Consider the following 223232-nt stretch of genomic DNA (forward strand, 5'->3'; position numbering starts at 1 on the left):
TGGACGTTGAGGCCGAGGCGAGTGCCGAGCTCGATCGTCACGACCATCATGGTGCCCTTCACGCGGCGGCCACCTGTGACGGCTCAGTGATGGAGGCGTGAACGACCCGTGAATGCCGGTCTGGCAGAAGACAAGGTCTATGCCTCGATCTTCTCGAGGTGCTCTTCGAGCGCGGCGTACGCGTCTTCGACGGCGCGCTTGGCAGCGGTGTGGCGAGCGGTGTTCTTAGCGGACTCGTACTGGGAGGCCCAGGCTTCGGGGGCGGCGAGTTCCTCTTCGAGCGTTGAGAGGGCGGCTTCGGCGTCCTCGATCGCCTTCTCGAGCTTGGTCGTCTGCTTGAGGGCGTTCTTGGAGGGCTTGGGGGTGCCGTTGGTCGGCGCGGGCGCCGGCGCGGCGGCCACGGGCTTGGGCTTCGGGGGCGCCTTCTTCTTCGGCGCGTCCGGGAGCGGGCCGGCCGGGTCCTCGCCGTTGGCGCGGCGCTCGTCGCGGATGCGGGCGTACTCGACCCAGCCGCCGAGGTAGGAGCGCAGCCGCTGGTGCTCCAGCGCGACCGTCCGGCTCCCGACCGCCTCCAGCAGCGCGCGGTCGTGCGTCACCAACAGCAACGCGCCTTCGAAGCTGCTCAAGGCATCCTCCAACGCCTCGCGCGACTCCAAGTCCAGGTGGTTGGTCGGCTCGTCGAGGATCAGGACGTTGGCGCTCTGCGACAGCAGGATCGCCAAGGCCAAGCGCTTGCGCTCGCCGCCGCTCAACCCATCCAAAGGCTTCTCGGCCTGCTCGCCGGAGAACAGAAACTTGCCCAGCAGCGACCGCGCCTGGTTGGGCGTCAGGCCGGTGAGTTTGACCGCCGCCTCGGCGACCGTGCGCGCCGTGCCGACGCCCTCCAGCACCGAGTCGTGCTGGCTCAAGTACCCCACCTTGAGGTTGTGGCCGGTGCGCAGCTTGCCGCCGTTCAGCGGCCGCTTGGACGCGAGCGCCTCGATCAGCGTGGTCTTGCCGGTGCCGTTCGGGCCGACCAAAGACACGTGCTCGCCGCGCTCGAGCCAGATCTCGGCGTCCTCCAGCAGCAGCTTGTGGCGCTCGCCCTCCCCCACTTCGAGCCGCCCCTCCTCCAGCTCGAAGATCACGCGGCCGGTCCGCTCCGGCTTGGCGAACGCAAAGCCCAGCTCGCGCGTGTCGCGGGGATCGCGCGAGATCCGCTCGATCTTGTCCAATGCCTTGACCCGCGACTGGGCCTGCTTGGCTTTCGTCGCCTTGGCCCGGAAGCGCTCGACGAACTTCTCCATCCGCGCGATCTCGGCCTCTTGCTTCTCGATCGCCCGGCCGAGCGCCAGCTCGCGCGCCGCCTGCTCCCGGCGCCACGCGTGCCAGGTGCCCTTGAAGTACCGACTCCGCCCCGCCTCCAGCTCCAGCACGGCGGTGCCGACGGCCTCCAGGAACCAGCGATCGTGCGCGACCAGGACGATCGCGCAGTCCAGCGACGTCAGCGTCTGCTCCAGCCACTCGAGCGACTCGATGTCGAGGTGGTTGGTCGGCTCGTCCAACAACAACAGGTCGGCCTCGACGGCCAGCGCCCGCGCCAGCGACGCGCGCGTCAGCTGCCCGCCGGAGAAGGTGTTCAACTTGCGATCGAGCGCGTCGTCGGTGAAGCCCAGACCGTGCAGGTAGTTGTCAGCGCGGTCGCGCCAGCCGTATCCACCGGCGGCCTCAAAGCGCGCGTAGACGTCGGCGTAGCGGTTCATCGCCGCGTCGTCGCCCTCGGCCATCGCGACCTCGAGCTGGGACAGCTCGGCCTCCAACGCGAGCTGCTCCTTGCACGCGCTCAGCACGTAGTCGCGCAGCGTGACGTCCTGGTCGCGCGGCGGGCGCTGGTCGTGCAGCGCGACGCGCATGCCCTTCTGGAAGACCAGCTCGCCGCCGTCGATCGAGGTCTCGCCGGAGAGCATCCGCAGCAGCGTCGTCTTGCCCGCGCCGTTGCGACCGGCGATCGTCAGCCGGTCTCGGCGCTCGAGCTTGAACGACACGCCCCGCAGCAGCGGGACGCCGGACATGTCCTTGGAGAGGTCGGAGGCAATAGCGACGGCCACGCCTCCATGGTAGGTATGCGCGATGTCCCACCGCCTACTGCTCGCCGCAGCCCTTGCCGCCGCGTCCCTGAGCGCCGCGTCCCTGAGCGCCGCGTCCAGCGCCCCTGCCGCCGAGGTCCAGACCACGATCACCGGCTGGACCAAGGCGCCTGGCCCGCGCACCTACGACAGGCTCGAGGTGACCAAGTTCGGGTCGACGAGCGCCAAGACCGTCCTCGTGCTCGTCCCCGGCACCAACGGCGGGCGCGGCGACTTCACGCTCACCGCGCGCGAGCTCGTCAAGGACGTGCCCGGGCTTCAGGTCTGGGCGGTCGACCGCCGTTCGCAGAAGCTGGAGGACACGTCGGTCTTCAAGCAGGCGTTGGCGGGCACGGTCACGCCAAAGGCGATGTTCGACTACTACGCGGGCTGGATCGCCGACCCGAGCATCACCCCGCACTACCAGCCGCCGGACGCGTCGAAGCTGAAGTTCGCCGCCGACTGGGGCCTGCGCGTCCAACTGGAGGACGTCAAGCGCGTCGTCGACAAGGCCCGCAAGAGCGGCGCCAAGCGCGTGATCCTCGGCGGCCACTCGCTCGGCGCGTCGGTCGCGGTCGCCTACGCCTCGTGGGACTTCAACGGCCACCGCGGCTATGAAGACCTCGACGGCGTCGTGCTGATCGACGGCGGCCTGCGCGGATCGTTCGACTCCGCAGACCTGGCCCAGGCCAAGAAGCGCCTGGCCGAGATCAAGAAGCAGCCGTTCCTCGACCTGCTCGGCCTCGGCCTGCCGTGGGTCACGGGCATCCTCAGCGAGTCCGCCGCGATCCTGGCGATCAAGGACCCGACCGGGCCGTCCGTGGGCCAGGCGTTCAGCCTCCTGCCGGCCGCGTTCAAGCCGCCGATCCCGGTGACCAACCGCGGCCAGTTCGGCTTCGCCTTCGACGCCACCACGTCGCCCAAGGAGCTGGGCCTGATCCAGGTGCGCTCCGGCACGCTGGGCGCCAACGGCGACTGGGTCGACGGTGAGGTCTCCCCCATCGCGCGTGTCGCCGAGACGTTCGGTCAGGAGCCCGCCAACGCGGTCGAGTGGTTCTACCCGGCGCGGCTGAACCTCGACGTCGACGCCGCCTCGCCGCTGGCTGAGAACGCCGCGGCCAAGTACCTGGGGTTGCGGATCAAGTGGGCGCGCCAGGCCGACGTCCCGGTCTACGCCGTCCAGACCTCGCTGACAAAGGGCAACGTCTTGAAGGGCGCGCGGTCGTTCGTCACCCGCTCGAAGTCGCCGCGCGCGCTGGCGGCTTACGTCGACGCGTCGAGCGAGCAGTCGCACCTCGACCCGCTCACCGCGGCGCCGAAGACCAACAAGTACCTGAAGACCGTCGTGCCGTGGCTGAAGAAGGTGATCGCCCGCGGCTGAGCGCCGGCGCTAGCGCGAGCGCGTCGCCGCGATCCGCTGCACCATCGCGTCCTCGGACGCCTTGGCGGCGCCCTCCGACCTCACGCCCTCGCGCAGGATCACGAAGACGCGGGTCTTGCCGTGGGTGCGGCACCAGCCGGCCAGGGCGCTGACGCGCGACTGCGGCAGCGTCCCGGTCTTCGCGTAGCAGTGAGCGGCCGCTGCGCCGCCGATCATGCGATCGCGCAGCGTCCCGTCGACGGCGGCGATCGGCAGCGACGCGGCGATCGCCGGGCGCGTCCGGATCGCCCGCACGAAGCGGGCGAGCTGGCGCGGTGAGGCCTTGGTGCGGCGATCGACGCCGGAGCCGTCGACCACGTTGACGACCGCGCCGAGCTGCCGCGCGTGCTGCGCGATGCGCGCGGCGCCCGCGGCCGTCGTGCCGCCGCCCAGCACCTTGGTCAGCATCTCGGCCGCGAAGTCGTCGGAGGTCTTGTTGATGACCTTGACAACGTCGGGCAGGCGGGTGGCGACGCCGCCCAGCTCGGCGGCGCCCGGCGGCGTCGTCCCGGTGCGCGGCGTGCCGCGGACCTTCAGCCCGCGGTTCTCCAACACGTCGTCAAAGCGCGTGGCGGCGGCCGCGGCGGGATCGGCCAGCAGCTGGCCGTTGGGCGTGTTGCGCCCGCGCGCGTAGGTCAGCGCGCCGAGGACCCCGGTCAGCTCGGGGTCGAACGCCCCGTTGGTCGCCGGCCCGCCGCGCAGCGTGTCGAACGCGCTCTCGTCGCCGACGATCGAGCCCGTGATCGTCCTGATCCCGCGTGCCTGGACCACGTCGGCGAGCTTGCCGAGCTGGGCCTCGTCGAGCAGCGGGTCACCGCCGCCGTGCAGGATGAGGTCGCCGCCGAGCGTGCCGTCGGGGGTGACCCCCGCGACGGTCGAGAGCGTGGTGTTCAGGGTCCCGCCGACGCCGAGCAGGTCGACCGCGGTGCCGGTCGTCAGCAGCTTGGCCGTGGAGCCGAGCGAGCGGACGGTGTTCGCGTCACTCGACGCGAGCGTCCGGCCGGTGGTGCCGTCGAGCACGACGTAGCCGCCCGAACCGCCCGCGGTGCGTGCCAGGCGCGACAGCTGGGCGCGCAGCTGGGCATACGAGCTGGGCTTGTGGGCCGCCTGCGCGGCGGGAGCGGCCGCGAGCGCGGTGATGGTCAGGACGGTGACGCTGGTGAAGATGGCGAAGCGCTGGAGCACGCCTTTCAGCGTTGCACACCGCCGTACGGGAGCCCACCACCTGTCCGTTGGAACTCCACGATCTCGGCGTTCTCCCGGGCGACGCGGTACTTGGTGCCCTCGTACTCGCGGAAGAGGTCCTTGAGGTGACGCAGGCCGGCGGCGGGGTGCTGCGCGATCTCGCCGGCTAGTGCGATCGCCGCCGCCTCGGCCTCCGCGGCGGGCGCGCGGCGGGCGAGCAGCCCGAGCGCCTCGGCTTCGTCGATCTGCACGACGCGCCCGGTCAGGATCAGCTCGCGGGCCTTGCTCAGCCCGACCAACGGGACCAGGCGCGCCGGCCCGACCGGCACGCCGAGCCTGGCGCCCGGGAACAGCAGCTTGAGGTTGTCGCCGCCGACGCGCAGGTCGCAACCCGCGGCGACCTCCGCCCCCGCGCCCACGACGTTGCCGACGCAGACGCAGATCGTCGGCGCCGGGAACGCCTCGACCGCCGTGTAGAGCCGCGCGAACGCCTCCATCCGCGCCACGCCCGCCTCATGGTCGAGCTGCTCGGAGACGTCGGCCCCAGCGCAGAACGCGCGCTCGTTGGTCGTGCTGAAGACCAGCGCCTTCAGTGTCTCGTCGAGCGCCAGCTCGGTCAGCGCCGTGTCGAGCTCCGCGAGCATCGCCGTGCCCATCGCATTGCGGACCTCCGGCCGGTCCAGCCGCAGGATCTCGATGCCGTCGTCCGTCCGCTCACGCGTGAGTGCCACCATGCCGCCGCATTCAATACGATGCCCTGGCGATGCGCCGCCTGATCACGTCTCTGCTGCTTACCCTGTCGCTGCTGGCCCTGTCCGCGCCCATGGCGTTCGCCCAGGCGTCCGGCGAGGGCACCTACGGCGAGACCGACGACAAGGTCGTCACGAACGCGGCGTTCATCGTCCTCGCCTTCTTCCCGATCGTCGTCATCGTCGTCTCGCTCATCCAGGGTCGCCTGGACCGGCGCAAGGATGCGAAGAAGGCGGCCGTCAAGGCCGCCGGCGGCGATCAGCGCTGGCACGGCGGCTGGTAGCCGCCCGCCGCTAGCTCGCGACCGCGGGCTGGCGCAGCGAATCGCCCGCGGAGGCCGCGGCCGCCGCGGTGGCGATCGCTTGCGAGCGTGAGCGCACGCCGAGCTTGCGGTGGATGCGCTCGGAGTGCTTGGCGACCGTCCGCTCGGAGATCCCCAGCGCGGTCGCGGCCTCGGCGGTCGTGCCGCCGCGAGCCAGCTCCTGCAGGACGTCGGCCTCGCGCTCGCTGAGGCCCAGCTCGACCAGCGCGCTGCGCGACAGGATCTGGCGGGCCTCGTCGAAGAAGAGGACGTCGCCGGCGCCGCGGCCGCCGCCCCGCACCACGCGCGCCACGAGGCCGTCGCCGAGCGCCAGCGCATGGCCGGCCTCAGGCCGCTCGACCCAGTCCTGCAGCGCACGTGGAAGCGTCGCCTCCTCGCCGGCGCGGCGGAACGTGCGGCGGTCAAGGCGTGCGAGCGTCGCGTGGCCGGCCTCGGTGGCGAACGCGACGCGGCGGTCGGCATCCAGCACGACGACCGCAGTCTGGCGGTCGTCCAGCCCCGTGCGCAGCGACTCGATCAGCGACGCGCTGCGCTGGCGCAGCTCCGCGTTGCGATAGGCCTGCACAAGATGCGGCCGGGCGAGGTCGAGCATCCCGCGCTCGCGCTCGCCGAACTCCTTGCCGCCGCGCGAGATCGCCAGCCCGATCGTCAGGAACCGCGGCGCGGGCAGCGTGAACGCGATCTGGTCGCGCAGGCCGAGCGGGACGAAGATCTCCTGGTAGACGTCCAGGCGCTCCAGGTCGCGGCGCGAGATGACGTCGGCAAAGCAGTAGGCGCGGCCGTCGCGCGTGCGCATGAAGCGCTGGTAGAGCGGGTTCTGCGCGGCGTAGCGCGCCCACGCCTCCAGCTGCGAGGGCGGCGCGACGGGGTCGGTGATCGTCGCTACGGGCACGCCGCCGTCGACCAGCTCGTTGTAGGCCGCGAAGTCGGCAGGCAGCAGCCGGTTCAGCGCGGGCAGCAGCACCGCGCGAAACTCGTCGAGGTCTTCCACGTCGTGCGCTTCGCCCACGAGGTCCAGGACAGCTCGCAGGTCGCGTTCGGACAGTCGTCCCATCGTGATCTGGCCAACCCTACGCATCTCCGATGCACCGGCTCCTCGACCATCGACCGGGCTTTAGGGTCTTGGCCCATGAGCGACCCCGTCCGTACAGAGCGCGTGGGCGCCGCCCTCGTGGTCACGATCGACCGCCCGGAGCGGCGCAACGCGGTGGACGGTCCGACCGCCGTAGCGCTGCACGCGGCCTACGAGGCGTTCGAGGCCGACGACGACGCGCGGGTGATGGTGTTGACCGGCGCGGGCGGGATCGCGTTCTGCGCGGGCGCCGACCTGAAGGCGATCGAGACCTACGCCGACCGGCTCGGCCTGGCCGAGGGCCCGATGGGCTTCACGCGGCTGACGCCATCCAAGCCGACGATCGCCGCGATCGACGGCTACGCGCTCGCAGGCGGCCTGGAGCTGGCGCTGTGGTGCGACCTGCGGATCGCGTCCCCGCAGTCGCAGTTCGGCTGCCCCGAGCGCCGCTGGGGCGTCCCGCTGATCGACGGCGGCACGCAGCGCCTGCCGCGCGTCGTCGGCCTCGGGCGCGCGCTGGACCTGATCCTGTCGGGCCGGATCGTCGACGTCGACGAGGCCGACCGCTTCGGGCTGCTCACCGAGATCGCCGGTGACCCGCTGCGTCGCGCGCTCGAGTGGGCGGAGGCGCTGGCGGCGTTCCCGCAGGAGACGATGCTCGCCGACCGGCGCGCGGCGATCGAGGGCTTCGGCCTGCCGCTCGCCGACGGGCTGGCGCTGGAGGCGGCCAACGCGGCGTCGACGTTCGGCGTGGCGGTCAGCGGCGCGGCGCGGTTTGCGGGCGGCGAAGGCCGCGGCGGGGCGGGCGCGGGCGTATAGGGTGGACAAAGTCCCGCTTTGGAGGAGTCGAGGAGAGGTGTCTGCATGGCGTATTTCGTGACCGGAGCGACCGGCTTCATCGGTCGGCATCTTGTCGAGGAGCTGCTGCGCAACCGCAGCGGCGACATCTACGTCTTGGTCCGCGAGACCTCGCGCGGACGCCTCGCCGAGCTGATCGCGAGCTGGCCCGACGGCGCGGAGGACCGTGTCAAGCCGGTGACGGGCGACCTGAGCGAGCCGCGCCTGGGCGTCGGTGACGACTTCGTCGCCGAGCACAAGGGCAAGATCGAGCACTTCTTCCACCTCGCGGCGATCTACGACATGACCGCCGACGAGGAGCGCAACGAGCGCCTCAACGTCGAGGGCACCCGCCACGCGGTCGACCTCGCCAACGCGTTGGAGGTCGGCACGCTGCACCACGTGTCGTCGATCGCCGCCGCCGGCGCGCACCGCGGGCTGTTCCGCGAGGACATGTTCGACGAGGGCCAGAAGCTGCCCTCGCCCTACCACCGCACCAAGTTCGAGTCGGAGAAGATCGCCCGCGAGGACGCGACCACGCCGTGGCGCGTGTACCGGCCCGCGGTCGTCGTCGGCCACTCCCAGACCGGGGTGATGGACAAGGTCGACGGCCCCTACTACTTCTTCAAGGCCTTGCAGAAGATCCGCGGCTGGCTGCCCGAGTGGGCGCCGCTGATCGGCCCGGAGCTCGGCTGGACCAACGTGGTCCCGGTCGACTACGTCGCCCAGGCGATGGACCACATCGCCCACGAGCCGGACCTCGACGGCCAGGCCTTCCACCTCGCCCACCCCAAGGGCCAGCGCTCCGGCGACATCCTCAACACGTTCGCCCGCGCCGGCCACGCGCCGCACATGGCGATGCGCATCGACAAGAAGCTGCTCGACATGCTGCCCAAGGGCACGTTGTCGATGGTGATGAAGCTGCCCGCGCTGAAGGGCGTGCGCGACAGCATCCTGTTGGACTTCGGTATCCCGCCGCAGGTCATCGAGCACGTCGGCTTCACCTGCCAGTTCGACACGCGCGACACCGAGCGCGCGCTGAAGGGCACCGACATCGCGGTGCCCGAGCTGGACACCTACGCGCCGCTGCTGTGGGACTACTGGGAGCGCACGCTGGACCCGGACCTCTACAAGGACCGGTCCTTCGAGCACTCCGTCAACGGCAAGACGGTGGTCATCACCGGGGCGTCGTCGGGGATCGGCCTGTCGGCGGCGATGAAGATCGCCAAGGCCGGCGGGATCCCGATCCTCATCGCGCGCTCGATGGACAAGCTGGAGGAGGCCAAGAAGGCGATCGAGGCCGAGGGCGGCACCGCCTATGCCTACTCCGCCGACCTGTCCGCCATCGACTCGATCGACGAGCTCGTCGCGCGGCTGCTGGCCGATCACGCCTCGATCGACATGTTGGTCAACAACGCCGGCCGCTCGATCCGCCGGTCGATCGCGCTGTCGCAGGACCGCTTCCACGACTTTGAGCGCACGATCCAGCTGAACTACCTCGGCACGATCAAGTTGACGATGGGGTTGCTCCCGCACATGCGCGAGCGCGGCTTCGGCCACATCGTCAACGTGTCGTCGATCGGCGTGCAGACCTCGCCCCCGCGCTTCAGCGCCTACGTGGCGTCGAAGGCCGCGCTGGACGCCTGGACGCGCGTCGTGTCCTCGGAGGTCATCGGCGACGGCATCACGTTCACGACCATCCACATGCCCTTGGTCCGGACGCCGATGATCGCGCCGACCAAGATCTATGACTCGTTCCCGACGATCTCGCCCGACGAGGCCGGGGACATCATCTGCGAGGCGATCCGCGCCAAGCCCAAGCAGATCAACACGCGCCTGGGCACCTTCGGCGAGGTGCTCTACGCGGTTGCGCCGAAGGCCGTCGACCAGATCCTGCACATGGCCTACAAGGTCTTCCCGGACTCCGCCGCCGCCAAGGGCGAGTCGAACCCGGACGAGAAGGCCTCGGTCGAGCAGATCGCGATGGCCAACATCATGCGCGGGGTCCACTGGTAGGCAGGCAGCGCGCCGTCCAGATGTCGATCATCGCCTGCTCGTGGGCGATGCCGACGTCGAGGGCGAGAAGCTGGCCGGGCGGCACGTGCCCGGCGATGTTGTCGCGAAGCTCGCGGTACTCCGCGAGCTTCGCCTCGTGGGTGGCGATCTGGTGGGTGGCGACGGTGGCCGGGTCGGCGCCGAAGAAGAGCTTCAGGACGCCCGCATCGCGCAGCTCGGGCAGGTCGTCGGGCGCGGTCTCGCGCCAGGCAGTCAGGGCGGCGCGGCCGGCGTCGGCGATCGCGTAGAAGCGACGGCGCCGGCCGGTCTCCTCGCGACGCTCGGTCACCAGGCCGCCGGCCGCGAGCCGCTCGGGCTCGCGGTAGACCTGCGCGTGCGGGGTCGACCAGAAGTTGTCGACGCTCACGGCCATCAGCTGCTTGAGGTCGTAGGGCGTCGCCTCGCCGTCGGCCGCTTCCAGGAGGCCGAGGACGATGTAGCTGGTCGGGGTGAGTTGCAATGGTCTCTTTCGGACGGTACGGTTCGGAGCATGTCGATCGTAGCCGCTGGATCCGCTGTCTCGCACACGCTCGGCTTCGCCGATCAGACCGAGGAGGTCCACGTCGACGCCCTGGCGGTGTCCGGCGAGGTGCCGACGTGGCTGCACGGCGGCCTCGTGCGGGTCACGCCCGCGCAGATGGACTTCGAGAAGCGCTCGGTCTCGCACTGGTTCGACGGCATGGCGATGCTCAACCGCTTCGGCTTCTCCGGCGACGGCAGCGTCTCCTACGGGTCGCGGTTCCTGGACACCAACGCGCGGCGCGAGGCGCTCGCGTCCGGCGGCACGTCGATCAACGGCTTTGCGACCGACCCGTGCCGCTCGCTGTTCCAGCGCGTGCAGTCGGTCTTCAACCAGGACATCACCGACAACGCCAACGTCAACCTGTCGCGCGTCGGCGACGAGTACATCGCGATGACCGAGACGCCGATCCCGGTCCGCTTCGACCCCGAGACGCTGGAGACGCTCGGCCACGACGAGGGCGCCAAGAAGTACGGGCAGATCTCCACGGCCCACCCCCACCACGATCCCGAGCATGGCGAGCTGATCAACTTCGCCGCGCACCTCGGGCGCAAGTCGGTGTACAAGATCTACGCGCGGGCCACGGCGACCGAGTCCCGCACGCTGGCGACGATGGCGGTCCGCGAGCCGTCCTACATGCACTCCTTCGCGCTGACCGAGCGCTACGTCGTGCTGCTGGAGAACCCGCTGGTCGTCAACCCGCTGAAGCTCGCGCTCGGCGCGAAGTCGTTCATCAACAACTACGTGTGGAAGCCCGAGCTGGGCATGCGGATCCACGCCTTCGACCGCAAGACCGGCGCCCTGGCGCGCTCGTGGAAGACCGACGCGTTCTTCGTCTTCCACACCATCAACGCCTACGAGGACGGCGACGCGCTGGTCGTCGACCTGTGCGCCTACGACGACGCGTCGATCATCGGGCTGCTGGAGCTGGACCGCCTGCGCACCAACGCGGACGCCTACGGCCCGCAGGCGCGGCCGCTGCGGCTGACGCTGGGCGTCGACGGCGGCGTGGACACGCGCGCGCTGGCCGACGTCGACCTCGAGCTGCCGCGGATCAACTACCGCGCCAACAACGGCAAGCCCTACCGCTACGTCTACGGCGGCTCGACGGGCGACGCGGCGTTCCTGAAGCGCTTGGTGAAGGTCGATGTGAGCGACGGTTCGCACCAGGTCTGGGACGAGCCGGGCGCCTGGGCGGGCGAGCCGGTCTTCGTGCCGCGGCCGGGCGCCACGGAAGAGGACGACGGCGTCGTGCTGTCGGTCGTCCTGGACACGGACGCGGGGACGTCGTTCCTGCTGGTGCTCGACGCGCAGTCGTTCACCGAGGTCGCCCGCGCGCGGGCGCCGCACCACATCCCGTTCGGGTTCCACGGGCAGTTCTTCAGCGCGTAGAGGCCGCGCGGATCAGCAGGTCGCCCGCGCGGGTGCGCCCGTAGAGCACGTGGCGCCCTGCGCGGCGGCCGCCGACCAGGCCGGCGCGCTCCAGCACCTTGAGGTGCGCCGAGACGCCGGCCGGGCTGGCGGCCAGGCGCACCGCCAGCTCGGTGGTGGCGACCGGGCGGTCCAGCGCGAGCAGGACCGCGGCGCGGCGGGCGCCGAGCAAGTCGGCGAGCGCGACGTCGGTGCCATCTGGACGCGGCGCCCACAGCTCGGCGACCCCGCGCGGCGCGTAGACGATCGACGGCTGCCACGGCGGGTCGTTCATCGGCCAGACGTCGGGCCACGCGAAGGCGGCGGGGACGAGCAGGAGCCCTTGCCCGGCCAGGTCGACCTCCTTGCGACCGGGCGCCCGGTCGACCTCGACGCACCCGTCGCGCCACGCCACCCGGTCGTTGAGATCCGCAAACGCGGCCGCCGGGCCGACGTCGGCCAGCCGCCGGCCGCGGTGGGCGATCTCCGCGTCGAGCATCGCGAGGATCCCCTCCCACTTCGGCGCCAGCAGCGCGTCCCACCACGCCCGCATCTGGCCGACGAGCCGCTCCAGACCGCGCGCAGGATCGTCGACCAGCACGCGACCACGCTCCGGGACACCGCCGGGGTAGACGTCCCGCAGCTCTTTGGCCAGCTGCGCGTGGGGGGTTTCCAGAACTCTGCGAAGCTCAGCCTCTAGTTGAGCCTGAGGCTCACGCGGCGGCGGGTTCACAAAATCCGGGTACACAGCCGAATCCGGCGGGATCACGACGTCGAGCAGGTCCCACTCCAGCCTGGTTATCCGTTCGCGCGCCCAGGCGACCCATGGCGCATGGATGACGAACTTCTCCGGCTGCCGGAACGCCTCCACGGACCCCGAGATCTCCATCAACGGCGAGATCGCGAAGCGCGTGCGCAGCAGGTCCTCGTGGCCGAAGCGGTAGGCGATCACGGCGCGCCTCAGAGTAGATGAGGATTCGCGCTGAGGCGAATCGGTTGCGGACAATGGAGGCCGACCGCCATCGTGCGCCGCGATGTCCTCGGTCCTCCGCCGCCCCGGCGTCGTCTCCCTCCTCGTCCTCAACGTCCTCGCCCGGATCCCGACCGCGGGCGCCGGCGTGCTGGTTGTCGTGCACGCCCACGCGCTGACCGGCTCGTATGCCGCCGCGGGCGCGGTCGCCGCGGCGGCGTCGTTGACGATGGCGCTGGCCGCGCCGCTGCTGGGCGGCGTCATCGACCGCCGCGGCCAGACCGGCGTGCTCGTCGGCTCCGCGCTGGTCGCGGGCGGCGGCTACATCGCGCTCGCTCTCCTCCCCCACGCCGCGCCGGTCGTGGCGATCGCCGCGCTGGCCGCGATCGCCGGCGGCGCGCAGCCACCGCTCGGCGCGTGCCTGCGCACGCTCTGGCCAGAGCTCCTCGACCACGACGAGGAGGCGATCGGCGCCGCGTTCTCGCTGGAGGCCGCGGTGCTGGAGCTGACCTACATCGCCGGCCCGCTCGGCTTCCTGACGCTGGCGGCGCTCACGTCCACGCGCGTCTCGATGGCCGTGCTCGGCGTCGTGCTGGCCGCCGGGACCGTCGCGTTCGCACTGCGGCGCGAGTCGCGTGCGTGGCGCCCGCACGTCCACGACCCCGCGACCGACGCGCCGCGCGCTCGCAGCGCGCTGTCCGCCCCCGGCGTCCGGACCGTCGTGGCGATCATGGGCATCGTTGGCGTGCTGATCGCGGGCGTCGAGGTGTCGGTCGCCGCCGCCACGCACGACGCGCACGCGCCCGGCGCGACCGGCCCGCTGTTGGCGCTCTGGGGCGTTGGGTCACTGATCGGCGGCGTGATCGCGGCGCGTGCGGGCGGCGTGCAGGCCCTGTCGCTGGTGCTCGTCGGGCTGGCGGTCAGCCACGGCGCGCTCGCGCTGGGCGCATCGGCGATCGTCGTCCTCGCGGCGCTGCTGGTCGTCGCAGGCGCGTTCATCGCGCCCGTCTTCGGCGCCACCAGCGCGCTGACCAGCAGCGTCGCTCTACCCGGCACCGTGACCGAGGCCTACGCCTGGACCACGACCGCGCTGGCCGGCGGCTTCGGGCTCGGCGCCGCTGCGGCAGGCGTGCTCATCGACGCCAGCGGCCCGGGACCGACCTTCGCCGCCGCGGGCGCGATCGGGCTCCTGGCGGCCGCGGTCGCCGTGGTCTTCGCGCCCGCCCCGGCACGTACCGTGGAGGCGTGAGGGCCTGGTCGCACAGCCGCCTGCTGTTCCCGTTGGGCACCAAGCAGCGCTATCCGCTGCCGAAGTACGCGCTGCTGCGCGAGCGCGTGGAGGCGAGCGGGATCGCGATCGCCGAGCCCGAGCCGATCGCGTGGCGGGCGATCGAGGCCACGCACGACCCGCACTTCGCGCACCGCATGCGCCGCGGGCAGCTCACGCTGCGCGAGGAGCGCGTGCTCGGCCTGCCGTGGTCGCCGGAGCTGATCGCGCGGTCGCGGGCGGGGATCGGCGGCACGCTCCAGGCCGCACGGGACGCGCTCGCAGGCCAAGGCCTCGCAGGCCAAGGCGTGGGCATCATGTTGGGCGGCGGCACCCACCACGCGGGCCGCACCTCGGCGCGCGGGTTCTGCGTGTTCAACGACCTCGCGATCGTCACCCGCGAGCTGCGCCGCGAAGGCCTCGCGCGCCGGATCCTCGTGATCGACCTCGACGTCCACCAGGGCGACGGCACCGCCGAGCTGCTGGCGCCCGACCCCGACGCGTTCACGTTGAGCATCCAGTGCGAGCGCAACCTGCGCTTCACCCGGATCGCGTCCGACCTCGACGTCGAGCTGCCGGCCAAGACCGCCGACGACGCCTACATGAACGCCCTGGACGCCGCGCTCGCGCAAACCGCACAGCGCTTCCCCGACCCCGACCTGATCCTCTACGTCGCCGGCGCCGACCCGTGGGAGGGCGACCGCCTCGGCCGCCTCGCGCTCACCAAGCCCGGCCTGCGCGCCCGCGACGAGCGCGTCTTCGCCTACGCGAAGACCAACACCATCCCGATCGCGATGACGCTCGCCGGCGGCTACGCGCCCGACGTCACCGACACGGTGGACATCCACGCCGGGACCGTCGCCGCCGCCGTTGCGGCGGCGACGACGGGCGACGCGGTCCTCTAGACGACGAAGCGCTCGACCATCTGCTCGAGCTCGCGCGCGCTGCGCGCCAGCTCCTGCGTCGAGGCAGCGACCTGCTGCGTCGACGCGGAGGACTCCTCGGCCGCGGCCGACACCTGGCCGGTCGCGTCGCCGGCCTGCATCGCCACCTCGGTGACCTCCTCGGTCGCCGCGGCGATGCGGTTGACGCAGTCCGACACCTCGGAGATCGACGTCGCCAGGCCCTCGAACGCCGTGCGCGTCTCGGCGACCGTCTTGGCCGACGACTCCGCCAGCTTGCGGACCTCTTCAGCCACGACCGCGAAGCCGCGGCCCTGCTCGCCGGCGCGGGCGGCCTCGATCGCCGCGTTCAACGCCAACAGGTTGGTCTGCTCGGCGATCGCCGCGATCTCGGTGGTCAGCGCCACGCCCTCGCGGGCGACCCCGTCGGCCTTCGCCGACAGCCCGACCGCCTCGCCGGTGATGTCGCGGGCCTCGGCGACCATGCGGATCTGCCGGTCGGCGCCCTCCGCGACGCCGGTCGACGCCTCCGCGATCTCCTGGATCGCGCGGCCGGTCTGCTCGGCCGTGGACGACATCTCCAGCGAGTGCTGCGCGACCGTGCCGGCCGTCTGGCCGATCTCGCCGATCATCGCCGCCAGCCCGCTGCGCATCTCGTTGTAACTGGCCAAGCCGCCCTGCGCCCGGCCCAACATGGTGTTGAACGTCTCGCCCAGCGAGCCGAGTGCAGTGCCCGGCTCGGTGGCCAGGGCCGAGGTGACCGGCAGCGCCTCGCGCGTCAGGTCGCCACGGGTCGTCGCGGCCAGGCCTTCGCCCAGCGCGACCAAGCAGTTGTCGCTCAGCGACGTCAGCCGTTCCTGCAGCGGGCCGAGCGACGAGTGGTCGCCCAGCGCCTCGCGCAGCTGGCCGCGGAGGAGCTCGTAGCCCTCCAGCGCGCGCTGGGCCGTGCCCAGCATCGTGTTGAAGAGGTCGACCAGCTCGGCCGCCTCCGGGTTGTCGGGCCGGCGCGCGATCGGCGCCGTGACCGGGATGACCGAGACGGTGAGGTCACCGGACGCCATGGCGTCCAGACCACCCGCAAGGTTCGTCAGGCAGTGAGCCTGAAGGCTACGCAGCCCCGCCTTGACCTCGTCGAGATCAGGGCCAGTGCCAGCGCTCGCGATTTCGGTCTCCTTGGAGATCCGAGAGTTCAGGTATCGCATTGCCCCACTTCTCGGCCCCCCGATCGGGTGATGGGAGCGGCAACGCGCCCGGACGATTGCTCAGGCTATGTGAAGTTTTGGAGAGAACTTCAGAACCTGTGCAGAGGTGCTCTTCAGGCCTCTTCCGCGACGATCTGGGCCTGCGCGAGGAAGTCCTCCGCCTTGGCCGTCATGCGCACCAACCCATAGGCATCGAGAACCGCGCGCGGCAGCTCGGTCGCCCCCGCCGCCCGTAGCCGTCGCATCAACTCGGCGACCTCGCGCAGCGGAACCTCGTCCAACGCGCGCGGGCCCAGCTCGCGTACGCGGACCTCCGGCGTGCCCGCCGGCCGCAGCACCTCGGAGCCCTCTTCCATCTCGATCGCGCCCGCGTTGGTCAGGCGGAACGTCGCGCCCGACAGCGGCGCCCGCGCGATCGAGGTCAGCGCCTTGCCGCCGCTGGCCTTCACGTAGAGCCGGTAGGCGCGCTCGGCCAGGATCGGGCCCTCGGCGTCGACGATCTCCAGCAGCACCGGGCCGATCGCCTCGCGGCCGGCGTTGCGCGGATCGGGCACCGCGCGCGACGTCCACGCCGTGTAGGGCTCCAGGTCGACCGTGATCGTCCCGCCCTTGCGCCCGCCGCCCGACAGCACCGGGAAGGCGCCCGTGACGTGTCGGTCGATCTGCTCGCCGCGCAGCACGAGCACGCCGTACTGGCGCGCCGGCTCCTCCTCGCCGACCGTGACCGTCGCCTGGTAGCTCAGGAGGTCCTGGGCCTCAACGGCGGATGTCACCTCGATCGCCGGCGCGCTCGCCAGCAGCGCCGCGAAGTGCTCGCGCAGCGCGTCGCGGCCGTAGATGGGTCGGTCGCCGCGCAGCAGCAGCGCGTCGTCGTGGTACTGCGACACGAGGGCTTCGAGCTCGTTGGCGGCGATCAGCCGCAGCTGGCGGTCGAAGACGGAGCGGGGCGTGTTGCTCATGGGTCCTAGAGTCGGAAGACGGGGACGAGCCGCTGCTCGTGCTCGGCGTCGATGCGCGCGACGACCTCCAGGTGCTCGGCCAGCGGCGTGCCGCGCAGCTTGGTGCCCAGGCCTTCGTCGACCTGGTAGATCCCGGCGCTGTTGGACATCTCGATCTCGACCCGCACCGCCTTCTCGCGGCCCGGCAGGATCTTCACCGACTCGATCGAGGCGGACGAGACCGAGTGGATGGTGGGCAGCAGCTTGTCGGCGCGCGAACGGCCCTTGGCCATGTCGAGCGCGTCGGCGACGCGCACGATCGAACCCTCGATCGTGAACGGCGCGCCCTTGGAGCGGTGCGAGATGATCGCGTGTGAGGCCTCGGCGACGAGGATCGTCCGCTCCGGGTCGTCGTAGATCGGCGCCAGCAGCTTGGGCAGCTTGTCGGCGGTCAGGAACAGCGAGAACTGCTCGTGGTCCTGGCGGTGGATCGACATGCCGACGCAATGGAAGAGCGCGGCGGCGGCGATCACGACCTCGGCGTCGCGCTCGGTCAGGCCGTGGTCGGTGACGATCGACGGGACGATCCCCTTGCGGAACAGCAACCTCGCAAGGCGCAAGCCGATGTTGGTGACGATCTGGATGTGGACCCACGAGTGGTCCGACATGCCGAGGCGCTCGGCGTTGATCGCCGCCGCGTGCCACCACGCCTTCAGCTCGACGTCCGCGTTGACCGCGGCGATCAAGCGCTCGAGCTTGCGGTTGCCGCGCGCGGGCACGCGGATGTGCGCCGCGTGGACCCGCTCGTCCAGGCTTTGCGCCTCGTCGCCGCCGTCGCCGCTCATCGTGGTCCCGACCCTATCGGGCGTTGACCTTGGCGAGGACCGACGCCGCGGTGTCGGACGCGTCGACCCGGATGCGCGACAGCGCGAAGCGATCCTGGTCGGGTGATGCGCGGCCCGGCAGCTCGGTCGTCGCCGACGTGTAGCCAGCCTCGCGAACGGCGTCCTCGACGGCCGGGTCAAAGCGGCCCGCGGGGTAGCAGAAGGCGTTGGCGAGGACGCCGAACGCCTCCTGGATCTTCTGGCGCGATCCGCCGACCTCGCGCCGCAGCCCAGCCGCGTCGAGCGTCGTCAGGTCGGTGTGGTTGATCGTGTGGGCGCCGATCTCCCAGCCGTCGGCGATCATCTGCTTGATCCGCGACCGCGTGATCCCGCCCGGTGTGCCGAGGTTGTGCCACGCCAGGTAGAGCACGCCCGGCCAGCCGCGCGCCGCGAGGATCGCGCCCGCGTCCTTGCCCTGGCTGAGGTAGCCGTCGTCGAACGTGAGCACGACCGGCTTGGGCGGCAGCGTCGGCTTGCCGTCCCACGCGTCGAGGACGGCGTCGAGCGTGACCGCCGTGTAGCCGGCCTTGGCCAGCGCGTCGACCTGGGCGCGCAGGGCGTCCGGCGAGACCCACAGGCCGGCGTACTTCGCCCCCGCCGGCGCGGGCGCGATCACGTGGTACATGAGCACCGGGACCGCGGCGCGCGAGGCGTGCAGCGGCACCGGCGCGGAGTTGCCGGACGAGGGGCCGTTGGCGACCTGGGCGATCGCCTGCGCCGCGGCCGGCGTCGTGCGCCCGTCGCGGTTGGCGTGCGAGTCGGTCGTCCCGCAGCCGGACACGCCCGCCGCAAGGGCGGCGCTCACCACCGCAGCAAGGGCGAAGCGGACCACGCCTTGACCGTATTGCGCCGTCAGGACGACGCGTCAGGACGTGCTGGCCGGATCCCGCTCGGCGGCCCGCGCGGTGTGGCCGAGCATCAGCTCGCGCTGCAGGTCGCGTGGTTCCGGTCCATCCACCCCGTCGTCGTGGACGCGGCGCGTCCACGTGCCGTCGGCGCCGAGGTCCCAGGAGTGCGTGTCGTCGGCGAACCCGCGCTCCAACGTGTCGAGCAGGTCGTCGCGCAGGACCTCGTCCTCGACCGGCACGAGCAGCTCGACGCGCGTGTCGAGGTTGCGCGGCATCAGGTCGGCCGACCCGATGTACACGCGCTGCTCCTCGCCGCGCTGGAACGCGTAGACGCGCGAGTGCTCAAGGAAGCGCCCGACGATCGACACCACGCGGATGTTGTCGCTGATGCCCTCGACGCCCGGCACCAAGCAGCAGATCCCGCGGATGTTCAGCTCGATCGGGACGCCGGCCTGCGACGCGCGGTAGAGCGCCTTGATGCACGTGCGGTCCACCAAGGAGTTCATCTTCATCTGGATCCGCGCGGGCTTGCCCTCGCGGTGGGCGGCGACGGTCTGCTCGATCTCGTCGACGATCCCGTCGCGCAGGTGGTCCGGCGCGACGAGGGCCTTACGGTAGCGGCGCGGCCGCGCGTAGCCCGTGAGGAAGTTGAACATGTCGGCGACGTCGGAGCCGAGGCGCTCGTCGGTCGTGAACAGGCCGAAGTCGGTGTACAACCGCGCCGTCTTGGGGTGGTAGTTGCCGGTGCCGACGTGCAGGTAGTGGCGCACGCCGTCGCCCTCGCGGCGGACGACGAGGATGCACTTGGTGTGGGTCTTCAGCGCCGGGTGGCCGTAGACGACGTGGACGCCGGTCTCCTCCAGCTTGCGCGCCCACTCGATGTTCGCGCGCTCGTCAAAGCGCGCCTTCAACTCCACCAGGCAGACCGCCTGCTTGCCGCGCTCCGTCGCGCGGATCAGCGCCGGGATCAGCGGCGTGTCGTCGGAGGTCCGGTAGATCGTGAGCTTGATCGCCAGGACGTCGGGGTCGTTGGCCGCCTGCTCCACGAAGCGCCCGACCGATGACGAGAACGAGTCATAGGGGTGGTGGACGAGGATGTCGCCCTGGCGCATCGCGGCGAAGATGTCCACCTTGGCGTGGTGCTCTTCAGGGCGCAGGCGCGGCTGGGTGACCGACGACCACGGCTCGTCGCGCAGGTCGTGGAAGCCCTTGAGCTTGACGATCTGCCACAGGTCGGTGAGGTCGAGCAGGCCGCTGACCTCGTAGACCTGGCGGTCCTCGACCTCAAGCGCCTCGGTCAGCGCCTCGCGCAGCGCGGGCGCCATCCCGTCCTCGATCTCCACGCGCACGACCTCGCCAAAGCGGCGTCGGCGCAGCTCGTCCTCGACCGCGGTCAGCAGGTCGTCGGCCTCGTCGGAGATCTCGAAGTCCGCGTCGCGCGTGACGCGGAAGACGCCGTGCTCGGTGACCTCCATGCCCGGGAACAGGGACTCCAGGTTGGCGGCGATCAGCTCCTCCAGCGGGACGAACGTCGTCGGCTCGTCCTCCAGCGCCGTGAAGCGATCGAGCATCTCCTTCGGAACCTTGACGCGCGCGAACGTGGTCTGGCCCGAGACCGGGTCGCGGACCAGCACGGCGAGGCTGAGCGACAGGTTCGAGATGTAGGGGAACGGACGACCGAGGCCGACGGCCAGCGGCGTGAGCACCGGGAAGATCTGGCGGCGGAAGCGATGGTCCAGCGCGCGGCGGGCGTCAGAGGAGACGTCGTCGACCGACACGATCCGGATGCCGTGCTCGGCCAGCGCGGGCAAGAGGTCGTGGGAGACCGTCCGGCACTGGCGGGTGTTGAGCGCGTCGACCTTCGCGCGGATCGCGTCGATCGTCTCCGCCGGCGTGCGGCCGTCGAGCTTGGGCGCGATGATCCCGGCGTCGACCTGGTCGTGCAGGCCGGCGACGCGGATCATGAAGAACTCGTCGAGGTTCGAGCTGAAGATCGCGGCGAACTTGCAACGCTCCAGGAGCGGCTGACTGGCGTCCTCGGCGAGCTGCATGACGCGGTCGTCGAAGTCGACCCAGGACAGCTCGCGGTTGATGTACAACTCGGGAGCGTTGAGGTCCTCCTGCACCGGAGGTGATGGTGGGACCGCCTCGACGGCGCGGATCGACTCTTGCGTGAGCGGCGTGGGATCGGGCGTCATGGCGAAGGTGCCTCCGACGGTAGAGGCTCGGCGGTGGGCGGGCCGTTATCTACATGTGAACGAGATGTGATCGCTTCGAGCAGCCGCTCGCGGAAGTCCTCGCGCTCGAGCTTGTCCCAGCGCTTCAGGAAGCGATCGAAGAGCAGGTCGCGCCGGGCGGCGAGCGCGACGTCCATCGTCGTCAGGCCGCGGTAGGCGGCGCGGTGCGGCGCCTGGGCGGCCAGCGCCGGGTCGAGGTCCTTGGCGTCGTCGGGCGCCAGCCCGCGCACGTGCCGGGCGTCCTCGTCGCGCAGCTCCTGCGCAAGCTGCTGGATGCGCGGGCGCGTGACGTCGCAGTCGTGGATCTCGCCGACGACGTCCTGGAGCTTCTTGGTCAGCTTGGCCGCGCGCACCGCGTAGGGGCCGAACTCGTCGGCGAACAGCTCCAGGACGTAGCGCAGGCGCTTGGCCGCGATGCGCAGGTCGTGGAGGGTGTTGACGCAGGCGGGATCGCGCGCCGCCGGCATGAACGACAACAACTCGTCGAGCCGGACCGCGACGATCTTGGCGACCTCGTCGGTGGCGGCGCCTTCGGGGTCGATGCCCTTGACCTTGCGGGCCTTCACGACGCCTCCGCGGCCGCGAGCTTCGTCAGGCGGCCCTCCAGGTCCTGGTCGGCCATGACCTTCAGCGCCGCGGCGAGCGTGGCGTTGCCGTCCCGCTGCTCGGCGCGAATGCGGTCGGCGAAGGCCTCGATTCCGGCGCGGTCGGCGTCGGGCAGCGCCGCTTCGAGCTCGGTCAGCGCGGCCAGCTGGACATCCGGATCGCGGCGCGCGCCGAGCGCGTCGGCCAGCGCCTTGACGTCCTTCAAGACGGCCTTGTGCTCGCGCTTGTCGAACGCGGGCGCGAAGACCTCCAGGACCGCGCGCAGGCGACGCGTGGCGACGCGCATGTCGTGGACGCGCTCTATGTCGTCGGTGTCCAGGACGCCCGCGGCGTGCTCGAAGACCTCGGCGGAGCGGACGGAGATCGCCTCGCGCGCGACCGCGCGAAAGCTGTGCGCGCCGTCGAGTCCGGGGATGTCACGGGCCTTGGCCATGGGAGACGTCTAGGTCTACCCGACTTGCGCCAGCAAATCGAGGATGACGCCCTCGCGCAGTCCACCGCAGCCGACGTGCAACGGACAGCGGGCCGCGCGGGCGACGGCGGCGAGCAGCAGTAGGCCAGCCGGCAGGAGGCGGACGCGCTCGACGTGGAGGTCGAGGTCGATCGCGGTCCGGTTGGCGGGCGCGACGGTCACCCGCGCTAGGGCGGCGTCCAGCGCGTCGGCGGTCAGCTGCTCGCCGCAGAGGCGCCGCAGCGACGTCGCGCTGCCGCCGACCGCCCACGCGACGTCGGCCTGCGGACAACCCGCGGCGGCGATCGCGGCGTCGGCGTCGGCGCGGGCGCGCTGGAGCTCGTCGGCGGTCGGCGGGTCGGCCGTGAAGTGATCCTCGGCGAAGACGCCGGAGCCGACCGGCAGCGACGCCCACCACGACGGCGCTTCGCCGGGCGCGCCGCACGCCAGCTCGGTCGAGCCGCCGCCGACGTCGGCGACGACGACGCGGCCGACGCCGTCACCCGCGAGCGGCGCGGTGGCGCCGCTGAACGCCAGGCGCGCCTCCTCCTCCCCGCTGATGATCTCGACCTTGACGCCCGCGGCCTGGCTCAGCTGCGTGAGCAGCAGCTCCCGGCCGGGTGCCTGGCGCAGTGCGGCGGTCGCGACGACGCGCAGCGCCACGATGTCGTGGGCGCGCGCGAGCAGCGACTGCTCGGCGACCGCCTCGCACATCGCCTGGACCTTGTGGGCGGGGATGCCGTGGGCGCGCTCGACAGCCGTCAGCCGGACGAACGCGCGGTGCGCCGCGACCTCGACGACGCCGCCCGGGCGCGCACGATCAGGCTCGGCCACGAGCAGCCGCGTGGTGTTGCTGCCGATGTCGATCACGGCCGCCCTGGGCAAGGTCACGGGGAGCTTCTCATGCCGGCACTGCTTGAATGAAGGGGTGGCTGCAACTGTCCCCGCCATCTTGGTGCGCGATCTGCGCAAGTCCTACGGCGGATTCCAGGCCGTTCGCGGCATCGACTTCGAGGTCGCACAGGGCGAGGTCTTCGGGCTTCTGGGGCCAAATGGCGCCGGCAAGACGACGACCGTCGAGATCCTCGAGGGCTACCGAAACCGCGACGGCGGGATCGTCTCGGTCCTCGGCCACGACCCCGAGCGCCGGCTGCGCGACCTGCGCAAGCGCATCGGGATCGTCTTGCAGACGTCGGGCATGTACCGCCATGTGACGGTCCGCGAGGCGCTGGCGCACTGGGCCCGCTTCTACCCACATCCGCGCGATGTGGACGAGGTCCTGTCGCTCGCCGGGCTGGACGAAAAGCGCGACGCGCTCGCCCGCACGCTGAGCGGCGGCCAGATGCGGCGCCTGGACTTCGGGCTGGCGCTGGTCGGCGACCCCGAGCTGATCTTCCTGGACGAGCCGACGACGGGCTTTGACCCGGCCGCGCGGCGCGCCGCGTGGGACGTGGTGCGCTCGTTGCAGGAGCTCGGCAAGACCGTCCTGATCACCACGCACTACCTCGATGAGGCCCAAGCGCTGTGCGACCGCGTCGCGATCATCAAGGAGGGCCGGATCGTCGCGTCGGGCCCGCCCGCCGAGCTGGGCGCGTCGTCCTCGATCTACACGGTCGCGTGGCGCTCGCCGGAGAGCGGGACGATCGAGTCGCGCCAGGTGGACGACCCGACCGCGCTGCTGCACCAGCTCACGAGCGCGGCGCTGGCGCGCGGGGAGTCGATCGTGGACCTCTCGGTGACGCGGCCGTCGTTGGAGGACGTGTACCTGGAGCTGACGACCGAGCCGGTCGCCGACGAGTCCGAGGCCGAGCCGTCCGAGTCCGAGTCGCAGGAGGTCGCTGATGTCTGACGCGGTCGTGATGGCGTACCACCAGTTCCGCCTCGAGCGCAAGATGTTCTGGCGCAACCCGACGTCGGCGTTCTTCAACTTCCTGCTGCCGCTGCTGTTCCTCGCGTTGTTCGGCGCGATCTTCAGCGGCAACCAACATGACTTGAACGTGTTGATCCCGGGCATCGCCGGGATGTCGATCATGGCGACGACGTTCTCGTCGCTGACGATGAACTTGGTGTTCTTGCGCGAGCAGGGCGTGCTGAAGCGGATGCGCGGCACGCCGCTGCCCGAGGGCTCGTACCTGGTGGGGATCTTCGCCTCGGCCGTCGCCAACGCCGTGATCCAGCTGACGCTGGTGATCGTCGCGGGCAAGCTCCTGTTCGGGACGGGGTGGCCGAAGGACTGGATCGAGTTGGTGGTCTACACCGGCTTCGGCGTCGTCTGCCTGGCGTCGCTGGGCGTGGCGTGGTCGCACGTCATCCCCAACTACGACGCGGCGGCGGCGTACAGCAACATCGTGTTCTTGCCGGTGATCTTCATCTCCGGCGTCTTCTACGACGTCAACGACGCGCCGCAGTTCCTATTGCACTTGGCGCAGGTGCTGCCGCTGGTGCACCTGATCGACGGCCTGAGCGGGGCGCTGGTGACCGGGCGGTCGCTGGGCGACAACGCGTCGGGGCTGTGCGTCGTCTGCATCTGGACGCTCGTCGGGCTGTTCTTCGCGGTGCGTGGCTTCCGCTGGGAAGCCCGGCGCGACTAGCCCGCCGCGGCGCCGCTGAAGTCCCACGGCTCGGGCGGGCGCCCGATCGCGGTGACGCGCGTCTCGCGCAGTGGGCCGTCCTCCCAATCGGCGCGCAGCATCCCGTAGATGTGCACGTCGAGCTGGGCGTCGCCGTGGCGGTGCCAGCCGCGCAGCGTGCCCTCGCGCGTGAAGCCGACGCGCTCCAGGGCGCGGGCGGAGCGGACGTTCTCGGGGTTGGAGTACGCGCCGATGCGCTCGAAGCCGCAGATCGCGAACGCGAGGTGGGCGATCAACGCCTTCGACTCCGCGTTGGCGCCGGTGCCCCAGTGCTCGCGGCCGAACCAGGTGCCGACCATCGCGCGTCGATCGCGGGTGCTGAGCTCGGCGAGCCCGGTGACCCCGATCGGGCCGTGCTCGCGGTCGTGGACGACGAAGTCGAGCTGGAGGCCTTGTTCGCGCTTGGCCTGCTGCTCGGCGATCCAGGCTTCCGGCTGGCTGGGGTCGGTGTACGGCCCCCACGAGAACCACTGGGTGACCTCGGGGTCGGAGGCCAGCGCGTAGAGCGCCGGGGCGTCGTCCGGGTCGGGGAGCTTGAGGGTCAGATGCGATCCGCGCAGTTCCATCGGCACGGCATCATGGCGACATGCTCGCGATCCTGTACGACATCCACGGCAACCGCCCCGCTTTGGAGGCCGTGATCGAGGACGCGCGCTCGCTCGGCGCGGACCGCTGGCTGCTCGGCGGGGACTACAGCGTGTTCGGGGCGTGGCCGGTGGAGTGCGTGGAGCTGCTGCGAGCCGAGCTGGGCGACGAGGCCGTGTGGCTGCGGGGCAACTGGGAGCGCTGGAACGTCGAAGCGGACGCGGTCCCGGACTGGGACGCACCGCAGAGCGCCGCGGCGTTCGTCCGCTCTGCGCTGGGCCCGGATTTGATCGCCGACCTCTTCGCCCTCCCCGCGTCGGCGGTGATCGACGACACGTTGTTCGTCCACGCCTCGCCGATCTCCGACGTCGAGCCGTTCGGGCCCGAGGCGTCCGAGGACGACGACCAGCTCCTGGCCGGCGTCGCGCAGGAGCGCGTGGTCTTCGGGCACTCGCACTTGCAGTTTGCTCGCCGCTCGGCGGGCGGCGTCGAGCTGGTCAACCCGGGGTCGGTCGGGCTACCGTGGGACGGGGACGTGAGGGCGGCCTATGCGACGCTCGAGGACGACGCGTTGGATCTCCACCGTGTTGAGTACGACGTTGGCGCCGCAGCTGCTGCCGTCGAGGCGATCGGCGGGGTGTGGGCGGAGGCGACGGCGGCGTGGCTGCGGTCGGCGCGCTTCTGAGGTTGGTGGCGCTTCAGGCGTAGGGCACCGAAGGGCGTGAGGCCGTTGAGGCGTGGCCACCGCCTGCGGTGTGGATCGTCGCTGGGGGCGCTGCCAGCGGGCGGGGATTTACAGCGCATCAAGACATCAGACTCGGCCTCCACGGCGGTCCCTCGACCGGTGGGGTTCGAGGGACCGGGGTTTCGGAGATCCGGGTCGCTGAGAGCTGCATATGCCAGCTCGGAGCGACCCGCACCCCGAAATCGGGGTCCGGGTCGTTTTAGCGTCGATATACGACGCTAAAACGACCCGGACCCTCAACCAGGCCTCCTTCGGGCCCGAACCCTCAAACCCCGAGGCCGACGGACGCCCCTTGAGGCCCGCATTGATGTCTTGATGCGCTGTAAATCCCCGCCGCCGGAAGCGCCAGCCCCGACGATCCACACCGAAGACGGTCGCCACGCCACTCCGCTCTCACACCCTTTGATGAGCGAAACACCAACAACGCCCCGCACCCAAACCCAACAGCTCTACAACAACACCGTCGGCGCATCCGGCAACAGCGTGTGGAACGCCGCGCCCTCCCCAGGCTCGGACTCCACGTAGATCCGCCCGCCGTGCCGCTCCGCGATCCGGCGGCAGATCGCCAAGCCGATCCCCGTCCCCGCGTACTCGTCGCGCCCGTGCAGCCGCGTGAACATCGCGAAGATCCGCTCCTGGTCGGCCTCGGGGATCCCGATGCCGTCGTCAGCGACCGTCACGACGCACCCACCGATCGTCCGGCGCGCGGTCACGCGCACGGTCGGCGCGACCCCCGGCGCGTGGAACTTCACGGCGTTGCCGATCAGGTTCTGAAGCAGCTGGGCGAGCTGCGAGGGCTCGGCTTCCAGCGTCGGCAGCTCCCCGACCGCGACCTTCGCGCCGTTCTCGTCGATCGCCGGGCCGAGGAACTGCAAGACACGCTCGACCAGCGCCTTGAGGTCGACCTGCTCGCGGCGCGGCTCCTCGTTGGCGACCCGCGAGTAGAGCAATAGGTCGTCGATCAGCTGGCGCATCCGCGTTGCGCCGGAGGTCGCCTGCGCGAGGTACTCGCGGCCGCGCTCGTCGAGCTGGTCGCCGTTGCGGCGGTCCAACAGCCCCAAGAACGACGCGACCATCCGCAGCGGCTCGGAGAGGTCGTGCGATGCGGTGTAGGCGAAGTCCTGCAGCTCGGCGTTGGTGCCCTGCAACCGCTCGGCGCGCTGGGCGAGCTCGTGCTCCATCGCCAGCCGATCGCTGACGTCGCGCCCGACGATGTAGAACGCCTCGTCGCCCGGGCCGCCGCTCCAGGCGACCCAGCGCACCGAGCCGTCCTTGCAGAGCATCCGGCAGACGTACTCGGCGATCGTCTCGCCCTGCGACAGCCGCGTGATCTGGTTCAGCGTCTCGGAGCGGTCGTCCGGATGGACGATCTCCATGTAGGGCTTGGTCTCCAGGTCGGCGCGCGTCCAGCCGAGCTGTGCCTCCCAAGCGTCGTTGAAGCGCTTCAAGAGCCCGTCGAAGCCCGCGGCCGCCAGCAGGTCCGGCGACATCGCGAACAGGCGGGTCAGGTGCTCCGTCTCGGTGGCGGCGTCCACGGCTCCAGCTCCTCCGCGGAGCATCCTCTCACAGGGCCGTGACATCCTGAGTCCGATGACCGAAGAACCCAACGACCTCGACGAGGAGATCGACCTCGTCGCCTCCGTCGGACCGCTCGACGCGGTCGTCGAGACCCTCCGGGACATCCTCCATCGCTCCGGCGCGCTGCGAGTGGCCGTCGTCGTCGACCTCCCCGACGGCGCGCCCGCTGCGCTGGTCGACGTCGGCCGCCTCGCGCCCGTCGAGGTCCGCATGGGCGACCGGATCATGCACCTCCCCCACGCGATCGAGCTCGAGGCCGAGGCGCTCTCCGGCGCCATCGAGCTGCGCCAGCTCCCGCCCTTCGACGTCGAACCCGAGACCGGCCAGGTCACCGGCACCCTCGGCGGCATGGACATGCTCGCCGACGCCATGCGCGACCTCGCCGCCCTCCTCGGCGGCCGCTCCGTCGCCATCGCCGTCTACCAGACGACCACGCCCAAGATCGACCTCACCGTCACCGCCCGCACCGGCGAGCCCGTCCTCGTGACGCTCGGCGACCACGAGTGGGAGCTGCCGGACCGCTAGGCGGTGTCAGTCCTGAGGGATCTCGATGATCTCGTCGTCGGAGACGACGACGGTCGGCGACGAGCGCTCTTCGTCGATCGTGATGACCTTGGGGAAGGGCCTCTCACTAAAGTCGAAGCCCGCACCAAGGCGGCCCAGGTCCAACGGGAGCTGCCCCGAGATCACCATCTCCTTCGGCGTGCGGGCGATGTTGTGGATCAGGCCCCCGCTCGCCGCCGGGTACATCTCAGCGACCTCTGCCACCGCGCCGAAGATGGGCTCATGCGCCGGATGCTCCAGGATCGAGAGTCGGCGCTCGACCTCATCCAGCCGCGCTGCCAAGCCGGCATCGGCGGCGGCTACCCGAGTCGTTCCGACAACATCAACAAGGTCCGCCCTCACGTCGAGAGCTTGGTGAGCCTCCAGACCTCTCAGGACCGCGACGGTCATCTCGGGCGCGAGGTCGCTGCCAGGCACGAGCAGGTACGTCTCGCCTTCACCGTAGTCGAGAACCCCGAAGTCGATGCCATCAACTTGTCCGACCGCCAACCCAGGCGTCTCATCATCGCCATCGTCGACTTCGACGAACGTCGCCCCCAGCGCTTCCCAACGCGCGCGGTCCAAGGCGACCGTGGCGGCCGGGTTGGCGTCGAGGTGGGAGACGCCGGAAAGCCAGGTGATCGTGTCGCTCATGGGTGGAGATCCTGTGTGATCTTCACAAAGGCTAGCTTCAGCTTGACGACTTCCTCGTTGGTGTCAATCTCCACAAACGGATTGGCAGTGCGCCAGAAGACACGCCGACCCCAGTTATCAGGCTCTGCGAAGGCCCAGAACTCGAAGCCGCTTTCGCCTTCCGGCAGCGCGTTGCGGTAGGCCTTGACGCGAGGGTCGCCTCCGCTAAGAGGCGGATAGCCCCACAGCTCGCCGCTCAAAACCTGCTTGACCAGGGTCTTGGTGTCCTGACCGGTCGGAGCCTCAAGACGGTGGAACGGCCCGTATACGGTGCGCTGGTCGTACATGAACGCTGAGGATCATCGCGCAGCGCGCGGCGGATCAGGCCGCGGCAGCCAGCGCGACCGGTGCGACGTGCGACGCGCAGCGGACCGCGTCGCGGCCGTCCTGCTTGGCGCGGTAGAGCGCGGCGTCGGCGCGGAGGTAGGCGTCGTCCCAGTCGAAGGCGCCCGGAGGTGAGGCGGAGACGCCGAAGGACATGGTGATCGGGAGGCCGGAGATCGGTTCGGAGGCGATCGCGGCGCGTAGACGCTCGGCCAGCGCGGCGGCGGTCGGCTCGTCGGCGCCGGGCATGATGATGGCGAACTCCTCGCCGCCGACGCGGTAGGCGAGGTCGAAGGCGCGCAGCTCCTTGCGCATCACGTAGGCCAAGTCGCGCAGGACGTGATCGCCAGTGGCGTGCCCGTGGGTGTCGTTGACGTCCTTGAAGTGGTCGACGTCGGCGACGACGACCGCGACCGGATGGCCCGTCACGGTCGACTGATGCTCGATCTCGTGCGTCCGCGCGGCCAGCGCGGTGCGGTTCAGCATCCCGGTCAGCCCGTCGAGGATCGCGGCGCTGCGGTGCTGCGCGTCGCTCTCGCGGATCACCGCCGACATCAGCACGACCGCCAGGACCGTGGCGATCGGCAGCGTCAGCAGGATGGGGTCGTGGAGCACGACAGCGCCCTCGAACGCCAGCGACGCGAAGCACATCAGCGCGATCGTGAACGCCGTGAACGCCCAGACCACGCGCGACGGGAAGCGGCCGCCCGCGGCGACCAGCGGCCAGACGAGGATCGCCAGCCCGACCGTGTGCTGCCGGCTGTCGACGACGACCGCCGTCACCAGCATCAGCTGCCCGAACAGCAGCCCGCCGGCGATCAGCAGCTCGGGCCGCTCGAAGCGTGTCGCGTTGTGCTGCGCCCAGGCGTAGCCGAGCACCGCGAAGACCAGCGGGATCGGCGCGTACATGCTGTCGAACGGGATCGTCGGCGCCAGCAGCAGCGCGATCAGCGCCAGCACCCGCTGATGGGCGGGCAGGATGCGCGCGTGCATGTCGAGGAACCGCTCGCGCTCAGGCTGATCGCGGCAGATCCAGGACGGACGACTCGAGGTGGGTGCGGGCGGGCGCACGACAATGTGATCGGCGCCCGCCCTGCCGTTCTGAACGAACGGAGACTTAAATAGCGCTCAACGAAGCTGCGCGGACGACAGCCCCAGGAGCTGCCGGGCGATGATCAGCAGCTGGATCTGCTGGGTGCCCTCGAAGATGTCCAGGATCTTCGCGTCGCGCGCCCACTTCTCCAGCAGCATCGACTCGCCGTAGCCGAGCGTGCCCGCCAGCGCCACGCAGCGCAGCGCGACGTCCACGCACGTCCGCCCCGCCTTGGCCTTCGCCAGCGACGCCTGAAGTGAGTTCGGCTTGCCGTTGTCGGCCATCCACGCGGCCTGCAACGTCAGCAGGTACGCGGCCTCGTAGTCGGCGTCCATCTGCAGGAACTCGGCAGCGGCCGCGACCTGCGTGGCCTCCGGCGCATCCCAGTCCGGCTCGACGCCCGCGTCCTTGAGCAGCGTCCGCGTCTCCTCCAGGCACGCGCGCGTCAGGCCGACCGCCATCGCCGCCACCAGCGGGCGCGTGTTGTCGAACGTCTGCATCGCGCCCGCGAAGCCGCCCGTGGACTCCGCGATCTCCGGCGGGCCGAGCAGGTTCTCCTTCGGCACGCGGCAGTCCTGCAGCGTGAACGCCGCGGTGTCCGACGCACGAATACCGAGCTTGTGCTCCAGCCGGTCGAGCTTCAGCCCCGGGTTCGAACGCTCCACCACGAACGACTTGATCGCGCCGCGGCCTTTGGCGCGGTCCAACGTGGCCCAGACGACGACCAGGTCGGCGCGCTCTCCGGCCGTGACGTAGATCTTCTCGCCGTTCAAGATGTACTCGTCGCCATCGCGCACCGCGGTGGTGCGGATCGCGGCGGAGTCAGACCCCGCCTCGGGCTCCGTGATCGCCATCGCCGCCCACTGGCCGGCGAAGCGCTCCAGCTGCTCGTCGTCGGCGACCGACGCGATCGCGCTGTTGCCCAGGCCCTGGCGGGGCATGGACAACAACAAGCCGACGTCGCCGCGGCAGAGCTCGATGATCGACAACGCGGTCGACAGGTTCGACCCATTGCGATTGCCTTGCGGCCCGTCGCCGTTCTTGGAGCGCCGGACGCCGGCGGCGCCCGCGCCGCCCATGTCGGAGCCGTCGTTCATGCCGTCGACGAGCGCCGCGAGCATGTCGAGTTCCTTGGGCCGCGCGTGCTCCTCGCGGTCGTACCGACGCGAGATCGGCCGGAAGACCTCGTCGGCGACCTGTCGCGCCTGGGCGATCAGCGGGCCGAACTTCTTGGGGGTCTCGAGGTTGATCATCAGACGACCAGGACGCCTTCCATCAGGCCGGCCGCGCGTAGGTCGCGGTACCAGCGTTCAACCGGGTGCTCGGTGATGTAGCCCGCGCCGCCCAGGATCTGGACGCCGTCGGAGCCGATCTGCATGCCGTGGCGCAGCGCCAGCGAGCGGGCCAGCGCGGCCTCGCGCCCGAAGTCCTTGTCCTGGTCGGCGCGCGACGCCGCCTTCAGCGTCACCAGCCGCAGGCCCTCCTGCTCGACCGCGATGTTCGAGATCGTGAACGCGACCGCCTGGCGGTGGCTGATCGGCTCGCCGAACGCGATCCGCTCGTTCGAGTACGGGATCACGTAGTCCAGGACGGCCTTGCTGACGCCCGCGGCGACCGCCGCCCACGCCAGCCGGGACCGTGCGATCAGCTCGGCGAAGACCTTCGGGTCGCCCTCAGCCAACAGCGCGCCGCGACCGACCGGCGCGTCCTGGAGCACGAGGCGCCCAAGCTGAGCGCCGCGCAGGCCCATCGCCGGCTCGTCCTTGACCAGGACGCCGCCGTTGGACGGCTCGATCAGAAACAGCCCGGCGGTGCCGCGGCCTTCGATGCGCGCGGCGACCAGCAACAGCTCGGCCTCGCTCGCGCGCGGGACCAATGCCTTCTCGCCGGAGATCACGAAGCCGCCCGCCTGCGGGCGCGCCACCGTCTCCAGGCGCTTGACCGGGTCAAACAGCGCGCGCGGCTCGGCGACCGCGACCGCCGCGGCGGGCACGTCCTCGCCGACGAGCGCAGGCAGGTAGGTCGCCTGCTGGTCGGCGTCGCCCCACAGCGCCAGCGCCGTGGCGACGCCCGCGGGCGCCAGCGCGCCGACCGTGAGGCCCGCGTCGCCGTGCGACAGCGCTTCGGCGGCGAGCACCGCGGTGACCGCGGAGCGCTCGCTGATCGCGCCGCCCAGCTCCTCGGGCACGCCGAGCATCGTCAAGCCCAGCTCGCTGGCCTCGGCGAAGATCTCCTTGTTGCCCTCGCCCTTCTCGGCGGGGCCCGCGGCGGGGCGCAGGCGCTCCTTGGCGAAGTCACGCCACGCTTCCATGAGCATCTGCTGCTCGTCGTCGGGCGTCAGGTCGAAGAGCCCGGAACCGGACCCCACCGGCCGCGGCCGCGCGGGGCGCCCGAGGCGCTGCGCCGCGGCGAACGTGCGGCCGGTGCGGCCCACGACCTTGAAGCCGTCCCGCGTCGCGCGGTACAGCGCGCGCTCGGCCGGCTTGCGGACGCCGAGCTTGTCGACGACCTCCGATCCGGCGAGGCGGTTCAGCGCGCGCAGCCCCAATCCCATGCTGCGCTCGGCGACGGTCATCGGACGTGTTCCTCCTGGTTGGTGGTGCGGACGAGCCCAGGCTCGACCGTGGCGATAAGCAGTTCGGCGGCGTCGCGCGCGGGCATCGCGCCCGTGCGCAGCCACCAGCGGGCGAGGCCTTCCGCGGCGGACATCAACATCACCGACGAGGCCTCGATCGTGGCGCGCGACCCGGTGCGCTTGTGTGGCGGCATCAGCGCCACCATCGCCTGGGCGAGCATCTCCAGCAGGCGATCGCGGTAGCGGTTGACGACGACGGCGATCTCGCCGGACTGCGGGACGGTCTCGTCGAACAGGACGCGCCATGCGTCCCGGTCCTGGTCGACGAAGTCGTAGAAGGCGATGACGCCGCGGCGCAGCGCCTCGGCGGGCGTGCGGGCACGGGCCACTGCCGCGGCGATGGCCTCGATCAGCGCGTCGCCCGCAGGCGACATGCACGCTTCGTAGAGCCGGTCCTTGTTGCCGAAGTAGGCGTACAGCAACGGCTTCTTGACGCCGACCTCGAGCGCGATGTCCTCCATCGTCACCGCCGCGAAGCCGCGGCGGGCAAACTGCTCGCGCGCCACGCGCAGCACCTGCTGCTCGCGGTCAGCGCGAGACAAGCGCTTGCGCGCAGGGTCGGGCTCGGGGTCGGTGCGGACCATCGGGCCGCGCACCGTAGCGTCAATTTATACGTCGGTCAACTGGCCGCCCGCGTTCGGACGACCGCACGTGTTTCTCTAGCCGTGCAGCTTCACCGGCAGCGTCTTGAGCTGGTTGATGAACGGCGACTCGGCGTAGACCGGGCGGCCGTCGAGCGCGATCTGCGGGAAGCGCGCCAGCGTCTCCTCGAAGAGCACTCGCAGCTCCAGCCGCGCGAGCGCCGTGCCGAGGCAGAAGTGCCGCCCGCCGGCGCCGAAGGCCTGGTGCTCGGGGTTGCGGGTGACGTCGAAGAAGTCGGGGTTCTCGTAGCGCGTCGCGTCGCGGTTGGACGACACGTACCACATGGCGATCTTGTCCCCCGCCTTGATCTCCGCGCCGTTGAGCTCCGTGTCGCGCGTCGCCGTGCGGCGGAAGTGCGCGAAGGCGGGGAACATGCGCAGCGCCTCCTCGACCGTGCTCGGGATGAGCGACGGGTCGGCGAGCACCTGCTCCATCTGCGACGAGTCCTCCATCAGCGCGCGCATGCCGGAGCAGAACGTGGCCTTGGTGGAGTCGTTGCCCGCGGCGACGAGCAGGAAGAACCCCATGACGATCTCGTGCTCTTCGAGCTTCTCGCCGTCGATCTCCGCGTGCACGAGGATCGACATGAGGTCGTCGGTCGGATTCTCGCGCCGCGCCTCGATCAGCGCCTGGCAGCGGGCGAAGATCTCGGGGACGTCGCGCTCCATGACGGTCTGAATCCCCTCGGGGTTCATGTCCGGGTCGCCCGCGCCGAGCGTCTGGTTCATCAGCCGCGCCCAGATCGCGTCGTCCTCGGGCGCGGTGCCCATGAACGAGCCGATGACGCGCGCCACGACCGGCTGCGCGACGTCGGCGACCAGGTCACACGTGTCGCGGCCTTCGAGGCGGTCGAGCACCCCACGCGTGATCTCCCGGATCGACGGCTCGTGCTCGGCGATGCGCCGCGGCGTGAACCCGCGCTGGAAGAGCGCCTTGAGGCGGTCGTGCTTCGGCGGGTCCATGCCGATGAACATGGCCTGCATCAGCTCCAGCGGCATGATCGCGTCGGTCAGCAGCGTGAAGCCGGTGGCCGAGGAGTACGTCTCCCAGTCGCGCGAGACCGCGTGGACGTCGTCGGCGGTCGTGACCGACCAGAAGCCCGCCTCCCCCGGGTACTCGGAGATCTTCGACGTCCAGTGGACCGGGCACTGACCGCGGAGCTCCTTGAACAGCTCGTGCGGCGGCCCGTCCAGCCAGTGCTCGCGATCGGTGACCAGCGCGTCCTCGAGGGGTGGCACGACGGGTTCTGCGGACATGATTTGACACTGTGTCAGACTTCTCGCTCGAAGACCAGTTCCAGGCCGTCGATCTCGTCGATCTGCTCACCGATGTGGACAAATCCGAGCCCATCGATCAGGGCCAGCGACGGGTCGTTGCCCGGCGCCACCGACGCGCGCACCACCGTCGCGCCGCCCGCACCCGCCAGCTCGATCAGGCCGAGCACGGCGGCCCGCGCGTAGCCCTGGCGCCGGTGCTCGGGCGAGGTCTCGTAGCCGACCTCGACCATCCCGCGCTCGTCCGGCGGACCGTGGAAGCCGGCCAACCCGACCGCGGCCCTGGTCGCCTCGTCGACCACCACGCGTGTCAGCCACGGGCCGTGCTCCGGCTCGCCGACGACCTGGCCGAGGCGCAAGGTCCACAAGAACTCGTTCTCCGGAAACCACGCCGGGAGCGCGACGCCGGCAGCCTCCGACGCCGCCGCGAGATCCCCGCGCACGAGCGCCTCCAGCGCGGTGGCGTCGAGCAGCGGCAGGCGAACGGATGGTGCGGGCATCCGCCCATCCTGAAGGACGCGGTGTGCGTCTGGGCGGGGATAGCTACGCTCCCGCGGGATGCCCTCCGCTCGCACCGAGACGTTCCTGCTGGTCGACGGCGAGAACATCGACGCGACGCTCGGTGGCTCGCTGCTCGGGCGGCGCCCGGCGCCGGAGGAGCGACCGCGGTGGGATCGCGTGCGCGACTACGCGCGAGCGGTCTTCGACCAGCCGGTCCGGCCGCTGTTCTTCCTCAACGGCTCGGGCCAGGTGCCGATGCCGTTCGTGCAGGCCTTGGACGCGCTGGACTTCAAGCCGGTGCTGATCAGCGGCCCGCCGGAGGTCAAGGTCGTCGACGTGGCGATCCAGCGGACGCTGGAGGCGCTGGCCGAGCGGGAGAACGGCGGCGACGTGCTGCTCGCCTCCCACGACGGCGACTTCGCGCCGCAGGTCGAGGCGCTGCTCCTGGGCGAGCGACGCGTCGGCGTGCTCGGCTTCCGCGAGCTGATCTCCTCGTCGCTGCGCGATCTCGACGGGCTCGAGCTCTACGACCTCGAGGACGACGTCGGAGCCTTCACGGTGCCGCTGCCGCGGATCAAGGTGATCCCGATCGAGCGGTTCGACCCGTGGACGTTGCTGGGCTGAGCGGCGGCGCCGCTCGCTGCTAGGCCGCGGCGGCGCTGTCGAAGACGTGCAGCGCGAGCTGCACGCGCGCGCCAGGCTGCTCGGGGCCGTTGACGACCTCAGCCAGGCGCGCGATCAGCGCCGGGCTGTCGGACGCCGTCGGGCCGGCGGCCAGGTGCTCGGCGGCCAGGCGCAGCCGGGTCGGGGCGGGCGTGCCGGGGCTCGTGAGCAGGTCGATGACCTGGGCGGCGGTGCTCATGCCCTTGATGTCGTCAGGTCACCTTGATGCGGCAAGCCTTCGGGCCGTCTTCGGACCCCGTTTGGACGCACGTCGCCGCAGGGTCCCCAGCTTTGGGTAACCACCAGCGGGCCGGCTAGTCCTAGTCCTCCAACAGCTCGGCGATGCGGGCACGGCCGGCCTCGGCGGCCGCGCGCAACGTCGCGGGGTTCTTCTCCAGCTGGGAGACCGGCTCGATGCCGGCGGGCAGCCGGACGCCGAGCGTGTTGTTGTCGCGGTCGGTCGCGATCCGGTCGACGACCTGCTCGTAGACGGCGAAGCGGTCGCGTGCGAGCGGGACGAGGTCCGGGTTGAGCGCGCGCAAGCGGCGCTCGATGATGCGCTCGATCAAGCCGCCAGCGGGCGTGCGCGGGACGCCTTCGGGGCGGGTCATGAGGACGAGCGCGTGGGTGGCGCCGAGCGCGAAGGCGGCGGCGACCGGGATCGGGTCGGCAAGGCCGCCGTCCAGCCAGCGGCGGCCGCGGAAGTCGACGGGCGGGCCACCGAGCCAGGGCAGGCGCGACGTCGCCAGCAACCCGTTCTTGAGGTCCTCGACCGTCGTCAGGTCGCTCAGCACCTCGGGCTGCGCGGTCTCGACGTCGATCGCGACCACGTGCAGCGGAGCGGCCGACTCCGCGGTCCGGCGATGGCGGTCGCCGTCCAGCCCCTCGTTCTCGCGATCCAGCGTGAAGGCGACGTCGACCGCGGCGCGCCCGATCAGCAGCCGCCGCGGCGCGATGTAGCGCCGGATCAGATCGGCGTCGTAGTAGTTGTCGGTGCAGCCGCGCGCGACGCCGGCCAGGAACGCAGCGCCGTTGAGCGCGCCGGCGCTGGTTCCGACGACGAGGTCGAAGGCGTCGGTCAGCCCGCGCGCTTGGAGCGCGTCGGCCATCGCCGACGACACGACGCCGCGCATCCCGCCGCCCTCGAGGACGAGCGCGATGCGCGCGCCGTCGTCGTCGCGGCAGCCGCGCTCGCGGTCCGCGCCTCCGCGCGCCGCGAGCAGCTCCAGGACCGGGTGGCTCAGCCCCGGACCTCGCCGAGACCGAGGTCGCGCCCGATGATCTCCTTCATGATCTCGTTCGACCCCGCCCAGATCTTGGTCACGCGCGCGTCCATCCACGCGTGAGCGACCTCGTACTCCTCCATGTAGCCGTAGCCGCCGTGGAGCTGGACGCAGGCGTCGATGACGGTGTTCTGCACCTCCGCGCTCCACCACTTGGCCTTGGCGGCGTCGACCGCGCTCAGCTCGTGCTTGGCGTGCGCGACGACGCATTGGTCGACGAACGACTGCGTCACGTCCAAGCGCGTCTGGAGATCAGCCGCCAGGAAGCGCGAGTTCTGGAACGTGCCGACCGGACGGCCGAACGCCTTGCGCGTCTTGATGTACTCCAACGTGACCGCGAAGGCCTGCTGCGCATGGGCGGTATTGGAGATCGCCGAGCCCAGGCGCTCCTGCGCGAGGTGCTCCATCATGTGGTGGAACCCGCGGTCGACCTCGCCGATGAGCTGGTCGTCGGTCACGCGGACGTTCTCGAAGAACAGCTCGGCGGTGTCGGCCTCGTGCTGGCCGATCTTGTGGAGCTTGCGCCCGCGGCTGAAGCCCTCCATGCCCTCCTCGATGGCGAAGAGGCTGATGCCGCGGCCCTTCGGGTCGGTCGCCGTGCGGGCGGCGACGATCACCATCTCGGCGTGCGCGCCGTTGGTGATGAAGGTCTTGGAGCCGTTGATGACCCACTCGTCGCCGTCGCGCTTGGCGTTGGTCTTCAGGCCCTGGAGGTCGGAACCGGCTTCGGGCTCGGTCATGCCGATCGCGGTGACCATCTCGCCGGTGCAGAACTTCGGCAGCCAGCGCTGCTTCTGCTCCTCGGTGGTCAGGCGCGTGAGGTACGGGGCGCAGACGTCGGCGTGGATCGTGAACGACGAGGAGTACGCCATGCCCGCGCGCGACAGCTCCTCGTTGAAGATCGCGTTGTAGCGGAAGTCGACGTCGCTGCCGCCGTACTGCTCGGGAATCGCGACGCCAAGGAAGCCCGCCTCGCCCGCGGTTCGCCACAGCTCCTTGGGAATCCGGCGCTGTTCGCGGATCTCCTCGCGGCGCGGCAGGATCTCCCGATCCACGAAGGCGGCGGCCGACTCGCGGAACAGCTTGTGGTCGTCGTCGAAGAGCGTGCGGGGCAGCGACATGCGGCGGAAGGATACGGTCGGCATGATTCCGCCGCGTGGACGGCCTTCAGATCGTGATCGCGGCGCTGTTCGTCTCCGCCGCCGGACTCAACGCCCTCGCCAACTGGCTCCGGGTGCCCTACCCGATCCCGCTCGTGCTGGGCGGGCTGCTGCTCGGGCTGCTGCCCGGGCTGCCGGACGTGCAGCTCGATCCGGACCTCGTGCTGCTCGTCTTCCTGCCGCCGCTGCTCTACTCGGCGGCGTTCTTCGCCGACCTGCACGCGCTGCGCGCCGACGCGCGGGTGATCTCGCTGCAGGCCATCGGCCTGGTGCTGGTGACGATCGTCGCGGTCGCGTGGATCGGCCACGCGCTGCTGGACCTCACGTGGCCGATGGCGTTCGCGCTGGGCGCGATCGTCTCCCCCACCGACCCGGCCGCGGCGACCGCGATCATGCGGCGCGTCGGCGCGCCCCGGCGGTTGGTGAACATCCTGGAAGGCGAGTCGCTGTTCAACGACGCGACCGCGCTGGTGGCGCTGAAGGTCGCCGTGGCGGCGGCGATCGGCGAGGGTGTGTCGGCCGGCGAGACCGTGCTGGACTTCTTCTGGGAGGCCGGCGGCGGGATCGCGATCGGGTTGGTGGTGGCGTTCGCCATCGGCGAGGTCCGGCGGCGCGCGCGGGACATCAACACCGAGCTGACGATCTCCCTGGCCAGCTCCTACGGGGCGTTCGTCCCGGCCGACCAGCTCGGCGTGTCCGGCGTGCTGGCGGCGGTCACGTGCGGGATCTACGTCGGCTACCGCGCCCGGGAGATCGCGTCGCCGGAGGTGCGGCTGCAGGCCGACGGGCTGTGGAACGTGTTGTCGTTCTTGCTCAACGCGGCGCTGTTCATCCTGATCGGATTGCAGCTGCCGGTGATCGTCGACGGGCTGGAGGGCCGCGCCGCCGGGCAGCTGGCGGTGGACGCCGTCGCGGTCTGCGCGGCGGTCATCGGCGTGCGCTTCTTGTACAACTTCGTGATCACGGCGCTGATCCGGATGCTCGACCGGCGCGAGTCGCAGCGGGCGCGTCGCGCCTCCTGGCAGACGCGGATCGTCGGCGGCTGGTCGGGGATGCGCGGCGCGGTCTCGCTGGCGGCGGCGTTGTCGCTGCCCTTGGCCGACGACGCGGGCGAGCCTCTGCCTGGCCGGTCGTTGATCTTGTTCATCACCTTCGTGTTGATCCTGGTGACGGTGGTCGGCCAGGGCCTGACGCTGCCGTGGCTGATCCGGAAGTTGGGCGTCATCGAGGCGTCGGACGAGGAGGAGCGCGAGGAGCTCCGTGCCCGGATGGCGATCGCCCACGCGGCTTTGGGCCGCGTCGACGAGCTCGAAGCCGAGGACTGGACGATCTCCGAGTCCTTGGATCGCGTCCGCCAGCTCTACAACTTCCGCCTGCGCCGCTTCAAGGCCCGCGCGGGGAAGATCGAGTTGGACGAGGACATCGAAGACCGCTCGATGCGCTACCAACGGCTGATGCACGAGATCTACGCGACGCAGCGCTCGACGTTGGTCGACCTCCGCAACCGCGGCGAGATCTCGACCGACGTCATGCGCCGCGTGGAGCGCGAGGTGGACCTGGAGGAGTCGCGGCTGGAGGTCTAGGCTGCGGCGGGCGCGCCCGTGATCGCGTCGGTCGTCGTCACGCGGCCGATACGCGGGAAGATGATGGACAAGGCGTGGTCGTGGGCCGAGGCCACCATGTCGGTCATCGCGTCGCGCGCGAAGACCTGGCCGTAGCCGAGCTCGCGGCCGTGGCGCGCGGTCGATTCGACGCCGATCGATGTGGAGATGCCCGCGTAGACGATGGTGTCGACGCCGCGGCGGCGCAGCTGGAGGTCGAGCTCGGTGCCGTGGAAGGCGTCCCATCCGCGCTTGGTGATGTGGAGGTCGGTGGGACCGTCGCCGATCTCGTCGCAGAGCGTGGCGAAGTCGGGACCGGGCTTCACGGCGGGCGGCGCAGCGTCGATCGGGGCGGCGAGCGCGTCGCCGCCGTCGGGCGAGAACGCGACGCGGACGCGGACGACGGGCAAGTTGTTGTCGCGGAACGCGTCGGCGAGGCGAGCCGAGGCGGCGAGCACGTCGGCGGCGGAGTGGGCGAGCGGCAAGGCGACGATGCCCTGCTGGAGGTCGATCAGGACGAGGGCCGGGTGGGTGCCGATGGAGGAGAGGTCGTGGGCCATGGGATCAAATATACACCTTAGGTGTACAGTCTTGCTGATGACCTTGGATGCCGCGCGCACGGCCGCCGACCTCCGCCCCGCGATCGGGCGATTAGTCCGCCACACGCGCCGCGAGGCGTCCGTCCTGCCACCGCGCCAGATGGCCGTCCTCGGTCACCTCGACCGCAACGGCGCGCAGACGGTCGCCGACCTCGCCGCCGCCGAGCGCGTCAGCCACCAGGCGATGACGCGGCTGGTCGGGGCGCTGCGCGCCGCCGGTCTGGCGGCCTCCGCGTCGTCGCTGCCCGGGGGCGACCGTCGCCGCAAGCCTCTCGCCGCCACGCCCGCCGGCATCGCCGCGCTCCGGGAGCAGCGCTCGCTCCGCCCAACCCACCTCGCGCGCGCGATCGAGACCCGCCTCACCGCCAATGAGCACCGCGCGCTCGCCGCCGCGATCCCGCTGCTTGAACGGCTCGCGGAGCACGATTGAGCCCACTTCGCCGCACGCTTCACATCCAGCCCGCGTATATCGCGGGTTAGATGCGAAGCGTGGCTCCCGACTTCATTAAGATGCTTTCTGCACATTCTTTGTCGAAATTAGCTAGATTGCGCGGCGTCCGATGTCAGACGCCGTTCACAAGCGCATCCTGCTCCGCGCGCTCTCGCTTGCCGTGTTCCTCGCGATCTGGTGGGCGATCGCCGAAGCCAACGTGTGGTCCGACCTGTTCGTGCCGGATCCGACGGCGGTGCTGGGGCGACTCGTGGACGGCGAGACCGTGCACGACGGCGCGCGCGGGTTGAGCGGGTACTACCTGCACGAGCACCTGTGGCATTCGCTGTGGCGGATCCTGCGCGGGCTGTTCTGGGCGATCGCGTTCGGCGTGCCGCTCGGACTGCTGCTGGCGACCGTCGCGCCGTTTCGGATCATCGTCGAGCCGTACGTGACGTTCGTCCGCGCGCTGCCGCCGCTGGCGTACTTCTCGTTGTTGATCATCTGGTTCGGCATCGAGGACGCAAGCAAGGTGTGGTTGTTGTTCCTGGCGGCGTTCCCGCCGATCACGCTCGCCGTGCTGCACGGGGTCCGGTCCATCCCCCGGCGGCAGCTCGACGGCGCGCTGTCGCTCGGCGCGAACCGCTGGCAGGTGACGCGGTTCGTGGTCCTGCCGAGCGTCCTGCCGGAGCTGTTCACCGGCATCCGGCTGGCGATCGGCTTCGCGTGGACGACGATCGTCGCCGCCGAGACCGTCGACGGCATCCCGGGCATCGGTGGTCTCGCCTGGGAGACCAAGAAGTTCCAGCAGACCGACGTCGCGGTGTTGTGCATCGTGTTGATCGGGCTGTCGGCCATCGTCCTCGACCAGATCGTGCGCGCGGTCGAGAACCGCGTCGTGCCCTGGCGGGGCAAGTCATAGATCAAGGAGGAAGGGCACCATGTTGAACCGCCGAGCTGGGGTCGTCGCGCTGCTCGCGTCGGCCGTCCTGGGCCTCGCCGCGTGCGGCGGGGACGACGACAACGCATCGGGCGCGAGCGCGTCCACCACCGCGAGCGGGAAGCCCGCCGCGCCGAAGTCCATCACCATTGCCTACCAGGCCATTCCCAACGGGGACCTGGTCGTCAAGCATGAAGGGTGGCTGGAGAAGGCCCTACCGGACACCAAGATCGAGTGGAAGCTGTTCGACAGCGGAGGCGCGGTCAACGAGGCGGTCGCGGCCGGGTCCGTCGACATCGGGTTGGCGGGCTCGTCGCCGGTGAGTCGTGGGCTGTCGCAGCCGCTGCCCTATGAGGTGCCGTGGATCCACGACGTGATCGGCAAGGCGGAGGCCTTGGTCGTCAAGAAGGACATCACGTCGATCGAGCAGTTGAAGGGCAAGAAGGTCGCGACGCCGCTGGCGTCGACCTCGCACTACTCGCTGCTGGCGGCGCTGGCGGACGCGGGACTGTCGAGCAAGGACGTCAAGGTGATCGACGCCGAGCCGGACGACATCTACGCAGCGTGGTCGCGCGGCGACATCGACGGCGCATACGTGTGGAACCCCAACTTGGCCAAGCTCGTCAAGGACGGCGGGCACGTGTTGGTGTCGAGCGAGGACCTCGCCAAGGAGGGCAAGACGACCTATGACTTGGCCGTTGTCACGAAGGACTTCGCGGGCAAGTACCCCGACGCGGTCAAGACCTGGGTCGCCCAGCAGGACAAGGCCGTGAAGTTTTACCGGTCGGATCCGAACGCGGCGGCTGCTTCCGTGGGCGCGGAGCTGAACATCTCGGCCGACGAGGTCCTGCCGCAGATGAAGGACCTCATCTTCCTCGATGCGGCCGAGCAGGCCGGCGCCGACTACCTCGGCGGCGGGCTAGCGAAGAACCTCTTCGCGGCGGCGCAGTTCAACAAGGAGTTGGGCCAGATCCCGAAGGTCGCCGACGAGGCGTCCTACACGTCGTCCGTGAACGCGACGTTCGCCAGTGGCGTCGGCGGCTGAACCCGTCCTGCTCCGCGGCGTAGCGCACAGCTACGCCGCGGTGCACGCCCTCGGCCCGCTGGACCTGGAGATCGCGGCCGGCGAGTTCGTGGCGCTCGTCGGCCCGTCGGGCTGCGGGAAGACCACGTTGTTGGGGTTGCTCGCCGGCTTCCTGACGCCATCGTCTGGCGAGGTCCTGGTGGGCGGGGTTCCCGTGCGCGGGCCGGGTCCGGACCGCGGCGTCGTCTTCCAGCAGCCGAACCTGTACCCGTGGTTCACGGTGCGCGACAACGTCGCCCTGGGCCCGCGCCTGCGCGGCGCGTCCAAGACCGAGCGCTTGGCGATCGCCGACCGCGAGCTGGAACGCGTGGGGTTGAGCGACTTCGCCTCCGCCCGCCCCTACGAGCTCAGCGGCGGCATGCAGCAACGCACCCAGATCGCGCGGGTGCTGGCCAACGACCCGGGGATCATGCTGCTCGACGAGCCCTTCGGGGCGCTGGACGCGCTGACGCGCGAGCGACTGCAACACCAACTCCACGACGTTTGGCGCTCCGCCTCCAAGACGGCGTTGTTCATCACCCACTCCGTCGAGGAAGCGGCTTTCCTCGGCACGCGGGTCCTGGTCATGTCGCCGCGACCGGGCCAGATCGTCTTCGACGAGCGGCCACCCTTCGGCGCGGAAGAACGGACGCCCGAGCTGCGGGCGGCGCCGGAGTTCGTCGCCTTCCGCGAGCGCATTCGCGCGGCGATCACGGAGTAGACGCCCGCCAGGTGCGGGACCTGAGAATTCAGCACACGCAGCCGTTTGCCGATGGCAGGATTACGCGTGTGCCTCGTTCTCGCCGTCGACGCCGCCTCTTGCTTGCCGGGACCGGTGTCGTGCTCGCAGTGCTCCTAGACATCTACGTGAGCGCCGCGTCGGCGCTCCTCCCGGGCGGCTGGCTCCGGGACCACCCGGTCCTCACCGTGCTAGTCCTCTTGCTCCTCGTCGCCCTCTACGTGTCCTACAAGATGTGGACCGACGAATCTGCGAGCGTCGGACAGGTCGCCCCGTCCGATACACCAAGCGTCCGCCTCGTTGGCCGTCCATCACCGCCGCTCACGCTGTCTGACCAGATGGTGATCGGCGAGTTCCCAGGCCAACCCCCGGGTTTCTTCGATCGACCGGAGGTCGAGCAGCTCGCGCGATCGCTGTCCGAAAGCACCGTCGCCACACTCAGCGGCGGCCGCGGATCCGGCAAGACCCAAGTTGCGGCCGAACACGCGCACCGTGCGATCGCCGCTGGCGTCGGCCTCGTGGCTTGGATCAACGCTGGCGACGAAGCGTCGCTCCTCGCCGGGCTGGCGACGGTCGCGCAACGTCTCGCCGTCGCCGATCCGTCTGATGACCTCGCGCTCTCAGCCATGCGACTTCGCGAGACGCTGGCGACCGGCGACGTCGAAGCGGTATTCGTGCTGGACGACGCTACTAGTCCGAGCCTGATCCGACGGTACCTGCCGTCCTCCGGAGCCACGCGCTGGATCATCACGAGTACGGACCGCGCGTTCGGATCTATGGGCACGGAGCTCGTGGTCGCTGAGCTGGAGCGTGAGCAGTCCGTCGCCTACCTTGCGGCACGGACCGGCTTCGACGACCTCGTCGGGGCGAACGCGGTCGCGGACGCCCTCGGCGACTTGCCGCTCGCGCTCGCTCAAGCTGCGGCAGTGATCCGGCTTCGTGGCTTCGAGTACACGGACTACCTGAAGCTGCTCGACGAGGTGCCGCTCCGAGAGGCGCTGCCCGCTCACCGCGGAGATCCCTATCCGCGCGCACTGGCCGCGGCGATCGTCCTGACCATCGAGGCCATCGAACGGTCCGCCCCCTCGATCATCACCACGCGCGCCCTCCAGGCCATTGCCCTGCTCTCTGAGGATGGCGTTCGGAGACGCACCATCGAGAGGGTCGTCGGTGGTGGCACGCACCACCTCAACGCTGTGCTGGGCCAGCTGGTGGAAGCATCGCTCATTGTCTGGAGCCGGGATCGCGAAGCGGTCATCATGCACCGCCTCGTCTCGCGCTCTGTCCGTGAGCGGCTACAGGACGCCAACCATCTGGATCCCGCGCTCGCGAATGTCGCAGAGCGGCTTACCCCGCTCATGCCGGATCATGGCCGTGCGTGGCAGGTTCGGGACGACGCCGCCGAAATCGTGCGGCACTCGCTGACGCTCTGGCGTAGAACCCTCCACTCCGTGGAACGCGGCGAGGTGTCTGCTGCGGCCGTCAGGGAGCGGTGGTCGCTATTCAACTGGGCGCTGTCGCACCTGTTGTCGATCTCGGACGGATCGGGTTCGCGCCCCTCCGAGACGGCGGCGACGACGTGCGACGCGCTGACCCGGATCCTCGGACCAGCCGACCCAATCACACTCAAGGCACGCAACATGTTGGCCTATGCCCACCGGACCCGGGGTGATCTGACGGCAGCCGTTCCGATGTTCGAGGCCAACCTCGACGACGCGAGTCATAAGCTGGGTCAGCGTCATCCGGACGCACTCATCGCCGCGGACAACCTCGCGACCACCTACATCGCCGCGGGGCGGTTACACGACGCCATAGCGCTTCTTCAGCAGATCCTCCCCGAACGCGAGGCGCTCCACGGCCGTTGGAGCGCACAAGCGCTCATGACGCTCGGCCATCTGGCGGACGCCCATGTCGAGGCAGGCGATCTCGCCCGCGGCCATGAGCTGCTGTGCCAAACGGTCGCCGGCCGGGAAAAGGTCCTCGGTAAGGACCACCCGGACACGCTCACCGCACGTCAGCGGCTAGCCCGTCTGCTACCCGACCTCGATCGCGCCGACGAGGCCATCGAGATGCTGACAACCCTGCTGCCGATCAGTGAGCGAGTGCGTGGCAAGAGCCACCCGGACACGGTTATGACGCAGGTCGACCTCGGGCGCGTACTGAGCCGCTGCGGACTTCACGGCCGAGCGCTCCCTCTGCTGAGGGCGGGCGCGAGCACGAGCGAAAAGACCCTCGGTGGCGAAAACCCGCAGACGCTGAAGATCCATCACACGCTCGCCGTAGCCCTCCTCGATGCGGGAAGGACTCTCGAGGGACGGCCGCTCATCGATCGTGTCGTCGCCGACTGCCGCCGTCTACTCGGCGCCAACGATCCCGAGACCATCCGAGCCGTGACCCACCTTGCGACGGCGCTGCGCGACGCGGGCAAGCCCAGTCGGGCCGTGGCGTTGTTGGAGAAGAACGCTGTCCGATGCAAGCGGGTCCTCGGCCCGGGACATCCCCACACCTTCTCAGCGCGCTTGCATCTGGCCGGTAGCCAGCACTCGATGGGATGGCTCAAGCAGGCTCGGGAGGGATTCCGCACACTCCTCACCGATGTCGAACGCGACCTAGGCCCGGACCACCCGATCGCACGCAACGCCCGAGCCAACCTGGCGGCGCTGGGCGGACAGGCACGCTGAACCTGGCGCTGTTGTCAGCGCCCGCTCGGTTGAGACCTCTAGTTCGCAGAGAGCGCAGCGCGACGGGAAGAGCTCGGAGGACTCGCGCGGTAGAGACCCTGATCAACACCAAGATGGTCTCGGAGGCCGGCCCGAGACCGGGACGACGTCGGTGTTCATGCGGTCGCCGAAGTAGCCCGATGACTTCGCGCCGGTAAACCCGTCTTCGGCTTATGAGCGACGATCTCCCCACCCTCTTCGTCTGCCATGGCGACGACGAAGGCCCGAAGTTCCACCCGTGCAAGAAGGTGCAGGAGGCCCTGCTCGCCGCGAACATCCCCTACAACAAGGTGATAGCTGGCCACGGACACCCGATCCCGTTCCTGCGCAAGGGATCGCGGCAAGTGGTCGTCGATGCGACCGGGAGCGACAAGCTGCCGGCGCTGCGGCTGAGTGACGGGACGGTGGTCACGCACTCCAAAGCGATCTTGGGGTGGGTTGAAGCGCAGGCTTGAGGTTCGGGCTGGCAGAGGACGCGGCGCGAGAGAGCCGCCGAGATGCTTTACGTCGGTGGCAAAGCGACGGCATCGCGATAGGCGACGGCCGCGGACGAAGGCGACAGCGCCCACGATGAACGCGTGGGCTAAGTGCGGAGAACACGGCACGTTGGAGCTGGCGCAAGGTCTCAAGTCGGTGGCAGGGCGATGGCGCAGCGACCAGCGAAGGCCGCGGCAACGAGCGACGGCGCCCGGCGGGGGGGTGAAGAACGCGTGTGCTGAGGACGACGGCGGCGCTAGGGCGTGGTCGCTTCCAGCTCGTCCGCCAAATCGGCGACCGAGTCGAGGATCCGCGACGGCCGGAAGGGGAAGAGCTCGGCCGACTCGCGGGTGGAGACGCCGGTCAACACTAGGATGGTCTCGAGGCCGGCTTCGAGGCCCGAGACGACGTCGGTGTCCATGCGGTCGCCGATCATGGTGGTGGTCTCGGAGTGGGCGTCGATGGCGTTCAACGCTGACCGCATCATCAAGGGGTTCGGCTTGCCGACGTAGTAGGGCTCGCGTTGGGTCGCGCGGGTGATCAGCGCGGCGACGGCGCCGGTGGCGGGAAGGGAGCCGTCGGGAGATGGGCCGGTGGCGTCGGGGTTGGTGGCGATGAAGCGGGCGCCGTTCTCGATCAGCCGGATGGCCTGGGTGATGCGCTCGAAGGAGTAGGTCCTCGTCTCGCCGAGGACGACGTAGTCGGGGTCGCGCTCGGTCAGCGTGTAGCCGCTCTGATGCAGCGCGGTGGTCAACCCCGCCTCGCCGATGACGAACGCGCTTCCGCCGGGGCGCTGGTCCTCGAGGAACTTCGCGGTGGCCAAGGCAGAGGTCCAGATCGACTCCTCCGGGATGTCCAGCCCCGAAGCGCGCAGCCGGGCGGCCAGATCCCGACGGGTGTAGATGGAGTTGTTGGTCAACACCAGGAACGGGATCGAACGCTCCCGCAAGGCCTGGATGAAGCGGTCCGCGCCGGGGATCGCCTCCTCCTCGTGGACCAGCACCCCGTCCATGTCCATCAACCAGGACTTGATCTCGCGACGGCCCGGCACGACAGCTACACCTTCTCCAGGAACGACACGACGGCCGCGCTGCAGCGCTCCGGCTCGTCGTCGAAGACGAAGTGCTTGGCGCCTTCCACAATCACTAGCTCGCTGTCCGGCAGCTCACGGGCGAAGCGATGGGCGCCCGCAACCGGCGCGAACGGATCGTCCTCGCCCCACAGCACCAACGCCGGCGCGCCGACCGCGCTCAGGTCGTAGTCCTCCAACTCGGAGAACTCGCCGGACCGATACATTTCGAGCTGGCCGCGGCGGCGCTCCTCCGAGGAGTAGGCCTTGAAGTACTCGTCGACGCTTCGATCGTCCAATCCCGGGCTCACGACCCGCAGCATGCCCGCGAAGCCGTCGCGGTCCAAGCCGTCGACGAGCTGTTCCCCCTGACCGGGCGTGCGCAGCCCTTGCGCCATGCCGTGCCACTTGCCATCTGAGAAGAACCCCGTGTTGCTGATCACCATCGCCCGGATCAGCTCGGGGTGCTCGCAGGCCCAGCGCAGGCCGATCAACCCACCCCAGTCGTGCACGACCAGGACGACCTCGCCGAGCTCCTGCTCGCGGTGGAACCGATCGACGGCCTCCACGTGCGCGGTCCAGGACCCGTCCCCGGAATACGGCGAGTCCCCGTAGCCCGGCAGATCCGGCGCGACCGCCTGCCAGCCGGCGTTCGCCACGCTCTCCAGCAGATTCCGCCACATGTAGGAGGACTCCGGATACCCGTGCAGGCAAAGCACGGTCCCCTTCGGCTCTTCGATCGGCAGCGCTTCCCGGTACACGAGCGGCACGTCACGCAGCCTACCCGCGATAGCTTGCCGGGCGTGAGCAAGCGACTGCCCCGTGCCGCCGGCCCGACCTTCGTGATCGCCGGGATCCTGCACTTCATCACCCCGAAGACCTACGAGTCGATCATGCCGGACTACCTCCCGGCGCATCGTGAGCTGGTCTACGCGTCAGGCGTCGCGGAGGCCGCAGGCGGCCTCGGGCTCCTCGCGTCCAGCGCGACGATCCGCAAGTGGTCGGCCTACTGGCTCGTCGCGACGCTCGTCGCGGTCTTCCCCGCCAACCTCCAGATGGCGCTGAACCCGGAGAAGTACAAGGACATCCCGCCGGCCGCCCTCTGGGCGCGCCTGCCGCTGCAGCTGGCCTTCATCCGCTGGGTGCTGGCCGCCGCCAAGCGCGCCGACTAGCCACCCAGCGCGCCACCGCCCAGCAGCGCGGAGGCCACGCCGAGCAGCAGCATGCCGATCACCAGCGCGAGCAGGTGACGGCCGGAGATGGTGGTTGGTTGGGTGCGCATGGGCGTTCGTAGGCAGGTCGTCAACGTCGGTCTTGAGCAAACGGAAAGGCCGAAATTCGGCGAACAGTTGCCGGACTGCTGTTTACGACGAAGCGAAGACGGACTGATCAAACATTGTGTGGTAATCGCCACGCTGGTCTAGAACTCGATTTCAAGGCAGCTTGGAGCGGACCATCATTCTCCGAAAAGCGCCGAAGGCACCGCACCCGTGGCCCATCCGACGTTCAGTGTCTCGCGTGCTCATGCAGGCTGCACCGATTCGATGCGGGGTCGGAACCCGATGTCAGCTGCGGATCTACGATCGCGTGCGTCCAATGGCCTCGATGTCTCGCCCTGCCTGGAGCCTCAATTTTGTCCTAACGCCGTTCTTCAGGGTAAAAGTTGAAAAGACCGCGTAATGGCAGGGACCCGAGCAATATCGGTACAGAACACAGGGTTGACTCTAGAAAACTCCGCTGTATATGGTCGCACTGTGGCCCCACGTCGGGCCGCCTTGCAGGTGCTGTGGTTCCACGAAGGAAGGGTCGAACAGTGCGCAGTGATTGGCCGCAGCAATGTGAGCCGCTCTTGATCGTGCAGACGAGCGGTATCTCGTCGCCAATGCGCCGGCACGTTCTCGAAGCGCGAGACGCGACCCCGATGGGCGTCTCAGACGATCCGGCAGCGATCGGCATGCCTTCGACGATGGAGCGGTCATGATCAAGCGGCTCGTCCTGGTTTCGGCCCTCGCTGGGCTGATGTGCTTGCAGGTCGGCTCGGCGCAGGCCGACTTCCACTTCGAGTCCGTCGGGGTTCAACTCACCGGGGCCGACCAGAACTTCTCCCGTCAGGCGGGTGGTCATCCCGATCTCACCTTCTCGTTCGCCGCGGCCTATGACGCCAACGCGGTCATCGGCGGCGAGCCTTCGCCGGGGCCTGCAGAAGCCGCACACGCCATCGATCTGGACCTGCCTCCTGGACTGGTGGGCAATCCCGTTGGCCTTGCCACCTGCGACCCCGTCGATCTCGGCATCCCCGCCAGAGGCGGAGCGAAGTGTCCGCCTGCTTCACAGATAGGTATCGCTCGTGTGGTCACGCAGGGAGCCGGCACCGAATCGCACAAGGTCGGCATCTACAACATCGCCCACGGGCCTGACGTGCCGGCTCGTTTTGGCTTCAACGTCCTGAATGTGGTCAACCTGGTCGATGCTCGCGTCAGGCCGGGTGACTACGGAATCTCGTCAGGGAGCCTTGCCCTTTCGCAGGCCGAGGCCGTCGTCTCCGCCAAGATCACCTTCTGGGGCGTACCAGCCGACCCTAGCCATGATGGAGACCGGCAGAAGCTCACCGAGACGGAGATCCCTGGACCCTTCGACGGCCCTCGACCTGATCCCTTCTCCACCGAGGTCACGCGCGCCCCGTTCCTCAGCTCGCCGACCTCTTGCTCCACGGCCCCGGTCGCCTTCACGGCCCGCGGTGACTCATGGGAGCACATCGGCGCCTTCGACACCCGCAGCTTGACCACCGAGCCCGACGGGACGCCTTTTGCCTTCGACGGCTGCGAACGGCTGCCGTTCAGGCCGTCGATTGACGTCCTGCCGTTGTCCCAGGCTGCAGATGCCCCGACCGGTCTCAACGTCGACCTCAAGGTTCCGCAGGCCTCTGACCCAGACGGCTTTGCCACGGCGCATGTACGCCGCGTGGTGATGCGCTTCCCGCAGGGCATGTCGGTCTCGCCGTCGTCGGCTGCCGGCCTCGGAGCGTGCGCGCCGGCCGAGATCGGGCTGGGCACGAACGCTGCCCCGGCGTGCCCGAACGCGTCGAAGTTGGGGAAGGTCACGATCGACACGCCGTTGCTGCCCGACCCGCTCACCGGCGACGTCATCCTCGCCAAGCAGAACGACAACCCGTTCCGCTCGCTGCTCGCGCTGTACATCGCGGTCAAGGGGCCCGGGTTCTACGTCAAGCTGCCCGGCAAGATCGACCTGGACCAAATCACCGGCCAGCTCACGGCGACGTTCGACAACACGCCGCAGCTGCCGTTCTCGCGCATGCTCGTCGAGTTCCCGGGCGGCTCGCAGGCCGCGCTGGCGACGCCGACGACGTGTGGCACGTACAACACGCACGTCGACATCACGTCGTGGGCGTCCAACACGCCCGTCGCGCTGGACTCGCCGATGACGATCAATCAGGACTGCGCGGCGAAGGCGTTCGCGCCGTCGTTCACGGCCGGGACCACCAACCCGATCGCGGGCCAGTACTCGCCGTTCGTGTTCACGCTCACGCGCTCGGACGGGATGCCGTTCCTGCAGCGGGTTGAGACGTCGCTGCCCAAGGGCATGCTGGCCGACATCAGCAAGGTGCCGCAGTGCGACCCGGGCCCGGCCAATGCCGGCTTCTGCCCGGCGGCGAGCCGGATCGGCACGGTGGCAGCGCAATCCGGTCCCGGCGGGCAGCCGCTGTCCCTGACCGGTGGCGTGTACCTGACCGGCCCGTACAAGGACGCGCCGTTCGGTCTCTCTATTGCCGTGCCGACAGCGGGCCAAGCCGGACCGTTCGACCTCGGGGTCGTCACCGTCCGTGCCGGCCTCTACGTCGACCGCAAGGACGCGCACGTCACGGTGAAGTCCGATCCGCTGCCAACGATCATCCAGGGCATCCCGCTGCGGTTGCGGCAGGTCCGCATCACGATCGATCGTGAGAAGTTCCTGTTCAATCCCACCAGTTGCGAGAAGCAATCGATCTTCGGCAGCTTCGGCGCTCTGGGCGGAGCGACAAGCGACCAGAAGTTCGCGTTCCAGCCTGGCGGGTGCAAGGCACTTGACCTGCGCGAGACGTTCAAGTTCAAGCTGCGTGGCAGCCGCTCGACCAAGGACGGCACGTCGCCCAGCTTGGAAGCCGCGGTGACCCAGGCCCCGGGCGGCACCAACCTCGCCAAGGTCGAGGCCAAGCTGCCGCTCGCGCTGGTGCTGGAGCCCAAGAACGCCCAGGCGCTCTGCAAGCCGGAGCAGGCCGCGAAGTTCAGCTGTCCCAAGACCTCGATCGTGGGATCGGTGACGGCCCGCTCCGTGCTGCCGCACGACCTCAAGGGTCCGGTGTACTTCGTGGAAGGCCGGCGGGTGACCAAGACCGGCCGCGTCGTCTCGACGCTCCCGAACCTGTGGATTCCGTTGTCTGGCGACGGCGTGACGATCGACCTCAACGCCAAGTCCCAGGTCGACTCGATCGACCGCCTGGTGACCACGTTCAGTGAGATCCCCGACGCCCCGATCAAGTCGGTCAACCTGAAGATCAACGGCGGCAAGCACGGGATCCTCGTCGTCGCCGGCAAGTCGACCTGCAAGCGCGACATGACGTTCGACCTACGCATCACCGGCCAAAATGGCGACGTCGAGACCAAGACGGCCAAGCCAACGATCGACGGCTGCAAGAAGGCCAAGAAGGCTGCCGCGAAGAAGCGGTAGCCCGCGCCGCGAAAGCGTGACGCACGCCGCACGGAGGAAGAGCCGAGTGGTGCGGTAATACCGCCACTCGGTCTCTCCTCGGCGGTTGCGTGTGCTCGGCCGGTGTGGCGGCACTGAGGGTCTTAGAAGAGGCCCTGATCGCGCTCGGGTGGCGCGGCAAGGCCGAGGTGCGCGTAGGCGCGCGAGGTCGCGACGCGGCCGCGGGGCGTGCGCTTGATGAAGCCGCACTGGAGCAGGTAGGGCTCGTAGACGTCCTCAATCGTGTCGGACTCCTCCGAGACCGTGATCGCGAGCGTGGAGAGGCCGACGGGGCCGCCGTCGAACTTGGTGCAGATCGCGGAGAGGAGCTCGCGGTCGAGCGGGTCGAGGCCGAGGTCGTCGATGCCGAGCATCTCCAACGCGGCGTCGGCGGAGGCAGAGTCGACGACGCCGGCGGCGCGAACGTCGGCGTAGTCGCGGACGCGCTTGAGCAGGCGGTTGGCGACGCGCGGCGTGCCGCGGGAGCGGCGGGCGATGGCCGACGCGCCGCCCTCATCGATCGCGCAGCCGAGGATGTGCGCGGACCGGTGGATGATCGCCGCCAGCTCGGGGCCGGCGTAAGGCTCCAGGCGGTGCTGGATCCCGAAGCGGTCGCGCAGCGGCGTCGTAAGCAGCCCAGCGCGCGTGGTGGCGCCGACGAGCGTGAACGGCGGCAGCGGCACGTCCATCACGCGCGCCCCCGCGCCCTGGCCGACGGTGATCGGCAGCTTCCGATCCTCCATCGCGGGATAGAAGGTCTCCTCCAGCGCGCGGCTGAGGCGGTGGATCTCGTCCACGAAGAAGATCGAGCGCTCGGTGACGATCCAAGACGCGCCGTCGGCGAGATCGTCACAGCGGTGGCGCCGGGGTAGGTATGGGAGCTTGACGAGGACGCTTGCGCCCGCCCTGTTCAGCGCGACCAGCGTCTCGGCGGCCGGTCGACGCCGCGCAGCCAGTGACCTTCGCCTGTACCGCGTCGATCTCGTAGATCGTGCCGGCGACGCCAACGCCGAGCAGCGCGCGCCGGGCATCGGCGTCAAGGGCGACTAGCCGTTCCCCGCCGGGAAGGCCAGCGATGTCCCGCGGGTCGCTCAGCGCGGGATTCTGTCGGAGTGAAAGGTGACCAGGCGATAGCCGCCGGGATGCCGACGAAGCCGTCGGCGGCGCTGGCGTGACACCGAGGACGCTGGCCGCCAGGGCAGACTTCTAAGGAGAGCGGTCATGCCTCTAACGAGCATCACCCCGCGAAGGCGACCCGAAAGCACACCACGCCCGCCGCGTCAGGGTGGGACGCGGCGGGCGAGGACAAGCACGTGACCTACTTCTTGCCGAGGGTCCGCGAGACCTTCGCGGACGACGCCCCCCAGCCTCCCGTCAACGTGATCTTCACGGAGACCGCGAACCGGCGGTGACTCGCGCGCAACGAACGCGCCTTCCTGCTGAGAGGGACGGTGATCGAGTAGGTCCCCGCCTTCGCCACGTTGCGGACGGTCTCCACGACCCGCGTGCCGCGGACCTGGACCCGCCCGCGCTCGGAGGCGCGGAATCGAATGGTCATTGACCGGGAGCCGATCGTCACACGATCGACCGAGAGTCGTGTGCGTGCTGGCGCTGGGGACTTGCTCGACGGCCCTGTGGGGTCCTGAGGGGCCGTCGGGACTGGGCTCTCGACCGGACCAGGCTGCGCCTCACCGCATTCGTTCCTCGCACACGCGGCGGTGCCGGATGGCGACTGGCCGGGTGGCGGGAAGCCGTCTCCGAGCCTTGCGTCGTACAGGTCGACGCTCTGGTCGGTGTCCTGCCCGACCAGCCCCTGATCGGTCGTGAAGTACACATCATCGCCCTCTGGCGTGGCATCGGCGAAGCGTGCGGTATAGCTGCCCTCGCCGGGGCTGATCAACCTGAGGGTGCCGTGTTGGTAGGAGTAGACGTCTCGCGTGCCATTGCGATCGGCGGAGAGCAGACGAGCGGCGGTGTCGAAGAACATGATGCCGCTGTCGGTGACGACCTGGGGCGTCCTGTTGCTGACCGTGCGCGTTCCGCCGGGCGTGCCCGCGTCTCGTCCACCTCCACCGGCCATGCACGAGACGCAGACGTCGATCTCCGACACCGCGTCGTACAGATGCGCCGTGATGTCCGTGGGGTCGATGTAGCCGAGGTACCGGCCGTTGGGACTCCCAAAGACCAGATAGCCGTTGCCGCCGAAGCTTCCGCGAGCCGGCTGCGACGTGGTGAATTGCCTTGCTGAACCGTCGCGCCACACGCTGGTGCCGGCGCCGTCATCGAAGTACACCGTCCGGCCGTCGTCGCCCACCGCGAGCACGGTGCCGTTTCCGGCGTCGGCAGCCATCCCGAGGTACTCGACGTCATCGGACTGGGCGTCGTAACGGTACAAGTAGGCATTGCCCCCTGGTGAGGACGGGCCCGCGGCGGACAGTCGCGTCTGGGTGCGGAAGAACGCGAACCGCCCATCTCGACTGATGCCGTCGAGCTTGCCACCCGCCGGCGTGCCTGGTGCGTTCAAGCCACCAGCGTGGGCGACCGAGATCGTGGTCGTTGCCCCGCCGAGCACGTGCCGGCGAACATCGCCCTGACCGGTGGCCAAGTTGTAGTACATGATGTCGCCATTGTCGGAGACCCACCTCGAGGTGAGCTCGACGGAGGCACCTGGCCTCTGGACGCTGTCCGTGCCCACACTCTGCAGCGTCAAGCCTTCAGCAGCACTCCAGCGGTACAGCGCCTGGGCCGGCGCGCCGGGCAGCAGGCTCCTCGGCGAGAGAAACGTGATCCAGCTGAAGTCGGCCGCTCCCGCGAGGTACATGTTCTCTGTCTGCGGAGAGGACATGTCGAAGTAGGCACTGATCCCGGGCGCCGAGCCGACCAAGGTGTAGCTTCGGCTGCGCAGGTCCTCGATGTAGACGTTGCCGCCGCCGTCCATGGCTCCCGGAGCCAACGCACGGTTGCTAATCACCATCGCGTGGCTGAAGTCGCGTGAGATCGCCTGGGTGACCGACTCGGTGACCAGCCGCGACACGTTGAGCGGAGGGTCGACCGGCTCCCAACGCAGCCAGTCCGTGTTCGTCCGCCGGCTCAGGTAGCGGGCGAGCAGCACGGCGCTGGGAGCATCGCTAGGGGCGGCGGTGAGGACGTAGCTCACCGCTGATCCATCTTCCGCAGCGTGGACGCCGAGGAGACTGTTAATGGACCCGCCCTTCTTATCGGTCGGGGTGACCTGCTCGTAATGACGAGCGGACGGGATTTCGGTGGGCGTGGTGAACGTTCGATCGGCGCCGGAGCTCTCACCGGCGGCGTTTCGAGCCACCAGCCGATAGTGGTAGGTCGCCCCCGGCACGAGACCGCTGATGACGCGACTGACCGGCCGCGAGCCGCGAACCGCCCCAGCGGTGCCCTCGCCATCCACCGGCACGCGTTGACCGTAGTCGCTGGTGGTGCCGTACTCGAAGTGGTAGGTCGTCTGGCCTCCGATCGTGTCGATCGTCCCGGTGAGCTCGGCGGCCGTGGCGGTGATCGACCCGGCGTCGCCCGTCACGACGACGGGAGCCGCAAGGGGGTTGAAGAACGACACGCTGGCCGAGGTGCTCTCGGTGACGGCGCCGTTGGCCATCGTGCTGTTGGCCGAGACCCTGATCCGCCATGTCGCGTTCGAGTCGAGCGGAAGGTCGTCTTCGATCGTCACGGGGACGCCAGCCGAGAGGGCCTGGTCAGGTGCGCGAACCCACGGGTTCGCCGGGTTCCCATCGTTCGACACGGGGAAGTCGTCACAAGCAGCCGTCGCGCGGCAGTACTCCAGACGCGCTGACGTCGTCTGTCCTGCGGGTGCGACCTCGGCGGCCGCGTGGACGAGGTCGTGCCTGGGATTCGAGATCGTGGGCGCGTCCGTACCCGGCTGGATCGCAGGAACAAACGGGCTGACCGTGCCTTCCGCGGTTCCGAGGTACAGACGGCTTGCGCTGCCGTCCCACGCGAGACCGGAGAGCGTGCTTCCACCCGTGTCGAATGAGATCCGGGCCTCCCATAGACGGGCACCGGCGGCCGTGAACCCTCCGAGGTAGCGACGACTCCCGCGGGTCAGGACTATGGCAACGTCGCCCGTGCTGGGGTTCGTCGCTACCGGTCCGGGGCTGTCTCCGGCGGCGAGCGCGACCGAGCCCAGCCAGGTGCCCGTTCCGTCGAAGCGATCGACAGCCTTCCGCCCTGTGTCCGAGACGTACACCGTGCCCGACGGACCGACGGCGATGCTGGCTACCCCGGTGAACGGTCCGGCGGCCGTCCCGCCAAGGATGTCCGAGCCATCGAAGCTGTCCAAGAGCGAACCGGTGGTCGACGAGAACCTGAGCACCTGGTTGGCGCCGCGGTCGGCGACCAGCAGGTCGTGCGTCACAGGGTCCACAGCCATGCTGCCGATCGCGCCGGACGGCACGACCGGGGACACGAAAGCGCCGTCCTGCGTGTAGGTCGGGATGGGTTGGCCGTCCGTGACCCAGCGGTAGATCGTCCCCGGATCGAAGAGGGAGTCGTGGACGTAGGTGGCGCCGTCGCTCGGATCGACCGCGATGTTGGCGGGGAAGACCCCGGGGGCGAAGCCGGCCAGCGCCGTGCCACCGACCAATGGGTCCGGGGCGTAGACCTCCACCCTGGTCTGATCCTGGCGGGTCGCCAGGATGTTGCCGGTGGTCGCGTCAACGGCGAGGCTGCTGAACATCTCGCCCGTGAAGACATTGCTGCTTCCTACGCTGAACTGCTGTTGGCTGTACCCATACGTGTTGGTGACGCTGGCCCCGCTGGCCATAGGAACAACTGAACACCAACTCGTCAGCGCCACGCCCGCCAGAACCGCGAAGCGGGCGCGCACCGCTGCCCCAACAGCACCGCGCATGTTGTCGACCCTTTCGTCGTGGGCTTGCCCACGGGCCAGGCGAATCCCGGCGTTACGGTGACTATAATCAGGCCCAATTCCCAGAGTCAATAGCGTGTCTGGAATGGTCGTTGACTCGGCGTGGCCGTCACGAACCTGACCTTCTGCTCGGTCACCTAACAGCGGTACTCGTCACCCCTGCCGGGCCCGCCCTCCCGAAGGAAGACGAGCCCTGAGACAGGAGTGAGCTACGAGCTACTCGGTATGAGCCACGACCTTACGCAGTGCGCGTGATGATCGGACCCTGGGTCCCGCCTCCGCTGCCGGCAGAGACCGTGTACGACTGCTCGCTCAGATGGGCAAAGTCGTTCGGACCAGCCAAGCAGCTCGAACCGCCGATGACCAACGTCGACGTAGTAGTAACAGTAAGCTGGCCCGTGGTGGCCCGGTGACCCGGATTAGCGTAAATCGCGTGCGCCTGACCCGAGATGTGGCAGTTCTTTGCACCCGAGACACCACCGATAGTGACCCCACAAGTCACATCCGCGTTCCCAGTCGTAGTGTTCGTGGCGGGCTGAGAGGCGCCAGTCAGGGTGTACCCGCAAGTGACGGTCACGGCCTGCGCTGCCAACAGACAACCCGTGTATTGGATCTGACCGGACACGTTGTAGAGCGCGTTGACCGTCGAGCCACCTGCAGCGGTGCCCGTCGCGGTGCCGCCCGTGCACGCCAAGTTGACACCAGTCGAAGCCGACAGCGTGCCGGGCCCCGTCGTGGCGGTGAACGCCGTGGAACCGGTGTTGTGCCACGTGACCGCACCGGCGGTCGCCGACATCACGCCCACGAGCGACGCCACTGCCGTCACGAGGACGACCAATCGCGAAATCCTACTCATGATCTATCTACTCCTTGATTGAAGAAACGATGCAAAGCACCGCTAGAACGACGAGCGCGCCGTCGCGCTAGGACCCCGCTTCGAGATCAAGCCGTTCAGCCTCCACCACAGAGCTGAGCAACCAACCGCTCGCGCGCCCCTTCCGGAGATCTCCGGCGGCTTACGAGCCGGCGACGATGACACCGGACAGGCTGAGTAGCAGCCAGAGCCAAAATCGCAAGACCTGCCCGATAGCCAAGCACGAGAATTGCCCTAACGATGTTCCACCACTAGCCAGCGTCTAATTATCTGACGCCGAAAATCTTGTTAAATCCAGTCGCACATCTAGGACGGACAAAATACGAGCGCTCGCCGGTACTCATCGGCCAACTGGGCAAATCGCCTCCTCCCGCCCCTCCCCGATCTTGCCGTCGCGGCAGACTCGCTAGCCCAGCACCGCGAGGCCCTATCAAGGCGACAGCAGGTCGCGGGGACGGCAGGAGGCCGACCACCCCTTGCTGGCACGGTGGTGCCTGAACATCGCTCACCGATTGGGTACCCACATAGCTCGGTGGGATAGCCATCCCGACATCCCGCACACAGATGCAACCGAGCGCCCGGATGTGTTCGACTGAGCTGGCGTCGATGGGTCCGTAGACCCAGCCTTCGAGCATCGTACGGATGAAGCGCTTGGCCTCGCCGTTGGTTGTGGACGGCCGGCCAGGTGTGCAGGGCTGGGGCGGCCCTAGCTGGTGGCAGAGCAATCACGTGAGCGCGGGAAGCGTTGGGCGAGCGGTTGTTGGTGATCGTTAGCGCGACGTCTCTCGCACTTGTTGCCCGCGCCGCCAACGATCTGGCCGAGCTTTCGATGCGGTGTGGAGGCCCTAACGCTCATAGCAATCGGCGGTCGCGGGAACTCGCGTCGTCCTAGGCAGCTCATCCCGATCCGGGACTAGCCGCCCGAAGCGCCCGGACTGAGCCTGGCGCGCGGACTCAGACCGGCGCGCCGCCGCCGATCAGGGCGGAGACCGCGCCGAGCAGGAGCATGCCGATCACCAGCGCAAGCAGATGACGGCCGGAGATGGTGGTGGGCTGGGTGCGCATGGGCGTTCGTAAGGCAGAACGCACGGCGCAGCCGAAGGTGACGGGGTTCCCCGTCAGCCGCGGATCAGCAGCACGACCGCGACCGTCACGCCGAGCGTGATCACCAGTCCGCGCAGCACGTGGTCCGGCAGCCGCCGCGCCACGCCGACGCCGACGCGCCCGCCGACCATCGTCCCCGACCCGACGAGCGCGACGCCCAGCCACGACACGGGCCCGAAGATCGCAACCGCCACCGCGCTGACGACCGCCACCGTCAGCGAGAGCACCTGCTTGATGGCGTTGAGCCGCTGCATCGGCTCCTCCAGCGTCAACCCCAACGCCGCCAGCAGCACGATCCCCAGCCCCGCGCCGAAGTAGCCGCCGTAGATCGAGGCGATCCCGACCGACACGACCAGCCGCGTCGGCGCGGTGTGGTGGTGCACGCGCGCGACCCACTTCGAGACGAACGGCTGCGCCGCCAACAGCGCGCACGCCAGCAGCACCAACCACGGCGCCAGCGCCTCGAACGTGTCCTCCGGGCCGACCAACAGCAGCGTCGTCCCGACGATCGCGCCTAGCCCGGCCGACAGCGCCAGCACCCGCACCCGCGCGCGCTGGCCCGCCAGCTCATCACGCGACGTGGCGGCGGCCGAGAGGTACCCCGGCAGCGTCGCGATCAAGTTGGTGACGTTGGCGCTCAGCGGCGAGAGCCCGGTGGCCAACAACGCGGGGAACGAGACCAGCGAGCCGCCGCCCGCGACCGCGTTGATCGCCCCGGTGGTGACCCCGGCGGCGGCGAGCAGTGCGGCGTCGGCGACGTCCATCGAGCGGCGGATCGTGCCAGACGGCCCGACGGACGCGCGTCCGGGCGCGGCCACGCGCCGTTAAACCCTGCATCCGTCCGGTCGATCCAACGGTTGATGGCCCTCCCGTCCAGCTCCGCCCGGCGGATCGCGCTCGTCGTCGCCCTCGCGACGTTCGTGCTCGTCGCCGTCGCGGGCGCGCTGGCGCACCACGACAAGCCGCTGGGCGTGCCCAAGGCGCAGGCCATCGCGCGCGCCAAAGCCGCCCCGCAGGTGCGCGACGTCCTGAAGCCCGGCGACCGCGCCCAGACGCTCTACGTCGACGAGGACCTGGTCAAGGTCCAGTTCTACCGCGGCGACCGCGCCGTCGCCGTCGCCGGCGTCGACGCGAAGGACGGCATCGTCTACGAGGGCGCGCACGAGAACCCGTTGGGCTGGGGCGCGCCGTTCACGCACCGCGCGCTCCCGCTGGCCGCGCTCGCGCTCCTCTTCCTGCTGGTCACCTTACGCGTGCCGCTGCGCCGCAACGCGACGCGCACCGTCGACCTGCTGGCAATCTGCGCCCTGGTGGTCCCCGCGGTCCTCTTCGACCAGGGCTACTTCGCGCACGGCCAGGCGCTCATCGCGTTGCTGCTGCTCTACCTCGTCGCCCGTGGCGCCGTGTTGGCGGTGCGCGGCCCGAGCCGCGCCGAGGACCCCAGCGCACCGGTCCTATTGGAGGCGCTCGCCGCACGCGCCGGGCTGCCGCAGCTCGTCCGCCAGATCGGTTGGGCGCTGCTGGCCGCGACCGTGCTGATCACGATCACCTCCAACGGCGTCATCGACATCGCGTTCGCCGACATGGAGGGCGCGACCGTCCTGCTCCAGGGCCACCTCCCCTACGGGAACATGCGGGGCGGCGACATCATCCACGGCGACACCTACGGGTTGCCGATCTACGCCTTCTCCGCCCCGTTCGCCGCGCTCTGGCCGATGCACGACGGCTGGGACGACCCGATCGGCGCGCTGATCTCCAACGCGCTGCTGATCCTGCTCTGCGTGTGGGGGCTCGCGCGCACGGTCGAGCACGGCCGTCGCTGGACGGCGATCGTCGCGTTCCTCGCCTTCCCCGCCACGCTGATGTCGGTCTCCAGCGGGACCAACGACCTGCTGATCGCCGCGCTGTTGTTGTGGGCCTTCCTGTGGTGGACGCGACCGGTCGCCTCCAGCGCGATGATCATGCTCGCCGGGACCGCCAAGATCGCGCCGCTGGTGCTGCTGCCGCTGTGGCTGGCGCGCCTGCGCGGGCGCGAGCTGGTCGCCGCCACGGCCGTCTGCGCCGGGATCGGGCTCACGGTCCTCGCCGCGCTGGTCGCGATCGGCGGCCTGCACGGCCCGCTCGACATGGCCAACGCGATCGCCTTCCAGCTCAGCCGCCAGTCCGAGCTGGCGGTTTGGACCCAGCTGCCGATCGCCGGGTTGCAGCCGCTGGCCCAGGGCCTGACGATGGCCGTCGCGCTCGGCGGCGCCGCGCTCGTCTTCCTAGACCGCGAGATCGCCGCCGACCCGCGCCGCGTCGCCGGCCTGGTCACCGCGGTGCTCGCCGGCCTGCAGCTGTCGGCCAACCACTGGGCGCCGATGTACCTGCTGTGGCTCGCGCCGCCGGTGATGCTCGCGCTCGCGGGCCCGCTCGGCGCCCGCGCGCCCGTCGCCGCGCACGACGCGGAGACGGTTCCCGCCGCCGCGAAGCTCGCCGCCGCCTAGACCCGCGCGGGTGACCCGCGCCCGGATCGGGCAAGCTGCCGTGCATGGCAGACGCAGTCCTCCGCGGAGGCGTGGACCTTGGCGGCACCAAGATCCAGGCCGTCATCGCCGATCCCGACCACAACGTGCTCGGTCAGGCACGACGTCCGACGCCCACCGAGGGCGGCCCATCCGACGTCGTAGACGCGATCGCCGAGGCGCTGGCCGAGGCCGCCGAGCAGGCCGGCGTCGAGCTCTCCGCGCTGTCCGGGATCGGCGTCGGCGCGCCCGGCGCGATCGACGAGTCCAAGGGCACGCTCGCGCGCGCGGGCAACCTGCCGGACTGGCAGGACCCCTATCCGCTGGCCGAGAAGCTGGCCAAGAAGACAGGCGCGAAGGTTGTCCGGCTGGGCAACGACGTCCAGGTCGCCACCGACGCGGAGTTCACGCTCGGCGCCGCGCGCGAGTTCGACTCGCTGCTCGGCGTCTTCTGGGGCACCGGCGTCGGTGGCGGGATCGTCCTGGACGGCAAGCCGTGGCTGGGTCGCGGCGCCGCGGGCGAGATCGGCCACATCCCGGTCCGCCACCACGGGCTGAAGTGCCCCTGCGGCCGACATGGCTGCATGGAGGCCTATGCCGGCCGGCGCGCGATGGAGACCCGCGCGCGCAAGGCCGTCGACGACGACGGCGAGAAGACGATCCTCTTCGAGATCATGGAGGAGAAGGGCCGCGACCGCCTGACCTCCGGGATCTGGTGGCGCGCGATCGAGCGCGGCGACGAGCTCGCCGAGCGGCTGATCGACGAGGCCGTGGAGGCGATCGGCACCGCGGTCGCCTCGGCGTGCAACGTGCTCGACCCCGAGGCCGTGATCATCGGCGGCGGCTTGGGCGTGCGCTTCGGCGAGCCCTACGCGCGGCGGATCGAGGACGCGATGATGCCCCACCTCTTCCACGACGCGCACCCGCCCCAAATCCGAGTGGCAGAGCTTGGGGACCTCGGCGGCGCGCTCGGTGCGGCATTGTTGGTGGCGTGAGCACCACGGAGGCCGAGGACTACAAGCGCGCGGCGGCGATCGCCGCCGCCGAGGAGATCGAGGACGGGATGCGGCTCGGGCTGGGCACCGGCTCGACCGTCGCCCACCTGCTGCCCGCGATCGCGGCGCGCGGGTTCACCCGGCTGCGCTGCGTGGCGACGTCGGTCGCGACCGAGCGCCAGGCGGCCGACCTCGGGCTGACCGTCGAGCCGTTCACGTCGCTCACGGCGCTGGACCTGGCGATCGACGGCGCCGATCAGATCGCGCCCGACGGCTGGATCGTCAAGGGCGGCGGCGGAGCGCACACGCGCGAGAAGATCGTGGCCGCGGCGGCGCAGCGGTTCGTGGTGATCGCGGACGGCACGAAGGTCGTCGACGCGCTGGCGGCGCCGGTGCCGCTGGAGCTGTTGGCCTACGGGTTGCCGGCGACGCTGGCGGCGCTGGGCGACACGGCGGTCCGCGAGGGCGCGCCGCCGAGCCCCGACGGCGGCGTCATCGCCGACTACGCCGGCGACGTCTCCGATCCGGCCGCGCTGGCCGCGCGGCTGTCGGACACGCCGGGCGTGATCGACCACGGGCTCTTCCCACCGTCGCTGACCAGCGAGGTCATCGTCGCGGGGCCGGACGGCGTCACCCGCCGTGCGTTAGCTTGACACCATGTCAAGCACGTTGCGCGTGGTCGTCGTGGGCGCGGGGTTCGGCGGGATCGCTGCCGCGATCGAGCTGCAGCGCCACGGCATCACCGACGTCACGATCCTGGAGGCCTCGCCCGACGGCGTCGGCGGCACGTGGTTGGCCAACACCTACCCCGGCGCGGCGTGCGACGTGCCGTCGCACCTGTACTCCTACTCCTTCGCCCAGCGCAAGGACTGGTCGCGGCTGTGCTCGCCGCAGCCCGAGATCCTGGAGTACGCGCGTGGCGTCGCGGCCAAGCACGGTGTCGACCGGCTGGTCGTCGCGGGCGCCGAGGTCAGCGCGTGCGCGTGGGACGACGACGCACGCGCCTGGCGGATCGACGCCGCCGACGGCCGCAGCTGGGAGGCCGACGCCGTTGTCTTGGCCACCGGCCAGCTGCACCAGCCCGCGGCGCCCAGGCTGCCGGGCGCCGAGGACTTCGCCGGGCACGCCTTCCACAGCGCGCGCTGGGACCACGACCACGACCTGCGCGACCGTCGCGTCGCGGTGATCGGCACCGGCGCCTCGGCCGTCCAGTTCATCCCGGAGATCGCGCCGCTGGTCAGCAAGTTGGTGGTCTTCCAGCGCACGGGCAACTGGTTCATGCCGCGCCGCAACCGGCCCTACCCGGGCTGGTGGAAGGCGCTGGTCGCGCGCGTGCCCGGCCTACAAGCCCTGCGCCGGCGCTACGTGTACAACTACACCGAGTCGCTGACGGTGCTGATCCGCCACCCGAAGACCTTCGGCCGGCTCGGGCGGTTGCAGTCCTCGTTGTTCATGCGCTCGCAGCTGCGCGGCCACCCCGAGCTGCGCAAGAAGGTCTGGCCCGACTACGTCTTCGGCTGCAAGCGCGTGCTCTTCTCCTCCGCCTTCCTCCCCGCGCTGGCGCGCGACAACGTCGAGCTCGTCACCGACCACATCGCCCACGTCGAGGCCCAGGGCGTCGTCGACGACCAAGGTGTCCACCACGACGTCGACACCATCATCTACGCGACCGGCTTCAAGACCACGTCCTTCATGTTCCCGATGGCGGTCACCGGCCGCGACGGCGTCCCGCTGGAGGCCGCGTGGGCGGGCGGCGCGTCCGCGCACCTGGGCATGACCGTCCCGGGCTTCCCATCCATGTTCATCATGTACGGGCCCAACACCAACACCTCGGGCGGGTCGATCCTCGTCTACCTGGAGGCCCAGGCGCGGTACCTGCGCCAGGCGCTCCAGCGGGTCGCGGCCGACGACGGCGCGGCGATCGAGGTCCGCGCCGACGTCGCCGCGGCCTCTGACGCCGACGTCCAGTCCCGCTTCGCCGGCACGGCGTGGACCGGCTGTGACTCCTGGTACCGCGACGGCGAGGGCCGGATCGTCACCAACTGGCCCGGCTACATGCGCGAGTACGAGGAGGCGACGGCGACGCTGAACGCCGCTGACTTCACCATCGTGCCGCGCGCGGCGGCCTCAGCCGACCTTCAAGGTGTAGGCGAGTCCGGCGGCGACGCGCACGCCTGAGGCGCGGACGACGGCGTAGAACGTGCGGCTCATCGCCGCCGTGTTGCGCAACTTGATGGTCTTGCTGCCAGACGCCACGCGCGTGGTGCCGCGGTAGCCGGAGAGCGTCAGGCCCTTGGCCGTGGTGGTCAGCTTCACCGTCTTGGTCGACCGCGCCTTGACGCGCACGCGGTAGAAGTCGGCCGGATCCTCGTAGGGCGCGGCGGTCGCCTTGACCGTGCCGGTCGCGTACGCGTCGGGCTTGTCGAAGAGCGAGCCATCGACCTGTGAGGCGTCGTCGTTGGGCTCGCCGCGATCGGCGGCCGGCACCGGCACGGTCAGCGCGGCGGCGAGGTCGACGGTCCCGAAGCCCGAGTGCGCGTTCCAGCCCGCGACGCCGGCGTTGCGCGCGGTCGTGCGCAGCAGGTCGGCGTACTGCGACGGGGCGAGCTTCGGGCGCGCGGCGATCAGCCACGACGCGACGCCGGAGATCATCGGCGCGGCGAAGCTCGTGCCGTCCACGCGCGTGAGGCCGTCGGCGGTGCCGTCGCGGTCCAGCGCGTTGGGCAGCGCGACCGGGATCGCCTCGCCCGGCGCGACGAGGTCCAGCCCGCGACCGCTCGACGAGAACGCCGCAGGCGCGTTGCCCAGCGACAGCGCGCCGACGGTCAGCACGTGCGGGTAGGCGGCCGGGTACTCGGTCGGGTCGCCGTTGTCGCCCTCGTTACCGGCCGAGGCGACGATCAGCGCGCCGTCGCCGTAGGCCGCGGCGACCGCGATCCGCAGCGAGTCGCAGTCCTCCTCGGTCTCGAAGCTCAAGTTGATGACCTTGGCTCCGGCGTCGGCGAGCGCGAGGATCCCCTCGCTGACCTCGTCGCACGACAGCGTCTTGTAGCCCCACGACAGCAGCGGCGCACCGGGCGCGATGCCGAGCACGCCCTGGCCGTCGGCGCGGCCCGCGGCGACGCTCGCGACCTCCGTCCCGTGCGCGACCTCCGCGTTGCCGCTCACGTTAAGGATCTTGCCCGGCGAGTTCTTCAACACCTTGGCCTGGGCGACGTCCGGCACGCCGGCGTCGACGACGTCGTCGACCAGCCCGATCGGCGCGAACGCCGCGGGCGGCACCAGCGTCGCGGGAACGACCAGGCCGCGCGCGTAGCCGTTCGGGTCGGCCTCGTAGGCGGACGCGCGCGTCAGGCCGCCGCCACGCTCCAGCCCGAAGGCGTTGGCGCTTGCTGCGGTGGGGACGGCGAGCGCCAGCAGCAGAGCGACGATGGGACCGGTCGTCCTCCGTGACATCGCGCGGCAGGGTACCGGAGCACGGCAGGACCGGTTGCATCGAGGTCGAACAACCCGGACGTGGAGGAGACCGCACCGCTCACCCCTGCCGTCTTGACGGCGCCCGGCGCGTTGGAGATGCACTTCCAGCCGATCGTGATGGTCGCGACCGGACGGGTGATCTGCCACGAGGCGCTCGCGCGCTTCCCCGGCCTGCCGGGCGTGCCGATCCCCGAGGTCTTCCGCGCCGCGCACGAGCAGGGCTTCGGCCCGCAGCTGGAGGCGCTGGCCGCGCGCCGAGCGCTGGAGACGCCGAACCGCCCGCGCGGCACCGTCCTCAGCGTCAACCTGTCGGTGTCGACGCTCAGCCATCCCGAGGTCTGGTCGCTGCTGCCCGACGACCTCTCCGACGTGGTCGTCGAGATCACCGAGGACGAGCTCTGGGGCCTGGGCGAGGAACTCGAGCAGGCGCTGGCGCGGCTGCACGACGCGGGCGCGCGCGTGGCGCTCGACGACGCGGGCGCCGGCTACTCCGGACTGCAGCAGCTGATGCGCGTCCGGCCCGACATCGTCAAGCTCGACCGCTCGCTGGTCAGCGGCGTAGCGAGCGACCCGGCGCGTGCCGCGCTGGTCGCGTCGTTCTCGTCCTTCGCCTCGCAGACCGGCGGCGCGGTCTGCGCCGAGGGGATCGAGTGCCCGCGCGACCTGCGCGCGATCGCCGAGCTCGACGTCGCCTACGCGCAGGGCTACCTGCTGGGCCGGCCGGCAGCGACGTTCGCGGACCCGTCGCCCGAGGCGGCGGTCTCGGTGGCGGCGTCGCTGCGCGGCGGCGTGCGCGCGCTGGACCAGGCGCGGCGCGACCGGACGACGTCGCTGGGCGGCAGCGTCCCGGAGCGGCTGGCGACGCTGATCGCGGCGGCCGCGGGCGCTGATCGCGTCGACCTGTGGCGCCTGGACCGCCGCGCGGGCGAGCTGGTCGCGGTGCGCGTGCCGGATCGCGATCCCGGCTCGCGCGTGCTGTTGGGCGACGTGCCCGCGCGGGCACACGCGCTCGCGCACTGCGAGGCCGGCCAGGTGCTGCGCAGCGACGTCGAGGCCGACCGCGTCGAGCGCCGCGCCCTGGCCGACTCCGGCTACTCGGGCGTGCTGCTGGTGCCGATCGAAGACGGCGGCGTCGTCCTCGGGCTCGTCGCGGCCTACCGGCGCCGCGCGCGGCCGTGGAGCCGCGAGGCGGTCGCGCGCGTCCGGGCGCGGGCGCTGCCGCTGACGTCGGTGCTGTCGTCGACCGGCGGGTTGACGATCGCCGAACCGGCGTGAGCGACGCGGCGCGCATCGAGCGCGTCGACGCCGCGGTCCTGCGGCCGCTGCGCCAGCGCGTCCTACGCCCGCACCAAACGCTCGCCGAGCAGCTCTTCGACGGCGACCAGGATCCGCTCGCCGGGCACTTCGCGGCGTACGCGAGCGACGGCGACGACCAACCCATAGGCATTGCCTCGATCACGCCCGAAGGCGGGCCGGGCGCGTGGCGGGTCCGCGGCATGGCGACCGACCCGGAGCGCGGGCGCGGCACCGGCGCGGGTGGCGCGCTCCTGCTCGCCTGTCTGGACCACGCGCGGGCAAATGGCGCCACGCGCGTCTGGTGCAACGCACGCACGCCGGCGCGCGGGTTCTACGAGCGCTACGGGTTCGTCGCCGAAGGCGAGGAGTTCGAGCTGCCGCAGATCGGCCCGCACTACGTGATGTCGCTACGGTTCTGACCCATGCCCGCCCGCGCCGTCGTCCTAGACCTCGACGGCGTGGTGGTTGACACCGAGGAGGTGTGGGATCGCGAGCGTCGCGCCTACGTCTCCCAGCACGGCGGGACGTGGACCGACGCGGCTACGCGGGCGATGCAGGGCATGAGCAGCGCGGAGTGGTCGCGCTACCTCGTGGAGGAGCTCGGCGCCGACGGCGATCCGGCCGAGGTGTCGAAGGCCGTCGCGCTGATGGTCGTCGCCGAGGTGCAGCGCGAGCTGCCGCTGCTGCCCGGCGCGATCCGCGCGGTCAACGCGCTGGCGACCGAGTTCACGCTCGGCCTGGCGTCGTCGGCCAACCGCGAGGTGATCGACGCCGTGCTGGACGGCGCGGGGATCACCGAGCGCTTCGCGGCGACGGTGTCCTCCGAGGAGGTCGAGCGCGGCAAGCCCGCGCCCGACGTCTACCTGGAGGCGGCTCGCAGGATCGGGGTCGACCCGACCGCCTGTGTGGCGGTCGAGGACTCCTCGAACGGGCTGCGATCGGCCCACGCGGCGGGCATGATCGTGATCGCCACGCCCAACCACGCCTTCCCGCCGGCCCCCGACGCGCTCGCTTTGGCGGCGGTCGTGGTCGACGGGATCAAGGACGTCACGCCAGACGTGGTGCGTGACGTCGCGGGCGCCTAGAGCGGCGCCCGGCCTACTTCATGCGGTAGACGATGCGCCCGCGGGTGAGGTCGTACGGGGAGACCTCGACACGCACGCGGTCGCCCGGCAGGACGCGAATGCGGTTACGGCGCATCTTGCCCGCGAGGTGCGCCAAGACCTCATGATCATCCATGTCGAGCTGGATGCGGAACAGCAAGTTGGGGAGCGACTCAACGACTTCGCCCTCGAGAGCGACCTTGTCCTCTACGGCCATACACGGCCTCCTTCAGCGATTTTCGGGTTCGGATTGCGCGAGTGAGCGACACGGCGCCGAGGTGACTCGGCGCGCCGGACCATCGCGCGAGAGGGGGCGGGATCCAAGCGCACGCACGGGTCCCACCGAACATTGTACCCGTCCGGCGCCCAGATCCCACCACCCTCGGACGGATGGCCCTTACGCCGCCGCCGGGGCGAGGCGGGCGGCGAGCAGCGCGGCGAGGCGGCGGCGGTGCTTCCCGGACGTGCCGAGCAGCGCCGCGTCGACCTGCGCGCGCTTGTAGAGCCAGTGGACGTCGGCCTCCCAGGTGAAGCCGATGCCGCCGTGGGCCTGGATCGCGGACGCCGTGACGTCGCGGCCGCCGTCCGATGACGCGGCCTTCGCCAGCGCCGCCGCTTCGGGCAGCCGCTCCGGATCCGCGTCAGCCGCCCAAGCGGCGAAGTACGTCGCCGACCGCGCGCCCTCGGTGTCCTTGAGCATCTGCGCGCAGCGGTGCGAGACCGCCTGGTAGGCGCCGACCGGCGTGTCGAACTGCTTGCGGTCCTTGACGTAGGCCAGCGTCATCTCCAGCGCGCGCTGGGAGACGCCGACCAGCTCGGCGGAGACGGCAACGAGCGCGCGGTCGATCGCGACGGCGGAGTCGGCGAGGGCCTCACCGCCATCGGCCGCCACGCGAGCGAAGCGGCGCGTCGGGTCGACGGCATCAACCGGCGTGACGTCGGCGTCGGCGCGCGCGATCACGCGGGCGCTGCCGTCGGCGTCGACCAGGATGATCACGGCCGCGGCGTCGGCGTCCGGCACGAGGCCATCAGCGTTGCCCAGCGCGCCGGTGATCTCACCGGACGCCAGGCCCGGCAGCCACTGCGCCTTCTGCTCGTCCGTGCCGCCGGCCCCGATGGCCTCGGCGGCGAGCACCGTCGCCAAGAACGGCGAGGCGGCAACCGCGTAGCCCAGCTCCTCGGAGAGGATCGCCAGCTCGACGGCGCCCAGGCCCTGGCCGCCGTGCTCCTCGGCGATCGCGATGCCCGGCCAGCCCAGCTCGACGAGCTCCTTCCAGAGGCCCTCGTCGTACTTGTGGGCCTCGGCGGCCTCACGCACCTTGGCGAGCGCCGACCGCGAGCTCAGGAGATCGCGCGCGGTGCGCTTGATCTCGTGCTGGTCCTCGGTGAAGTCGAAGTTCATGCCGACACCTCGCCCAGGGGCTCGGCGTCGGTATCGCGAACTCGCCTGACGGCTCGTTCGCAAGGCATCGTGTCTCCGCGATCGGTCATGCCGCTCCCTTCAGCCGCGGCAGCCCGAGCACGCGCTCCGCGACGATGTTCTTGAGGATCTCGGTCGTGCCGCCCTCGATCGTGTTGCCGCGCGAGCGCAGCAGCTCGTAGGCCCAGCGGTTGCCGTTGGTCAGCGCGTCGGCACCGAGCAGGTCGGCGGCGAACTGCGCCAGCTCCTGGTTGGTCTCCGACCACATCCACTTGGTCAGTGAGCCCTCGGGGCCGGGCGTGCCGTACTTCTCGATCGTCGTCAGCCCGCGGTAGGCGGTCAGGCGCAGGATCTCGGCCTTCATGTGCAGGTAGCCGATCTTGTCGGCGACGACCGGATCGTCGAGCAGGCCGCGCTCGGCCGCCTCCTCGACCAGCTCGTCGAGCAGCTGGCGCAGGCGGACCTGAAGGAAGAACGCCAGACCCGAGCGCTCGTTCATGAGTGTCGTCAGCGCGACCTTCCAGCCGTTGCCCACGCCGCCCAGGACGTTCTCGTCCGGGATCCGCGCGCCCTCGATGAACAGCTCGTTGAACTCCGGCTCGCCGGTGATCTGGACCAGCGGGCGCACCTGCACGCCGGGCTGCTCCATGTCCATCAGGAAGTAGGTCAACCCCTTGTGCTTGGGGGCGTCGAAGTCGGTGCGCGCGACCAACATGCACCACTTGGAGTACTGCGCGCCGGAGGTCCAGACCTTCTGGCCGGTGACGACCCACTCGTCGCCTTCCTTGACGGCCTTGGTCTTCAGCGCCGCGAGGTCGGAGCCCGCGTCCGGCTCAGAGAAGCCCTGGCACCAGATCTCCTCGGCGGTGAGGATCGGCGGCAGGTAGCGCTCCTTCTGCTCGGGCGTGCCGAAGGTCATGATCGTCGGGCCTGCGAGCAGGATGCCGAGCACGTTGGCCGGCAGCGGCCGGCGCGCGCGGCCGAGCTCCTCGAAGAAGATCGCCGACTCGGTGATCGACGCGCCGCGGCCGCCGTACTCGCTCGGCCAGTGGACGGCCGCGTAGCGGTCGTCAGCCAGGCGCTTCTGCCAGTCGCGGCGGTAGGCGTAGGACTCGTCCTCGCCCTCGGGGGACGGGCCGGGGTCGTTGTTCTCGAACCAGGCGCGCAGCTCGTCGCGGAACGCGGCCTCGGAGTCGGAGAAGGTCAGGTCCATGGGTCAGGAGCCTCCTTCGGGGGTGTGGGGTTGGAGCGCGGCAGCGCCTTCCAGGAAGGCGACCGCGGTGAGCGTAAGCTCGTCGGTGAGCTCGGGAAGGTGCTCCAGCTCGCCCGCTCTGACGCGAGCGCACACGAGCTGGTCGACACCGGCGGAAAGGATGAAGAGCGCGTCGTCGGACGGCATCCGCAGCTCGGGACGCTCGCGCAGGGCGGCGCGGAACGACGACTTGTAGCGGTCGGCGAAGGCGCGCAGCGCGGTGTCGCGCGCGGCGCCGGCGAGCGGGCCGGCCATGTGGACCTCGAAGAGGTGGGTGCGGGCGAAGCGCGGCTCGCCGGCCAAGGTCTCCAAGTAGGCGCGCAGACCGGTCCGCAGCCGAGCGACCCAATCACCTTCGGCCTCGGCGCGGATCGCGGCGCGGATGCGCTCCACGATCACGTCGATCCCGTACTGGTAGGCCGACAGGAAGCACTCCTCCTTGGAGGCGAACTGCGCGTAGAACGTGCCGCGGGAGACGCGCGCGGCACGGACGACGTCGGCGACCGTCGCGGCCGCGTAGCCCTTCTCCGCAACCGCCTGGATCATCCCTTCGACCAGGCGCGCGCGCTGGGAGCCGCGCGGGGCGAGGTGCCCGCCGATCTCCGGGTGCGCTGCGACGAGGGACAGGTCCGCCACCCTCCGTACCTTAGAGGTACACCGCGGTACTCGCAAGGTACCGAGTCAGAGATCTTGTAGTGGATCGGGTCTCCAACCCATGCTGACACGGTGTTCGGCGCGACCGCTGAGCATCGCTCGGCGTAGGGTCGGCCCGCGGAACGCCGCCCTATGCCCACACCGCCGTCCCCCTTTCCCCCGCTCGCGATCGCCGTCGCGCTTCAGGACGACGCCGACGCGCAGGAGCTGGACACCGCCGCCCGCGCACTGCGGGACGAGCTGCTTCTGCTGGACGTCGACGCGGTCGAACGCGTGCCGGCCGGCGCCGTCCCCGAGGGCGCGCGCGCCGTCGAAGCATCGGTGCTCGCCGCGATGGCCGTGCAACTCGGCCAAGCCACGCTCGGCGCGGTCCTCGGAACGATCCGCGACTGGGTCGGCCGCGGCACCGGCCGCTCAGTGAAGCTCAGCATCGACGGCGACACGATCGAGCTGTCGCGCGTCTCCGGCGACGAGCAGCGCGAGCTGGTCGCGGCGTTCTTGGCCCGCCACGGCGCCGACGGTCCGCCGCCATGAGCCCGGCGTCCGGCGGCCGGCATGCGCTGATCGTCGCGACGGCCCGCTACGACGACCCCAAGCTGGATGCCCTGCGCGCGCCCGCGACCGACGCCGCGGCGCTGGCGGCGGTGCTCGCCGATCCCGCCAAGGGCGCGTTCGAGGTCGAGACGGTCCTCGACCAGTCGCAAGGGACGGTCGCGCGCCGGATCGCGAGCTTCTTCCGCGACCGCCGACCCGACGACCTGTTGTTGGTGCACTTCTCCTGCCACGGCGTCAAGGACGACCGCGGTGAGCTGTTCCTCGCCGCCACCGACACCGAGGTCGACCTGCTCAGTGCCACCGGCGTCTCGACGCAGTGGCTGAACGACCAGATCACGCGGACGCGCTCCAGGCGCACCGTGGTCCTGCTGGACTGCTGCTTCAGCGGCGCGTTCCCGTTCGGGATGCGCCCGCGGTCGCCGACGATCATCGACGCGCCTGACGAGTTGCAAGGCCGCGGCCGCGCGATCATCACGGCCTCCAGCGCGATGGAGTACGCCTTCGAGGGCGACCAGCTGACCGGCGCAGGGCAGCCGTCGATCTTCACCGCGGCGATCGTCGAGGGGCTGGAGACCGGCCGCGCCGACCTCGACGGCGACGGCCGCGTCTCGGTCGACGATCTGTACGACTACGTGTACGACCGCGTCCGCGAGCGCACGCCGAGCCAGACGCCGAGCAAGAAGAGCGACCTCGAAGGGCCGCTGTACCTGGCGACGACCGAGGGCGGGACGCTGCCGCAGGAGGCGCCGCCGCCCGTTGCGCCGCCGCCCGGTCCCGCCCGTCGCCTCCGCGGACGCCGCCGCCTCGCCGCCCTTGCGGCCGCCGGAGTCCTCGCGGTCGGAGCGGTCGCGGCCGTCGTCCTCGCGACCGGCGACGGCAGCGGGGGCGCGGGCGACTCCGTCGACCCCACCGCCTGGACGCCGGACTGGTGCGCCCCGAGAGACGCGCAGGACCCGATCGCGCAGATCGACGCCCAGCAGGCGGTCAGCTGCGACGTCCCGAACCGGCTCGTGCAGAGCGACGTCCACGGCGCGTCGGCGACGTTCGCGCGCTACGGGAACGCCGCCGACGCGCGCCAGGCGCTCAAGATCGAGCGCCGCACCCTCGCCGCGAAGGGCGGCTCCTCGGCGTGCGACGACGGCGCCGAGCAGGAGCTGACCTCGATCTACGAGGCCGGGCTCGCGTACTGCGTCCCGCAGCCTGACGGCCGGACCTGGGTCGGTTTCAACGACGACGGCTCGGACGTCACCGGATCGATCAGCTTCGATGAGCCGACCACCGAGGGCGCCGCCGTGGACGGCGCCGGGAGCGCCATGGGCTGGATCGGGTAGGACCTGGCGCATGTCCCCCACCGCGGAGCGGCCCCGCGTCGGCGTCGTCATGGCCGGGCTCATGCTGGTCATGCTGCTCGCGTCGCTGGATCAGACGATCGTCTCGACGGCGCTGCCGACGATCGTCGAGGAGCTCGGTGGGCTGGAGCACCTGTCGTGGGTGGTGACCTCCTACCTGCTCGCGGTCACGGTCGTCACGCCGCTGTACGGCAAGCTCGGCGACCTCTTCGGCCGCAAGCTCGTGTTGCAGGCGGCGCTCGTCCTCTTCCTGGTCGGCTCGGTCCTCTGCGGGCTCGCGCAGGGGATGACCGAGCTGATCGCGTTCCGCGCGATCCAGGGGCTGGGCGGAGGCGGGCTGATGGTCTCCGCGCAGGCGGCGATCGGCGACGTCGTCGCCCCCGCGCAACGCGGCAAGTACTCCGGGCTGTTCGGCGCGGTGTTCGGCGTGTCGAGCGTCGCCGGACCGCTGATCGGCGGCTTCTTCACCACGCACATCTCGTGGCGGTTCATCTTCTACGTCAACCTGCCGCTCGGCGTGCTGGCGCTGGCGGTGCTCGCGGTCACGCTGCCCGATCCCGGCGAGCGGGTGAAGCGCGCGATCGACTGGGCGGGGACGCTGACGCTCGCGCTGGGCTTGAGCGCGATCATCCTGATGACGACGCTCGGCGGCACGTCCTACGACTGGGGCTCGCCGGTGATCGTCGGGATGGGCGTCTTCGGCGTCGCCTCGCTCGTCGCCTTCGCGTTCGTCGAGCGTCGCGCCGCCGAGCCGATCCTGCCGCCCGCGCTGTTTGGCAACCGCGTGTTCGTGGTCTGCAGCGCGGTCGGGCTGATCGTCGGCTTCGGCCTCTTCGGCGCGCTGACCTACCTGCCGCTCTTCCAGCAGGTCGTCCGCGGCCTCTCCCCTACCGCGTCGGGCCTCCAGCTGCTGCCGGTCATGGGCGGGTTGTTGGTGTCCTCGATCGCCTCCGGGCAGATCATCACGCGCACCGGCCGCTACAAGGCGTTCCCGATCGCCGGCACCGCGGTCGCCGCGTTGGGCATGTACTTGTTGTCGTCGCTGGACGAGAACACGTCCTCCGGCGTCGCCGCGCTGCACATGCTGGTCCTCGGCCTCGGGCTCGGCATGGTCATGCAAGTGCTGGTGCTTGCCACCCAGAACGCCGTGCCGTACCAACTACTCGGCGTCGCGACCTCCGGGGCGACGCTGTTTCGCTCGATCGGCGGCTCGCTGGGCACCGCGGTGCTCGGCGCGATCTTCACCAACAAGCTGACCTCCGAGCTGCCGTCCGGCGCCGCGCCCGGCACGCCCGGGTACGTCCCCGCGTTCACCGACGCGCTCGACCTGGTGTTCTTGGTCGCCACCGGCGTGCTCGTGCTCGCGTTCCTGCTGACGTGGATGATCCGCGAGCAGCCGCTGCGCCAGACCGTGGAGACGTCGGCCGGCCTCGGCGAGTCGCTCGGCGCGCCCGTCGACACCGACTCGCTGCGCGAGGTCACCCGCGGCCTGACGCGCCTGGTCGGCCGCGAGCGCACGCTCGTGTTCCTGGCCGACACGACGCGCCGCGCCGGCGTCGACCTCGAGCCCGGCCCCGCCTGGCTGCTGCTCGTCCTCGGCCGCCCGGAGCCGCCATCACTGGACGAGATCCGGGCTCGCGGCGTGCCGCCCGAGCGCCTCGACGCCGCGCTGGCGGCGCTGCGCGAGCAGGGCGCGCTCGCCCAGGACGGCGGCACCGAGCTGACCGACACCGGCTGCACGCTGCGCGAGCGGCTCGTGGCCGCCCGCACCGACGGCCTGCGCACGCTGGTCGCCGACTGGGAGCCGGACGAGCAGAACCCCGAGTTGGACCCGCTGATCGCCCGGCTCGCGCAGGAGCTGGAGCAGCCGACGCCTACAGCTTGACGACCATCTTCCCCGTGTTGGCGCCGCGCAGCAGGTCGATGAACGCCTGCGGGGCGTTCTCCAGCCCTTCGCGCACGGTCTCGCGGAACTGAATCCGCCCGTCGGCCACGGCCGGGGCGACCTCGGCGATCAGGTCCTTCACGCGCGCGCCGTGGTCGGTGACGATGAACCCGCGCAGCGTGATGCGCTTGCCGACCAGGGTCATCATGTTGCGCGGCGCCGGGTTGGGCTCGGTCGCGTTGTAGTTGGAGATCATCCCGCACAGCGCGGCGCGGCCGTGCAAGTTGAAGGCGTCGATCGCCGCTTCCAGGTGATCGCCGCCGACGTTGTCGAAGTACACGTCGATGCCGTCCGGCGCGGCGGCCACCAGCTGCTCGGTGACCGAGCCGTCCTTGTAGTTGAAGGCCTGGTCGAAGCCGAGGTCGTCGCGCAGGTGGGCGACCTTCTCGGCGCTGCCCGCGCTGCCGATCACCGTGTGGCCGCGCAGCTTGGCGATCTGGCCGGCGAGCGAGCCGACCGCGCCCGCGGCACCCGACACGAACACGACGTCGCCGTCCTTGAGGCCCGCGACGTCCAGCAGCCCGGCGTACGCGGTCAGCCCCGGCATGCCGAGCACGCCGAGGAAGGCGGACTCCGGGATCCCGTCGGCGTCGACCTTGCGCACGTGCTTGCCGGCCAGCACCGCGTGCTCGCGCCAGCCGAGCTGGTGGACGACGACGTCGCCGACCGCCAGGCCCTCGGCGTTGGATGCGACGACCTCGCCGACCGCGCCGCCGTCGAGCGCCGCGCCGAGCTGGAACGGCGGCGTGTAGGACTTCACGTCGTTCATGCGCCCGCGCATGTACGGATCGACCGACATGAAGGTGTTGCGAATGAGGACCTGATCCTCGCCCGGGTCGGGCAGCTCGACTTCGGCCAGCTCGAAGTCGGTGGGCTTGGGCTCGCCGTGGGGACGCGCCGCGAGCCGGATCTCACGTGTGGGGGTGGACATCCCCCGATCCTAGGACGGTGCGAGCCGCCCGTCGCCCGCGCGCTCGCTGAAGACCAGCTCGCGGGCCGTGTCCAGCGCGGTCGCGATCGCGCCGAGCAGGATCGCGTCGTTGCCCAGCTCGCTGAGCACCACCGGCGGGCGCAGCGGGGTCAGCGCCTCGACCGCCGCGCCGAGATGGTCGAGCAGGACGTCCGCGTTGGCGCCGACGCCGCCGCCGAGGACGACGAGCGCCGGATCGACGATCGCGGCGACCGTGGCAACCACGAACGCCAGGCGCTCAGCCTCGCGCTCGACCGTCGCGCGCGCGGTCGCATCGCCGGCCGTGGCCGCGTTGAAGATCCGTTCGGGCGTCAGCGCGCCCTTCATGCCCATGGCCTTCGCCGTGCGCACGATCCCGCCCGCGCCCGCTGCCTCCTCCAGCGCGCCGCGCGGCGAGCGCCGGTCGCCCTCGGCCAGCGGCAGGAAGCCGACCTCGCCGGCCGCGCCCGATGCGCCGCGGTGCAGCTCGCCACCGACGACGACGCCCATGCCGACGCCGGTGCCGATCGACAAGTACACGAAGTCGTCGACGTCGCGGCCGTGCCCGTAGGCGCGCTCGCCGAGCGCGGCCAAGTTGATGTCGTTGTCGATCGCCAGGCTCGGTGTCAGCGCGCCGCGCAGCTCGTCGACGAGCCCCGCCCGCCCCCAGCCCGGCAGGTTCGCCGCGTAGCGCAGCCGCCCGGTCTGCGGATCCAGCACGCCGGGCGAGCCGACGACCGTGTGGACGACGTCGTCCCACGCCAGGCCGGCCTCCTCGACCACCGCGTGCGCGAGCGTGCGGACGTGCTCGACGAGCGCACCGGCGCCGCGGGCGCGATTGCGCTCGTCGCGGCGGGCGACGACCTCGCCGCCGAGGTCGGAGATCGCCACGCGCACGTAGGCGCGGCCGACGTCGACGCCCACGACGTAGGCCGCGGTCGGGTCGACCTCGTAGAGCCCGGCCGAGCGCCCGCGCTCGCCGGTGCGCCGGCCCGCCGCGCGGACGAGCCCGGCCCGCTCGAGGTTGGCGAGCGCCTGCCCCGCGGTTGGCTTCGAGACGCCGGTGGCGGCGGCCAATTCGGTCCGCGACGCGGGCCCGCCGGCGAGCAGCCGCTGGAGCACGGCGCGCTCGTTGATCGCGCGCAGCAGCCGCGGGCGTCCGGGGCGCAGGTGCTCGTCGGCGGCCACGGCGGGCAGCCTATCGGCCTTGACGTCACGGCTATTCGGAAAGTAGGTTTCCTTTCTCGGCTGATGGCAGACACTCTCCTCCCTCCCTCCGGCTACGTGCTGGCCGTCGACTTCGGCGGCACGAAGGTCGACGTCGCGGTCGCCGGTCCGGACGGCCGCGTGCTCGCCACCGAGCGCCTGGCGACCGACGCCGCCCGCGGCGCCGAGCAGGTCGTCGACCGCGCGCTGGACGCCGCGCACGCGCTGCTGGCCGACCGCCCGCTGCTGGCCGCCGCGGCCGCGTCGCCGGGCATCGTGCTCGACGACCGGATCCTGCTGGCGCCCAACGTGCCGGGCTGGACGGAGCTGGCGCTGGCCGAGCGTCTGCGCGACGGCCTCGGGATCGAGCACGTCGTCACCGCCACCGACGTCAAGGCCGCGACGCTCGCCGAGCTGCGCTGGGGCGCGCTGCGCGGCGCCGACCCCGGCGTCTTCCTCAACCTGGGCACCGGCCTGGCCGCGGGGATCGCGATCGGCGGCCACGTGCTGAGCGGCGCGCACGGCGCGGCCGGGGAGATCGGCTACGCGCTGCGCGGCGCCGCGGGCGACGGCCCGCTCGAAGAGGCCGTCGGCGGCCGGGCGCTCGGCGAGCGCCTCGGCGCGGCGTCGGCTGCGGACGCGTTCGCGCGCGCCGAGGCCGGCGATCGCGAGGCCATTGCCTTGGTCGACGCGGCGCTCGACGAGCTCGCCGTCCACGTCGCGAACCTCGCGATCCTCGTCGACCCGCAGCGGATCGCGGTCGGCGGCGGGATGATGGGCGCCGCGGACCGCGTGCTGGCCGCGCTGCGCACGCGCCTGGCCGCCGCGCCGTTCCCGCCCGAGGTCGTCCCCGCGCACTTCGTCCACGACGCCGCGTTGCACGGCGCGATCGCGCTGGCGCTCGCAGCAGCAGACCACCACCGAGGAGGAGCAGCACCATGACCATCACCACGAGGCGCGCGCTAGCGACGCTGGCGTGCGTGGCCGCGACCGCCGGGTTGGCGGCCTGCGGCGACAGCAGCGACGACAAGGCCTCCGGCACGGGCACGAGCACCGCCGCGGCCAAGAGCGGCGGCAAGGGCGGCTCGATCGCCCTCCTGCTGCCCGAGACCAAGACCACCAGGTACGAGCTGCACGACCGCCCGAGCTTCGTGGCCAAGGTGAAGGCCTTATGCCCGGACTGCACGATCGACTACGCCAACGCCAACCAGGACCCGGTCCGCCAGCAGCAGCAGGCCGAGGCCGCGATCACCAAGGGCGCCAAGGTCATCGTGCTCGACGCCGTCGACGCCAAGGCCGCCGTGGCGACCGTCAACCGCGCGAAGGCCGCGGGCGTCCCGGTCGTCGCCTACGACCGCCTGATCACCGGCGCGCCGGTCGACTACTACGTGTCGTTCGACAACGTGAAGGTCGGCCAGCTCCAGGCCCAGACGCTGGTCGACAAGATCGGCGACGCGGGCAAGGGCAAGTCGGTGGTGATGATCAACGGCTCGCCGACCGACCCGTCGGCCGGGGACTACAAGAAGGGCGCGCACTCGGTCCTCGACAAGGCCCAGGTCAAGATCGGCAAGGAGTACGACACGCCGGACTGGTCGCCCGACAAGGCCCAGCGCGAGATGGAGCAGGCGATCACCGCCCTGGGCAAGGACCAGATCGTCGGCGTCTACTCCGCCAACGACGGGATGGCCTCTGGCGCGATCGCGGCGATGAAGGGCAACGGCATCGACCCCAAGTCGCTCCCGACGACCGGCCAGGACTCCGAGGTCGCCGCGATCCAGCGGATCCTCGCCGGCGAGCAGTTCATGACCATCTACCTGGCGATCAAGAAGCAGGCCGAGGCGTCGGCGCAGATCGCGGTCGCGCTGGCCAAGGGCGAGGACGTCCCGTCCGGGCTGGTCAACGCCAAGACCGACAACGAGGCCGGTCAGGTCCCGTCGGTGCTGCTGGCGCCGACGGCGGTGACCAAGGACACCATCAAGGACACGATCATCGCCGATGACTTCCTGAAGCCGTCGGAGATCTGCACGGGCAAGTACGCGGCGGCCTGCACGGCCGCGGGCATCTCCTAGGCCTAGGCCTGCGGCTCGCGGCGCTCGTTGCCGCGCTTGAAGTTCCCGGTGACGCGGGCCATGAGGAGCTGCTCCTCGTGGCCCGCGTCCAGCGCGGCGCGGAAGCGCTCGGCGCGCGCGCCCGTGAGCGTCACCACGTGGCGGTTGCGGTGGCTGATCATGACCGTGCCGTCCTTGCGGACGCGGTAGGCGAACTGACCCACAGGCCCGACGCTAGCGCCCAGTTGGTGTGAAGGCCACACGAGTTGGGGATACGCGATGCATCATGAAGCGCTTCCTAGCTCTCCTGCTGGCGGCCTGCGGGCTCGCCATCGCCCCGGGCGCCGTCGCCCACGACGGGCCCAAGGGCCCCACGCCCACGCCGGCCGACGCAGTCCCGACGCCCGACCCGATCATCACCAAGCTCGGCGCCACGCCGATGATCACGCTCTGGGACGGCGGCGGCGGGCTGCCCTACCTCGGGTCCACCACCTCCTACAACGCGGGCGACCTGAAGGCCGTCCTGACCCAGTACCACGACAGCGGCGTCTACGACGCCCAGATCGCCAAGGTCGACGGCGTCGCGATCAAGTGGCTGAACAAGTTTGGCCAGCAGCGCTCCGACCTGGCGCGCAAGGCCAAGAAGGCCCGCGCTGCTCACCACGGCAAGGACAACGACCGCCGTGGCGGCCAGAAGAAGTCCAAGTGGTGGCAAAAAAAGCAGGCGATCGTCTTCGACGTCGACGAGACCGCGTTGTCCAACTACTCCGCGATCGTCGCCGACGGCTTCGTCTACGGCCCCAAGTCGCAGGCCGAGGCGGTCGACGAGATCGGCACGGCGATCAAGCCGTCGCTCGACCTGTTCAACTTGGCCAAGTCCAAGGGCGTCGACGTCTTCTTCATCACCGGCCGCGGCGAGGCGGTGCGCGACCACACCGCTTCCAACCTCGCGCGTGAGGGGTTCACGGGGTACAAGGAGTTGGTGTTGAAGCCCGCGGGCTTCACGGGGACGACCGTGGCCTACAAGGCCGGCGCCCGCAAGGCGATCGAGGACCAGGGCTACAACATCCTCGCGTCGGTCGGCGACCAGTACTCCGACCTGGCGGGCGGCTACGCGGACCTCGCGGTCAAGCTGCCGAACCCGTTCTACTACCTGCCCTAGAGGTTCTTAGGGCACCTGCGCCGGCCGCGAAGGCCACGCACAACGTCGCGACGATCGCGAACGCCGCCGGAAGCGAGGCGGCGCTCGCGATCGCGCCGACGATTCCTGGCGCGGCGAGGCCCGCCCCGTAGGCGACGGTCGCCACCGCGGCGATCCCCTGACCGGCGTGCGGCACCGCACGGCCGCCGGCGGCGAACGCGAGCGGGACGACGGTCGCGATCCCGAGGCCGACGAGCGCGAAGCCGGCGATGGCGACCGGTGGCGTGCTCGCGACGACCACCGTGAGCGCGCCGGCCGCGGCCAGCGCGCCTCCGCCCCGCACCGTCGCTACCGGCCCGGCGCGCGCGACCACACGGTCCCCGCGCAGCCGCCCGAGCGCCATCGCGGCGGCGAACGCGGTGTAGGCCGCCGCCGCGGTGGCGGGCCCGGCGTCCACCACGTCGCGCAGGTAGATCGCCGACCAGTCCGCGCAAGCGCCCTCGGCGAAGACCGCGCCGAAGCCGACCAACCCGATGATCAACACGGGGCGCGAGGGCCACGCGAGGTGCGGGCCTTCTGACCGGTCCACCCCGCGCGGCGTCTTGCGTGCGACGACGCCGGTGACCGCGAGCAGCAGCGTCGCCACGAGCGCGAGGTGGACGCGCGCGTCGACGTCCGCGTGCGCGGCCGCGACGCCGGTCAGCGATCCCGCCATGCCGCCGAGCGACCACGCGCCGTGCAGCCCGGACATGAGCGGCCGCCCCGCGCGCTCCTCCAGCGCGACCGCCTGGGTGTTCATCGCGACGTCCGCCGCGCCGGCGAGCGCGCCGAAGACCAGGAGCGCGAGCCACAGCAGCGCGTAGCTCGGTGCCAGCACCGGCCCGAGGACCGCGACCGCCATCGCCGCGAGCAACACGCCGGTGACCGTCCGGCCGTCGCGGCGGTGGACCAGCGCGCCGGCGGGCGGCATCGCGACCAGGGCGCCCAGCGCGGGCGCCAGCAGCGCGAGGCCGAGTGCGCCCGGATCGAGGTCGAGGCGGTCGCGAATCCACGGGATCCGGGTGGCGAACGAGCCGTTGATCGCGCCGTGGACGGCGAAGAGGACGGCTACAGGGATGCGACCGGGCGTCGCAGCCAGCGCTTTTGTTGCGGGCGCAATCATCTGCTATAGTTGCGCCAGCAACCACTTCCACCCACTTCTTCACCGGAAGGCATCACATGCGTCTCGAGGGTCTCCACCACATCACCATGATCACCGGCGACGCCCAGTCCAACGTCGCGTTCTACGCCGACACGCTCGGCCTGCGCCTGGTCAAGAAGACCGTCAACTTCGACGATCCCAGCGCCTACCACCTCTACTTCGGCGACGAGTCCGGCGCCCCCGGCTCGATCCTGACGTGGTTCGAGTTCGCCGGCGCGGTCCGTGGCCGCGCGGGGATCGGCATGATCCACACGCTCCAGCTCGGCGTACCCAGCGCGGCGTCGATCGAGTTCTGGGCGACGCGCCTGGCGGACCGCGGCGTGAGCGCCGAGCGCTCCGGCGACGGCACCTCGCTCGTCTTCGAGGACCCCGACGGGCTGCGGCTGCAGCTCGTGGTCGCCGACGATGGCAACCCGCCGTTGCAGGCGGTGCACCCCGAGGTCCCGACCGAGCACGCGATCACCGGCCTGGAGGGCGCGCGCGCCTACTCGATGTTCAGCTCCGTCGAGGAGTCCGTGCTGACGGACGTCCTGGGCTTCGAGCACGAGGGCAACGGCGAGTACCGCCTGCAGGGCGTTGACCGCCACTTCCACTGGGCCTATGACGCGGCTCCGGCGCTGGCCCCGCGGCCGGGCGCAGGCACGGTCCACCACATCGCGTGGGCGTCGCAGGACGACGACCACTTGAAGTGGCAGGCGCGGATCGCCGAGGCCGACGGGTACGTCACCGAGGTCAAGGACCGCGACTACTTCAACGCCATCTACTTCCGCGAGCCGCGTGGCGTGCTGTTCGAGATCGCCACGATGTCCCCCGGCTTCGCGGTCGACGAGGATGCGGCGCACCTCGGCGAGGCGCTGCGGCTGCCCAAGCAGCACGAGCACCTGCGCGCCGAGCTGGAGCGGACGCTGCAGCCGGTCGTCAACCCGCGGACGGTCGCGTCGGAGGTGTCGGCGTGAGCTCCTTGATCTACCGCGAGCGCCCGGCCGCCGGGGAGGCGGCCGGGCTGCTGGTCCTGCACCACGGCCGCGGCGCCGACGAGAACGACCTGCTCGGGCTCGCCGACGTGCTCGACCCGGAGCGGCGACTGCACGTCGTCACGCCGGGCGGGCCGCTGACGATCCCGGGCTGGCCGGGCAAGCACTGGTACGTCGTGCCGCGCGTCGGCTACCCGGATCCGGAGACGTTCTGGGCGGCGCACGCCAAGTTGTCGTCCTTCCACGACGAGCTGTGGGAGCGGACCGGGATCGCTGCGGATCGGACGATCTTCGGCGGGTTCTCCATGGGGTCGGTCATGTCCTACACCATGGGGTTGGACCCGTCGCGCCCGGCGCCCGCGGGGATCCTCGCGTTCAGCGGGTTCGTGCCGACGGTCGAGGGCTGGACGCCGGACGTCGCGGGCCGCGCATCGAGCGGGTTGAAGGCCTTTATCGCCCACGGTCGCCAGGATCCGGTGATGGACGTCGAGTTCGCCCGGCAGGCGAAGGCCTTGCTGGAGGCCGGCGGCGTGCCGGTCGAGTACCACGAGTCCGACGCCGCCCACCACATCGACCCGGCGCACGTGCCGGCGGCGGTGCGGTTCGTGCAAGAGACGTTGTTGGGATGACCGATCGCGGCTGGACGCCCGCCGAAGCCGACGCCTGGATCGGCCTGCTCGAGACGCACAAGCGGATCACGCGCGCGCTCGACGCCGAGCTGGACGCGGCCCACGGCCTGGGGCTGAGCACGTTGGAATTGCTCAGCCGCCTGGCCGCGGCGGGCGACGCGTGGCCGCGGCTCTCGGTGCTGGCCGGTGAGACGGGGTTGTCGCTGTCGCGCGTGTCACGGCACATGGACGCGCTGGAGCGGCGGGGCCTCGTGCAGCGGCGCAAGTGTGAGACGGACTCGCGGGCGGTCGAGGCGCACCTGACGGTGGAGGGCGCGCGCGTCGTCGCAGAGGCCGAGGCCGCCCATGCCGAGGCGGTGCGCGAGCAGTTCTTGTCGCAGTTGAGCTCCGAGGAGGCGGCGACGCTCGCTCGCGTCTTCGCCCGCTTCGCCCCGCGTGCTGCCGAGGCGTGCGCGGTGGCCGAAGCCAGCGCCAGCGCCGCTCGCTAGGCGGCGTCGCCCTCGGCGGCGCCGCTTGGCTCCGGCGGGAACTCGCCCAGTGCCCATTCCACCGTCAGCTCCTCGCGCCAGTAGGGCCGACCGGCGATCAGCACGTACTCGCCGGTCCGCGGGTCCATCGGGAGCTGGCGCTCGACGGGGTACCACTCGTTGTGGTCGCGGACGAGGTCGTTGACGTCGTCGAACGAGCGCGCCTGCACCAGCGCGCGCCACTCGCGCGCGAACGCCGCGTCGTCGTCCGGATGCTGGGCGCGCAGCCACTCGCGATCCGCCGCCAGCCGCCGCCGGTGCATCCGGATCCCGGTCTCGATGTCGCGCAGCCGCTCCATCCAGCGCGGCATCACCGCCCCGCGCAGGTAGCCCTCCAGGCTGCGCTCACGGTGCAGCTCCTGTTGGGAGAGCGGCTTGCCCTTGCGGTCTTCGCCGTCGAGGCTGCGGATGACGCGCTTCTCGACGGCGGACAGCTTTGGATTGTCGGGAGTTCGGTCCTCGGCCACGACGCGCTTCACGCTAGCGCGCGTCGTGTGAGACTCCAGGGCGATGGTCGACGTCGTCATCGTCGGAGGCGGGCACAACGGGCTGGTCGCCGCCGCTTACCTGGCCCGCGCGGGCCGCTCGGTGCTGCTGCTGGAGCGCCGAGACGAGCTGGGCGGCGCGGCCGTATCGGAGCGGCCGTGGCCCGGCGTCGACGCGCGGCTGTCGCGTTACGCGTACCTGGTGTCCTTGCTGCCGCGGGTCATCGTGGATGACTTGGGGTTGTCGTTGCGGTTGGTACGGCGGCGGGTGTCGTCCTACACGCCGGACCCGCGAGTGGGCGGCGCGCACGGGTTGTTGGTGGACAATGGCGACGCGGCCGCGACCGCCGCGTCGTTCGCGCGCGTGACCGGGGGCGAGGGCGGCGCGCTGGAAGCATGGCGCGCGTTCTATGCCCGGACCGCGCGACTCGCCGAGCGGGTCTTCCCGACGCTAACCGAGCCACTGCTCACACGGGAGGAGATGCGCGCACTGGTCGGCGACGACGAGACGTGGACGATGCTCTTCGAGCGGCCGTTGGGCGAGGCGCTGCGCGCGTCGTTCGACGATGACCTGGTCGCGGGCGTGGCGTTGACCGACGGGTTGATCGGCACGTTCGCGGATGCCGACGACCCGAAGTTGGGGCAGAACCGCTGCTTCCTGTACCACGTGATCGGCGGCGGGACCGGGGACTGGGACGTGCCGATCGGCGGGATGGGCGCGGTCAGCGGGGCGCTCACGGAGACGGCGCGGGCGGCGGGCGCGGAGCTGCGCTGCGGCGCCGAAGTGCTCCATGTCGACGACGGCGACTGCACGGTCACATGGCGCGACGCCGCGGGCGACGAGCAATCCGTCCGGGCCGGACACATCCTCGTCAACGCGGCCCCGGCTGAGCTCGACGCGTTGCTCGGCCGCACCACCGCCGCCGACGCTCCGCGACCCGAGGGCGCGCAACTCAAGGTGAACGTGTTGCTCTCGCGCCTCCCCCGCCTGCGCGATCCCGACGTCGCGCCCGAGACCGCGTTCGCCGGGACGTTCCACGTCAACGAGACCGCCACGCAGCTGCGCACCGCCTACGAGGAGGCGGCGTCCGGCCGCATCCCGTCGCTGCCGCCGTGTGAGACCTACTGCCACTCCTTGACCGACCCCACCATCTTGGGTCCCGAGCTGCGTGCAGCGGGCGCACAGACGCTGACGCTCTTCGGCCTGCACATGCCGACGCGCCTCTTCATGGAGGACAACGACACCGCCCGCGACGCCGCGCTGGCCGCGACCATCCGCTCGCTGGAGTCCGTCCTCGCCGAGCCGCTCGACGACGTGTTGTGGCGCGCGCCCGACGGGACGCCGTGCTTGGAGGTCCGCACGCCGGTCGACCTGGAGCGCGAGCTGCGCCTGCCCGGCGGCAACATCTTCCACCGCGACCTCGCCTGGCCGTTCGCCGAGCGCGACGACGAGGCCGGCACCTGGGGCGTCGAGACCAACCACCCCAACATCCTGCTCTGCGGCGCGGGCGCACGACGCGGCGGCGGCGTGTCCGGGATCCCGGGCCGCAACGCCGCGATGGCCGTGCTGAGCCGCGGCCGCCGCGGCTAACCCAGCAGCCGCGCGACCTCGGGGTGCGCGTCGAGCAGCTCCCCGAGCGTCCGGGCCTGCTCCGCGTCGACGAACACGCCGACCTGCGTGCCGTCACGCACCGGCTCGTCCCAGACGCGCGCCAGGTCCATCACCTCCGGCGTCATCGACCCGCGATCGATCACCCGATCGCGAATCGCCTTCCACGCCCCCTCCGTCAACCACAGCGGCTCAGCCAGCGACATGCCCCGAGCCTAGCCGTGCCGGGCCACCTTCGCAGCCTTCCAACTATCCGGAGGCACCCTCCGGGTGTGCTATAGTTCGAAACGTGTCGAACCTCCCCACCCCCTCCTCCACCCTCCCCATCACCCCGACCTACCGCGCTCGCAAGCGCCGCGCCAAGCGCGGGATCGTGGCCAACTACATCCACGAGATCTCCCCACGCCACCGCGCGAGCGAGCCGGTGACGGCGACGGCGACGGCGACCGCGGTCGCCTCGGTACCCGCCGTCGCGCCAGCGGCGATCACCACTGCCATCGCCGCCGAGCCGAGCGCCGGTTAGCGCCGTCGAGAGCTCACACCGCGCGGCTAGGCCGCTCCACCGCCGCGGAAAGCCTGCTGAACCCTGAGGGCGCCGCGCGGCGCCCTCAAAGGCTTGACGTCGTCAAAGCGACTGAAGCGGATGTCCACCATGGAGTCGGTCTCGTCATCGTCGCCCTCGTCGCAGCCGGGGTCCGAGGGGGCGGTGCCGGGCTGGATCGGCCCGGTCTGCTCGGCGCGCAGGAGCCGGTGCGGCGCGTTGCGCCGGATGTAGAAGCGGCCGGACGCGCCGCCAGCCACGTCGCCGGCGTCCTCGACGATCGTCACGGCCTGGCCGTTGACCGTCCCGGTCCCCTTCTGGGTGAGGGTCCCGCTCCCGCTGAGCAGGCAGGCAGACATGTGCTTGGGGCCCATCTTCTCCAGCACGCTGGTGATGCCGCCGTCCGGCGCGTCCTGCACCACCCAGCGGCCGACGAGCCGCTTGATGACGTCGTAGGGCACCTCGTTGTCCGTCGTCTCGTTCCAGAACGCGGTGTTGCCCTTCAGATACGCGTCGCCCTTCAGGAGGATCATCTCCGCGCGGCTCTCGCCAACGGTCAGGACGATGTGCCCGGACCCGTTCGGCAGCAGGTCGCCGGTCAGGTCCGTAGACGTCCCGTCCGCGTCCTCGACGTGCCCGGCGATGTGGTAGCTCCGGACCTTCGCGAGCTCGCGCGCAGCGTCCTCCATGACCGCCCTCCCCGAGGCCGGCGCGGCGACCGCGCCCTTCGTGGCGGCGGACTCCGAGCCCTCGCCGCCGGCACCGCACCCGCCCACGACAAGCGCCGCGGCGACGATGATCACGAACGTTGACCGAACAGGACGCATGACGCTTCTTTCGGCCGCCACGGCGCCCACGACCACCGTCCTTGGACGGATGAACGACGAAGGCCCCGCCGGGGCGGGGCCTTCGTCGAACAAGGTGGAGACGGTGGGAATTGAACCCACGTCCGCGACCGCGTACTGGCGGCTTCTACGAGCGTAGTCGGCACTCTGATCTCGTCTCCCGATCGCCTTGCCGACGGGGTTGCGGGAGACCAGCCTCCTGAAGATGTCCCCCCTTTGGCGGAGGCGGACCGCCGGGGGTAGAGCCGGCATGTTTGATTCCGCGTCCCGACGGCCGGCAGGCCGGGGGCGAAACCTCACCTACTGAGTCTGGTTAGAGACTAAGCAGCGAGGGCGTACTCGTGAGAGTCCGCACATATGGTTTTCCCGGTGTTTTACGAGGCCTCCGGGACCTCGGCTCGCGACCACCAGAACGGAACCGACCACGTCGAAGCCTGTCGTCCCCATGCTGGTGAATCACTGGTCATTGTAGCTCGCCGGGCGAGATCCCGAGCACGGTCAGCCTCCGGCCGGTCGCGGGGTGGATCCGATCGGGGCGCGGCGACATCCCCAGCTTCTCCGCGACCCGCAACGAGCGGTCATTCGCAGGGTCGATGATCGTGATCACCTCGCGCATGTCGTGCTCCTCGAAGGCGAACGCCAGGGCGGCGCGTGCGGCCTCGGTCGCGTAGCCAACGCCCCACGCCTCGCGCGCGAAGCGCCAGCCCACCTCCACCGCCGGCAGCACGGCCGGCAGGAACATCGGCACGGTCAGGCCGCAGAAGCCGAGCAGCACCCCCGGATCGTCCCGCAAAGCCACGGCCCAGAGCCCGAACCCACGGTCATCCCACTCGCGCTCGAAGCGCGCGATCAGGTCGTCGCTCAGCCCGCGCCCCAGGACATGGCCGCGGCCGATCCAGCGCATGACCTCGGGGTCCGCGTTGATCGCGGCGAACAGCGCGGCGTCCCCCACCCGCCAGCGCCGCAGCAAGAGTCGTTCGGTCTCAACGTCCATGAACGACCGCAGAAAATAGGAGACGCAGGACCGGTCCGCTGTGAGGACCCACTCGCTCTCGCGCCCCGTAGGGCAAGCGTTGAACGGCGGGTGGCGTGGCCTCGCACCTCGGGCGGCCTCGCTCTTGCGCGGTCCGGTCCCGCGTCTTGAGAACGACGGTACGCCTCCCCACTCCCGAAAGTCAATGGCCGAACGGCTCCGTTGCCGCATCCAGCGGTCAATATCGTGAGGGACATGAGCACGACCGCACTCGAAAGCGTCGCCTGGGATCTCGACCCGCTCGTGGGCGGTGACGGCGAAGCGGGCGCCGACCGCCTCCTGGACGAGGCCGACCGCCGCGCCACCGACTTCCAGCGCCAGCACGCCGGCAAGGTCGCCGACCTGGACGGCCCGGGCCTCGCCGCCGCGGTCGCCGAGCTGGCGGAGATCTCCGAGCTGGCCGGCCGCGCCGGCAACTACGCGATGCTGCGCTTCGCCGTCGACACCGCCGACCCCGCCAACGGCGCGCTGCTGATGCGCGTCCAGGAGAAGGGCACGGCGATCGAGACCCAGCTGTTGTTCTTCGACCTCGAGTGGGCGGCGCTGCCCGACGAGCGCGCCGAGGAGCTGCTCGGCGCCGACGGCCTCGACCAGGCGCGCCACCACCTGACCACCGCGCGCCGCTACCGGCCGCACCTGCTGACCGAGGCCGAGGAGAAGATCGTCTCGGAGAAGTCGGTCACCGGCAGCGCCGCGTGGTCGCGGCTGTTCTCCGAGGTCACCTCGGCGATCAAGGTCGAGCTCGACGGCGAGGACGAGCCGGTCGCGCTGGACGTCGCGCTCTCGCGCCTGATGTCGCCGGACCGCACGCTGCGCGCGCACGTCGCCGAGCGCGTCACCGAGGCGTTGCAGCCGACGCTCCGGATCAGGGCCTACATCTACAACACGCTGATGGCCGACAAGGCCACCGAGGACCGCCTGCGCGAGTTCCCGTCGTGGATCTCGTCGCGCAACCTCTCCAACGAGGCCTCGGACGAGTCGGTCGCCGCGCTGGTCGAGGCCGTTCGCGAGGCCTATGAGATCCCCCGCCGCTGGTACCGCCTGAAGGCGCGCCTGCTGGGCGTCGAGCGCCTCGCCGACTACGACCGCATGGCGTCCGTCAGCACCGAGGACGAGAAGTCCTATGACTGGGACGAAGCCAAGGACATCGTGTTGAGCTCGTTCGGGGACTTCTCCGACGTGCTCGCCGACGGCGCGCGCCGCTTCTTCGATGAGAACTGGATCGACGCGCCCGTGCGCCCGGCCAAGCGCGGCGGCGCGTTCTGCGCCTACACCGTCCCGAGCGTCCACCCCTACGTGATGCTCAACTACACCTCCCAGCGTCGCGACGTCCTGACGCTCGCGCACGAGCTGGGCCACGGCTTGCACGCCTACCTGGCGCGCGACCGCGGCGTCTTCGAGCAGCACACGCCGCTGACGCTGGCGGAGACCGCGAGCGTCTTCGGCGAGACGCTCGTGTTCGCGCGGCTGCTGGACCAGGCCCAGACGCCGGAGTCGCGACTGGCGCTGCTGGCCGAGAACATCGAAGGGTCGATCGCGACGGTCTTCCGCCAGGTCGCGATGAACCGCTTCGAGGATCTCGCGCACACCGCTCGCCGCGGCGAAGGCGAGCTGAGCGTCGATCGCATCAGCGAGCTTTGGGTCCAGTCGCAGGAGGAGCTGCTCGGCGACGCGGTCGAGGTCACCGAGGGCTACAAGCACTGGTGGTCCTACGTCCCCCACTTCATCGGGACGCCCGGCTACGTGTACGCCTACGCCTACGGGCAGCTGCTCGCGCTGAGCGTGTACGGCAAGTACTTGGAGGAGGGCGAGTCGTTCGTGCCCAAGTACGTGGAGCTGCTGAGCGCCGGCGGGTCGAAGTCGCCGGAGGAGCTGGCGGCGATCGCCGGGCTGGACCTCACCGACCCGGGCTTCTGGCGCGCCGGGCTGGACCTCGTCAAGGGCCAGCTCGAGCAGGCCGAGGCGGCCGCCGAGGAGGTCTTGGCCAAGCGATGAGCGACGATCGCTGGCTTCCCCCGCGGGCTCCCGCGACCGACCCGCAGACGCCGGAGGACGGCGGCAGTGGGGCGTCGTCGTGGCGCGACGGCCTGCTCGGGAAGCTGGCGGCGCCGTTCATCGCGGTCGTCGCGTTCTTCTCCAAGATCAAGGTCGTCCTGATCGCGCTGACCAAGGTGAAGTTCTTGGTCAGCGCGGGTTCGATGCTCGTGTCGATCGTGGCCTACGCCTCGATCTGGGGTTGGAAGTTCGGCGTCGGCTTCGTGTTGTTGCTGTTGGTCCACGAGTACGGGCACGTGATCCAGCTGCGGCGCGAGGGTGTCAAGGACGCCAGCGCGCCGATCTTCATCCCGTTCTTGGGGGCCTTGATTTGGTCCAAGTCGCTGGGCGGCGACGCGGCGGCGGAGGCGCGCGTGGGCCTGGCCGGGCCGATCCTCGGGTCGATCGGCGCGGGAGTGTGCGTCGTGGTCTACGCCTTGACCGGCAACGAGTTCTGGCAGGCGCTGGCGTTCACGGGGTTCTTCCTGAACCTGTTCAACCTGCTGCCGGTCGGGTTCCTGGACGGCGCCCGCGCCGCCGCGGCGCTGTCGCCGTGGGTGTGGCTGCTGGGCGTCTTCGGGATCGTGCTGCTGATCCTCGTGTTCCCCAACCCCATCATCATCCTGATCGGCGTGCTGGCGATCTGGGAGACCTACCGGCGCTTCAAGCAGTTCCGGTCAGGCGACCCGGCGATCAAGGCCTACTACTCGATCGCCCGGCGCGACCGGATCGCGATCGCGGCGACGTACCTGATCCTGATCGTGGTGCTCGTCGTCGCGATGGACGTCACGCACCTGGAGCGGGACCTGTAGGTCAGCGCCCGGCGTCGCGCAGGGCGCGCTGGACGTCGCGCTCCTGGTCCTTGCGCTTGAGCGACTCGCGCTTGTCGAAGCGGTCCTTGCCCTTCGCTAGCGCGATCTCGACCTTGGCGCGCGAGTCCTTGAAGTACAAGCGCGTCGGGACGAGCGTCAGGCCGCGCTCGACCGTCCGGCCGGAGATCGAGTCGATCTCCTTGCGGTTGAGCAGCAGCTTGCGCGGGCGCTCCGGCTCGTGGTTGTCGCGCGACGCGGGGCCGTACGGCGGGATGTGCACGTTGTAGAGCCAGATCTCGCCGTCGCGGATCGAGGCGAAGCCGTCCTTCAGCTGAGCGCCGGACTCGCGCAGCGCCTTGACCTCGGTTCCTTGCAGCACGAGACCCGCCTCGTACTTGTCGAGGAACTCGTACTTGTGGGACGCCGTGCGATTGCTCGCGACGTCACCGGGTGCCACCTTGCGCTTCTTGCCCTTGGCCATGCCCGTTCGAGTCTAGGTGTTCGCGGTCGTTTGCCGGTCGTCGACCCGCCGGCGCGGCACGACGTGCCGTCCGGCTCTGGCGGCGCGACGCCCCAGATGGGTGCATCGAAGCCCCCACCACAAGGAGCGACGTCATGTCCATCCGCCAGCTCGCCGCGCCTCTCGTGGCGACGACCCTCATCCTCCTCGCGCTCGGCGCGACGGCCGCCTCGGCGCACACCACGCTGCGCACGGATCCCGGCAACGTCCTGATCGCCCAGCCGACTACTGTCCGCGCCACTACGAGCGACGTCTTCACGCTGTTCGCGCCCGGCACCGGCCAGCTCGATTGCGTCAACGCGTCGTTCGACCTCGAGGCGCTCGTCAACACTTCAGCGACCGCGATCCCCGCCACGCTGACTGCGTTCACTGCGACCGGCTGCACCGACACGTTCCCGGTGCTGGGCTTCACCGGCTGCCACCTGCACGTCAACGCCCGCGTGCACATCACCGCCAACTCGATGGGCGGCGGCGATTTCCGGGTCACTGACCCCGTGCTGCGCTGCGCGACGACCGGCGTCGGCGCCTGTTATTTCACTTCGGCTGTCGCCAACGGCGCCTACGACAACGCGACGGCGTCACTGAAGTTCGCGAACGTGCCCTACACGCCGATCGCCGCGACTCCCGACGCGCTCGGTGCGACGTGCGGCAACGGCGGGACCTGGAGCGTCGTCTTCACTCACGTCATCGGCGGCACGGCCGGCCAGACTCTCACTGTCCTGCCCGTGTGACGTCCAGCTCCACGCGACCGCGCGGCGGATCGATGCCGCGGATGAGGACCCGGATCGGGTCGGCGATCTTGATGGACTTGCCGGACTCCTCGCCGATCAGGATGGTGCCCTCTTCGTTGAGCTCCCACCAGTCGCCGCGCAGGCGGCGGGCGGGAAGGAAGCCTTCGAAGCCGTTGTTGAAGGAGATGAAGGCGCCGGCGCCGACGAGGCCGATGACCTCGCCGTCGTGCTCGCGCTGGATCTTGCCCTCGAAGAGCTCGCGCTCCAGCAGGAAGGCGCGGGCGACGTCGTCGGCGGCGCGCTCGATCTGCATCGCGTCGCGCTCGCGGCCGGAGGTCCACTCGGCGGCCTCGTCGAGCGTCTGCGCGCGCGGGGCTTCCTCCCCGCCGCCGACCGCTGAGAGCAGCGCGCGGTGGCAGATGAGGTCGGGATATCTGCGGATCGGCGAGGTGAAGTGGCAGTAGGCGGTGGAGTGCAGGCCGGCGTGGCCCTTGTTCTGCGGCGAGTACTTCGCCTGCTTCAAGGACCGCAGCACGAGCGACGTGAGGCCCAGGCCGCGCCCGTTGCGGCGCTTGATCTCGTCGGCGACCAGGCGCGAGGCCGCGGCGATGATGCCCGCCGCCTCACTGGGCTCGATCTGCTCCGGCGCCGGCGGCGTCGGGATGCCCAAGGACGACAACTGCTCCAGCAGCCGCTCGGCCGCGGGCGGCTCGGGGCGCTCGTGGATCCGGTAGAGCGTCGGGACGTCGCGCTCGCTCAGCAGCCGCGCGACCGCCTCGTTGGCCGCGATCATCAAGTGCTCGATCAACTGATGGGACTCGGTGCTCACCGAGCCCTCCGCGCTGGTGACGTGGCCGCCGCGGTCGAACGCGAACTCCGGCTCGGAGCTCTCCACCGCCAGCGCACCCGCGGCCTCTCGCTTCTCGCGGAGCACGGCCGAGACGGCGCGCGCGGCGGCCAGCGGCTCGGCCCAGGGCGCGTGAGCATCCTCGGAGCCCGCGAAGATCCGGTCCACGCGGTCGTAGTCCAGGCGCTCGTCGCTGCGGATCCGCGAGCGGTAGAACGCCGATCGCACGACCTCCGAGCCGTCGAAGTCCAGCTCCACCGTCACCGCCAAGCGCTCCTGGCCCGGCACCAGCGAGCACGCGCCGTTGGAGAGCACCTCGGGCAGCATCGGCTCGACCGCGCCCGGGACGTACACCGACGTCGCGCGCCGGTAGGCCTCGCGGTCGATCGCGCTGCCCGGCCGCACGAACGCGCTGACGTCGGCGATGTGCACCCACACGCGCCACTTGTCCTCGCCGCGGACCTCGGCGGAGATCGCGTCGTCGAAGTCCTTAGCCGTCGACGGGTCGATCGTGAACGTCGCGAGCGAGCGCAGATCGCGGCGCGACGGCGCGGGGTCGTCACGCTCCACCGCCTCCTTCGCCGCCCGCTCAACGCCGGCCGGGAACGACCGCCGCAGGCCGCGGTGGTGCATCAACGCCTCGATCACGTCGCGCGCGACGTCGGGCTTGCCGATCACCTTGGCGACCTTCGGATGGCCCTTGCCGCCGTGGCGGATCAGCACCAACTGCCCGGGACGACCGAGCTTGCCGGGGTCGACGGGGATCTGCCCGGACCCGAAGCGCCCCTCGAACAGCGGCTCGGCGACGACGAGGCGCCCGCGCTTGGCGAGCACGCCGACGGAGAACGACTCACCCGAACCGAAGCCCGGGCCAGCCCCGCGACCGCCACCGCGCCGCTGCCGCCCATGATCCCTCGGCAACTACTTCACCTTGCTCGCCAGGACGTCGAGCGCTTTGTCCAAGCCCTCGTCGGCCTTGGTCTTCGCGACGTCCGACGCCTTCACGTCCGGCGTCAGCCCCGACCCCGTCGACACGCCCGCGCCACCGAGATTCCGCCCCGACGGCAAGAAGTACTGGCCCGCGGTGATGTCCAGCGCGCCGCCGTTACTCAACTCCAGAACCTCCTGGAAGACGCCCTTGCCGAACGTGCGCGTGCCCACGAGCTCCGCGCGCTTGCGGTCCTGCAGCGCGCCGGCGACGATCTCGGCGGCGCTCGCGCTCCCGCGATCCACCAGCACCACCAGCGGCAGCTTCGGCGCCGTCGGGTCGCCGGTCGCGCTGAACGTCCGCGTCTGCACCGCACGGCCCTTGGTCGTCACGATCTTGCCGTCGCTGAGGAACTGCGAGGCCACCAGCTGCGCCTCGGTCACCAGCCCGCCCGGGTTGCCGCGCAGGTCGAGCACCGCGCCCTTGGCACCGTCCTTCATCCCCTTCTTCAGCGCCGCGGCCACCTCGCCGTGCGCGCCCGAGGAGAACTGGTCCAGGTGGATGACCTCCAACTTGGTCCCGTCGACCGTCTTCTCCGAGGACTGCACGACCGGGACCGAGATCGTCGCGCGCCCGACCGTCACGTCGCGCGTCGTCTTCCCGCGCTTGAGCGTCAGCTTGACCGCCGTGCCGATCTTGCCCTGGATCAGCCCGACCGCCGCGTCCTGCGTCTTGCCCTTCAGCACGACGCCGTCGACGCCGGTGATCACGTCGCCGACCTTGATCCCCGCCTGCTTGGCCGGTGAGTCGTCGTACACGGTGACGATGTGCAACCCGTCCTTGACGCTCGTGACCTGCACGCCGATCCCCGCGAACTCGCCGTTCTGCTGCTCGTTGAACTTCTTGTACTCGGCCGGGGTGAAGTAGTTGGAGAAGCGGTCGTTCAAGGACGACACGATGCCCTTGATCGACTGATCGGCCAGCGTGGACTTGGGCACCTCGCGGTAGTACACGTCGTTGACGCGGTCGATCGCCTCGCCAACCACGCGCGTGTCGCTGTCGCCCACGAGCGGGTCGCGGATGAAGCCGGGCAGCCCGGACGGGTGGGCGCCGAGGTAGATCCCGCAGGCGAGCAGGATCAGGCAGAGGAGCAGCGAGGCGAGGGCGCGGCGGATCATCGACCCGACAGGCTAGGGCGCTAGGCGGTAGCGGCGCGGAAGTGCTCAATCAGCAACGTGCTGACGCGCTCGGGCTCGTCGTGCTGGACCCAGTGGCTGGCGTCCGGCAGCTTGACGATCCGTACGTCCGGCACCCAGCGCGGGTCGGGCTGCGCCATCTGCTCGGTGAGGAAGCGATCCTGCGTGCCCCAGATCACCAGCACGGGCAGCGGGATCGGCTTGAAGAGCGACTGCGCGCGGCGCGGGGACTGGCGCAGCGCGGCGCGGTAGTAGTTGATCGGGCCCCTGAGCCCGCCGGGCGAGTCCAGCAGCGCCGTCTCGTAGCGCGCGTAGTCCTCGGCGGTGAACGCGCCCGGCTTGGCGTCGCGGTAGACGCCCTCAAGGAACTTCCGGCGCAGCTTGCCTGCCAGCCACTCCGGGAAGCGCGGGATCTGGAAGAAGAACATGTACCAGCTGTGCAGCAGCTGCTTGGGCGAGCGCCGCAGCGTGCGCAGCATCGTGTCGGGGTGCGGCACGTTGAGGATCGCCAGGCGCTCGACGCGGTCCGGGTGCAGCGTCGCGACCATCCACGCGACCGCCGCGCCCCAGTCGTGGCCGACGACGAACGCCTTCTCCTCCCCCAGCGCCGTGATCAGCCCGGCGATGTCTCCGGCCAGCGTCTCCATGCGGTACTCGCGCCACGACGACGGCGCGTGGGACTGCCCGTAGCCGCGCATGTCGACCGCGACGACGCGGTAGCCCGCCTCGGCCAACACCGGAATCTGATGGCGCCACGACCACCAGAACTCCGGGAAGCCGTGCAGCAGCACCACGAGCGGGCCGCTGCCGGCCTCCACGTAGTGCAGGCGCACGCCGTTGCCGACGTCGGCGAAGCGGTCCGCGAGGTCCATAGACCTCGCAGCCTTTCAGATCAGACCCGCAGGAACTTGCGCAGCGACAGGCTCGAGCCCGCCGCGCTCACGCCGATCGAGGCGACGAGCAGCAGGATCGCCAAGAAGGCGAAGCCGATCGTCTCGGGCGCCGCGATCAGCGCGAAGTCGGAGGCGAGCGGGTCGATGAAGGCGATCTTGCCCACGCCAAGCAGCATCACCGCCAGCACGCCGCCCAGGCCGCCGAGCACGACGCCTTCGATCACGAACGGCCAGCGGATGAAGGAGTCGGTCGCGCCGACCAGCTTCATCACCTCAACCTCGCGACGGCGGGAGAAGAGCGACAACCTGATCGTGTTGGAGATCAACAAGATCGACGCGATCACCAGCAGGATCGCCAGGCCGCCCATCGCGAGCTTCACGACGCGCGTGGCGGTGAGGATCTTGGTGGTCTCGTCCTTGCGGTTCTTGACCTGGTCGATCGCGGAGTCGACCGGCTGGCGACCGCCGGACGCGGCGCTCGGCGCCAGCGCGTCGCGCAGCTTCTGGACGTTGTCCGGCTTGTCGGGCGTGACGCGGAACGTGTCCGGAAGCGGGTTGGTCCCCAGCAACTCATAGGCCTCGGGGTTGCGCTTCTTCTCCTGCGCGTAGGCCTGGGCCTTGCTGACGTACTCGACCTTGCCGACGTGGTCGACGTGCTGGAGCATCGCCTGCACGCGGTCGACGTCGGACTTCTTGGCGTCCTTCTTGAGGTACACGTCAACCAGGACGCGGCCGCGAACCTCGTTGGCGGCGCCGGTCGTCGCCTGGACGACCGGGATGAAGACGCCGAGCACGAGCACGGTGACGAGCACCGAGGCCATGGCGGCGAAGGACGGGATGGCGTTGCGCGAGATCGAGCGGAACGCCTCCTTGACGAAGAACGCGGGCTTCATGAAGTCGTGGTCCTACTCGGGGAAGATGTCGTCGAACTCGTCGCGCTCGAGCTCGCGCTCGGTGCGCGCGCGCCGCGGCGCGGGCGCCGGCTCGCGCAGCAGCGCGCCGAACTCCGCGGTGTTCATGTCGCTCGGCGCGTAGCCGGCGTTGTGCTCGTCGCGGATCAGCTGGCCCTTGTGCAGCTCCAGCACGCGGCGGCGCATGCGGTCGACCATCGTCGCGTCGTGCGTGGCGACCAGGACGGTCGTGCCGGTGCGGTTGATGCGGTACAGCAGCTGCATGATCCCGACCGACGTCTCGGGGTCGAGGTTGCCCGTGGGCTCGTCGGCCAGCAGCAGCGGCGGGTGGTTGACGAACGCGCGCGCCACGGCGACGCGCTGCTGCTCGCCGCCGGAGAGCTGGTCCGGGAAGGAGTGCAGCTTGGTCGCCAGGCCCGTGAGGCGCAGGATGTCCGGCACCTTCGCGCGGATCTCCTTGCGGCCGTGGCCGGTGACCTGCAGCGCGTAGGCGACGTTGTCGTACACGGTGCGGTCGGGCAGCAGCTTGAAGTCCTGGAAGACCACGCCGATGTTGCGCCGGTAGAACGGCACCTTCTTGCGCGTGATCTCAGACAGGTCGCGCCCCGCGACGTTGATGGTCCCCGCCGTCGGATCGATCTCCTTGATCAGGAGCCTCATCAGCGTGGACTTGCCCGAGCCGGTGGAGCCGACCAGGAACACGAACTCGCCGCGCTGGACCGAGAACGACGCGTTGTCGAGCCCGCCGTTGGTGGGCCCGTAGGACTTGGATACGCCGCGGAACTCGATGACGGCCGGCGCGCGGTCTCCCGGCGCGGCGCTGCGGTCGAGCTCCTGCTTATGACGTTCGACGATCGCCATGGTCTGACCGACGTTAGCCCGGCGGCGGCCTTTTCCTGCCGGTGCACGCTCCTGTGCAAGCTAGATTGCGTGACGTGCCCACCATCACCAGCGAGACCCTCGCCAACGGCCTGCCGCTGCATCGCGTCGCCCTGCCCGGCACGCGCGCGGTCACGATCCTCGTCGCGTTCGACGCGGGCGCGCGCACGGAGCGCGCTGAGGAGAACGGCATGGCGCACTTCCTGGAGCACCTCGTCTTCAAGGGCGGCGAGAAGTACGACCACTACAAGAAGGTCAACGAGACCGCCGAGCGCATGGGCGGCTCGCTCAACGCCTACACCTCGCACGACCTGGTCGCGTTCCACATCACGGTGCGCGCGGAGGCGGCGCTGGAGGCCATCGACCTTTTGACCGACTTCGTCGGCCGCCCGCTGCTCAACGCGGACGAGCTCGATCGCGAGCGCGGCGTCGTCATCCAGGAGATCCAGCGCTACAAGGACCAGCCGTCGGCGGTCGCCGAGGAGCTGATCGACCGCGCCGCGTTCGGCGACCACCCGCTGGGCCGCACGGTCCTGGGGCCGGAGGAGCACCTGCGCACGTTCTCGCGCGAGGCGATCGTCGCGTTCCGCGAGCGCCGCTGGGCAGGCGCGCGCGGCGGCGCGTTCGTGGTCGGCAACGTCGACCACGTGGCGGAGAACGACCCCGCGGTCGCCGAGCTGTTCCAGCGCTTCCCGACGCTCGACGTCCCGGGGCCGTATGAGGCGACGCCGAAGCTCCAGCTGGAGACGCTGGTCGAGAAGCGCGACTCCAACCAGTCGCACCTGCGGATCATGTACGCGCCCGACGTCGACGCCACGAACCCGGCGGAGCGCGCCGCGCTGACGATCTACTCGACGCTGCTGGGCGGCTCGATGGGCTCGCGCCTGTTCGACGAGATCCGCGAGCAGCGCGGGCTCTGCTACTCGGTCTACTCGATCGACCACGCGCTGAGCGACGCCGCGATCCTGCAGCTGGGCGCCGGCTTGGAGTCCTCCAAGACCGACGAGGCCTACAAGCGGATGCGCGAGATCGTCGCTGAGCTGCACGCCGACGGGCCGACCGAGGAGGAGGTCGAGCGCGCCCGTGCCTACGCCGCCGGCCGCCGCGTTCTGGCCTTCGAGAACACCAACGCGGTGGCGCGCTTCGCCGCGTCGCAGGCGATCGTGTTCGGTGAGGACATCGATCCCGACCGCGCGATCGACGCGCTGGACGCGGTCACCTTCGACGACGTCGCCGCGATCGCCAAGAAGGTCGACCCCGGCGCGGCGGCGGTCGCGTGCGTCGGGCCGCACGAGGTCGAGGAGTTCGCGGACGCCGCCTGATTTGACACTGGCGCAGCGCGCGTCTGTGTGCCACAGTCGCTTGCCGTGGCGGTCGCCGAGATGCTGAACGAGCGCGAGCTGCGCCGGTACGTGAATCGGGTCGACGGGCGCTGGCCGCTGGAGCGCGTGCTGCTGGGCGGCGCGCGTGTTCAGGACATGCACGGCGCGCTGCCCCAGCGCGAGCGTGGCAGCGAGTACGTCGTCGTCCTGATCAGCGAGTTCTTCGGCGGGGTGCCGTGGCTGGAACGGGTCTACCAGGCCGCGAACCTGTGGGACGCGGCCGAGATGGGCGGCGCCGCCGACGTCCACTGCTACACGCCGGAGGAGTTCGCCCGGCGGCGCGAGTCGCTGCCCGTCGTGCGCGCGGTCGCCGACGAGGGCATAGAGCTGGTCGGCTCGGGTGGGTGGGGACCGGGTCTGGGGACCGGGTCTCCCCAGAACTGATTAGGCCTGCACTGAACGACCGTCCGGATCTCGGTCCAATCGGTCGGCCAACGGTGTTCTGACGCCGATCTGAGGGGCAACATGCCCCTCGCCATCGCCCCCTCGCGCCTCGGTGCCGCCCTCGCGGTCGCCGTCGCTTCCTTGGCGCTCCCGACCGGCGCCGTCGCCAAGAAGAGCGCGTCCCCCAAGCTCCCCGCCAAGTTCCAGAAGCGCTACCACGTCAAGAGCGCGACGGCCGACCCCGACAAGGACGGCCTGACCAACTTCACCGAGTACCGCGCTCACACGAACCCGAAGAAGGCCGACACCAACAAGAACGGCACGCCTGACGGGTCCGAGGATCGGGACAAGGACAAGCTCGACAACGCGACCGAGCAGCGTGCAGGCACCAACCCGGACAAGAAGGACACCGACCGGGACGGCAAGAGCGACGCCCGCGAGGACGCCGACCACGACGGGCTGAACAACCTGGCCGAGCAGAACACGGCCAACGATCCGGGCGATCCGGACAGCGACGACGACGGGATCAAGGACGGCAACGAGAACGCCGGCCAGGTCGTGTCCTTCGGCGACGACGGCGTGCTCTCCCTGCGCTTGGCGTCGACCGGCAAGGTCGTCTCCGCGACGGTCGACGAGGAGACCTCGGTCGACTGCTCCGCCACCGCCGACTACGAGAACAGCTACGACGACGGCGCGGCCGACGACACGCTGGGCGCCGAGGACGGCGACCTCTCCGACGACTCGGTCTCCGACTCCGACGACGACGCGTCCGCCTCCGACGACGACAGCGCCGAGGTGTCCTCCGACGACGCCGAGGCCTCCGCCGCTGCCGTGCGCCGCGCCGACGAGGGCGACGACGACCCCGTCTTGGCCGACGACGAGGACGGCCTCGCGACCGGCAACGAGTGCGTCGACGCCTACCTCGACGCCGGCGCCTGGGTCCACGAGGCCTCGCTGACGACCGCCGACGACGGCACGCGCCTCTTCGACGCGGTCGCGCTGGTCACGGGCGACTAGCCAGGAGCACCGCACTACCCTCGACGGCATGGACGTCGAGATCTGGTCCGACATCGCCTGCCCGTGGTGCTACGTCGGCAAGAAGCGCTTTGAGGCGGCGCTGGCTTCGTTCCCGCATGCGGATGAGGTCAGCGTCACCTGGCGGTCGTTCGAGCTGGACCCCGAGGCGCCGGCCGATCGTGGGCTGCCGCACGACGAGCTGATCGCCAAGAAGTACGGGCGGTCGCTCGAGGAGGTCCACGCGATGGACGCGCAGCTGACCGCGGTCGCCGCGGCTGAGGGCATCGACATGAAGCTGGCCGACGCGCGGTCGGGCAACACGTTCGACGGCCACCGGATCGTGCAGCTCGCCAAGACCCACGGGCTCGGCGAGGTCATGAAGGAGCGTCTGTTCCGCGCCTACTTCACCGAGGGCGAGCTGATCGCCGACCACGACGTCTTGTTGAAGACCGCGGTCGAGGTCGGCCTCGACGAAGCCGAGGTCCGCGAGGTCCTGCTGACCGAGCGCTACGCCGAAGAGGTCCGCGAGGACGAGCTGATCGCGCAGTCGGCCGGGATCTCAGCGGTGCCGTGCTTCGTGATCGACCGCAAGTTCGGCGCGAGCGGCGCCCAGCCGCCGGAGGAGATCCTGCGCTTCCTGGAGCACGGCTGGTCGCAGCAGCAGCCGGCTGAGACGAGCTAGCGCCGCGCGGCGGGCGCCGGCGCGCCGACGTGCTCGTCCAGCCAGGCGAGCAGCGGCGCGCAGGCTGACCAGGTGTCGCGGAGGTGCTCTAGCGCGGCGTCGCGGGAGATGCCGGTCTTGGGATCGGCGGGCGTGCGGGCGCCGGCGATGAGCAGCTTGTGGCGCAGGAGCGGCGCGCGTGGGTGGTCGCGGTCAAAACCGCGCGGGACGGTCTTCAGGACCTCGCCCCAGGTCTGGACGCCGCCGGCGTCGAGCGCGCCGACGATCGACTCCAGCGCAGCGCCGGACGCGTCGTCGGCGACCGCGGTGCGAAAGCGCGCGAGCTGCCCGGCGTCCATCGTCCGGCAGCCCGACCCAGCGAAGAGGCCGTCGCGGGCGATCTCGGCGTACAGGCGGAAGTCGACCGTCCCGTAGCAGCGGTTCTTGTAGGGCTTGGTCTTGTCCTTGGCGAACCGCAGGTCGCGGTTGGGGCGCGCGATCCAGATCGGCGCGTCGCCGGCCAGCTCGGAGAGCAGGGCCTCTAGCGCACCGCGCACGTCCTCGTCGTAGGTCGAGCGGTGCCCGTGGAACCAGTCACGGGTGTTCTCGGCCTCCAACCCGGCGAACCAGTCGAAGGCCGCCGGGTGGAAGCCGGAGAACGGCATCAGCTAGCCGATCGCGACCATGCGCTCGATCGGGATCCGGGCCCGCTCGGCGAGCGCCGGGTCGACTTTGACCTCGCCGCTGAGGTCGCGCAGCGCGTCGCGCAGCTTCGGCAGCGTGATCATCTTCATGTACTTGCAGGACGCGCGCTCGTTGGCGGCGATGAAGTCCACGTCGGGGGCGGCCATGCGGAGCTGGTGCAACATCCCCGTCTCGGTCGCCATGATGGCAGTGCCACCGTGCCCGGCGTGCTCCTTGGCGTAGTCCAACATGCCGCCGGTCGACAGCATGTGGACGCCCGCGGTGTCGATGTCGCCGGAGGCCACGTACTCCATGACCTGCGTCGTGCAGCCGCACTCGGGGTGCACGAGGAAGTCGGCCTCCGGGTGGGCGGCGCGGACGGCGGTGATGTCGTCCGGGCGGATCCCGGCGTGCACGTGGCACTCGCCGTCCCAGATGTGGAACGTGCCCGAGCCTTGGAGGCCGAGCTCCTTCTGGACGAACGCGCCGAGCCACATATCCGGCCCGAAGAGGATCTGGGTGTCCTTGCCGTGCGTCGCGTAGATGTGCTCGACGACCTTGACGGCGTTGGACGAGGTGACGCAGTAGTCGGTCAAGGCCTTCGTCTCGGCCGTCGTGTTGACGTACATGACGGTGACCGCGCCGGGGTGCTTGCTCTGCCAGGCGGACAGCTGCTCCGGCGTGATCGAGTCGGCCAGCGAACAGCCCGCGTCGAGGTCGGGGATGATCACCTTCTTCTGAGGCGAGAGGATCGACGCCGTCTCAGCCATGAAGTGCACGCCGCAGAAGGCGATGACGTCGGCGTCGGCCTCCGCCGCCTTGCGCGACAGGCCGAGCGAGTCACCGACGTAGTCGGCCGCGTCCTGCACCTCGGGCACCTGGTAGTTGTGGGCCAGGATGACCGCGTTTCGTTCTGCTGCGAGCGCACGGACCTCCGCGGTCAGCGCGCTACGTTCATCCGCCGTCAGGGCGGGGGAACCAGTGGGGCTGGTGGGGGCCATGGGGAGGTTCATGGCACACGCTCCAATATGAGGGAGAGGTCTAGTGCTGACGCGGAGTGCGTGAGCGCTCCGACCGAGATGAAGTCTACCCCGGTCTCGGCCGCAGCCCGGACCGTGGTCAGGTCGATGTTGCCGGAGGCCTCTAGTTCGGCCCGTCCGGCGACCTCGGTCACGATCGTGCGCATCTCGTCGGGGGTCATGTTGTCGAGGAGGATCCGGGGCGCTTGCGCCGCCAGGGCCTCGCGGACGTCATCGGCGGTCTCGGCCTCGACCTCGATCGCGATGTCCGGGTACGCGGCGCGCGCAGCGGTGACTGCCGCCGTGATCCCGCCGGCCGCGGCGATGTGGTTCTCCTTGATCAGCACCATGTCGAACAGGCCGAAGCGATGGCTGACGCCGCCGCCCGCGAGCACCGCGGCCTTCTCGAGCTGGCGCAGCGTCGGGGTGGTCTTGCGGGTGTCGAGGATGCGTGCGGCCGTGCCGTCGATCGCCCGGACGTACTTGGCCGTCAGCGTGGCGACGCCCGACAGGCGCTGCAGGAAGTTCAGCGCGGTGCGCTCGGCGGTCAGGATCGCGGCGGCTGGGCCGGTGACGCGGGCGACGACGGTGCCGGGCTCCTGCCAGACGCCCTCGGGCGCGAGGCGCTCGAAGGTCAGCGCGTCGCCACCGGTCTGCGCGAAGGCGGCTTGCGCGACATCCAGGCCGAAGACCACGCCCGGCGCCTTCTGGGTGATCGTGGCGATGCCGCGCGCGTCCGGCGGGACGGTCGACAGCGTGGTGACGTCGCCCGCGCCGACGTCCTCGGCCAGCGCCCGGGCGACGACGTCGGCGACGAATTCCTGATCCAGGTCCGGCATGGGCGCGGGAGGATATGGAGACGTGCCCCACATGGACCTCGACCTCGACGCCTGGCTGTCCGAGCCGGCGATCCGCACGCGTCACCGGCGCGTCGCGGACGATGGCGTCACGCCCACGGCGCTCTGGGCGGCAGCGGGCACGCTGCGCGTGGACGAGACCGGGCCGCTGGGGCGCGTGGTCCGCTGGAGAATTCCGGGCCTTCCGCCGGGCGTGACGTTCCGCGAGCTGTTCGCATCGGCGCCGTTCACGGTGCTGGCCGAAGGCGACGGCTGGTCGGTGTCCGGGCTAGTGGGCCGGATCTGGACGCTGCGGCGCGACTACCCGCGGCTCGACGGCGGCGCCGAGGCCTTCGCGACCTGGTCGCAGCCCGGGACCGTGCGGGTGCTGTTCGCGCACTGGGTCGAGGAGGACGCCGCGACGGGCGACGTCGCCCTGGTCTCCGAGGCCCGCGTGGCGCCCGTCGACCGGGGCGCCGCGCTGCGCCTGCGCGCGCTCTGGACGGTCGTCGGGCCGGCCGAGCGGCTTATCGGCGGCGAGGCTCTGGGGCGTGTGACACGGCGCGCTACGTTGGATCGGTGACCGCCACCTTCGCCCCGACGTGGATCGACCTCGAGGGCGCGGTGAACGCGCGCGCCGTCGTCCCCGGCCGGCTGCTGCGGTCCGACAACCTGCAGGACCTGACGACGGCCGACGTCGCGCACCTGCTGGACGACCACGGCCTGCGCGCGATCATCGACCTGCGCACGGGCGCCGAGGTCCGGCTGGAAGGCCCCGGCCCGCTGACTCGCGAAGAGCGCGTCGTGATCGAGCACCGGTCCCTGTACGCCGAGGCCGGCGAGCACACCGACGCGATCGAGGCCGACACGATCATCCCGTGGCAGAACGGCGTCCACGGCGCCGACCTGCCCGACGAGCCGCCGACCGTCCGCGCCTATTGGGGCTACCTGGAGCACCGCCCGGACTCGATCGTCGGCGCGCTGCGCACGATCGCTTCGCCACCCGGCGACGGCGCCGTCCTCGTGCACTGCGCAGCCGGCAAGGACCGGACGGGCCTCGTCGTCGCGCTCGCGATGGAGGTCGCCGGCGCGTCCCGCGACGACGTCGTCGCCGACTACGCCCGCACCTCCGAGCGGATCGACGCGATCGTCGGCCGCCTCGCGCAGTCCCCCACCTACGCACCCGACATGCAGACCTCCGACCCGATGCACCACGCGGCGCGGCCGGAGATGATGGCGCGCGTCCTGGAGCTCCTGGACGAGCGCCACGGCGGCGCGCTGGGCTGGCTGTCCGCGCAGGGCTTCGGGGACGACGAGGCCGCGGCGCTGCGCGAACGCCTCAGCACCGGCGCGTAGCCGCTGGGGCGTTGGTGGCGCTCAGTCCAGGCGCGTGGGGCGGGGCTCCGGGTTGGAGAGGGTCTGGCGAGGGAGTGAGAGGGCCGTTCGCGGCCGACCCGGATTCCTGGCGGTGCTCCACAAGGGCCCGTTCGAGATGCGGGTCGCGTGAGCCGGAATAGTTCCGGTCTACGCGACCCGGATCGCTGCTCACTACGAACGCCCGCGCCGAACGCCCCAACGCCCGCGCCCCACATCTGCCCCGTCTAGACGCGCGGCTGAGCGCTATCGGCCGCGGCGAACTGCGAACCGATGACGTCGAGGAGGCGCAAACGCTCGGCCGAGTCCGTGCCGGGCGTGGCGGTGTAGACGAGCAGCATCTGGGCCTCGGACTCGTCGTTAAGGACCTGGCACTCGAGCTCGAGGCGACCGACCTGCGGGTGCAGGATGGTCTTGGGCTCGGTGCCGACGCGCCAGGAGACGTCGTGCTGGGCCCAGAGGGCGGCGAACTCGGGGGACTCGGCGAGGAGCGCGTCGACGAGCGCGATGCCGCGCGGGTCGTCGGGGTGGCGGGCCATCGAGATCCGCAGCGCGCTGGCGTACGAGCGCGAGATGCGGTCGTGCTCCTCGGGCGCGTGGAGCTCGCGGTCCGGACCGCCGGTGAACCAGCGGTAGAAGCGCGAGCGGGCGACGCCGCGGTTCGCGTGCCGCGACTCGTCGCCGAGCAGCGCGATCGCCAACGGGTTCTGGACGAGCGTCTCGGCGAGGTCGTTCATCACCATCGCCGGCGTGTCCAACCGATCCAGGACGCGCAGGAGGCCGCGGCTGACGTGGTCGCTGCGGACGTCGTGGCGCGGCGGCGTGTGGCCGGCGAGCCGGTACAAATGGTCGCGCTCGGCGCGCGTCAGGCGAAGCGCGCGGGCGATCGCGGCGAGCATCGGCTCCGACGGCTGCGGGCCGCGCTGCTGCTCGATCCGCGTGTAGTAGTCGGTGGACATGCTCGCCAGCAGCGCGACCTCCTCGCGGCGCAGGCCGGACGTGCGACGGCGGGCGCCGCGGGCCAGGCCGACGTCCTCGGGCTGCAGCGCCTCGCGGCGGTGGCGCAGGAAGTCGGCGAGCTGCTCGCGATCCATGGACACCAGTATGCGACGGCGCCCGCGGCGTTAGCCAGGGATCGCCGATCCGTGGTTCGCGCGGTCTCTTTCGCGCGGCGCCGCGGCGCGAGACCGTGTTGGCCATGACCAACTCCTCCCCCATCGCCCTGATCACCGGCGGATCCCGCGGCCTCGGCCGCGCCACCGCGCTGGCCCTCGCCACCGAAGGCGCCGACGTCATCATCACCTACAACTCGAACGAAGACGCGGCCCGCGAGGCCGTCGCCGCGGTCGAGGCGCTCGGGCGCCGCGCGACGGCGCTGCAGCTCGACACCGGCGACGTCGCCTCGTTCCCCGCGTTCGTGGAGGCGCTGCCCGCCGACCGCATCGACATCTTGATCAACAACGCGGGCGGCTCCCTACACGCCGCGCTGGCCGAGACCACCGAGGCGGAGTTCGACGAGGTCTTCGCCGTCCACGTCAAGGGCCCGTTCTTCCTGACCCAGGCCCTGCTGCCCCATCTGGCCGACGGCGCCAAGATCATCAACATCGGCACCGGCCTCACGCGCTTCGCGTTCCCCGGCTCGGGCGCCTACGCCGCCGCCAAGGGCGCGATCGACGTGCTGACCAAGTACCAGGCCTTGGAGCTCGGCACGCGCGGCATCACCGCCAACGTCATCGCCCCGGGCGCCGTCCCCACCGACTTCAGCGGTGGGATGGTCCGCGACAGCGCCGAGATGCAGCAGGCGATCACCGGCGACACCGCGCTCGGCCGCCTCGCAACGCCGCAGGACATCGGCCAGGCGATCGCCGGCCTGGCGCTGCGGTCCGGGACCTGGGTCTCCGGCCAGCGCATCGAGGCCAGCGGCGGCTTCCGGCTCTAGGCCGCGCCGCGCTCCAAGCCCGCCAGCCGCGAGGTGCCGTCGAAGAGGACGGCGCCGCGGCGGCGGAGCACGACCCGCAGCTCGCCGGCCAGGTGCTGCGCGGCGGCGTCCTCGCGATGGCGCCGCGCGCCCGGCTCGGGGACCGGCAGCAGGTGCGGCGGCGTGCCGTTGGCATGGCCTTCAACAACGACGGACACCCCACCGGGTGTCCGACCGCGGAACCGCCAGCCGTCGGCGCCGACTTCGACATGTAGGGGTTGCAGCGGCCGGACCAACCGCACCAACTCGCCGCCCGCGGAGACGACCAGCGCGGTCGCGGTGAGGCGCAGCGGGCCAACGCCCGCGCGCCCGCCGGCAAACGCGACGCACGCGTCCGGGTCGGCGTCGAACGCCTGCGCCTGACCCCACCACCACGTCTCTGGGAAGCCGCCGTTGGACCAGTTCTTCTCCGCGTAGGCGGTCGCGCCGTCGAGATCGACCTCGCGCCCGCTAACGACCATCTGGCCCCGCACGCGAGCGCGCAGCAGCCACGGGTGCCAGTACTGGCTGAGCCCCGGGATCGCCTGCGCCGCGCCCAGCCCGCCGAACGCGCGCCGCGGCCAGCGTCCCGGCGCCTCGAAGACCGCGTCCAGCGACGCCTCGCCGAGCCGGACGGAGATCGAGCGCGCGTCGCCACGCAGCGTGGCGTGCTCGTCGCCGAGCACGACCGAGCCGTCCTCCCCGGCCCGCGCGCCATCCACCACCGCGGCCGCGACGAAGCCGCCTGGGTGCGCCGCCAGGCCGACCGTCCCCCACGCGCGACCCGCGTCATCGCGGTTGACGCCCGCCAGCACGACCGCGACGTCGCCCGTCTCCGCTCGCGTGATCCGCCAGAACCAGCCTTCCATCGCCACGCCGTGCGGGCGATGGGGATCGCCGAACGGCAGATCGGCCCCAGTCCGGCGGTAGGCGGATGTCAGCACGTCTGTAACGATCTCACACCTCGCTAGACTTCAGTCTTGTCGACTCAAGTTTTCGACCTCCAGATCGTAAGGAAACATGTCAGAACAGCCCTTCACCAACCTCGTGCCCTGCGCCATCTGCCAAGAGCGGCCGGGCACCCTGCACATGGTCGTCCAGACCGAGAGCGGCCGTCAGGGCGCCGTGATGTGCGAGAGCTGCGCCCGTGACCTCATGGAGGGCTTCGGCAACGCCGGCTTCGGCCCGTCCTCCGGCGCTCCCGCCTTCGGCCCCGGCGCCACCGCGCAGCGCACCCGCCAGGCACAGCCCCAGCAGAAGCAGTCCGACACGCCCGCGCTCGACGAGTTCGGCCGCGACCTCACGGGTGACGCCCGCGACGGCCGCATCGACCCCGTCATCGGCCGTGAGGACGAGATCGCCCAGACCGTGGAGATCCTCGCCCGCCGTCGCAAGAACAACGCCGTGCTGATCGGCGAGGCCGGCGTCGGCAAGACCGCGATCGCCGAGGGCCTCGCCCTGCGGATCGCGTCCGGCGACGTTCCCGAGACGCTCAACGACGTGCGCGTCGTCAGCCTCGACATGGGCACGCTCGTCGCGGGCTCCCAGTACCGCGGCCAGTTCGAGCAGCGGCTCAAGGCCGTGCTCGCCGAGGTCACCAGCGCCGACGGCAAGATCGTCCTGTTCCTGGACGAGCTTCACACCGTCCTGGGCGCCGGTGCCGCCGAGGGCGCGATGGACGCCGCGAACCTGCTCAAGCCCCTGCTCGCCCGCGGCGAGTTGCGGATGGTCGGCGCGACCACGCTGAGCGAGTACAAGAAGATCGAGCGCGACGCCGCCCTGGCCCGCCGCTTCAGCGCGGTGATGGTCGAGGCCCCGTCGGTCGAGGAGACCGTCGAGATCCTGCGCGGTCTGCGCTCCGCTTACGAGGAGCACCACGCGGCGACGATCACCGACGCCGCGCTGGACGCCGCTGCCCGGCTGAGCGACCGCTACCTGACCGAGCAGCACCTGCCCGACAAGGCCATCGACTTGGTCGATCAGGCCGCGGCCAAGCTGCGTCTCGCGACGCCGCGCCCGGTCGACGTCGAGAAGCTGCGCGCCGAGCTGCAGGAGGCCGTCACGGCCGAGGACTACGAGAAGGCGGCGTACGTCAAGACGCAGATCGCCCGCGCCGAGTCCGACGACGCGACCAGCTCCAGCACCGTGACCGTCGAAGAGACCGCGATCGCGCAGGTCGTCGCCGCCCGCACCGGCATCCCCGTCGGCGAGCTGGTCGAGGGCGAGCTGCAGCGGCTCGTGGAGCTGGAGGACGACCTCCATCAGCGCGTGGTCGGTCAGGACGAGGCGGTCGAGAAGGTCGCCGACACGATCCGCCGCGCGCGGGTCGGGCTGTCTGAGTCCGACCGCCCGCTGGGCTCGTTCCTGTTCCTCGGCCCCACGGGCGTCGGCAAGACCGAGCTGGTCAAGGCGCTGTCCGAGCGGCTGTTCGCCACCGAGGACGCTTTGGTCCGGATCGACATGTCCGAGTACCGCGAGCCGCACACGGTCGCGCGGCTGATCGGCTCGCCGCCCGGCTACGTCGGCTACGGCGAGGGCGGCCAGCTCACCGAGCCGGTCCGGCGTCGCCCGTACAGCGTGATCCTGCTCGACGAGATCGAGAAGGCGCACCCCGAGGTGTGGAACGTGCTGTTGCAGCTCCTGGACGACGGTCGCCTGACCGACGGCGAGGGCCGCACGGTCGACTTCACCAACGCGGTGGTCGTCATGACGTCCAACCTGGGCGCCGGCCGGGCGAAGCGGGGCATCGGCTTCACCGCGGCGGCCCCCGGGGCGGACGACGACCGCATGCGCGACGCCGCCAAGGCGGCGTTCCTGCCCGAGTTCCTGAACCGGATCGACGAGGTCGTGACGTTCCAGGCGCTGGGCGAGGAGCAGGTCGCTTCGATCGCGCGCCTGATCGTGGCGCGGGTCGCCGACCGGCTGCGCGTGGAGCGTGGGATCGAGCTGACGGTGGACGACGCGCTGGTCGCGCGCCTGGCCTCCGACGGCTTTGACGCCGACTTCGGCGCCCGACCGCTGCAGCGCCACGTGCGCCGCACGCTGGAGCGGGAGCTGACCCGGGCGATCCTGTCCGGGACGTTGACCGACGGCGCGCAGGTGCGCGCCACGGCCGGCGAGGACGGCGGTGTGGCTCTGGAGGTCAGCGCCGCCGCCGCGCCGGTGCAGGAGGAGGCGGCGGCCGCAGCCTAGGCCACGATCGCCGTCCCTGTGAAGGAGAGGTAGGACCGGCGGAGCCGGCGCTGTGGCAGGCGCCGGCTTCGTCGCGTCCGGACCGACCACGGTGAGGTTCTCCGCTGGTCGCCGCGGGTAGGCGGTCAGCATGGCGACCGATATCACCACCGACCGCCTGCGCGAGCTCGCCGAGACGCGCAGCGCTGTAGGCAAGGTCCTCAGCGTCTTCATCAACCTCGACCCGCGCGAGTTCGCCACGCCGTCCGCGCGTTCGACCGAGATCAGCTCGGTTCTCGACGAAGCCTCGCGGACCATCCGCGACCTCGAAGGTCTCACCCACGACGAGCGCGCCGCGCTCAAAGCCGACGTCGAGCGCGTCTCTGCCGCGCTCACCAACGGGACCGACCTGGAGGGCGCCCGCGCCCTCGCGGTCTTCGCCTCGGAGCCCGCCGGGCTGTTCGAGATCCTCAAGCTGCCGCGGCCGGTCGACCACAGCGTGTCGATCGGCGACACGCCGCGCGTCGAGCCGCTAGCCCGGATCGGAACGGGCGAGCTCTGGTGGCTCGTGCTCGTCGATCGCCAGCACGCGCGGCTGCTGGCCGGGAGCGTCGACGGCGTCGTCGAGCTGTGGCGCCACGAGGACGACCCACGCGCCCGCATCGACTCCGGCAAGAGCGACCAGGACGGCCGCTCGGAGCGCCGCTACGAGCGCAGCGTCGAGAAGGAGGTCGACAACCACCTGCGCGGCGCGGCCAACGAGGTCGCGCGGCGGCTGCGCCACGTGCGCGTGGCGGGGATCCTCGTCGGCGGCCCGCGCGAGACCGCGTCGCACTTCAAGGACCTCGTGCCCGCCGAGGTCGGCAAGGCGCTGAAGGGACGCTTCGACGTCGAGGTCTGGACGTCCAGCGCCGACGATGTCTTGAAGGCCGCGAGCGGCGTGCTCGAGGAGGTGACCGCCGCCCGCGACGGCGAGCTGCTGGACAAGGTCGACGCCGGCGTCGGGACCGGCGGCCGCGCCGTCTCCGGCCTGAGCGACGTCCTGGCCGCCGTGCACGAGCGGCGGATCGACACGCTGGTGATAGAAGAGGGCTTCACGGCCAAGGGCGTGCGCTGCCCGCAGTGCGGCTGGCTCGGCGTGAGCGCTGGCGGCCAGTGCCCCGCGGACGGGACGATGACCGAGATGGTGGACAACGTCGTGGAGGCCGCGGTCGGCCGCGCCTTCGGCCAGGACGCGCGCGTGCGCTACCTGCCGGCGGGCGAGGACGCGACGCGTCCGGTGCCGGAATCGATCGCGGCGGTGCTGCGCTTCTAGCGCTTGGGCTTCGCCGCAGGCTTGTGCTTCAGCTTGATGGTGCGCGTGAAGGTGGTTGCCTTCGCGCCGCCATCGGGCTGCAGGCGCAGCGTGACCGTCAGCTTGCCCTTGCGCTTGAGCTGCTGGCGCAGCTTGGCACTGAGCGGGACCTTCACCTGCTTGCTCTTGCCCGGCGCGATCGAGTAGCGCGTGCGGGTGGCGGTGGCGGCCGCCGACGCCTTGGCGCCGCCGGCGATCACGGACAGGTAGCCGCCGCAGTACTGCGGCACGTTCGGCGGGCAGGAGAGCGGGACGTAGACGCTGTTGGGGTTGGTCGGCGGCGCGATCGTGCCGGTCTTGGGGACCGGCACAGGAGCCGTCGGGGTCGACGTCCCGCCGCTCCCGTTCGTCGTTCCCGCGCAGACCGGCGCATTGCAGCCCACCGACAGCGGGTCGGGCGGCGGCGGGAGGACGACCGGCGGCGACGTCGGCACACAGCCCTCATGCACCGCGGCGTCGGCCGGCGCGCAGTCCTGCGTCTCGTCGCCGAAGCCGTCCTTGTCGGCGTCGGGCTCAACAAGCGCGCTGATCATCAGCGCGCCGGCGGTGTAGAACGAGCCGTAGGTGTAGCCGTTGGCCAGGAAGGTGTAGGTGACGCCCGGGATCGTGTCGTCGATGGCGAACGCAATCGGGTGGTCGGCGCTGATGGCGACCAGCTCGCCCGTGGCGATCGGCAGCCGCGCCGGAAGCTTCGTCGGCGGATCGGAGAGCAGGACGTTGCCCGGCGGGATCTCGAACGTGGCGCCCTCGGAGACGGGCGCGGCGGAGAGGTACGGCCCGCTGGTCAACTTGTAGGTGTAGAGCTTGAGATGGTGTGGGACGTCCGTCTCGCCGTCGCAGCACCCGGCGCGGAAGCTCCACGACGTGATGACGCCGTCGATCGGCGAGCCCGCGACCACGTCGGCGTTGGTGGAGTAGGCGTTGAAGAACGCGCACGGGTTGTATTGCGCCAGCTGCTGGCAGCCCATCGCGGCGAGGTGGAGGCCGCCCGAGGGCATCGGCTTCGTCACGTCCGGCCCGAGCCGAACCGCGGCGTTCCCGACGGCCGGAACGAGGAGCGCGAGGGCGAGCACGGCGAGAAGACGGCGCATGACCGCCCATCCTCGCACGCTCTGATCACTCCTCCTTCCGGTCTGATCGACCGGTTAGGCGTCTTGGCGCAATGCCGTGCGCAGGCTGACCCGCGAGCCGGTCCGCAGCACGACGTTGGCGTATACGCGGCCGGCGAAGGCGACGAGCAGGGCGATCGACGCGAGCATCACGAGAACGCCGATCACGACGTCGGCGGCGCTCGCCTCGCCGGCGATCTGCCGGATCGGCAGCACCAGCGGCGTGCACGGCGGGACGAACGAGAGGACCTTTGCGAGCGTCGAGGACGGGTCGTTGAGCGCGCCCAAGGACACCAGGAACGCGCCGAGCACCACCATCGTGATCGGCGTCGTCGCGCTCTGCAGCTCCTCCTGGCGCGAGACGAGCGCGCCGCCGGCCGCGTAGGCGCACGCGAACAGCGCGTAGCCGAGGACGAACCACGCGAGCGTGATCGCCAGCGCGCCCGGCACGCCGGAACCACCGACGTCGAGGCTGCCGGTCGCCGCGGCCAGCCCGATGCCCGCCGCGCCGATCGCCAGCAACTGCGCGAACGCGACGACGCCGATCCCGAGGACCTTCCCGGCCAGCAGGTCGCGCGGCCGGATCGCGCTGAGGACGAGCTCGACGATCCGGCTCTGCTTCTCCTCCACGATGCCGGTGGCGACGACGATCCCGTAGGTGAGCAGCTGGCCGTAAAGCACCAACAAGACGATGAACGCCAGGCCGCGCGAGTCCTCCTCCCCCACCGAGCTGGTCGGCAGCGGCGGCGGGGCCAGGATCCGGGCTGCGTCGGCGCCGGCGATCCCGTTGCGGTCCAGCGCGGCGGCGGCGCGCGTGCGCTGCGAGGCGGCCTGGATCGCGGCGACCCCACCGTCGTCGGCGTCGTCGGCGACCACCAGCCGCGCCCCGTCGCCGACGATCGCGACGTCCGCGTCGCCGTCGGCGACCGCGCGGGCCGCGGCCGCGTCTGAAGCAGCAGGGCGCGCCGAGATCCGCACGCCAAACGGCTCCTGCCCGTCGTGCGCGGCAGCGGCGACCGCCGTCGCCGTGTCACCCACGACCAAGACCTTCACCTTGGGATCGTCGCCGGCCCCGACCAGCGTCGGCAGCACCACGACGCCCGCGAGGATCACCAGCGTGACAAGCGTCGAGATCAGCGTGGAGCGATCGCGGCCGCGCTCGCGGATCTCCCGGCGAGCGACCGTCCGGATCGCGGGCCAGCCGCGCAGCGCGCTCACGGCGCGACCGCCTCGCGGAAGACGTCGGCCAGCCGCGGCTCGGCGGGCGCGAACGCCCGCACCGGCCCGGCGGCGCGCGCGGCGTCCAGCAGCGCCTGGTCGTCGGCGTCGTCGTCGAGCGCGAGCAGGCCGCCGCCCAGCGCCCGCGCGCCTGGCACGCCCGCAGCCCACGCCGCGTCGCCGTCGTCGCCCTCCACCTCGACGCGATAGCGCCGCCCACCGCGCCGACGCAGCTCTGCAACCGGTCCTTGGGCGACGACGCGCCCGTCGCGGACGATCGCGACCGCGTCGCAGAGGCGCTCGACCAGATCAAGCTGATGGCTGGAGAACACGACCGGGACGCCGCGGTCGGCTCGCGCTCGCAGCACCTCGGCCATGACGTCGACGCCGATCGGGTCCAGGCCGCTGAACGGCTCGTCGAGCACGAGCAGCTCTGGGTCGTGGACGAGCGCGACCGCGAGCTGCACGCGCTGTTGATTGCCCAGCGACAGCGCGTCGGTTCGTGTGGCGAGTTGGTCGCCGAGCCCGACGAGCTCCAAGGTCTCCGCGGTCGCTTGCCGCGCGGTCGCGCCGTCCAGCCCGTGCAGGCGCGCGAAGTGCTCGACCTGGTCGCCGACCCGCATCCGCGGGTACAGCCCGCGCTCCTCGGGCATGTAGCCGAACCGCGCGCGGTCGGCCGCCGTCACCGGCCGGCCCTGCCAGCGCACCGCGCCGCCGTCAGGCTCCAGCACGCCCAGCGCCACCCGCATCGCCGTCGTCTTGCCCGCCCCGTTGGCGCCGACGAACCCGGTCAGCGCCCCAGGCTCGACCTGCAGGCTCAGGCCGTCGAGCGCGACCGTCTCACCGAAGCGGCGGCTGATGTGATCGAGCTCGAGCACCCATAGACGTTCTTACCCGACGTTGGCGGCCAAAACGTGGATCGTCCTGATCGTCGGGTCCGCGGCGCCGTGGAGGCGCGCGCCGGAGTCGACGAGCTCGCGCAAGTACTCGGCGGTCTCGGCGGTGATGCGCTCGCCGGGCAGGAGCGCGGGGATGCCAGGTGGGTAGCCGGCGATCGACTCGCAGGAGATGCGGCCGACGGCGTCCTCCAGGTTGACCACTTCCGACTGGCCGAGGAAGGCGTCGCGCGGCGCCATGACCATTTCGTTCTTGAGCGCGTCGGGCGAGCGGACGAGGGCCTGGATCGGCGTCGCGTCGGGCGTGGAGATGCGCTTGACGATCTCGTCGACGTCGCCGGCGAAGCGCACGAGCGCCTCTGGCGACTGCCCGACGCCGAGCACGCAGACGATCGTCGCGACCGTCGCCAGCTCAGGCTGCACGTCATAGGCATTGCGAAGGGCCTCGGCGACCTGGTAGCCGGTGCAGCCCGTCCCGCGCGTGTCGAGCACGATCCGCAGCGGATCGTAGGCGGCCACGCCGTCGCGGCCGACCATGTCGTAGTCGATGGTCTTGATCCCGGGCGTGGTGGCGAGCTTCTCGCGCGTGGCCTTGGCCGCCGCGATCGTCTCGTGCAACAGCGCCTCGCCGTGGACGGCGAGCTGGCGGCGCGCACCGTCCAGCGAGGCCATCAACAACGACGAGGGCGAGGTCGACCGCAGCAGCCGCAGCGCGCGGCCGACGGCGGCGGGGTCGATGCGGCCCGTGGGCGCCACGTGCAGCATCGCGCTCTGGGTCAAGGACCCCACGATCTTGTGGGTGCTCGTCAGGACCGCGTCGGCGCCGAGGCGCAGCGCGCTCTCCGGCAGGTCCGGGTGAAAGCCGAAGTGCGGGCCCCACGACTGGTCGACGACCAACGCCACGTCGCGCGCGTGCGCCACCTGCGCCAGCGCGGCCACGTCCGCCGCCATCCCGTAGTAGGTGGGCGAGACCAAGAACGCGACGCGCGCGTCCGGATCGGCGGCCAGCGCGGCATCCAGCGCCTCCGGCGTCACGCCGTGCGCCATGCCCAGCTCGGAGTTGTAGGCCGGCGCCACGAACGACGGCAGCCCGCCGCTGAGCACCAGCCCGTCGACGATCGACGCGTGCGAGTTGCGCTGCGCGACCACGTGGGTCCCGAGCGGCGCCAACGCTAGGCACAGCGCGTGGTTGCCCTGCGTTGCGCCGTTGGTGAGGAACCACGTCCGCGCCGCGCCATGGGCCTCGGCGGCCAGCGCCTCGGCCCGCTCGTAGGGCGTCGGCTTGGGGCCGAGGTCGACGCCGTGAATGTCCTGCGGGATGTCGAGCCCCAGCACGCGGTCGCCGAGCGCGTAGCGCAGCCCCGGGTCCGCCCCCGGGCCGCCCTTGTGGCCGGGCACGTGGAAGCGTCCCGGACCGCGGAAGCCGTAGGCGACGACCGCGTCGAGGTAGGGCGCGGTCGGCTGCTCGGACGGTCCCGTCCGCGGGGTGGTGGCGTCGCTCATCGCCACCCGATGCTAGGCCACCGCTTGCTGACGCAGCGGCTAGTTCGAGGACTTCAACAGGTACGCCCTGACGAACCCGTCGAGGTCGCCATCGAGCACGCGCTGGGCGTCGCCCATCTCGCGGTCGGTGCGGTGGTCCTTGACCATCGTGTACGGGTGCAAGACGTAGGAGCGGATCTGCGAGCCGAAGTTCACGTCGAGCGTCTCGCCCTTCTCGCGGGCGATCTCCTCCTGGCGCTCGCGCTCCTGACGCTCCAGGATCTTGGACCGCAGCATCTTCATGGCCGTGTCCTTGTTGGCCGACTGCGAGCGCTCGTTCTGGCACTGCACAACGATCCCGGTCGGCCGGTGCGTGATCCGGACGGCCGAGTCGGTCTTGTTGACGTGCTGGCCGCCCGCGCCTGACGCGCGGTAGGTGTCGACCTGGAGGTCGTCGGAGTCGATCTCGACGTCGCCCGTGTCCTCGATGACCGGCGCGACCTCGACGCCCGCGAACGCCGTCTGGCGTCGCGACTGCGCGTCGAACGGCGAGATCCGCACGAGCCGGTGGACGCCCTGCTCGGCGTTGAACAGCCCGTAGGCGTTCTCGCCCTCGGCGCGGAAGGTGGCGGACTTGATGCCGGCCTCTTCGCCGTCAGACGCTTCGAGCAGCTCGACCTTGAACCCGCGCGACTCGGCCCAGCGCATCATCATGCGCAGCACCATCTCGGCCCAGTCCTGGGCGTCGGTGCCGCCGGCGCCGGCGTTGACGGTGACCAGCGCGTCGCCCGCGTCGTAGGGACCGCTGAACAGTCGCTCCTCCTCGAGGGCGGCGAGCCGCTCCTCGACCGAGGTCAGCTGCTCATATAACTCGGTCTCGAGCTCGGCGTCCTCGGAGGCCAGCTCAACGAGGCCGTCGAGGTCCTCGATGTCGGACTCGAGCTCGGTGAAGGTCTTCAACCTGCGCGTGGTGCGCGCGTACTCGGTGTTGACCTTCGCGGCCGCGCCGGAGTCGTCCCAGAAGCCGGGCGCCTGCATCTGCCCCTCCAGGCGCGCGACGTCGGCGCCCAGGGCCTCGGGGTCGGTGCCCTTGCGCAGGAGGCCGAAGCTCGACTTGATGGCCTCGATGCGCTGGGGGACGGGTGTGTCAGAGGACGTGACGGCCATGCGAGATCGAGAGTACCGCTCGCCGCCGCCCGGAGGTGGGATCTACAGGGTCCGCAGCCACGCGAGCGGAGTGCCGTCCGCGCAGTGGGAGCTGGGGAAGACCTTGAGCCCGTACGAGGTGATGGGCGAGGTGCCACGACGGTAGATCTTCGGCACGAGCTCCTCCAGGTACCGCCGCTCCACGTTGCCGAACTCGTCCGGCTCGACCGCGCGGAACAGCGCCGACGCAGCCGTGTCGGCCACTTGGAGCATCTCCACCCGGTCGGGAGAGCCGATCTTGAACGGATGACCGGCGAACGCCGACCACTCGATACTCGTGTCGCCGCGCTCAAGCGCGCTTCGGTAGTCGTGGAGCTTCTGGGTCTGGAAACGCCGGACGTGGGCGAACGTCACGATGGCCGTGCCGCCGCCGTGGTCGCGGATGAACCAGGACACGCGTTCGAGCATCAAGCGCACCGCCCACAGGTACATCGGGTCCGGATTTGCGATGTACGCGAGGTCACCGGCAGGGTTCGGCTGGTCGAACCCGCGCTTGCAGAGGATCGCACTGGTGATCGCGCCGATGCTCGAACCCGCGAGGTCCTGAGAGGCCTTGATGCGCTGGGAGTGGGTGAACTTCTGGAAGTGAAGCACCTGCCCGGGCTTGCGCCCCATCGCGTTCCGGAGCGCCGCCAACTCGTCCCGGACGTCGCCGTCTCGCGTGTCTCGGACGATCACCGCCGAGACGACGAAATGCGCAGACGAGAGGTTCGAGATCCCTCGATCGCCTGCCTCGTCGATGTAAACCCGCCAGAGCACTGCGCAAAAAGAGGACGGACCGGAGTCGCCTACTGCCGCTAACGCGGGTGCCACCCGTGAAGGTGGCAGGCGAGACCTCCGCGACCGTCCTCTCAGAGTATAGAAGCTACAACGCTCTTCGGACGGAAGCAAACATACGTTCGCATACGCCTCCGGCCGAAGGGCTCGTGACGTACTCGCGCGCTAGGCCCCGTGGCACTTCTTGTACTTCTTGCCGCTCCCGCACCAGCACGGGTCGTTTCGACCGAGCGTCTCGTGCTCGTCGACGCGCCGCTGCTGGACGACCGGGATGGCCGGGTCCTCGCCCTCAGGCGGTGCTTCGGCGTACGCGACACCCCCGCCACCCTGGGCGGCGTCCATGAGCGCGGACGGCTGCTGGGTCCCGACGCCGCCGGAGTACTGGATCTGACCGACGCCCGAGCCTGCCTGCGGCTGCGGCGGCTCGGCACCCTCGACCTCGACCTCCACGTGGAAGATCATGCGGGCGAAGTCGCCCCAGATCGAGTTCATCAGGTCGGTGAAGAGCTCGTACGCCTCGTTCTTGTAGGCGACCAGCGGATCGATCTGGGCGAACCCGCGGAGGTGGATGCCCTCGCGCAGGTAGTCCATGTCGTACAGGTGCTCGCGCCACTTGTTGTCGATGACCTGGAGCAGCAGGTAGCGCTCCAGGGCACGCATCAGCTCCTCGCCGAGCTCCTGCTCGCGACCGCCGTAGCGCGACAGCGCCTCCGACTGGAGCGACTCGACCAGCTCCTCGCGCTCCTGGGCCACCGTGATCCGCTCGGGATCGACGCCGCCCGGGAAGATGTCCGACAACGCGACCAGCAGGCCGTCGACGTCCCAGTCCTCGACGTACTCCGAGACCGTGTACTCGTCCACAGTGCGGCGGATGACGTCGGCGAGGTTCTCCCGCGCGACTGGGCCCATGTCGCGGCCCTCGAGCACCTCGTCGCGGTACTTGTAGACCACGCGGCGCTGCTCGTTCATCACGTCGTCGTACTCGAGGACGCGCTTGCGGATGAGGAAGTTCTGCTCCTCGACCTTCTTCTGGGCCTTCTCGATCTGCTTCGAGAGCATGCCCGCCTCGATCGGCTCCTCGTGGCCCTCGTCGTCGACGGTCCCGAGGCGGTCGAGGATCTTGTAGATCCGGTCGCCGGCGAACAGGCGGACGAGGTCGTCCTCGGCGGAGAGGAAGAAGCGCGACTCGCCCGGGTCGCCCTGGCGGCCGGCGCGGCCGCGGAGCTGGTTGTCGATGCGGCGCGACTCGTGGCGCTCGGTGCCGCAGATGAAGAGGCCGCCGGCCTCGAGGACCTTCTCGTGGTCCTCGGCGACGCGCTCCTCGATCTTCGGGAAGACCTGCGCGAAGCGCTCCTCGTAGTCCGGGTCGCCCGGCTGCAGGCCGAGGTTGCGCAGCTCCAGCTCGGTGCGGTGCTCGGCGTTGCCGCCGAGCTTGATGTCGACGCCGCGGCCCGCCATGTTGGTGGCGATGGTGACCGCGCCGGGGCGACCGGCCTCGGCGACGATGTCACCCTCGCGAGCGGCGTGCTCGGGCTTGGCGTTGAGGACCTCGTGCGGGATCCCGAGCTTGGTCAGGTCGCGCGAGATCATCTCGGAGACCTCGACCGAGATCGTGCCGACGAGAACCGGCTGACCGGCGGCGTGACGCTCCTGGATCGTGCGCAGCAGCGCGCTCCACTTGCCGTCCTTGGTCTTGTAGACCTGGTCGTTGCGGTCCTTGCGGACCATCGGCCGGTTGGTCGGGACCTGGACGACGGCCAGCTTGTAGATCTTCATGAACTCCGTGGCCTCGGTGAGGGCCGTGCCGGTCATGCCGGCCAACTTGGAGTACATGCGGAAGAAGTTCTGGTACGTGATCGTCGCGAGCGTCTGGTTCTCCTCCTGAACCACGACGCCCTCCTTGGCCTCGGTGGCCTGGTGCAGACCCTCCGACCAGCGGCGACCATCCAGGATGCGACCGGTGAACTCGTCGATGATCTTGACCTCGTCATCGACGACCGCGTAGTCGACGTCCTTCTTGTAGAGCGACTCGGCCTTGAGCGCCTGAAGGAGGTGGTTGACCAGCGGGCCGTTCTCGGCGCGGTAGAGGTGGTCGATGCCGAGGAACTTCTCGGCCTTCTGGACGCCCTGCTCGGTGACTGCGACCGTCTTGTGCTTCTCGTCGTACTCGTAGTCGAAGTCCGCGACGAACTCCTTGCGGGCGCGCGGGTCCATGCCCTCAGGCGTCTTACCCGCGGTCATGACCTTCGCGAGCTTGGCGAACTTGCCGTACCAGTCGGCGGCGGCCTCGGGGGCGCCGGAGATGATCAGCGGCGTGCGCGCCTCGTCGATGAGGATGTTGTCGACCTCGTCGACGATCGCGTAGAAGTGCATCGCGGTCGGGCGGCCGTCCTCGCCGATGCGCCCGCCGTGCTGGACCTTGTCCTCGATCGTCTGCGCCATGTTGTCGCGCAGGTAGTCGAAGCCGAACTCGGAGTTCGTGCCGTAGGTGACGTCGGCGCCGTAGGCGGCCGTGCGCTCATCCGGGTCCTGGTCGTGCTGGATGATCCCGACCGAGACGCCGCAGCCCTCATAGAGGGGCATCATCCACTCGGCGTCGCGCCGGGCCAGGTAGTCGTTGACCGTGACGACGTGGACGCCCCGGCCGGCCAGCGAGTTGAGGACGACGGCGAGCGTGCCCGTCAGCGTCTTGCCCTCGCCGGTGCGCATCTCGGCGATCGTCCCGCCGTGGAGGACCATGCCGCCGATGAGCTGGACGTCGAAGTGGCGCATGTTCATCCGCCGCTTGCCGACCTCGCGCGTGATCGCGAAGGACTCGGCGAGGACCTCGTCCAGCGCCTCGTTGATCTTCTCGTCGGTCGGTTGGCTGCGCACGTGCTGGCGCAGCGCGTCCATCCGCTCGAGGAGCTCCTCGTCGGACTCGAGCTCCAGCTCGGGCTCGAAATCGGCAATTCGCGCAACACGCTTCTCGTATTGGCGGAACTGCTTTGACTCTCCGATGTTCAACGCGCGGTCGAGCAGACCCATGCATCGGAGTGTAGTCGGCGGGAGGGGGACGAACGGACCGGACCAATGCCGATCCGTCCGCCTCCCGCGAGGCGCGCGCTACAGCGCGGCGCTGATGCCTTCGCCCGCGCCGCTCGGGGTCATGCCCGGCGGGTGCATGGCGGCCGCGCGTGACTCCCTTCGCTTTCGCCGCTTGTCGCGGTGGCGCTTGACCTGGACGGCGAGCTCGTCGGAGACGAGGTTGATCGAGTGGGCCATGTCACGGGACTTGTCGCACGCGCGGAGCGTCGTGCCCTTGACCCGCAAGGTCACCTCGGCGTGGTAGCAGTCCGGGGCGTTCGGCTCCCGGCTGAGCTCGACTTCCAACGTCGCGAGCTCCGACACCTGCTTGCCCACCTTGGCAAAGCGCTTCTCCACGTGCTCTCGGATGTCGTCCGAGATGGTCATGTGGCGGCCCTTGACCTCGATCTGCATGCGGCCCTCCTGGGGCAGGGATCACTGGTCTTCACGAAGTTACCCCTGCAATGTGGTAAGGGCAACATCCCTCAACGAACTTTGCGGATTTGCCCAGGATCATGTGGCCGATTACGCAACCGCCCGTGCGTAGGTGACCGCGACCACTCGCGAGGCGCCGAACCCCTTCAACGCCAAGGAACAGGCGTGCAGCGTGGCCCCTGTCGTGTGGACGTCGTCGACGAGGAGCACAGAGACCGGACAGTTCTCTTGGCGCGTCCGCAGCTGGACGTCAGCGGCGTCGGCGCGCAGACGCTGGCCGCGCGTCCGGCCGGCCTGACGAGCGTCCGAACCGGCGCGCCGGAGGATCGGGGCCACGTCGAGGTGGGTCCGCCGCCCGAGCGCGAGCGCCAGCTCCCGCGCGTGGTCGACACCCCGCCTTCGCCGCCGCCACGGATCCGCAGGGACGGGAATGAGGAGCGCGCCCGGCTCCCACAGCGTGTCCGGCGCCGCCACGGCGATCTGCGCGGCCATCGTGTCCGCGAGCTTGAGCGCGCCGCGCTCCTTAAGCCCGTTGACCACCGCCGGAACGGGCCCCGCGTACGCCATCGCCGCCCACGCGCCGTCGAACGCCCGCCGCCGCGCCGGACACCGACCGCACGGCCGCGGCTGAGCGCAGCGCGGGCAGAGCTTCGCGCCGAGCCACGGCAGTTCAGCGCGGCACGCCGCGCACAGCGGGTCGCCGCGGTCGCCGCGGCACGCAATGCAGAGCGCAGGGATGAGCCAGTCGAGCAGCATGACCGCCGACCTTGTCGGCCACCCTGCGCGCAATCAGGACGCAACGGTCACGGATCCGCGGCGACGGACGGAGGGGTGGCACAATCGGCCGCGGTGCTTGCCGTCGCGGCAGATACGTCGTTCTCTCTCGCTCCCGGTCCGATCCTGATCGTGATCGTGCTGGTCGCCGGGTACCTGCGGCGCTGGTTGAAGGTGCGCCGGACGAGCGGGCCGCGCGGTGCCGGGTGGGTGCAGCTCAGCGCGTGGCTCGGGGGCGTGCTGTGCATCGCGATCGCGTTGATCTCGCCGATCGACACGCTGGCGGATCAGGTGTTCGCGATGCACATGGTCCAGCACGTGCTGCTGCTCGACTTCGCGCCGATCCTGCTGATCGCAGGGCTGAGCAAGGTGCTGCTGCGGCCGGTGGCGCGCACGGTGCTGGACCTCGAACGAGCGCTGGGGCCGATCGCGCATCCGGCGTTCGCGGTTGTGTTCTACGTGGGGATGATGTGGCTGTGGCACATCCCGGTGCTCTACGACGCGGCGCTGGAGCACTCGGCCGTGCACGTGCTGGAGCACACGTTCTTCCTCAGCGCCGGCCTCCTGTACTGGTGGCACCTGCTCTCCCCCGTGCGCGGTCGGCACCTCACGGGCCTCGCGCCGGTCGTCTACATGGTGTCGACGAAGGTCTTCGTCGGCATGCTCGGCATCTTCCTGACCTTTGCGCCGACGTCGATCTACAGCTTCTACGAGAAGCGCCCCGAGGTCTGGGGCCTGCACGCCTCCGACGACCAGGCGCTGGCCGGCGCGATCATGGCGATCGAGCAGTCGATCGTGATGGGCGTCGCGCTCGCCTATCTCTTCGTCCGCGCCCTTGGCGAGGCGGACCGCGCCCAGGAGCGCGAGGACCGCTACCTCGACGCGGCCGAGGGCGGGACGAACTAGCCCTCGAGCACGGTCCCGTCGTCGACTCGCGCGACGCCCTCGACGATCACGTCGCCCTTGACCACCACGTCGGCGCCGAACGACACGTCGCCGACGACCCGCAGCGAGTCGCAGGCAACGAGCGACGGTGCGCCTTCGCCGAAGCGCGCGTCGAAGTCGGCGACCAGCTTGTAGTGGTCGGTGTCGAGGTCGATGAAGGGCGGGGTGCCGTCGCGTTCGGGGGCGAGGTGGACGGCGCGGCCGTCGCCGATGACGTAGGCGTCGGAGCGCAGCGACAGGAGGTCGTTGGTGGTCTTTACCGGCACGAAGCGCGAGCGCGGCACGCGCAAGGCGGCGGCGCCCTCGAAGACGCCGATCGCCGCGCCCATCGCGCTTTCGAGCTGGATGACCGGCGTCGAGGCCTTGTCGCTCGGGTCGACCGTCTTCTTGTTGACGATCATCGGCAGGTCGATGACGCCGGAGCCGCCGAGCACGTCGCGCAGCGCGTGCAGGTCGACCCACAGGGTGTTCGTGTTGAAGTACTTGTGCCGCGACGTGTCCTGGAAGGCGTCGATGTCGGCGTCCGGCGTCTGGGCGATCTCGCGCAGCACCAGCCCTCCGTCCGACACGCGCCGTGCCAAGTGCCCGCCCTTGCGATCCGAGGAGGTGCGGTCGGCGACCTCCATCAGGAACGGCGCACCGGACGACGCCAGCCACGCGAGGATCTTCGGATCCAGCACCGCGCCCAGGTTGTCGCTGTTGGACACGAAGGCATAGCGGTAGCCGCCGTAGAGCAAGGCCTCCAACATGCCGGAGGTCACCAAGGCGGTGTACAAATCGCCGTGGCCGGGCGGCGCCCACTCCAGCGCGGGGTCGGCATCCCACGCGACGGGCTCGAGCGAGTCCTGGCGGAGCTTGGGGACCTTGTTCTGCACGAAGTCCGGCGGCAGGCCGGCGGAGAGATCCTCGTATGCGGTCAACGCGGCGAGCGAGTCGTCGCGCGTGGCGAACGAGTTCATGAGGATGAGCGGCAGGCGCGCGCCGGACGACTCCCGCAGCGCGAGGATCTGCTCGGCGATCAGGTCCAGGAACGTCTTGCCGTTCTTGACCTCCAGCAGCGACTTGGCCTTGGTCATCCCCATCGACGTCCCGAGCCCGCCGTTGAGCTTGATGATGACGGCCTGGTCGAGCAGCGCAGCAGACGCCGGCTCGGTCAGCTCCGCCCCATCCGGCAGCGACGCCACCGGCTCGATCTCCGCCTCGGCCAGCGTCCCCGTCTCCCCCTCGCGCAGGCGCTCGTACTGGCGCGCGAAGCTCTCAACCGCTGCGTCGCCGAGGCCCTCGGCGCGCATCTTCTCGACCGCTGCTTCCAACCCGGACACGGACACGGGCGGAACCTATCGCGAGATGCGCACCCGGTAGGCCATAACGCCCCAGATCGAGGCCGTCCGGACCTTCGACCCGCGGTACACCGTGGCGCGCACGGAGGTCAGCGCGGACGACCCGAGCCGCCGGCGGCCCTTCGGCCCCAGCTTCGCGTGCACCACGCGCGGGCGCCCCGACTTCACGTTCACGGAGCGCTGCGTCAGCAGGTACGGGCTCTGGTGCTTGCCCTTCAGCGCGACGATCCGCAGCACGCCCTTGCAGCGCTCGGCCTTGCGGCAGCTCAACACGATCCGCAGGCGCTTCTTGTACAGCCGGACTTTCGGCGCCGACACCACCACCTCGGCCGACTCCGCCAGCCCGGCCAGCGTCGACCCGATCGGCTTGAGCGTCGACGCCAGCCGATCGATCCCGGTCAGCACGATCGTGTGCGACGCGGTCGCCGACGCGCCCGTGGAATCCGTCGCGGTCAGCGTCACCACGTGCGTGCCCGGGTGCGCGAAGGACACCGACAGCCACGGGTTCTCGACGTCCAGCACCTGCCCGTCGATCGACCACGAGTAGGTCATCAGCTGGCCGTCGGGATCCGTCGTGCGGTCGCCGTCGAAGGCCACCGGATCGCCGGTCTCAGCCGTATCGACCGCGTCGATGACTACGACGGGCGCCGCCGCGCGAGCGGCGCCGGGCAGGACGACGACAAGAACGAGGGCGGCCAGGACGGCCAGGCGGAACGACGATCGGGACAGAGCACGCCTCCAGGTGCGAGGCCCGGGAAGGTACTACGCGCGCCTGAGAACGCCCTCGCCGTTGGTCGAGGGCGGGCGGGCAGCTACTCCCAGGAGCGCCGGTAGCGCCGCTGCTCGGCGGTCAGCTCGTCGAGCTCCACGCCCAGCGACGCGAGCTTGAGCCGCGCGACCTCGCGGTCGATGTCGTCGGGTACCGGGTGGACGCCCGCACCCAGCGTGCCCTCGCCGGCCACGAGGTGCTCGACCGACAGCGCCTGCAGCGCGAACGACAGGTCCATCACCGACGCCGGATGGCCCTCGCCCGCGGCGAGGTTGACGACGCGGCCGGACGCCAGCAGGTTCAGCGAGCGCCCGTCGGGCAACCGGAACTGGTCGACCAGCGGCCGGACCCGGACGCCGCCCTCACCGCCCGCCACCTCGCGCAACGCCCCGAGGTCGATCTCGACGTCGAAGTGCCCCGCGTTGGCCAGCACCGTGCCGTCCTTCATGCGCGCGAAGTGCTTGGCGCCCAAGACGTGCGGCGCGCCCGTGACCGTGATGAAGATGTCGCCGCGCTCGGCGGCCGCCAGCGACGGCATCACCTCAAAGCCCTCCATCCGCGCGTCGAGCCCCGCGACCGGGTCGATCTCGCAGACGACGACCTGCGCGCCCGCGCCACGCGCGCGCAGCGCGATCCCGCGCCCGGTCGGCCCGTAGCCGAGCACGACGACCGTGCGCCCGGCGAGCAGCAGGTTGGTCGCGCGCAGGATGCCGTCGAGCGTCGACTGCGCGGTGCCGTAGTGGTCGTTGAAGACGCGCTCGGCGCGCGCCTCGTTGACCGCCAGGACCGGGACGGCGAGCCGCCCGTCAGCCTGCATCGCGCGCAGGCGGACCAGGCCGGACGTCGTCTCCTCGGTGCCGCCGAGCATCCCCTTCAACAAGTCGGGGCGCGCGCCGTGCAGCGTCACGAGGAGGTCGGCGCCATCATCCAGGGTCACGCTCGGCGCGCGGTCCAGGACGTCGGCAACATGGCCGGCGTAGGTGTCGAGGTCCTCCCCATGGCGGGCGAAGACCTCAACACCATCAAGTTGCACCAGCGCCGCGGCCACCGCGTCCTGGGTGGCCAGCGGGTTGGCGGCGCACAGGGCGACCTGCGCGCCGCCGGCGGTCAACGCAGTGACCAGGCCGGCGGTCTCCGCCGTGACGTGCAGGCACGCCCCGACGGTGATGCCCGCCAGCGGGCGCTGCTCGCCGAAGCGCTCGCGGATCGAGCGCAGGACGGGCATCTGGGCGTCTGCCCATGCGATGCTCGCCCGGCCCGCGTCCGCGAGCGCGGTATCAGCGATGTCGCTGGCGAAGCCTCGCCCAGAGGGCTCGTTTCGCTGCGGGGACTCGCCCAGGGGCTCCTCCCCGCGGCTGCGGCTTCGCTCAGCCACTGGGGCTGACTAGTACCGGTAGTGGTCGGGCTTGTACGGGCCCTCGACCGGGACGCCGATGTAGGCCGCCTGGTCCGGACGCAGCTCGGTGAGCTGGGCGCCGACCGCGTCGAGGTGCAAGCGCGCGACCTTCTCGTCGAGGTGCTTGGGCAGCACGTAGACCTGCTTGTCGTAGTCGTCGTTCTTGGTGAACAGCTCGATCTGGGCGATCGTCTGGTTCGTGAACGAGTTGGACATCACGAACGACGGGTGGCCGGTCGCGTTGCCCAGGTTCAGCAGGCGGCCCTCGGACAGCAGGATGATGCTGTGGCCGTCCGGGAAGCGGTACTCGTCGACCTGCGGCTTGATGTTGATGCGCTCGATGCCCTCGAACTTCGTCAGACCGGCGACGTCGATCTCGTTGTCGAAGTGGCCGATGTTGCCGACGATCGCCTGGTGCTTCATCTTGGCCATGTCGGAGGCCATGATGATGTCCTTGTTGCCCGTCGTGGTGACGAACACGTCGGCGGTCGAGATGACGTCCTCGAGGCGGGCGACCTGGTAGCCCTGCATCGACGCCTGAAGCGCGCAGATCGGGTCGATCTCGGTGACGATGACGCGGGCGCCCTGGGCGCGCAGCGACTCAGCCGAGCCCTTGCCGACGTCGCCGAAGCCGCAGATGACGGCGGTCTTGCCGGCGAGCATGACGTCGGTCGCGCGGTTGATGCCGTCGACCAGCGAGTGGCGGCAGCCGTACAAGTTGTCGAACTTGGACTTGGTGACCGAGTCGTTGACGTTGATCGCCGGGAAGAGCAGCTCGCCCTGCTGGGCCAGCTCGTACAGGCGGTGGACGCCCGTCGTGGTCTCCTCGGTGACGCCCTTGATGGCCTGGCCGACCTTGGTCCACTTCTGCGGATCGGCGGCGAGCGACTTCTGCAGCAGCGTCAGGAAGACCTGGAACTCCTCGGACTCGGCGCCCGCGGGGTCCGGCACGGCGCCGGCCTTCTCGAACTCGGTGCCCTTGTGGACGAGCATCGTGGCGTCGCCGCCGTCGTCGAGGATCATGTTGGGGCCGAGCTCGGGGTCACCGGAGAAGCCGGTCAGCGCCTGCTCGGTGCACCACCAGTACTCCTCCAGCGTCTCGCCCTTCCAGGCGAAGACCGGGACGCCCTGCGGATCCTCAGGCGTGCCGTCGGGGCCGACCGCGATCGCGGCAGCGGCGTGGTCCTGCGTCGAGAAGATGTTGCAGGAGACCCAGCGGACCTCGGCGCCGAGAGCGGTCAGCGTCTCGATCAGCACGGCGGTCTGGATCGTCATGTGCAAGGAGCCCATGATGCGGGCGCCCTTCAGCGGCTGCGCGGCGGCGAACTCCTCGCGCGTGCGCATCAGGCCGGGCATCTCGTGCTCGGCGAGGCGGATCTCCTTGCGGCCGAACTCGGCCAGGGACAGGTCAGCGACCTTGAAGTCGGTCAGCGTGCGGGATTCGGTGGCGCTCATGCGGTCTCCGTGGGAGAGGTGGGTTGGGTCTGTCGCGCGCGGACGGCGTCCAGCAGGCGCGAGTGCTTCTGCTGCTCGAAGCTCAGCCAGTCGGGCTCCGGCACGTCGGCGGGACGCTCGGGCTTGGCCTCGAACCACGCCTCCACCGCGTTGCGAAGCTGATGCTCGCGGCGCAGGCGTAGCGCGAAGCCGATGTCACCCAGGCCGAGGTCGTAGTCGCCGAGCAGCTCCTTGAGCGTGCGCAGGCGCTGCAACTCGGCGGCACCGTACAACCGGTAGCCCGAGGCGGAGCGCTGCGGCTCAATGAGGCCGTTGCGCTCGATGTAGCGGAGCATGCGAGGGGACCAGCCCGTCGTCTCCGCTGCCTCGTGGATGGTGAGGGCGTCCGTCACTGCGCCCAAACCTTACCACGGTTGTGTCAAGGTTTGGGCTAGGCGGTCGCCTTCAGGACCGTCTTGCGGTTCTTGTGGCCGCGCTCGTAGAGGGCGACGACGGCCTTGGTGGCGGCGTCGGCGCCGCGCAGGCGGGTGATGATCGCGCTCACAGGCTGGCTCGCGTAGCCGTCCCAGGGCTCCTCGACGGTGATCGTGCCGCCGACGTCGTCGGCCGGGCCGAAGGACTCCACGACCTCCGGCTCGGTGTCGAGGTGGCCGTTGCGCGACTCGGCAATTGGGCGCAGCGGCGTGACCGAGCCGGCGCTGGCGGTGGCTTCGCGGGCGACGCGGCGGTCGAGCACCTCGTCGGCGGTCGGCGGCGGCGCGCCGGTCTCCCCCACGAACGGCTCGGCGACGGGCGCGGTCGTTGAGCGCGTGGACGGCGCCGCCGGCGCGTAGGTGTCCTGGCCACCGCCGAACAGGCGGCGCAGCAGGTACTCGAAGAGCAGCAGGGGGAGGCGGAAGAGGAGGCCCATGGAGGACCGTTGCCCGGTCGCCCCCGCGGGCATGCGCGGTCCTGCCGTTACTTGCGCAGGACCGTCTCGCAGCCGGTGACCTTGTCGCCCGGGTCGATCTCGGCCGTGTCGATCCCCGCTCCGCAGTCGATCACGTCGCCGGAGCCGTCGGCCGCGGCGTGGACGACGTCGTTGCCCGGCCCGGTCCGCACGATGTCATCGCCTTTGCCGGGCCGGACCTTGTCGTTGCCGGCACCGCCGCGGATGACGTCGGCGCCGTCGTCGCCCTGCAGGACGTCGTTGCCGGGGCCGCCGTCGACGAGGTCGGGTCCGCCGCCTCCGTAGATGGTGTCGTCGCCCTCGCCGCCGAGCAGGAGGTCGGGCGCGGCGGTACCGGGGTCGCGGTCGCCCCACAGCAGGTCGTCGCCGCGCGAGCCGTCCAGGACGTCGCCGCCCGGGCCACCGAGGAGCTTGTCGGCGCGGTCGGTGCCGCGGTCAGCGTCGCCGGTGTCGGGCGTGAGGACCTGGATGCCGGCCTGCGGCGAGATCGCGGGCGGCTGCGCCTCCACGACGTGCTCGCAGTTGACGACGTCGCCCTGCTTGAGCATCTGCTTGTCGGCGTAGCCGCCGGGCCCGTTGGCCGGGTCGATCAGCAGCGTGTCCTCGCCGGGCCCGCAGTCGACGTGCTCGTCGCCGCCGCGGTCGTTGGCCCCCAGCGTGTCGTTGCCGGGGCCGCCGGAGAGCGTGTCGCGGCCGGTGCCGCCGGAGACGACGTCGTCGCCGTCGCCGCCGCGCACGACATCGGGACCCGAGCCGCCGTCGAGCGCGTCGTTGCCCGCGCCGCCGTCGAGCGCGTCCAGCGCCTCGCCGCCGTTGAGATCGTCGGTGCCGACGCCGCCGAGCAGCGTGTCGTGGCCGAAGCCACCGGCGAGCGTGTCATCGCCCGCGCCGCCGTCGAGGCGGTCGTCGCCCGACGCGCCCGCCAGCGCGTCGTTGCCCGGGCCGCCCTTGACGGTATCGCCGCCGGTGTCGCCGAACAGACGGTCGTCGCCGGAGCCGCCGTTGATGGAGTCCGGCGCCTCGTCGCCGTGGACGACGTCGGCGCCCGCGCTGCCCAGCAGCGTGTCGTGGCCGAAGCCGCCGGCGAGCTGGTCGTCGCCCGCGCCGCCATCGAGGCGGTCGTTGCCGCGCCCGCCGGTCAAGCGATCGTCGCCGGCGCGGCCGCGGAAGCTGTCGCGGCCGGGACCGCCGTGGCGGACGACCGGGAGCGCCGCAGAGGCGGAGCCAGAGGCGCTCCACCCCACCAGGTTCGCGCTCGCCGCCACGCCGCGCTTGACCGCCGCTACACCCGCCGTCGCCGCCTTGGTGGCCGGGCCGGCCTTGGCCTGCTTGAGCACCAGCGCGCAGCCGGAGGCCTTGTCCTTGGCGTCGGTGGTCGCGATGTCGGAGCCGTCGCAACTGACGACGTCGGCGCCCGCGCCGCCGTCGAAGGCGCCGAGCAGGTCCGCGCCGGGACCGCCGGTGAGCTGGTCGTTGCCCAGACCGCCGGAGAGCAGGTCGTCGCCGCCGGCGCCCTCGAGCACGTCGTTGCCCGCGCCGCCGCTGAGGACGTTCGGGCCGTCGGTGCCGGTGAGGCGGTCGTCGCCTGCGCCGCCGGTGGCCTCCTCGACGTCGGCGCCAACGAGGTCGCCCTCACCGGCCGCGCCGTCGTCGGCGGCGCCGTTGAGCGTCACGGTCACGCCGGTGCTGCGCGCCGAGTAGTCGGCGCGGTCGTGCCAGCCGGGGCCGCCGAGCAGGACGTCGGGCCCGTCGCCACCGTCGAGGCGGTCATCGCCGTCGCCGCCCTCGAGCGTCTCGGCGCCCGCGCCGCCCGTCAAGCTGTCGTCGAACGCGGAGCCGACCACATGTTCAACCGAGCGGACGTCGTCGGCCTCACCGGGCGTGCCGTCGTTGCCCTGATCGTCGAGCGAGACGACCACGGCTGCGGACGCGCCCGAGTAGTCCACCGTGTCGATCCCGGCGCCGCCGCGCAGCGCGTTCGGACCGGGGCCGCCGGAGAGGCGGTCGTCGCCTGCGCCGCCGATCAGGACCTCGACGTCGGCGGCGATCGCGTCGCCCTCGCCGGCCGCGCCGTCATCTGCCGCGCCGTTCAGGGTGAGCGCGACCGGCTGCGTGCGCGCGTCGTAGGTGACCGTGTCGCGGCCGAGGCCGCCGGCCATCGCGTCGGCGCCGAGGCCGCCCTCCAGGACGTCGTCGCCGTCCTCGCCCGCCAGCGCGTCGGTTCCGTCGCCGCCGGCCAGGCGGTCGCCACCCGCGCCGCCGTGCAGGACGTCGTCGCCGGCCTGGCCGTCGAGCTGGTCGTCGCCCGCGCCCGCGTCGAGCGCGTCGTTGCCCGCGCCGCCCCAGAGCAGGTCGTTGCCCTCGCCGGTCGCGACGCTGTCGAACCCGTCGCCGCCATCGGCGCGATCGTCGCCCTCGCCGCCGTCGAGCGCGTCGTTGCCGTCTGCGCCGGTCAACGTGTCGGCGCCCGCCGCGCCGTCGAGCGTGTCCGCGCCCTCGCCGCCGTCCAGGACGTCGTCGCCCACACCGCCGTCGAGGAGGTCGTCCCCGGCGCCGCCGTTGAGCTTGTCATTGCCATTGCCTGCGCGCAGGACGTCGGGTCCGTCGCCGCCGTCGAGCGTCGCCGCGCGCACGGTCGCCGCAGGCGCCAGGCGGTCCGCCCCATCGCCGCCGCTCAGCGCCGTGCCTCCGGAGAGCGTGTCGTCGCCGTCGCCGCCGCTCAGCGTCGCGGTGGCGACGGGCGTGGAGAGCTGGTCGTTGCCCGCGCCCCCGCTCAGCGTCGCGCCACCGGCCAAGGCGTCGTCGCCCGCGCCACCGTCGAGCTCCGCGGTGGCCAGCGGCGTGGAGAGCTGGTCGTTGCCATCGCCCCCGTCCAGCGTCGCGCCGCCGGTGAGGACGTCGTCGCCTGTACCACCGTCGAGCGTCGTGGTCGCCGCGGTCGTGGCGAGCTGATCGTTGCCGCCATTGCCGTCCAGCAGCGTCGTCGCCGCACCTGCGGACAGCGTGTCGTCGCCCGCGCCGCCGCGGAGCTGCTCGACGTCGACGCTGACCGTGTCGCCCTCGCCGTCGGCGCCGCTGCCCGCGGCGAGGCCCGGCGTCACCGAGACCGCGCCGGACCGCGCGCCGTAGTCCACCGTGTCGGTCCCGGCGCCGCCGGAGAAGTTGTCGGCGCCGTCGGCGTCGGCCGCGGCCACCAGGCGATCGTCGCCGCCACCGCCGGAGAAGCTGTCGTCGCCCGCGCCGTCGACGAACGTCTCGGCTCCGGCGCCGCCGCTCACGGTGTCGTTCCCGTCGCCGTCGGCGATCGTCAGTGGCAGCGCGGACGTCCCGGCGACCGTCAGCCGGTCGTCGCCATCGCCGAGGTCGATCGCCAGCGTCGTGGGCCGCGCGCAGCGCATCGCCTTGCTCGTGCGCAGGTAGCAGTAGCCCGTCGAAGAGGTGAGCTGACCGGCGGCCGGGAACGTGAGCTCGACGTAACTGGCGGCGACCGTCAGCTTCAGGTCGCTGGCCTCGCCGGGCGCGCCCGTCACGCGAAAGCTCGACCCGTCCAGCGCGATTGTCGCGGCGGACGCGGACGCGGCGCACCCGAGGAGGGCGCACACGAGCACGAGCAGGGGGAGCAGGCGGCGGCGGAGCATGGCGGCACGACGACCGCGGTCGTCGCACCGGGTGATCGGAACGGCCGCATCCCGCTTGACCGCCGCCGCGCGCCGGGGTCAGCTCCCCGACGCAACACGTCTCAGCGCTGCCTCAGCGCTCGGCCAGGCGCGACTTCAGCGAGTCGATCAGCTCAACCGGGCCGGGGTCCACGCCGCGCAATGCCGCGTGGTAGACCGACACGAGGTCGCCGAGCAGCACCAGCGAGAACACGCGCTCGACCGCCGTCGTCCCGCGCGTCTGCACGCGGAACGTGCTGGCCGCCGCGTCGCTGATCAGCGCCTCGGTCAACTCGACGCGGTCCTCGATCCGCGGGTGCGTGTCGGAGTCCTCCAGGAAGACCGCCGAGAAGCGCGCCAGCTCGGCTGCGCCGGCCCAGCCGACCAGCTCGTTGTGGTCGGCCTCGGGCAGCTCGTGGCAGAACGCCGGGATCTTCGCGTTCTCGTTGAACTGCGTCTTCCAGCGGTAGGCGGTCGCGGTCGTCGAGCCGGCGCCGTAGAAGATCGGCACCGAGCCCACCAGCGCACGCGCCAGCGCCTTCGCAGCCGAGTCCTCTCCGGACTCCGGGCCCCACTCCACGACGAGGTCCTCGAGGTGCTCGGCGGCGACGTCGATGTCCGACGCCATCCGCGGCCCGACGCCGCAGCGCGCGGCGACCTCCAGGGCGGCGACCGTGATGTAGGCGACCGCGGCGCGCGGCTGCAGGCCGCCGGCGATCGGGATGACCGGCACGCCGTCGGCACGCGCCAACTCGGACAAGCGTCCACCCGACGTCGCGACGACGCGCGTCGCGCCGAGCGCGCCCGCCGCCTCGTAGGCGGCCAAGGTCTCCTCGGTGTTGCCGGAGTAGGAGGCGCAGAGGACGGTCGTGTCGGGCGTCGTCCACGGCGGCAGCCCGTAGGCGCGTGCGGACAGGATCGGCCGCGATGCGGTGTCGCCGAGCGCTGCACGCGCCAGCGCGCCGCCCATCGCCGAGCCGCCCATCCCCGCCACCACTAGGCCTGCGGGCGAGTCCCACTCCTTCATCTGCGCGGACTCGGCCTTCCAGAGCGCGTCGCGCAGGTGCTCGGGAATCGCGAGCACGTCGGTCAGCTGATCGGTGCTGTCGACGGTCGCGATGCTGTCCCGGTCGAGCTGCTCCAGATTGGTCGTCGTCACGCCGCGCTCCTCGTCCCCGATGGCCATCGAGGACACAGTCCATCAGAACTTGATCGCGCCTGGCGGCAGGTCCGTGTCAGGGAACACACGGATGCCGGAGGCGAGCACGTTCCCGGCGCCGACGCGGACGTCGTCGCCGATCACCGCGCCGCCGCGCAGCACCGCGCCGTCGCCGATCACCGCGCCCGGAGCGACGATGCAGTCGACGACCTCGGCGCCCGCGCCGATCGTCACGCCGTCCAGCACGACCGAGCGCTCGACGCGCGCGTTCTCGCCGACCGTGACGTTCTGGCCGAGCACGACCAGCGCGCCGACGTGCGCGCCCGCGGCGATCGTGGAGCCCGCGCCGACGACCGCCGGCGGAACGATCCGGCCCGCCGCCGCGACGTCCTCGGCCACGTGTGAGTAGGAGTCCCCGAGCAGCTCGGCGACACCGGTGCGGACGTTGCCCTCGAGGATGTCGAACGTGCCCTGGAGGTAACGCTCGGGCGTTCCGATGTCCATCCAGTACGCGCTCTCGGCGTGCGAGCCGTACAGGCCCTCGCCGACGAGCGCGGGCCAAATCGAACGCTCGATCGACACGTTCTCGCCCGACGGGATCAGGTCGAGGATCGAGCGCTCCAGGACGTAGATGCCGGCGGAGATGTAATAGCGGTCGATACCGATGAGCTGCGAAGGCGCGGGCTTCTCCAGGAAGCCGGTGACGGCCCTTGTGCCGTCGCACAGCACCAGGCCGTAGGCCGACGGGTCATCGACGGGGACGAGACCGAGCGTGCCGCTCGCGCCCGTCGCCTCGTGCTGAGCGATCTGGGCGGTGACGTCGACATCGGTCAAGACGTCGCCGTTGAGCATCAAGAACCGCTCGGCCAGGCCACCGACCTGCTCGTCGGCGTACTTCAGCGCGCCCGCGGTGCCGCGCGGCTCGGGCTCGACGACGTAGCGCAGCTTCAACCCGAGCTGCTCGCCGTCGCCCAGCGCTTCGCGGACCCTCGTGGGCTCGAAGCCGCACGAGAGGATCACGTCCTGCACCCCGTGGCCGCGCAGCCACTCCAGCATGTACACCAAGAACGGCCGGTCGACTAGCGTGATGACCGGCTTAGGCTGCCGCGAGGTCAGCGGCCGCAGACGCGTGCCCTCTCCTCCAACGAGGATGACCGCCTGCATGGGTGCCACTTACTTGCCTCGGCCGATGCCCTCGTACGAGAGTCCGGCAGCGCGCACGGCGTCGGCTTCGAGCGCGTTGCGCCCGTCGATCAGGAGGTCGCCCTTCATCTTCGAGGCCACTGCCCCGAAATCGAGCTCCTTGAACTCGTCCCACTCGGTCACGAGCACGACGGCGTCGGCGCCGTCGGCGACCTCGAGCGGGCCCGGGGCGAACTCCACGCCGGTGATCAGCTTGCGGGCCTCTCCCTCGGCGATCGGGTCGTAGGCGACGACCGTCGCACCCGCGGCCTGTAGGCGCGCGGAGAGCACGAGCGAGGTCGCCTCGCGCATGTCGTCCGTGTTCGGCTTGAACGCGAGGCCGAGCAGGCCGACGCGCTTGCCGACCAGCGAGCCGAGGTGCTTCTCGAGCTTCTGCATGACGCGGCGCTTCTGCAGCTCGTTGACCTCGATGACCGCGTTGAGCAGCTGGAAGTGGTAGCCGGAGTTGCCCGCGAGCTGCTTGAGCGCGGTGACGTCCTTCGGGAAGCACGAGCCGCCGAAGCCGAGCCCGGCCTGCAGGAACTTCGGGCCGATCCGGTCGTCCAGGCCCATGCCGCGCGCGACCTCGACGACGTCCGCGCCCGTGGCCTCGCAAACGTTGGCGATCTCGTTGATGAACGAGATCTTGGTCGCCAGGAACGCGTTGGACGCGTGCTTGATCATCTCGGCCGAGTTGATGTCCGTGCGGACCAGCTCGGCGTTGAGCGGCGCGTACAGCTCGGCGACCGCGTCGCCGGCCCAGTCGCCGTCGTCGCCGATGACGACGCGGTCGGGCTGGAGGAAGTCCTTGACCGCCGAGCCCTCCTTGAGGAACTCCGGGCACGAGACGTAGGAGAAGTGCTCCTTGCCCGTTTCGGCGAACAGCCGCTTGATCGACGTGCCCGTACCCGCCGGGACCGTCGACTTCATGACCAGCGCGTGACGATCCGACGCCGGCATCGACGCGACGACCGCGTGGACGGCGGAGAGATCCGCGTCGCCGGAGTACGTCGGGGGCGTGCCGACCGCCACGAACAGCAGCCGCGCGTTCTTCAGCGCGTCCGCGATGTCGGTGCTGAAGTGCAGCCGCTCGCGGTTCTTGGCGATCAGGTCCTCGAGCCCCGGCTCGTAGATCGGGATCTCGCCGCGCTTGAGGCCTTCGATCTTGGACTCGTCGATATCGATGCAGTAGACGTCGCTGCCCAGTTCCGCGAACCCCGCCGCGGTGACGAGGCCGACGTAGCCGGTGCCGATGACGCCAATTGGTTCTGGGGCTGCCATGAGTCGCGAGAGGCTAGCGGAGCGCGGGCTAACGGATCTTGCCGACGCTGCGCGCCAGCGCGAGCATCTGCGCGTTCGAGAGGCTGCGCGACAGCGTGTTGGAGATCCAGTACGTCGCTTTTCCGGAGCGCCAGGAGACGATCCGGAGCTTCGAGCCGTCGTAGAAGAGCTCGTAGGTGCGGCCGCCCATGCGGCGACGCTCCGACGGGTTGTCGAGGATCGGCGGACCGGACCAGTTCGTGCCGGTCACGCCGTAGTACTGGCCGAGGCCGTCGGTCTTCACGACCATGCGGTAGGCCCGGTACTTGTGGCCGCCGCGGTCGAAGATGTCGTAGGCGCGGCTGTCGTCGGTCTGTAGCGACGCGCCCGACAGCGTGGCCTTCGGGTAGTAGACGGCGAACGGCAGCTTGGCCGCCAGCAGGACGGCCTCGTCCTCGGCGCCGGTGCCGGCCTTCTGCATGCCCGGCGGCAGCACGGCGGCCGACGAGGACTTCTTCTTCGACGACCCCTTCTTCTTCGACGACGAGCCCGACGACGTCTTCGCCGTCGCCGGCGCCACGTTGAGGAACCGGTGCGCGACCTCTTGGAGATGCTCCGGGGTCGCGGTCACGTAGTCGCCGGTGATGTCGCCTGGGAACGGGATCTCCTGGACCGGCTTCTGCGCCGACTCGACCGCCAGCTTCAACAGCCGCAGGATCGCGTCGCCGTCGTTGATGTCGGTCTGTGTGTAGCGCCCGAAGATCCGCAACAAGGCCTTGCGGTCGCTAAAGATCTTGCCGACGCCGATCTGGTCCTTGGCGTCCGCGAGGAACTGCTGCTGGCGGGCCGCGCGCACCAGGTCGGTGTCGAAGTGCCGGTAGCGCACGAAGTCCAGCGCGTCCTGCCCGCAGAGCTTCTGGTAGCCGGCCTTGACGTCGATCGTCGCGTAGTCCGGCCCGCCGCCGAACGGCGGGCTGTTGTCGTTGAAGTAGCGGCGGTCGACGTCGCTGTAGACGCACCCCAGCCGATCGACCGCGCGCCGGAAGCCCCCGAAGTTCACGTTGACCACGTGGTTGATCGGGATGTGCAACAGGTTGCGGATCGTCTTGACCGACAGCGTCGGCCCGCCGATCGCGTACGCCGCGTTGATCTTGTCCGTGCCGTGCCCGGGGATCTTCACCTTCAGGTCGCGCGGCAGCGACATCACCGCGGTCGCGCCCCGTTCCGGGTTGAGCCGGAGCAAGATGATGGTGTCGGAGCGGACCGGGTTCTTCTGCTTGATGTCGATGTAGCGCTGGTCGGAGCCCAGCAGCAGGATCGTCTGCGGCCCGCCGGGGTCGACGTCGTCCAAGGCGCCCTTGGTCGCCTTGTCCAGCGATCCGCCGCCGGCGCGCAGGAAGATGTCCTTGTCGTCCTTGAACTCCAGCAGCGCCGCGGTCGCCACCGTCGCCGCCGACGCGAGCACGACGACCAGCGCCGCCAGCAGGAAGCGCTTGTACATGCCCCACGCCAGGCGCGGGGGACGGTCGTCGATCGGGTTGGCGCTCACTTGAGGTAGGTGAAAGAGCTCGCGATGGCCAGCATCTGCGCGTTGGAGAGCGTCATCTGCAGGCTGTTGGAGACCCAGTACACGGCGTTCTTGCGCTTGTAAGCCACGTAGCGCAGGCGGCTGCCTGACTTGTACAGATACAGCTTCTTGCCGCGGACCGTGGTCGTGGAGGTCGGGTTGGCCAGCAGCGGCGGGTTGGTCCAGTTCGTGCCCTGGATGCCGTAGTAGCTGCCCTCCTGCTGGTTCTCCATCACCACCAGGCGGTAGGCCTTGCGCGGCTTGTCGGCGCGATCGCGGATCGTGTAGACGCGCGGCGTCGGGTCGACGGTCGTCCCGTCCTTGACCGTGGACGCGTAGCGCCCGCTGGTCGTCAGCTGCGTCGGGAAGTACATGCGGAACCCGAGGCGGTGCGAGGCGACCGTCCGCGCCACGAGGTCCTCCCCCGCCGTGCGCGCGCTGACGACCCGGGCGTTCTTGATGCGGCTGTTCCCGGACTTCGCCTTCTTGGAGGACTTCTTGCTCGACGACGAGGACGACTTCTTGGAGGACTTGGCCTTGGGCGCGCCGTGGAAGAACTGGTCGCGCAGGCGCTGCAGCGTCGTCTGGGACGCCTCGACGTACTCGCCCGTCTCGGAGTCGCCGGAGTAGACCGGCGGGAACTTCAGCTGCACCACGGGCTGGTCGGCGGAGAAGATCGCGAGCTTGGCCAGCGTCAGGACGCCCTTGATCGACCGCAGGTTCTCGTCGGTCTGGGTGTTCTTCTGCATGATCTTGATGAGCTTGGAGCGCTCGTCGATCAGCGAGGAGGTGCTGAGCTGGTCCTTGGCGGCGCGCAGGAAGTCCTGCTGGCGCGCGGCGCGGACCAGATCGGAGTCCGCGTGGCGGAAGCGCACGTAGTCCAGCGCGCGCTGGCCGCAGAGCTGCTGGTAGCCGGGCTCGATGTCGATCTCGGCGTAGTGGGCGGAGACCGGCAGCCCCAGGTTGGAGTGGTAGTAGCGACGGTCGACGTCGGCGTACACGCACCCCAGCGCGTCCACGACCTCGCGGAAGCCGCTGAAGTTGACGTTGACGATGTGGTTGATCTTGAAGTCCTCGCCGAACAGCGACTTGATGGTCTTCGCCGTCAGGTTCGGGCCACCGAGCGAGTAGGCCGCGTTGATCTTGTTGACGCCGTAGCCCGGGACCAGGACCTTGAGGTCGCGCGGGATTGACATCACCACGGTCGCCGCCTGCTTGGCGTCCATCCGGATCAGCAGGATCGTGTCCGAGCGCGCGGGGACGGACTGCTTCAGCGCCGGGTTGTTCTTCTTGAGGTCGCTCCAGCGGCGGTCGGAGCCGAGGATCAGGATCGTCTGCGGCTTGCCCGGCTTGGGCTTCTCGGTGGCGACCGGGTCCTCGCGGATCGCCTCCGGCGCGCCCTTGGGCGGCGCGATCTCCTCCTTGATCTGCAACAGGCCGGCCGTCGCTGTGGCGCCGGCGGTCAGCAGGACGATCAGCAGGACGGTGCCGAACGCGCGCCCGAGGAACTGCAGTCCCTCGCGCGGCGGCCGCTCGTCCCTGGGCAGGTGACGGCGCTTCACGCCAGACCGCCCTCGACCGCGCGCAGGTCGGGGCCGCCGCCTTCGCGCTCCAGCCACGAGGGCAAGAGCGTCACGAAGTCGGTCAGCGCCTGGCGGAAGCGGCGCAGCGAGGCGATCGAGACCCACTCGTCCGGGCCGTGGTGGCCGGCGCCGACCGGGCCGAACTCGACGGCGGGGATGCCGGCGTTGAGGAAGGCGATCGCGTCAGAGGCGCCGTCGCGGCCGACGGACATCGCCTCGCCTTCGATCGAGCGGCCGATGCCGTCGCGCAGCGCGCGGACGTAGGGGTTCTTGCGCGACACCACGGCGGGCGCGCGCGTGAAGCACTTGAGGACCTCGACGTCTGGGATCGCCCGGATCTGGCTGAGGATGTCGCCGGCGTCCTGCGTGGGCAGGTAGCGGATGTCGACGTCCATCGTGCAGCGGTCAGGGACCTTGTTGAAGGCGTCGCCGCCCTCGATCCGGGCGAGGTTGATCGACGGGCGGTCGAAGAGGTCTGACGACTCGCGGGAGAACGGCAGCGTCTCGATCCGGCGAAACGCGTCGTGGGCCTTGAGGATCGCGTTGTCGCCCAGCCACGGCGTGGAGCCGTGGGCGGCGACGCCGTGAACCGCGACCCGGACCGCTAGGACGCCCTTGGCCTGGACGCCGATGTGCAGGTCGGTGGGCTCGCCGGTGATCGCGAAGTCGCCGCTGTAGCCGGAGGCGACGAGGGCGTCGATGGAGCGGCTGCTCACGTCGTCGGACTCCTCATCCGGGACGCAGACGAAGCGCACCCGGACGTGCGGGTTGTCCGCGACGTCGGTCAGCGCGCACATCGTCGCCGCCAGCGCGCCCTTCATGTCGTAGGCGCCCCGGCCGATGAGGCGGTCGCCCTCGACTTTGGGCTCGAACTGGTGCGCGTAGGCGGGCACGACGTCGAGATGGCCATGGAAGATGACCGTCGGCAGATCCTCAAGTTGCGGTCCCGCCCCCCCGCCCACGTCGACCAGCACGACGGGCAGTCCGTCGTGCTCGTAGCTGCGCACCGGCAGCTCGTGAGACTCAAGCCACCCCTTCACGAACCCCGCTCCGGCCTTGAGGCCGTCCAGTGTCGACGTGTCGTAGGTGATGAGGCGCTCGGCAAGGACGCGCTCGTCCATCCGCTCCAGGGTATCGAGCGGGGCGGTTAGGGTCTCCCGCATGGCGGGCCGCATCGTCCTTTTCGGAGCCACCGGCTACACCGGCGAGCTGACCGCGCGCGAGCTGGCGGGCATCGGCGAGCGTCCGGTCCTGGCGGGGCGCGACGGCGCGCGCCTGCGGGTCCTGGCCGACGCGCTCGGGGGCTTGGAGTGGGCGGTCGCCGACGTCGATCGCCCGGAGTCGGTGCGGGCTTTGGTGGGCGAGGGTGATGTCTTGGTCTCGACCGTGGGCCCGTTCGCGCGCTGGGGCGCGCCGGCGGTGGAGGCGGCGCTCGGCACCGGCGCCCATTACCTCGATTCGACCGGCGAGACGCCGTTCATCCGCAAGGTGTTCGAGTCCTACGGGCCGCGGGCGGAGGCGAAGGGCGTCGCGCTGCTGACGGCCATGGGCTACGACTGGGTGCCGGGCAACCTGGCGGCGGCGCTGGCGCTGCGCGACGCGGGCCCGAACGCCACGCGCGTGGAGGTCGGCTACTTCTTCCGCGGGCCGGTCGGGATGAGCGGCGGGACGCGAGCGAGCGCGGCGGGCGTGATGCTGGAGCCGTCCTACACGTTCCGCGACGGCCGGATCGTGACCGAGCGCGGCGGCGCGCGGGTGCGGCCGTTCCTGGTCGGCGGGCAGACGCGGAAGGCGCTTTCAGCGGGATCGACGGAGCAGTTCGCGCTGCCGCGGTCCTTCGAGCAGTTGCAGGTCGTCGATGTGTACCTCGGCTGGTTCGGCGGCGCGTCGGACGCGATCCGGCGCGGAGCGGCGGCAACGACGGTGGCGCTGCGCGTGCCGGGCGTGCGGGGTGGCTTGAACGCGGCGCTGACGCGGTTCGTCAAGGGCTCCACCGGCGGGCCGAGCGCCGAGGAGCGCGCCGCGACCGGCTCAGAGATCGTCGCCGAGGCCAGCGACCCGAGCGGCCGCATCCTCGCGCGCGCCCGCGTGAGTGGCGTGAACGCTTACGACTTCACCGCCGGCATGCTCGCCTGGGGCGCCCACGCGGCGGCGAACGGGCGCCTGCGCGCCGTCGGGGCCCTGGGCCCGGTCGAAGCCTTCGGCCTGGATGCTCTCTGCGAGGGCGCACGGGCGGCGGGAATCGAGCGCGAGGTCTAGAGGAACCGCGCAGGTAGCCGATGCACCGGCGGGTAGTTCGTCACTCGCCGATCAAGCGTCCAAATCGCCACAAGTTCTCTGGTCCGGCTCCGTTCAAGTGGGCATGGCTGAGGACACGAGAGGCGCGAAGGTGCAGCGGGGGCTCGAGACATGCGTGACGTGCGAGCGGCCGTTCGTCGTGCCCGTCGCGCTCCTCGATCTGGTCGACGAGGGGCTCTACCTGCTCGCGTTGCACTGCAAGAACTGCGACCGGCTGTCGACCGGCATCCACGAGGACGCCGAGCTCGAGGCGCTGGAGCAGGCCAACGAGCTCGCCGAGGCCGAGATGCAGTCGGCGCTGGAGATCGTCTCCGTCGCGCGCTTCATCGACGACCTCGACGGCTTCACGCGCGCGCTGGAAGCGAACGTCGTGCTGCCCGAGGACTTTTAGGCGGGGCGAGTTTCCGCACGCCGCCACCTAGTGGCGGCATGCATCTCGTCCACCACGCCGTCGCGCGCAGCGCCGACGGCCTCCCGCTGTTCTTCGACGACACCGACCGCCTCGGCTACCTCGACCGTCTGGGCTCCGTCGCCGAGCGCTATTCCTGGCGCGTCCTGGCGTACTGCCTCATGTCGACGCACACGCACCTGCTGATCGAGGCGACACGCACCGACCTGCGCGTCGGCACCCGGCGTCTGCGCCGCGCCCACGGCACGGCACTCTCGCTGCGCCACGGCCTCTCGGGCCCGATCTGGTCGCCGGGCGCGCGACCGCTACAGGTCACGACCGACCACCGTCTCTGGGCCGTCGCCGCCTATATCGCCTCCAACCCCGTCGACGCCGGCCTCTGCCCCACCGCCGCCGACCACCGCTGGTCCTCGCACCCCGCCATGCTCGGCCACGCGATCGCCCCACCCTGGCTCGACCTCACCCGCCTCCTCGAACTCCTCGGCGGCACCACCCGCGCCCACTTCGCCCGCTACGTCACCGAGCGCGGACGCTCGCGCAAGGCGGCGCCAGCGCCGTGGGGGCGAGCGCGACGCTGATTCACCGATCCGGGTCGCGTAATGACGGACTATCAATTATTACGCGACCCGGATCCCGCGAGCAGGCGCCGCAGGCGATTCGCGGTCTCCCGGCGGCGACGCGTGACCTGCTCGTAGGTGAAGCGAACGACGCGGTAGCCGGCGAGCACGAGCGCCTGATCGCGCTCGCGGTCGGCGTCAAAGGCGCTGCGCGTGCGGTGAAAAGCGAAGCCGTCGGTCTCGACCACGAGGTCCGTCCCGGGCCAGTGGAAGTCGACGAGATGCCCGGCGACGAGGATGTTCGCCGCTGGCGTCGGCAGGCGGTGGTCGTCGCAGAGCTGGAGCAGGGCGACTTCCAAGGGGCTGCGGGTGTCCTGCACGCCGGTTCCCGCCAGGCGGTCAAGGACCCCGCGGAGCTTCGGCGCCCCGCTCTGGCGCGGGTGTGCGTCGAGCACGCGCCGCACGGCGACGAGGTCGAACAGCGCCAGACGATCCATGCGCTCGATCACCTCTTCGAGCGTCCGCGGCCGGAGCGACGGTGCGAGATCGAGCAGCGTCCGGGCCGGCGTGGTGACCGGGATCCCGTCGAGCTCCATCGACTCCTCGCCGGTGAGCGTTCCGACTCGGTGCAGCCGCACCCGGCGTCGGTCGGGGACCCGGCCCGCCCGCGCCGACGTCGTGACGTGGATCGCCGCGCCATGAGCCGGCCGGAGGTCCCACAGCGCGGCCGCGTCGCCATGGCTCAGCATCGCTCCCGGCCCGCACGTCAGGACCGCTGCCATCCAGCGTCCCTCACGTGAGAGACACGGGTGCCCAACCGCGTACACGGCCCGATACAGGCGGATCAGCCGCCCCGCGTCGATGCGATAGGCGATCTGCTGCGGCGTCAGGCCGAGCTCATACAGCTGCTGCCGGGTCACCGGGCCGTGTTGGCGGCCGGCGAGCGCGGCGATTCGGCGATCCAGGTCGCGAGAAGGCTCCATGTCAGCCATTAGGCGACCCGGACCTCGAATTCGCCCCCCAGAACGACGACGGGCGCCCCAAAGGGCGCCCGTCGGACGGCAAAACGTTGCGGCGGAGCTAGTGCCCGTCGCCCTCGGTCAACCGCAGGAAGGCCTCCCAGCGACGCTTGTCGCGGGCGGCGACGCGGGCGGCTTCGGAGCCGTCTTCGGCCTGCTCGAGCTCGCGCTCGGCGGTCTGGAGCTTCTCGCGCAGCGAGGAGACGTCCAGGGACGAGGGGTCGACGGCCTCCTCGACCAGGATCAGCACGCGACCGTCGGCGACCTGGACGTAGCCTTCGCCCTGAGCCAGCGACACGATGTCGCTCTCGCTCTTGTACAAGCGCAGCTCCGTCGGCTCCAGCATGCCCAGCAGCGGCTGGTGGTTGGCGAGGATGCCGATGGAGCCCACGGTCGTGCGGGTCGAGACCATCTCGACCTCGTCGTTGAAGACCTCGCCCTCGGGCGTCAGGACCTCAGCGGTGAACGTGGTGCGCGCCATCGTCTACTTGTTGCCCTTGGCGGCCGCGACCACGTCGTCGATCGTGCCCTTGAGCAGGAACGCCGACTCCGGCAGGTCGTCGTGATCGCCGTTCAGGATCTCCTTGAACGAGCGGATCGTCTCAGCGATCGGCACGTAGGCGCCCGGCGTGCCCGTGAACTGCTCGGCCACGTTGAACGGCTGGCTCAGGAAGCGCTCGATCTTGCGGGCGCGCTGCACCGTCACCTTGTCGTCATCGCTCAACTCGTCGATGCCGAGGATCGCGATGATGTCCTGGAGCTCCTTGTATCGCTGCAGGATCGACTTGACCTGGTTGGCGACGTTGTAGTGCTCCTCGCCGAGGATGTCCGGCTTGAGGATCGTGGACGTCGAGTCCAGCGGGTCGACCGCCGGGTAGATCCCCTTCTCGGAGATCGACCGCGACAGCGTCGTCGTCGCGTTCAGGTGGGCGAACACCGAGGCCGGAGCCGGGTCGGTGAGGTCGTCCGCCGGGACGTAGATCGCCTGCACCGAGGTGACCGAGCCGGTGCGCGTCGAGGTGATGCGCTCCTGGAGCTGGCCCATCTCGGACTCCAGCGTCGGCTGGTAGCCCACCTGCGACGGCATGCGGCCCAGAAGCGCGGAGACCTCAGAGCCCGCCTGCACGAAGCGGAAGATGTTGTCGATGAACAGCAGCACGTCCTGGCCCTGGTCGCGGAAGTACTCCGCCATCGTCAGGCCGGTCAGCGCCACGCGCATGCGCGCCCCGGGGGGCTCGTTCATCTGGCCGAAGACCATCATCGTCTTGTCGATGACGCCGGACTCGGTCATCTCCAGCCAGAGGTCGTTGCCCTCGCGGGAGCGCTCGCCCACGCCGCAGAACGCCGACAGGCCGCCGTGCTCGGAGGCGAGGTTGTGGATGAGCTCCTGGATGAGCACCGTCTTGCCCACGCCGGCGCCGCCGAACAGGCCGACCTTGCCGCCCTTGGCGTAGGGCGCCAGCAGGTCGATGACCTTGATGCCCGTCTCGAACATCTCGGTCGTCGGCGTCAGGTTCTCGACCGTCGGCGCGGGACGGTGGATGCCCCAGCGCTCGACGTCGTCGCCGAGCTCGTCGCGCTGGTCGATCACGTCGCCCAGCACGTTGAAGATGCGGCCGAGCGTCTTCTCGCCGACGGGCACGGCGATCGGGCCGCCGGTGTCCTCGATCTCCAGACCGCGCGACAGGCCGTCGGTCGTGTCCATCGCGACCGCGCGGACGCGGTCGTCGCCGAGATGCTGCTGCACCTCGCAGACCAGCCACTCCGCGCCGGCCTCGCCGGACGCGCCCTCCTCGGCCTTGGCCGCGTCGGGCAGCTTGACGCGGATCGCGTTGTAGATGTTGGGCAGCTTGTCGGGGAACACGGCCTCGATGACGACGCCCTGGATCTCCTCGATCCGGCCGACGTTCTTCGCGCCCGTCTCCGCGCCCGCGGGGCGCTCGGTGATGCTGGCTTCCATGGTCTCTAAATCTCCTGGAACGTTCTAAGTCTTGTTGTAGGCCTAAGGGCTACTGCAGCGCCTCGGCGCCGCCGACGACTTCCATGATCTCCTGCGTGATCTCCGCCTGGCGCGCGCGGTTCATCTCGAGCGTGAGGTCGTCGATGACGTCCCCCGCGTTCTCCGACGCGTTGCGCATGGCCGTCATCCGCGCGCCGTGCTCCGACGCGGTCGACTCCAGCAGCGCGCGGAAGATCGAGATCTCCACGTAGTCGGGGACCAAGCGCTCCAAGATCGCGGCGGGGTCGGGCTCGTACTCGACCAGCGCGTGGTGGCCGGAGTCGCCCTCGGCACCATCCTGCTCACGCTCGCCACCCTCGAGGATCGTCGCCTCCTGCAGCGGCAGCAGCGTCTCGCGCCGCACCTCCTGCACCAGCGGCGACACGTAGCCGTTGTAGAGGATCTCGACGCGATCGACCTTGTCGTCGACGTAGAGCGCCATAAGCGACTCGGCGACCTCACGGGCGTTGGCGTACGCGGGACGGTCGGTGAAGCCGGTGAAGGCCCCCTCGAGCTCACGGCCGCGGAACGTCAGCGACGAGACGCCGCGACGGCCCGTGGCCGAGAAGACCACCGTCTTGCCCTGGTCCTCGTACTCCTGCGCCGCGCGGATGCCCGCGCGGATGATCTGCGAGTTGAACGCGCCGGCCAGGCCGCGGTCGGCGGTGACCAGCAACAGCGCGACGCGCTCCTCGCGCTCGTGCTGCTTGAGGATCGGGAGCGTGCCGATCTCCCCGCCCGCCGCCTCGGCCGCCTGCCGCGTCATGCGGCGGATGGCGCCGGCGTACGGACGCAGGTGCTCGATGCGCTGCTCCGCGCGACGCAGGCGGGCGGCGGCGACCATCTCCATCGCCCGCGTGATCTTGCGGATGTTCTGGACCGAGGCGATCCGGTTCTTGACGTCGCGCTGCGACATGGGTTAGGCCGCGGCCCCCGCGGTCTCGGGCTCCTCGGCCGACTCGGAGGACGAGTCGTCGCGCGTCTTGACGCGATCGCTCTCGCCCTCGGCCAGCGGCTGGCCCTCCTCGTCGAGGTCGTAGCCGAAGTCGTCGGTGAACGTGCCGATCGCGTCCTTCAGCGCCGACTGCGTCTCGTCGGACCAGTCGCCGCCGGCGATCTTGTCCAGCAGCTCCTGGGACTCAGCGCGCAGGCGCTGGGTCAGGCCCTCGAGGTACTCGGTGACGCGGTCGACGTTGATGCGGTCGACGAACCCATTCGTCGCGGCGAACACCTGGGCGACCTGCAGGCCGACCGGGAGCGGCTCGCGCTCGTTCTGGTTCAGCGTGGCGACCAGGCGGGCGCCGCGCGCCAGCGTGCGCTGCGTGTCGGGGTCCAGGTCGGAGCCGAACTGCGCGAAGGCCTCGAGGTCGCGGTACTGCGACAGCTCGATCTTCAGGCGGCCGGCGACCTTCTTCATCGGGCTGATCTGCGCGTTACCGCCGACGCGCGACACCGAGATGCCGACGTTGATGGCCGGGCGCACGCCCGCGTTGAACAGCTTCGGCTCCAGGAAGATCTGGCCGTCGGTGATCGAGATGACGTTCGTCGGGATGTAGGCCGACACGTCGCCGGCCTGCGTCTCGATGATCGGCAGCGCGGTCATGGAGCCAGCGCCGAGGTCGTCGTTGAGCTTGACGGCGCGCTCCAGCAGGCGGCTGTGGAGGTAGAAGACGTCGCCCGGGTACGCCTCGCGGCCCGGCGGGCGGCGCAGCAGCAGCGACATCTGCCGGTAGGCGAACGCGTGCTTGGTGAGGTCGTCGTACGTGACGACGGCGTGGCCGCCCTTGTACAGGAAGTACTCGGCCATCGCGGCGCCGGCGTACGGGGCCAGGAACTTGATCGGGGCGGCCTCGTCGGCGCCTGCGGCGACGATGATCGTCTTCTCGAGCGCGCCGTGCTCGGCGAGCGTCTCGGCGATGCCGACGACCGTCGCCATGCGCTGGCCGATCGCGACGTAGACGAAGACGAGGTCGGAGTCCTTGTTGTTGATGATCGTGTCGATCGCGATCGCCGTCTTGCCCGACTGGCGGTCGCCGATGATCAGCTCGCGCTGGCCACGGCCGATCGGGATCATCGAGTCGACGGCCTTCAGGCCGGTCTGCATCGGCTGGGTGACCGGCTGACGCTGGACGACGCCCGGGGCCTTGAACTCGGCGGGGCGGCGCTCGGTGACCTCGATGTCGCCCTTGCCGTCGAGCGGGATGCCCAGCGGGGAGACGATGCGGCCGAGCATCTGGTCGCCGACCGGGATGTCCATCAGGCGGCCGGTGCGCTTGACCGTGTCGCCCTCGACGACCTTCTCCCACGGGCCGAAGAGCACGGCGCCGACGTTGTCGGACTCGAGGTTGAGGGCCAGGCCGGTCACGCCGTGCGGGAGCTCGAGCGTCTCGAACGACATGCAGTTCTCGAGCCCGTGGATGCGGGCGATGCCGTCCGCGACCGACAGGACGGTGCCGACCTCGGTCAGCTCGGCCTGCCCCTGGTCGAGGCCCTCGATGCGGGCCTTAAGGATGGAGGTGATCTCGTCGGGCTTGATCTGCATGCGGTTCGGGTTCCTTGAAAAGGGGTGGAAGCTCGGGGTCGTGGCGGAGCGCCGTCGCTAAGACGACGCCACGCTGCGGCGGAGGTTCTCGAGGCGGTTGCGGATGGATGCGTCGAGGATCGAGTTCCCGACACGGACGATGAGGCCACCGAGCACGTCGGGGTCCACGTTGGCCGTCAGCTGGACCTTCTGGCCCGTCTGCTTGCCGATGGCGTCGCCGATCGACTGCACCGTCGCCTCGTCCAACTTCACCGCGGAGGTGACGGTCACCGGCAGGAGCTGGTTCTCCTTCTCCCACAGCACGTCGTATTCACGACGCAAGCGGAAGATCACCGGCATGCGGTGGTTCTCGATCAGCAGCTCGAGGAAGTTCTCCACGATGGGATCGACCCCCTCGAGCAGACGGCCCAGGCCCTCGGTCTTCTCCTTGGTGGAGAAGTACGGCGAGAAGAAGTAGATCGACAGCTCGCGGTTGTCGTCCAGAGCATCGGCGAACTGGCCGAGCTGCTCCTTGACGACGTCGAGCTTGCTCTGCTCCTTGGCGACCTCGAAGAGGGACCGCGCGTAGACCTGGGCGATCTCCTCCATCTAGCGGCGCTCCCCCAGGGAGGAGAAGTCCAGCTCCGACAGCGCGTCCTCGACGAGGCGACGCTGGTCGTCCTCGGTGAGCGTCTTGCGGGTGACGCGCTCCGTGGCGGCGACGGTGAGGTCGGCCACCTCGCGGCGGATCTCCTGCAGGGCGCGAGCGGTCTCGGCCTGGATGTCCTTGCGGGCGCGCTCGAGCTGCTCCTCGCGGATCTCGGCGGCCTGCTCGGCAGCGGCACGCTCAGCGGCCTCGCCGTTCTTGCGGGCGCGGGCCACGATCTCCTCGGCCTGAGCGCGAGCCTCCTTGAGGCGCTCGCGGTACTCGGCCAGGATCTCGTCGGCCTCTGCCTTGGTGCGCTCCGCGGAGTCGATCGACTCCTCGATCAAGTGCTGGCGCTTCTCAAGCGCCGCCGAGATCTGCGGGAAGGCGTACTTGCGCAGGATGAACAGCGCGACGAGGAAGGCGAGCACCGTCCAGATCATCAGCCCGACGTCCGGGCTGACGAGGAAGTTGGAGCTCTCCTCCTCGCCGCCTTCTGAGGCGGCGGCGAGCGGAAGGGCAGCCGTGATGATGCCGGTCAGCAGCATCGAGACCTAGCCGAGGAAGAAGGCGATGAGGCCGAAGATGAACGCGTAGAACACGATCGCCTCGGTCAGTGCGAAGCCCAGCCACTGGATCGAGGTGATCTCGTCACGCATCTCGGGCTGACGGGTCACCGACTCGATGACCTTGCCGAAGATGAAGCCGACGCCCACGCCCGGGCCAATGGTGCCGAGGCCGGCGCCGATGCCCAGCGCGATCGCCTTACCGGCCTTACGGCCGTACTCCTGCGCGGTCTCCGGGTCGACGGCCTGCGCGAGGGTGGTGACCTCGTTGATGACGGACAGGTCCACGGTACTTGTCTCCTTGTTAGTGCTCCTCGGCGACTGCGCCGCCGAGGTAGATCGCGGTAAGGGTGGCGAAGATGAAGGCCTGAAGCGTTGCGACCAGGCCCACTTCGAAGAGGAAGAAGGCGACGGCCATCGTGCCGGTGATGAGGCCGAGGACGACCGAGCCGCCGACCGCCAGGTTCAGGAGGACGACGAGGCCGCCGCCCATGAACAGGATCAGCAGGTGCCCGGCCAGGATGTTCGCGAAGAGACGAACGGAGAGGCTGACGAGCCGGACGAAGTGGGAGATGACCTCGATCAGGAAGATCGGGAAGGTCGCCGGGCCCTCGACGCCTGCGGGGACCCAGGACTTCAGGTAGCCGACGGGGCCCTTGGCCCGGATGCCCTCGATGTGGTAGCCGAACCACACGAACAACGTGAGCACGAGCGGCACGGAGATGTTGGCCGTGGCGGCGAACAGCGCGAGGCTCGGGACCTCGAGGCCGAAGATGTCGACCTTGTGCTCGGTGTTGGTCGGCAGCGGCAGGTAGCCGAGCATGTTCGAGAACCAGATGAACAGGAAGAGCGCCCCGATGAAGGGGAACCACTTCGCGGCCATCTTGGAGTCCATGTTGCCGCGCGTGATGTTGTCGCGCATGAGCAGGAACACGGTCTCGACCGCGGTCTGCACCTTGTTCGGGCGCTCCTGCATCCGCTTGGCGACGTAGACCATCGTCCAGCACATCAGCGCCGTCGCCACGATCACGTAGAAGACGGCCTTGTTGATGGACATCACGCCGAGGTCGATCCACGGGTCGAGCTTGAACTCGTCCTGCGGGCGGAAGCTCTCGTTGATCTCGATCGCCGACGCACCGGCCGGGGTGGCCAGGAGCGCAGCGGTCGGCGCGGCGATGAGGGCAAAGCGCTTAAGCATCAAGAAGGCAGCTCTCGGTGGTTCTCGAACGGGCGAAGGATGATGGAGACGGTGAAGTACGCCGTGAAGAGGATGACGACGAGGACGGCGGCGGCCAGTCCGACTGCATCATCGCTCCCGGCGATCAGGTACGCGCCGAAGATCGTAAGGGCTACGAGCCATCCGCGTCCGATCATCGATCCGGCGGTCAGCCCGACGACGGTTTTCGGGTCGTCCGAAGCCGCCGCCCGCTTGGTCGTGTAGTCGCTGATCGCGCGCTGCGCGAGCCAGGCGATCGCACCCGCCGCGTACCCGGCCAGGGGCCAGCCGGCGGCGATGAAGATCGGCAGCGCGAGTGCCAGCAGGACCAGGTCGAGGTACTTGAAGAACAGGGACATGTCGTCGCCTAGCGCAGCGGGTTGCGGTCCGTGTGCGAGCAAGGCCGCAGCTGACGAAGGACGGGACGCGCGAGACCGTGTTCAGCCACGACCCGCGCGCAAGTGCCCCGCGTGCCGAGGCGCGCGTGGCGCACGATCGCTCGGCGCAGCCGGGAAGGGCGGCGCGAGGCGTCGTGAGCGAAGGGGTCGGGGTCGAGGTTCTCGTGGGGCTCGTTCATGGCGTCAGGGCGCGCGTTCGCGGGACCTGCTCGATGGCGTGGAACGCCGTCGTCTTCCTGCTCGTGACGGCGACCCTTCCGGAGGCGGGGACCTTGCCTCCTTGGCGGCAAGCCGCAGACTAGCGGAGTCGCGGACTTTGTAACAACTTCGTGACAGTCGCCTCTAGCAGTCTGACGCGCGCCCGAGTAAGAAGCGCAGCAAGGCTGCATTAGGTGGCCCTTCGTCAGACGGACGGGTTCGAGCCTAAGAGGTCCTCCAGGTCGAGTTCGCCGAACGACATCGCGACGTGGCCCTCGGCGTCGCGGGGCCACTGCTCGACGGGACGGTCCCACGCCAGCTCGAGGTCGTTGCCGTCGGGGTCGGAGAGGTAGATCGCCTCGTGCGTGCCGTGGTCGGAGAGCTGGCGCAGCGGGACGCCCGCGGCCTGAAGGCGGCGGGCGGCGTCGGCCAGCCCGGCGCGCGTCGGGTAGTTGAGGGCCACGTGATGCAGGCCGGTGACGCCATCGGGCTGCGGGCCGCCGTCCTTCGACTTCCACGTGTTGAAGCCCAAGTGATGGTGGTAGCCGCCAGCCGAGAGAAACAGGATGTCGCCGGTCGTCCCCCAGCCCGGGACGTCGCGGGCCTCGGCGACGACGTCGAAGCCGAGGACGTCCACATAGAACGCGCGGACGCGGTCGATATCGGCGGTCCGCAGGTGGACGTGGCCGATGCGCACGCCGGGGTCGATGGGGTTCGGCGCGGCCTGCGTGGGCTGAACGGAGCCTTGAGAACGGTCGGTCATGGCGCGGTCGAGCGTATCGCCGTCGTTTACCCCCAGGGGGTATCTGCTACGGTGTTGGCATGTCCACCACCTACGCCGTTTCCGGGATGACCTGCGAGCACTGCGTCCGCTCCGTGACCGAAGAGGTCTCCGAGGTGCCGGGCGTGGCTGGGGTCGAGGTCGACCTCGCGAGCGGGCGCCTGGTCGTCGAGGGCGACGCTCCCGTGGATGCGATCCGCGCGGCGGTCGACGAAGCCGGCTACGCGCTCGTGGGATGAGCCGCCCGGCCGCCTACCTCGTCGCGCTGGTGGTGCTCTTCGGCGCCGCGTTCCTCGCGGGCGGAGCGCTGGGCGGCGTGGATACGAAGGCCGCCGGCCACGACGACGAGGCGATGGAAGGGCATGACGCCGCCTCAGCCTCCGCTCCCGGCCTCGCGGTCGCCAGCGACGGGCTGCGGCTCGTCGCGCCGTCCACCCTGCGCGCGGGCGTCCGCAAGGACTTCGCCTTCCGTGTCGTCGACGATCACGGCGCGACCGTGCGCGACTTCGCCGTCGAGCACACCAAGCGCTTGCACTTCATCGCCGTGCGGCGCGACCTGACCGGCTTCCAGCACCTCCACCCCACGCAAGCCTCGGACGGCTCGTGGTCGACGCCGCTGACGCTGGCCGAGCCGGGCGCCTACCGCGTGTTCGCGGACTTCACGCCCAGCGGCGGCGAGAAGACGACGCTGGCCTCCGACGTCCTGGTCGCCGGCGACTTCGCGCCGCGCGCGCTGCCCGCGCCGACCGACCGCGCGACCGTTGACGGCTACGACGTCGCCCTGCGCACGTCCGGCGAGACGCTGCGCTTCGCGATCTCCCGCGACGGCACACCGGTCGACGTCGAGCCCTACCTCGGCGCCTCCGGCCACCTCGTCGCGCTGCGCGAGGGCGACCTCGCCTACCTGCACGTCCACCCGCACGAGGACGCCGTCGCCTTCGACGCGGAGTTCCCGAGCGCGGGGCGCTACCGGCTGTTCTTGCAGTTCAAGGTCGCCGGCCGCGTGCACACCGCGGCGTTCACCAAGGTGGTGGCCTAGGTGTCCAACGTCGATCTGCCGATCACGGGCATGACCTGCGCGTCGTGCGCGAACCGGATCGAGCGCAAGTTGAACAAGTTGGATGGCGTCAACGCGACGGTCAACTACGCGACCGAGCGCGCGGCGGTGGAGTTCGACCCGGACGCGGTCGCGCCGGAGCAGCTCGTCGACGCCGTGCGCGCCGCGGGCTACGACGCGACGCTCCCCGCGGCGCCGGGCGACGACTCGGCGGACGACGACGCGACGGCCGACGACGCCCTCGCCCCGCTGCGCACGCGCCTGATCGTCTCGGCCGCGCTCGGCCTCCCGGTCTTGTTGTTGTCGATGATCCCGCCGCTGCAGTTCGACAACTGGCAGTGGCTGGCGCTCCAGCTCGCCACGCCGGTCGCGCTCTGGGGCGCGTGGCCGTTCCATCGCGCGGCGCTGACGAACCTCCGCCACGGCGCGGCGACGATGGACACGCTGGTCTCGGTCGGCGTCCTGGCCGCCTGGGGCTGGTCGCTGTACGCGCTCTTCCTCGGCGACGCCGGCATGACCGGGATGACCATGTCCTTGTCCTTCACCGGCTCCGGCGGGGACGAGCTGTACTTGGAGACCGCCGCCGCGGTCACGGTCTTCCTGCTGGCCGGCCGCTACTTCGAGGCGCGTGCCAAGGGCCGCGCGGGCGCCGCGCTGCAAGCGCTGCTCGCGCTCGGCGCCAAGGACGTCGCGGTGCTCGACGCCGACGATCATGAGACGCGCGTGCCCGTCGAGCAGCTCGCGGTCGGTGACCGCTTCGTCGTCCGGCCGGGCGAGAAGGTCGCCACCGACGGCGTCGTGGTCGAGGGCGCCAGCGCCGTCGACCAGGCGCTGCTGACCGGCGAGTCCGTGCCGGTCGAGAAGGCGCCGGGCGACGCGGTCGCGGGCGCGACCGTCAACGTCGGCGGGCGCCTGGTCGTGCGCGCCACGCGCGTCGGCGCCGACACCGCGCTGGCCCAGATCGCGCGGCTGGTCACCGCCGCGCAGACCGGCAAGGCGCCGGTGCAGCGGCTGGCCGATCGCGTGTCCGGCGTGTTCGTCCCGATCGTGATCGCGATCGCGGTCGCCACGCTCGGCTACCGCCTCGGCGCCGGCGAGGAGACCTCGCGCGCGTTCGCTGCTGCGGTCGCGGTGCTCGTGATCGCCTGCCCGTGCGCGCTCGGCCTCGCGACGCCGACCGCGCTGCTGGTCGGCACCGGCCGCGGAGCGCAGTTGGGGTTGTTGATCAAGGGCCCGGAGGTCCTGGAGTCCACGCGCGCGATCGACACCATCGTGTTGGACAAGACCGGCACGGTGACGACGGGGCGCATGACGGTCACCGACGTCGCGGGCGACGACGACGCGCTGCGCCTCGCCGCCGCGGTCGAGGCGGCCAGCGAGCATCCGATCGCGCGGGCGATCGCGGCAGCGGGCGCGGCCGCGGCGGGCGGCCACCTGCCGCCCGTGGCCGAGTTCATCAATCACGCCGGCCTCGGCGCTGAGGGCATCGTGGAGGGACGGCACGTGCGCGTCGGCCGCCCGCCGTTCGTCGGCGACGTCCCCGCGGAGCTGGCCGGCGAGGGCATCTTCGTGGCGTGGGACGGCGCCGTGCGCGGGCGGATCGCGGTCGCCGACGCGATCAAGCCGACGTCGGCCGAAGCGATCCGCGAGCTGCGCGCGCTCGGCCTCACCCCCATCCTGCTGACCGGCGACCACGCGACGACCGCCCGCGCGGTGGCCGACGCGGTCGGGATCGACGAGGTCATCGCCGAGGTGCTGCCGTCTGAGAAGGCGGCGGTGGTCAAGCGGTTGCAGGACCAAGGCAAGGTGGTTGCCATGGTCGGCGATGGCGTCAACGACGCCCCGGCGTTGGCGCAGGCCGACCTCGGCCTGGCGATCGGCACCGGCACGGACGTCGCGATCGAGGCCTCCGACCTGACGCTCGTCTCCGGCGACCTGCGCGGTGCGGCCGACGCGATCCGGCTCAGCCGCGCGACGCTGCGCACCATCCGCCAGAACCTCGTCTGGGCCTTCGGCTACAACGTCGCCGCGATCCCGCTGGCGGTCGCCGGGCTGCTCGGCCCGCTGGTCGCTGGCGGCGCGATGGCGTTGTCCTCCATCTCGGTCGTCGCCAACGCCTTGCGGTTGAGGCGGTTCCGCTGAGCGCGTCGGCCGCCGCTACTTGACGAGCTCGGCGCTCGTCGCGCCAACCGGCGTCCCCGGGTAGCGCAGCCCGGTCGCAAAGCGCGAGCGCTCCCGCGGGATCCGGAACTCCACCTCGATCCCGTACCAGCCGCGGCACATCCGCCGGTCGAGCTTGATCGCGGCGCCAACGCGCGTGCCCGCCGTGACGTCTCGCTCGATCCCATGGCCCTGCGTGCCGAAGATGCAGCCGGACGGCGGACGGATCGTCACCCAGTAGCTGCCGCGCGCGACGCTCGCCGCGACCCGGCCGCGGAACGCGACGTGCAGTGTGAACGAGCCCTGGGCGTTGCGCGCGATCCGGGCGGTCACCCGCGCGGCGACCTGCGCGCGCGACGGCTTGCGCACCCGGATCGGGACCTCGCCCTTGATCGGGCAGCCGCCGATCGGGCCGATCTGGTGCTTGACCGCGCAGGTCGTCCCGTCGTCGTAGGTGATGGTCTTGATGCTGCGCGCCTGCGGCGTCGGGGCGATCAGGTAGTCGTCGCGGCCCCTCATGCGCCCGTCGCCGTGACCGCTGGGACCGCTGAGCTGCGTTGCCGCCTGCCGCGGCGAGACGATCAGGAACGCGCCGTCGGGGCGGCGCACGGCGACCGTCCGCTCGCGGCCGTCCGGCAAGGTGTAGGTGATGTTCCGCGCCTGCGGGCCGAGAAGGCCGTAGTCGACCGTCCGCATCCCGCTGGTCGAGCAGGCGTGCGTCTTGGGCGGGATGCGCCCGCCGAACGCGCTCACCATGCTCGGCGGCAGGCACGAGACCATGCCGCTGCCCGGCATCTCGGCCTGGTGGATCGCCAGGAAGCCGTGGCCGCGCGCGTCGAGCGGGACGCACGCGCCCTGGTCGAGCACCTGCGGCCTGAGCGCGTGGAAGAGGCCGTCGTCCTCGAACGCGCCATCGCGCCCGACCAGCCCGAGCTTCGCGCCCTGCACGCGCCCGAGCTGCAGGCACGCATACCCGCGCGTGGTCGTGAACGCGCGCAGCCCCCAGTCGAGCCGGTCGCCCTGCGGATCGCGCACGACGACCGGCGCGGCGACCGCGCCCGCCGGGACCCCGAAGCGCGTCTTCGGCGTCGGCGCCTTGCCCGACCGCGGCTGGACGTCCTGGCCCGTGTCGAGCAGACCTGTCGCGGCCGCGCCGATCGCGGCGAGCGCGAGCAGCGCGAGCACCGTGAGGACGAGCACGCGCGCGGTCGGGCGACGACGCCGTCGCGAGCGCGCGGCCCGCGCGGGCGCCTCCTGCCGCGCCGCCGCGGCGACCAACTCGCGCTGCAGCTCCGGGAGCCTGGTCATGCGCCGCGTCCTTCCAATCGGGTCCGAAGCGTGCGCAGCCCGCGGCTGACCCGCTGGCGCACGACGCTCTCCGAGCACTGCAGCGCCGCCGCGAGCTCCTCGTAGCTGCGTTCCTCGACCACGCGTCCGGCGACCGCCGCGCGCTGGTCGGGCGGCAGGTCGTCGAGCGCCGTCAGCGCAGACGCGTTCGCCAGCTCCTCGACGCGCGCCAGCGCCACGTCGTCCAACACGAGCCGCTCCATGCCCAGACGCCGCCGCGCGTCGTCCTCCACGCGCCCACGCCGCAGCGACGCCAACAGCACGTTGCGCGCGATCCCGAACAGCCACGCCCGCGCCTCGCCCCGCTGCGGGTCATGCGTCGCCCGGCCGCGCAGCGCCGCCGCGAACGTCTCGGCGGTCAGGTCCGCCGCGAGCTCCGGGCGCCGCACGCGCCGCAGGAAGAACGCGAGCACCGCGTCTTCGTGCCGGGCGTAGAAGACGCCGAACGCCTCGGCATCCCCCGCAAGCAGCTCGCTGTCGTCGCGCATCCGATGCCTACTTGTCGCACGCCGCCGGGTTGTGACCGATCAGTCGAGGTCGACCAGCGCGAAGGCGATCCGGCCGTCGGCCGTGACCGTCGCCTCCCCCATCGTGTGCCGCGGCTGCCGGCGACGATCCGTCGGGCTTCCGGGGTTGAAGAGCTGGAAGGCGCCGTCGGACGAGGTCTCGTGCAGCGGGATGTGGCTGTGGCCGAAGACGACCGCCGCGCAGTCGCCGAACGCCGCGCGCTGGCGCTCCAGCCGGCCGCGAGCCGGCCCGGCGTCGTGGACCATGCCGATCCGAACGCCGCCCTCAGGCAGGGTGACAATCCGTCGCTCCGGCAGTCGCGAGACGACGTCCGGACGGTCGACGTTGCCGTGCACCGCGGCGACCGGCGGGCCCAACGCCTCCAACATCTCCAGCACCGGGAGTTCGACGAAGTCGCCCGCGTGGAGGATCAGGTCGGCGGCGCGCAGGCGCGCGACGCAGGCCTCCGGCAGCGCGCGATCGCCGCGCGGGAGGTGCGTGTCGGAGATGATGGCTAGGCGCATGCTGCTCGAATCCTCCCCTACAGCCCTCCCGCCCGGACCCTCGATGGCGCCCGGCAAGCAGGTCGCGGCGTGGATCTTCCGGCCCGAGGCGCTGATGGAGCGCGCGCGGCGCGAGCGCGGCGACGTCTTCACGCTGCACCTGCCGCTCGGGCCGGTGGTGACGGTCGCCGATCCGGCGCTGGTCAAGCAGGTCTTCACGGGCGACCCGGATGTCCTGCGCGCGGGCGAGGGCAACCGGCCGTTGGAGCCGGTCGTCGGCCCAGACTCGCTGCTGCTGCTCGACGGCGCGCGGCACCTGCGCCGGCGGCGTCTGGTGCTGCCGCCGTTTCACGGTGAGCGGCTGCGCACCTACGCCGACGACATGGCGCGGATCACGCGCGAATCGGTGGCGACGTGGCCGCGTGACGTGCCGTTTGCGACCGAGCCCTACCTGCGCGCGATCACGCTGTCGATCATCGTCCGCGTCGTCTTCGGGATCGAGGACGCCGCCCGCGCCACGCGGCTGCAGGACCTGATCCCCAAGCTCGTGCCCGACGGCGGCTTCTCATCGCTGTTGCTGTTGCCCGCGTTTCGCCGGGACCTCGGCGCGCGCTCGCCGTGGCGCCGCTTCCTGGCCGCCCGCGCCGCGATCGACGCGCTGTTGTTCGACGAGATCGCCGCGCGCCGCGCCGACCCTGACCTCGCCGAGCGGACCGACATCCTGTCCTTGCTCTTGCAGGCCCGTGACGAGGACGGCGCGCCGCTGACCGACCACGAGCTGCGCGACGAGCTGATGACGCTGCTGCTCGCCGGTCACGAGACGACGGCGAGCGCGCTGGCCTGGGCGTTCACGCTGCTGACCCACGTCCGTCCCGACGCCTTGGCGCGCGCCCGCGACGACGACGCCTACCTCGACGCCGTCGCCTCCGAGACGCTGCGGCTGAAGCCGCCGCTGCCGATGGCCGTGCGCCGAACGGCCGAGCCGGTCACGCTCGGAGAGCACGTGCTGCCCGCGGGCACCCGCATCGCGCCGTCGATCTACCTGATCCACCGCCGCGCCGACCTCTACCCCAGCCCGCGCGCGTTCCTCCCCGAGCGCTTCCTGGAGCAGGGCACCGAGACCTATGCCTGGCTGCCGTTCGGCGGCGGGATCCGCCGCTGCGTCGGCGCCGCGTTCGCCCAGCTGGAGCTGCGGACGGTCCTGCGCGCGGTGCTCGAGACCGTCGACGTGACGGCCGGCGGCCCGCTGGAGCGCACCCGCCGCCGCGCGATCGTACTGGCGCCCGAGCGCGGCGCCCGCGTCCGAATCGCCGACCGCGCCTGAGCGCGGCGACGCCTAGCCCTGCGCGGCCTCGCGACGCGCCGCCGCGTCGCGGCGCTTCTGCAGCACCTTCATCTCGCCGCGCACGATCCGCAGCGCCGGGCGGGCCTTGCCGCGCGCGTCGACCAGGCCCGAATCCCAGTTCTCGCCCTTGGTCGCGTTCCAGTGGTACAGGTAGACGCGGGTGATCCGGCGGCTCAAGGGCACCAACTTGTCGAACACCCACCGCGTCGCCTTCGCCGCGTGCGCCGCGGACTCCGGGAAAGCCACGGTGTTCTTGGTCTTCTTGCGCTTGACGATGCCGCCGGTCTCGGTGAACCAGATCTGGCCGGTGGTGTGCCCAAGCAGCGTCCGCGTGCCGGTCGTGCGCATGCGGTTGGCGTCCAGGTAGTTGTGCAGGCCCCAGTAGCGCGGTGACTTCTTCTTGCCCAGATGCGCCTGGTACTGGTCGACCCACGTCGCCATGTTGGGCATGTCCAACAACTCGGCGCCCAAGATGGTGCACTTGGGGCAGGCCCGCGTCATCGACCGGTAGTAGGAGGCGACCAGCTGCGGGCGATGGCAGGTCGGCTCGCCGCAGTGGTTGGCCTCGTTCCAGGTCGCGAACGTGTTGACCCACGGGTAGCGCTCGCGGAACTGCTGGAAGTTGTACTTCAACCGCGACGGCGTCGGAAGCTTGCGCCGGTCCACGCGCGAGTGGCCGAAGCCGACCAGCGGCATGACGCCCGCGGCGCGCGCGCCGTCCATCCACGTGTCGACCTCCGCGCGCTCCCAGCCGTGCTCCATCGCGTCCCACGAGATCGCGACGCGCGCGTACTGGACCTGGAGCGACGCGAACAGCGGGTCGCTGAACATGTCGGGCTTCTGGTCGGCGATCCCGACGACCAGCGCGCTCGCGCTCGCGGGGGCGAGCACCGCCGCCGCGACGCACGCGACGACGAGCCGGACGAGACGACGGAGCCTCACGGCGCGGCCGGAGGCTCCTCGGTCAGGACCGTGTCCTCGTGCGAGTAGGGCGGTGAGCAGCAGCACAGCAAGACCAGCGGCTCGTCGTTGGGGTTGTCGAGCTTGTGCTCGACGCCAGGCGGCAGGACCGCGCAATCGCCGGGGCCGACGTCGACCCACTCGTCCGCGATCCGCAGCCGGCCGGTACCCGACGTGAAGAAGTACAGCTCTTCGGATTGCACGTGGTAGTGCGCGAACGTCGAGCCGCCCGCCGGCACGGTGGCCTCGGCCAGGCTCTGGTTCTTGGACGGCAGCGTCTGCCGTCCCGCGATCTCCCGGATCGTCGAGCCGTCCAGCGTCGTGAACGGCGTCTGCTCCTGCAAGTTCCCCACGTCCATCCTGACACCGCACGGTACCCATCGGAGCGGTCCGACGATCTCGATCCGCCCGGCCGCGCGGCGGTTTCCGCGCGGCCGGGCCCGTTGCGTCACGGGGAGGAGAAGGGCGAGGGGCTTTCAGCGCTCGCCCTGGGGGTTACGACGCGAGCGCCCTGCGGGCGGACTCGCGATCGACGCGCCGTGCCGTCGAGACCAGGGTCCGGGCCAGAAAGGCCCGCATCGGTCTCGGGGGAGGTTCGGCCCGGTACTGCTCCGCCAAGTGCCGCGTGGCCGCGCCAGTGCGCGGAGCGGCGGCCTTGGTGAAGTCGTTGTGGAGGTTGAACTGCATGACGGTGATGCTCCTTCGAGAGAGTGAGAAGGGGCCACCGCCCAACGGTCTGGGCTGCCTATGGAAGTCCTGTCGGGCGATGGACGCCCGCGGACTGGTGAGAAGGACCTAGCGCGCGAGCGTGACGGACGGCAGAGAACCGCCCTGAGAGATGCCATGGCCAACGGCGTGAACCGTCGGGACGGCCGTGAAGGCCGCCTTGGGCATCTTGGGGAGGATGTCGCGTCGGGTGACTCGCATTTAGGTCCCCTCCTCTCTACTTGTAGGCGTTGAACGCCTGCTTGTAGGAGAAGTCCACGGGACCGTACCGCGGTCCCGCAGATCCTGCAAGTGCGGCTGTCCCCACTCTTAACGGAACTTCATGCCGGCCGGCACTACACGGCCGGCTTGACGCCGAGGTACTGCTGAAGGACCGCCAGCGCTGGGCGCGGCTGGTCGTCGGGACCGATCAGGCCGGAGTCCCAGGTGCGGTCGTCGTCGGCGTCGGTCGCCGAGCCCACGCCGGTGTTCCAGTGGTACAGGTAGGCCCGCTTGACGCGCGGGCTCACCTTGATCAGCGTCTTGAAGATGAACTTGGTGGCCTTCGCCGCCTGGGACTTGCCGGTCGGGAACGTGACCGTTGAGGCGTTGTTGCGCGCGACGACGCCGCCGGTCTCGGTGAACCAGATGTCGCCCTTGACCGCCTTGACCAACGCCTTGGTGCCCTTGGTCGAACCGCGGTTGGCGTCGACGTAGTTGTGCAGGCCCCAGACCTTCGGGGTCCGCTTGGCGGCCTTGACGAAGCGCTTGGCCCACGTGCCGACGTTCGAGCGGTCCAGCAGGTCGGCGCCGAGGATCGTGCAGGTCGGGCACGCCTTGCGCATCGCCAGCCACCACTTCGCCACGGTCTCGGGCTGCTTGTTGATGTTCGCCTCGTTCCACGTGGCGAACTCCTTGACCTGCGGGTAGCGCTGGCGGAAGGACTTGATCAACGTCGCCATCTGCGCCGGCGTCGGGTTGCGCGACGTGCGCTTGCGCGAGCGGTCGAAGGTCACGAGCACCTTCAGCCCGTCCTTCTTGGCGCCGGCCATCCAGCCGTCGAGCCAGATCCGCTCCTGCTGATCGTGGATGGCGTCGTAGGGCACCATGATCCGCACGTACTTGACCTTCAGCGCCGTGAAGCGCGGGTCGGTGAACATGTCGGACTTGTTGTCGGCGATGCCGACGGCGACCTTCGCCTGCGCCGCCGTGGCGGGCACGGCGACGGCGACGGCGACGAGGGCGAGCAGGACGATCAGAAACGGGTGGCGGCGGCGCATTCGCCGCGGGAGGCTAGCGAGCCGGGCGGCGAGCTAGCGCGCGCCCGCGCTGCGGGCCAGGACGCCTTGCAGCGTGAGCAGCGACGGGCGCGCCTGGCCGTCAGGGCCGACGAAGCCGGAGTCCCAGGTCGGGCCGCCAGCGATGCCGGTGTCCCAGTGGTAGAGGTAGACGCGCTGGATGCGCGGCGAGATCTTGACCAGCTTGTCGAAGATGAACTTCGTGACCTTCGCGGCGTGCGCGGTGCCGGTCGGGAAGACAACGGTCGACGTGTTCGAGCGCCGGACGATGCCGCCGGTCTCGGTCAGCCAGATGTTGCCGCCGACCGAGTCGACGAGCTTCTTGGTGGTCTTGGTCGACAGCGTGTTGGCGTCGACGTAGTTGTGCAGGCCCCAGACCTTCGGCGTGCGCTTGGCGGCCTTTACGAAGCGCTGCGCCCAGGTGATCATGTTGGGCTTGTCGAGGAGGTCGGTCGCCAGGATGTTGCAGGTCGGGCAGGCCTTGGTCAGCGCCAGGTACCACTTCGCCACGAGCTCCGGCTTCTTGTTCATGTTGGCCTCGTTCCACGACGAGAAGTCCTTCACGAACGGGTAGCGCGCGCGGATCGCCTTCATCGCGCCGACGAGCTGCGCGGGCCCCGGGTTGTAGGAGACGCGCTTGGGCGAGCGGTCGAAGGTGACCAGCGGGCGGGCGCCGGTGGCCTGCGCGCCCTTCATCCAGGCGTCGAGCTGCGCGACGGCGACCGGATCGCTGAAGACGTCCCAGCGCAGGTCGAGGCGCGCGTAGCCGAGCTTCAGCGCCTGGTAGCGCGGGTCGGCGAACATGTCCGGCTTGTTGTCGGCGATGCCGATCTTCACCGCTGCCTGGGCCGTGGCCGGGACGAGGGACGCGAGCAGCAGCGTCAGGGGCAGCAGGAAGCGGCGCATGACCCCAGAGGTCGGCGCCGCTACCTCTCCCTTGAAGTCGGAAGGCTGACCCTAGACGCGAAGGCGACCCCCAGATGGTGGCACCCACCATCTAAACGGGGGTGGCCTCAGGCTCGGGCTCGGCCGGCGCCAGCGACACGCCGATCACCTTCAACCGCCGCGAGAGCGCCTGGAACGCGAAGCCGTGGACCTCGTCGGAGCGCACGCCGAGGATCTCGTAGGACTCGCCGACCTCGAAGCCGCGCGGCGTCAGCACGCCGGCCGCGATCGGGATCAGCTCGGCGAGCGTCTGCTGGATGCGCCGCGCCAGCGCCGGGTCCTGGCGCGCCTTCTGCTGCAAGAACCAGGTGCCGTAGGCGACGTGGCGGTGCTCGTCCTGGGAGATCTTGCGAAAGCCCTCCAGGAAGCCGGGCAGGATGCCGCGCTGCTCGAAGACGCGCGTGAGCGTGTCCTGGCCGGTCAGCGCGAGCGTGCCCTCGATGACCATGTGGTAGGTCGTGACGAAGTCGACCTTGGCGTCCATGTCGCTCGGATCGGCGAGCAGGCGCTTGTTGGCGTCGACGAGGACCTCGTCGAAGAGCACCTTGAACGCGTCGTTGAGGTCCTCGCGGGCGCGCTCCAGGCGGTCCTCGAAGCTGCCGTCGTGGCCGATGACCTCGCGGTAGAAGTTGTTGAAGTGCTGGGCGTGGCGCGCCTCGTCGACCTGCTGGGTCGTGAGGAAGTGCTCCTCGCTCTGGGTCTCGTAGGCGCCGACCAGGCCGTTGAACTGCGTCGCGACCCGCTCCTCCCCGATGAAGAACGACGACAAGAACCAGACGATGTTGTCCTTGTCCTCGTCGCTCAACGCCGCCCAGTCCTCCCGGTCTTGGGCGAAGTCGATGGTGTGGCTCTGCCAGGGCTGGCGCTCCCACAGCTCATAGAGCTTCTGGGGATCCATCAGCACGACCTTGGAGAGCTTGGACTCGTCGCTGATCGTGCCGACGTCGCCCTGCGAGGTCAGTTCGAGGAGGTTGGCCATAGGAGCGATCCTGACACCCTGTCAAACAGGGTGTCAAGCGATTTTTGACAGGGTGTCAGCCTCCCGCGGGTATCTTGGGATGCAGATGGCCGCCGACGACGAACCTCGCACGACCTCCCCCGTGTCCCATCGCGAGGGACCGGCGACCGCCAAGCGCGCCCAGGTCCAAGCCGACGTCCTGCGCGCCACCGAGGAGCTGCTGGCGTCCGGGTCCTCCTACGCCGACCTCAACGTCGAGAAGATCGCCAAGGCCGCGGGCATCTCGCGCACCGCGTTCTACTTCTACTTCGCCGACAAGCGCGACCTGCTGATGCGGCTGGCGGGCGACGTCACCGAGCTGCTCTACGCGCAGGCCGACATCTGGTTCTCGGGCGACGGCGACCCCGAGCAGGAGATCCGCGAGGCGCTCACGCGGATCGCCGCGCTGTACCGCGAGCACGGCGTGCTGATCCGCGCGATCGTCGAGGTCTCCACCTACGAGGAGGACATCGCGACGTTCTGGCGCGGCCTGCTCCAGCAGTTCGTCGACGCGACCGCGCGCCGGATCGAGACCGAGGCGCACCTGGACCACGACTCCGCCGAGGCGACCGCCTTCGCGCTGACCTGGATGGTCGAGCGCACCTTCTACCAGCAGTTGGTCCAGGACGAGCCCGTGCCCGACGCGCAGCTGATCGCCGCGATCGCGCGCATCTACCGCGGCACGGTCTACGGCGCTAGCGTGTGAGGCGTTCACCGCAACGCCCCTGAGCCGCTGGTCCTCACCGTGGGATGCACCTTCGGCTTCCAGACGCCCCAGCCCGTCGCGGCGGTCCTCCAGGTCGCGCCGTCGGGCTCCGGCCACGAGCTGCGCGCCGAGCGCTGGGAGACCGACGCCTCCCACCACGGCTACCTCGACCTGTATGAGAACCGCTGCGAGCGCTTCACGCTCCCGGCCGGCGCCTCGCGGCTGCGCTACGAGGCCGAGGTCGCGATCGCCGCACCCAGCGACCAGATCGTGCCCGGCGCGGCCGAGACGCCGATCATGGAGCTGGACGACCAGCTCGTCGCGTTCCTGATGCCGAGCCGCTTCTGCCTGCCCGACGAGCTCGGCCACGAGGCCTGGCAGCGTTTCGGCTCGCTGGCCCCGGGCTGGGAGCGCGTGCAGGCGATCGTCGACTTCGTCCACGGCCACCTGGAGTGGGTGGCCGGCGCGTCGAACCCGTGGACGACGGCGGCCGACGCCTACCGCGCCGGCCAGGGCGTATGCCGCGACTTCGCGCACCTGGCGATCACGTTCTGCCGCGCGCTGAACATCCCGGCGCGCTACGTCTTCGGCTACATCCCGGAGATCGACGCGCCGCCGCCGACCGAGCCGATGGACTTCGCCGCGTGGTTCGAGGTCTGGCTCGACGGCGCCTGGCACACCTTCGACGCCCGCAACAACCGCCGCCGCGTCGGGCGCGTGGTGGTCGGCCGCGGCCGCGACGCGATCGACGTCGCGCTGATCACGTCGTTCGGGCCGGTGACGCTGACGGAGTTCGAAGTGCGCGCGGCCTAGTCGGCCTAGTCGCCGCGGATCGCTTCGAACTCCCCCGTCTCCATCTGCCGCTCGACGTCCGCGTCGACCTCGGCCTCGTGCGCCTCGGGCCGCACGCGGCGGATCCGGATCGCGCTCAGGCGCCGCAGCTTGAGGATCTCCAACACGTACACCAAGTAGACCGAGGCGGCCGCGACGACCAGCGCCATCGCGGCGATGACGATCGCCCACCCCGAGTTCAGGTGGCCGTGGTTGTCGGAGTACGGGATGAACCGCAGCGACACGGCGAAGGCGCCGAGCAGCAGCGTCCAGGCGTACAGGTAGATCAACGTCTTGCGCTCGGAGAAGCCGATGCGGCTGAAGCGGTGGTGGAAGTGGTTGGCGTCGGCGACGTAGACCTTGCGCTTGTACTTCATGCGCTTGAGGACCACGAACGTGGTGTCCAAGAACGGCACCATCAGCACGACCAACGGGATGACCAGCGCCAGGACCGCCTGCGTCTTGACCGCGCCCTCGACCGCGACGCAGCCGAGCAGGAAGCCGAGCAGGTTCGCGCCGCAGTCACCCATGTAGATCGACGCCGGCGGGAAGTTGTGCACCAAGAACCCGGCGGCGGCGCCCGCGGTGCAGGCGGCGAGGATCCCGGCGTGGGAGCGATCGAGGTCAAAGGCGATGATCGCGAAGGCGATCGCGGAGATCGCGCAGATCCCGGCGGCGAGGCCGTCGACGCCGTCGCTGAAGTTGACGACGTTCATCATCGCCACCAGGCCGACGACCGTGATCGGCCCGGCGGCGCTGCCGAAGTCGACCGCGCCGAGGAACGGCGCCGTAATGTTGCCGACCTCGACGCCCGCGCTGACCGGCACGACCGCCGCCACGATCTGACCGAGCAGCTTGACCGCCGGGTGCAGGTCGAAGCGGTCGTCGATCGCGCCGACGATCGTGATCAGCGTCGCGCCGACGAGGATTCCGACGAAGCGGTCGTGCGTGCGGCTCGTGGTCTGGATGAAGATCAGCCCGGCGACCAGCGCGCCCGCGTAGATCGCCAGGCCGCCGAGCAGCGGCGTCGACTCGCGCCCGAGGCCGCGCGCCTTGGGCTGGTCCACGGCGCCGACGCGACGGGCGAAGCGCGCCGTCAGCGGCGTCAGGGCCGCCGCCACCGCGAACGCGGCGACGAAGGCGTAGACCGCGTCGATCTCCGTCATCAGGTGTGGAGGGTATTCGGCGCGTCGGCGTGCGAGGCTTCCCCTCGACGCCGTGAAGATCCTGCTCGTCACGCAGATGTGGCCCACGCCGGCCGAGCCCGACCTCGGCAGCTTCCTGCTGCCGTTGCGCCGCGAGCTGATCGCGCAAGGCCATCAGGTCGAGGTTGCGGCGATCGGGCAGCGCGGCGGCGGGAAGGGCAAGTACGCGCGCTTGGCGGCCGACGCGGTGCGCACGGCGCGGCGGATGCGGCCCGACGTGGTCTTCGCGCACTTCCTGTTCCCGGCGGGTTTGGCCGGGCTGGCGGCGGCGCGCGCGGCGAGGGTCCCGCTGGTTGTGATGGCGCACGGGCAGGACGTCGCGAACCTGGAGCGCGCGCCGTTGCGGCTCTCGACGCGGCCGGTCGTGCGGGGCGCGGCGGCGGTGATCGCCAACTCGCGCTGGCTCGCCGACCGCCTGACCGCGCACTTCCCCGGCCTGGCCTGCGACGTGTGCGACCTCGGCGTAGACCTGGCGCAGTTCGACCCGGACGGGACCGCGCCGGCGGAGTGGCCGGGCGGAGCGGCCGCCGCTGGCGGGGACGTGACCCACCCGCGCATCCTCTGCGTCGGCTCGCTGATCGAGCGCAAGAACGTGCTCGCCCTCGCCGACGCCTTTGCGAACCTCGGGCGCGGCTCGCTGACGTTCGTCGGCGACGGCCCGCTGCGCGGCGCGCTCGAAGGCCGTCCGGGCGTCACGGTCGTCGGCCGGGTCCCGCACGACGCGGTGCCGGCCTGGTACGCGGCGTGCGACGTCCTCGCCCAGCCGTCGCGCATCGAGCCCTTCGGCCTGGCGACGCTCGAGGCGATGGCGATGGCGCGCACCGTCGTGGCCACCACGAACGGCGGCCCGCCGGAGTTCGTCACGCCCCAGGCCGGCGTCCTGGTTGACCCCAACGACCCGGCCGCGCTGGCCGCGGCGCTGGCCGCCGCCGCCGCGATGCCGTCGCCCAACGCCGCCGCGCGCGTCGCCGCCGCCGCGCACGACGTCGCGCGCCAGGCTGCCGTCATGGCAGGGATCCTGGCGCGTTCGGGAACCACAGACGTTTCCTGACCAGTCGCCCGTGGAACCAGCAGACGGGTCATGTCCCTGTCCCGTCTGCTGCTCGCCCTGGCCAGCGCGGTCACCGGCTTGGTGATCTCGTGGTGGCTCTATGTCTACGTCGTCGGGTCGATCGGGCCCGTCGAGCTGCTCGAGGTGCTGCTGCTGACGGTCCCGATCGCGATCACGCTCGATCGCCTGGCGCGCCAGGCGATCGCCGCGTCGGTCAGGCGGTCGTCGCCGCGCTCAGCGCCTCGTAGAGCGGGTAGCGCTCCGCGATCGCGCTGACGCGATCGGCCAGCTCGTCGCGCTTGGCGTCGAAGTCCGGCGTCAGGGCGGTGGCGATGATGTCGCCGACCTCGGCGAAGTCCTCGGCCTGCAGGCCGCGGGTCGCAAGCGCGGACGTGCCGACGCGCAGGCCGGACGTGACCATCGGCGGGCGCGGGTCGAACGGCACCGCGTTGCGGTTGACCGTGATGCCGATGTCGTGCAGGCGGTCCTCAGACTGCTGGCCATCGATCTCCGACTCGCGCAGGTCGACCAGCGCGAGGTGCACGTCGGTGCCGCCGGTGAGGACGTCCACGCCGTGGCCTACGGAGACGAGCCTCTCCGCGACCGCCTTCGCGCCGGCGATCGTGCGCTCCTGGCGCTCGCGGAACTGCTCGGAGGCCGCGATCTTGAAGGCCACCGCCTTGCCCGCGATGACCTGCTCCAACGGCCCGCCCTGCTGACCCGGGAAGACACCCGAGTTGATCTTCTTGGCGTACTCCTCCTTGCAGAGGATGAGGCCGCCGCGCGCGCCGCCGAGCGTCTTGTGGACGGTGCTCGTCACGACGTCGGCGTAGGGCACGGGGTTGGGGTGCAGGCCCGCGGCGACGAGGCCCGCGAAGTGCGCCATGTCGACCATCAGCAGCGCGCCGACCTCGTCGGCGATCGCGCGGAAGCGCTCGAAGTCCAGGACGCGCGGGTAGGCCGACCAGCCGGCGAGCAGCAGCTTGGGCTTGCGCTCCTTGGCGATCCGCTCGACCTCGTCCATGTCGATCAGCGAGCTCTCGCGGTCGACCTCGTAAGGAGCGATGTCGTAGAGGCGGCCGGACACGTTGAGCTTCATGCCGTGGCTGAGGTGGCCGCCGTGCGGGAGCGAGAGGCCCATGATCGTGTCGCCCGGCTGCAGCAGCGCGTGGTAGACGGAGGCGTTGGCCTGCGCGCCGGCGTGCGGCTGGACGTTGGCGTGCTCGGCGCCGAAGAGCGACTTCGCGCGGTCGATCGCGAGCTGCTCGATGATGTCGACGAACTCACAGCCGCCGTAGTAGCGACGGCCCGGGTAGCCCTCGGCGTACTTGTTGGTGAGGACGCTGCCCTGCGCCTCGAGGATCGCCTGCGGGACGAAGTTCTCCGAAGCGATCATCTCCAGCGTGGTCTGCTGGCGGTTCAGCTCCTTGGCGATCGCGTCGGCGATCTCCGGGTCCAGTTCGGCAAGCGACTGGGTGAAGAAGTCGGGGCTCAGATCGGAAGACACGGCGCTGCTCCTTTGGGAAGGATCCGATGGATTGGGCCCAGGCGCGCGGCAAAGAAGTGCTGCTCGTCGCTCCCCGGAGGTCGATTCCTCCCTCGGCGCCAGTCGCGACGCCTTCGACGGTATCAGCCGACGGCCGGAGACTGAACGGCACTGCCGTCCAGATCCGCAATCTGCGACACGCGGCGCGCGTGGCGACCGCCCTCGAAGGCGGTGCGCAGGAAGCGTGCGACGATCGCGTCGGCGGCGTCGGGCGCCAGGCGCGCGCCGCTGAGCGTCACGGTGTTGGCGTCGTTGTGGCGGCGGGCCATCTCGACCTCGGACGGGTCATGCGCGTTGACGGCGCGGACGCCCGCGACCTTGTTGGCGACGATCGCGACGCCGACGCCCGAGCCGCACGCCAGCACGGCGCGCTCAGCCTGGCCCGCGGAGACCAGGCGCGCGGCCTGCTCGGCGAAGGCCGGGTAGTCGACCGAGTCGGGCGTCTCGGTCCCGACATCCATGACCTCGTGCCCGGAGGCGAGCAGCACGGCCTTGACGTGCTCCTTGAGGTGGTAGCCCGCGTGGTCCGACCCGACGGCGATCACCATGGCGGCCCGCAATCTACAGCGAAGACAGCGTGGCCGCCACGCAACTTTCCGCGACCGCGCCCTCGCGGATCACGTCCCACGATCCGTCGTCTTCGAAGCGGCGCAGGTCGACGACGGTCGACGCGGTGCCGTCCAGCTCGCCGGCGTCGAGGAGCAGGTCGGCCTGGTCGAGGATCGGTCGCGGGATGTCGGCGAGGCGGCGGGCGTCCGCGCCACCCGACGGGTTGGCCGAGGACTGCAGGACCGGCCAGCGCACGGCGGCCAGCGCGGTGGCGGTCGGCGCGAGGGCGGGGACGCGCAGGCCGACGGTGGTCGGATCGGGGCCACACGCCAGCGGGAAGCGCTCCGCCGGGTTGGGCAGCAGCAGCGTGACCGCGCCGGGCAGCAGGCCTTCGAGCGCGGTCGTCGTGCGCGGACCCAGCTCCGGCAGCGCGGCCAGCGCGAGGTCTAAGTTGAAGAACATCACCGCGGCGGGCTTGTCCGGCCGGCGCCCCTTGATGGCGTACAGGCGCTCGACGGCCTCGCGCGACGCGACGTCGCAGGCCAGGCCGTAGACCGTGTCGGCACCGAAGACCGCGACGCCGCCGACCGCCATGCAGCGCTCGAAGGTGGCGGCCTGCTCGGTGGTGATCATCGTTCGCCCAGGACCACGCGCTCGTGGCCGGCGAGGTCGGTGACGGTCGTGACCTCCGGGAAGCCCACGGCGGCGACCAGCGCGCGGACCGACGGCGCCTGGCCGGCGCCGACCTCCAGCGCGACGGTGGTCGCCTGCGTCTGCGCGGCCTGCGTGAGCAGCGGGCGGATCGTCCGCAGGCCGTCGGCGCCGGCGAAGAGCGCCAGGCCGGGCTCGTGGCGGACGACCTCGGGCATCATCGTCGGGCGGTCGCCGTCCGGGATGTAGGGCGGGTTGGAGACGATGACGTCGACGTGCGGGTCGACGCCGTCGAGGAGGTCGCCCTGGGAGAAGGAGACCTTGAGGTTGAGCTTTTCTGCGTTCGCGCGGGCCACGGCGAGCGCGTCGGGCGAGACGTCAGAGGCGCTGACCTTGAGGTCGGGCCGCTCGTCCTTGAGCGCTAGTGCGATGGCGCCGCTGCCGGTGCCGACGTCGTGGACGCGCGCGCCTTGGGGCAGGTCGAGCAGCGCTTCTACGAGGTGCTCGGTCTCCGGGCGCGGGACGAGCACGCGCTGGTCGACGAGCAGGTCGAGGTGGCGGAAGCCCTTGTGCCCGACGAGGTAGGCGACCGGGACGCGCTCGACGGTCCGGCGGCGGATCGCGTCGCGGAACCAGCGGGCGGCGTCGCCGGTGACCTCGCGGTCGGGATCGAGCCACAGCGCGGTGCGATCGACGCCGAGCGCGTGGCCGAGCAGGATCTCGGCGTCGAGGCGCGGCGTGTCGACGCGCGCGCCGTTCAGCGCGACGAGCGCGCTGTCGAGCGCCTCGCGGACCCCGACGCCGGCGAAGGGCGAGGACGCCATCGATGAGCTAGGCCGCGGCCTGGCTCTCGAGGCCGCGGCGCTTCTCGTCGTCCTGCAACGCGGCGGTGAACTCGTCGAGCTCGCCCGCGAGCACGTCGTCGAGGTTGTGGGCGGTGAGCTTGATGCGATGGTCGGTCACGCGGCGCTCGCCGTAGTTGTAGGTCCTGATCTTCTCGGCGCGATCGCCGGTGCCGACCTGCGAGCGCCGGGCCTCGGCGGAGGCTGCCTGCTGCTCGGCCAGCGCGGCCTCGTAGAGGCGCGCGCGCAGGACGCGCATCGCCTTCTCGCGGTTCTGCAGCTGGGACTTCTCGTCCTGCATCGCGACCGCGATCCCTGAGGGCTTGTGCGTGATCCGCACCGCCGAGTCGGTGGTGTTGACCGACTGGCCGCCCGGGCCGCCGGAGCGGTAGACGTCGATCTGCAGGTCGTTGGGGTCGATGTGGACGTCGACGTCCTCGGCCTCGGGCAGCACCGCGACGGTGGCGGTCGACGTGTGGATCCGGCCCTGGGACTCGGTGGCGGGCACGCGCTGCACGCGGTGGGTCCCGCCCTCGAACTTGAAGATCGAGTACGCGCCGTCACCCTTGACCGCGAACGTGTACTTGCCGTCGCCGACGTCCATGGGCTCTGTGGAATACCCGCGACGCTCGGCGTAGCGGGTGAACATCCGGTAGAGATCGCCCGCCCAGAGGCCGGCCTCCTCCCCACCCGCGCCACCCTGGATCTCGACGATCACGTTCTTGTCGTCATTGGGATCCGGCTCGACCATCGACAGCCGGATCTCCTCTTCCAGCTCCTCGATCTTGGCCTCGGAGCTCTTAAGCAGCTCACGGAACTCGGGATCCTCGCCCTCGGCCAGCAGCTCGCGCGCACCCGCGGCGTCGTCGGACGCATGCCGCCACTCCTCCGCCAGCTTCGCGGCAGGCTCCAGCCGCCGGTACTCCCGACCGACCTCGGCATACCGGTTGCGATCACCGATCACCTCCGGATCGGTCATCTGGCGGCCGACCTCGGCGAAGCGGGTCTCGATCTGCTCGACGAGGGACTCGATCATGCGACGTTTGAGGCTACCGCCCGGGACGCAGGGACGCCGGGACAACGCGACCGCCCGCGGGACACGATCGAACGGCACGTTCGTGTCGCTATGGAACACAAACATGCCGTTGGACCCGGCGAGCAGAGACGCGGGTCGCTCCCGCGTCGCATACCGACGCCGAAGCGACCCGGACCTCCGAGTTGCCCCGACGGCCGAGGTTCACCCACCCGCGGGCACTCGAACGCCACACGGCTGGGATACGCCGCTCGCTTGGCGGCGGCGCGTGGCGCTTAGGCCACTCGCTTGGCGGCGCTCAGCGCCGTCATGCGACAACCTCCATGCCCACCTTCTCCTCGTCCGTCGCACCCAGGGGGTTCTCGACGTCGAGGACGGCGTTCATGGCGGCGATGGCGACGGCGAGCTGGTCCAGGTCGGGCTCGCGGGTCGTCAGCTTCTGGAGCATCAGGCCGGGGTACATGACGGCGCGGACCCAGCCGCGGCGGCGGTTCTTGCCGGCGTACTTGATCAGCTCGAAGGAGATGCCGGCGATCAGCGGGACGCCGATGATGCGGGTCGCCACGAGCCAGTACCAGGCGGGCAGACCGATCGGCGCGAAGACGAAGATCGCGACGATCATGACCACCAGCAGGAAGCTCGTCCCGCAGCGGGGATGAAGGCGGGAGAACTTCTGGGCGTTCTCGGGCGTCAGCTCCAGCCCGGCCTCGTAACACGAGATCGTCTTGTGCTCGGCGCCGTGGTACTCGAAGACCCGTCGCAGATCGCGGAGCTTGCTCAACATCAGCAAGTACCCCAAGAAGATCGCGGTGCGCACGACGCCCTCGACCAGCCAGAACAGCAGCGAGGAGTCGAGCTGGTCCTTGATCAGCGACGTCAGCCCGACCGGCACGACGAAGAATAGGCCGACCGCCAACAACAGCGCGACCAGCACGGTGCCGAACCAGACGCCGCCCGAGATCTCCTTCTCGTCCTCGGGCACCTGCGCGTTGGCGCTGATCGCCAGCGCCTTGAAGCCGATCGACAGCGACTCGCCCAGGGCGATGACGCCGCGCAGAAGCGGCAGTCGGTAGAAGCGGTGCTTCTTGAGGATGCTCGTCAGCGGCTCGCTGACGACCTCGATCTCGCCGAGGGGCACCTCCTCCGACTCCAAGCCGCCTTGCTTGAGCTGCTCGGGCAGCGGCTTGCGGACCGCGACGGCCCACGTGGAGATGCCGCGCATCATCACGCCCTCGAGGACGGCCTGGCCGCCTACGGGGGCGTCGCGGATGGCGACGAGATCGCCGCTGAAGGCTCCCTCGCCCTGCGCGACGGCAGGGACGGGAGCTTCAACGACGGGCGAAGCGGACGCACCGGCGCCGACGGCGGGTGCGCCGTCGGCGGGGCGCGGTGCGTCCGACATCGCGCGGGCTTGCTAGTCCTTCGTGCCGGCGGCGCGCGCCTGGCGACGCTTGAAGCGGTCGATACGGCCGCCCGTGTCCATGATCTTCTGCTTGCCCGTGTAGAACGGGTGGCACTGCGAGCAGACCTCGACGTGGATCTCAGCCTGCGTCGAGCGCGTGTAGAAGTCGTTGCCACACGTACAGGTGACGTGCGAAACGACGTACTCCGGGTGAATGGCGGTCTTCATGATCGAGATCCAGTGTAGCGTCACGCCACCGTCTGGAACCCGTCCCTCAGGCCAGCGGGCAGGGGCGTTGGACGACGTTGGCGGCCTCGTCGCTCTCGTCGACCGCGTTGGCCACGTCGAGCGTCACCGTGATCGTCGATCCCGGCGAGCACCGCGGCGCCGCCACGGCCCCGCTTCCGCGCTCGCCGGCGTCCAGCGGACCGAGGATCGCCGGGTCCGACGTGACGCCGCCGACGGTCACCGTCACTGCAAACGGCTCGGCCTCCGAATGCCCCTCGTTGCTGACGGCGACCGTGTACGCAGCGCGCCCCGGCCCCGCCGCCACCGCGTCCAGCCCGCCCAGCACCAGGTCGGGCCGCGGATCGGCGACCTCGCAGGTCGCCGACGTCCGCGACGTGGTCTTCGTCACGTGGTTCTTGGCGTCCAGCCAGCGGAACGTGATCACGACGCGGTACCCCGCCGGCGCCGTCAGCGCCTCGATCCGCTTGGTGAACACGAACGCGCTGCGCCCCGGGTCGGCCTTCTCCCAGGACCCCCAGCCGGGAACCGCGACCTTCTTGAACGTCCCCTTCGGCCCGGTCCCTGACCGCTGCATCAGCAGGAACCTCATCTGCATGCGCTTGGCGCCCGAGGCCGACATCGACCCCGTGAACGCCGCGGCGCGCTCGGAGTCGGCGGTGCCCGTGGTGCAGTCGGCCACCTTCGCGGCCAGCGAGATCTTGGCCGACGCGGCAGGCGCCGAGGCGGGCAGGGCGAGCGAGAGCGCGGCGAGGGCGAGGAGGAAGGGACGTCGGAGCGGCATGCGGCATCCGTTTGAACAGGTGCGGACCCGAATGGTTGCGCAGACATCGCACAACGAGAAGGGGCGCCCTTTCAGGCGCCCCTCTCCGCTGCTTGCGGGTTTTGCCCTCTGGGCAAACACCCGCGACCGAAGCTCGCCCTCTGGGCGAGTCTTCGGCTACGTCTGCTGGTACAGCGGCCCGTCGCCGCCCTCGGGCGTCGTCAGGCGACCGCCCTTGGCCGTGATCGCGCCGCACTGCACGCAGTTGGTGTAGTTGACGATCACGTCGACGTTGCCGTGCTCCGGCGCGTCCTCCGGGATCTCGTACACGCCGGCCGGGCACATCCAGCGCCACGTCTCCGCGACCTCGCGCGGGACGTTCTTCTTGACGCGGATGTGGTTCGGCGCATCATCGCGGGTCGCGTTGCCCGTGATGAACACCGAGGACAGCTTGTCGAACGTGTACTTGCCGTCCGGCTTGGGGTAGCCGTCCTTCGTGTTGCCGATGAACATCGGCTTCTTGTCCTGCTTGTGCCACGCCAGCTTGCCGGGCGGGAACTTGCCCTTGGTGACGATCGCCGCGTTGACCAGCGGACCGCCGCGCAGGAAGCCCTTCTGGAACGGCTGGCGCGTGTTGCGGACCTGGTAGAGCTCCTTGCCGATCGACGACTCCTCGACGGCGTCCTCGTAGGACTCCAGGGAGGTGTTGCCGTTCTTGAGGGCGTTGTAGATCGCCTCGCCGGCCAGGATGCCCGACTTGATGCAGTGGTGGACGCCCTTCAGCGCCACCGTGTCGACCATGCCCGCCGAGTCGCCGACCAGCAGCGCGCCCGGCATCGTCAGTTTGGGCATCGACCAGTAGCCGCCGCCCGGCAGCGCCTTGGCGCCCCAGCCGACGCGCTCGCCGCCCTCGAGGATCTTGCGCACGAGCGGGTGCAGCTTGAACTGCTGCAGCAGGTCGTGAACCGACGTGGTCGCGTCGGCGTAGTCGAGGTCGACGACGAAGCCGATCGAGACCAGGTCGTCCCCGGTCTTCTCGTCCTTCATCGGGTAGATCCAGGTGCCGCCGATCTGGCCGTACTTGGCCGAGATCTTGACCGGCCACGGGCCGATCGTGTGGATCAGGCGATCCAGCGGCTTGGCGACCTTCCAGATCTCCTTGACCCCGAGCTCCCAGGTCTGCGGCTCAGCGCCGGCAGCCAGGTCGAACTCGCGGATCGCGGGACCGGTGAGGTGACCCCAGCAGCCTTCGGCCAGCACCGTGAACTGCGCGGTGATGTCCGTGCCGGGCTCGAAGTTGCCCAGCGGCTCGCCGTCCTTGCCACGGCCCTTGTCGCCGGAGCGGACGCCGCGGACGCGGCCGTCCTCGACGAGCAGCTGCGTCGCCGCGGTCTCGGTCAGGACGTAGGCCCCGCCCTCCTCCGCGAGCCGCTGCTGGAACCGGGCCAGCGCCGACACCGAGATGACCTCGTTGCCGTGGTTCTTAAACGGCGGCGGCGGCGGGATCCGGATCGCGAGCTTGGAGGTCGGCGTCATGTAGACGGCCTCCTTGTGGACCTCGCCGTACGCCCACCCCTCCTTGCGCCAGTCCTCGCGCGAGTACTCGGGGTACAGCTCCTCCAGCGGCCCCGGCCGAACGACCGCGCCGGACAGGTTGTGCCCGCCGCAGACCTTGGCCTTCTCGATGACCGCTACGGGGACCTCGCCCAGACGCTCCATCGTCTCCGGATCGTCCGCGAGGAGCTGCAGGAGCCGGTTGGCCGTGGCGAGGCCCGCCGTGCCGCCGCCAACGATGGCGACGCCGACGTCGATGCGCTCGTCCTCGGGATCCAGCTCCCGCTTGATGAACTCCTTCTGGGTGTCGACCGGCGGCGGGTACGCCGCCGGTGCCACCTTGCCGTTGCGGCCGGCCATGGTCCTAGCCCTTGCGGGCCTTCACCGCCTCGGTCAGCTTCGGGAGGATCTTGTTCAGGTCGCCGACGATGCCGAGATCCGAGAACTCGAAGATCGGGGCGTTGGCGTCCTTGTTGATGGCCACGATGTTCTCCGAGGCCTGCATGCCCACCTTGTGCTGGATCGCGCCGGAGATGCCCGCCGCGAGGTACAGCTTCGGCGCGACGGTCTTGCCCGTCTGGCCGATCTGCGCCGCGTAGGGGTACCAGCCGGCGTCGACCACCGCGCGCGTGGCGGCGACGGCGGAGTTGCCGCCGAAGGCCTTCGCGAGGTCGGCGCAGAGCTCGAAGCCCTCGGCCTTGCCGAGGCCACGGCCACCGGCGACGAGGATGTTCGCGCCCTCGATGTCGACGTCGGCGCCGCGCTGCTCACCGCGCGTGACGATCGTCGCCTGCTGCGCCTGCGGCGACAGCTCGACCGAGATGTTCTCGACCGGCGCGTCGCTGCCGGTCTCCTTGATCTCGAACGCGTTCAGGCGGGCGATGATGATGCCCTTGCCCTTGTAGCGGGAGGTGGAGATCGACGAGTCGCCGAGGATCGGGCGCTCGGCGACGAGCTTGCCGCCGTCGACGTTGACGCCTGTGACCTCCATGGTCACGCCGGCGTTGATGCGCGCGGCCAAACCAGCGCCGATCTCGAAGCCCAGGAGGCCGCCGCCGAAGACGGCGTACTCGTAGCCGCCGTTGTCGAACAGCTTGCCCAGGACGCCGATGACCGGGCCCGCGAGGCCCTCGGGGCCCTCAGCCTTGATGACCTTCTTGGCGCCGTACTTACCGAGCGTGGCGGCCAGCTCGTCGCTGATGCCCTCGCCGATGACGACCGCGTGGGCCTCGCCGCCCAGCTCGCCCGCGAGGCGCGAGGCCTCGGAGACGGCGCCGAGCGAGTTCTTGTTGAAGGCGCCCTCGTAGTGGAGCGCGTAGACCAGGATGTTGCTCATCGCTGTCAGTCCTCTCTAAGCCAGGAGCTTGCGCTCGTCGAGCCAGGCCACGATCTTGGCCACGGTGTCATCCGTGTCCTCGTCTTCGATGATCGTGCCGGCGGACTTCGACGGCGGAGCCTTGAAGTCGCCGCACTGCACGTTGGAGCCCTCGGCGCCGACCTTGCCGGCGTCGATGTCCGCGTCGCCGGCCGAGACCGTCTCGAGCGGCTTCTTCTTGGCGCCCATGATCGCCTTCAGCGACGGGTAGCGCGGCTCGTTGATCGCGTCGCCGACCGAGATGACGGCGGGCAGCGTGACCTTGACGGTGTCGTAGCCGTACTCGGCCTGGCGCTCGCAGGTGAGCTCCGTGCCGGCGATGTCGAGCTTGATGACCTGGGTCAGCGACGGCTGACCGAGGTACTCGGCCACGACGGCGCCGATCGTGTAGCACTCGCCGTCGTCGCTCTGCTGACCCAGCAGGACGAGGTCGGGGTTCTCACGCTTCAGGACCTGGGCGAGCGCGTAGCCGGTGGCGGCCACGTCGGAGCCCGCGAGGGCCGCGTCGCTCAGGTGCACGGAGCGGTCGGCGCCCAGCGAGACGGCCTTGTGCAACGCGCGCACGGCGGACTCGGGGCCCATGGTGACGGCCACGATCTCCTCGACCGGGACGGCGCCACCCTCCTTGATCTGCATCGCAGCCTCGATGGCATGCGTGTCATACGGGTTGAGGTTCTTCTCCCCGGAGCGGTCCAGGCGACCGGTGCTCGGGTCGATGCGCTTCTGGACGGCGGCGTCCGGGACTTCCTTGACCAACACGGCGATCTTCACGGTGTCAGGGCCTCCTCTGGCGAACGGTCATTCGGGATGGTACCTGCTTCGTTGACTGACGAGTCAATCGGGCGCAGAGACCACAAGAATCCTGCGCTTCTCACGGCCGGTCCGGCGTCCGTTCTAGACGCCCTGCCGAGGCGAGGCCTCGACGGCGGACCGGATGAAGTCGATGATGGCCTGCGTCGGCGCCCCGGGCGTGAACACCTCGGAGACGCCCAGGTCCTTGAGCGGCTGGATGTCGTCGCTGGGGATCGTCCCGCCGACGGTGATCAGCACGTCGTCGATGCCCTGCTCCTTGAGCAGCTCGACGATGCGGGGCACGAGCGTCATGTGCGCGCCCGAGAGGATCGACAGCCCGACGGCGTCGGCGTCCTCTTGGATCACGGTCTCCACGATCTGCTCCGGCGTCTGGTGCAGGCCGGTGTAGATGACCTCCATGCCTGCGTCACGCAGGGCACGGGCGATGATCTTGGCTCCGCGGTCGTGCCCGTCGAGTCCGGGCTTGGCGACGACGACGCGGATCTTGCGCTGTGTGGGAGTCGCAGACATGAGTGGCTCCTTCCGGCCGAGATGGGAACAGCGCCCGGTCCGGAGGCGCGCGGATCGTAGCGTCCGGGGCCGGTCTCGCGCATCGACGTCTGGATAGGCTGCCCGCGATGGCGGAGATCAAGGTCGGCGACGTGGTGCTCGCGCGGGGCGCGACCGGGCAGTTCCACGCCGTCGTGACCGCGATCCGCCTCGGGCGGCTGGGCATCGAGCGCTGCGACGGGCGCCCGTCGGGGCCCTTGTCCGCGCGCGACGTGGTGACGGTCTTCAAGCCGGCGGGCGGACCGGGCGCGGAGCCGCCGCGGGTGCAGCGGCTCCGGCCCAGCGCGCAGCTGAAGCTGGATCTCGAGTAGGACCCGGTCCCCGCCCGCCCCGCGCGCGCTACTTGACCTTGACGGTCATCTTCATGCCGGGCGCGTGGATCGTGCAGACGATCGAGTAGGTGCCCTTCTTCGTCAGCTTCTTGGAGAAGCTGCCGGAGGTCTGGACCTTCGACTTGAACTTGGCCGGGCCCTTGGTCACGGAGACGTCGTGGGGCGCCTCGCCCTTCCAGACCCACTTGACGGTCGTGCCCTTCTTGACCGTGATCGAGCTGGCGACGAACTTGTTGTCCTTGACCTGGACGGTCTTGGTGGCGGCCAGGGCGGGAACCGCCAGGGCGCCTGCGGCGATCGCGGCGACGGCGGCGCCGACGAGGGGCTTCTTCATGGGACGAGGCTTCTCCTGGAGAGCGGTTGGGACCTAGAACACCGGCGTCTCGGTGTACGACCCGAAGACGGCCTGCAACGCCTTGATGATCTCACCTTCGGTGGCGTGAACCCGCGCCGCGTCCAGGAGATGCGGCATGAGGTTCTCCTCAGGACGCGCGGCGGCGTCCTTCAGGGCGCTCAGCGCGGCCTCCACAGCGGTGCCGTCGCGGCGCCCGCGGACGGCGGCGACGCGGTCGACCTGCTTGCGCTCCAGCGCCGGGTCGATGCGCAGGATCGGCGTCTGGGCGTCGTCGCCCTCCGTGTAGCGGTTGACGCCGACGACGACGCGGTCGCCGTGGTCGATGCGGCCCTGGAGCTCATAGGACGCGTCGGCGATCTCGCGCTGGCAGAAGTTCTGCTTGACGGCCTCGACCATCCCGCCGAGCTCGTCGATGCGGCGGAAGTAGTCGTAGGCCGCGGCCTCCATCTCGTCGGTCAGCGACTCGACGAAGTAGGAGCCGCCGAGCGGATCGATGGTGGAGGTGACGCCGGTCTCGTGGGCGATGATCTGCTGCGTGCGCAGCGCGATCCGCACGGCCTCCTCGGTCGGCAGCGCGAGCGCCTCGTCGTAGGAGTTGGTGTGCAGCGACTGCGTCCCGCCCAGGACGCCGGCCAGCGCCTCGATCGCCGTGCGCGTGATGTTGTTGAGCGGCTGCTGGGCGGTCAGCGACACGCCCGCGGTCTGCGTGTGGAAGCGCATCAGCCACGACTTGGGGTTCTTGGCCCCGTAGGTGTCGCGCAGCTCGCGCGCCCAGATCCGACGCGCCGCGCGGTACTTGGCGATCTCCTCGAAGAAGTCGATCTGCGCGTTGAAGAAGAACGACAACCTGGGTGCGAAGTCGTCGACGTCCAGGCCGCGGTCGATCGCCTGCTCAACGTAGGTGAGGCCGTCCTTGAGCGTGAAGGCCAGCTCCTGCTGGGCGGTCGAGCCGGCCTCGCGGATGTGATAGCCGGAGATCGAGACCGGGTGCCAGCGCGGCATGTTGTGCGTGCACCACTCGACCATGTCCCCCATCAACCGCATCGCGGGGTCAATCGGGAAGCACCACTCCTTCTGGGCGATGTACTCCTTGAGGATGTCGGCCTGGATCGTGCCCGCGAGGCGGTCCGCCGGGATGCCCTGGCGTTCGGCGGCGGCGACGTAGAAGGCCATCATGATCGCGGCAGGCGCGTTGATGGTCATCGAGACCGAGACCTCGCCGAGGTCGATGCCGGCGAACAGGTCCTCCATGTCGTCCAGCGTGTCGACGGCGACGCCCTCGCGCCCGACCTCGCCCAGCGACATGGGGTGGTCGGAGTCGTGGCCCATCAGCGACGGCATGTCGAACGCCGTGCTCAGCCCCGTCTGCCCGTGGTTGAGCAGGTAGTGGAAGCGCTCGTTGGTCTCCTCGGCGGTGCCGAAGCCCGCGAACTGGCGCATCGTCCACAGGCGGCCGCGGTACATCGACGGGTAGACGCCGCGCGTGAAGGGGAACGCGCCGGGCAGGCCGATGTGGTCGGGCGCGTCGTTGACGTCGGCCGCCGTGTAGAGCGGCTTGATCTCCTCGCCGGAGAGCGTGATGAACTCCGCGTCGCGCTCGGGCGTTGCGCCGTAGACGGCCAGCCACTCCTCGTGGGTGGTCGGGACCGTGGGGCTCTGCTGCGTGGCCATTTAGGAGGATTTCCTCATATCTCGTGGGACCACCATGTTAGGCGACGAAATCGCCCGCGTCGAGGCGCAGGGTGCGCAGGGTGGTCGTCAGCCCTTCCTGCTCGTCGGCGCCCAGCGCGCCGAGGCCGAACTCCGCGTCGTTGAGGTCCTGGGTCGCGGCTCGCGCGACGGCGCGGCCGCGGTCGGTGATCTGCGCGAGCGTCGCGCGGCCATCGCGCTCGGACGGGATCCGGCGCACGAAGCCGTCGTCGTCCAGCGCGGCGACGATCGAGGACGCCGACGTGCGGTGGACCTGGAGGCGCTCGCCGAGCTTGCCGATCGGCAGCTCGCCGTTCTTGGTGTAGGACAACAGCACGAGCGCCTCGAAGCGCGGGAACGTCAGCCCGTGCGGCTTGAGCAGCTCGTTGAGGCGCGCCAGCAGGATCTGCTGGGCGCGCATGATCGAGGTGACCGCGGCCATCGAGGCGGTCGGCTCCTGGCCCCAGCGGTCGGCCCAGTGGCGGCGCGCCTCGGCGACGGGATCGATGCGCAGCGGCGCCATTGCCAAGAAGCGTAGTGTCGGCGCGTGACGACGATCCCGGGCGGACTGGTCGACGCGCACTGCCACCTGACGGTCGACTTCGGCGCGGGCGGCGGGATCGCCGGGTCGCGGGCGGCGGCGCGCGCCGCGGGCGTGCTGGCCTGCCGGGACGCGGGCTCGCGATCGGGGATCGTTGTCGAAGAGCTGGACGCCGGGCGCGAGGTGGCGGCCGGGAAGTTCCTCGCACCCGTGGGCGGTCACCTGAAGCACCTGCTCGATCCGACGCCGCCCGCGGCGCTGTTGGAGGAGGTCGCCGCGCAGGTGACGCGCGGCGTCCCGTGGATCAAGCTGATGGCCGACTTCCCGGGGCCTGATCGCAACTGGTTCGCGCCGGTCGTCAACTACGACATGGGGTTGGTCGCCGAGGTGGTGGCGGTCACGCACGCCGGCGAGGCGCGGGCGATGGCGCACGTGTCCGGGCCGATCGTCGGCGACCTGGTGACGGCGGGCGTGGACTCGATCGAGCACGGGCCGATGGCCGACGAGCGGGTGGTCGAGGCGATGGCGGCGCGCGGCACGATCTGGGTGCCGACGGTCGGGACGATCGAGCGGCACACCGGCCCGTTGGAGGCGTGGCGCCGCACGCTGCCGCTGGCGGTCGCGCTCGGCGTGCCGGTGCTCGTCGGCTCCGACGAGCTCGGTCCGGCGGGTGTGGCGGCGGAGGCCGCGGCGCTGGTGCGCCTGGGCGGGCTCTCCGCCGCCGACGTGCTGCACGCGGCGACGGAGGGCGCCCGTTCGGCGCTGCGCCTGCCGGTTCAGGACGGCGACGCGGTCACGGTCGACGGCGATCCGCGCGAGGACGTCACGTCCTTGGGTCGCTTGGTCTCACGCTGAGGTCGTTCCTCGCCGGTCACGCTCAGGCGCCGCGCGAGCGCCTCGAACGTCGTCCCCTGCACGACCGTCGAGACGAGCACCGCGAAGAACGCGATCGCAAACAGCTCCCGCGCGTGCGGCACGCCCTCAAGGACCGGGAACGTCGCCAGCACGATCGGGACCGCGCCGCGCAACCCGGCCCAGCCGAGCACCGCGCGCTCGCGCACGTCAAAGCCCTGACCGGTCGTGGCGATGAACACCGCCAACGGCCGCGCGACGACCGCGGCGAGCACCGCGAGGATCGTGCCCTCGAGCGCCACGGAGCCGAGCGCGTCCGGGAAGACGAGCAGGCCGAGCGTCAAGAACATCGCCAACTGGGCGACCCAGGCGAGGCCGTCGTGGAAGGTCTCCATCGCCTCGCGCTCGGCCTTCGGCGCGCTGGCCAGCGCGAGGCCCGCGAGGTAGACCGCCAGGAAGCCGGAGCCGTGCAGCACGTCGCCGACGCCGAACGCCAGCGCGCCGGTCGCCATCGAGGCGACCGGGTAGAGGCCGGGCGTCGTCAGCGGCTTGCGGCGCATCAGCGCGGCGCTCGCGGCGCCGACCGCCAGGCCCGCGACCGCGCCGACCGACAGCTCGACCACGAAGGCCTGGGCCATGTCGACCAAGTTGTAGCCCTCGGTCGTGATCCACGTGGAGAAGCCGATCACCAGCAGGACCGCGACGGGGTCGTTGAGGCCGGCCTCGCCTTCCAGCGTGCGCGCGACGCGGCGGCGCAGCGTCGAGCCGCGCAGCACCGCGAAGATCGCCGCGCCGTCGGTGGCGGCGAGGATCGAGCCGAGCAGCAGGCCTTCGAGCAGGCTGAAGTGCAGCAGCCAGGAGGCGGCGAGGCCGGCGAAGACGGCGGTGAGGGTGGTGCCGATGAGCGCCATCGACAGCGCCGGCTTGAGGACCGGGCGGATCTCCGAGAAGCCTGCGGCCAGCCCGCCCTCGAAGAGGATCGCGGCCAGCGCGATGATGCCGATCGTCTTGGCGACCTCGTAGTTGTCGAAGTGCAGCCAGCCGAGGCCGTCGGAGCCGATCGCCATGCCGAGGCCGATGACGAGCACCAGCCCGGGCACGCGGATCCGATCGCCGACCTGGGAGACGGCGATGCCGCCGGCCAGCAGCGCGCCGACGATGAGCAGGAGCGTGCCGTCGGCCATTACGTGACGATCGCGGCGAGCGCCACGAGGACGGCGCCGCCGACGAACAGCGCGGTGAGCATGAACCAGCCCCGGCGCGCCTCGGCGCGCGCGGCGTCGGGATCGCGGAGCAGGCCGTCAGGGCCGCGGCGCGTATCGGGCTCGGCGGTGCTGCGAGGGGTGCGGATCTCGGTCATACCTCAATGCTCGGTGTGCGACGGCTTGCGGACCATGGGGAGCGCTCCCCATCACGGTCGCGCGCGCGAAGCGCCACCATGGACGGCATGACGTTGCTCCAGCGGGTGATCGCGGGGAACGCGCTCGTGGTCTTCGCGGGCGCGCTGGTGTTGGCGATCTCGCCGGCGACGGTGAGCGCGCGGGTCACCGCGGGCGAGGCGGTGTTGCTCGCGCTCGGCGTCGTCGTGGCGCTCGTGATCAACATCATCTTGATGCGACGCGCCCTGGCCCCGCTGCGATCGCTGGCGACGGAGATGGCGACGGCCGACCTGTTGGGACGAGCGGGGGCGGTCTCGGCCAAGGCGCCGCGCGAGGGCGCTGGCGAGGTCGCGACGCTGGCGCGCGCCTACGACGCGATGTTGTCGCGGTTGCAGGAGGAGCGGCGCGCGAGCGGGCGGCGGGCGATCGAGGCCCAGGAGGCCGAGCGCGCGCGGATCGGGCGCGAGCTGCACGACGAGGTTGGCCAGGCGCTCACCGGCGTCGCGCTGGAGCTGCAAGCGGGCGAGCTCGACTCGGCGCGCGAGGCGCTGCGGGCGGCGTCTGACGGCGTCCGCGAAGTCACGCGCGGGCTGCGGCCGGAGGCGCTGGAGGACTTCGGGCTGCGCGGTGCGCTGGTCTCGCTGGCGACGTCTTTCGCCGACCGCACCGGCGTGCGCGTGCACCGGCTGATCATGCCGAACATCCCGCCGCTGCCACCGGAGACCGAGTTGGTGGTCTATCGGGTGGTGCAGGAGGCGCTGACCAACGTCGCGCGACACGCGGGCGCCGGGCAGGTGACGATCACGGTCGACGCGCAGCACGACGAGCTGCTGGTCCGGGTCGTCGACGATGGTTTCGGCCGCGAGGGCGCTCCCGAGGGGACCGGCATCCAGGGGATGCGCGAGCGTGCGCTGCTGATCGGCGCGCGGCTGACCGTGATGCGCGCGCCGCACGGCCACGGCACCGAGGTCGCGCTGACGGTGCGGTTCTGATGAGCGGCGTCCCGTTGAAGGCCGGCGTGCTGATCGCCGACGACCACGCGATGGTGCGGCGCGGGCTGCGCCATGTCATCGACGCGGCGCCCGACCTGCACGTCGTCGCCGAGGCGGGCGACGGGATCGAGGCGACCGAGCTGGGGCTGCGCGAGGACGTCGACCTCGCGGTGTTGGACGTCGCGATGCCGCGGCGGACCGGGCTGGCGGCGGCGCGCGAGCTCAGCGCGCGGCGGCCGGGCTTGAAGATCTTGATGTTGTCGATGCACGACGTCGACCAGTACTTCTTCGAGGCCTTGAACGCGGGCGCGGCGGGCTACGTGTTGAAGAGCGCCGCCGACCTCGACCTGCTGGAGGCCTGTCGCGCGGCGCTGCGCGGCGAGCCGTTCCTCTATCCCCCGGCCGTGCGGACGATCATCCGCGAGCACCTGGAGTCCGGCGAGTGGGACGGCGACGGCGAGGTCTTGACGCCGCGCGAGCGCGAGGTCGTCAAGTTGGTGGCAGAAGCGCACACGACCGAGCAGATCGCCGAGTTGTTGGTGATCTCGCCGCGGACGGTCGAGCGCCACCGGGAGAACATCCTCAACAAGCTCGGGATGCGTGACCGGGTGGAGCTGACGCGTTACGCGATCAGGCGGGGGTTGGTGGAGCCGTAGCCTGGTCGGCCGCCGCGGCGTGGTCCAGGACGCGCGGGATGACGGTGTCGGGGACCTCGAGCGTCGGGCTGTGGCCGACGCCTTCGAGACGCCAGAGCGTGGCGTTGGGCATCGCCATCGCGACCTGGTCGGCCCACGCGGGCGGCCGCGCGATGTCCTCGGTTCCGGAGACGACGAGCGTCGGCGCGGCGATGCGCGGCAGCAGGTCGATGACCGAGGCGCGGCGGATGACGCCGCGGATGGCGGGTGCGAGCGTCGGTGGCAGCGCGGCGATCTCGGCGCGCCAGCGCTGCACCTCGGCGGCGCGATCCGGGTCGGTGCGGGCGGTCTCGCCGTACATGATGGCCATGACCGTGTCGAGGATCTCGCCCTGGAAGCCGCTCTGTGCCACGGCGTTGGCGATCGGCTCGAAGGCGGCGAGGTTCTCGGGTGGCTCGGCCTGCGCGGAGGAGCCGAGCAGCGCGATCGAGGCGATCGCCTCGGGGCGGCGTGCGGCGACGCGCAGGGCGACGTCGCCGCCCATCGACTGCGCGACGAGGTGGACGCGATCGAGGTTCAGATCGTCGAGGAGCTGCTCAACGTCGTCGGCGCACTGGTCCATCGAGATGGCCTCGGCGTTGCCGCGGGCGGGCGCGCTGAGGCCCTGGCCGCGGAAATCGGGGACGACCACGCGGAAGCGGCCGCGGGCGGCGGCGGCGAGGCCGTCGAACATCGAGCCGTCGAGGAACAGCGAGTGCAGCGCGAGGATCACCGGCAGGTCCGGCTCGCCGGAGTCACGGACGTGGAGCGTGTCGAGCTGCGCGAGGTGCTCTTCGAGGACCGCGTTGACGGCCTCCGGGTTCTCAAGGGCATGGACATGACCGGTCTTGTCCATGGTGATCAGCTGCGCGTGCGGTACGCCGTCGGCGATCTGCTGGGACTTGTGCGGCGGGTAGGTGTGGTCCTCGGTCCCGGCGACGACGGTCAGCGGGATCTTGATGTCCTTGAGCTCGTCGCGGATGCCGGGGCGGTGCGCGATGTGCCAGGCGGCGTCGGCGTATTCGGGCGTGCGGCTTTGCAGCAGTGCGCGGACCTCTGCGAGGGTGTCGGCGCGCGAGGGATCGGTGAGCGTGGTGTCGCCCATCATGAAGTGCAGGACGCCGTCGAGGACCGGGGCCATGCCGTGCTCCTGGAGGGCGGCGATCAGCCCCTCCATCGCCTCGACTTGTTCTTCAACATCGGCCGATGTGCCCATCACGACCGCGCTGCGAATCAGGTCCGGCCGCCGCGCCGCGACCCGCAGCCCGATGAAGCCACCCATCGAGTTGCCGACGAACGTGACGTCGCGGAGTCCGAGCGCCTTGATCAGCGCCGCAGCGTCCTCGGCCTGCGTGTCCATGTCGAGGTTGGGGCGCGGATGGCGCTGCGACTCACCTTGCCCGCGGAGGTCGTAGCGGACGATGCGATAGCGGTCCGAAAGCTGCGCCGCCTGGGCGGCGAACATCCGGTGATCGAAGAACATCGACGGGCTGAAGAGGAGCGCGGGCGCATCCCGCGGACCCTCGTCGACGTAGTGGATCGTCGTGCCGTTGACCTCGATGGTGGACATGGCCGGCGAGCCTCTCACCGACTTGAAGCTGATGTCAAGTTCGGGCTTGGGGCGGCGCCGGGTGGTGCGGGCGCTGGCGGCGCTCGGTGCGCGGCGTGGGTGGTGGTGCGTCGCGTTGGAGAGGATCCGGCGAGGGAGTGAAGCCGGGTGGCGTGGCCGCCGCTGTCGGTCGTCCTCGGGCTGTCTCTCGGGCTCGGGGGAGCGTTCGGGGCCGAAGGATCGGTCCGGGTCGCGCTGACCGGAACTATTCCGGCTCACGCGACCCGCATCCCGAAAACAGCCCTCATGGAGCACCAACAGGGATCCGGGTCGAATAAGCGTCATATATCGATCATTAGACGACCCGGATCGACCCTTCGGCCCCGAACCGCCCTCCCGAGCCCAGCCACACGCCCGAGGACGACCAACAGCGGTCGCCACGCCACAACGCTCTCACTCCCTCGCCGGATCCTCTCCAACGCAACGCACAACCTTCAACGCCCCGAACTGAACGCCACAAACGCCAGCGCCACACCAGCGCCTCAGTCGCTCAGCCGCGCCGCCTCGCCCAGCAGCGCCCGGGCGATGACCAACCGTTGGATCTCGCTCGTGCCTTCGTAGATCTCGGTCACCTTCGCGTCGCGGTAATAGCGCTCGGCCGGGAAGTCTTTGGTGTAGCCGTAGCCGCCGAGGACCTGGATCGCCTCGCCGGTCCAGTGGCGCGCGACACGGGAGGCGAACAGCTTGGCCTGCGCCCCCTCGACCGTATGCGGCCGCCCCGCCTGCTTCAACCGGGCGGCGCGCCAGGTCAGGGCGCGGGCGGCCTCGATCTCGGTCTGCATGTCGGCGAGCTTCTGCTGGATGGCGCCGAAGCCGCCGATCGGACGGCCGAAGGCGTGGCGCTCCTTGGCGTAGGTCGTCGCCACGTCGAGCGCCGCCTGAGCGATGCCTACAGCTTGGGCGGCGATGCCGATGCGGCCGCCGTCGAGCGTCGCGAGCGCGATGCGCAGGCCGGCGCCGCGGCCGCCGAGCGGCTCGGCGGGCGTCTCCTCGAAGGCGAGGTCGGCGGTCGAGGAGGAGGCCAAGCCCATCTTCTCCTCCTCCCTCGTCACCCGGAAGCCCTGCGCGCCGCGGCGCACGATGAACGCGCTCGGCTTGTCCGGGTCCTTGGCGAACGCGACGAACGTGTGGGCGTGCGAGCCGTTGGTGATCCACTGCTTGGTGCCGGTCAACCGATCGTGATCGGCGCGCGTGCGCATCGCGCCGGCGTCGGACCCGCTGCCGCTCTCGGTCAGCGCGAACGCCGCGATCTCGTGGCCCTGGGCCAGCGGCGGCACAAGGCGTTGCACTTGCTCGGGCGTCCCGTTGGCGAGGATCGGCAGCGTGCCGGCGCTCGTGTGGACCGCGACGGTCACGCCGACGCCCGCGTCCGCGCGGGACAGCTCCTCCAAGACCAAGATGTAGGACAGGAAGTCCGCGCCTGCGCCGCCGTGCTCGGCGGGCACGCAGGTGCCCATCAACCCCAACTCGCCCAGCGCACCGAAGACGTCCTTTGGGAACGTGTGCCCGCGGTCCCACGCCGCGGCGTGCGGCGCGATCTCCTCGTCGGCGAAGCGCTTGGCCAGGTCGCGGATCTCGCGCTGCTCGTCGTACAACTCGTAGTAGCTCATCGAACGTGCCTCACGATTGGCACGGCCACAGCGACTGCAACGTTCGACCTCATCGCTTCGCTCCCCCTCCCACGCGCTTGCGTGCCGACGCGCCCGCGGCACCCAACAGCGTCGCCCCTGCCAGCCCGCCGAGCATCTTCAGCCTTCCGCCGAGCCGGTCGAAGCGCAGGATCTCCCAGCCCTCCTCGCGCGCCACGCGCATCAGCGGGCCATCCGGGTTGACCGCAACCGGGTGGCCGACCGCGCGCAGCATCGGCAGGTCGGACTCGCTGTCGGAGTAGGCATAGGACTCGTTCAGGTCGAAGCCGCGCTCCTCGGCGAGGCGGCGGATCACAGTCGGCTTGCCCTCGCGGTAGGCGAACGGGCCGGCCAACCGCCCGGTGTAGTTGCCCTCGGCGTCCTCCTCCAGCGGCGTGCCGAGGCCGCCGTCGAAGCCGAGCACGTGGGCGATCATCGACGCGGTGTCCTGCGTGGCCGCGGTGACGATGTACACCGGCCGCCCCGCGTCCTGGTGGGCCCACGCGATCTCCAGCATCTGCGGGTACAACCGCGGCAGCACGCCGGCCAGCACCTGCGGGCCAAGCCGCTGGAAGTCGCGCGCCGCGCGGCCTTCGAGCATCGCGCCGACCCGCACCATCACCTTGTCGGTCGACGCGTCGGTCGACCCGCGCAGGCGGAACTTCACGTTCTCCCACGCGTCGAGCGCGAGCCGCCGGCGGGAGATCATGCCCGCCCGCGCGGCGGCTCGTGCCCAGAAGAACCCGGAGGAACCGGACATCAGGGTCCGGTCCAGATCGAAGAACGCGGCTGAGGAGGAGACGGCGGTCACCTCCCTCAGCCTATGCCTCAGCCCGCGACCTTCAGGATCAGCGCGTCGCCCTGCCCGCCGCCCGAGCAGATCGCCGCGACGCCGTAGCCGCCGCCGCGACGGCGCAGCTCGTGGACGAGCACGCCGAGGATGCGGGCGCCCGAGGCGCCGATCGGATGGCCGAGGGCGACGGCGCCGCCGTTGACGTTGACGCGGTCCTCCTCGATGCCGAGCTCGCGGATCGACTGCAGCGTCACGGAGGCGAAGGCCTCGTTGATCTCCCACAGGTCGATGTCGCCGGGCTGGAGGCCAGCCTTGTCCAGCGCCTTCTTCGCGGCGCCCGCGGGCGTCGTGGCGAGGTAGGCGAAGTCGTTGGCGAACTGCGCGTGGCCGACGATCTCAGCGAGCACCGACTTGCCGTTGGCGGCCGCCCACTCGTCGGAGGCGAGCACGAGCGCGCCGCCGCCGTCGTTGACGCCCGGCGCGTTGCCAGCCGTGTGCGAGCCCTCCTTGGACGTCAGGCCCGGCAGCTTGGCCAGCGCCTCCAGCGAGGAGCCGCGGCGCGGGCCCTCGTCGGTCTCGACGACCGTGTCGCCCTTGCGGCCCTTGACGGTCACCGAGACGATCTCGTCGGCCATGCGGCCGTCGTCGATCGCGGCCAGCGCCAGCTCGTGCGAGCGCAGCGCCCAGCGGTCGAGGTCCGGGCGGGTGAGCTCGAGCTCGTCGCCGACCTCGGTCGCCTCGACGAACATCTGCTTGCCGGAGAACGGATTGGTGAGGCCGTCGTGGACCATCGCGTCGAGCGCCTTGGCGTCGCCCATGCGGTAGCCGAAGCGGGCCTGCGGCAGCAGGTACGGAGCCTGCGACATCGACTCCATGCCGCCGCCAACGCCGACCTCGACGTCCCCGGCGCGGATCGCCTGGTCGAGGATGACCGTGGCGCGCAGGCCGCTCGCGCAGACCTTGTTGACGGTCTCCGACGAGACCTCCTTCGGGATCCCGGCCTTGATCTGCGCCTGGCGCGACGGGATCTGGCCCTGGCCGGCCTGGAGGACCTGGCCCATGACGACGTGGTCGACCTGCTCGGGGTCAACGGACGCGCGCTCCAGCGCCGCGGTGATCGCGGTCGCGCCGAGCTCGGTCGCATCGAGGGTCGACAGGCCGCCGCCGAGCTTCCCGATCGGGGTGCGCGCGGCGCCGAGGATGACGGTCTTGGGCATCAGGTTCTCTCTCGCTCTGAAGGTCGTGGTCGGGACGACTGGATCGGGAACGGTAACGAGTACGGTCCGTGCCTATGCGCGTGACCGCCACCACCGAGGCCGCGGCGTCGACCGCGGCCGACACGATCGTCGTCGGCCTGGTCGAGGGCGAGGGTGTCCCGCACGACGTCGAAGACGGCGCATTGCAGGCGCTTGTGGACGCGGGCGAGGCGAAGGCCAGGCCGCGCGCGCTGGCGGTCACGCACGCTGCCGGCAAGCGCTGGATCCTGGTCGGGCTCGGGTCGCGGGAGAAGCTCGACGCCGAGGGGATCCGGCTGGCAGCGGGCGTCGCGCACGGGCGCGCGAAGGAGCTCGGGGCCAAGACGCTGTGCTGGGAGCTGCCGCACAAGGCCAAGGAGCACGACCCGGCGCGGGCGGTCGTGGAGGGCACGCTGATGGCGGCCTACGCGTTCACGGCGTTCAAGTCCAAGGGCGACGACGCGAGCGGCGGGATCGAGGAGCTCGTGATCTCCGACCACCACGACCACGCCGACGCGGTCGCCCGCGCGGTCGTCGTGACCGAGGCCGTCAACGCCGCGCGCGACCTGCAGAACACGCCGGCCAACGCGATGACGCCGACGGCGCTCGGCGAGCGCGCGCAGGCGGTCGCGGCCGCGCACCCGGAGACGCTGAGCGTCGAGGTCGTCGGCCGCGAGGAGATCGTCGCCCGCGGCATGGGCGCCTTCGCCGCGGTCGCCCAGGGCACCGACGAGGAGCCCGCGCTGATCACGCTGCGCTACGAGCCGGCGGGCGGCGCGGTCGCCGACAGCGTCCCCGTCCTCGGCTTCGTCGGCAAGGGCGTCACCTTCGACTCCGGCGGGATCTCGATCAAGCCCGGCGGCGGCATGGCGGACATGAAGTACGACATGACCGGCGGCGCGGCGGTGGTCGAGGCGCTCGGCGCGATCGCGGCGCTCGGGCTGCCTGTGCGCGTCATCGGCGTCGTCGGCGCGACCGAGAACCTCCTCGGCCCGCGCGCGATGAAGCCCGGCGACGTCTTCACGAGCGCCGCCGGCCTCACCGTCCAGGTCGACAACACCGACGCCGAGGGCCGCCTCGTCCTCGCCGACTGCCTGCACCACGCACGCGAGCAGGGCGCCGAGCGGCTGATCGACGTGGCGACGCTGACCGGCGCGATCATGTCGGCGCTCGGCCGCGTCTACTCGGGCTTCTGGGCCGACGACGAGGCGTGGGCGGCCGACGTCGCGGGCGCCGCGGCCGAGGCCGGCGAGCTGATCTGGCGGATGCCGCTGCACGAGCGCTACGCCGAGTTGGTGAAGGGGTCGACCGCCGACGTCGCCAACCTCTCCCCTCCGCGCACCGGCGCATCCTCGACGGCCGCCGAGTTCCTGCACCGCTTCACCGGCGGCGTGCCATGGGCGCACCTGGACATCTGCGGGACCGCGTGGGACTCGGGCCGCGCCTACGCGCCCAAGGGCGGCACGGGCGTCATGGTCCGCACGCTCGTGGCGCTGGCCGAGCGGGTCAGCCGCGACAGCGACTGACCCGCCCGACAGCAACACCTACATCTACTTCGCCAGCTTCAGCGACGCCGACTTGGTGGCGCTGCCACCAGCGCCCGACGCGCTGACCGTGATCTTCACGGTGCCCTTCTTGGCCTTCGACGCACCCAGCGTCGCGGAGCCGCCCTTCGACGACAGCGACTTGGTCGCCAGCGTCTTGGTCCCCTGCTTGAGCGTGACCTTGACGGTCTTGGCGTCGACCGCCGCGACCGAAACCGCGACGCCGGACTTGCGCGTCGCGCCCGACCGGACCGCCAACGCGATCCGCGGCTTGCCGACCGGCGCGGGCTTGACCACCGTCGTCGTCGGACCCGGCACCGTCTGGGTGACCGTCGTCGTCGTGGACGGCGCCGTCTGCGCGACCTTCGCCCCGCGCAGCAGGTCGAACAGGTCGGTGTGGTCGTTGGTGCCCAGGACCGCCGAGGCCTGCGGGCCGATCGCCCAGACCGGGACGACGGAGCCGGTGTGCTGCTGGCTGAGCGTCGACGGGTCGGCGACCGGGGACTGGCCCGCCCGGTAGCCGACGGTGCCGTAGGTCAGCGACAGCGTCTGGCCGTCCTTGGTGAGGACGTTGGACGAATAGCCCGTCGGCAGGCCCGTCGTGGCGCTGGAGTCCGCGTCCTCGGCCACGATCTGGCTCGTGTGCGAGTGGTCGGCGGTGACGACGACCAGCGTGTCGGGGTGCGAGGCCTGGTAGTCGAGCGCGACGCCGAGCGCCCGGTCCATCTCCAGCGTCTCGCCGATCTGCCCGCAGGCGTCGGCCGCGTGGTCGCGCTTGTCGATCGACGCGCCCTCGACCTGCAGGAAGAAGCCCTTGCCGTCGTCGAGCAGGTTGATGGCCTTGGTCGTCATGGCGGTCAGCGACGGCTCGTTGGCCGGGCGCGCGCCCTCGGTGCAGGCGACGGGCGTGTTGCCCTTGCCCAGCTGCGCGGCCGGACCCGTCCACTCCTGGGACATCGTGCCGCTCTTGAAGAGGCCGAGCACCGGCTTGCTCTTGTCGGTGAGGCCCGTCAGCCCGTTGGCGTCGGTGACGTACTGATAGCCCTTGCCCTGCGCGGACTGCACGACGGTCTTGCCCGCGTCGGGGCCGCCGGTGATCGGCTGCTCGAAGCGCGAGCGACCGCCGCCGAGGATGACGTCGAGCTTGTGGTCGACCTCCTGCTCGGCGATCGAGCCCGGCCCGCCCGCGGCCTTGGTCTCGGTCGCGCACGAGGCCGTCGTGTCGGTCGGGCCCTGGCAGCCGCGCAGCGAGATGTGCGAGGCCTGGACGGCCGGGGTCGCGTCGGTGATCTCGGCGGTCGAGACGTTGCCGACGCGCTTGCCGGCCGCCTGCCACTCCTCCATGACCGTCTTGTAGTTCTCGCCCGGCGTGCTGATCGAGGGGCTCGGGCCCTGGGAGATGCGCTCGTCGAGCGTCTTGCGGCCCGTGGCCCACTCCGTGCCGGTGGACGCGGAGTCCGGGGCGTAGTCGGGCGTGTACGGCGCGCTGGCCGCGGGCTTGACCGACCAGGTGGTGTCGAAGCCGGTGAACTTCAGGCGGTCGAAGTTGAGGCGGTTGGTCGCGCCGTTGTAGTAGCGCGCGGCGGTCACCTCCTGCGTCCCCATGCCGTCGCCGATGAACAGGATCACGTTCTTCGGCTTGGACCCGTCCAGCGCGGCGCGTGTGTCGTTGGTGGGATTGTCGGTGCCGCCGACGGCGAAGGACGCGCCTACGCCGAGGACCACGACGGCGCCCAGGCCGCCGAGGGCGACCGGAAGTCGAGAGAGAGTCATAGGCGTTGCATCCCAGTACGGGGCGTCGCCGATGGGGTGAACGGGTGGTGAAGTGTCCGCTGACGTAGGGTCCGTGGCCGATGCTGCCGGGGTCGATCCGACGGGCGTTGCCCCTGTGGGTGGCGTTGGTGGTCGTGTACGGGATCGCGTTCGCGATCGCCGGCGGTGGCACGAGCGCGCCCGAGGCGCACCGGTTGCTGACGGCCGAGTCGCTGGTGTCCGACGGCAACGTGGACCTGCGTGACGAGTACGCGACGGGCGCGTGGCGGTCGTTCTATGACGGGCCGGCGCTGCGCCCGGCGGCGGCGCCGACGGACGGGCGCCTGGTCGAGCCGGTCGGGTTGGGCTTCACCTTGGTCATCGCGCCGGCCTACGCGATCGGCGGCGAGATCGCGGTGCGCCTGTGGCTGGCGATGCTCGCGGCGCTGGGGATCTGCTTGGCGGCGGCGCTGGCGCGCCAGCTGGTTCCCGAACCGTGGGCGACGCGGGCGGCGCTGGTCGTGGGGCTGTCGCCGCCGATGGTGGGCGCGGCGACAGCGATCGCGCCGGGCGCGGTCGGCGCGACGGTCCTGGCGGGCGCGACGCTGCTGGCGCTGCGGGTGCGCGAGGAGCCGCGACGGAGCTACGCGTTCTGGGGCGCCGCGCTGGTGGCGGCGCTGCCGTGGCTGGCGACCGAGCTGCTCGCGCCGGGCGCGGTGGTCGCGGTCGCGCTGGCGCGGTGGCTGCGACGGCGCCAGCGCGGGCTGGCCGGGTTCATCGCGCTGGAGGTCGTGCTGTGCAGCGCGGTCGTCTACATCACGATCTCCGACCGGCTGTTCGGCGGGTTGACGCCGCACGACGTCGCCCGCGAGGGCGCGACCGGCGCGTCGGGTCTGGCCGAGCACTTCGAGCGGGCGCCGCGCCTGGCGACCGCGTGGGTCGGCGAGCAGGGGTTGTTGCTGTGGACGCCGTTCGTGGCGCTGGCGGGCGTGGCGTTGTGGCGGCTGTGGCGGTCGCGGCGCGAGCGGCTGTCGGTCGCGGTCTACGACCAAGTCGATGTGGAAGTGGCCGCGATGTTCTACGCGTTGATCGTGATCGCCGTGTGGCTGACCGCGGCCTTCGCGGCGCCGTCGCTGGGCGGCGGCGGGCGCGCGTGGGCGGACGCGCGGCACATGGTGCCGGCGCTGGTGCCGCTGGCCGCCCTGAGCGCGTGGGGCTGGCGCTTTGCGCCACGGGCCGGCACCGCGCTGGCGGCGGTGACGGTGGCCGCGACGGTCGCGGTCGTCGCGGCGCACGCGTAGCCCATGATGTCTCCGATGCCCGGCCCGCTGCCGTACCTCTCCGCCGACGACCTCTCCTCTCTGGCCGCCGTCGACGCGCTGGAGCGGGCGCTTCTTGGTGGTCTTGACGTGGACGCCGACCCGCCGCGCACGTCGCTGCCGGTCGGCGACGGCGAGCTGCTGGTGATGCCGTCGTCGCTGAGCGCGGTCAAGTTGGTGTCGATCGGCGGCGACCCGCGGATCCAGGGCGTCTGCGTGGTCTTCGATCCGAACACGCTGGCGCCGGTCGCGCTCGTGGACGGGATCTCGCTGACCAACGTCCGCACGGCGGCGGTGAGCGCGCTGGCGGTGCGGTGGCTGGCGGTGCCGGGCGCGCGGCGGGCCTTGATCTTCGGCCGCGGACCGCAGGGCGCGGCGCACGCGTTGGCGCTGCGGGCGGTAGCGCCGACGCTGGAGGTTGTTGATGTGGTCGGTCGTGAGGGCGGCGCCGCGGCGCGCGACGCGATCGAGTCCTATGACCTGATCTGCTGCTGCACGACGTCGCGCGAGCCGCTCTTCGACGGCGCGCGCGTGGCGGACGAGGCGACGGTCGTGGCGATCGGCTCCCACGAGCCGGACGCGCGCGAGGTCGACGGCGCGCTGGCGGGCCGCGCCACGGTCGTGGTCGAGTCGCGGGCGACCGCACTGCGCGAGGCGGGCGACGTGATCCTGGCGGTCGGCGAGGGCGCGCTGCGCGAGGACGCGCTCGTGGAGCTGGCAGACGTCGTACGCGGCGACGTCGCCGTTGACCGCGCGGCAGGACCGGTGTTCTTCAAGTCCACCGGGATGGCTTGGGAGGACGCGGTCGTCGCGTCAGCCGTCGTCGCCGGGGCGTGACGCCGCTGCGGCGTCGAGGCGCTCGAGGATCCGCGAGGCCGCTGTCGCCGGGTCGAGCTGGCGGGCGACGACCTCTTCCAACAGCTCGGCGAAGACCGTGTCGGCGTCGAGCTGCTCTTCGAGGCGGCGGCGCAGCCGGTGGGTGCAGATCGCGACGACCTCGGAACGGAGGTTGCGGCGGCGGCGCTCGGAGAGCGTCCCTTCCTCCTCGATGAAGGCGCGGTGCTCGTCGAGCTTGGCGACCAGCTCGGCCACGCCCTCGCCCTTGTGGGCCTGGGTCTTGATGATCGGGACGCGCCAGCCGCGCTGCGGCGCGAGGCTGAGAACGCCGCGGATCTCGCGGACCATCGTGTCGGTCAGCGGGTGGTCGGCCTTGTTGACGACGATGATGTCCGGGATCTCCATCACGCCGGCCTTCAGCGCCTGGATCGAGTCGCCGGAGCCGGGCATCAGCACCAGCACGATCGTGTCGGCGTGGTCGATGATGTCGACCTCGGCCTGGCCGACGCCGACCGTCTCCAGCAGCACGTCGTCCTTGCCGGCGGCGTCCATCAGCAGCGCGGCTTGAAGCGCCGCCTCGCTGAGGCCGCCCAGCGCGCCGCGGTTGGCCATCGAGCGGATGAAGACGCCGGGGTCGAGGAAGTGGTCGGTCAGGCGGATGCGGTCGCCGAGCAGCGCGCCCTGGGTGAAGGGCGAGGACGGGTCGATCGAGAGAACTGCGACCTCGTGCTCCTGCTCGCGGCGCAGCTTGGTCAGCGCGCCGATCAACGTCGACTTGCCCGCGCCGGGCGCGCCGGTCAGGCCGACGATCGACGCCTTGCCGGTGTGCGGGTAGACCTCGCGGACCAGGTCCCAGCCGGCCGGGTCGTCGGACTCCACGAGCGTGATCGCACGCGCCAGGGCGCGCTTGTCGCCGTCGAGGAGGCGCTGGGCAAGGGATGTCTGGGCCTGCGACATGTGGCGGCGGATTGTGCCGGACTCGGCGCGCGTCAGCCTTTTGGCGCGGGGATGAGCTGTTGGGCGATGTGCCGTGCCAGCTTGCGCTCGTCGCCGATCAGGCCGGGCGCGTCGCGGCCCAGCAGCGCGCGGCCGATGTAGGCGGAGTAGGCCAGGAGTGCTTGGCGGTGGGCGGTGGCGGGCGTGAGGCCGACGTCGCGGAAGGCGCGTTCGAGGAACGCGACGCGCAGCTCGGCGGCGCGCGTGACGGCGGTCTGGACGACGGGTTCTTGTACTCCTTCGAGCATCTTGAGGAAGATGCTCGGAGGCTTGGAGGAGGCGGCGCCGAGGATGGCGCTCAGGCGCTGGTGGGGGTCGTCGATCGTGGCGGCGGCGTCGAGCACCGCGTCGACGTGGAGGCGCTCCCAGCGCGCGACGGCGGCGGCCAGCAGCGCCTGGCGGTTCTTGTAGTGCCAGTAGAACGAGCCCTTGGTCACGCCGAGCGCGCGGGCGAGCGGCTCGACGGCGACCGCGGCGGCGCCGCCCTGCTCGAAGGCCTCCAGCGCGGCCTGCGCCCAGCGCTCGGCGTCGAGTGAACGGTCCGGCGTCATGCCTTGACCATACGCCACCGTATTGACAGACCCAACGCCATACGGCACCGTATGGACATCATGATCGACGTCGCTCCCGGCCTGAAGGCCATCCCCAGTCGCCCGGCGTGGGCGTTCAACGTGTACGTGGTGGGCGGCGTGGTGGTGGATGCCGCGACCCGGCACGCCGCGCGGCGCTTGCTGCGCGCGCTGGACGGCGTGGAGGTGCGCGCCCACGCGGTGACCCACGGCCACTTCGACCACCAGGGATCGAGCGCGGCGCTGGTCGCAGCGCTAGGCGTGCCGTTCTGGGCGCCGGCAGGCGAGGCGGCGGCGCTGGCGTCCGGGAACGTCATGCCGCTGGGACCGGCGAACGTCGTGACGCGGCTGCAGGACCGGTTCTGGGCGGGCCCGGCGGTGCCGGTGGCGCGCGAGCTGCGCGAGGGCGACGAGCTGGACGCCGGCTTCGTGGTCCTGGAGACGCCCGGCCACTCGCCCGGGCACCTGTCCTTCTGGCGCGAGGAGGACCGGGCGCTGGTCGCGGGCGACGTCCTGTTCGGGCGCCATCCGGTGAGCGGGCGGCCGGGGCTGCACCAGCCGCCGGAACGCTTCACGATCGATCCGGCCGCCAATCGCCGCGCGATCCGCAGGCTCGCGGACCTGCGGCCGTCGGTCGTCGTGTTCGGCCACGGCCGGCCGTGGCGCGACCCGGACGCGCTGGCGCGGTTCGCTGACGCGCTGCCGCAGGACCAGGCGGTGGCGGCGGCGGGCTAGGAGGCGCCGGCCCCTCGCGCTGACGGCCCGATCGCGCGGCCGAGCGATACGCTGCCTCGCTGTGGAACCGGTGCTGTCCCCGCCCGCGATCGCGTCGTCGCCCGCGCCGCCGATCCACCTGCGCGGCGATCCGCCGCCCTTGTCCGGCGGGCCGATCGCGCTGCTGCGATTCGCGCGGCGCAACGGGATGCTGAACTGGAAGTACGCGAGGCTGGTCGCGCGGCTGGGGTACTGGAAGCTGCGGCTGGGGCGACGGCTCAAGCTCGACGGTCTGGCGTTCATCTGCCCGGGCGTGAAGCTCGAGATCGGCCGCGGCGCGACGCTTCGCCTCGGTCGCTGGTCGTGGCTCGGACACGGCTGCAAGGTGCGCGTGCACGAGGGCGAATGCTCGATCGGCGCCAAGACCGTGCTCGGGCAGGAGTGCACGATCTCCGCGTTTCAGAACGTGTCGATCGGCCGCGAGTGCATCCTCGCCGACCGCGTGATGTTGATCGACTTCGACCACGGCGTCGTCGAGGTCGAGCGGCCGATCCGCGCGCAGGGGATCTACAAGCGCGACGTGCGCGTCGGGCACAACGTCTGGGTCGGCTACGGCGCGTGCTTCCTGCGCGGCGCGACGGTCGGGGACAACTGCGTGATCGGCACCAACGCCGTGATTACCAAGGACGTGCCAGCGGACGCGGTCGTCGCAGGCGCGCCTGCGCGGGTGCTGCGGATGCGCGAGACGCCGCAGTCGCTGCGCTGGGGCTAGCGGCCCAGGGCGTCGCTGAGCAGGCGCGCCACGAGCGCCAGCTCGTCGAGGTCCTCGTCGACCAACTCCCAGCGCCGAGCGGTCGCGACCTCCTCGCCCGCCGTGCGCCGTAGCGCGGCGCGATCCTCGCGCAGCAGCGAGAGCAACACGTCCCGCCGGCCGCCGAGCCAGCGCCGAATCGCCGGGTCGCCGACATCGATGACGCCGTCATGGGCCGCCTCGAAGATCCGGGCGATCACCTGCGTCTCAGCGACGACCTCGCGTACGCACGTCGCCGTGTGCTCCTCGGGGGCGCCGAGCCGCGCGGCGAGCATCAGGCGCTCCCCCGCCGGCTCCAGGGCATGGACGGCCAGCGACGCGAGAGTTCGCCGCTCGTCCTCGGCGAGGGCAATGGGCTGCATTGCGCATCTCTATGTCCTCGTGCGGACAGAACGGCGCGTGGCGCGCGGCGCGGCTACGGGACGAGCAGCATCGCCGGGTCGGCGAAGGGCGCGAGCGAGCGCAGGGCCGCGTCGTGGGTGCCGGGGGCGGCGAGCGCGGCGTTTAGTGCGGCGAGGTGGCCGTCGGCACGGTCGCGCGGATAGGGCCCGGAGATGTCGCGGGTGATGAGGAAGGCCCAGTCGGAGGACTGCAACGCCAGCAGCTCGCGGATCGCGCGGGCGTCGGCGGAAGGGCCGGCGGCGATGGTGCGCAGTTCGGCGGCGCGGGTGGCGAAGGCGAGGTCGGCGACTTGGGGGCCGTCCCAGGTCCACAGCGTCCGGGGCGTGCCCCAGGTGGTGGTGGGGAGGTCCGGCGGCGCGGGGATCGTGGGCGTCAAAGGCAGGGCGTCGTCCAGGCCGATCAGCTCGACGCCGTGCGAGGGCGCGAGGTCGAGGAGCGCCTCGAGCCAGTCGAGGCCCTCGTACCAGTGGTGGCCGAGCAGCTCGGTGTCCAGCGCGCAGACGACCAGCTCGCCGTCGCGGGCGGCGACGTGGGTCAGGAAGTCGCGGGCGTCGGCGGCGGCCTGCTCGCGTGCGCGGTCGCGGTCGTAGACGGCGCCGTCGTTGGCCCAGGGGTTGTGGTGGTGGACGGTCTTGCGGTGCGTGTCGCGGTAGGCGCCGCCGGCGGGGTAGCCGCCGTCGCTCCAGACCAACTCCAACACCTTGCGGTCGATCGGCACCAACAACGGCCCGTCCTCGGTCTCCAGCGGCGTGTTCACGCCGGGCAGGACGTCGGTCAGGTCGACGCACGTCGCATGGACGCCCGCCTCTTCGAGCAGCGGGTGCAGCCACGGCGCGTGCGCGCACTCGGGCAGCCAGAAGCCTCCGCCCCACGCCCCGTCGCGGCGAGCGCGGTGCGCCTCGATGCCGGCGCGCAGCTGGAGCCGCACGCCGGCGTCGGTGGCGACGAGCGGGAGAACGGCATGCGTAGCCGACGAGGTCCACGCGGCGTGCTTCATCAGCCCGCGGGCCAAGCCGCCGTCTCCAAGGGCGTCCAGAGCGTCGGCGGCGCGCGAGTAGTCGCCGCCCGCGCGCTCGACCTCGGCGGCCAACTCCGGCTCGCCGCCCGCCCGGCAGCCCTCGGCGTCCAAAGCATGCGTCGTGACGCGGAGGTCGCGCAGGAAAGAGAGAAGCCGAGAGTGGACGCCCGGCGCGTAGAGCTGGTCGGCGAGGACCGGCGTTACTGAGAGCGTGACCGCAGAGGGGTGGTCGTCGAGGAGGCGTAGAAGAGGGACGTAGACGGTCGCCGCCGCCTCGAACAGCCACTCCTCGCCGAACGGCCACGTCCCAAAGCCCTCCACATAGGGCATGTGGGTGTGGAGGACCAGCGAGAGGCGCGGCGCCATTACGGCCGGCAGACGGCCACGAAGTCCAGCGCGCCCGTCAGCGGGCGGTCGGCCGTCAACGTGAAGTCCTTGACCGAGATCGCGGGCGTGAACCAGTCGTAGAAGCGCTTGGTCAACCCGAGCCGCGCGTGCACGTCATCCCAGCGCGCGTTCTTCAATGCGAACTCGTGCACCGCCAGCTTGCGCGCGTGGAACAACCCGTACATCTCGACCGTGCCGAAGTGCGCCGCGCACAGCGCGTGGAACTCCTCCGGCCGGTACTCCTTGATGTGCCACGGGTTCCCGGACTTCTCCGCGCCCTCGGGCGCGAGCGTCAGCACGTTGGGCGTCGAGACGAACACCGCAGGCGACGGGCTATCGGCCGTCAGCGCCTTGAAGCGCTCGAGGATCTCGTCCGGGTTCTGCACGTGCTCGATCGTCTGGAGGAAGACGACGGCGTCGGCGGGCTCGTCGAACGTCTCGACCAGGTCGCGCTCAAAGCGAACGCCGCCGCCGGTGTAGCGCGCCTTCGCATGCTCGAACGCCTCGGGGTTGGCGTCGACGCCGACGACCTCGCGGGCCGCGCCCCCGAGCACCGACGACCCGTAGCCCTCGCCGCAGGCCATGTCGATGACCTTCAACCCGCCGACCCGCTCCCGGATCCACTCGTAGACCACCAGGTGGCGCCGGTACCAGTAGTTCTCCTCCGGCACGTCGGGCAGCGTGCGCTCCCCGGTCAGCGCCAGCGGCGGCACGCCGTCGGGCTGGTCTTGCTGGAGGTACAGCGTCGGCTCTTCGGAAACGGACTCAGTCATTCGAAGGCGCGCACGCTACACGGCCTGGGCTAGCATGCCGCGCCTCATGAGCCCTGCCGCCGCCACCGCCACCGCCGAGGAGATCCGCGACGTCAACACCCGGTACCACGACGGTGCTGCGGCGGACTACGACGCCAAGTGGGGCATTGACTTCGGCGAGATCGGCCGCGCGCAGGTGCTGGGCAAGCTCCGCAAGGCGCTCGGCGGTGAGCTGCGCTCGTTTGACCGCTCGCTCGAGCTCGGCGCGGGCACCGGCTACTTCAGCCTGAACCTGTTGCAGGCGGGCGTCATCAGCGAGGCGACCTGCACCGACATCTCCCAAGGCATGGTCGACGCGCTGTCGGCTAACGCCGACCGGCTCGGCCTCGACGTCACCGCGCAGATCGCCGACGCCGAGGCGCTCCCGTTCGCCGACGAGTCCTTCGACCTCGTCCTCGGCCACGCCGTCCTGCACCACCTGCCGGACCTCGATCAGGCCTGGCGGGAGATCCACCGCGTGCTGGCGCCCGGTGGCATCGCGGTCTTCGCCGGCGAGCCGTCCGAGTACGGCGACCGCATCGCCAACGTCCCCAAGCGCGCCGCGTCGCGCTTCGCCCCCGCCTGGCGGACGATCATGCGCGCCCAGCCCGCCTCGGAGGGCAACCTCGACGGCGGCGCCGAGAACCATCAGCTCGAGTCGATGGTCGACGTCCACGCCTTCACGCCCGAGCAGCTCGCCGCGGCGCCCAGGCACGTCCCCTTCGCCGACGTGACCGTCCGCGGCGAGGAGCTGCTGGCCAACTGGTTCGGCTGGGCCAACCGCGCGCTGGAGGCGACCGCGGACCCCGAAACCGTGCCGTGGGCGTGGAAGATGTACGCCTTCCGCGGCTACATCGGCCTCCAGGCCGTCGACCGCGTGCTCCTGGAGCCGCGCCTCCCGCCGGCGATCTTCTACAACCTGATGATCACCGCGCGGAAGTAGCGCGCGCAGCCGCGACGACCATCCCCATGTCCTGGTCGCCGTGGCCCTCGACCGCCGCGGCGACGAGGCGCTCGCGCACCGCCTGCGCGAGCACGAGGTCCAGCGCGTGGCGGTCGCCCGCCTCCAAGATCAGGTCCGCGTCCTTGAGCGCGTGCTTGAGCGGGAACGCGACCGGCAGGTCGCTGCCGATCATCCCCGGGCCTTTCATCTGCGCGTAGCCGACGTCGAGCGGCCCGTCCGCGATCGTGTCCAAGAAGCACGCCGGGTTGATGTCGACGCCCTCGGCGAACGCGATCGTCTCGGCGATGGCGTTGGTCAGCGCCAGCACCCAGTGGTTCATCACCAGCTTGAAGTTCGACGCCCGGCCCGGCACCTCGCGGAAGGTCAGGAGCTTGCTCCCGACGGCCTCAAACAGCGGGGTCAGCGTCTCGATCGCCGCGTTCGGGCCGGAGGCCAGGACCACCAGCTCCCCCGCCTCGGCCGGCCCCTTGGTCCCCAGCACCGGCGCGTCGACCAGCGTGAGCCCGTGGTCCTCGGCGAGGGCCACGAACGCCTCGGTGCCAGAGACCCCGACCGTCGACGCCTGCCACCAGATCGCGCCCTCCTTCGCGGCGGGCGCGGCCTCGGCCATCACGTCCTCGACCGCCTCGCCGTCAGTCAGCATGGTGACGACGACGTCCGCGTCCTTCGCGGCCTCGGCCGGGTCCTCCACGACGCGCACCCCGTGCTCGGCCAGCGGCCGCGCCTTCTCGGCCGTGCGGTTCCACGCCGTCACCGCGTACCCCGCCTGCGCGATGTGCCGCGCCATCGGGGCACCCATGATGCCCGTGCCCAGGAACGTGATCTCCATCTTCAGGACGCTACCCGGCGCGGAGGGCGAGATACTCAGACCGCGCAGCGAAGGTCACCTTCATGTCCCCCGTGACCTCCCCGAGGAACTCCTCGCGGTAGGTCGGATCGATCAGAACCGCGATCGCGTAGTAGAGGCCGGAGAGCGCGGCGATCGCGGTCGCGACGCGCAGCAGCTCGTGGCTCGGATGGACGTCGACGCCGAAGAGCGTGACGAAGAAGACGTCGTGGCCGCGGTGGCCGAGCCAGGCGTCCAGGACGCCGTCGTCGATCGCCAGCATCCCGAAGACCACGAAGAACGCGAACACCGCCAGCGCGACCACCAGCACTTGCAGGGACTGGCTGACGAACAGCACCATCGCGACGTTGAGCCGCTGGGCGCGGCGCAGCGGCGCGTCGGTCCCGGCCTCGCGCGCCAGCGCCTCGACCTCGCGCGGGATCCGCCCGATCACGAACAGCGCGCCGATCGCGATCAACATGACGCAGATCGCCAGCAGCGCGAGGTCGTCCATCTCGGCGAAGACCTGCCACATCTCGGTGGTGAGGAACAGGACGACCGCGAAGAGCATCAACAACGGCACGGCGCGGGCGACGAGCGGGATCGAGGCGACGAGCTGGGTGACCAGGCGCGCGCCCGCCCAGCGGACGATCGACAGCAGCCCGAAGCCGACCACGCCCCACAGCACGAGCAGGATGATGATGTTGCCCAGCGCGGTGACCAGGGCGCTGGTGAGCTGCTGGTTGAAGATCAGCGGCAGCAGCGCGGGGACGAGCACGAAGCCGGCCAGCTCGGGCAGACCGATGTTCTCCGGCAGCGCGAGCGGCGGGCGGCCGGTCACGCGGTTGCGCAGCGCCAGCGCGCCGAGGATCACGGCCAGCGCGCCGAGCACGGTCAGCACGTTGGCCCACCACGGCCAGGTCAGGTCGACCGCGCCGAAGACCTCCAAGAACGCCACGAACGCCAGCAGCGGCGCGACGCGCGTGAAGATGTCCTCGCTGGCGGAGTAGTCCTCGATCAGCAGCGGCAGGCCCGCAGCGCGGAACCGCCGCTCATAAGCCGCGAGCTCGTCCATTGGAGCGGCATCGTGTCAGGCCCCGCCGTAGCGCGCCATCGCTACGCGCCGCTCTTCCGCGTGGTCGACGATCGGCGCCGGGTAGTCGGTTCCGATCACGCAGCCGGCGGTTTCCTGCTCCTCGTCGCTCATCGTCCACGGCTCGACCAACCGCGCGTCCGGGACGTCGCGCAGCTCGGGGACCCAGCGGCGCACGTACTCCCCGTCCGGGTCGAACTTCTTCTGCTGGGTCATCGGGTTAAAGAGCCGGCGGAAGTACGGCGCGGGATCGGCGCCGGTCGACGCGATCCACTGCCAGTTGCCGTTGTTCTGCGCGGGCTCGCCGTCGAGCAGCAGGCGCGCGAAGTGCCGCTCGCCCTCGCGCCAGTCGATGTGCAGGTCCTTGGTCAGGAACGAGCCGACGACCAACCGCGCACGGTTGTGCATCCAGCCGGTCTGCGCGAGCTGGCGCATGCCGGCGTCGACGAGCGGATAGCCGGTCGTGCCGGTCTTCCACGCTTCGAGCGCCTCGTCGTCGTCCGCCCACTTCAGCGCGCCGCGGTAGCGCTCCTGGAACTCGTGGTGGGCGTTGTCGGGGAAGAGCAGCAGCTGGTGGGCGTAGAAGTCGCGCCACGCGAGCTGGCGGGCGAACGCGCGGGCGCCCTCGCCGCCGTGGCGCAGCGCGCGCTCCTCGCACTCGCGCGCCGACAGGCAGCCCCAACGCAGGTAGGGACTCAGCACGGACGTGCCGCCGCTCAGCGCGTCGTGGTTGGCGTCGTAGGCGTCCAAGGCGGACCCTAGGAAGCGGTCCAGCGCGGCGCGGGCGGCGTCCTCCCCCGGTTGCACGACCGGCTCTGGGACGCTGTCGTCCGCGATGCCCAGCGTGTCGGCGGACGGGATCCGGCCCTTGCGCAGGCCGCTCGGCAGCGGCGGCAGATCGTCGGGCGCGCGGTGGACCGGGCGCCGATCGACGCCGTCGATCGCGCGGTGAAACGGCGAGAACACCGTGTAGGGCTTGCCGGCGCCCTTGGTTCGCGGCTTGGAGACGTCGACCAGATACCCGCCGCCCTGGGGCCGCGCCGCGATGCCGGCGTCGTCCAAGGCCTCGGTGGCGCGCGTGTCGCGGCGGCGCGCGTAGGGCGCCACGTCGCTGGTCCAGTAGACCGCCTCGGCGCCAACCTCGCGGGCGAGCTCCACCAGTTCGCGCTCCGGCGTCCCGTGGCGGATCACGAGACCGGAGCCGCGCTCGCGCAGCGCCGCGTCGAGCTCGCGCAAGCACCCCAGCATGAAGCGAGCACGCGCCGGGCTGGCGTAGCGCCCGTGCAGCAGCGCGTCGTCCAAGACGAACAGCGGGACGACACGCTCGACGTCCGCGAGCGCGGCGACGAGCGCAGGCAGGTCATGGACGCGGAGGTCGCGCCTGAACCAGACGACGGCGGTTGAAGCGGCCACGCTGACGGGTACGGGGCCGACCTAGAATCGGATCCATGGGCGAGCACCGCGACGACTTCCCGCTCTTCCCGCTCGGCATGGCCGCCGTGCCGTACGAGATCGTTCCGCTGCACATCTTCGAGGACCGCTTCAAGGCGATGATCGGCGCGGTCCTCGAGGCCGGACAGGAGTTCGGCCTGGTCTGGGCCGACGAAGACGGGCTCAAGGTCAACGGCTGCGCGATGGAGGTCACCGAGGTCCTGGAGCGCCACGAGGACGGACGGATCGACATCCTCACGCGCGGCACGCGGCCCTTCCGGATCGTCGCCGAGCGCTTCGACCACGCCTACCCGAGCGGCGAGATCGAGTTCCTGGACGACAAGGACGAGTCGCCGGACGCCGAGACCGCAGCCGCCGCGCACGAGGCCTACGGCGACCTCGTCGAGGAGGCCACCGACAAGGTGCTCGAGGCGGACGTGCTCGAGCCGCTGACCGCCTACGAGATGGCGGCGACCGTCGACTTCGGGCCCGACGCCAAGCAGGGGCTGCTCGACCTGCGCTCCGAGAACGCGCGGCTGCGCCTGCTCACGCGGCTGTTCCGGGCCGCCGTCAAGCGCTTGGACTTCATCGAGCGCGCGCAGGCTCGGGCGCAGTCGAACGGGAAGGTTCGCTTCGGTTGAGCGGCGAAGCCTCACCCTGAGGGCTCGCATCGCGGCCCGGCAGGCGGCCGCTTGCCGCCAGCCACGAGCCGGCGAGGATCAGGACCAGCCCGCCGATCGTGCCGACGGTGAGGTCCTCGTCCAGCAGCGTGACGCCGTAGACCACGCTGAACGCCGGAGCGACGTAGGAGACGATCGACGCGCGCGCCGGGCCGATCTCAGCGATCGAGGTGTAGAACATCAGGAACGCCAGGCCGGTGCCGCCCGCCCCGAGGGCGATCATGCTGAGGATCGCGTTGGCGCCGGGATCGTGGGTGGGCAGCGTCGCCAGCGCCCACGGCAGGTAGACGACCGCGCTGATCGTGAGGTTGGAGACGACAACGCCGACCGGCGGGACGCCCGTGAACCCGCGCTTGGCGATCAGGACGGCGATGGCGTAGCAGAGGCCCGAGCCGACGACCATCAGGCCGCCGATGAGCGTCTCGGAGTCGCCGGAGAGATCGACGCCAAAGAGCAGGACGACGCCGGCCATCCCGAGCAGGACGCCGACCAGGCCCCAGCCGGAGGAGCGCTCCTCGGGGTCGACCTTGATCGCGATCAAGACGATGAACAACGGCGCGGTGGCGACGAGGATGCCGGCCAGCGAGCTCGGCACGTGGTTCTCACCGAAGGTGATCAACGCGAACGGGACGATGACCTGCATCGCGGCCAGCGCGAGCGCATAGCGCTTGCGGTCCATGATCATCGGGATCGCCCCGGAGCGGATCGCCAGCGGCAGCAGGATCGCCGCCCCGAGCAGCGTCCGGGAGCAGATGATGAACGCCTCGCTGAGGTCGCCGTCGAGGGCGACCTTGATGAACATGTAGCTCGCGCCCCACAGGGCGGCGGTGATCGCGAGGCTGAACCAGGTGCGGGCGGACACGCGTTCGAGTGTCGCACGGCCGGTGACGGCCGACGATGACGATGTCTTGCCTGACGGATCAGGCGCGCTTATACGGTGCGTGCGCGCTCAGCGCGGCAGGCCGCACGCTTGGCGCGCGAGGTCCCGGGTGAGCTTCGCCATCCGGTAGAACGCCTGCGGCTGACGGGCGGAGGTGTCGCTGAAGACGACGGTGCCCTTCTCGGAGCGGACGCGGTAGGAGAGCGTCGTGACGCTGCCGGGCGGCAGGTTGATGCGCTGCGCGGCGAGGCCCTCCTGCTTGGCCTTGTCCTTGGCGTGGTCGTCGCCGTCGAGCTCGCGCCGCAGCTCGCGCGCCTCGATCAGCTGCTCGGACGTGATGTCGTGGCGCGTGCCGCCGTTGCAGGAGACGCCGCCGTCGTCGATCACGCGCAGCGTGAGCTTCGCGCCGGGGATCGAGCCCGAGCGGGTGACGAGGAAGAGGTCGGCCGGCGGGCCGCCGCCGCAGGCGGTCAGGGTGGCGGCGATCGCCAGCGCGGCGAGGAGCGGGAGCTTCGTCACGAGGGCCATCCTGCCGGAGTGGGCGCTAGCCCAGCGCCACCAGGGCGACACCGCCGGTCACCGCGATCGCCCCGGCCCACCGAAGACGGCCGACTGGCTCGTGCAGGAGCAGCGCTCCGGCGGCGACCGCAAGCACGATGCTCGTCTCGCGGACGGCGGCCACCGGCGCGGCCGGCGCGCGCTGTAGCGCGGCGAGGACGAGCCCGTAGGCGGCGAAGGTCGCCAGGCCGGCGACGACCGTCCGGGGCGTGAACGCCGCGACGACCGCGGGCGCGCCCTGCTCCCGCGCCGTGAGGGCGACCGTGAGCACCGCGCTCGGCGCGGTCACCAGCCACAGGTAGGGCAGCGGGTCCGCGTGGCGCAGGCCGGCGTGGTCGACGAGCGTGTAGCCGGCGATCGTCGCCGCGGTTGCCAGCGCGAGGACGATCGCCGTCTCGTGCCCGCGCTGCACCGCGACGACGCCCGTGCCCGCCAGGACCACGCCGAGGACCTGCAGCGCACCGACCTGCCCGCCGAGGCCGGCGATGCCGGCCAGCAGGACGAGCACGGGTGCCGCCCCACGCGCGACCGGGTAGACGGCGGAGAGGTCGCCGGAGCGGTACGCCGCGGAGAGCAGCAGGAAGTAGGCGGTCTCCAGCGCCGCGGACGCGACGACGTACGGGATCGCCGCACCGTCTACGCCGCCGGCCAGCGCGGCAACGGGTGCGAAGACGACGAGCGCGGTCGCCAACGCCGCGGCGGTCGCCGCGCGGGGATCCGGCGCGCCGGCGAGCAGCAGGTTCCACGTGGCGTGCAGGACGGCGGCGCCGAGGGCGAGGAGAAAGGCGGTGGTCGGCACGGCGTTGTGACCAGCTATTTACTTCGAATGTCCCTTACCGGACATCGGTGACCGATTGGCACCATAGGCGCTCATCCAGACGGTGCATCAGCCGTACAGAGACGTTTGGTGACCGATCCCTAGGTATTGACGCGTTTTGCACAGGGCGCGCTGTTCGGCCGACATGACCTGCCCCAGACGAGGGATGGCTGAACGCTCGGTTTGCGTGGTAGAACCTCCCTATCCGACACGCGGGGCAGGGGGTCTTCGGACTTCCCGCGTGTCCAAGTCAACCAGTCCGCCTCGAGACGGCCGCTTCGCGCTGCGCGCGGCACGGCGTCCCGAAGGCGACCCCTGTCCCAACCCCGTCATAGACCGGAGGACTTGTCGTGCTCACCGCACGTTCTCTCCCGACAGCGCTCGCTGTCGGTTCCCTCGCGATGCTCGGCGGCTTGCTCGCCGCGGGCTCCGCCAATGCCGCCGACCGGCACGCGACCACCGCGAACTTCGCCAGCACGTTCTCCGCCGCGCAGGGCGGGGACACGATCTACCTGGCCGCCGGCAACTACGGCTCGTTCGCGGGCGCCGCCAAGGCGTCGACCGTCACGATCAAGCCCGAGTCAGGCGCCGCGGTCCAGATCAACCCGCGCTTCACCAGCGCGACCAACCTCAAGCTCGACGGCCTGACCGTCACCGGCGCGTCCATCGCCGGCACGAGCAAGAACATCACCATCTCCAACAGCCGCTTCACCGGCATGACGACGGTCGGTGACGGCTCGGCGATGTCCAACGCCAACATCGTGTTCGACAAGGACACGTTCGACGCCATCAGCGCCTGCTCGACCTGTTACGAGGGTCGCCTGACCGTGCGCGGCACGGGCAAGGCCGCGACGACGCCGATGGGCGTCGCCGTGACCAACAGCCACTTCGGCAACGCCGGCGAGTCTGACGGCGTGCAGATCATCGGCGCGGCGACCGGCGTGAAGATCGGCCCGGGCAACGTGTTCTCGGGGATCCGGCAGGGCGGCTACAGCCGCCACGTCGACTCGATCCAGCTCTACGGCTCCAGCCAGACGCAGATCGTCGGCAACTACTTCTACGGCAACGACACGATCCTCATGGCGCCCGACGGCGGCGACCGCGAGAACGTCAGCAACAACGTGATGGTGGGCAGCGGCGACTACCGCCCCGCGGTCCAGTTCGGCCACCACAACGGCTCGACGTTCATTCACAACACCACCAAGAACATCGACGTCAACACCTATGTGGTCAGCGGCGACTCCTCGCCCAACCGCAACATGGTCTCGCGCGACAACATCGTCATCAACGGCTCGCTGAACGCCAGCGGCTGCTCGGCATGCACCGTGTCCTACAACCTGTTCACCAGCGGCAGCACGGGCACCAACGCCATCACCGGAACACCGGTCTTCGCCGGCGGCACCGCCCCCACGACCTACGCCGGCTGGGCGCTCAAGGCCGGCTCACCCGGCAAGGCCAACGCCTCTGACGGCAAGGACCGCGGCATCAACCCGGGTACGTCGACGCCGACCACGCCGCCGACGACGCCCACCACGCCGCCTCCGACGACCCCGGCCGACAAGCCGGCGAAGGCCGTGTGGACCATCCCGAGCAATGCCCGTGTCGGCCAGGCGGTCACCCTCGACGGCACCCGCTCGACCGGCGATGGCACGCTCACCTGCACCTGGTCCTTTGAGAACCAGGACGCTTCGACGGTCTGGGAGACCATCACCGGCTGCAAGCTGGTCAAGACGTTCCAGAACGCCGACACCAAGTACGTCCGGCTCACGGTCCGCGACGCGGACGGCGACACGAACGTCAGCCGCCAGGCGTTCGCGGTGACGCGCTAGACGCGAGCGGACGCCCCGCCGCGGCGGGGATCCCCCGCACCGGAGAGCTTTCCGGTGCGGGGGTCGCGTTCGACGGCCTGAGCGCCGCCGAAGAAGAGGTTGCGAGAGCGGAACGGCGCGAGGGTGTAGGCCGTAGGCAAGGACGACAGGTCGATGCCGGGTTCGGCGTAGACGGTCGTGCCTTCGAGATGCAGGCGAGGCGCCTCAACGGCCGCGCCAGCGTCGAGGTCGTGGTCGATGACCCCGGTGATCACCTGAAGGATCGCGGAGCGAATGCGGTTCGAGCCGGCGCTGCCGAGGACCACCTGGACCTCGTCGTCGTCGCCGATCACCGCGGTCGGCGCCATCATCGACGGCATCCGCCGCCCAGGCGGGGCGGTGAAGAAGCCGAGCGGGTTGAGGTCCTCCTCACCCATGATGTTGTTGAGGTGGATGCCCGTCCCCGGCACGACCAGACCGGACCCCTCGCCGTTGGTGCACGTCACCGCGCAAGCGTGACCGGCAGCATCGATCACGCTGATGTGGGTCGTGCTCCCCAGCTGCGCGTCGAACTCCGGGGTGCGCGCCGCCTGGGCGCGGGCCATGGCCTCGACCAACGCAGCCGGCGTCGGAGCGTCGGCGCTGTCGAGATGCGCGAGCGCGACCGCCAGGAGCGTCCCGCCGGCCGAGGGCGGCGGGTTGGTCAGCACGCGGCGGCCGCGGTAGCGCACCTCAGCTGGCGAGCGCGCGACCGGCGCGAACGCGGCGAGGTCGTCCAACGAGAGCGTCCCGCCGCCGTTGGCCACGCACTCGACCATCACCCGCGCCACGTCGCCACGCATGAACGGCGCCGCGCCGTCGACGCCGAAGCGCTCGATCGTCTCCGCGAGGGCCTCGCTGCGGAAGATCTCGCCCGCGCGCAGCGCGCGGCCGTCGCGGGTGAACTCGGCGGTCGCCTCGGGCGTCGACAGCAGGATGCCTTCGAGGATCTCGAAGATGTAGGCCTGCGCCTCGTTGAGCTCCACGCCCGCACGGGCGAGCGCGACGGCCGGGGCGGCGAGGTCGGCCAGCGGCAGCGACCCCCAGCGACGCACGGCGTCTTCAAGGCCGCTCGGCGTCCCCGGCACGCCGACCGACGACGCGCCGACGTGGAAGACCTGCATCGCGTCCCCGAACGACACGTCGATCGGGACCAGCGACGCCCGTTCGCGCCCCTCCGCCGGCCCGCTCGGCGCCGCCACGAAGAAGTCGAGCAGCACCGGCTCCCAGCCACCGCCGGCGACCAGCAGGTACCCGCCGGCGCCCGGCCCGGTCAGCAGCGGCTCGGCCGCCCACGAGGCCAGGCACGCCGCCACCGCCGCGTCCACCGCGTTGCCGCCGGCGCGCAGGACAGAAGCGCCCGCCTCCGCGGACGCGGGGTGCCCCGCAGCGACGATCCCTCCCATCGACGCGGCATCCTCGCACGAACCTCTCCGCGGAAATCGTCCGGTCTTTCCGCATGGCGACTGCGACGATCCCCCTTTGGACCATCCGATCGGTGGATAGCGCGCTTGACCTGATCCCGACGAAATGAGGGGTGTGCTGTATCCCGCTGTAGCCGCGATGGATGCGGGCGGGCAGCGGCCCACCGCACGCGAGACCATGCGCGTCGTGATCGCCGACGACCACGAGACGTACCGCCGGGGCCTCGCCCGAGCCATCCGGCGCTTCGGCACGCTCGATCTCGTCGGTGAAGCCTCCGACGGCGCCCAAGCGCTCGAGGTCATCCGCGAGGCCTCGCCCGACATCGCGCTGCTCGACGTCCGCATGCCGGAGCTGGACGGGTTGGAGGTCGCCCGCCGCCTCAACGAGCTGGGCGGCATCATCGTCGTCCTGCTCACGGGCAGCAACACGGACGAGCTCACGATGGCCGCCGAGGCCGCCGGGGTCCACACGCTCCTGAGCAAGGACCTCTCCCGGGACGACATCTGTCGTCGCTTGCTCGCCCTGCGTTGACCAGTTATAAGGCGGCATGAGCCGCGTACGGGTGTTCGTCGCCGACGACCACCCCATGTACCGCGAAGGCCTCGTCCGGGCCATCAAGGAACGTCCCGACCTCGAGCTCGTCGGCCAATCGGCTGACGGGCGTACGGCGCTGCCCGAGATTCGGCGTCTGACGCCGGACGTCGCCGTCCTGGACGTGCGCATGCCCGGCCTGACCGGCACCGAGGTCCTCAACGCGATCGCCCGCGAGCGGATCTCCACACGCGTCGTCTTTCTGTCCGCTCACGTCGACTCCGAGCTGGTCTACCGCGCGGTCGCGCTCGGCGCCGCCGCCTACCTCTCCAAGGAGGCCGACCGCGCCACGATCTTCGACGCGGTCGTCGCCGTCGCCCGCGGCCAGACCGTCCTCTCGCCGGAGATCCAGTCCGGCCTCGCGGCGCAGATCCAGCTGCGCGAGACCGAGTCGCGCCCCGTCCTCAGCCCACGCGAGCAGGAGGTCCTGCGCCTCATCGCGGAAGGCGGCTCGGCGCCGGAGATCGCGCGGCAGCTGCACCTCAGCCCTTCGACGGTCAAGACGCACCTCCAGTCGCTCTACGAGAAGCTCGGGGTGTCTGACCGCGCGGCGGCGGTGGCCTCGGCGATGCGGGCAGGTCTGCTGGAGTGAAGGCGCGCCCCGCCCAGCAGATCCAGATCCTCTTCGAGGTCTCGCGCGACCTGCTCGCCGTGATCGGTCCGGACCGCCTGGTGGAGGCCGCCAACCCCGCCTGGGAGCACGTCCTGGGCCGCAGCCCCGAATCGCTGATCGGCACGTCGCTGATGGACCTCGTCCACCCCGACGACCTGCCGCAGACGATCGCGCTGGTCACCCGCCTGCGCGCGGGCGAGAACGACCTGGGATCGCTGGAGAACCGCTACCGCCACGTCGACGGCAGCTGGCGCTGGCTGCGCTGGAGCTCGGTCACCGCTCGCCACGAGGACGGCTTTACCTACGTCGCCGCCCACGACTTCACCTCCGAGCGTGAGGCGATCACCGGGGCGCGCGAGGCGGTCTCGCGGATGGAGCGCTCGCAGCGCGTCGCGCACGTTGGCTCCTGGGAGCGTGACCTGCGCACCCGCAGGCTCACCTACTCGCCCGAGATGTACAACATCCTCGAGCTCGACCCCGAGCGCGACGCGCCGCTCGGCCTGCGCGCGCTGCTGCCGCGGATCTCCCCCCAGCACCACCACCGCGTCCACGAGGCGCTTGACAAGCTCTTCGCCGAGCCGGGCGTGCACGAGCTGGAGTACGAGATGGTCCAGCCGCGCGGCCGCGTGATCTGGACGCTGCTAGAGCTCGACCGTGATGCCGATGGCCAGCCGACGGTCCTGCGCGGGACCTCTCAGGACATCACCGCGCTGCGCGAGAACGAGCGGCGTCTGGAGGCGGCCGAGCGGGTGGCGGGCATCGGCAGCTTCGAGCTGCACCCGACGACGGGCTTCGTCGTCTGGTCGCCCGGCACCTACCGCGTCTACGATCGCGATCCGTCCGAGGGGCCGATCGGCCTGGAGGCGTTCTGGGAGCGGCTCAACCAGGACGACCCGAACCTGCGCCGCCACGTCCGGACGCCCGGTGACGACGGGATCACGCAGTGGGAGCTCGAGTACCCGTGGCTGGACGCCAAGGGCCGCCAGCGGATCCTGCTCAGTCGCGGCGAGACGGACCACCGCGGCGACGAGGAGGTCGTCCGCGGCACGGTCATGGACGTCACGCGCGATCGCAACATCCGCCGCCAGCAGCAGGAGATCGCGCGGCTCGGCCAGCTCGCGCTGGCCGGCACGGACCTGCGGCTGCTGTTCGAGGAGGTCTGCCGCGTCACGATCGACGCGCTCGGCACCGACATGGTGACCATCCTCGCCTTGCAGTCCGACGGCAGCTACGCGCGCGCCGCGAGCCTCGGCGTCCCGAACGTGTCTGCCACGCACGGCGGGATCGCGATCCCGCACGATCGCGAGTCGCTCGTGCGGGTCGCGATGGAGCGCGGCGAGCCGATGGTCGTCCCCGACTGGGAGCTCGAGACCGAGCTGCCCTACACGGGCATCCTCAAGGAGCACGGGTTGCGCTGCACGATGGTGCTGCCGATCCATGGGCGCGACGAGCCGTGGGGCGCGCTCACCGCGCACACCTACGCACCGGGCGTCGAGGATCCGGAGACCAACATCGCGTTCCTCGGCGCACTCGGCTCGTTCCTGGCGACGGCGATCGAGCGCGCGCGCCATGAGACTGAGATCGCCGCGCTGGCGACGCTGCGCGGCCGGCTCGTCGCCGAGAACCTGGAAGCCGAGGAGCGCGTCCGCCAGCGGATCTCCGAACAGCTGCACGACGGCGCGCTGCAGGACCTGTTGGCCGCGCGCCAGGACCTCGTCGAGGCCGCGACCGAAGAGTCCTCCCACGCGATGCGCACTGAGATGCTCGGCTATGCGCGGGAGGGCGTCGAGCGCGCGGTCAAGCTCTTGCGCGAGGCGGTCCACGCGCTGCACCCGGTCGTCCTCCAACATGGTGGTCTCGAAGCGGCGATGCAGGCGGCTGCCGACCAGGCCGCGCGCCAGGGCGGTTTCCGCGCGGAGGTCACGGTCGACCCGGCCGCCACCGGGCTGCGCGACGAGCTGGTGATGTCCTTGGCGCGCGAGTTGTTGAACAACTGCGCCAAGCACGCGCAAGCCGATCACGTCAACGTCCTCGTCGGCCGCGAGGACGGCATGGTCCTGCTGGAGGTCGCCGACGACGGCGTCGGCCTCGACCCGCGCGCCGTCGAGCAGGCGCCGATGAACGGCCACATCGGCTTGGCGTCGCTGGCCCAGCGCGTCGAGGCGGTGGGTGGCACGCTGGCGCTCGGCGAAGGGGCGTCCGGTGGAGGGACGACCGTCGCGGCGCGCCTGCCGATCGGCTGACCCCGTCACTCCCCCGATCGGTGGAGGACCGCGTGCGGCCGAGAACCCCCTGCCTCACCGGTGGTCTAGACCGCTTTGAGCGGTGATGCTCCATGGCATGCTCCCTCCCCTCCGACAACGAAGTACCTGGTGGCCTCCCCTCCTCCTCGCCACCTCCCTCCTGGCCGCGCTCCTGTTCGGCGGACTCCTGAACTCCGACGTCGCCGGCACGCTGATCGCGCTGGCTCTGGGCGTGCCGGCCCTGTGGGTGACGACCCGCACCACGGCCACCGCATCCGCCCCGCCCGCCCGCGCCGCCTCAGGCCGCGCCACGCTCTCCTCCGCACCGGCGCTGCTCCCCACGCCGGGCGCGCTGCCCGAGCTGGACGTCGCCGGCCACGGCGCGCTCACCGACGACCTCACCGGCCTGGCCAACCGCCGCGCGCTGCACGAGCGCCTGGAGATCGCGCTGCCCGAGAGCGGCGCGCGCGCCGCGCTGATCCTGCTTGACGTCGACGCTTTCAAGGACGTCAACGACACGCTCGGCCATCAGGCCGGCGACCTCGTCCTGCGGCTCGTCGCCCAGCGCCTGGAGCACGTGGCGATCGAGGCCGACCTGCTCGCCCGCGTCGGCGGCGACGAGTTCGCGGTCCTGCTGACCGGCGACGCCGCCGAGGACGCCAACGCCGTCGGGCGCCGCCTGCGCACGCTGCTGGAGGCGCCGCTGGAGGTCGAAGGCCTGGCGATCCGGCTGGGCGCGAACATCGGCATCGCGCTGGCGCCGCGCCACGCGACCGACGCGACCGGGTTGGCGCGCCGCGCCGACGTCGCGATGCACCTGGCCAAGACGCACCGCACCGGCATCGAGGTCTACGCGCCCGAGCGCGACCGCCACTCCCCCGCGCGACTGGCGCTCACCGCCGAGCTGCACAGCGCGATCGACGACAGCCAGCTCGAGGTCCACTTCCAGCCGCAGGCCGACACGCGCACCGGCGCGGTCACCGGCGCCGAGGCGCTCGTGCGCTGGCGCCATCCCGAGCACGGGCTGATGCCGCCAGCCGCGTTCCTGCCGCTTGCCGAGCGCGCGGGCCTGATGGGTCCGCTGGCGCTGCTGGTGCTGGAGCAGGCGATCGGCGCCTGCGCAGGCTGGCGGGCGGACGGCAACGACCTCACGGTCGCGGTCAACCTGTCGGTCACCAACCTGATGGACCCGGACCTCCCCGCCGAGGTCGCCGCGCTGCTACGCGAATCCGGCCTGGAGCCTCGCGCGCTGGAGCTGGAGATCACCGAGGACGTCGTGATGGCCGACGCGGTCGGGCCGATCGGCGTGCTGCACGAGTTGAAGGAGTTGGGCGTGAGGCTGTCGCTGGACGACTTCGGGACCGGCTACTCCTCGATGGCCTACTTGAAGCACTTGGCCGTCGACGCGCTGAAGATCGACCGGTCGTTCGTCCGCGACATGGCCGAGTCGCCGGAGGACGCGGCAATCGTCCGCTCGATCGTGGCGCTGGCGCATGCGCTGGATCTCGTCGTTGTCGCCGAGGGTGTGGCGTCGTCGCGGGCGTGGTTCGCGGTGCGGGATGCGGGGTGCGATTTGGCGCAGGGGTACCAGTTGGGCCGGCCGATGCCGGCGGGGGCGTTTGGGGAGTGGTTGGCGGCGCGGTCGGGGCGGGCGGCGTAGGGCGCTGCCCGCCGGATGGCGCGGGCGTTGGTGGCGCGGGCGTTGGTGGCGTTCGGTGCGCGGCGTGGGTGGTGGGTGCGGGGCGTTGGAGAGGGGCGGCGAGGGAGTGAAGCCGGGTGGGCGTGGCCGGCGCTTGGTGTCGTCCTCGGGCTGTCTCTCGGGCGCGGGGGGAGCGTTCGGGGCCGAAAGGATGGGTCCGGGTCGAGTTGACCGCAACTATGCCGGTCAACTCGACCCGCATCCCGAAACCGGCTCCTTATGGAGCACCGCCAGGGTCCGGGTCGAATAAGCGTCGTATATCGACCATTAGGCGACCCGGATCGACCCTTCGGCCCCGAACCGCCCCTCCCGAGCCCGGCCAGACGCCCGAGGACGACCGACAGCGGTCGCCACGCCACAGCGCTCTCACTCCCTCGCCGGATCCTCTCCAACGCAACGCACAACCCTCAACGCCCCGAACTGAACGCCAGCCACAACCCGCGCCACCAACTACCGCGGCACCCGCACTCTCGCGATCACCGCCCGGTGATCCGACCGCGGCACCACGTGCACCGACACGTCGTCCGCCCGCATCCGCGGGTCGATCAGCACGTGGTCGATCGTGATCTCCGGCGGGAAGTCCCGGCCCGCCGGCCACGTCGTGTCATAGCCCTTGCCCACCGCGTCGGCGGCGTCGACGTAGCCGTCGTCGCCGCCGAGCAGGTCACGGAACTGCTGATGGTCGAGCGTCGCGTTGAAGTCGCCGGCGAGCATCCGCAGCTCGCCCTCCCCCGGCCGCGGCAGCTCGGAGAGCATGTGGCGCCAGATCGGCGTCCAGCCGTGGATCGGCGGCGGCGGGTGGATGACCTGAACGTCAATCGGCCGCGCGCCCGGCACGCGGACGAGCGCGCGTGGCTCGGCGTTGCGGTTCAGCGTGTTGTAGGGCTTGCGCTGCTCGATGGGAAGGCGCGAGAAGAGGCCGGAGCCGCTGGCGTCGCCCGGGCGTGCGTCGGCGTCGCGATGGGGCAGCAGCCGCTTCAGGCCGGCGGCGTCCAGGCGCGCGAGCGCCTCGGGCGTCAGCTCCTCCAGCGCGAGCACGTCGACGTCCTGCTTGCGCACGAGCCGGACGACCTCCCGCGCGTCCCCGGCGCCGACGAACAGGTTCGCGGTCATCACGCGGATCTGCGGCCCGTCGACCTCGGGCTGCGGGCCAGCCAACGCCCGCGGCAGCAGCGCGAACGCGAACGCCAAGCAGACGACGAGCGCCACGCCCGCCACGACCCACCGTCGGGCGACCAAGGCCACCACCAACGGGATGAACGATGCCAACCCCACGTACGGGCTGAACGTCATCAGCGGGACCAGGCGCGTCCCGCCCTCCAGACCAAACGTGCGGATGATCGCCCACACCAGCCACGGGATCACCAAAAGGCGCACCGCCCAACGACCGAGGGCCCGCGATCGGCGCGGGCCCTCGAAGTGCTGCATCTCGGTGTCGCCTAGCGACGCGGCAGGAACTCCGGCACGTCGAGGTCGTTGACCACGCCACCACGCGACGCGGTGATCCGCTCGCGGCGCGGTGCGGCCGGCTCATGCGAGACGCGCGCGACGCGCGGCTCCCCCGCCGGCTCCTCCATCGGCTGCGTCGGGCGGCGCTTGGGAGCGTCCCCGTAGCGCGTGGCCACGACCGTGACCCAGACCTGGTCCTCGAGCTTCTCGTCCACCATCGCGCCGAAGATGATGTTCGCGTCGGGATGCGCGGCCGCCGCGACGGCCTTGGCCGCCTCGTTGACCTCCCACAGCGACAGGTCGCGACCGCCGGTGATCGAGAGGAGGATCGACCGGGCGCCCTCCATGCTCGTCTCCAGCAGCGGCGACGACACGGCCTGCTCGGCCGCCTCCAGCGCGCGCTTGTCGCCCACGCCCATGCCGATGCCGAGCAACGCCGCGCCCGCCTCCGACATGATCGTGCGGACGTCGGCGAAGTCGAGGTTGATGATGCCCGGGAGCGTCACCAGGTCCGACACGCCCTGCACGCCCTGGCGCAGGACGTCGTCGGCGACGCGGAAGGCGTCGACCATCGACGTGTGCTTGTCCAGGACGGACAGCAGCCGGTTGTTCGGCACCACGATGAGGGTGTCGACCTCGTTGTGCAGCGCCTCGATGCCGACGTCGGCCTGCTGCGAGCGGCGGGAGCCCTCGAAGCCGAACGGCTTGGTGACGATGCCGACGGTCAGCGCGCCGATCTCCCGCGCGATGCGCGCGACGATCGGGGCGGCGCCCGTGCCCGTGCCGCCACCGGAGCCGGCGGCGATGAACACCATGTCGCTGCCCTTCATGAGCGACTTGATGCGGTCGTACTCCTCCATCGCGGCCTGACGGCCGAGGTCCGGGTTGGACCCGGCGCCAAGCCCGCGCGTGACCTGCGGGCCGATGTGGAGCGTGATGTCGGCGGTCGACTGCTGCAGCGACTGCAGGTCGGTGTTGATGGCCAGGAACTCGACGCCCTGGACCTCGGCCTCGACCATGCGGTTGACCGCGTTGACGCCGGCGCCGCCGACGCCGACGACGCGGATCACCGGCGAGCCGGCGACCTTCGCGCCCCACGGCGACTCGTCGTAGGCGGGCGCGCTGCGCGCGAACGGGTCCGCGGCAGGCGCAGCGGGCGCGGCCGGAGCCGGGGCTGCCGGCGCGGGCGCCGGAGCAGCGGCCTCGGGCGCACGCGCGGCCGGAGCCGGAGCGGGCTCCGGAACGGCCGGCGCGAGGATGTCGTCCGGCAGCTCGGTGCCGAAGGCGTTGCGCAGGCGCTCCTGCGCCGACGCGCGGCCCTCGCTCAGCGACGGGTGCGGGTAGCCGGTCTCGCGCGGGTGCGCGGGCGGCTCGGCCGGACCGCTGTCGCGCAGCGGGTCGGGCTCGCGACGACGCTCGGCAGCCGGCGTGACCGGCGGCACGGAGGCCTCCGGCAGCGGCGAGTGCTGCGTGGCCTGCGGCTCGCTCGGCGCCGCGGGCGGCGTCGGCGGCTCGACACGCGCGGACGGCGTCTCCGGCAGCACGGGCTGCTGGACCGCCTGCGGGCGCGCAGGCTCGGCGGCCGGCGCCGCGGACGTCTGCGGGGCGACGTCGCTCGGCGCAGCGGCGCTCGGCGCGGCCGCCTGGGGCGCGTTCGGCGTCGCCTGCTCGGGCGCGTCTTCGTCGGTACGGCGGAAGAGCGCCGCCAACGGGCCCTCCCTCATGCTGGCGCGCTTACCGCTGGCCATTGGCGAGAACCTCCGTCGCGAGATCGCGATAGGACTGTGCAGCCACTCCGTCCGGATCGTACTTCAGGACCGACATGCCCTTGACGGGCGCCTCCGCGAATCGGATCGTCTTCTTGATCCGCGACGCGAAGACCCGGTCCCCGAAGTTCTCTTCCAGGATCTCGATGGCCTCTTTGGCGTGAACGGTGCGCGTGTCCATCAACGTGGGCAGGATGCCCTCGATCTGGACGTCCGGGTTCAGGTTCTCCCGGATCATCTGCAGCGTGTTCTGGAGCTGGATGAGCCCGCGCATCGACAGATACTCGCACTGCACGGGGACGATTACCTTGTTCGCCGCCGTGAGGGCGTTGATCGTGAGCAGCCCGAGGCTCGGCGGCGTGTCGATGCAGACGAAGTCGTAGTCGTCGGCGATCGGCTTGAGCGCCTTCTCCAGCGAGCGCTCACG

The 223232-nt window shown here is 71.0% G+C and carries 218 protein-coding genes, 1 other RNA gene, 1 pseudogene and 1 riboswitch (2 of these 221 cut by a window edge); of the genes and pseudogenes, 81 read left to right on the forward strand and 139 right to left on the reverse strand.

Annotated features, from left to right (window positions below):
• A protein-coding gene (locus ACT01A_RS07945; RefSeq protein ID WP_445151706.1) for a sugar phosphate isomerase/epimerase family protein crosses the window boundary here: on the reverse strand, positions 1-62 show its beginning. 865 nt of this gene lie to the left of the window's left edge; the window shows 62 of its 927 coding nt (coding positions 1-62); the start codon lies at positions 60-62; the stop codon falls past the left edge of the window.
• 75 nt (positions 63-137) lie between these two features.
• Entirely contained in the window at positions 138-2087 is a 1950-nt protein-coding gene (locus ACT01A_RS07950) for an ABC-F family ATP-binding cassette domain-containing protein (RefSeq protein ID WP_445151707.1), read from the reverse strand.
• 22 nt (positions 2088-2109) lie between these two features.
• On the opposite strand from ACT01A_RS07950, the gene ACT01A_RS07955 reads away from it, so the two are divergent.
• The gene (locus ACT01A_RS07955) at positions 2110-3486 is read left to right on the forward strand and encodes an alpha/beta hydrolase (protein ID WP_445151708.1); all 1377 of its coding nucleotides are present in this window, start codon (positions 2110-2112) and stop codon (positions 3484-3486) included.
• Positions 3487-3495: 9 nt separating this feature from the next.
• Here ACT01A_RS07955 and ACT01A_RS07960 read toward each other — a convergent pair whose 3' ends face one another.
• A complete protein-coding gene (locus tag ACT01A_RS07960) occupies positions 3496-4710 on the reverse strand; it encodes a D-alanyl-D-alanine carboxypeptidase/D-alanyl-D-alanine-endopeptidase (RefSeq protein ID WP_445151709.1) in 1215 nt (404 codons plus the stop codon).
• Positions 4711-4715: 5 nt separating this feature from the next.
• Positions 4716-5444: an enoyl-CoA hydratase/isomerase family protein gene (locus ACT01A_RS07965; RefSeq protein ID WP_445151710.1), complete on the reverse strand. Its 729-nt coding sequence runs from the start codon at positions 5442-5444 to the stop codon at positions 4716-4718.
• 29 nt (positions 5445-5473) lie between these two features.
• Between ACT01A_RS07965 and ACT01A_RS07970 the strand changes: the two genes are divergently transcribed.
• Positions 5474-5743: a hypothetical protein gene (locus ACT01A_RS07970; RefSeq protein ID WP_445151711.1), complete on the forward strand. Its 270-nt coding sequence runs from the start codon at positions 5474-5476 to the stop codon at positions 5741-5743.
• A gap of 10 nt (positions 5744-5753) precedes the next feature.
• Here ACT01A_RS07970 and ACT01A_RS07975 read toward each other — a convergent pair whose 3' ends face one another.
• Positions 5754-6836, reverse strand: a complete 1083-nt coding sequence (locus tag ACT01A_RS07975; RefSeq protein ID WP_445151712.1) for a response regulator transcription factor — start codon at positions 6834-6836, stop codon at positions 5754-5756.
• Between the two features lie 75 nt (positions 6837-6911).
• Here ACT01A_RS07975 and ACT01A_RS07980 point away from each other — a divergent pair, with 75 nt between their 5' ends.
• Together ACT01A_RS07980 and ACT01A_RS07985 are read left to right on the forward strand one after the other, a co-directional pair.
• Positions 6912-7673, forward strand: coding sequence for a crotonase/enoyl-CoA hydratase family protein (locus tag ACT01A_RS07980; RefSeq protein WP_445151713.1), 762 nt, complete (start codon positions 6912-6914; stop codon positions 7671-7673).
• A gap of 45 nt (positions 7674-7718) precedes the next feature.
• Entirely contained in the window at positions 7719-9707 is a 1989-nt protein-coding gene (locus ACT01A_RS07985; RefSeq protein ID WP_445151714.1) for an SDR family oxidoreductase, read from the forward strand.
• Here ACT01A_RS07985 and ACT01A_RS07990 read toward each other — a convergent pair.
• Positions 9685-10206, reverse strand: coding sequence for a PadR family transcriptional regulator (locus ACT01A_RS07990; RefSeq protein ID WP_445151715.1), 522 nt, complete (start codon positions 10204-10206; stop codon positions 9685-9687). The genes ACT01A_RS07985 and ACT01A_RS07990 overlap by 23 nt on opposite strands.
• 30 nt (positions 10207-10236) lie before the next feature.
• Between ACT01A_RS07990 and ACT01A_RS07995 the strand changes: the two genes are divergently transcribed.
• The gene (locus ACT01A_RS07995; RefSeq protein WP_445151716.1) at positions 10237-11658 is read left to right on the forward strand and encodes a carotenoid oxygenase family protein; all 1422 of its coding nucleotides are present in this window, start codon (positions 10237-10239) and stop codon (positions 11656-11658) included.
• Here the strand turns inward: ACT01A_RS07995 and ACT01A_RS08000 are convergent.
• Complete coding sequence (locus ACT01A_RS08000; protein ID WP_445151717.1) at positions 11648-12628, reverse strand: DUF5937 family protein; 981 nt, start codon at positions 12626-12628, stop codon at positions 11648-11650. The two genes, ACT01A_RS07995 and ACT01A_RS08000, sit on opposite strands and share 11 nt — an antisense overlap.
• An 82-nt stretch (positions 12629-12710) precedes the next feature.
• On the opposite strand from ACT01A_RS08000, the gene ACT01A_RS08005 reads away from it, so the two are divergent.
• Both ACT01A_RS08005 and ACT01A_RS08010 read left to right on the forward strand, forming a co-directional pair.
• On the forward strand, positions 12711-13895 hold the full coding sequence (locus tag ACT01A_RS08005; RefSeq protein WP_445151718.1) for an MFS transporter: 1185 nt from the start codon (positions 12711-12713) through the stop codon (positions 13893-13895).
• Positions 13892-14818, forward strand: a complete 927-nt coding sequence (locus tag ACT01A_RS08010; RefSeq protein ID WP_445151719.1) for a histone deacetylase family protein — start codon at positions 13892-13894, stop codon at positions 14816-14818. The genes ACT01A_RS08005 and ACT01A_RS08010 overlap by 4 nt, the downstream gene beginning before the upstream one ends.
• Here the strand turns inward: ACT01A_RS08010 and ACT01A_RS08015 are convergent.
• From ACT01A_RS08015 to ACT01A_RS08050, 8 genes are all read right to left on the reverse strand, one after another.
• Complete coding sequence (locus ACT01A_RS08015) at positions 14815-16017, reverse strand: methyl-accepting chemotaxis protein (RefSeq protein ID WP_445151720.1); 1203 nt, start codon at positions 16015-16017, stop codon at positions 14815-14817. The genes ACT01A_RS08010 and ACT01A_RS08015 overlap by 4 nt on opposite strands.
• 113 nt (positions 16018-16130) lie before the next feature.
• Entirely contained in the window at positions 16131-16976 is an 846-nt protein-coding gene (locus ACT01A_RS08020; RefSeq protein WP_445151721.1) for a nuclear transport factor 2 family protein, read from the reverse strand.
• 5 nt (positions 16977-16981) lie between these two features.
• Complete coding sequence (locus ACT01A_RS08025) at positions 16982-17800, reverse strand: HD domain-containing protein (protein ID WP_445151722.1); 819 nt, start codon at positions 17798-17800, stop codon at positions 16982-16984.
• 13 nt (positions 17801-17813) lie between these two features.
• On the reverse strand, positions 17814-18671 hold the full coding sequence (locus ACT01A_RS08030; RefSeq protein WP_445151723.1) for a polysaccharide deacetylase family protein: 858 nt from the start codon (positions 18669-18671) through the stop codon (positions 17814-17816).
• Between the two features lie 33 nt (positions 18672-18704).
• Positions 18705-20885 (reverse strand): polyphosphate kinase 1, encoded by a 2181-nt coding sequence (gene ppk1 / locus ACT01A_RS08035; protein WP_445151724.1) that lies wholly within the window; start codon positions 20883-20885, stop codon positions 18705-18707.
• On the reverse strand, positions 20882-21490 hold the full coding sequence (locus ACT01A_RS08040; protein ID WP_445151725.1) for a CHAD domain-containing protein: 609 nt from the start codon (positions 21488-21490) through the stop codon (positions 20882-20884). The genes ppk1 and ACT01A_RS08040 overlap by 4 nt, the downstream gene beginning before the upstream one ends.
• The gene (locus ACT01A_RS08045) at positions 21487-21963 is read right to left on the reverse strand and encodes a CHAD domain-containing protein (protein WP_445151726.1); all 477 of its coding nucleotides are present in this window, start codon (positions 21961-21963) and stop codon (positions 21487-21489) included. Before ACT01A_RS08045 ends, ACT01A_RS08040 begins: the two co-directional genes overlap by 4 nt.
• 15 nt (positions 21964-21978) lie before the next feature.
• Complete coding sequence (locus ACT01A_RS08050; RefSeq protein ID WP_445151727.1) at positions 21979-22872, reverse strand: Ppx/GppA phosphatase family protein; 894 nt, start codon at positions 22870-22872, stop codon at positions 21979-21981.
• Between the two features lie 37 nt (positions 22873-22909).
• Here ACT01A_RS08050 and ACT01A_RS08055 point away from each other — a divergent pair, with 37 nt between their 5' ends.
• Positions 22910-23830 carry an ABC transporter ATP-binding protein gene (locus ACT01A_RS08055; RefSeq protein ID WP_445151728.1) on the forward strand — a complete coding sequence of 307 codons (921 nt, stop codon included), beginning with the start codon at positions 22910-22912 and terminating at the stop codon, positions 23828-23830.
• Complete coding sequence (locus ACT01A_RS08060; protein WP_445151729.1) at positions 23823-24572, forward strand: ABC transporter permease; 750 nt, start codon at positions 23823-23825, stop codon at positions 24570-24572. The genes ACT01A_RS08055 and ACT01A_RS08060 overlap by 8 nt, the downstream gene beginning before the upstream one ends.
• Here ACT01A_RS08060 and ACT01A_RS08065 read toward each other — a convergent pair.
• Complete coding sequence (locus ACT01A_RS08065; RefSeq protein WP_445151730.1) at positions 24569-25177, reverse strand: GNAT family N-acetyltransferase; 609 nt, start codon at positions 25175-25177, stop codon at positions 24569-24571. The genes ACT01A_RS08060 and ACT01A_RS08065 overlap by 4 nt on opposite strands.
• Before the next feature lie 20 nt (positions 25178-25197).
• Between ACT01A_RS08065 and ACT01A_RS08070 the strand changes: the two genes are divergently transcribed.
• Complete coding sequence (locus ACT01A_RS08070; protein WP_445151731.1) at positions 25198-25881, forward strand: metallophosphoesterase family protein; 684 nt, start codon at positions 25198-25200, stop codon at positions 25879-25881.
• Between the two features lie 509 nt (positions 25882-26390).
• On the opposite strand, the gene ACT01A_RS08075 is transcribed toward ACT01A_RS08070, so the two are convergent.
• Positions 26391-27476 carry a sensor histidine kinase gene (locus tag ACT01A_RS08075; protein ID WP_445151732.1) on the reverse strand — a complete coding sequence of 362 codons (1086 nt, stop codon included), beginning with the start codon at positions 27474-27476 and terminating at the stop codon, positions 26391-26393.
• Positions 27477-27531: 55 nt separating this feature from the next.
• On the opposite strand from ACT01A_RS08075, the gene ACT01A_RS08080 reads away from it, so the two are divergent.
• Positions 27532-28044 carry a hypothetical protein gene (locus ACT01A_RS08080; protein ID WP_445151733.1) on the forward strand — a complete coding sequence of 171 codons (513 nt, stop codon included), beginning with the start codon at positions 27532-27534 and terminating at the stop codon, positions 28042-28044.
• Between the two features lie 6 nt (positions 28045-28050).
• Here the strand turns inward: ACT01A_RS08080 and ACT01A_RS08085 are convergent, their stop codons facing one another.
• The 8 genes from ACT01A_RS08085 to ACT01A_RS08120 all read right to left on the reverse strand — a co-directional run bounded on the left by ACT01A_RS08085 (position 28051) and on the right by ACT01A_RS08120 (position 35223).
• Positions 28051-28716, reverse strand: a complete 666-nt coding sequence (locus ACT01A_RS08085) for a hypothetical protein (RefSeq protein ID WP_445151734.1) — start codon at positions 28714-28716, stop codon at positions 28051-28053.
• Positions 28713-29042, reverse strand: coding sequence for a hypothetical protein (locus ACT01A_RS08090; RefSeq protein ID WP_445151735.1), 330 nt, complete (start codon positions 29040-29042; stop codon positions 28713-28715). Before ACT01A_RS08090 ends, ACT01A_RS08085 begins: the two co-directional genes overlap by 4 nt.
• 34 nt (positions 29043-29076) lie before the next feature.
• Entirely contained in the window at positions 29077-30072 is a 996-nt protein-coding gene (locus tag ACT01A_RS08095; RefSeq protein WP_445151736.1) for a GGDEF domain-containing protein, read from the reverse strand.
• A gap of 135 nt (positions 30073-30207) precedes the next feature.
• Complete coding sequence (locus ACT01A_RS08100; protein ID WP_445151737.1) at positions 30208-31425, reverse strand: acyl-CoA dehydrogenase family protein; 1218 nt, start codon at positions 31423-31425, stop codon at positions 30208-30210.
• On the reverse strand, positions 31425-32726 hold the full coding sequence (locus ACT01A_RS08105) for an acyl-CoA dehydrogenase family protein (RefSeq protein ID WP_445152808.1): 1302 nt from the start codon (positions 32724-32726) through the stop codon (positions 31425-31427). Before ACT01A_RS08105 ends, ACT01A_RS08100 begins: the two co-directional genes overlap by 1 nt.
• 17 nt (positions 32727-32743) lie before the next feature.
• Entirely contained in the window at positions 32744-33391 is a 648-nt protein-coding gene (locus ACT01A_RS08110) for a TetR/AcrR family transcriptional regulator (protein WP_445151738.1), read from the reverse strand.
• Positions 33392-33466: 75 nt separating this feature from the next.
• Positions 33467-34705 carry a cytochrome P450 gene (locus ACT01A_RS08115; protein WP_445151739.1) on the reverse strand — a complete coding sequence of 413 codons (1239 nt, stop codon included), beginning with the start codon at positions 34703-34705 and terminating at the stop codon, positions 33467-33469.
• Positions 34706-34719: 14 nt separating this feature from the next.
• Entirely contained in the window at positions 34720-35223 is a 504-nt protein-coding gene (locus ACT01A_RS08120; protein WP_445151740.1) for a GNAT family N-acetyltransferase, read from the reverse strand.
• Between the two features lie 58 nt (positions 35224-35281).
• Between ACT01A_RS08120 and ACT01A_RS08125 the strand changes: the two genes are divergently transcribed.
• The gene (locus ACT01A_RS08125) at positions 35282-35848 is read left to right on the forward strand and encodes an NYN domain-containing protein (RefSeq protein WP_445151741.1); all 567 of its coding nucleotides are present in this window, start codon (positions 35282-35284) and stop codon (positions 35846-35848) included.
• 19 nt (positions 35849-35867) lie between these two features.
• Here the strand turns inward: ACT01A_RS08125 and ACT01A_RS08130 are convergent, their stop codons facing one another.
• The 3 genes from ACT01A_RS08130 to ACT01A_RS08140 all read right to left on the reverse strand — a co-directional run bounded on the left by ACT01A_RS08130 (position 35868) and on the right by ACT01A_RS08140 (position 38285).
• Positions 35868-36086 carry a hypothetical protein gene (locus tag ACT01A_RS08130; protein WP_445151742.1) on the reverse strand — a complete coding sequence of 73 codons (219 nt, stop codon included), beginning with the start codon at positions 36084-36086 and terminating at the stop codon, positions 35868-35870.
• 121 nt (positions 36087-36207) lie between these two features.
• Entirely contained in the window at positions 36208-37020 is an 813-nt protein-coding gene (locus ACT01A_RS08135) for a patatin-like phospholipase family protein (protein WP_445151743.1), read from the reverse strand.
• Positions 37021-37127: 107 nt separating this feature from the next.
• Positions 37128-38285: an acyl-CoA dehydrogenase family protein gene (locus ACT01A_RS08140; RefSeq protein WP_445152809.1), complete on the reverse strand. Its 1158-nt coding sequence runs from the start codon at positions 38283-38285 to the stop codon at positions 37128-37130.
• Between the two features lie 41 nt (positions 38286-38326).
• Between ACT01A_RS08140 and ACT01A_RS08145 the strand changes: the two genes are divergently transcribed.
• Positions 38327-39913 carry a Na+/H+ antiporter gene (locus ACT01A_RS08145; protein WP_445151744.1) on the forward strand — a complete coding sequence of 529 codons (1587 nt, stop codon included), beginning with the start codon at positions 38327-38329 and terminating at the stop codon, positions 39911-39913.
• Here the strand turns inward: ACT01A_RS08145 and ACT01A_RS08150 are convergent.
• Complete coding sequence (locus ACT01A_RS08150; protein WP_445151745.1) at positions 39910-40491, reverse strand: isochorismatase family protein; 582 nt, start codon at positions 40489-40491, stop codon at positions 39910-39912. The two genes, ACT01A_RS08145 and ACT01A_RS08150, sit on opposite strands and share 4 nt — an antisense overlap.
• A 37-nt stretch (positions 40492-40528) precedes the next feature.
• On the opposite strand from ACT01A_RS08150, the gene ACT01A_RS08155 reads away from it, so the two are divergent.
• The 6 genes from ACT01A_RS08155 to ACT01A_RS08180 all read left to right on the forward strand — a co-directional run bounded on the left by ACT01A_RS08155 (position 40529) and on the right by ACT01A_RS08180 (position 46877).
• Positions 40529-40960: a MarR family transcriptional regulator gene (locus ACT01A_RS08155; protein ID WP_445151746.1), complete on the forward strand. Its 432-nt coding sequence runs from the start codon at positions 40529-40531 to the stop codon at positions 40958-40960.
• 130 nt (positions 40961-41090) lie between these two features.
• Positions 41091-41882 carry an ABC transporter permease gene (locus tag ACT01A_RS08160; protein WP_445151747.1) on the forward strand — a complete coding sequence of 264 codons (792 nt, stop codon included), beginning with the start codon at positions 41091-41093 and terminating at the stop codon, positions 41880-41882.
• A 19-nt stretch (positions 41883-41901) separates the two neighbouring features.
• Positions 41902-42945 (forward strand): taurine ABC transporter substrate-binding protein, encoded by a 1044-nt coding sequence (locus ACT01A_RS08165; protein ID WP_445151748.1) that lies wholly within the window; start codon positions 41902-41904, stop codon positions 42943-42945.
• Positions 42946-42985: 40 nt separating this feature from the next.
• The gene (locus tag ACT01A_RS08170) at positions 42986-43684 is read left to right on the forward strand and encodes an ABC transporter ATP-binding protein (RefSeq protein ID WP_445151749.1); all 699 of its coding nucleotides are present in this window, start codon (positions 42986-42988) and stop codon (positions 43682-43684) included.
• Positions 43685-43902: 218 nt separating this feature from the next.
• A complete protein-coding gene (locus ACT01A_RS08175; protein ID WP_445151750.1) occupies positions 43903-46383 on the forward strand; it encodes a tetratricopeptide repeat protein in 2481 nt (826 codons plus the stop codon).
• 212 nt (positions 46384-46595) lie between these two features.
• Complete coding sequence (locus tag ACT01A_RS08180) at positions 46596-46877, forward strand: glutathione S-transferase N-terminal domain-containing protein (protein ID WP_445151751.1); 282 nt, start codon at positions 46596-46598, stop codon at positions 46875-46877.
• Between the two features lie 278 nt (positions 46878-47155).
• On the opposite strand, the gene ACT01A_RS08185 is transcribed toward ACT01A_RS08180, so the two are convergent.
• Together ACT01A_RS08185 and ACT01A_RS08190 are read right to left on the reverse strand one after the other, a co-directional pair.
• The gene (locus tag ACT01A_RS08185; RefSeq protein WP_445152810.1) at positions 47156-47917 is read right to left on the reverse strand and encodes an HAD-IIA family hydrolase; all 762 of its coding nucleotides are present in this window, start codon (positions 47915-47917) and stop codon (positions 47156-47158) included.
• Between the two features lie 38 nt (positions 47918-47955).
• Complete coding sequence (locus tag ACT01A_RS08190; protein ID WP_445151752.1) at positions 47956-48738, reverse strand: alpha/beta fold hydrolase; 783 nt, start codon at positions 48736-48738, stop codon at positions 47956-47958.
• Positions 48739-48771: 33 nt separating this feature from the next.
• Here ACT01A_RS08190 and ACT01A_RS08195 point away from each other — a divergent pair, with 33 nt between their 5' ends.
• Together ACT01A_RS08195 and ACT01A_RS08200 are read left to right on the forward strand one after the other, a co-directional pair.
• The gene (locus ACT01A_RS08195) at positions 48772-49140 is read left to right on the forward strand and encodes a DoxX family protein (protein ID WP_445151753.1); all 369 of its coding nucleotides are present in this window, start codon (positions 48772-48774) and stop codon (positions 49138-49140) included.
• Positions 49141-49945: 805 nt separating this feature from the next.
• A complete protein-coding gene (locus ACT01A_RS08200; RefSeq protein WP_445151754.1) occupies positions 49946-52693 on the forward strand; it encodes a hypothetical protein in 2748 nt (915 codons plus the stop codon).
• Positions 52694-52815: 122 nt separating this feature from the next.
• Here ACT01A_RS08200 and ruvB read toward each other — a convergent pair whose 3' ends face one another.
• On the reverse strand, positions 52816-53667 hold the full coding sequence (gene ruvB / locus ACT01A_RS08205) for a Holliday junction branch migration DNA helicase RuvB (protein WP_445152811.1): 852 nt from the start codon (positions 53665-53667) through the stop codon (positions 52816-52818).
• Between ruvB and ACT01A_RS08210 the strand changes: the two genes are divergently transcribed.
• A complete protein-coding gene (locus ACT01A_RS08210; RefSeq protein ID WP_445152880.1) occupies positions 53594-53761 on the forward strand; it encodes a hypothetical protein in 168 nt (55 codons plus the stop codon). The genes ruvB and ACT01A_RS08210 overlap by 74 nt on opposite strands.
• 268 nt (positions 53762-54029) lie before the next feature.
• On the opposite strand, the gene ACT01A_RS08215 is transcribed toward ACT01A_RS08210, so the two are convergent.
• Positions 54030-57584, reverse strand: a complete 3555-nt coding sequence (locus ACT01A_RS08215; RefSeq protein WP_445151755.1) for a hypothetical protein — start codon at positions 57582-57584, stop codon at positions 54030-54032.
• Between the two features lie 680 nt (positions 57585-58264).
• Between ACT01A_RS08215 and ACT01A_RS08220 the strand changes: the two genes are divergently transcribed.
• Positions 58265-58504 (forward strand): hypothetical protein, encoded by a 240-nt coding sequence (locus ACT01A_RS08220; protein WP_445151756.1) that lies wholly within the window; start codon positions 58265-58267, stop codon positions 58502-58504.
• 1114 nt (positions 58505-59618) lie between these two features.
• Here the strand turns inward: ACT01A_RS08220 and ACT01A_RS08225 are convergent.
• Positions 59619-60422, reverse strand: a complete 804-nt coding sequence (locus tag ACT01A_RS08225) for a sulfite exporter TauE/SafE family protein (protein ID WP_445151757.1) — start codon at positions 60420-60422, stop codon at positions 59619-59621.
• A 42-nt stretch (positions 60423-60464) separates the two neighbouring features.
• Here ACT01A_RS08225 and ACT01A_RS08230 point away from each other — a divergent pair, with 42 nt between their 5' ends.
• From ACT01A_RS08230 to ACT01A_RS08245, 4 genes are read left to right on the forward strand one after another with little or no spacing between them, the layout of a single operon-like run.
• Positions 60465-62090: a glycosyltransferase 87 family protein gene (locus ACT01A_RS08230; protein WP_445151758.1), complete on the forward strand. Its 1626-nt coding sequence runs from the start codon at positions 60465-60467 to the stop codon at positions 62088-62090.
• A gap of 44 nt (positions 62091-62134) precedes the next feature.
• A complete protein-coding gene (locus tag ACT01A_RS08235; protein ID WP_445151759.1) occupies positions 62135-63103 on the forward strand; it encodes an ROK family protein in 969 nt (322 codons plus the stop codon).
• Complete coding sequence (gene rpiA / locus ACT01A_RS08240) at positions 63100-63756, forward strand: ribose 5-phosphate isomerase A (RefSeq protein WP_445151760.1); 657 nt, start codon at positions 63100-63102, stop codon at positions 63754-63756. Before ACT01A_RS08235 ends, rpiA begins: the two co-directional genes overlap by 4 nt.
• A gap of 4 nt (positions 63757-63760) precedes the next feature.
• On the forward strand, positions 63761-65281 hold the full coding sequence (locus ACT01A_RS08245; RefSeq protein ID WP_445151761.1) for a flavin-containing monooxygenase: 1521 nt from the start codon (positions 63761-63763) through the stop codon (positions 65279-65281).
• Here the strand turns inward: ACT01A_RS08245 and ACT01A_RS08250 are convergent.
• Positions 65231-66559 (reverse strand): S8 family serine peptidase, encoded by a 1329-nt coding sequence (locus tag ACT01A_RS08250; RefSeq protein ID WP_445151762.1) that lies wholly within the window; start codon positions 66557-66559, stop codon positions 65231-65233. The two genes, ACT01A_RS08245 and ACT01A_RS08250, sit on opposite strands and share 51 nt — an antisense overlap.
• Before the next feature lie 60 nt (positions 66560-66619).
• Here ACT01A_RS08250 and ACT01A_RS08255 point away from each other — a divergent pair, with 60 nt between their 5' ends.
• Genes ACT01A_RS08255 through ACT01A_RS08265 form a run of 3 tightly spaced genes read left to right on the forward strand, consistent with a single transcriptional unit; the run spans position 66620 to position 68961 of the window.
• Positions 66620-67855, forward strand: coding sequence for an EAL domain-containing protein (locus ACT01A_RS08255; RefSeq protein WP_445151763.1), 1236 nt, complete (start codon positions 66620-66622; stop codon positions 67853-67855).
• Positions 67852-68295 carry a GNAT family N-acetyltransferase gene (locus ACT01A_RS08260; RefSeq protein WP_445151764.1) on the forward strand — a complete coding sequence of 148 codons (444 nt, stop codon included), beginning with the start codon at positions 67852-67854 and terminating at the stop codon, positions 68293-68295. The genes ACT01A_RS08255 and ACT01A_RS08260 overlap by 4 nt, the downstream gene beginning before the upstream one ends.
• Before the next feature lie 3 nt (positions 68296-68298).
• A complete protein-coding gene (locus ACT01A_RS08265; RefSeq protein WP_445151765.1) occupies positions 68299-68961 on the forward strand; it encodes an HAD family hydrolase in 663 nt (220 codons plus the stop codon).
• A 13-nt stretch (positions 68962-68974) separates the two neighbouring features.
• Here the strand turns inward: ACT01A_RS08265 and infA are convergent, their stop codons facing one another.
• From infA to ACT01A_RS08285, 4 genes are all read right to left on the reverse strand, one after another.
• Positions 68975-69196, reverse strand: a complete 222-nt coding sequence (infA, locus tag ACT01A_RS08270) for a translation initiation factor IF-1 (RefSeq protein WP_027006585.1) — start codon at positions 69194-69196, stop codon at positions 68975-68977.
• Positions 69197-69376: 180 nt separating this feature from the next.
• The gene (locus ACT01A_RS08275; RefSeq protein WP_445151766.1) at positions 69377-70381 is read right to left on the reverse strand and encodes an acyl-CoA dehydrogenase family protein; all 1005 of its coding nucleotides are present in this window, start codon (positions 70379-70381) and stop codon (positions 69377-69379) included.
• 85 nt (positions 70382-70466) lie between these two features.
• A complete protein-coding gene (locus ACT01A_RS08280; RefSeq protein WP_445151767.1) occupies positions 70467-71612 on the reverse strand; it encodes an acyl-CoA dehydrogenase family protein in 1146 nt (381 codons plus the stop codon).
• 3 nt (positions 71613-71615) lie between these two features.
• Complete coding sequence (locus tag ACT01A_RS08285; protein WP_445151768.1) at positions 71616-72287, reverse strand: TetR/AcrR family transcriptional regulator; 672 nt, start codon at positions 72285-72287, stop codon at positions 71616-71618.
• A 150-nt stretch (positions 72288-72437) separates the two neighbouring features.
• On the opposite strand from ACT01A_RS08285, the gene ACT01A_RS08290 reads away from it, so the two are divergent.
• Genes ACT01A_RS08290 through ACT01A_RS08300 form a run of 3 tightly spaced genes read left to right on the forward strand, consistent with a single transcriptional unit; the run spans position 72438 to position 76094 of the window.
• The gene (locus tag ACT01A_RS08290) at positions 72438-72839 is read left to right on the forward strand and encodes an effector-associated constant component EACC1 (RefSeq protein WP_445151769.1); all 402 of its coding nucleotides are present in this window, start codon (positions 72438-72440) and stop codon (positions 72837-72839) included.
• Positions 72836-74191, forward strand: a complete 1356-nt coding sequence (locus ACT01A_RS08295) for a caspase family protein (protein ID WP_445151770.1) — start codon at positions 72836-72838, stop codon at positions 74189-74191. Before ACT01A_RS08290 ends, ACT01A_RS08295 begins: the two co-directional genes overlap by 4 nt.
• A 10-nt stretch (positions 74192-74201) precedes the next feature.
• Positions 74202-76094 carry an MDR family MFS transporter gene (locus ACT01A_RS08300; protein ID WP_445151771.1) on the forward strand — a complete coding sequence of 631 codons (1893 nt, stop codon included), beginning with the start codon at positions 74202-74204 and terminating at the stop codon, positions 76092-76094.
• Here ACT01A_RS08300 and ACT01A_RS08305 read toward each other — a convergent pair.
• On the reverse strand, positions 76084-77085 hold the full coding sequence (locus ACT01A_RS08305; RefSeq protein WP_445151772.1) for an NADP-dependent oxidoreductase: 1002 nt from the start codon (positions 77083-77085) through the stop codon (positions 76084-76086). The genes ACT01A_RS08300 and ACT01A_RS08305 overlap by 11 nt on opposite strands.
• 9 nt (positions 77086-77094) lie before the next feature.
• A complete protein-coding gene (locus ACT01A_RS08310; RefSeq protein WP_445151773.1) occupies positions 77095-78291 on the reverse strand; it encodes an ROK family transcriptional regulator in 1197 nt (398 codons plus the stop codon).
• A 63-nt stretch (positions 78292-78354) separates the two neighbouring features.
• On the opposite strand from ACT01A_RS08310, the gene ACT01A_RS08315 reads away from it, so the two are divergent.
• Positions 78355-79251 (forward strand): ROK family protein, encoded by an 897-nt coding sequence (locus tag ACT01A_RS08315; RefSeq protein WP_445151774.1) that lies wholly within the window; start codon positions 78355-78357, stop codon positions 79249-79251.
• Positions 79248-80378 carry an ABC transporter substrate-binding protein gene (locus ACT01A_RS08320; protein WP_445151775.1) on the forward strand — a complete coding sequence of 377 codons (1131 nt, stop codon included), beginning with the start codon at positions 79248-79250 and terminating at the stop codon, positions 80376-80378. The genes ACT01A_RS08315 and ACT01A_RS08320 overlap by 4 nt, the downstream gene beginning before the upstream one ends.
• 2 nt (positions 80379-80380) lie before the next feature.
• Here ACT01A_RS08320 and ACT01A_RS08325 read toward each other — a convergent pair whose 3' ends face one another.
• Positions 80381-80581: a hypothetical protein gene (locus ACT01A_RS08325; protein ID WP_445151776.1), complete on the reverse strand. Its 201-nt coding sequence runs from the start codon at positions 80579-80581 to the stop codon at positions 80381-80383.
• 62 nt (positions 80582-80643) lie between these two features.
• On the opposite strand from ACT01A_RS08325, the gene ACT01A_RS08330 reads away from it, so the two are divergent.
• A complete protein-coding gene (locus ACT01A_RS08330; protein ID WP_445151777.1) occupies positions 80644-81519 on the forward strand; it encodes an HAD family acid phosphatase in 876 nt (291 codons plus the stop codon).
• Here the strand turns inward: ACT01A_RS08330 and ACT01A_RS08335 are convergent.
• Positions 81485-82660 carry an MFS transporter gene (locus ACT01A_RS08335; protein ID WP_445151778.1) on the reverse strand — a complete coding sequence of 392 codons (1176 nt, stop codon included), beginning with the start codon at positions 82658-82660 and terminating at the stop codon, positions 81485-81487. The two genes, ACT01A_RS08330 and ACT01A_RS08335, sit on opposite strands and share 35 nt — an antisense overlap.
• Positions 82661-82716: 56 nt before the next feature.
• On the opposite strand from ACT01A_RS08335, the gene ACT01A_RS08340 reads away from it, so the two are divergent.
• The 3 genes from ACT01A_RS08340 to ACT01A_RS08350 are packed head-to-tail and all read left to right on the forward strand — an operon-like array spanning position 82717 to position 84790.
• Complete coding sequence (locus tag ACT01A_RS08340) at positions 82717-83655, forward strand: VOC family protein (RefSeq protein ID WP_445151779.1); 939 nt, start codon at positions 82717-82719, stop codon at positions 83653-83655.
• Positions 83652-84302, forward strand: a complete 651-nt coding sequence (locus tag ACT01A_RS08345; protein WP_445151780.1) for an alpha/beta hydrolase — start codon at positions 83652-83654, stop codon at positions 84300-84302. Before ACT01A_RS08340 ends, ACT01A_RS08345 begins: the two co-directional genes overlap by 4 nt.
• Complete coding sequence (locus tag ACT01A_RS08350; protein WP_445151781.1) at positions 84299-84790, forward strand: MarR family winged helix-turn-helix transcriptional regulator; 492 nt, start codon at positions 84299-84301, stop codon at positions 84788-84790. The genes ACT01A_RS08345 and ACT01A_RS08350 overlap by 4 nt, the downstream gene beginning before the upstream one ends.
• Here the strand turns inward: ACT01A_RS08350 and ACT01A_RS08355 are convergent.
• On the reverse strand, positions 84787-85308 hold the full coding sequence (locus tag ACT01A_RS08355; RefSeq protein WP_445151782.1) for a hypothetical protein: 522 nt from the start codon (positions 85306-85308) through the stop codon (positions 84787-84789). The two genes, ACT01A_RS08350 and ACT01A_RS08355, sit on opposite strands and share 4 nt — an antisense overlap.
• A gap of 31 nt (positions 85309-85339) precedes the next feature.
• On the opposite strand from ACT01A_RS08355, the gene ACT01A_RS08360 reads away from it, so the two are divergent.
• Positions 85340-86905, forward strand: a complete 1566-nt coding sequence (locus ACT01A_RS08360) for a phytoene desaturase family protein (RefSeq protein WP_445151783.1) — start codon at positions 85340-85342, stop codon at positions 86903-86905.
• Here ACT01A_RS08360 and ACT01A_RS08365 read toward each other — a convergent pair.
• Positions 86902-87129: a hypothetical protein gene (locus ACT01A_RS08365; protein WP_445151784.1), complete on the reverse strand. Its 228-nt coding sequence runs from the start codon at positions 87127-87129 to the stop codon at positions 86902-86904. The two genes, ACT01A_RS08360 and ACT01A_RS08365, sit on opposite strands and share 4 nt — an antisense overlap.
• Before the next feature lie 83 nt (positions 87130-87212).
• Here ACT01A_RS08365 and ACT01A_RS08370 point away from each other — a divergent pair, with 83 nt between their 5' ends.
• A complete protein-coding gene (locus tag ACT01A_RS08370) occupies positions 87213-87446 on the forward strand; it encodes a hypothetical protein (protein WP_445151785.1) in 234 nt (77 codons plus the stop codon).
• A 26-nt stretch (positions 87447-87472) separates the two neighbouring features.
• On the opposite strand, the gene ACT01A_RS08375 is transcribed toward ACT01A_RS08370, so the two are convergent.
• The 3 genes from ACT01A_RS08375 to ACT01A_RS08385 all read right to left on the reverse strand — a co-directional run bounded on the left by ACT01A_RS08375 (position 87473) and on the right by ACT01A_RS08385 (position 89303).
• On the reverse strand, positions 87473-88267 hold the full coding sequence (locus ACT01A_RS08375) for a hypothetical protein (protein WP_445151786.1): 795 nt from the start codon (positions 88265-88267) through the stop codon (positions 87473-87475).
• A 116-nt stretch (positions 88268-88383) separates the two neighbouring features.
• Positions 88384-88754: a transfer-messenger RNA gene (ssrA, locus tag ACT01A_RS08380) on the reverse strand.
• 18 nt (positions 88755-88772) lie between these two features.
• The gene (locus ACT01A_RS08385) at positions 88773-89303 is read right to left on the reverse strand and encodes a GNAT family N-acetyltransferase (protein ID WP_445151787.1); all 531 of its coding nucleotides are present in this window, start codon (positions 89301-89303) and stop codon (positions 88773-88775) included.
• 234 nt (positions 89304-89537) lie between these two features.
• On the opposite strand from ACT01A_RS08385, the gene ACT01A_RS08390 reads away from it, so the two are divergent.
• Both ACT01A_RS08390 and ACT01A_RS08395 read left to right on the forward strand, forming a co-directional pair.
• Entirely contained in the window at positions 89538-91337 is a 1800-nt protein-coding gene (locus tag ACT01A_RS08390) for a M3 family oligoendopeptidase (RefSeq protein WP_445151788.1), read from the forward strand.
• Complete coding sequence (locus tag ACT01A_RS08395) at positions 91334-92188, forward strand: site-2 protease family protein (protein WP_445151789.1); 855 nt, start codon at positions 91334-91336, stop codon at positions 92186-92188. Before ACT01A_RS08390 ends, ACT01A_RS08395 begins: the two co-directional genes overlap by 4 nt.
• Before the next feature lies 1 nt (position 92189).
• Here ACT01A_RS08395 and smpB read toward each other — a convergent pair whose 3' ends face one another.
• On the reverse strand, positions 92190-92669 hold the full coding sequence (gene smpB, locus ACT01A_RS08400) for an SsrA-binding protein SmpB (protein ID WP_445151790.1): 480 nt from the start codon (positions 92667-92669) through the stop codon (positions 92190-92192).
• A 134-nt stretch (positions 92670-92803) separates the two neighbouring features.
• Between smpB and ACT01A_RS08405 the strand changes: the two genes are divergently transcribed.
• Positions 92804-93439 carry a hypothetical protein gene (locus ACT01A_RS08405; RefSeq protein WP_445151791.1) on the forward strand — a complete coding sequence of 212 codons (636 nt, stop codon included), beginning with the start codon at positions 92804-92806 and terminating at the stop codon, positions 93437-93439.
• Here ACT01A_RS08405 and ACT01A_RS08410 read toward each other — a convergent pair.
• The 5 genes and pseudogenes from ACT01A_RS08410 to ftsE form a co-directional block, all read right to left on the reverse strand.
• Positions 93420-95207 (reverse strand): ribonuclease R family protein, encoded by a 1788-nt coding sequence (locus ACT01A_RS08410; protein WP_445151792.1) that lies wholly within the window; start codon positions 95205-95207, stop codon positions 93420-93422. The two genes, ACT01A_RS08405 and ACT01A_RS08410, sit on opposite strands and share 20 nt — an antisense overlap.
• Positions 95208-96392 carry a S41 family peptidase gene (locus ACT01A_RS08415; RefSeq protein WP_445151793.1) on the reverse strand — a complete coding sequence of 395 codons (1185 nt, stop codon included), beginning with the start codon at positions 96390-96392 and terminating at the stop codon, positions 95208-95210.
• A 20-nt stretch (positions 96393-96412) separates the two neighbouring features.
• The gene (locus ACT01A_RS08420; RefSeq protein ID WP_445151794.1) at positions 96413-97282 is read right to left on the reverse strand and encodes an alpha/beta fold hydrolase; all 870 of its coding nucleotides are present in this window, start codon (positions 97280-97282) and stop codon (positions 96413-96415) included.
• Between the two features lie 20 nt (positions 97283-97302).
• Positions 97303-98196 carry a permease-like cell division protein FtsX gene (ftsX, locus tag ACT01A_RS08425; RefSeq protein WP_445151795.1) on the reverse strand — a complete coding sequence of 298 codons (894 nt, stop codon included), beginning with the start codon at positions 98194-98196 and terminating at the stop codon, positions 97303-97305.
• 129 nt (positions 98197-98325) lie between these two features.
• A pseudogene (gene ftsE, locus ACT01A_RS08430) lies at positions 98326-99075 on the reverse strand (cell division ATP-binding protein FtsE); the annotation flags it as partial.
• Positions 99076-99149: 74 nt separating this feature from the next.
• Between ftsE and ACT01A_RS08435 the strand changes: the two are divergent.
• From ACT01A_RS08435 to ACT01A_RS08450, 4 genes are all read left to right on the forward strand, one after another.
• The gene (locus ACT01A_RS08435; protein WP_445151796.1) at positions 99150-100415 is read left to right on the forward strand and encodes a M16 family metallopeptidase; all 1266 of its coding nucleotides are present in this window, start codon (positions 99150-99152) and stop codon (positions 100413-100415) included.
• Positions 100416-100460: 45 nt separating this feature from the next.
• Positions 100461-100859 carry a hypothetical protein gene (locus ACT01A_RS08440; protein WP_445151797.1) on the forward strand — a complete coding sequence of 133 codons (399 nt, stop codon included), beginning with the start codon at positions 100461-100463 and terminating at the stop codon, positions 100857-100859.
• Positions 100860-100940: 81 nt separating this feature from the next.
• Positions 100941-101876 carry a hypothetical protein gene (locus tag ACT01A_RS08445; protein ID WP_445151798.1) on the forward strand — a complete coding sequence of 312 codons (936 nt, stop codon included), beginning with the start codon at positions 100941-100943 and terminating at the stop codon, positions 101874-101876.
• Positions 101877-101904: 28 nt separating this feature from the next.
• Positions 101905-102558: a DsbA family oxidoreductase gene (locus ACT01A_RS08450; protein ID WP_445151799.1), complete on the forward strand. Its 654-nt coding sequence runs from the start codon at positions 101905-101907 to the stop codon at positions 102556-102558.
• Here the strand turns inward: ACT01A_RS08450 and ACT01A_RS08455 are convergent.
• The 3 genes from ACT01A_RS08455 to nadC are packed head-to-tail and all read right to left on the reverse strand — an operon-like array spanning position 102555 to position 105079.
• Positions 102555-103202 carry a DUF2461 family protein gene (locus ACT01A_RS08455; protein WP_445151800.1) on the reverse strand — a complete coding sequence of 216 codons (648 nt, stop codon included), beginning with the start codon at positions 103200-103202 and terminating at the stop codon, positions 102555-102557. The two genes, ACT01A_RS08450 and ACT01A_RS08455, sit on opposite strands and share 4 nt — an antisense overlap.
• 3 nt (positions 103203-103205) lie before the next feature.
• Positions 103206-104222 carry a quinolinate synthase NadA gene (nadA, locus tag ACT01A_RS08460; protein WP_445151801.1) on the reverse strand — a complete coding sequence of 339 codons (1017 nt, stop codon included), beginning with the start codon at positions 104220-104222 and terminating at the stop codon, positions 103206-103208.
• An 8-nt stretch (positions 104223-104230) separates the two neighbouring features.
• Complete coding sequence (nadC, locus tag ACT01A_RS08465; RefSeq protein ID WP_445151802.1) at positions 104231-105079, reverse strand: carboxylating nicotinate-nucleotide diphosphorylase; 849 nt, start codon at positions 105077-105079, stop codon at positions 104231-104233.
• A gap of 22 nt (positions 105080-105101) precedes the next feature.
• Between nadC and ACT01A_RS08470 the strand changes: the two genes are divergently transcribed.
• Together ACT01A_RS08470 and ACT01A_RS08475 are read left to right on the forward strand one after the other, a co-directional pair.
• Positions 105102-105659, forward strand: coding sequence for a hypothetical protein (locus tag ACT01A_RS08470; RefSeq protein ID WP_445151803.1), 558 nt, complete (start codon positions 105102-105104; stop codon positions 105657-105659).
• Positions 105656-106432 carry a tyrosine-protein phosphatase gene (locus tag ACT01A_RS08475; protein ID WP_445151804.1) on the forward strand — a complete coding sequence of 259 codons (777 nt, stop codon included), beginning with the start codon at positions 105656-105658 and terminating at the stop codon, positions 106430-106432. Before ACT01A_RS08470 ends, ACT01A_RS08475 begins: the two co-directional genes overlap by 4 nt.
• 245 nt (positions 106433-106677) lie before the next feature.
• Here the strand turns inward: ACT01A_RS08475 and ACT01A_RS08480 are convergent, their stop codons facing one another.
• A complete protein-coding gene (locus ACT01A_RS08480) occupies positions 106678-107544 on the reverse strand; it encodes a helix-turn-helix transcriptional regulator (protein ID WP_445151805.1) in 867 nt (288 codons plus the stop codon).
• 104 nt (positions 107545-107648) lie between these two features.
• Here ACT01A_RS08480 and ACT01A_RS08485 point away from each other — a divergent pair, with 104 nt between their 5' ends.
• Positions 107649-108389, forward strand: a complete 741-nt coding sequence (locus ACT01A_RS08485) for an SDR family NAD(P)-dependent oxidoreductase (RefSeq protein ID WP_445151806.1) — start codon at positions 107649-107651, stop codon at positions 108387-108389.
• Here the strand turns inward: ACT01A_RS08485 and ACT01A_RS08490 are convergent.
• Positions 108386-109351 carry a tocopherol cyclase family protein gene (locus ACT01A_RS08490; protein WP_445151807.1) on the reverse strand — a complete coding sequence of 322 codons (966 nt, stop codon included), beginning with the start codon at positions 109349-109351 and terminating at the stop codon, positions 108386-108388. The two genes, ACT01A_RS08485 and ACT01A_RS08490, sit on opposite strands and share 4 nt — an antisense overlap.
• Before the next feature lie 76 nt (positions 109352-109427).
• Here ACT01A_RS08490 and ACT01A_RS08495 point away from each other — a divergent pair, with 76 nt between their 5' ends.
• Both ACT01A_RS08495 and ACT01A_RS08500 read left to right on the forward strand, forming a co-directional pair.
• Positions 109428-111599 (forward strand): ATP-dependent Clp protease ATP-binding subunit, encoded by a 2172-nt coding sequence (locus ACT01A_RS08495; RefSeq protein WP_445151808.1) that lies wholly within the window; start codon positions 109428-109430, stop codon positions 111597-111599.
• A 130-nt stretch (positions 111600-111729) separates the two neighbouring features.
• The gene (locus ACT01A_RS08500) at positions 111730-112893 is read left to right on the forward strand and encodes a baeRF10 domain-containing protein (RefSeq protein ID WP_445151809.1); all 1164 of its coding nucleotides are present in this window, start codon (positions 111730-111732) and stop codon (positions 112891-112893) included.
• Here the strand turns inward: ACT01A_RS08500 and ACT01A_RS08505 are convergent.
• From ACT01A_RS08505 to ACT01A_RS08545, 9 genes are all read right to left on the reverse strand, one after another.
• Positions 112890-114023: a hypothetical protein gene (locus ACT01A_RS08505; protein WP_445151810.1), complete on the reverse strand. Its 1134-nt coding sequence runs from the start codon at positions 114021-114023 to the stop codon at positions 112890-112892. The genes ACT01A_RS08500 and ACT01A_RS08505 overlap by 4 nt on opposite strands.
• Positions 114024-114077: 54 nt before the next feature.
• A complete protein-coding gene (locus ACT01A_RS08510) occupies positions 114078-115259 on the reverse strand; it encodes an ABC transporter permease (RefSeq protein ID WP_445151811.1) in 1182 nt (393 codons plus the stop codon).
• Positions 115256-116137 (reverse strand): ABC transporter ATP-binding protein, encoded by an 882-nt coding sequence (locus ACT01A_RS08515; protein WP_445151812.1) that lies wholly within the window; start codon positions 116135-116137, stop codon positions 115256-115258. The genes ACT01A_RS08510 and ACT01A_RS08515 overlap by 4 nt, the downstream gene beginning before the upstream one ends.
• 12 nt (positions 116138-116149) lie before the next feature.
• Positions 116150-117658 (reverse strand): aminotransferase class I/II-fold pyridoxal phosphate-dependent enzyme, encoded by a 1509-nt coding sequence (locus ACT01A_RS08520; protein ID WP_445151813.1) that lies wholly within the window; start codon positions 117656-117658, stop codon positions 116150-116152.
• Between the two features lie 39 nt (positions 117659-117697).
• Positions 117698-118804 carry a peptide chain release factor 2 gene (prfB, locus tag ACT01A_RS08525; protein ID WP_445151814.1) on the reverse strand — a complete coding sequence of 369 codons (1107 nt, stop codon included), beginning with the start codon at positions 118802-118804 and terminating at the stop codon, positions 117698-117700.
• Positions 118805-118846: 42 nt separating this feature from the next.
• Complete coding sequence (locus ACT01A_RS08530; RefSeq protein WP_445151815.1) at positions 118847-119656, reverse strand: DUF3800 domain-containing protein; 810 nt, start codon at positions 119654-119656, stop codon at positions 118847-118849.
• A gap of 129 nt (positions 119657-119785) precedes the next feature.
• The gene (gene secA / locus ACT01A_RS08535; RefSeq protein ID WP_445151816.1) at positions 119786-122647 is read right to left on the reverse strand and encodes a preprotein translocase subunit SecA; all 2862 of its coding nucleotides are present in this window, start codon (positions 122645-122647) and stop codon (positions 119786-119788) included.
• A 78-nt stretch (positions 122648-122725) separates the two neighbouring features.
• Entirely contained in the window at positions 122726-123100 is a 375-nt protein-coding gene (gene hpf / locus ACT01A_RS08540; protein WP_445151817.1) for a ribosome hibernation-promoting factor, HPF/YfiA family, read from the reverse strand.
• A 111-nt stretch (positions 123101-123211) separates the two neighbouring features.
• Entirely contained in the window at positions 123212-123877 is a 666-nt protein-coding gene (locus tag ACT01A_RS08545; RefSeq protein ID WP_445151818.1) for a ComF family protein, read from the reverse strand.
• Between the two features lie 150 nt (positions 123878-124027).
• Between ACT01A_RS08545 and ACT01A_RS08550 the strand changes: the two genes are divergently transcribed.
• Positions 124028-124801, forward strand: a complete 774-nt coding sequence (locus ACT01A_RS08550; protein WP_445151819.1) for a cytochrome c oxidase assembly protein — start codon at positions 124028-124030, stop codon at positions 124799-124801.
• Here the strand turns inward: ACT01A_RS08550 and ACT01A_RS08555 are convergent.
• From ACT01A_RS08555 to ACT01A_RS08615, 13 genes are all read right to left on the reverse strand, one after another.
• The gene (locus ACT01A_RS08555) at positions 124798-126168 is read right to left on the reverse strand and encodes a UTP--glucose-1-phosphate uridylyltransferase (RefSeq protein ID WP_445151820.1); all 1371 of its coding nucleotides are present in this window, start codon (positions 126166-126168) and stop codon (positions 124798-124800) included. The two genes, ACT01A_RS08550 and ACT01A_RS08555, sit on opposite strands and share 4 nt — an antisense overlap.
• Positions 126169-126177: 9 nt before the next feature.
• Positions 126178-126777 (reverse strand): PKD domain-containing protein, encoded by a 600-nt coding sequence (locus ACT01A_RS08560; protein WP_445151821.1) that lies wholly within the window; start codon positions 126775-126777, stop codon positions 126178-126180.
• 215 nt (positions 126778-126992) lie between these two features.
• On the reverse strand, positions 126993-128234 hold the full coding sequence (locus ACT01A_RS08565; RefSeq protein ID WP_445152812.1) for an adenosylhomocysteinase: 1242 nt from the start codon (positions 128232-128234) through the stop codon (positions 126993-126995).
• A gap of 99 nt (positions 128235-128333) precedes the next feature.
• A complete protein-coding gene (gene ahcY / locus ACT01A_RS08570) occupies positions 128334-129800 on the reverse strand; it encodes an adenosylhomocysteinase (RefSeq protein WP_445151822.1) in 1467 nt (488 codons plus the stop codon).
• Complete coding sequence (locus ACT01A_RS08575) at positions 129797-130192, reverse strand: MerR family transcriptional regulator (protein ID WP_445151823.1); 396 nt, start codon at positions 130190-130192, stop codon at positions 129797-129799. The genes ahcY and ACT01A_RS08575 overlap by 4 nt, the downstream gene beginning before the upstream one ends.
• A gap of 38 nt (positions 130193-130230) precedes the next feature.
• Entirely contained in the window at positions 130231-130710 is a 480-nt protein-coding gene (locus ACT01A_RS08580) for a hypothetical protein (RefSeq protein ID WP_445151824.1), read from the reverse strand.
• Positions 130711-130757: 47 nt separating this feature from the next.
• Positions 130758-134387: a calcium-binding protein gene (locus ACT01A_RS08585; RefSeq protein WP_445151825.1), complete on the reverse strand. Its 3630-nt coding sequence runs from the start codon at positions 134385-134387 to the stop codon at positions 130758-130760.
• Between the two features lie 112 nt (positions 134388-134499).
• The gene (locus ACT01A_RS08590; RefSeq protein ID WP_445151826.1) at positions 134500-135591 is read right to left on the reverse strand and encodes a bifunctional phosphoglucose/phosphomannose isomerase; all 1092 of its coding nucleotides are present in this window, start codon (positions 135589-135591) and stop codon (positions 134500-134502) included.
• A gap of 15 nt (positions 135592-135606) precedes the next feature.
• Entirely contained in the window at positions 135607-136728 is a 1122-nt protein-coding gene (locus ACT01A_RS08595) for a sugar phosphate nucleotidyltransferase (protein WP_445151827.1), read from the reverse strand.
• Between the two features lie 9 nt (positions 136729-136737).
• Complete coding sequence (locus tag ACT01A_RS08600; RefSeq protein WP_445151828.1) at positions 136738-138027, reverse strand: UDP-glucose dehydrogenase family protein; 1290 nt, start codon at positions 138025-138027, stop codon at positions 136738-136740.
• Positions 138028-138055: 28 nt separating this feature from the next.
• Positions 138056-139555, reverse strand: a complete 1500-nt coding sequence (locus ACT01A_RS08605) for an LCP family protein (protein ID WP_445151829.1) — start codon at positions 139553-139555, stop codon at positions 138056-138058.
• Positions 139552-141135 carry an LCP family protein gene (locus ACT01A_RS08610; protein ID WP_445151830.1) on the reverse strand — a complete coding sequence of 528 codons (1584 nt, stop codon included), beginning with the start codon at positions 141133-141135 and terminating at the stop codon, positions 139552-139554. Before ACT01A_RS08610 ends, ACT01A_RS08605 begins: the two co-directional genes overlap by 4 nt.
• The gene (locus ACT01A_RS08615; protein WP_445151831.1) at positions 141132-142277 is read right to left on the reverse strand and encodes a M20 family metallopeptidase; all 1146 of its coding nucleotides are present in this window, start codon (positions 142275-142277) and stop codon (positions 141132-141134) included. The genes ACT01A_RS08610 and ACT01A_RS08615 overlap by 4 nt, the downstream gene beginning before the upstream one ends.
• Positions 142278-142317: 40 nt before the next feature.
• Between ACT01A_RS08615 and ACT01A_RS08620 the strand changes: the two genes are divergently transcribed.
• From ACT01A_RS08620 to ACT01A_RS08630, 3 genes are all read left to right on the forward strand, one after another.
• Positions 142318-143415, forward strand: a complete 1098-nt coding sequence (locus tag ACT01A_RS08620; RefSeq protein WP_445151832.1) for a saccharopine dehydrogenase family protein — start codon at positions 142318-142320, stop codon at positions 143413-143415.
• A 178-nt stretch (positions 143416-143593) separates the two neighbouring features.
• Positions 143594-143845 carry a hypothetical protein gene (locus ACT01A_RS08625; RefSeq protein ID WP_445151833.1) on the forward strand — a complete coding sequence of 84 codons (252 nt, stop codon included), beginning with the start codon at positions 143594-143596 and terminating at the stop codon, positions 143843-143845.
• Between the two features lie 38 nt (positions 143846-143883).
• Positions 143884-144441, forward strand: coding sequence for a transposase (locus ACT01A_RS08630; RefSeq protein WP_445151834.1), 558 nt, complete (start codon positions 143884-143886; stop codon positions 144439-144441).
• A gap of 32 nt (positions 144442-144473) precedes the next feature.
• Here ACT01A_RS08630 and ACT01A_RS08635 read toward each other — a convergent pair whose 3' ends face one another.
• The 11 genes from ACT01A_RS08635 to ACT01A_RS08685 all read right to left on the reverse strand — a co-directional run bounded on the left by ACT01A_RS08635 (position 144474) and on the right by ACT01A_RS08685 (position 153746).
• Positions 144474-145403: a type IV toxin-antitoxin system AbiEi family antitoxin domain-containing protein gene (locus ACT01A_RS08635; protein WP_445151835.1), complete on the reverse strand. Its 930-nt coding sequence runs from the start codon at positions 145401-145403 to the stop codon at positions 144474-144476.
• Between the two features lie 97 nt (positions 145404-145500).
• Positions 145501-145920, reverse strand: a complete 420-nt coding sequence (gene atpC, locus ACT01A_RS08640) for an ATP synthase F1 subunit epsilon (protein WP_445151836.1) — start codon at positions 145918-145920, stop codon at positions 145501-145503.
• Positions 145921-145923: 3 nt separating this feature from the next.
• Positions 145924-147399, reverse strand: a complete 1476-nt coding sequence (gene atpD, locus ACT01A_RS08645) for a F0F1 ATP synthase subunit beta (RefSeq protein WP_445151837.1) — start codon at positions 147397-147399, stop codon at positions 145924-145926.
• Between the two features lie 49 nt (positions 147400-147448).
• Complete coding sequence (gene atpG, locus ACT01A_RS08650; RefSeq protein WP_445151838.1) at positions 147449-148354, reverse strand: ATP synthase F1 subunit gamma; 906 nt, start codon at positions 148352-148354, stop codon at positions 147449-147451.
• A 3-nt stretch (positions 148355-148357) separates the two neighbouring features.
• Positions 148358-149980 carry a F0F1 ATP synthase subunit alpha gene (gene atpA / locus ACT01A_RS08655; protein ID WP_445151839.1) on the reverse strand — a complete coding sequence of 541 codons (1623 nt, stop codon included), beginning with the start codon at positions 149978-149980 and terminating at the stop codon, positions 148358-148360.
• 57 nt (positions 149981-150037) lie between these two features.
• Positions 150038-150568, reverse strand: a complete 531-nt coding sequence (gene atpH / locus ACT01A_RS08660; protein ID WP_445151840.1) for an ATP synthase F1 subunit delta — start codon at positions 150566-150568, stop codon at positions 150038-150040.
• Positions 150569-151153 (reverse strand): F0F1 ATP synthase subunit B, encoded by a 585-nt coding sequence (atpF, locus tag ACT01A_RS08665; RefSeq protein ID WP_445151841.1) that lies wholly within the window; start codon positions 151151-151153, stop codon positions 150569-150571.
• A gap of 6 nt (positions 151154-151159) precedes the next feature.
• Positions 151160-151459: an ATP synthase F0 subunit C gene (gene atpE, locus ACT01A_RS08670; RefSeq protein WP_445151842.1), complete on the reverse strand. Its 300-nt coding sequence runs from the start codon at positions 151457-151459 to the stop codon at positions 151160-151162.
• A 16-nt stretch (positions 151460-151475) separates the two neighbouring features.
• The gene (atpB, locus tag ACT01A_RS08675; RefSeq protein ID WP_445152813.1) at positions 151476-152369 is read right to left on the reverse strand and encodes a F0F1 ATP synthase subunit A; all 894 of its coding nucleotides are present in this window, start codon (positions 152367-152369) and stop codon (positions 151476-151478) included.
• A complete protein-coding gene (locus ACT01A_RS08680; protein ID WP_445151843.1) occupies positions 152369-152746 on the reverse strand; it encodes a hypothetical protein in 378 nt (125 codons plus the stop codon). The genes atpB and ACT01A_RS08680 overlap by 1 nt, the downstream gene beginning before the upstream one ends.
• A 442-nt stretch (positions 152747-153188) precedes the next feature.
• The gene (locus ACT01A_RS08685; RefSeq protein WP_445151844.1) at positions 153189-153746 is read right to left on the reverse strand and encodes a VOC family protein; all 558 of its coding nucleotides are present in this window, start codon (positions 153744-153746) and stop codon (positions 153189-153191) included.
• A gap of 59 nt (positions 153747-153805) precedes the next feature.
• Here ACT01A_RS08685 and ACT01A_RS08690 point away from each other — a divergent pair, with 59 nt between their 5' ends.
• From ACT01A_RS08690 to ACT01A_RS08700, 3 genes are read left to right on the forward strand one after another with little or no spacing between them, the layout of a single operon-like run.
• Complete coding sequence (locus ACT01A_RS08690; protein WP_445151845.1) at positions 153806-154003, forward strand: heavy-metal-associated domain-containing protein; 198 nt, start codon at positions 153806-153808, stop codon at positions 154001-154003.
• Positions 154000-154803, forward strand: coding sequence for a hypothetical protein (locus ACT01A_RS08695; RefSeq protein WP_445151846.1), 804 nt, complete (start codon positions 154000-154002; stop codon positions 154801-154803). The genes ACT01A_RS08690 and ACT01A_RS08695 overlap by 4 nt, the downstream gene beginning before the upstream one ends.
• A 30-nt stretch (positions 154804-154833) precedes the next feature.
• A complete protein-coding gene (locus ACT01A_RS08700; RefSeq protein WP_445152814.1) occupies positions 154834-156963 on the forward strand; it encodes a heavy metal translocating P-type ATPase in 2130 nt (709 codons plus the stop codon).
• Between the two features lie 15 nt (positions 156964-156978).
• Here ACT01A_RS08700 and ACT01A_RS08705 read toward each other — a convergent pair whose 3' ends face one another.
• The 3 genes from ACT01A_RS08705 to ACT01A_RS08715 are packed head-to-tail and all read right to left on the reverse strand — an operon-like array spanning position 156979 to position 159359.
• Positions 156979-158289 (reverse strand): hypothetical protein, encoded by a 1311-nt coding sequence (locus ACT01A_RS08705; RefSeq protein ID WP_445151847.1) that lies wholly within the window; start codon positions 158287-158289, stop codon positions 156979-156981.
• Complete coding sequence (locus tag ACT01A_RS08710) at positions 158286-158816, reverse strand: RNA polymerase sigma factor (RefSeq protein ID WP_445151848.1); 531 nt, start codon at positions 158814-158816, stop codon at positions 158286-158288. Before ACT01A_RS08710 ends, ACT01A_RS08705 begins: the two co-directional genes overlap by 4 nt.
• A 39-nt stretch (positions 158817-158855) precedes the next feature.
• Positions 158856-159359 (reverse strand): metallophosphoesterase family protein, encoded by a 504-nt coding sequence (locus ACT01A_RS08715; protein WP_445151849.1) that lies wholly within the window; start codon positions 159357-159359, stop codon positions 158856-158858.
• On the opposite strand from ACT01A_RS08715, the gene ACT01A_RS08720 reads away from it, so the two are divergent.
• Positions 159358-160662, forward strand: a complete 1305-nt coding sequence (locus ACT01A_RS08720; protein WP_445151850.1) for a cytochrome P450 — start codon at positions 159358-159360, stop codon at positions 160660-160662. The genes ACT01A_RS08715 and ACT01A_RS08720 overlap by 2 nt on opposite strands.
• 12 nt (positions 160663-160674) lie before the next feature.
• Here the strand turns inward: ACT01A_RS08720 and ACT01A_RS08725 are convergent, their stop codons facing one another.
• From ACT01A_RS08725 to ACT01A_RS08750, 6 genes are all read right to left on the reverse strand, one after another.
• Complete coding sequence (locus tag ACT01A_RS08725) at positions 160675-161625, reverse strand: hypothetical protein (protein WP_445151851.1); 951 nt, start codon at positions 161623-161625, stop codon at positions 160675-160677.
• Positions 161622-162002: a cupin domain-containing protein gene (locus tag ACT01A_RS08730; protein WP_445151852.1), complete on the reverse strand. Its 381-nt coding sequence runs from the start codon at positions 162000-162002 to the stop codon at positions 161622-161624. Before ACT01A_RS08730 ends, ACT01A_RS08725 begins: the two co-directional genes overlap by 4 nt.
• A 136-nt stretch (positions 162003-162138) precedes the next feature.
• Positions 162139-162330: a hypothetical protein gene (locus tag ACT01A_RS08735; protein ID WP_445151853.1), complete on the reverse strand. Its 192-nt coding sequence runs from the start codon at positions 162328-162330 to the stop codon at positions 162139-162141.
• 374 nt (positions 162331-162704) lie between these two features.
• On the reverse strand, positions 162705-163628 hold the full coding sequence (locus ACT01A_RS08740; protein WP_445151854.1) for a hypothetical protein: 924 nt from the start codon (positions 163626-163628) through the stop codon (positions 162705-162707).
• A 33-nt stretch (positions 163629-163661) separates the two neighbouring features.
• Positions 163662-164552 (reverse strand): hypothetical protein, encoded by an 891-nt coding sequence (locus ACT01A_RS08745; protein ID WP_445151855.1) that lies wholly within the window; start codon positions 164550-164552, stop codon positions 163662-163664.
• Between the two features lie 91 nt (positions 164553-164643).
• Positions 164644-165570, reverse strand: a complete 927-nt coding sequence (locus ACT01A_RS08750) for a ribonucleotide-diphosphate reductase subunit beta (RefSeq protein ID WP_445151856.1) — start codon at positions 165568-165570, stop codon at positions 164644-164646.
• Between the two features lie 85 nt (positions 165571-165655).
• Here ACT01A_RS08750 and ACT01A_RS08755 point away from each other — a divergent pair, with 85 nt between their 5' ends.
• Both ACT01A_RS08755 and ACT01A_RS08760 read left to right on the forward strand, forming a co-directional pair.
• Positions 165656-166294 (forward strand): TetR/AcrR family transcriptional regulator, encoded by a 639-nt coding sequence (locus tag ACT01A_RS08755; RefSeq protein ID WP_445151857.1) that lies wholly within the window; start codon positions 165656-165658, stop codon positions 166292-166294.
• Positions 166295-166333: 39 nt separating this feature from the next.
• Positions 166334-167107 carry a transglutaminase-like domain-containing protein gene (locus tag ACT01A_RS08760; RefSeq protein WP_445151858.1) on the forward strand — a complete coding sequence of 258 codons (774 nt, stop codon included), beginning with the start codon at positions 166334-166336 and terminating at the stop codon, positions 167105-167107.
• Between the two features lie 5 nt (positions 167108-167112).
• Here the strand turns inward: ACT01A_RS08760 and ACT01A_RS08765 are convergent, their stop codons facing one another.
• Positions 167113-168291, reverse strand: a complete 1179-nt coding sequence (locus tag ACT01A_RS08765; RefSeq protein WP_445151859.1) for a glycosyltransferase family 4 protein — start codon at positions 168289-168291, stop codon at positions 167113-167115.
• Between the two features lie 52 nt (positions 168292-168343).
• Between ACT01A_RS08765 and ACT01A_RS08770 the strand changes: the two genes are divergently transcribed.
• Both ACT01A_RS08770 and ACT01A_RS08775 read left to right on the forward strand, forming a co-directional pair.
• Complete coding sequence (locus ACT01A_RS08770) at positions 168344-169381, forward strand: glycosyltransferase (RefSeq protein ID WP_445151860.1); 1038 nt, start codon at positions 168344-168346, stop codon at positions 169379-169381.
• 30 nt (positions 169382-169411) lie between these two features.
• The gene (locus ACT01A_RS08775) at positions 169412-169657 is read left to right on the forward strand and encodes a hypothetical protein (RefSeq protein ID WP_445151861.1); all 246 of its coding nucleotides are present in this window, start codon (positions 169412-169414) and stop codon (positions 169655-169657) included.
• Here ACT01A_RS08775 and glyA read toward each other — a convergent pair.
• The 12 genes from glyA to ACT01A_RS08835 all read right to left on the reverse strand — a co-directional run bounded on the left by glyA (position 169596) and on the right by ACT01A_RS08835 (position 180665).
• A complete protein-coding gene (gene glyA / locus ACT01A_RS08780) occupies positions 169596-170888 on the reverse strand; it encodes a serine hydroxymethyltransferase (RefSeq protein ID WP_445151862.1) in 1293 nt (430 codons plus the stop codon). The genes ACT01A_RS08775 and glyA overlap by 62 nt on opposite strands.
• Before the next feature lie 28 nt (positions 170889-170916).
• Positions 170917-171004, reverse strand: a riboswitch (ZMP/ZTP riboswitch).
• A gap of 6 nt (positions 171005-171010) precedes the next feature.
• Complete coding sequence (rpiB, locus tag ACT01A_RS08785; RefSeq protein WP_445151863.1) at positions 171011-171475, reverse strand: ribose 5-phosphate isomerase B; 465 nt, start codon at positions 171473-171475, stop codon at positions 171011-171013.
• A gap of 13 nt (positions 171476-171488) precedes the next feature.
• Entirely contained in the window at positions 171489-172109 is a 621-nt protein-coding gene (locus ACT01A_RS08790; RefSeq protein ID WP_445151864.1) for a Sua5/YciO/YrdC/YwlC family protein, read from the reverse strand.
• A complete protein-coding gene (prmC, locus tag ACT01A_RS08795; RefSeq protein ID WP_445151865.1) occupies positions 172106-172951 on the reverse strand; it encodes a peptide chain release factor N(5)-glutamine methyltransferase in 846 nt (281 codons plus the stop codon). The genes ACT01A_RS08790 and prmC overlap by 4 nt, the downstream gene beginning before the upstream one ends.
• Positions 172952-172958: 7 nt before the next feature.
• Positions 172959-174005: a peptide chain release factor 1 gene (gene prfA / locus ACT01A_RS08800; RefSeq protein ID WP_445151866.1), complete on the reverse strand. Its 1047-nt coding sequence runs from the start codon at positions 174003-174005 to the stop codon at positions 172959-172961.
• Positions 174006-174309: 304 nt separating this feature from the next.
• The gene (locus ACT01A_RS08805; RefSeq protein WP_445151867.1) at positions 174310-175404 is read right to left on the reverse strand and encodes a DUF1385 domain-containing protein; all 1095 of its coding nucleotides are present in this window, start codon (positions 175402-175404) and stop codon (positions 174310-174312) included.
• Positions 175405-175416: 12 nt separating this feature from the next.
• On the reverse strand, positions 175417-175632 hold the full coding sequence (gene rpmE / locus ACT01A_RS08810; RefSeq protein ID WP_445151868.1) for a 50S ribosomal protein L31: 216 nt from the start codon (positions 175630-175632) through the stop codon (positions 175417-175419).
• A gap of 46 nt (positions 175633-175678) precedes the next feature.
• Entirely contained in the window at positions 175679-176434 is a 756-nt protein-coding gene (locus tag ACT01A_RS08815) for a CARDB domain-containing protein (RefSeq protein ID WP_445151869.1), read from the reverse strand.
• A 156-nt stretch (positions 176435-176590) separates the two neighbouring features.
• Positions 176591-178327 (reverse strand): 4Fe-4S dicluster domain-containing protein, encoded by a 1737-nt coding sequence (locus ACT01A_RS08820; protein WP_445151870.1) that lies wholly within the window; start codon positions 178325-178327, stop codon positions 176591-176593.
• Positions 178328-178331: 4 nt separating this feature from the next.
• Positions 178332-179303 (reverse strand): electron transfer flavoprotein subunit alpha/FixB family protein, encoded by a 972-nt coding sequence (locus ACT01A_RS08825; protein WP_445151871.1) that lies wholly within the window; start codon positions 179301-179303, stop codon positions 178332-178334.
• A 15-nt stretch (positions 179304-179318) separates the two neighbouring features.
• Positions 179319-180113, reverse strand: a complete 795-nt coding sequence (locus ACT01A_RS08830) for an electron transfer flavoprotein subunit beta/FixA family protein (protein ID WP_445151872.1) — start codon at positions 180111-180113, stop codon at positions 179319-179321.
• A 123-nt stretch (positions 180114-180236) separates the two neighbouring features.
• The gene (locus tag ACT01A_RS08835; RefSeq protein ID WP_445151873.1) at positions 180237-180665 is read right to left on the reverse strand and encodes a cobalamin B12-binding domain-containing protein; all 429 of its coding nucleotides are present in this window, start codon (positions 180663-180665) and stop codon (positions 180237-180239) included.
• Between the two features lie 107 nt (positions 180666-180772).
• Here ACT01A_RS08835 and ACT01A_RS08840 point away from each other — a divergent pair, with 107 nt between their 5' ends.
• Positions 180773-181015 (forward strand): hypothetical protein, encoded by a 243-nt coding sequence (locus ACT01A_RS08840; RefSeq protein ID WP_445151874.1) that lies wholly within the window; start codon positions 180773-180775, stop codon positions 181013-181015.
• A gap of 28 nt (positions 181016-181043) precedes the next feature.
• Here ACT01A_RS08840 and ACT01A_RS08845 read toward each other — a convergent pair whose 3' ends face one another.
• Genes ACT01A_RS08845 through ACT01A_RS08855 form a run of 3 tightly spaced genes read right to left on the reverse strand, consistent with a single transcriptional unit; the run spans position 181044 to position 183603 of the window.
• A complete protein-coding gene (locus ACT01A_RS08845; RefSeq protein ID WP_445151875.1) occupies positions 181044-181370 on the reverse strand; it encodes a cupredoxin domain-containing protein in 327 nt (108 codons plus the stop codon).
• A gap of 33 nt (positions 181371-181403) precedes the next feature.
• A complete protein-coding gene (locus tag ACT01A_RS08850; protein WP_445151876.1) occupies positions 181404-183062 on the reverse strand; it encodes an acyl-CoA mutase large subunit family protein in 1659 nt (552 codons plus the stop codon).
• A gap of 37 nt (positions 183063-183099) precedes the next feature.
• Positions 183100-183603, reverse strand: a complete 504-nt coding sequence (locus ACT01A_RS08855) for a MarR family winged helix-turn-helix transcriptional regulator (RefSeq protein ID WP_445151877.1) — start codon at positions 183601-183603, stop codon at positions 183100-183102.
• Between the two features lie 24 nt (positions 183604-183627).
• Between ACT01A_RS08855 and ACT01A_RS08860 the strand changes: the two genes are divergently transcribed.
• A complete protein-coding gene (locus ACT01A_RS08860; RefSeq protein ID WP_445151878.1) occupies positions 183628-184476 on the forward strand; it encodes a hypothetical protein in 849 nt (282 codons plus the stop codon).
• On the opposite strand, the gene ACT01A_RS08865 is transcribed toward ACT01A_RS08860, so the two are convergent.
• Positions 184398-185657: a potassium/proton antiporter gene (locus tag ACT01A_RS08865; RefSeq protein ID WP_445151879.1), complete on the reverse strand. Its 1260-nt coding sequence runs from the start codon at positions 185655-185657 to the stop codon at positions 184398-184400. The genes ACT01A_RS08860 and ACT01A_RS08865 overlap by 79 nt on opposite strands.
• The gene (locus ACT01A_RS08870; RefSeq protein WP_445151880.1) at positions 185657-185833 is read right to left on the reverse strand and encodes a hypothetical protein; all 177 of its coding nucleotides are present in this window, start codon (positions 185831-185833) and stop codon (positions 185657-185659) included. Before ACT01A_RS08870 ends, ACT01A_RS08865 begins: the two co-directional genes overlap by 1 nt.
• Before the next feature lie 87 nt (positions 185834-185920).
• Between ACT01A_RS08870 and ACT01A_RS08875 the strand changes: the two genes are divergently transcribed.
• Positions 185921-186844: a histidine kinase gene (locus tag ACT01A_RS08875; RefSeq protein WP_445151881.1), complete on the forward strand. Its 924-nt coding sequence runs from the start codon at positions 185921-185923 to the stop codon at positions 186842-186844.
• On the forward strand, positions 186844-187500 hold the full coding sequence (locus tag ACT01A_RS08880) for a response regulator (protein WP_445151882.1): 657 nt from the start codon (positions 186844-186846) through the stop codon (positions 187498-187500). Before ACT01A_RS08875 ends, ACT01A_RS08880 begins: the two co-directional genes overlap by 1 nt.
• Here ACT01A_RS08880 and ACT01A_RS08885 read toward each other — a convergent pair.
• The 4 genes from ACT01A_RS08885 to ACT01A_RS08900 form a co-directional block, all read right to left on the reverse strand.
• The gene (locus ACT01A_RS08885; protein WP_445151883.1) at positions 187475-189088 is read right to left on the reverse strand and encodes an alpha/beta fold hydrolase; all 1614 of its coding nucleotides are present in this window, start codon (positions 189086-189088) and stop codon (positions 187475-187477) included. The two genes, ACT01A_RS08880 and ACT01A_RS08885, sit on opposite strands and share 26 nt — an antisense overlap.
• A gap of 521 nt (positions 189089-189609) precedes the next feature.
• Positions 189610-190737, reverse strand: a complete 1128-nt coding sequence (locus ACT01A_RS08890) for an acyl-CoA dehydrogenase family protein (protein WP_445151884.1) — start codon at positions 190735-190737, stop codon at positions 189610-189612.
• 49 nt (positions 190738-190786) lie between these two features.
• On the reverse strand, positions 190787-191566 hold the full coding sequence (locus ACT01A_RS08895; protein ID WP_445151885.1) for an HAD family hydrolase: 780 nt from the start codon (positions 191564-191566) through the stop codon (positions 190787-190789).
• A 17-nt stretch (positions 191567-191583) separates the two neighbouring features.
• Positions 191584-192765, reverse strand: a complete 1182-nt coding sequence (locus ACT01A_RS08900; RefSeq protein WP_445151886.1) for an acetyl-CoA C-acetyltransferase — start codon at positions 192763-192765, stop codon at positions 191584-191586.
• Between the two features lie 74 nt (positions 192766-192839).
• Between ACT01A_RS08900 and ACT01A_RS08905 the strand changes: the two genes are divergently transcribed.
• Positions 192840-194309 carry a leucyl aminopeptidase family protein gene (locus ACT01A_RS08905; protein ID WP_445151887.1) on the forward strand — a complete coding sequence of 490 codons (1470 nt, stop codon included), beginning with the start codon at positions 192840-192842 and terminating at the stop codon, positions 194307-194309.
• 24 nt (positions 194310-194333) lie between these two features.
• Here the strand turns inward: ACT01A_RS08905 and ACT01A_RS08910 are convergent, their stop codons facing one another.
• A complete protein-coding gene (locus tag ACT01A_RS08910) occupies positions 194334-196100 on the reverse strand; it encodes an alkaline phosphatase (protein ID WP_445151888.1) in 1767 nt (588 codons plus the stop codon).
• Between the two features lie 80 nt (positions 196101-196180).
• On the opposite strand from ACT01A_RS08910, the gene ACT01A_RS08915 reads away from it, so the two are divergent.
• A complete protein-coding gene (locus ACT01A_RS08915) occupies positions 196181-197380 on the forward strand; it encodes a hypothetical protein (RefSeq protein ID WP_445151889.1) in 1200 nt (399 codons plus the stop codon).
• A 15-nt stretch (positions 197381-197395) separates the two neighbouring features.
• Complete coding sequence (locus ACT01A_RS08920) at positions 197396-198235, forward strand: ornithine cyclodeaminase family protein (protein WP_445151890.1); 840 nt, start codon at positions 197396-197398, stop codon at positions 198233-198235.
• Here the strand turns inward: ACT01A_RS08920 and meaB are convergent.
• A complete protein-coding gene (gene meaB, locus ACT01A_RS08925; RefSeq protein ID WP_445151891.1) occupies positions 198212-199192 on the reverse strand; it encodes a methylmalonyl Co-A mutase-associated GTPase MeaB in 981 nt (326 codons plus the stop codon). The genes ACT01A_RS08920 and meaB overlap by 24 nt on opposite strands.
• Positions 199193-199224: 32 nt before the next feature.
• Positions 199225-199782, reverse strand: coding sequence for a TetR/AcrR family transcriptional regulator (locus ACT01A_RS08930; protein WP_445151892.1), 558 nt, complete (start codon positions 199780-199782; stop codon positions 199225-199227).
• A 60-nt stretch (positions 199783-199842) separates the two neighbouring features.
• On the opposite strand from ACT01A_RS08930, the gene ACT01A_RS08935 reads away from it, so the two are divergent.
• Both ACT01A_RS08935 and ACT01A_RS08940 read left to right on the forward strand, forming a co-directional pair.
• Positions 199843-200535, forward strand: a complete 693-nt coding sequence (locus ACT01A_RS08935; RefSeq protein WP_445151893.1) for an MBL fold metallo-hydrolase — start codon at positions 199843-199845, stop codon at positions 200533-200535.
• A gap of 61 nt (positions 200536-200596) precedes the next feature.
• A complete protein-coding gene (locus ACT01A_RS08940; protein ID WP_445151894.1) occupies positions 200597-201286 on the forward strand; it encodes an acyltransferase in 690 nt (229 codons plus the stop codon).
• Here ACT01A_RS08940 and ACT01A_RS08945 read toward each other — a convergent pair.
• Genes ACT01A_RS08945 through ACT01A_RS08955 form a run of 3 tightly spaced genes read right to left on the reverse strand, consistent with a single transcriptional unit; the run spans position 201283 to position 203905 of the window.
• On the reverse strand, positions 201283-201687 hold the full coding sequence (locus ACT01A_RS08945) for a hypothetical protein (RefSeq protein WP_445151895.1): 405 nt from the start codon (positions 201685-201687) through the stop codon (positions 201283-201285). The two genes, ACT01A_RS08940 and ACT01A_RS08945, sit on opposite strands and share 4 nt — an antisense overlap.
• A 53-nt stretch (positions 201688-201740) precedes the next feature.
• On the reverse strand, positions 201741-203111 hold the full coding sequence (locus ACT01A_RS08950) for a 1,4-alpha-glucan branching protein domain-containing protein (RefSeq protein ID WP_445151896.1): 1371 nt from the start codon (positions 203109-203111) through the stop codon (positions 201741-201743).
• Positions 203111-203905: a class I SAM-dependent methyltransferase gene (locus ACT01A_RS08955; RefSeq protein WP_445151897.1), complete on the reverse strand. Its 795-nt coding sequence runs from the start codon at positions 203903-203905 to the stop codon at positions 203111-203113. Before ACT01A_RS08955 ends, ACT01A_RS08950 begins: the two co-directional genes overlap by 1 nt.
• Before the next feature lie 46 nt (positions 203906-203951).
• Here ACT01A_RS08955 and ACT01A_RS08960 point away from each other — a divergent pair, with 46 nt between their 5' ends.
• The gene (locus tag ACT01A_RS08960) at positions 203952-204866 is read left to right on the forward strand and encodes a class I SAM-dependent methyltransferase (protein WP_445151898.1); all 915 of its coding nucleotides are present in this window, start codon (positions 203952-203954) and stop codon (positions 204864-204866) included.
• On the opposite strand, the gene ACT01A_RS08965 is transcribed toward ACT01A_RS08960, so the two are convergent.
• Genes ACT01A_RS08965 through ACT01A_RS08975 form a run of 3 tightly spaced genes read right to left on the reverse strand, consistent with a single transcriptional unit; the run spans position 204850 to position 208219 of the window.
• The gene (locus ACT01A_RS08965) at positions 204850-205716 is read right to left on the reverse strand and encodes an NAD(P)-dependent oxidoreductase (protein ID WP_445151899.1); all 867 of its coding nucleotides are present in this window, start codon (positions 205714-205716) and stop codon (positions 204850-204852) included. The genes ACT01A_RS08960 and ACT01A_RS08965 overlap by 17 nt on opposite strands.
• 10 nt (positions 205717-205726) lie before the next feature.
• Positions 205727-206788, reverse strand: coding sequence for a hypothetical protein (locus ACT01A_RS08970; protein WP_445151900.1), 1062 nt, complete (start codon positions 206786-206788; stop codon positions 205727-205729).
• Positions 206789-206803: 15 nt separating this feature from the next.
• Positions 206804-208219 carry a cryptochrome/photolyase family protein gene (locus ACT01A_RS08975; protein WP_445151901.1) on the reverse strand — a complete coding sequence of 472 codons (1416 nt, stop codon included), beginning with the start codon at positions 208217-208219 and terminating at the stop codon, positions 206804-206806.
• A gap of 35 nt (positions 208220-208254) precedes the next feature.
• On the opposite strand from ACT01A_RS08975, the gene ACT01A_RS08980 reads away from it, so the two are divergent.
• Positions 208255-208878: an LON peptidase substrate-binding domain-containing protein gene (locus ACT01A_RS08980; protein ID WP_445151902.1), complete on the forward strand. Its 624-nt coding sequence runs from the start codon at positions 208255-208257 to the stop codon at positions 208876-208878.
• Here ACT01A_RS08980 and ACT01A_RS08985 read toward each other — a convergent pair.
• The 3 genes from ACT01A_RS08985 to ACT01A_RS08995 form a co-directional block, all read right to left on the reverse strand.
• The gene (locus ACT01A_RS08985) at positions 208823-209779 is read right to left on the reverse strand and encodes a DMT family transporter (protein ID WP_445151903.1); all 957 of its coding nucleotides are present in this window, start codon (positions 209777-209779) and stop codon (positions 208823-208825) included. The two genes, ACT01A_RS08980 and ACT01A_RS08985, sit on opposite strands and share 56 nt — an antisense overlap.
• An 87-nt stretch (positions 209780-209866) precedes the next feature.
• Entirely contained in the window at positions 209867-210316 is a 450-nt protein-coding gene (locus ACT01A_RS08990) for a hypothetical protein (RefSeq protein ID WP_445151904.1), read from the reverse strand.
• Positions 210317-210341: 25 nt separating this feature from the next.
• Positions 210342-211154, reverse strand: coding sequence for an EamA family transporter (locus ACT01A_RS08995; RefSeq protein WP_445151905.1), 813 nt, complete (start codon positions 211152-211154; stop codon positions 210342-210344).
• A 419-nt stretch (positions 211155-211573) separates the two neighbouring features.
• Here ACT01A_RS08995 and ACT01A_RS09000 point away from each other — a divergent pair, with 419 nt between their 5' ends.
• A complete protein-coding gene (locus ACT01A_RS09000) occupies positions 211574-213001 on the forward strand; it encodes a PKD domain-containing protein (protein WP_445151906.1) in 1428 nt (475 codons plus the stop codon).
• Here ACT01A_RS09000 and ACT01A_RS09005 read toward each other — a convergent pair.
• Complete coding sequence (locus tag ACT01A_RS09005; protein ID WP_445151907.1) at positions 212998-214425, reverse strand: gamma-glutamyltransferase; 1428 nt, start codon at positions 214423-214425, stop codon at positions 212998-213000. The two genes, ACT01A_RS09000 and ACT01A_RS09005, sit on opposite strands and share 4 nt — an antisense overlap.
• Before the next feature lie 196 nt (positions 214426-214621).
• On the opposite strand from ACT01A_RS09005, the gene ACT01A_RS09010 reads away from it, so the two are divergent.
• The 4 genes from ACT01A_RS09010 to ACT01A_RS09025 all read left to right on the forward strand — a co-directional run bounded on the left by ACT01A_RS09010 (position 214622) and on the right by ACT01A_RS09025 (position 219551).
• On the forward strand, positions 214622-214975 hold the full coding sequence (locus ACT01A_RS09010; RefSeq protein ID WP_445151908.1) for a response regulator: 354 nt from the start codon (positions 214622-214624) through the stop codon (positions 214973-214975).
• Positions 214976-214991: 16 nt separating this feature from the next.
• A complete protein-coding gene (locus ACT01A_RS09015; RefSeq protein ID WP_445151909.1) occupies positions 214992-215627 on the forward strand; it encodes a response regulator in 636 nt (211 codons plus the stop codon).
• Positions 215624-217891, forward strand: a complete 2268-nt coding sequence (locus ACT01A_RS09020) for a PAS domain-containing protein (RefSeq protein ID WP_445151910.1) — start codon at positions 215624-215626, stop codon at positions 217889-217891. The genes ACT01A_RS09015 and ACT01A_RS09020 overlap by 4 nt, the downstream gene beginning before the upstream one ends.
• A 97-nt stretch (positions 217892-217988) precedes the next feature.
• On the forward strand, positions 217989-219551 hold the full coding sequence (locus tag ACT01A_RS09025; RefSeq protein ID WP_445151911.1) for a putative bifunctional diguanylate cyclase/phosphodiesterase: 1563 nt from the start codon (positions 217989-217991) through the stop codon (positions 219549-219551).
• A gap of 489 nt (positions 219552-220040) precedes the next feature.
• Here ACT01A_RS09025 and ACT01A_RS09030 read toward each other — a convergent pair whose 3' ends face one another.
• From ACT01A_RS09030 to ACT01A_RS09040, 3 genes are all read right to left on the reverse strand, one after another.
• On the reverse strand, positions 220041-221018 hold the full coding sequence (locus ACT01A_RS09030) for an endonuclease/exonuclease/phosphatase family protein (RefSeq protein WP_445151912.1): 978 nt from the start codon (positions 221016-221018) through the stop codon (positions 220041-220043).
• An 11-nt stretch (positions 221019-221029) separates the two neighbouring features.
• Positions 221030-222109 carry a cell division protein FtsZ gene (gene ftsZ, locus ACT01A_RS09035; protein WP_445152815.1) on the reverse strand — a complete coding sequence of 360 codons (1080 nt, stop codon included), beginning with the start codon at positions 222107-222109 and terminating at the stop codon, positions 221030-221032.
• Between the two features lie 664 nt (positions 222110-222773).
• Positions 222774-223232, reverse strand: the 3' portion of a protein-coding gene (locus ACT01A_RS09040) for a ParA family protein (RefSeq protein WP_445151913.1). The gene runs 297 nt beyond the window's last position; the window shows 459 of its 756 coding nt (coding positions 298-756); the start codon falls outside the window, past its right edge; it ends in the stop codon at positions 222774-222776.

The organism is Baekduia sp. Peel2402, from assembly GCF_052567285.1.

Coding starts and splice junctions, on each gene's coding strand:
- atpB (WP_445152813.1), bottom strand. CDS start 152,369: ATGCTTAAGCGCTTTGCCCTCATCGCCGCGCCGACCGCTGCGCTCCTG.
- ahcY (WP_445151822.1), bottom strand. CDS start 129,800: ATGAGCGCCACCGAATCCCGCACGCTGACCGACTTCAAGGTCGCTGAC.
- ACT01A_RS08630 (WP_445151834.1), top strand. CDS start 143,884: ATGCATCTCGTCCACCACGCCGTCGCGCGCAGCGCCGACGGCCTCCCG.
- ACT01A_RS09010 (WP_445151908.1), top strand. CDS start 214,622: ATGCGCGTCGTGATCGCCGACGACCACGAGACGTACCGCCGGGGCCTC.
- ACT01A_RS08305 (WP_445151772.1), bottom strand. CDS start 77,085: ATGTCCACCCCCACACGTGAGATCCGGCTCGCGGCGCGTCCCCACGGC.
- ACT01A_RS08690 (WP_445151845.1), top strand. CDS start 153,806: ATGTCCACCACCTACGCCGTTTCCGGGATGACCTGCGAGCACTGCGTC.
- ACT01A_RS08635 (WP_445151835.1), bottom strand. CDS start 145,403: ATGGAGCCTTCTCGCGACCTGGATCGCCGAATCGCCGCGCTCGCCGGC.
- ACT01A_RS08015 (WP_445151720.1), bottom strand. CDS start 16,017: ATGCGATACCTGAACTCTCGGATCTCCAAGGAGACCGAAATCGCGAGC.
- ACT01A_RS08060 (WP_445151729.1), top strand. CDS start 23,823: ATGTCTGACGCGGTCGTGATGGCGTACCACCAGTTCCGCCTCGAGCGC.
- ACT01A_RS08840 (WP_445151874.1), top strand. CDS start 180,773: ATGGCGGAGATCAAGGTCGGCGACGTGGTGCTCGCGCGGGGCGCGACC.
- ACT01A_RS08930 (WP_445151892.1), bottom strand. CDS start 199,782: ATGACGCCGGACCGTTCACTCGACGCCGAGCGCTGGGCGCAGGCCGCG.
- ACT01A_RS08405 (WP_445151791.1), top strand. CDS start 92,804: ATGTCCATCCGCCAGCTCGCCGCGCCTCTCGTGGCGACGACCCTCATC.
- ACT01A_RS08955 (WP_445151897.1), bottom strand. CDS start 203,905: ATGACTGAGTCCGTTTCCGAAGAGCCGACGCTGTACCTCCAGCAAGAC.
- ACT01A_RS08200 (WP_445151754.1), top strand. CDS start 49,946: ATGATCAAGCGGCTCGTCCTGGTTTCGGCCCTCGCTGGGCTGATGTGC.
- ACT01A_RS08915 (WP_445151889.1), top strand. CDS start 196,181: ATGCTGCCGGGGTCGATCCGACGGGCGTTGCCCCTGTGGGTGGCGTTG.
- ACT01A_RS07955 (WP_445151708.1), top strand. CDS start 2,110: ATGTCCCACCGCCTACTGCTCGCCGCAGCCCTTGCCGCCGCGTCCCTG.
- ACT01A_RS08850 (WP_445151876.1), bottom strand. CDS start 183,062: ATGGCCACGCAGCAGAGCCCCACGGTCCCGACCACCCACGAGGAGTGG.
- ACT01A_RS08590 (WP_445151826.1), bottom strand. CDS start 135,591: ATGGCCATCGGGGACGAGGAGCGCGGCGTGACGACGACCAATCTGGAG.
- ACT01A_RS08890 (WP_445151884.1), bottom strand. CDS start 190,737: ATGAGCTACTACGAGTTGTACGACGAGCAGCGCGAGATCCGCGACCTG.
- ACT01A_RS08505 (WP_445151810.1), bottom strand. CDS start 114,023: ATGCGCCGTCTTCTCGCCGTGCTCGCCCTCGCGCTCCTCGTTCCGGCC.
- ACT01A_RS08705 (WP_445151847.1), bottom strand. CDS start 158,289: ATGACCAGGCTCCCGGAGCTGCAGCGCGAGTTGGTCGCCGCGGCGGCG.
- ACT01A_RS08685 (WP_445151844.1), bottom strand. CDS start 153,746: ATGACCGACCGTTCTCAAGGCTCCGTTCAGCCCACGCAGGCCGCGCCG.
- ACT01A_RS08230 (WP_445151758.1), top strand. CDS start 60,465: ATGGCCCTCCCGTCCAGCTCCGCCCGGCGGATCGCGCTCGTCGTCGCC.
- ACT01A_RS08105 (WP_445152808.1), bottom strand. CDS start 32,726: ATGGGATTGGGGCTGCGCGCGCTGAACCGCCTCGCCGGATCGGAGGTC.
- ACT01A_RS08905 (WP_445151887.1), top strand. CDS start 192,840: ATGCGCGTGACCGCCACCACCGAGGCCGCGGCGTCGACCGCGGCCGAC.
- ACT01A_RS08065 (WP_445151730.1), bottom strand. CDS start 25,177: ATGGAACTGCGCGGATCGCATCTGACCCTCAAGCTCCCCGACCCGGAC.
- ACT01A_RS08820 (WP_445151870.1), bottom strand. CDS start 178,327: ATGGCCGGCCGCAACGGCAAGGTGGCACCGGCGGCGTACCCGCCGCCG.
- ACT01A_RS08950 (WP_445151896.1), bottom strand. CDS start 203,111: ATGGCGCCGCGCCTCTCGCTGGTCCTCCACACCCACATGCCCTATGTG.
- ACT01A_RS08885 (WP_445151883.1), bottom strand. CDS start 189,088: ATGTCCACCATCGAGGTCAACGGCACGACGATCCACTACGTCGACGAG.
- ACT01A_RS08945 (WP_445151895.1), bottom strand. CDS start 201,687: ATGCAGCCCATTGCCCTCGCCGAGGACGAGCGGCGAACTCTCGCGTCG.
- ACT01A_RS08875 (WP_445151881.1), top strand. CDS start 185,921: ATGACGTTGCTCCAGCGGGTGATCGCGGGGAACGCGCTCGTGGTCTTC.
- ACT01A_RS08935 (WP_445151893.1), top strand. CDS start 199,843: ATGATCGACGTCGCTCCCGGCCTGAAGGCCATCCCCAGTCGCCCGGCG.
- atpA (WP_445151839.1), bottom strand. CDS start 149,980: ATGCAGATCAAGCCCGACGAGATCACCTCCATCCTTAAGGCCCGCATC.
- ACT01A_RS08600 (WP_445151828.1), bottom strand. CDS start 138,027: ATGGCAGCCCCAGAACCAATTGGCGTCATCGGCACCGGCTACGTCGGC.
- ACT01A_RS08110 (WP_445151738.1), bottom strand. CDS start 33,391: ATGGTCCGCACCGACCCCGAGCCCGACCCTGCGCGCAAGCGCTTGTCT.
- ACT01A_RS08160 (WP_445151747.1), top strand. CDS start 41,091: ATGTCAGACGCCGTTCACAAGCGCATCCTGCTCCGCGCGCTCTCGCTT.
- ACT01A_RS08735 (WP_445151853.1), bottom strand. CDS start 162,330: ATGCAGTTCAACCTCCACAACGACTTCACCAAGGCCGCCGCTCCGCGC.
- prfB (WP_445151814.1), bottom strand. CDS start 118,804: ATGGCCGTCACGTCCTCTGACACACCCGTCCCCCAGCGCATCGAGGCC.
- ACT01A_RS08340 (WP_445151779.1), top strand. CDS start 82,717: ATGCGTCTCGAGGGTCTCCACCACATCACCATGATCACCGGCGACGCC.
- ACT01A_RS08290 (WP_445151769.1), top strand. CDS start 72,438: ATGCCCACACCGCCGTCCCCCTTTCCCCCGCTCGCGATCGCCGTCGCG.
- ACT01A_RS08390 (WP_445151788.1), top strand. CDS start 89,538: ATGAGCACGACCGCACTCGAAAGCGTCGCCTGGGATCTCGACCCGCTC.
- ACT01A_RS08965 (WP_445151899.1), bottom strand. CDS start 205,716: ATGGAGATCACGTTCCTGGGCACGGGCATCATGGGTGCCCCGATGGCG.
- ACT01A_RS08845 (WP_445151875.1), bottom strand. CDS start 181,370: ATGAAGAAGCCCCTCGTCGGCGCCGCCGTCGCCGCGATCGCCGCAGGC.
- ACT01A_RS08480 (WP_445151805.1), bottom strand. CDS start 107,544: ATGGATCGCGAGCAGCTCGCCGACTTCCTGCGCCACCGCCGCGAGGCG.
- ACT01A_RS08115 (WP_445151739.1), bottom strand. CDS start 34,705: ATGTCCGCAGAACCCGTCGTGCCACCCCTCGAGGACGCGCTGGTCACC.
- ACT01A_RS08755 (WP_445151857.1), top strand. CDS start 165,656: ATGGCCGCCGACGACGAACCTCGCACGACCTCCCCCGTGTCCCATCGC.
- ACT01A_RS08740 (WP_445151854.1), bottom strand. CDS start 163,628: ATGCGCCGCCGCCACCCGTTTCTGATCGTCCTGCTCGCCCTCGTCGCC.
- ACT01A_RS08420 (WP_445151794.1), bottom strand. CDS start 97,282: ATGGACCTCGCGGACCGCTTCGCCGACGTCGGCAACGGCGTGCGCCTG.
- ACT01A_RS08745 (WP_445151855.1), bottom strand. CDS start 164,552: ATGCGCCGCTTCCTGCTGCCCCTGACGCTGCTGCTCGCGTCCCTCGTC.
- ACT01A_RS08620 (WP_445151832.1), top strand. CDS start 142,318: ATGGCGGGCCGCATCGTCCTTTTCGGAGCCACCGGCTACACCGGCGAG.
- ACT01A_RS08245 (WP_445151761.1), top strand. CDS start 63,761: ATGTCAAGCACGTTGCGCGTGGTCGTCGTGGGCGCGGGGTTCGGCGGG.
- ACT01A_RS08835 (WP_445151873.1), bottom strand. CDS start 180,665: ATGTCTGCGACTCCCACACAGCGCAAGATCCGCGTCGTCGTCGCCAAG.
- ACT01A_RS08295 (WP_445151770.1), top strand. CDS start 72,836: ATGAGCCCGGCGTCCGGCGGCCGGCATGCGCTGATCGTCGCGACGGCC.
- ACT01A_RS08100 (WP_445151737.1), bottom strand. CDS start 31,425: ATGATCAACCTCGAGACCCCCAAGAAGTTCGGCCCGCTGATCGCCCAG.
- ACT01A_RS08710 (WP_445151848.1), bottom strand. CDS start 158,816: ATGCGCGACGACAGCGAGCTGCTTGCGGGGGATGCCGAGGCGTTCGGC.
- ACT01A_RS08750 (WP_445151856.1), bottom strand. CDS start 165,570: ATGGCCAACCTCCTCGAACTGACCTCGCAGGGCGACGTCGGCACGATC.
- ACT01A_RS08680 (WP_445151843.1), bottom strand. CDS start 152,746: ATGTCCCTGTTCTTCAAGTACCTCGACCTGGTCCTGCTGGCACTCGCG.
- ACT01A_RS08185 (WP_445152810.1), bottom strand. CDS start 47,917: ATGGACATGGACGGGGTGCTGGTCCACGAGGAGGAGGCGATCCCCGGC.
- ACT01A_RS08180 (WP_445151751.1), top strand. CDS start 46,596: ATGAGCGACGATCTCCCCACCCTCTTCGTCTGCCATGGCGACGACGAA.
- ACT01A_RS08720 (WP_445151850.1), top strand. CDS start 159,358: ATGCTGCTCGAATCCTCCCCTACAGCCCTCCCGCCCGGACCCTCGATG.
- ACT01A_RS08395 (WP_445151789.1), top strand. CDS start 91,334: ATGAGCGACGATCGCTGGCTTCCCCCGCGGGCTCCCGCGACCGACCCG.
- prfA (WP_445151866.1), bottom strand. CDS start 174,005: ATGATCGAGTCCCTCGTCGAGCAGATCGAGACCCGCTTCGCCGAGGTC.
- ACT01A_RS08385 (WP_445151787.1), bottom strand. CDS start 89,303: ATGGACGTTGAGACCGAACGACTCTTGCTGCGGCGCTGGCGGGTGGGG.
- ACT01A_RS08855 (WP_445151877.1), bottom strand. CDS start 183,603: ATGGCGCCGCTGCGCATCGATCCCGTCGCCGAGGCGCGCCGCCACTGG.
- nadC (WP_445151802.1), bottom strand. CDS start 105,079: ATGCCGGACCTGGATCAGGAATTCGTCGCCGACGTCGTCGCCCGGGCG.
- ACT01A_RS08910 (WP_445151888.1), bottom strand. CDS start 196,100: ATGACTCTCTCTCGACTTCCGGTCGCCCTCGGCGGCCTGGGCGCCGTC.
- ACT01A_RS08775 (WP_445151861.1), top strand. CDS start 169,412: ATGTCCCTGTCCCGTCTGCTGCTCGCCCTGGCCAGCGCGGTCACCGGC.
- atpF (WP_445151841.1), bottom strand. CDS start 151,153: ATGCTGCTGACCGGCATCATCACGGCTGCCCTTCCGCTCGCCGCCGCC.
- ACT01A_RS08025 (WP_445151722.1), bottom strand. CDS start 17,800: ATGAGCGGCGACGGCGGCGACGAGGCGCAAAGCCTGGACGAGCGGGTC.
- prmC (WP_445151865.1), bottom strand. CDS start 172,951: ATGGCGTCCTCGCCCTTCGCCGGCGTCGGGGTCCGCGAGGCGCTCGAC.
- ACT01A_RS08155 (WP_445151746.1), top strand. CDS start 40,529: ATGACCTTGGATGCCGCGCGCACGGCCGCCGACCTCCGCCCCGCGATC.
- ACT01A_RS08545 (WP_445151818.1), bottom strand. CDS start 123,877: ATGCTGCTCGACTGGCTCATCCCTGCGCTCTGCATTGCGTGCCGCGGC.
- ACT01A_RS09025 (WP_445151911.1), top strand. CDS start 217,989: ATGCTCCCTCCCCTCCGACAACGAAGTACCTGGTGGCCTCCCCTCCTC.
- secA (WP_445151816.1), bottom strand. CDS start 122,647: ATGGGTCTGCTCGACCGCGCGTTGAACATCGGAGAGTCAAAGCAGTTC.
- ACT01A_RS08980 (WP_445151902.1), top strand. CDS start 208,255: ATGGGCGAGCACCGCGACGACTTCCCGCTCTTCCCGCTCGGCATGGCC.
- ACT01A_RS08320 (WP_445151775.1), top strand. CDS start 79,248: ATGACCATCACCACGAGGCGCGCGCTAGCGACGCTGGCGTGCGTGGCC.
- ACT01A_RS09005 (WP_445151907.1), bottom strand. CDS start 214,425: ATGGGAGGGATCGTCGCTGCGGGGCACCCCGCGTCCGCGGAGGCGGGC.
- ACT01A_RS08365 (WP_445151784.1), bottom strand. CDS start 87,129: ATGTCGCTGGCTGAGCCGCTGTGGTTGACGGAGGGGGCGTGGAAGGCG.
- ACT01A_RS07985 (WP_445151714.1), top strand. CDS start 7,719: ATGGCGTATTTCGTGACCGGAGCGACCGGCTTCATCGGTCGGCATCTT.
- ACT01A_RS08165 (WP_445151748.1), top strand. CDS start 41,902: ATGTTGAACCGCCGAGCTGGGGTCGTCGCGCTGCTCGCGTCGGCCGTC.
- ACT01A_RS07975 (WP_445151712.1), bottom strand. CDS start 6,836: ATGGGACGACTGTCCGAACGCGACCTGCGAGCTGTCCTGGACCTCGTG.
- ACT01A_RS08595 (WP_445151827.1), bottom strand. CDS start 136,728: ATGCAGGCGGTCATCCTCGTTGGAGGAGAGGGCACGCGTCTGCGGCCG.
- ACT01A_RS08450 (WP_445151799.1), top strand. CDS start 101,905: ATGGACGTCGAGATCTGGTCCGACATCGCCTGCCCGTGGTGCTACGTC.
- ACT01A_RS09000 (WP_445151906.1), top strand. CDS start 211,574: ATGCTCGGCGGCTTGCTCGCCGCGGGCTCCGCCAATGCCGCCGACCGG.
- ACT01A_RS08825 (WP_445151871.1), bottom strand. CDS start 179,303: ATGAGCAACATCCTGGTCTACGCGCTCCACTACGAGGGCGCCTTCAAC.
- ACT01A_RS08715 (WP_445151849.1), bottom strand. CDS start 159,359: ATGCGCCTAGCCATCATCTCCGACACGCACCTCCCGCGCGGCGATCGC.
- rpmE (WP_445151868.1), bottom strand. CDS start 175,632: ATGAAGACCGCCATTCACCCGGAGTACGTCGTTTCGCACGTCACCTGT.
- ppk1 (WP_445151724.1), bottom strand. CDS start 20,885: ATGACGCCCGATCCCACGCCGCTCACGCAAGAGTCGATCCGCGCCGTC.
- ACT01A_RS07965 (WP_445151710.1), bottom strand. CDS start 5,444: ATGGTGGCACTCACGCGTGAGCGGACGGACGACGGCATCGAGATCCTG.
- ACT01A_RS08765 (WP_445151859.1), bottom strand. CDS start 168,291: ATGACGGAGATCGACGCGGTCTACGCCTTCGTCGCCGCGTTCGCGGTG.
- ACT01A_RS08265 (WP_445151765.1), top strand. CDS start 68,299: ATGCCCGCCCGCGCCGTCGTCCTAGACCTCGACGGCGTGGTGGTTGAC.
- atpG (WP_445151838.1), bottom strand. CDS start 148,354: ATGTCGCAGCGCGACGTCAAGAACCGGATCGCCTCGGTCCAGAACATC.
- ACT01A_RS08870 (WP_445151880.1), bottom strand. CDS start 185,833: ATGACCGAGATCCGCACCCCTCGCAGCACCGCCGAGCCCGATACGCGC.
- ACT01A_RS08020 (WP_445151721.1), bottom strand. CDS start 16,976: ATGAGCAACACGCCCCGCTCCGTCTTCGACCGCCAGCTGCGGCTGATC.
- ACT01A_RS08520 (WP_445151813.1), bottom strand. CDS start 117,658: ATGAGCGACGCCACCACCCCGCGGACGGGACCGTCCGAGCAGCCGACC.
- ACT01A_RS08455 (WP_445151800.1), bottom strand. CDS start 103,202: ATGCCGTTCTCCGGCTTCCACCCGGCGGCCTTCGACTGGTTCGCCGGG.
- ACT01A_RS08695 (WP_445151846.1), top strand. CDS start 154,000: ATGAGCCGCCCGGCCGCCTACCTCGTCGCGCTGGTGGTGCTCTTCGGC.
- ACT01A_RS08585 (WP_445151825.1), bottom strand. CDS start 134,387: ATGCTCCGCCGCCGCCTGCTCCCCCTGCTCGTGCTCGTGTGCGCCCTC.
- atpD (WP_445151837.1), bottom strand. CDS start 147,399: ATGGAAGCCAGCATCACCGAGCGCCCCGCGGGCGCGGAGACGGGCGCG.
- ACT01A_RS08045 (WP_445151726.1), bottom strand. CDS start 21,963: ATGGCCAAGGCCCGTGACATCCCCGGACTCGACGGCGCGCACAGCTTT.
- ACT01A_RS08090 (WP_445151735.1), bottom strand. CDS start 29,042: ATGTACGACCAGCGCACCGTATACGGGCCGTTCCACCGTCTTGAGGCT.
- atpH (WP_445151840.1), bottom strand. CDS start 150,568: ATGGAGGAGATCGCCCAGGTCTACGCGCGGTCCCTCTTCGAGGTCGCC.
- ACT01A_RS08085 (WP_445151734.1), bottom strand. CDS start 28,716: ATGAGCGACACGATCACCTGGCTTTCCGGCGTCTCCCACCTCGACGCC.
- ACT01A_RS08350 (WP_445151781.1), top strand. CDS start 84,299: ATGACCGATCGCGGCTGGACGCCCGCCGAAGCCGACGCCTGGATCGGC.
- ACT01A_RS08960 (WP_445151898.1), top strand. CDS start 203,952: ATGAGCCCTGCCGCCGCCACCGCCACCGCCGAGGAGATCCGCGACGTC.
- ACT01A_RS08070 (WP_445151731.1), top strand. CDS start 25,198: ATGCTCGCGATCCTGTACGACATCCACGGCAACCGCCCCGCTTTGGAG.
- ACT01A_RS08135 (WP_445151743.1), bottom strand. CDS start 37,020: ATGCGCGGCGTCGTGTCGTCGGCGATGGCCGACGCGCTCCAAGCGCGC.
- ACT01A_RS08360 (WP_445151783.1), top strand. CDS start 85,340: ATGGTCGACGTCGTCATCGTCGGAGGCGGGCACAACGGGCTGGTCGCC.
- ACT01A_RS08485 (WP_445151806.1), top strand. CDS start 107,649: ATGACCAACTCCTCCCCCATCGCCCTGATCACCGGCGGATCCCGCGGC.
- ACT01A_RS08330 (WP_445151777.1), top strand. CDS start 80,644: ATGAAGCGCTTCCTAGCTCTCCTGCTGGCGGCCTGCGGGCTCGCCATC.
- ftsX (WP_445151795.1), bottom strand. CDS start 98,196: ATGAAGCCCGCGTTCTTCGTCAAGGAGGCGTTCCGCTCGATCTCGCGC.
- ACT01A_RS08335 (WP_445151778.1), bottom strand. CDS start 82,660: ATGATTGCGCCCGCAACAAAAGCGCTGGCTGCGACGCCCGGTCGCATC.
- atpC (WP_445151836.1), bottom strand. CDS start 145,920: ATGGCGCGCACCACGTTCACCGCTGAGGTCCTGACGCCCGAGGGCGAG.
- ACT01A_RS08280 (WP_445151767.1), bottom strand. CDS start 71,612: ATGGACCTGACCTTCTCCGACTCCGAGGCCGCGTTCCGCGACGAGCTG.
- hpf (WP_445151817.1), bottom strand. CDS start 123,100: ATGCAGATCGAGGTCAAGGGCCGCCACATGACCATCTCGGACGACATC.
- ACT01A_RS08125 (WP_445151741.1), top strand. CDS start 35,282: ATGCCCTCCGCTCGCACCGAGACGTTCCTGCTGGTCGACGGCGAGAAC.
- ACT01A_RS08500 (WP_445151809.1), top strand. CDS start 111,730: ATGGCGACCGATATCACCACCGACCGCCTGCGCGAGCTCGCCGAGACG.
- rpiB (WP_445151863.1), bottom strand. CDS start 171,475: ATGGTGATCGCCGTCGGGTCGGACCACGCGGGCTACCACCTCAAGGAG.
- ACT01A_RS08275 (WP_445151766.1), bottom strand. CDS start 70,381: ATGAACTTCGACTTCACCGAGGACCAGCACGAGATCAAGCGCACCGCG.
- ACT01A_RS08130 (WP_445151742.1), bottom strand. CDS start 36,086: ATGAGCACCGCCGCCCAGGTCATCGACCTGCTCACGAGCCCCGGCACG.
- ACT01A_RS09030 (WP_445151912.1), bottom strand. CDS start 221,018: ATGCAGCACTTCGAGGGCCCGCGCCGATCGCGGGCCCTCGGTCGTTGG.
- ACT01A_RS08865 (WP_445151879.1), bottom strand. CDS start 185,657: ATGGCCGACGGCACGCTCCTGCTCATCGTCGGCGCGCTGCTGGCCGGC.
- ACT01A_RS08970 (WP_445151900.1), bottom strand. CDS start 206,788: ATGGACGAGCTCGCGGCTTATGAGCGGCGGTTCCGCGCTGCGGGCCTG.
- ACT01A_RS08790 (WP_445151864.1), bottom strand. CDS start 172,109: ATGATCACCACCGAGCAGGCCGCCACCTTCGAGCGCTGCATGGCGGTC.
- ACT01A_RS08880 (WP_445151882.1), top strand. CDS start 186,844: ATGAGCGGCGTCCCGTTGAAGGCCGGCGTGCTGATCGCCGACGACCAC.
- ACT01A_RS08900 (WP_445151886.1), bottom strand. CDS start 192,765: ATGCCCAAGACCGTCATCCTCGGCGCCGCGCGCACCCCGATCGGGAAG.
- ACT01A_RS07980 (WP_445151713.1), top strand. CDS start 6,912: ATGAGCGACCCCGTCCGTACAGAGCGCGTGGGCGCCGCCCTCGTGGTC.
- ACT01A_RS09015 (WP_445151909.1), top strand. CDS start 214,992: ATGAGCCGCGTACGGGTGTTCGTCGCCGACGACCACCCCATGTACCGC.
- ACT01A_RS08005 (WP_445151718.1), top strand. CDS start 12,711: ATGTCCTCGGTCCTCCGCCGCCCCGGCGTCGTCTCCCTCCTCGTCCTC.
- ACT01A_RS08805 (WP_445151867.1), bottom strand. CDS start 175,404: ATGTCGGACGCACCGCGCCCCGCCGACGGCGCACCCGCCGTCGGCGCC.
- infA (WP_027006585.1), bottom strand. CDS start 69,196: ATGGCCGTAGAGGACAAGGTCGCTCTCGAGGGCGAAGTCGTTGAGTCG.
- ACT01A_RS08150 (WP_445151745.1), bottom strand. CDS start 40,491: ATGGCCCACGACCTCTCCTCCATCGGCACCCACCCGGCCCTCGTCCTG.
- ACT01A_RS08415 (WP_445151793.1), bottom strand. CDS start 96,392: ATGATCCGCCGCGCCCTCGCCTCGCTGCTCCTCTGCCTGATCCTGCTC.
- ACT01A_RS08250 (WP_445151762.1), bottom strand. CDS start 66,559: ATGTCACGGAGGACGACCGGTCCCATCGTCGCTCTGCTGCTGGCGCTC.
- nadA (WP_445151801.1), bottom strand. CDS start 104,222: ATGGCCCCCACCAGCCCCACTGGTTCCCCCGCCCTGACGGCGGATGAA.
- ACT01A_RS07970 (WP_445151711.1), top strand. CDS start 5,474: ATGCGCCGCCTGATCACGTCTCTGCTGCTTACCCTGTCGCTGCTGGCC.
- ACT01A_RS08120 (WP_445151740.1), bottom strand. CDS start 35,223: ATGCCCGCACCATCCGTTCGCCTGCCGCTGCTCGACGCCACCGCGCTG.
- ACT01A_RS08235 (WP_445151759.1), top strand. CDS start 62,135: ATGGCAGACGCAGTCCTCCGCGGAGGCGTGGACCTTGGCGGCACCAAG.
- ACT01A_RS08730 (WP_445151852.1), bottom strand. CDS start 162,002: ATGGACGTGGGGAACTTGCAGGAGCAGACGCCGTTCACGACGCTGGAC.
- ACT01A_RS08815 (WP_445151869.1), bottom strand. CDS start 176,434: ATGCCGCTCCGACGTCCCTTCCTCCTCGCCCTCGCCGCGCTCTCGCTC.
- smpB (WP_445151790.1), bottom strand. CDS start 92,669: ATGGCCAAGGGCAAGAAGCGCAAGGTGGCACCCGGTGACGTCGCGAGC.
- meaB (WP_445151891.1), bottom strand. CDS start 199,192: ATGTCGCAGGCCCAGACATCCCTTGCCCAGCGCCTCCTCGACGGCGAC.
- ACT01A_RS08080 (WP_445151733.1), top strand. CDS start 27,532: ATGACCGAAGAACCCAACGACCTCGACGAGGAGATCGACCTCGTCGCC.
- ACT01A_RS08300 (WP_445151771.1), top strand. CDS start 74,202: ATGTCCCCCACCGCGGAGCGGCCCCGCGTCGGCGTCGTCATGGCCGGG.
- ACT01A_RS08580 (WP_445151824.1), bottom strand. CDS start 130,710: ATGGGCCTCCTCTTCCGCCTCCCCCTGCTGCTCTTCGAGTACCTGCTG.
- ACT01A_RS08615 (WP_445151831.1), bottom strand. CDS start 142,277: ATGGACGAGCGCGTCCTTGCCGAGCGCCTCATCACCTACGACACGTCG.
- ACT01A_RS08445 (WP_445151798.1), top strand. CDS start 100,941: ATGCCCCTCGCCATCGCCCCCTCGCGCCTCGGTGCCGCCCTCGCGGTC.
- ACT01A_RS08315 (WP_445151774.1), top strand. CDS start 78,355: ATGGCAGACACTCTCCTCCCTCCCTCCGGCTACGTGCTGGCCGTCGAC.
- ACT01A_RS08495 (WP_445151808.1), top strand. CDS start 109,428: ATGTCAGAACAGCCCTTCACCAACCTCGTGCCCTGCGCCATCTGCCAA.
- ACT01A_RS08095 (WP_445151736.1), bottom strand. CDS start 30,072: ATGCACGCGCGCATCCTGCCCGCCCATCAGCGGGTGCTGGCGCTGATC.
- ACT01A_RS08700 (WP_445152814.1), top strand. CDS start 154,834: ATGACCTGCGCGTCGTGCGCGAACCGGATCGAGCGCAAGTTGAACAAG.
- ACT01A_RS07995 (WP_445151716.1), top strand. CDS start 10,237: ATGTCGATCGTAGCCGCTGGATCCGCTGTCTCGCACACGCTCGGCTTC.
- ACT01A_RS08920 (WP_445151890.1), top strand. CDS start 197,396: ATGCCCGGCCCGCTGCCGTACCTCTCCGCCGACGACCTCTCCTCTCTG.